General features: G+C 59.8%; 203 protein-coding genes, 1 tRNA gene and 5 pseudogenes (2 of these 209 running past the window's edge). 103 read left to right on the top strand and 106 right to left on the bottom strand.

Going from position 1 to position 230686, the window contains the following annotated elements; genetic code table 11:
- On the bottom strand, positions 1–797 hold the 5' portion of the coding sequence (locus tag K0P33_RS20035) for a carbon-nitrogen hydrolase family protein (protein WP_094951493.1). It extends 334 nt beyond the left edge of the window; only the first 797 of its 1131 coding nucleotides appear in the window; it begins with the start codon at positions 795–797; its stop codon lies off the left edge, out of view.
- A gap of 211 nt (positions 798–1008) precedes the next feature.
- Here K0P33_RS20035 and K0P33_RS20030 point away from each other — a divergent pair, with 211 nt between their 5' ends.
- Both K0P33_RS20030 and K0P33_RS20025 read left to right on the top strand, forming a co-directional pair.
- Entirely contained in the window at positions 1009–3048 is a 2040-nt protein-coding gene (locus K0P33_RS20030; protein WP_242150749.1) for an NADPH-dependent 2,4-dienoyl-CoA reductase, read from the top strand.
- Positions 3049–3105: 57 nt separating this feature from the next.
- Positions 3106–3996: a pyridoxal-phosphate dependent enzyme gene (locus K0P33_RS20025; protein ID WP_242150746.1), complete on the top strand. Its 891-nt coding sequence runs from the start codon at positions 3106–3108 to the stop codon at positions 3994–3996.
- Here the strand turns inward: K0P33_RS20025 and K0P33_RS20020 are convergent.
- A complete protein-coding gene (locus K0P33_RS20020) occupies positions 3986–4543 on the bottom strand; it encodes a cytochrome b (RefSeq protein WP_094951496.1) in 558 nt (185 codons plus the stop codon). The genes K0P33_RS20025 and K0P33_RS20020 overlap by 11 nt on opposite strands.
- Before the next feature lie 343 nt (positions 4544–4886).
- Between K0P33_RS20020 and K0P33_RS20015 the strand changes: the two genes are divergently transcribed.
- Entirely contained in the window at positions 4887–5831 is a 945-nt protein-coding gene (locus K0P33_RS20015; RefSeq protein WP_094951497.1) for a hypothetical protein, read from the top strand.
- A gap of 140 nt (positions 5832–5971) precedes the next feature.
- The gene (locus K0P33_RS20010) at positions 5972–6844 is read left to right on the top strand and encodes a hypothetical protein (protein WP_141240566.1); all 873 of its coding nucleotides are present in this window, start codon (positions 5972–5974) and stop codon (positions 6842–6844) included.
- Positions 6845–6972: 128 nt separating this feature from the next.
- Here the strand turns inward: K0P33_RS20010 and phnX are convergent, their stop codons facing one another.
- Both phnX and K0P33_RS20000 read right to left on the bottom strand, forming a co-directional pair.
- Positions 6973–7800: a phosphonoacetaldehyde hydrolase gene (gene phnX, locus K0P33_RS20005; protein WP_242150743.1), complete on the bottom strand. Its 828-nt coding sequence runs from the start codon at positions 7798–7800 to the stop codon at positions 6973–6975.
- Between the two features lie 29 nt (positions 7801–7829).
- Positions 7830–8939 carry a 2-aminoethylphosphonate--pyruvate transaminase gene (locus tag K0P33_RS20000; protein WP_242150740.1) on the bottom strand — a complete coding sequence of 370 codons (1110 nt, stop codon included), beginning with the start codon at positions 8937–8939 and terminating at the stop codon, positions 7830–7832.
- A 113-nt stretch (positions 8940–9052) separates the two neighbouring features.
- On the opposite strand from K0P33_RS20000, the gene K0P33_RS19995 reads away from it, so the two are divergent.
- A complete protein-coding gene (locus tag K0P33_RS19995) occupies positions 9053–9910 on the top strand; it encodes a LysR substrate-binding domain-containing protein (RefSeq protein ID WP_242150737.1) in 858 nt (285 codons plus the stop codon).
- A gap of 1272 nt (positions 9911–11182) precedes the next feature.
- Here the strand turns inward: K0P33_RS19995 and K0P33_RS19990 are convergent.
- Positions 11183–12055 (bottom strand): LysR substrate-binding domain-containing protein, encoded by an 873-nt coding sequence (locus tag K0P33_RS19990; RefSeq protein WP_094953868.1) that lies wholly within the window; start codon positions 12053–12055, stop codon positions 11183–11185.
- Positions 12056–12310: 255 nt separating this feature from the next.
- On the opposite strand from K0P33_RS19990, the gene K0P33_RS19985 reads away from it, so the two are divergent.
- The gene (locus tag K0P33_RS19985) at positions 12311–13636 is read left to right on the top strand and encodes an MFS transporter (protein WP_242150733.1); all 1326 of its coding nucleotides are present in this window, start codon (positions 12311–12313) and stop codon (positions 13634–13636) included.
- 110 nt (positions 13637–13746) lie between these two features.
- Positions 13747–14454, top strand: coding sequence for a YebC/PmpR family DNA-binding transcriptional regulator (locus tag K0P33_RS19980; protein WP_034120341.1), 708 nt, complete (start codon positions 13747–13749; stop codon positions 14452–14454).
- A gap of 1147 nt (positions 14455–15601) precedes the next feature.
- Here K0P33_RS19980 and K0P33_RS19975 read toward each other — a convergent pair.
- Together K0P33_RS19975 and zapE are read right to left on the bottom strand one after the other, a co-directional pair.
- Positions 15602–16897, bottom strand: coding sequence for a protein kinase (locus K0P33_RS19975; RefSeq protein ID WP_242150730.1), 1296 nt, complete (start codon positions 16895–16897; stop codon positions 15602–15604).
- Positions 16898–16936: 39 nt separating this feature from the next.
- Positions 16937–18046, bottom strand: coding sequence for a cell division protein ZapE (zapE, locus tag K0P33_RS19970; protein WP_094953332.1), 1110 nt, complete (start codon positions 18044–18046; stop codon positions 16937–16939).
- A gap of 224 nt (positions 18047–18270) precedes the next feature.
- Between zapE and K0P33_RS19965 the strand changes: the two genes are divergently transcribed.
- From K0P33_RS19965 to K0P33_RS19935, 7 genes are read left to right on the top strand one after another with little or no spacing between them, the layout of a single operon-like run.
- Positions 18271–18762, top strand: coding sequence for a spore coat U domain-containing protein (locus tag K0P33_RS19965; RefSeq protein WP_242156082.1), 492 nt, complete (start codon positions 18271–18273; stop codon positions 18760–18762).
- Positions 18756–19301, top strand: coding sequence for a spore coat U domain-containing protein (locus tag K0P33_RS19960; RefSeq protein WP_094953328.1), 546 nt, complete (start codon positions 18756–18758; stop codon positions 19299–19301). The genes K0P33_RS19965 and K0P33_RS19960 overlap by 7 nt, the downstream gene beginning before the upstream one ends.
- 18 nt (positions 19302–19319) lie before the next feature.
- Positions 19320–19853 carry a spore coat U domain-containing protein gene (locus K0P33_RS19955; protein WP_094953334.1) on the top strand — a complete coding sequence of 178 codons (534 nt, stop codon included), beginning with the start codon at positions 19320–19322 and terminating at the stop codon, positions 19851–19853.
- 5 nt (positions 19854–19858) lie between these two features.
- Positions 19859–20356 carry a spore coat U domain-containing protein gene (locus K0P33_RS19950; protein ID WP_242150727.1) on the top strand — a complete coding sequence of 166 codons (498 nt, stop codon included), beginning with the start codon at positions 19859–19861 and terminating at the stop codon, positions 20354–20356.
- A gap of 27 nt (positions 20357–20383) precedes the next feature.
- Positions 20384–21169, top strand: coding sequence for a molecular chaperone (locus tag K0P33_RS19945; RefSeq protein ID WP_242150723.1), 786 nt, complete (start codon positions 20384–20386; stop codon positions 21167–21169).
- A gap of 41 nt (positions 21170–21210) precedes the next feature.
- A complete protein-coding gene (locus tag K0P33_RS19940) occupies positions 21211–23604 on the top strand; it encodes a fimbria/pilus outer membrane usher protein (RefSeq protein ID WP_094953322.1) in 2394 nt (797 codons plus the stop codon).
- A 34-nt stretch (positions 23605–23638) separates the two neighbouring features.
- Entirely contained in the window at positions 23639–24610 is a 972-nt protein-coding gene (locus tag K0P33_RS19935) for a spore coat U domain-containing protein (protein ID WP_094953333.1), read from the top strand.
- Here the strand turns inward: K0P33_RS19935 and K0P33_RS19930 are convergent.
- Together K0P33_RS19930 and K0P33_RS19925 are read right to left on the bottom strand one after the other, a co-directional pair.
- Positions 24607–25344 carry an anti-sigma factor gene (locus K0P33_RS19930; RefSeq protein ID WP_094953321.1) on the bottom strand — a complete coding sequence of 246 codons (738 nt, stop codon included), beginning with the start codon at positions 25342–25344 and terminating at the stop codon, positions 24607–24609. The genes K0P33_RS19935 and K0P33_RS19930 overlap by 4 nt on opposite strands.
- Positions 25341–25847, bottom strand: a complete 507-nt coding sequence (locus tag K0P33_RS19925) for a sigma-70 family RNA polymerase sigma factor (RefSeq protein ID WP_094953320.1) — start codon at positions 25845–25847, stop codon at positions 25341–25343. The genes K0P33_RS19930 and K0P33_RS19925 overlap by 4 nt, the downstream gene beginning before the upstream one ends.
- A 197-nt stretch (positions 25848–26044) precedes the next feature.
- On the opposite strand from K0P33_RS19925, the gene K0P33_RS19920 reads away from it, so the two are divergent.
- The 5 genes from K0P33_RS19920 to K0P33_RS19900 all read left to right on the top strand — a co-directional run bounded on the left by K0P33_RS19920 (position 26045) and on the right by K0P33_RS19900 (position 31486).
- Entirely contained in the window at positions 26045–27652 is a 1608-nt protein-coding gene (locus K0P33_RS19920; RefSeq protein WP_094953318.1) for an amino acid adenylation domain-containing protein, read from the top strand.
- Entirely contained in the window at positions 27645–28940 is a 1296-nt protein-coding gene (locus tag K0P33_RS19915; protein ID WP_094953316.1) for a hypothetical protein, read from the top strand. The genes K0P33_RS19920 and K0P33_RS19915 overlap by 8 nt, the downstream gene beginning before the upstream one ends.
- Before the next feature lie 41 nt (positions 28941–28981).
- Entirely contained in the window at positions 28982–29746 is a 765-nt protein-coding gene (locus K0P33_RS19910; RefSeq protein WP_094953314.1) for an enoyl-CoA hydratase-related protein, read from the top strand.
- A gap of 121 nt (positions 29747–29867) precedes the next feature.
- Positions 29868–30950 carry a catalase family peroxidase gene (locus K0P33_RS19905; protein ID WP_242150720.1) on the top strand — a complete coding sequence of 361 codons (1083 nt, stop codon included), beginning with the start codon at positions 29868–29870 and terminating at the stop codon, positions 30948–30950.
- Positions 30947–31486, top strand: coding sequence for a cytochrome b (locus K0P33_RS19900; protein WP_094953310.1), 540 nt, complete (start codon positions 30947–30949; stop codon positions 31484–31486). The genes K0P33_RS19905 and K0P33_RS19900 overlap by 4 nt, the downstream gene beginning before the upstream one ends.
- A 957-nt stretch (positions 31487–32443) precedes the next feature.
- Here K0P33_RS19900 and K0P33_RS19895 read toward each other — a convergent pair.
- Positions 32444–33595: a M14-type cytosolic carboxypeptidase gene (locus K0P33_RS19895; RefSeq protein ID WP_094952523.1), complete on the bottom strand. Its 1152-nt coding sequence runs from the start codon at positions 33593–33595 to the stop codon at positions 32444–32446.
- A gap of 464 nt (positions 33596–34059) precedes the next feature.
- Complete coding sequence (locus K0P33_RS19890) at positions 34060–34410, bottom strand: DUF3077 domain-containing protein (protein ID WP_242150717.1); 351 nt, start codon at positions 34408–34410, stop codon at positions 34060–34062.
- A 130-nt stretch (positions 34411–34540) separates the two neighbouring features.
- Between K0P33_RS19890 and K0P33_RS19885 the strand changes: the two genes are divergently transcribed.
- Positions 34541–35176, top strand: coding sequence for an XRE family transcriptional regulator (locus K0P33_RS19885; protein WP_242150714.1), 636 nt, complete (start codon positions 34541–34543; stop codon positions 35174–35176).
- Here K0P33_RS19885 and K0P33_RS19880 read toward each other — a convergent pair.
- From K0P33_RS19880 to K0P33_RS19865, 4 genes are read right to left on the bottom strand one after another with little or no spacing between them, the layout of a single operon-like run.
- Positions 35173–37098 (bottom strand): acetyl/propionyl/methylcrotonyl-CoA carboxylase subunit alpha, encoded by a 1926-nt coding sequence (locus K0P33_RS19880; RefSeq protein ID WP_094952526.1) that lies wholly within the window; start codon positions 37096–37098, stop codon positions 35173–35175. The genes K0P33_RS19885 and K0P33_RS19880 overlap by 4 nt on opposite strands.
- The gene (locus K0P33_RS19875; protein WP_094952527.1) at positions 37095–37901 is read right to left on the bottom strand and encodes a gamma-carboxygeranoyl-CoA hydratase; all 807 of its coding nucleotides are present in this window, start codon (positions 37899–37901) and stop codon (positions 37095–37097) included. The genes K0P33_RS19880 and K0P33_RS19875 overlap by 4 nt, the downstream gene beginning before the upstream one ends.
- 15 nt (positions 37902–37916) lie before the next feature.
- Positions 37917–39524, bottom strand: coding sequence for a carboxyl transferase domain-containing protein (locus tag K0P33_RS19870; RefSeq protein WP_094952528.1), 1608 nt, complete (start codon positions 39522–39524; stop codon positions 37917–37919).
- Between the two features lie 12 nt (positions 39525–39536).
- Entirely contained in the window at positions 39537–40700 is a 1164-nt protein-coding gene (locus K0P33_RS19865; RefSeq protein WP_094952529.1) for an isovaleryl-CoA dehydrogenase, read from the bottom strand.
- 150 nt (positions 40701–40850) lie between these two features.
- On the opposite strand from K0P33_RS19865, the gene K0P33_RS19860 reads away from it, so the two are divergent.
- Positions 40851–42488 carry an AMP-binding protein gene (locus K0P33_RS19860; RefSeq protein ID WP_242150711.1) on the top strand — a complete coding sequence of 546 codons (1638 nt, stop codon included), beginning with the start codon at positions 40851–40853 and terminating at the stop codon, positions 42486–42488.
- Between the two features lie 117 nt (positions 42489–42605).
- On the top strand, positions 42606–47345 hold the full coding sequence (locus K0P33_RS19855; protein ID WP_242150708.1) for an NEL-type E3 ubiquitin ligase domain-containing protein: 4740 nt from the start codon (positions 42606–42608) through the stop codon (positions 47343–47345).
- 550 nt (positions 47346–47895) lie between these two features.
- Here the strand turns inward: K0P33_RS19855 and K0P33_RS19850 are convergent.
- The 3 genes from K0P33_RS19850 to K0P33_RS19840 all read right to left on the bottom strand — a co-directional run bounded on the left by K0P33_RS19850 (position 47896) and on the right by K0P33_RS19840 (position 50262).
- Positions 47896–48795, bottom strand: a complete 900-nt coding sequence (locus K0P33_RS19850; RefSeq protein ID WP_242150705.1) for a hydroxymethylglutaryl-CoA lyase — start codon at positions 48793–48795, stop codon at positions 47896–47898.
- A gap of 16 nt (positions 48796–48811) precedes the next feature.
- Positions 48812–49204, bottom strand: a complete 393-nt coding sequence (locus tag K0P33_RS19845) for a MerR family DNA-binding transcriptional regulator (protein WP_094952532.1) — start codon at positions 49202–49204, stop codon at positions 48812–48814.
- Positions 49205–49326: 122 nt separating this feature from the next.
- Positions 49327–50262, bottom strand: a complete 936-nt coding sequence (locus K0P33_RS19840) for a LysR family transcriptional regulator (RefSeq protein WP_094952533.1) — start codon at positions 50260–50262, stop codon at positions 49327–49329.
- Between the two features lie 165 nt (positions 50263–50427).
- Here K0P33_RS19840 and K0P33_RS19835 point away from each other — a divergent pair, with 165 nt between their 5' ends.
- Complete coding sequence (locus K0P33_RS19835) at positions 50428–51657, top strand: acyl-CoA dehydrogenase (protein WP_094952534.1); 1230 nt, start codon at positions 50428–50430, stop codon at positions 51655–51657.
- Between the two features lie 130 nt (positions 51658–51787).
- On the opposite strand, the gene K0P33_RS19830 is transcribed toward K0P33_RS19835, so the two are convergent.
- Positions 51788–53116, bottom strand: coding sequence for a phosphate ABC transporter substrate-binding/OmpA family protein (locus K0P33_RS19830; protein WP_242150702.1), 1329 nt, complete (start codon positions 53114–53116; stop codon positions 51788–51790).
- A 116-nt stretch (positions 53117–53232) separates the two neighbouring features.
- The gene (gene xthA / locus K0P33_RS19825; protein ID WP_242150699.1) at positions 53233–54045 is read right to left on the bottom strand and encodes an exodeoxyribonuclease III; all 813 of its coding nucleotides are present in this window, start codon (positions 54043–54045) and stop codon (positions 53233–53235) included.
- A 170-nt stretch (positions 54046–54215) separates the two neighbouring features.
- Here xthA and K0P33_RS19820 point away from each other — a divergent pair, with 170 nt between their 5' ends.
- The 3 genes from K0P33_RS19820 to K0P33_RS19810 all read left to right on the top strand — a co-directional run bounded on the left by K0P33_RS19820 (position 54216) and on the right by K0P33_RS19810 (position 60341).
- The gene (locus K0P33_RS19820) at positions 54216–54866 is read left to right on the top strand and encodes a GNAT family N-acetyltransferase (protein ID WP_094952537.1); all 651 of its coding nucleotides are present in this window, start codon (positions 54216–54218) and stop codon (positions 54864–54866) included.
- A gap of 64 nt (positions 54867–54930) precedes the next feature.
- On the top strand, positions 54931–56658 hold the full coding sequence (locus K0P33_RS19815; protein WP_094952538.1) for an autotransporter assembly complex family protein: 1728 nt from the start codon (positions 54931–54933) through the stop codon (positions 56656–56658).
- Complete coding sequence (locus K0P33_RS19810) at positions 56658–60341, top strand: translocation/assembly module TamB domain-containing protein (RefSeq protein WP_242150694.1); 3684 nt, start codon at positions 56658–56660, stop codon at positions 60339–60341. Before K0P33_RS19815 ends, K0P33_RS19810 begins: the two co-directional genes overlap by 1 nt.
- A 578-nt stretch (positions 60342–60919) precedes the next feature.
- Here the strand turns inward: K0P33_RS19810 and K0P33_RS19805 are convergent.
- A pseudogene (locus K0P33_RS19805) lies at positions 60920–62295 on the bottom strand (IS3 family transposase).
- 874 nt (positions 62296–63169) lie between these two features.
- Between K0P33_RS19805 and K0P33_RS19800 the strand changes: the two are divergent.
- The 4 genes from K0P33_RS19800 to K0P33_RS19785 are packed head-to-tail and all read left to right on the top strand — an operon-like array spanning position 63170 to position 67835.
- On the top strand, positions 63170–63643 hold the full coding sequence (locus K0P33_RS19800; protein WP_177018411.1) for a MarR family transcriptional regulator: 474 nt from the start codon (positions 63170–63172) through the stop codon (positions 63641–63643).
- Complete coding sequence (locus K0P33_RS19795) at positions 63640–65091, top strand: efflux transporter outer membrane subunit (RefSeq protein ID WP_094952917.1); 1452 nt, start codon at positions 63640–63642, stop codon at positions 65089–65091. Before K0P33_RS19800 ends, K0P33_RS19795 begins: the two co-directional genes overlap by 4 nt.
- A gap of 15 nt (positions 65092–65106) precedes the next feature.
- Positions 65107–66306, top strand: coding sequence for an efflux RND transporter periplasmic adaptor subunit (locus K0P33_RS19790; protein WP_094952916.1), 1200 nt, complete (start codon positions 65107–65109; stop codon positions 66304–66306).
- Complete coding sequence (locus K0P33_RS19785; protein ID WP_242150690.1) at positions 66306–67835, top strand: DHA2 family efflux MFS transporter permease subunit; 1530 nt, start codon at positions 66306–66308, stop codon at positions 67833–67835. Before K0P33_RS19790 ends, K0P33_RS19785 begins: the two co-directional genes overlap by 1 nt.
- 149 nt (positions 67836–67984) lie before the next feature.
- Here K0P33_RS19785 and lpxH read toward each other — a convergent pair whose 3' ends face one another.
- Entirely contained in the window at positions 67985–68734 is a 750-nt protein-coding gene (lpxH, locus tag K0P33_RS19780; protein ID WP_094952914.1) for a UDP-2,3-diacylglucosamine diphosphatase, read from the bottom strand.
- Positions 68731–69234, bottom strand: coding sequence for a peptidylprolyl isomerase (locus K0P33_RS19775; RefSeq protein ID WP_016977438.1), 504 nt, complete (start codon positions 69232–69234; stop codon positions 68731–68733). The genes lpxH and K0P33_RS19775 overlap by 4 nt, the downstream gene beginning before the upstream one ends.
- A gap of 261 nt (positions 69235–69495) precedes the next feature.
- Between K0P33_RS19775 and K0P33_RS19770 the strand changes: the two genes are divergently transcribed.
- Positions 69496–71196: a glutamine--tRNA ligase/YqeY domain fusion protein gene (locus K0P33_RS19770; protein WP_094952913.1), complete on the top strand. Its 1701-nt coding sequence runs from the start codon at positions 69496–69498 to the stop codon at positions 71194–71196.
- A 21-nt stretch (positions 71197–71217) separates the two neighbouring features.
- Positions 71218–72606, top strand: a complete 1389-nt coding sequence (gene cysS, locus K0P33_RS19765) for a cysteine--tRNA ligase (protein ID WP_094952912.1) — start codon at positions 71218–71220, stop codon at positions 72604–72606.
- 200 nt (positions 72607–72806) lie between these two features.
- Here cysS and K0P33_RS19760 read toward each other — a convergent pair whose 3' ends face one another.
- Together K0P33_RS19760 and K0P33_RS19755 are read right to left on the bottom strand one after the other, a co-directional pair.
- On the bottom strand, positions 72807–73487 hold the full coding sequence (locus K0P33_RS19760) for a peptidase E (protein ID WP_242150687.1): 681 nt from the start codon (positions 73485–73487) through the stop codon (positions 72807–72809).
- 49 nt (positions 73488–73536) lie between these two features.
- A complete protein-coding gene (locus K0P33_RS19755; protein WP_094952910.1) occupies positions 73537–74079 on the bottom strand; it encodes a dihydrofolate reductase family protein in 543 nt (180 codons plus the stop codon).
- Positions 74080–74318: 239 nt separating this feature from the next.
- Between K0P33_RS19755 and K0P33_RS19750 the strand changes: the two genes are divergently transcribed.
- Positions 74319–74777 carry an HIT family protein gene (locus tag K0P33_RS19750; protein WP_242150683.1) on the top strand — a complete coding sequence of 153 codons (459 nt, stop codon included), beginning with the start codon at positions 74319–74321 and terminating at the stop codon, positions 74775–74777.
- 69 nt (positions 74778–74846) lie between these two features.
- Here K0P33_RS19750 and K0P33_RS19745 read toward each other — a convergent pair whose 3' ends face one another.
- The gene (locus K0P33_RS19745; protein WP_242150680.1) at positions 74847–75023 is read right to left on the bottom strand and encodes a Type 1 glutamine amidotransferase-like domain-containing protein; all 177 of its coding nucleotides are present in this window, start codon (positions 75021–75023) and stop codon (positions 74847–74849) included.
- Between the two features lie 462 nt (positions 75024–75485).
- Between K0P33_RS19745 and K0P33_RS19740 the strand changes: the two genes are divergently transcribed.
- Positions 75486–78296 carry a hypothetical protein gene (locus K0P33_RS19740; protein WP_242150677.1) on the top strand — a complete coding sequence of 937 codons (2811 nt, stop codon included), beginning with the start codon at positions 75486–75488 and terminating at the stop codon, positions 78294–78296.
- Positions 78297–79046, top strand: a complete 750-nt coding sequence (locus K0P33_RS19735; protein WP_242150674.1) for a hypothetical protein — start codon at positions 78297–78299, stop codon at positions 79044–79046.
- A 22-nt stretch (positions 79047–79068) separates the two neighbouring features.
- Here the strand turns inward: K0P33_RS19735 and K0P33_RS19730 are convergent, their stop codons facing one another.
- From K0P33_RS19730 to K0P33_RS19700, 7 genes are all read right to left on the bottom strand, one after another.
- Entirely contained in the window at positions 79069–79431 is a 363-nt protein-coding gene (locus K0P33_RS19730) for a Na+/H+ antiporter subunit G (protein ID WP_094952907.1), read from the bottom strand.
- Positions 79428–79706 carry a K+/H+ antiporter subunit F gene (locus K0P33_RS19725; RefSeq protein WP_094952906.1) on the bottom strand — a complete coding sequence of 93 codons (279 nt, stop codon included), beginning with the start codon at positions 79704–79706 and terminating at the stop codon, positions 79428–79430. Before K0P33_RS19725 ends, K0P33_RS19730 begins: the two co-directional genes overlap by 4 nt.
- Entirely contained in the window at positions 79703–80191 is a 489-nt protein-coding gene (locus K0P33_RS19720; RefSeq protein ID WP_094952905.1) for a Na+/H+ antiporter subunit E, read from the bottom strand. Before K0P33_RS19720 ends, K0P33_RS19725 begins: the two co-directional genes overlap by 4 nt.
- A complete protein-coding gene (locus K0P33_RS19715; RefSeq protein ID WP_094952904.1) occupies positions 80188–81870 on the bottom strand; it encodes a monovalent cation/H+ antiporter subunit D in 1683 nt (560 codons plus the stop codon). Before K0P33_RS19715 ends, K0P33_RS19720 begins: the two co-directional genes overlap by 4 nt.
- Positions 81867–82211 (bottom strand): Na+/H+ antiporter subunit C, encoded by a 345-nt coding sequence (locus tag K0P33_RS19710; RefSeq protein ID WP_094952903.1) that lies wholly within the window; start codon positions 82209–82211, stop codon positions 81867–81869. The genes K0P33_RS19715 and K0P33_RS19710 overlap by 4 nt, the downstream gene beginning before the upstream one ends.
- Complete coding sequence (locus tag K0P33_RS19705; RefSeq protein ID WP_242150671.1) at positions 82211–85132, bottom strand: monovalent cation/H+ antiporter subunit A; 2922 nt, start codon at positions 85130–85132, stop codon at positions 82211–82213. Before K0P33_RS19705 ends, K0P33_RS19710 begins: the two co-directional genes overlap by 1 nt.
- A gap of 211 nt (positions 85133–85343) precedes the next feature.
- Positions 85344–86273, bottom strand: coding sequence for a DMT family transporter (locus tag K0P33_RS19700; RefSeq protein WP_242150668.1), 930 nt, complete (start codon positions 86271–86273; stop codon positions 85344–85346).
- Between the two features lie 92 nt (positions 86274–86365).
- Here K0P33_RS19700 and K0P33_RS19695 point away from each other — a divergent pair, with 92 nt between their 5' ends.
- The 11 genes from K0P33_RS19695 (at position 86366) to K0P33_RS19645 (ending at position 97266) form a co-directional block, all read left to right on the top strand.
- Complete coding sequence (locus K0P33_RS19695) at positions 86366–86929, top strand: XRE family transcriptional regulator (RefSeq protein ID WP_094953129.1); 564 nt, start codon at positions 86366–86368, stop codon at positions 86927–86929.
- A gap of 154 nt (positions 86930–87083) precedes the next feature.
- A complete protein-coding gene (locus K0P33_RS19690; RefSeq protein ID WP_242150665.1) occupies positions 87084–88280 on the top strand; it encodes an SfnB family sulfur acquisition oxidoreductase in 1197 nt (398 codons plus the stop codon).
- 12 nt (positions 88281–88292) lie between these two features.
- Entirely contained in the window at positions 88293–88619 is a 327-nt protein-coding gene (locus tag K0P33_RS19685; protein ID WP_094953127.1) for an acyl-CoA dehydrogenase, read from the top strand.
- On the top strand, positions 88619–89998 hold the full coding sequence (locus K0P33_RS19680) for an LLM class flavin-dependent oxidoreductase (RefSeq protein ID WP_242150663.1): 1380 nt from the start codon (positions 88619–88621) through the stop codon (positions 89996–89998). The genes K0P33_RS19685 and K0P33_RS19680 overlap by 1 nt, the downstream gene beginning before the upstream one ends.
- Positions 89999–90120: 122 nt before the next feature.
- Positions 90121–91023 carry an acyl-CoA synthetase gene (locus K0P33_RS19675; protein WP_242150661.1) on the top strand — a complete coding sequence of 301 codons (903 nt, stop codon included), beginning with the start codon at positions 90121–90123 and terminating at the stop codon, positions 91021–91023.
- On the top strand, positions 91020–91790 hold the full coding sequence (locus K0P33_RS19670) for an ABC transporter ATP-binding protein (protein WP_094953123.1): 771 nt from the start codon (positions 91020–91022) through the stop codon (positions 91788–91790). Before K0P33_RS19675 ends, K0P33_RS19670 begins: the two co-directional genes overlap by 4 nt.
- On the top strand, positions 91790–92671 hold the full coding sequence (locus tag K0P33_RS19665; protein ID WP_145164041.1) for a branched-chain amino acid ABC transporter permease: 882 nt from the start codon (positions 91790–91792) through the stop codon (positions 92669–92671). The genes K0P33_RS19670 and K0P33_RS19665 overlap by 1 nt, the downstream gene beginning before the upstream one ends.
- A 4-nt stretch (positions 92672–92675) precedes the next feature.
- The gene (locus K0P33_RS19660; protein WP_242150659.1) at positions 92676–93725 is read left to right on the top strand and encodes a branched-chain amino acid ABC transporter permease; all 1050 of its coding nucleotides are present in this window, start codon (positions 92676–92678) and stop codon (positions 93723–93725) included.
- 22 nt (positions 93726–93747) lie between these two features.
- Complete coding sequence (locus K0P33_RS19655) at positions 93748–95088, top strand: ABC transporter substrate-binding protein (protein WP_094953118.1); 1341 nt, start codon at positions 93748–93750, stop codon at positions 95086–95088.
- A 3-nt stretch (positions 95089–95091) separates the two neighbouring features.
- Positions 95092–95859 (top strand): ABC transporter ATP-binding protein, encoded by a 768-nt coding sequence (locus K0P33_RS19650; protein ID WP_242150656.1) that lies wholly within the window; start codon positions 95092–95094, stop codon positions 95857–95859.
- A 12-nt stretch (positions 95860–95871) separates the two neighbouring features.
- A complete protein-coding gene (locus K0P33_RS19645) occupies positions 95872–97266 on the top strand; it encodes an FAD/NAD(P)-binding protein (RefSeq protein ID WP_242150653.1) in 1395 nt (464 codons plus the stop codon).
- Between the two features lie 60 nt (positions 97267–97326).
- On the opposite strand, the gene K0P33_RS19640 is transcribed toward K0P33_RS19645, so the two are convergent.
- From K0P33_RS19640 to K0P33_RS19625, 4 genes are read right to left on the bottom strand one after another with little or no spacing between them, the layout of a single operon-like run.
- On the bottom strand, positions 97327–98577 hold the full coding sequence (locus K0P33_RS19640) for an HlyD family efflux transporter periplasmic adaptor subunit (protein WP_242150651.1): 1251 nt from the start codon (positions 98575–98577) through the stop codon (positions 97327–97329).
- Positions 98567–100045, bottom strand: a complete 1479-nt coding sequence (locus tag K0P33_RS19635) for a TolC family protein (protein ID WP_094953110.1) — start codon at positions 100043–100045, stop codon at positions 98567–98569. Before K0P33_RS19635 ends, K0P33_RS19640 begins: the two co-directional genes overlap by 11 nt.
- Positions 100038–101237: an ABC transporter permease gene (locus K0P33_RS19630; protein ID WP_242150648.1), complete on the bottom strand. Its 1200-nt coding sequence runs from the start codon at positions 101235–101237 to the stop codon at positions 100038–100040. The genes K0P33_RS19635 and K0P33_RS19630 overlap by 8 nt, the downstream gene beginning before the upstream one ends.
- Positions 101234–101938: an ABC transporter ATP-binding protein gene (locus K0P33_RS19625; protein WP_094953106.1), complete on the bottom strand. Its 705-nt coding sequence runs from the start codon at positions 101936–101938 to the stop codon at positions 101234–101236. Before K0P33_RS19625 ends, K0P33_RS19630 begins: the two co-directional genes overlap by 4 nt.
- A 360-nt stretch (positions 101939–102298) precedes the next feature.
- On the opposite strand from K0P33_RS19625, the gene K0P33_RS19620 reads away from it, so the two are divergent.
- From K0P33_RS19620 to K0P33_RS19610, 3 genes are all read left to right on the top strand, one after another.
- Positions 102299–103051, top strand: coding sequence for a TetR/AcrR family transcriptional regulator (locus tag K0P33_RS19620; protein ID WP_094953104.1), 753 nt, complete (start codon positions 102299–102301; stop codon positions 103049–103051).
- Between the two features lie 286 nt (positions 103052–103337).
- Positions 103338–105728 (top strand): hypothetical protein, encoded by a 2391-nt coding sequence (locus K0P33_RS19615; RefSeq protein ID WP_242150646.1) that lies wholly within the window; start codon positions 103338–103340, stop codon positions 105726–105728.
- A gap of 378 nt (positions 105729–106106) precedes the next feature.
- Positions 106107–108389 (top strand): hypothetical protein, encoded by a 2283-nt coding sequence (locus tag K0P33_RS19610; protein ID WP_242150642.1) that lies wholly within the window; start codon positions 106107–106109, stop codon positions 108387–108389.
- 316 nt (positions 108390–108705) lie between these two features.
- Here the strand turns inward: K0P33_RS19610 and K0P33_RS19605 are convergent, their stop codons facing one another.
- Both K0P33_RS19605 and K0P33_RS19600 read right to left on the bottom strand, forming a co-directional pair.
- Positions 108706–109767 carry an FUSC family protein gene (locus K0P33_RS19605; protein ID WP_094950587.1) on the bottom strand — a complete coding sequence of 354 codons (1062 nt, stop codon included), beginning with the start codon at positions 109765–109767 and terminating at the stop codon, positions 108706–108708.
- A gap of 123 nt (positions 109768–109890) precedes the next feature.
- Positions 109891–111507: an NADP-dependent glyceraldehyde-3-phosphate dehydrogenase gene (locus K0P33_RS19600; RefSeq protein ID WP_094950588.1), complete on the bottom strand. Its 1617-nt coding sequence runs from the start codon at positions 111505–111507 to the stop codon at positions 109891–109893.
- Between the two features lie 148 nt (positions 111508–111655).
- Between K0P33_RS19600 and K0P33_RS19595 the strand changes: the two genes are divergently transcribed.
- From K0P33_RS19595 to K0P33_RS19575, 5 genes and pseudogenes are all read left to right on the top strand, one after another.
- Positions 111656–112519, top strand: coding sequence for a Dyp-type peroxidase (locus K0P33_RS19595; protein WP_094950589.1), 864 nt, complete (start codon positions 111656–111658; stop codon positions 112517–112519).
- Between the two features lie 42 nt (positions 112520–112561).
- Positions 112562–112774: pseudogene (locus K0P33_RS19590) on the top strand (EscU/YscU/HrcU family type III secretion system export apparatus switch protein); the annotation flags it as partial.
- A 152-nt stretch (positions 112775–112926) separates the two neighbouring features.
- Positions 112927–113340 (top strand): ester cyclase, encoded by a 414-nt coding sequence (locus tag K0P33_RS19585; protein WP_094950591.1) that lies wholly within the window; start codon positions 112927–112929, stop codon positions 113338–113340.
- A gap of 342 nt (positions 113341–113682) precedes the next feature.
- On the top strand, positions 113683–115059 hold the full coding sequence (locus tag K0P33_RS19580; RefSeq protein WP_242150639.1) for an MFS transporter: 1377 nt from the start codon (positions 113683–113685) through the stop codon (positions 115057–115059).
- A 57-nt stretch (positions 115060–115116) separates the two neighbouring features.
- A complete protein-coding gene (locus tag K0P33_RS19575) occupies positions 115117–116244 on the top strand; it encodes an MFS transporter (RefSeq protein WP_242150636.1) in 1128 nt (375 codons plus the stop codon).
- 5 nt (positions 116245–116249) lie between these two features.
- Here K0P33_RS19575 and K0P33_RS19570 read toward each other — a convergent pair whose 3' ends face one another.
- Positions 116250–116771, bottom strand: coding sequence for a DUF3087 domain-containing protein (locus K0P33_RS19570; RefSeq protein WP_094950594.1), 522 nt, complete (start codon positions 116769–116771; stop codon positions 116250–116252).
- A 118-nt stretch (positions 116772–116889) separates the two neighbouring features.
- On the opposite strand from K0P33_RS19570, the gene K0P33_RS19565 reads away from it, so the two are divergent.
- Both K0P33_RS19565 and K0P33_RS19560 read left to right on the top strand, forming a co-directional pair.
- Positions 116890–117066 (top strand): hypothetical protein, encoded by a 177-nt coding sequence (locus tag K0P33_RS19565; RefSeq protein ID WP_176462926.1) that lies wholly within the window; start codon positions 116890–116892, stop codon positions 117064–117066.
- 15 nt (positions 117067–117081) lie between these two features.
- Positions 117082–117279 carry a DUF6021 family protein gene (locus K0P33_RS19560; protein WP_242150633.1) on the top strand — a complete coding sequence of 66 codons (198 nt, stop codon included), beginning with the start codon at positions 117082–117084 and terminating at the stop codon, positions 117277–117279.
- A 64-nt stretch (positions 117280–117343) separates the two neighbouring features.
- Here the strand turns inward: K0P33_RS19560 and K0P33_RS19555 are convergent, their stop codons facing one another.
- Entirely contained in the window at positions 117344–117580 is a 237-nt protein-coding gene (locus tag K0P33_RS19555; protein WP_094950596.1) for a DUF6555 family protein, read from the bottom strand.
- A 120-nt stretch (positions 117581–117700) separates the two neighbouring features.
- Here K0P33_RS19555 and K0P33_RS19550 point away from each other — a divergent pair, with 120 nt between their 5' ends.
- Together K0P33_RS19550 and K0P33_RS19545 are read left to right on the top strand one after the other, a co-directional pair.
- On the top strand, positions 117701–118534 hold the full coding sequence (locus K0P33_RS19550) for an arylamine N-acetyltransferase (RefSeq protein WP_242150630.1): 834 nt from the start codon (positions 117701–117703) through the stop codon (positions 118532–118534).
- 124 nt (positions 118535–118658) lie between these two features.
- On the top strand, positions 118659–119411 hold the full coding sequence (locus K0P33_RS19545) for an outer membrane beta-barrel protein (protein ID WP_094950598.1): 753 nt from the start codon (positions 118659–118661) through the stop codon (positions 119409–119411).
- A 223-nt stretch (positions 119412–119634) separates the two neighbouring features.
- Here the strand turns inward: K0P33_RS19545 and K0P33_RS19540 are convergent, their stop codons facing one another.
- From K0P33_RS19540 to K0P33_RS19470, 15 genes are all read right to left on the bottom strand, one after another.
- A complete protein-coding gene (locus tag K0P33_RS19540) occupies positions 119635–119949 on the bottom strand; it encodes a transcriptional regulator (RefSeq protein ID WP_094950599.1) in 315 nt (104 codons plus the stop codon).
- On the bottom strand, positions 119939–120289 hold the full coding sequence (locus K0P33_RS19535) for a toxin (protein ID WP_094950600.1): 351 nt from the start codon (positions 120287–120289) through the stop codon (positions 119939–119941). The genes K0P33_RS19540 and K0P33_RS19535 overlap by 11 nt, the downstream gene beginning before the upstream one ends.
- A gap of 239 nt (positions 120290–120528) precedes the next feature.
- The gene (nuoN, locus tag K0P33_RS19530) at positions 120529–121992 is read right to left on the bottom strand and encodes an NADH-quinone oxidoreductase subunit NuoN (RefSeq protein WP_094950601.1); all 1464 of its coding nucleotides are present in this window, start codon (positions 121990–121992) and stop codon (positions 120529–120531) included.
- Between the two features lie 7 nt (positions 121993–121999).
- Positions 122000–123532 (bottom strand): NADH-quinone oxidoreductase subunit M, encoded by a 1533-nt coding sequence (gene nuoM, locus K0P33_RS19525; RefSeq protein ID WP_064452906.1) that lies wholly within the window; start codon positions 123530–123532, stop codon positions 122000–122002.
- A 46-nt stretch (positions 123533–123578) separates the two neighbouring features.
- Positions 123579–125432: an NADH-quinone oxidoreductase subunit L gene (gene nuoL, locus K0P33_RS19520; RefSeq protein ID WP_094950602.1), complete on the bottom strand. Its 1854-nt coding sequence runs from the start codon at positions 125430–125432 to the stop codon at positions 123579–123581.
- A complete protein-coding gene (gene nuoK, locus K0P33_RS19515; protein WP_003174727.1) occupies positions 125429–125737 on the bottom strand; it encodes an NADH-quinone oxidoreductase subunit NuoK in 309 nt (102 codons plus the stop codon). Before nuoK ends, nuoL begins: the two co-directional genes overlap by 4 nt.
- A gap of 2 nt (positions 125738–125739) precedes the next feature.
- Positions 125740–126243 (bottom strand): NADH-quinone oxidoreductase subunit J, encoded by a 504-nt coding sequence (gene nuoJ, locus K0P33_RS19510; RefSeq protein ID WP_003219561.1) that lies wholly within the window; start codon positions 126241–126243, stop codon positions 125740–125742.
- Positions 126244–126252: 9 nt separating this feature from the next.
- The gene (nuoI, locus tag K0P33_RS19505) at positions 126253–126801 is read right to left on the bottom strand and encodes an NADH-quinone oxidoreductase subunit NuoI (protein WP_003174725.1); all 549 of its coding nucleotides are present in this window, start codon (positions 126799–126801) and stop codon (positions 126253–126255) included.
- An 11-nt stretch (positions 126802–126812) separates the two neighbouring features.
- Positions 126813–127820 (bottom strand): NADH-quinone oxidoreductase subunit NuoH, encoded by a 1008-nt coding sequence (gene nuoH / locus K0P33_RS19500; RefSeq protein ID WP_083357964.1) that lies wholly within the window; start codon positions 127818–127820, stop codon positions 126813–126815.
- The gene (gene nuoG, locus K0P33_RS19495; RefSeq protein WP_242150626.1) at positions 127817–130531 is read right to left on the bottom strand and encodes an NADH-quinone oxidoreductase subunit NuoG; all 2715 of its coding nucleotides are present in this window, start codon (positions 130529–130531) and stop codon (positions 127817–127819) included. Before nuoG ends, nuoH begins: the two co-directional genes overlap by 4 nt.
- 135 nt (positions 130532–130666) lie before the next feature.
- Entirely contained in the window at positions 130667–132022 is a 1356-nt protein-coding gene (nuoF, locus tag K0P33_RS19490; protein ID WP_242150623.1) for an NADH-quinone oxidoreductase subunit NuoF, read from the bottom strand.
- Complete coding sequence (gene nuoE, locus K0P33_RS19485) at positions 132019–132516, bottom strand: NADH-quinone oxidoreductase subunit NuoE (protein ID WP_094950606.1); 498 nt, start codon at positions 132514–132516, stop codon at positions 132019–132021. Before nuoE ends, nuoF begins: the two co-directional genes overlap by 4 nt.
- Before the next feature lie 2 nt (positions 132517–132518).
- A complete protein-coding gene (gene nuoC, locus K0P33_RS19480) occupies positions 132519–134303 on the bottom strand; it encodes an NADH-quinone oxidoreductase subunit C/D (RefSeq protein WP_094950607.1) in 1785 nt (594 codons plus the stop codon).
- Positions 134304–134375: 72 nt separating this feature from the next.
- Positions 134376–135050: an NADH-quinone oxidoreductase subunit B gene (locus tag K0P33_RS19475; RefSeq protein WP_094950608.1), complete on the bottom strand. Its 675-nt coding sequence runs from the start codon at positions 135048–135050 to the stop codon at positions 134376–134378.
- A gap of 10 nt (positions 135051–135060) precedes the next feature.
- On the bottom strand, positions 135061–135474 hold the full coding sequence (locus tag K0P33_RS19470) for an NADH-quinone oxidoreductase subunit A (RefSeq protein WP_003219575.1): 414 nt from the start codon (positions 135472–135474) through the stop codon (positions 135061–135063).
- 624 nt (positions 135475–136098) lie between these two features.
- Here K0P33_RS19470 and K0P33_RS19465 point away from each other — a divergent pair.
- From K0P33_RS19465 to K0P33_RS19410, 12 genes are all read left to right on the top strand, one after another.
- The gene (locus tag K0P33_RS19465; protein WP_242150620.1) at positions 136099–137097 is read left to right on the top strand and encodes an ATP-grasp domain-containing protein; all 999 of its coding nucleotides are present in this window, start codon (positions 136099–136101) and stop codon (positions 137095–137097) included.
- Between the two features lie 79 nt (positions 137098–137176).
- Complete coding sequence (locus K0P33_RS19460) at positions 137177–138316, top strand: trypsin-like peptidase domain-containing protein (RefSeq protein WP_094950610.1); 1140 nt, start codon at positions 137177–137179, stop codon at positions 138314–138316.
- Positions 138317–138385: 69 nt separating this feature from the next.
- The gene (locus K0P33_RS19455; protein WP_094950611.1) at positions 138386–139522 is read left to right on the top strand and encodes a phosphoribosyltransferase domain-containing protein; all 1137 of its coding nucleotides are present in this window, start codon (positions 138386–138388) and stop codon (positions 139520–139522) included.
- Complete coding sequence (locus K0P33_RS19450; protein ID WP_242150617.1) at positions 139512–140270, top strand: trehalose phosphatase; 759 nt, start codon at positions 139512–139514, stop codon at positions 140268–140270. The genes K0P33_RS19455 and K0P33_RS19450 overlap by 11 nt, the downstream gene beginning before the upstream one ends.
- Positions 140263–141357 (top strand): cysteine protease StiP family protein, encoded by a 1095-nt coding sequence (locus K0P33_RS19445; protein ID WP_242150614.1) that lies wholly within the window; start codon positions 140263–140265, stop codon positions 141355–141357. The genes K0P33_RS19450 and K0P33_RS19445 overlap by 8 nt, the downstream gene beginning before the upstream one ends.
- Positions 141357–142307 carry an HpcH/HpaI aldolase/citrate lyase family protein gene (locus K0P33_RS19440; protein WP_094950614.1) on the top strand — a complete coding sequence of 317 codons (951 nt, stop codon included), beginning with the start codon at positions 141357–141359 and terminating at the stop codon, positions 142305–142307. Before K0P33_RS19445 ends, K0P33_RS19440 begins: the two co-directional genes overlap by 1 nt.
- Positions 142308–142409: 102 nt before the next feature.
- A complete protein-coding gene (locus K0P33_RS19435) occupies positions 142410–143000 on the top strand; it encodes a TerD family protein (RefSeq protein ID WP_094950615.1) in 591 nt (196 codons plus the stop codon).
- The gene (locus tag K0P33_RS19430) at positions 142997–144154 is read left to right on the top strand and encodes a TerD family protein (RefSeq protein ID WP_094950616.1); all 1158 of its coding nucleotides are present in this window, start codon (positions 142997–142999) and stop codon (positions 144152–144154) included. The genes K0P33_RS19435 and K0P33_RS19430 overlap by 4 nt, the downstream gene beginning before the upstream one ends.
- Before the next feature lie 62 nt (positions 144155–144216).
- Complete coding sequence (locus K0P33_RS19425; protein ID WP_094950617.1) at positions 144217–144666, top strand: tellurite resistance TerB family protein; 450 nt, start codon at positions 144217–144219, stop codon at positions 144664–144666.
- Positions 144667–144678: 12 nt separating this feature from the next.
- Positions 144679–145713, top strand: a complete 1035-nt coding sequence (locus K0P33_RS19420) for a TerC/Alx family metal homeostasis membrane protein (RefSeq protein ID WP_094950646.1) — start codon at positions 144679–144681, stop codon at positions 145711–145713.
- Positions 145714–145746: 33 nt separating this feature from the next.
- Positions 145747–146322, top strand: coding sequence for a TerD family protein (locus K0P33_RS19415; protein ID WP_094950618.1), 576 nt, complete (start codon positions 145747–145749; stop codon positions 146320–146322).
- 29 nt (positions 146323–146351) lie between these two features.
- The gene (locus tag K0P33_RS19410) at positions 146352–146930 is read left to right on the top strand and encodes a TerD family protein (RefSeq protein ID WP_094950619.1); all 579 of its coding nucleotides are present in this window, start codon (positions 146352–146354) and stop codon (positions 146928–146930) included.
- Between the two features lie 77 nt (positions 146931–147007).
- Here the strand turns inward: K0P33_RS19410 and K0P33_RS19405 are convergent, their stop codons facing one another.
- The 10 genes from K0P33_RS19405 to K0P33_RS19360 all read right to left on the bottom strand — a co-directional run bounded on the left by K0P33_RS19405 (position 147008) and on the right by K0P33_RS19360 (position 158259).
- Positions 147008–147547 (bottom strand): DUF1523 family protein, encoded by a 540-nt coding sequence (locus K0P33_RS19405; protein ID WP_094950620.1) that lies wholly within the window; start codon positions 147545–147547, stop codon positions 147008–147010.
- Between the two features lie 254 nt (positions 147548–147801).
- Entirely contained in the window at positions 147802–149127 is a 1326-nt protein-coding gene (gene aceA, locus K0P33_RS19400) for an isocitrate lyase (protein ID WP_094950621.1), read from the bottom strand.
- Between the two features lie 509 nt (positions 149128–149636).
- Positions 149637–150374 carry a secretin N-terminal domain-containing protein gene (locus K0P33_RS19395; RefSeq protein WP_094950622.1) on the bottom strand — a complete coding sequence of 246 codons (738 nt, stop codon included), beginning with the start codon at positions 150372–150374 and terminating at the stop codon, positions 149637–149639.
- Between the two features lie 141 nt (positions 150375–150515).
- Positions 150516–150938 carry a GNAT family N-acetyltransferase gene (locus tag K0P33_RS19390; RefSeq protein WP_094950623.1) on the bottom strand — a complete coding sequence of 141 codons (423 nt, stop codon included), beginning with the start codon at positions 150936–150938 and terminating at the stop codon, positions 150516–150518.
- Positions 150931–152097, bottom strand: a complete 1167-nt coding sequence (locus K0P33_RS19385) for a cupin domain-containing protein (protein ID WP_242150611.1) — start codon at positions 152095–152097, stop codon at positions 150931–150933. Before K0P33_RS19385 ends, K0P33_RS19390 begins: the two co-directional genes overlap by 8 nt.
- An 85-nt stretch (positions 152098–152182) precedes the next feature.
- Positions 152183–153553 (bottom strand): adenylosuccinate lyase, encoded by a 1371-nt coding sequence (purB, locus tag K0P33_RS19380; RefSeq protein WP_242150608.1) that lies wholly within the window; start codon positions 153551–153553, stop codon positions 152183–152185.
- 123 nt (positions 153554–153676) lie between these two features.
- Positions 153677–154300, bottom strand: coding sequence for a high frequency lysogenization protein HflD (gene hflD, locus K0P33_RS19375; protein WP_094950626.1), 624 nt, complete (start codon positions 154298–154300; stop codon positions 153677–153679).
- A complete protein-coding gene (gene mnmA / locus K0P33_RS19370) occupies positions 154297–155421 on the bottom strand; it encodes a tRNA 2-thiouridine(34) synthase MnmA (protein ID WP_242150605.1) in 1125 nt (374 codons plus the stop codon). Before mnmA ends, hflD begins: the two co-directional genes overlap by 4 nt.
- Positions 155422–155480: 59 nt before the next feature.
- On the bottom strand, positions 155481–155927 hold the full coding sequence (locus tag K0P33_RS19365; protein ID WP_242150602.1) for an NUDIX hydrolase: 447 nt from the start codon (positions 155925–155927) through the stop codon (positions 155481–155483).
- 106 nt (positions 155928–156033) lie between these two features.
- Entirely contained in the window at positions 156034–158259 is a 2226-nt protein-coding gene (locus tag K0P33_RS19360; protein ID WP_242150599.1) for an NADP-dependent isocitrate dehydrogenase, read from the bottom strand.
- Between the two features lie 493 nt (positions 158260–158752).
- On the opposite strand from K0P33_RS19360, the gene icd reads away from it, so the two are divergent.
- Entirely contained in the window at positions 158753–160009 is a 1257-nt protein-coding gene (gene icd, locus K0P33_RS19355; RefSeq protein WP_094950630.1) for an NADP-dependent isocitrate dehydrogenase, read from the top strand.
- A 75-nt stretch (positions 160010–160084) separates the two neighbouring features.
- Here the strand turns inward: icd and cspD are convergent, their stop codons facing one another.
- Entirely contained in the window at positions 160085–160387 is a 303-nt protein-coding gene (cspD, locus tag K0P33_RS31375; protein ID WP_277933782.1) for a cold shock domain-containing protein CspD, read from the bottom strand.
- A 224-nt stretch (positions 160388–160611) separates the two neighbouring features.
- On the opposite strand from cspD, the gene clpS reads away from it, so the two are divergent.
- The gene (gene clpS / locus K0P33_RS19345) at positions 160612–160980 is read left to right on the top strand and encodes an ATP-dependent Clp protease adapter ClpS (protein WP_060755656.1); all 369 of its coding nucleotides are present in this window, start codon (positions 160612–160614) and stop codon (positions 160978–160980) included.
- Positions 160981–161009: 29 nt separating this feature from the next.
- Complete coding sequence (clpA, locus tag K0P33_RS19340; RefSeq protein WP_094950631.1) at positions 161010–163280, top strand: ATP-dependent Clp protease ATP-binding subunit ClpA; 2271 nt, start codon at positions 161010–161012, stop codon at positions 163278–163280.
- Positions 163281–163455: 175 nt separating this feature from the next.
- On the opposite strand, the gene infA is transcribed toward clpA, so the two are convergent.
- From infA to aat, 3 genes are all read right to left on the bottom strand, one after another.
- On the bottom strand, positions 163456–163674 hold the full coding sequence (infA, locus tag K0P33_RS19335; RefSeq protein ID WP_002553999.1) for a translation initiation factor IF-1: 219 nt from the start codon (positions 163672–163674) through the stop codon (positions 163456–163458).
- 100 nt (positions 163675–163774) lie between these two features.
- Positions 163775–164482 (bottom strand): arginyltransferase, encoded by a 708-nt coding sequence (locus tag K0P33_RS19330; protein WP_242150595.1) that lies wholly within the window; start codon positions 164480–164482, stop codon positions 163775–163777.
- Between the two features lie 56 nt (positions 164483–164538).
- Positions 164539–165219: a leucyl/phenylalanyl-tRNA--protein transferase gene (gene aat, locus K0P33_RS19325; RefSeq protein ID WP_094950633.1), complete on the bottom strand. Its 681-nt coding sequence runs from the start codon at positions 165217–165219 to the stop codon at positions 164539–164541.
- A gap of 497 nt (positions 165220–165716) precedes the next feature.
- Here aat and K0P33_RS19320 point away from each other — a divergent pair, with 497 nt between their 5' ends.
- Genes K0P33_RS19320 through cysG form a run of 6 tightly spaced genes read left to right on the top strand, consistent with a single transcriptional unit; the run spans position 165717 to position 173216 of the window.
- Positions 165717–168122, top strand: a complete 2406-nt coding sequence (locus K0P33_RS19320) for a DNA translocase FtsK (RefSeq protein WP_094950634.1) — start codon at positions 165717–165719, stop codon at positions 168120–168122.
- A gap of 54 nt (positions 168123–168176) precedes the next feature.
- Positions 168177–168800 carry an outer membrane lipoprotein chaperone LolA gene (lolA, locus tag K0P33_RS19315; protein WP_094950635.1) on the top strand — a complete coding sequence of 208 codons (624 nt, stop codon included), beginning with the start codon at positions 168177–168179 and terminating at the stop codon, positions 168798–168800.
- A gap of 27 nt (positions 168801–168827) precedes the next feature.
- Positions 168828–170150, top strand: coding sequence for a replication-associated recombination protein A (locus K0P33_RS19310; RefSeq protein WP_242150592.1), 1323 nt, complete (start codon positions 168828–168830; stop codon positions 170148–170150).
- Entirely contained in the window at positions 170150–170524 is a 375-nt protein-coding gene (gene crcB, locus K0P33_RS19305; protein ID WP_034120232.1) for a fluoride efflux transporter CrcB, read from the top strand. Before K0P33_RS19310 ends, crcB begins: the two co-directional genes overlap by 1 nt.
- Before the next feature lie 16 nt (positions 170525–170540).
- A complete protein-coding gene (gene serS, locus K0P33_RS19300) occupies positions 170541–171821 on the top strand; it encodes a serine--tRNA ligase (RefSeq protein ID WP_094950637.1) in 1281 nt (426 codons plus the stop codon).
- Positions 171822–173216, top strand: coding sequence for a siroheme synthase CysG (gene cysG / locus K0P33_RS19295; RefSeq protein WP_094950638.1), 1395 nt, complete (start codon positions 171822–171824; stop codon positions 173214–173216).
- A 121-nt stretch (positions 173217–173337) separates the two neighbouring features.
- On the opposite strand, the gene K0P33_RS19290 is transcribed toward cysG, so the two are convergent.
- The 6 genes from K0P33_RS19290 to tusD all read right to left on the bottom strand — a co-directional run bounded on the left by K0P33_RS19290 (position 173338) and on the right by tusD (position 176774).
- Positions 173338–174333, bottom strand: coding sequence for a glutathione S-transferase family protein (locus K0P33_RS19290; RefSeq protein WP_242150589.1), 996 nt, complete (start codon positions 174331–174333; stop codon positions 173338–173340).
- Between the two features lie 88 nt (positions 174334–174421).
- Positions 174422–175423 carry a glycosyl transferase family protein gene (locus K0P33_RS19285; protein ID WP_242150585.1) on the bottom strand — a complete coding sequence of 334 codons (1002 nt, stop codon included), beginning with the start codon at positions 175421–175423 and terminating at the stop codon, positions 174422–174424.
- Positions 175420–175755 carry a TusE/DsrC/DsvC family sulfur relay protein gene (locus tag K0P33_RS19280; protein WP_242150582.1) on the bottom strand — a complete coding sequence of 112 codons (336 nt, stop codon included), beginning with the start codon at positions 175753–175755 and terminating at the stop codon, positions 175420–175422. Before K0P33_RS19280 ends, K0P33_RS19285 begins: the two co-directional genes overlap by 4 nt.
- On the bottom strand, positions 175752–176030 hold the full coding sequence (gene tusB, locus K0P33_RS19275) for a sulfurtransferase complex subunit TusB (protein WP_094950642.1): 279 nt from the start codon (positions 176028–176030) through the stop codon (positions 175752–175754). The genes K0P33_RS19280 and tusB overlap by 4 nt, the downstream gene beginning before the upstream one ends.
- Positions 176030–176380, bottom strand: a complete 351-nt coding sequence (gene tusC / locus K0P33_RS19270; RefSeq protein WP_094950643.1) for a sulfurtransferase complex subunit TusC — start codon at positions 176378–176380, stop codon at positions 176030–176032. The genes tusB and tusC overlap by 1 nt, the downstream gene beginning before the upstream one ends.
- A 1-nt stretch (position 176381) precedes the next feature.
- The gene (tusD, locus tag K0P33_RS19265) at positions 176382–176774 is read right to left on the bottom strand and encodes a sulfurtransferase complex subunit TusD (RefSeq protein WP_242150579.1); all 393 of its coding nucleotides are present in this window, start codon (positions 176772–176774) and stop codon (positions 176382–176384) included.
- Between the two features lie 157 nt (positions 176775–176931).
- Here tusD and K0P33_RS19260 point away from each other — a divergent pair, with 157 nt between their 5' ends.
- Positions 176932–178113 carry a CaiB/BaiF CoA-transferase family protein gene (locus tag K0P33_RS19260; protein WP_242150576.1) on the top strand — a complete coding sequence of 394 codons (1182 nt, stop codon included), beginning with the start codon at positions 176932–176934 and terminating at the stop codon, positions 178111–178113.
- 163 nt (positions 178114–178276) lie between these two features.
- On the opposite strand, the gene K0P33_RS19255 is transcribed toward K0P33_RS19260, so the two are convergent.
- Positions 178277–179584 carry an IS4 family transposase gene (locus K0P33_RS19255; protein WP_242150573.1) on the bottom strand — a complete coding sequence of 436 codons (1308 nt, stop codon included), beginning with the start codon at positions 179582–179584 and terminating at the stop codon, positions 178277–178279.
- 363 nt (positions 179585–179947) lie between these two features.
- On the opposite strand from K0P33_RS19255, the gene K0P33_RS19250 reads away from it, so the two are divergent.
- Together K0P33_RS19250 and K0P33_RS19245 are read left to right on the top strand one after the other, a co-directional pair.
- Positions 179948–180889 carry an IS110 family transposase gene (locus K0P33_RS19250; protein ID WP_094953916.1) on the top strand — a complete coding sequence of 314 codons (942 nt, stop codon included), beginning with the start codon at positions 179948–179950 and terminating at the stop codon, positions 180887–180889.
- Between the two features lie 858 nt (positions 180890–181747).
- A complete protein-coding gene (locus tag K0P33_RS19245) occupies positions 181748–183055 on the top strand; it encodes an IS4 family transposase (protein ID WP_242150573.1) in 1308 nt (435 codons plus the stop codon).
- 184 nt (positions 183056–183239) lie between these two features.
- On the opposite strand, the gene K0P33_RS19240 is transcribed toward K0P33_RS19245, so the two are convergent.
- Positions 183240–183734 carry a SprT family zinc-dependent metalloprotease gene (locus tag K0P33_RS19240; protein WP_056861886.1) on the bottom strand — a complete coding sequence of 165 codons (495 nt, stop codon included), beginning with the start codon at positions 183732–183734 and terminating at the stop codon, positions 183240–183242.
- Between the two features lie 128 nt (positions 183735–183862).
- Positions 183863–184465 carry a Yip1 family protein gene (locus K0P33_RS19235; protein ID WP_094953776.1) on the bottom strand — a complete coding sequence of 201 codons (603 nt, stop codon included), beginning with the start codon at positions 184463–184465 and terminating at the stop codon, positions 183863–183865.
- A 304-nt stretch (positions 184466–184769) separates the two neighbouring features.
- Between K0P33_RS19235 and ttcA the strand changes: the two genes are divergently transcribed.
- Both ttcA and K0P33_RS19225 read left to right on the top strand, forming a co-directional pair.
- Entirely contained in the window at positions 184770–185594 is an 825-nt protein-coding gene (gene ttcA, locus K0P33_RS19230) for a tRNA 2-thiocytidine(32) synthetase TtcA (RefSeq protein ID WP_094953775.1), read from the top strand.
- A 67-nt stretch (positions 185595–185661) separates the two neighbouring features.
- Positions 185662–186333 (top strand): DNA-3-methyladenine glycosylase I, encoded by a 672-nt coding sequence (locus K0P33_RS19225; RefSeq protein WP_094953774.1) that lies wholly within the window; start codon positions 185662–185664, stop codon positions 186331–186333.
- A gap of 124 nt (positions 186334–186457) precedes the next feature.
- Here the strand turns inward: K0P33_RS19225 and K0P33_RS19220 are convergent, their stop codons facing one another.
- Genes K0P33_RS19220 through arsC form a run of 3 tightly spaced genes read right to left on the bottom strand, consistent with a single transcriptional unit; the run spans position 186458 to position 187813 of the window.
- Complete coding sequence (locus K0P33_RS19220) at positions 186458–186865, bottom strand: DUF2069 domain-containing protein (protein ID WP_094953773.1); 408 nt, start codon at positions 186863–186865, stop codon at positions 186458–186460.
- Complete coding sequence (gene wrbA / locus K0P33_RS19215; protein ID WP_242150570.1) at positions 186849–187463, bottom strand: NAD(P)H:quinone oxidoreductase; 615 nt, start codon at positions 187461–187463, stop codon at positions 186849–186851. The genes K0P33_RS19220 and wrbA overlap by 17 nt, the downstream gene beginning before the upstream one ends.
- Positions 187460–187813, bottom strand: coding sequence for an arsenate reductase (glutaredoxin) (gene arsC / locus K0P33_RS19210; RefSeq protein WP_094953771.1), 354 nt, complete (start codon positions 187811–187813; stop codon positions 187460–187462). The genes wrbA and arsC overlap by 4 nt, the downstream gene beginning before the upstream one ends.
- Positions 187814–187929: 116 nt before the next feature.
- Between arsC and K0P33_RS19205 the strand changes: the two genes are divergently transcribed.
- The gene (locus tag K0P33_RS19205) at positions 187930–188391 is read left to right on the top strand and encodes a TlpA disulfide reductase family protein (protein WP_094953770.1); all 462 of its coding nucleotides are present in this window, start codon (positions 187930–187932) and stop codon (positions 188389–188391) included.
- Between the two features lie 115 nt (positions 188392–188506).
- On the opposite strand, the gene K0P33_RS19200 is transcribed toward K0P33_RS19205, so the two are convergent.
- From K0P33_RS19200 to K0P33_RS19185, 4 genes are all read right to left on the bottom strand, one after another.
- Positions 188507–188911, bottom strand: coding sequence for an META domain-containing protein (locus tag K0P33_RS19200; RefSeq protein ID WP_242150567.1), 405 nt, complete (start codon positions 188909–188911; stop codon positions 188507–188509).
- Complete coding sequence (locus K0P33_RS19195) at positions 188908–189348, bottom strand: hypothetical protein (RefSeq protein ID WP_242150562.1); 441 nt, start codon at positions 189346–189348, stop codon at positions 188908–188910. The genes K0P33_RS19200 and K0P33_RS19195 overlap by 4 nt, the downstream gene beginning before the upstream one ends.
- A 71-nt stretch (positions 189349–189419) precedes the next feature.
- Complete coding sequence (locus K0P33_RS19190) at positions 189420–190409, bottom strand: 2-hydroxyacid dehydrogenase (RefSeq protein ID WP_242150560.1); 990 nt, start codon at positions 190407–190409, stop codon at positions 189420–189422.
- Between the two features lie 139 nt (positions 190410–190548).
- On the bottom strand, positions 190549–193302 hold the full coding sequence (locus K0P33_RS19185) for a response regulator (RefSeq protein WP_242150557.1): 2754 nt from the start codon (positions 193300–193302) through the stop codon (positions 190549–190551).
- 205 nt (positions 193303–193507) lie between these two features.
- On the opposite strand from K0P33_RS19185, the gene K0P33_RS19180 reads away from it, so the two are divergent.
- Together K0P33_RS19180 and K0P33_RS19175 are read left to right on the top strand one after the other, a co-directional pair.
- On the top strand, positions 193508–194233 hold the full coding sequence (locus tag K0P33_RS19180) for a response regulator transcription factor (RefSeq protein ID WP_094952296.1): 726 nt from the start codon (positions 193508–193510) through the stop codon (positions 194231–194233).
- Entirely contained in the window at positions 194220–195590 is a 1371-nt protein-coding gene (locus tag K0P33_RS19175; RefSeq protein ID WP_242156081.1) for a sensor histidine kinase, read from the top strand. Before K0P33_RS19180 ends, K0P33_RS19175 begins: the two co-directional genes overlap by 14 nt.
- Positions 195591–195593: 3 nt before the next feature.
- Here K0P33_RS19175 and K0P33_RS19170 read toward each other — a convergent pair whose 3' ends face one another.
- A complete protein-coding gene (locus K0P33_RS19170; RefSeq protein WP_242150554.1) occupies positions 195594–196109 on the bottom strand; it encodes a DUF2062 domain-containing protein in 516 nt (171 codons plus the stop codon).
- Positions 196110–196244: 135 nt separating this feature from the next.
- Here K0P33_RS19170 and K0P33_RS19165 point away from each other — a divergent pair, with 135 nt between their 5' ends.
- The 8 genes from K0P33_RS19165 to murB all read left to right on the top strand — a co-directional run bounded on the left by K0P33_RS19165 (position 196245) and on the right by murB (position 203101).
- Positions 196245–198470 carry a DNA internalization-related competence protein ComEC/Rec2 gene (locus tag K0P33_RS19165; RefSeq protein ID WP_242150551.1) on the top strand — a complete coding sequence of 742 codons (2226 nt, stop codon included), beginning with the start codon at positions 196245–196247 and terminating at the stop codon, positions 198468–198470.
- A gap of 109 nt (positions 198471–198579) precedes the next feature.
- Positions 198580–199215, top strand: coding sequence for a MotA/TolQ/ExbB proton channel family protein (locus K0P33_RS19160; protein ID WP_094952292.1), 636 nt, complete (start codon positions 198580–198582; stop codon positions 199213–199215).
- Entirely contained in the window at positions 199212–199640 is a 429-nt protein-coding gene (locus K0P33_RS19155; protein ID WP_094952291.1) for a biopolymer transporter ExbD, read from the top strand. The genes K0P33_RS19160 and K0P33_RS19155 overlap by 4 nt, the downstream gene beginning before the upstream one ends.
- Complete coding sequence (gene lpxK, locus K0P33_RS19150) at positions 199640–200650, top strand: tetraacyldisaccharide 4'-kinase (protein ID WP_094952290.1); 1011 nt, start codon at positions 199640–199642, stop codon at positions 200648–200650. Before K0P33_RS19155 ends, lpxK begins: the two co-directional genes overlap by 1 nt.
- A 24-nt stretch (positions 200651–200674) precedes the next feature.
- On the top strand, positions 200675–200860 hold the full coding sequence (locus tag K0P33_RS19145; RefSeq protein ID WP_094952289.1) for a Trm112 family protein: 186 nt from the start codon (positions 200675–200677) through the stop codon (positions 200858–200860).
- A complete protein-coding gene (kdsB, locus tag K0P33_RS19140) occupies positions 200857–201621 on the top strand; it encodes a 3-deoxy-manno-octulosonate cytidylyltransferase (RefSeq protein WP_094952288.1) in 765 nt (254 codons plus the stop codon). The genes K0P33_RS19145 and kdsB overlap by 4 nt, the downstream gene beginning before the upstream one ends.
- Positions 201621–202085, top strand: a complete 465-nt coding sequence (locus K0P33_RS19135; RefSeq protein WP_094952287.1) for a low molecular weight protein-tyrosine-phosphatase — start codon at positions 201621–201623, stop codon at positions 202083–202085. The genes kdsB and K0P33_RS19135 overlap by 1 nt, the downstream gene beginning before the upstream one ends.
- Complete coding sequence (gene murB, locus K0P33_RS19130) at positions 202082–203101, top strand: UDP-N-acetylmuramate dehydrogenase (RefSeq protein ID WP_242150548.1); 1020 nt, start codon at positions 202082–202084, stop codon at positions 203099–203101. The genes K0P33_RS19135 and murB overlap by 4 nt, the downstream gene beginning before the upstream one ends.
- A gap of 62 nt (positions 203102–203163) precedes the next feature.
- Here the strand turns inward: murB and K0P33_RS19125 are convergent, their stop codons facing one another.
- The gene (locus K0P33_RS19125) at positions 203164–203835 is read right to left on the bottom strand and encodes a Bax inhibitor-1/YccA family protein (RefSeq protein ID WP_094952285.1); all 672 of its coding nucleotides are present in this window, start codon (positions 203833–203835) and stop codon (positions 203164–203166) included.
- Positions 203836–203987: 152 nt separating this feature from the next.
- On the opposite strand from K0P33_RS19125, the gene K0P33_RS19120 reads away from it, so the two are divergent.
- Positions 203988–204078: transfer RNA gene (locus K0P33_RS19120), tRNA-Ser, on the top strand.
- Positions 204079–204730: 652 nt separating this feature from the next.
- Here the strand turns inward: K0P33_RS19120 and K0P33_RS19115 are convergent.
- From K0P33_RS19115 to K0P33_RS19105, 3 genes are all read right to left on the bottom strand, one after another.
- On the bottom strand, positions 204731–205072 hold the full coding sequence (locus tag K0P33_RS19115) for a hypothetical protein (RefSeq protein ID WP_242150545.1): 342 nt from the start codon (positions 205070–205072) through the stop codon (positions 204731–204733).
- A 129-nt stretch (positions 205073–205201) separates the two neighbouring features.
- Entirely contained in the window at positions 205202–205528 is a 327-nt protein-coding gene (locus K0P33_RS19110) for a DUF2388 domain-containing protein (RefSeq protein WP_094951836.1), read from the bottom strand.
- A 109-nt stretch (positions 205529–205637) separates the two neighbouring features.
- The gene (locus K0P33_RS19105) at positions 205638–206069 is read right to left on the bottom strand and encodes a hypothetical protein (protein WP_094951837.1); all 432 of its coding nucleotides are present in this window, start codon (positions 206067–206069) and stop codon (positions 205638–205640) included.
- Between the two features lie 365 nt (positions 206070–206434).
- Between K0P33_RS19105 and K0P33_RS19100 the strand changes: the two genes are divergently transcribed.
- From K0P33_RS19100 to K0P33_RS31370, 3 genes are all read left to right on the top strand, one after another.
- Positions 206435–206665 (top strand): hypothetical protein, encoded by a 231-nt coding sequence (locus K0P33_RS19100; RefSeq protein ID WP_242150542.1) that lies wholly within the window; start codon positions 206435–206437, stop codon positions 206663–206665.
- Positions 206666–206850: 185 nt separating this feature from the next.
- Positions 206851–207048 (top strand): hypothetical protein, encoded by a 198-nt coding sequence (locus K0P33_RS19095; protein WP_094951838.1) that lies wholly within the window; start codon positions 206851–206853, stop codon positions 207046–207048.
- 261 nt (positions 207049–207309) lie between these two features.
- Positions 207310–207444, top strand: coding sequence for a hypothetical protein (locus K0P33_RS31370; protein ID WP_256589273.1), 135 nt, complete (start codon positions 207310–207312; stop codon positions 207442–207444).
- A gap of 33 nt (positions 207445–207477) precedes the next feature.
- Here K0P33_RS31370 and K0P33_RS19090 read toward each other — a convergent pair whose 3' ends face one another.
- The 4 genes and pseudogenes from K0P33_RS19090 to K0P33_RS31360 all read right to left on the bottom strand — a co-directional run.
- Complete coding sequence (locus tag K0P33_RS19090; RefSeq protein ID WP_094951839.1) at positions 207478–208833, bottom strand: MFS transporter; 1356 nt, start codon at positions 208831–208833, stop codon at positions 207478–207480.
- A 46-nt stretch (positions 208834–208879) separates the two neighbouring features.
- Positions 208880–210100: an MASE1 domain-containing protein gene (locus K0P33_RS19085; RefSeq protein ID WP_242150539.1), complete on the bottom strand. Its 1221-nt coding sequence runs from the start codon at positions 210098–210100 to the stop codon at positions 208880–208882.
- Positions 210101–210221: 121 nt separating this feature from the next.
- Positions 210222–210746: pseudogene (locus K0P33_RS31365) on the bottom strand (MFS transporter); the annotation flags it as partial.
- A gap of 111 nt (positions 210747–210857) precedes the next feature.
- Positions 210858–211595, bottom strand: a pseudogene (locus K0P33_RS31360) (MFS transporter); the annotation flags it as partial.
- Between the two features lie 227 nt (positions 211596–211822).
- On the opposite strand from K0P33_RS31360, the gene K0P33_RS19070 reads away from it, so the two are divergent.
- The 3 genes from K0P33_RS19070 to K0P33_RS19060 all read left to right on the top strand — a co-directional run bounded on the left by K0P33_RS19070 (position 211823) and on the right by K0P33_RS19060 (position 214434).
- Positions 211823–212011 (top strand): hypothetical protein, encoded by a 189-nt coding sequence (locus tag K0P33_RS19070; protein WP_242150536.1) that lies wholly within the window; start codon positions 211823–211825, stop codon positions 212009–212011.
- 211 nt (positions 212012–212222) lie between these two features.
- Entirely contained in the window at positions 212223–212456 is a 234-nt protein-coding gene (locus K0P33_RS19065) for a hypothetical protein (RefSeq protein WP_094951842.1), read from the top strand.
- A gap of 364 nt (positions 212457–212820) precedes the next feature.
- Positions 212821–214434, top strand: a complete 1614-nt coding sequence (locus tag K0P33_RS19060; RefSeq protein WP_094951843.1) for a methyl-accepting chemotaxis protein — start codon at positions 212821–212823, stop codon at positions 214432–214434.
- Positions 214435–214518: 84 nt separating this feature from the next.
- Here the strand turns inward: K0P33_RS19060 and K0P33_RS19055 are convergent.
- The 4 genes and pseudogenes from K0P33_RS19055 to K0P33_RS31355 form a co-directional block, all read right to left on the bottom strand.
- Positions 214519–214829, bottom strand: a pseudogene (locus K0P33_RS19055) (transposase); the annotation flags it as partial.
- A 299-nt stretch (positions 214830–215128) separates the two neighbouring features.
- Positions 215129–215347, bottom strand: coding sequence for a hypothetical protein (locus K0P33_RS19050; protein WP_094951844.1), 219 nt, complete (start codon positions 215345–215347; stop codon positions 215129–215131).
- 170 nt (positions 215348–215517) lie between these two features.
- Positions 215518–220350, bottom strand: a complete 4833-nt coding sequence (locus K0P33_RS19045) for an RHS repeat-associated core domain-containing protein (RefSeq protein ID WP_242150533.1) — start codon at positions 220348–220350, stop codon at positions 215518–215520.
- A 182-nt stretch (positions 220351–220532) separates the two neighbouring features.
- Entirely contained in the window at positions 220533–220664 is a 132-nt protein-coding gene (locus K0P33_RS31355) for a hypothetical protein (RefSeq protein WP_256589274.1), read from the bottom strand.
- 604 nt (positions 220665–221268) lie between these two features.
- Between K0P33_RS31355 and K0P33_RS19040 the strand changes: the two genes are divergently transcribed.
- A complete protein-coding gene (locus K0P33_RS19040; RefSeq protein WP_094951846.1) occupies positions 221269–221565 on the top strand; it encodes an antibiotic biosynthesis monooxygenase family protein in 297 nt (98 codons plus the stop codon).
- A gap of 2 nt (positions 221566–221567) precedes the next feature.
- Here the strand turns inward: K0P33_RS19040 and K0P33_RS19035 are convergent, their stop codons facing one another.
- The 7 genes in view from K0P33_RS19035 to K0P33_RS19005 are tightly spaced (at most 58 nt apart) and all read right to left on the bottom strand, a layout consistent with a single transcriptional unit that may run on beyond the window.
- Positions 221568–222617 (bottom strand): hypothetical protein, encoded by a 1050-nt coding sequence (locus tag K0P33_RS19035; protein WP_242150530.1) that lies wholly within the window; start codon positions 222615–222617, stop codon positions 221568–221570.
- Between the two features lie 12 nt (positions 222618–222629).
- Positions 222630–224438: a hypothetical protein gene (locus K0P33_RS19030; protein ID WP_242150527.1), complete on the bottom strand. Its 1809-nt coding sequence runs from the start codon at positions 224436–224438 to the stop codon at positions 222630–222632.
- Positions 224439–224441: 3 nt separating this feature from the next.
- Positions 224442–225728 (bottom strand): hypothetical protein, encoded by a 1287-nt coding sequence (locus K0P33_RS19025; RefSeq protein ID WP_242150524.1) that lies wholly within the window; start codon positions 225726–225728, stop codon positions 224442–224444.
- Between the two features lie 18 nt (positions 225729–225746).
- Entirely contained in the window at positions 225747–226670 is a 924-nt protein-coding gene (locus K0P33_RS19020) for a hypothetical protein (protein WP_094951850.1), read from the bottom strand.
- Between the two features lie 58 nt (positions 226671–226728).
- Entirely contained in the window at positions 226729–229092 is a 2364-nt protein-coding gene (locus K0P33_RS19015; protein WP_242150521.1) for a hypothetical protein, read from the bottom strand.
- Positions 229093–229102: 10 nt separating this feature from the next.
- Entirely contained in the window at positions 229103–230245 is a 1143-nt protein-coding gene (locus K0P33_RS19010; RefSeq protein WP_242150518.1) for a hypothetical protein, read from the bottom strand.
- Positions 230215–230686 carry the end of a nucleotide pyrophosphatase/phosphodiesterase family protein gene (locus K0P33_RS19005; protein WP_094951853.1) on the bottom strand. 974 nt of this gene lie beyond the right edge of the window, so 472 of the gene's 1446 nt are visible here — the last part of the coding sequence; its start codon lies off the right edge, out of view; its stop codon occupies positions 230215–230217. The genes K0P33_RS19010 and K0P33_RS19005 overlap by 31 nt, the downstream gene beginning before the upstream one ends.

Genomic DNA, 230686 nt, shown 5'->3' with positions numbered 1-230686 from the left:
CGGTAGTTGTCCGGGTACCAGCTGTCGCTGCCGATCAGGATACCCAGACGCCCGGCCGGGGTATCGACCACGCTGACGATGTTTTCATCGCCCGGTTCGATAAACCCGCGCTCATCGTAGATCGGATAGAACTGGCGCTGCGGCTGGCCCACCGGCAGGCCGTCGGCACCAAACACCAGGCTTGCGTTGTACAGCGCGCCATGGCCGATGTGCAGTTGCCCTTGTTCGACACTCGGGTTGGGCAGGGCAATGGAGCCGGCCACCAGCGTGACGCCAAATTCCTTGGCCAGGCCGCCGAACAGCACTTGATAGTCGCGGGCCATGGCGGGGGCTTTCATGCGCAGGTACGCGTCGTCCATGCGGTTATCGCCCTTGGCGCTGATCCACGCACGTGCGAACTGCAGCGGGTTACTCGCCGAGAGCCAGTTCATTGCATCCTTCAAATGCACTGCCTGGTACAGCTCGTTTTTTTCGCCGCTGAGCATCAGCCAGGTGCCGATATGTTCCGGCAGCACCACGATGGTTTTTTCATTGATCAGCCCTTGGTCCTGGGCCTTTTGCAGGTAGGCCGCAAGCTTCAGGTGCAGGCGTTCCAGGCTCTGGTAATCGGCGGGGAACAGCTCCGGCTGGATGCCCAACAAGTTGCCGCGATCGGCAGGCTCGCCTTCATTGACGGCCAAGGTGATGCGCAAGTCCGACAGGTAGTGCGCCACGGGGCGCTCCTGGGTCCAGACCAGATAGGCAGAAACGGCGGCAACCAGGGCCATGATCAGAGTGAATGCTAGAAGTTTACGCATGGGGCAACAGACAACAGACCGTGTGCAGGGTTCGCGACTAGGGTAGGGCCCATGTGCCCGCTTGCCAAGGGGCGCTGTACATTTCGATCAATAAGTTGTCAGTTTAGGTCATTGAGCGGTAGTCCATCGCCTCTTAGTCTGTGGGACATAAACCGATGGCAGGCCATTCGAGCCTTCCACGTCCCGTGATGATCCGTTGTGGAGCTGTACCATGACCGCTGCTGCCTACCCGCACCTGCTGGCCCCGTTGGACCTGGGTTTTACCACGTTGCGCAATCGCACCCTAATGGGCTCGATGCACACCGGGCTTGAAGAAAAAACCGGCGGCTTCGAACGCATGGCCGCGTATTTTGCCGAACGTGCCCGTGGCGGCGTCGGCCTGATGGTCACCGGCGGTATTGGCCCGAACGATGAAGGCGGCGTGTACGCCGGTGCTGCCAAGCTGACCACCGACGAAGAAGCGCAGAAGCACAAGATCGTCACCCAGGCCGTACACGAAGCCGGCGGCAAGATCTGCATGCAGATCCTCCACGCCGGCCGGTATGCCTACAGCCCCAAGCAGGTTGCACCGAGCGCGATCCAGGCGCCGATCAACCCGTTCAAGCCCAAGGCGCTGGACGAAGAAGGCATCGAAAAGCAGATCCAGGATTTTGTCACCTGCTCGCTGCTGGCCCAGGTCGCCGAGTACGACGGCGTCGAAATCATGGGCTCCGAAGGCTACTTCATTAACCAGTTCCTGGCCGCCCACACCAACCACCGCACCGACCGTTGGGGCGGCAGCTACGAAAACCGCATGCGCCTGGCGGTGGAAATCGTACGCCGCGTACGCGAAGCGGTAGGCCCGAACTTCATCATTATTTTCCGCCTGTCGATGCTCGACCTGGTCGAAGGCGGCAGCACCTGGGAAGAGATCGTGCAGTTGGCCAAGGCCATCGAGCAGGCCGGTGCGACCCTTATCAACACCGGTATCGGCTGGCACGAAGCGCGCATCCCGACCATCGCTACCAAAGTGCCGCGTGGCGCGTTCAGCAAAGTCACCGCCAAGCTGCGCGGTGCGGTGCAGATTCCGCTGATCACCACCAACCGTATCAACACCCCGGAAATTGCCGAGCAGATCCTCGCCGAAGGCGATGCCGACATGGTCTCGATGGCGCGGCCGTTCCTTGCCGACCCGGAGTTCGTCAACAAGGCCGCAGCCGGCCGCGCCGATGAAATCAACACCTGCATCGGCTGCAACCAGGCCTGCCTGGACCACACCTTCGGCGGCAAGCTGACCACCTGCCTGGTCAACCCGCGCGCGTGCTACGAAACCGAGCTGAATTACCTGCCGGTGAAGCAGATCAAGAAAATCGCCGTGGTGGGCGCTGGCCCCGCGGGCTTGGCGGCGGCCACTGTGGCGGCAGAGCGCGGTCACCAAGTGACCTTGTTCGACTCCGCCAGCGAGATCGGCGGCCAGTTCAACATCGCCAAGCGTGTGCCGGGCAAAGAAGAATTTTTCGAAACCCTGCGCTACTTCAAGCGCAAATTGCAGACCACCCACGTCGAGCTGTGCCTCAACACCCGCGTGGATGTTGCGCAACTCGCGGCAGGTGGTTACGACGAAATCATCCTGGCCACCGGCATTGCGCCGCGCACGCCAGCTATCCCGGGTATCGACAACGCCAAGGTGCTGAGCTACCTGGACGTGATCCTCGAGCGTAAACCGGTGGGCAAGCGCGTGGCCGTGATTGGCGCCGGCGGCATCGGTTTCGACGTGTCCGAGTTCCTCGTGCACGAGGGCGTGTCCACCAGCCTGGACCGCGACGCGTTCTGGAAAGAGTGGGGCATCGACACCCAGCTGCAAGCCCGTGGTGGCGTGGCCGGCATCAAGCCTGCGCCGCATGCCCCGGCGCGTGAAGTGTTCCTGCTGCAACGCAAGACCTCCAAGGTCGGCGACGGCCTGGGCAAGACCACCGGCTGGATCCACCGCACGGGCCTTAAGAACAAGCGCGTGCAGATGCTCAACAGCGTCGAGTACCTGAGCATTGATGATCAAGGCCTGCATATCCGCATCGGCGCCGAGGGCGAGCCGCAGGTGCTGGCGGTGGACAACATCGTCATCTGCGCCGGGCAAGACCCGCTGCGCGAACTGCAGGACGGCCTGGTCGCCGCCGGCCAGAACGTGCACCTGATCGGCGGCGCCGATGTGGCGGCCGAGCTGGATGCCAAACGGGCCATCAACCAGGGCTCGCGCCTCGCTGCCGAGCTGTAAGGCGAAAGAAGGGGCGGTGTTAGACTACCGCCCCTTTTTTCATTCAGATGCCTCCCGATGGGCCCTTTCGACTGGCTTCCCCACGCGCCCCTTGAACCCTTGCAGTTGGACTGGCTGAACGGCGTCGAGGTGGCCGTGTTGCGCCTGGATTGCATCGACCCGCTGATCAGCGGCAACAAGTGGTTCAAACTCACCGAACACCTGGCCCAGGCGCAAGCCGCCGGTGCCAGCGGGGTCATCAGCCTGGGCGGTGCTCACTCCAACCACCTGCACGCACTCGCGGCAGCCGGCAAACGCTTTGATTTCCCCACCGTGGGCCTGCTGCGCGGCCACCCTCAAGACACGCCCACCGTCCTTGATCTGAAAGCCTTCGGCATGCAGCTGTATTGGCTGGGCTATGGCGGCTATCGTGCACGTCACGAGCCAGGTTTCTGGCTGCCATGGCGCGAACAGTATCCGCAGTTGTACCCCGTGCCCGAAGGCGGCGGTGGCACAACCGGTGCAGTGGGGTGCGCGGTGCTGGTCGAGCAAGCGCGCGGGCAGTTGAGCAACCTCGGTTGGGCCGATTACGACGCGTGGTGGCTGGCGGCGGGCACCGGCACCACGTTGGCCGGGCTGGCGCTGGCAGAGGCGGGGGCACATCCGGTATACGGCGCAATGGCGGTGCCGGAGGATCACGGTGTTGCACAGAACGTGCAGGCTATTGTGCAGCAGGGGTATGAATTGTTGGATGCAAGCCGAGGCGGTTTCGCCAAGGTAGACCCGCTATTGCTTGAGTTCATGCACGCCACGGAACAGGCCTGCGGTTTACCGCTGGAACCGCTTTACACCGCCAAGGCCTTGCTGGCGCTCAAGCAACAGATCGAGGCCGGGCGTTTTACTCCCGGCACTCGCCTGATCTTCGTGCATACCGGCGGCCTGCAAGGCCGCCGAGGGTTTATGGGATAGCCTTCTTGCCCGGCATCATGCGCAGCGCCGTGTTGTCTCGCAGGATGTAGTGGTGAATGATCCCGGCCAGCGCATGCAGCCCGATCAGCCAGTAGCCGACCTGGCCGAACAGCACATGCCAGTGCTCAATCTCTTTGGCCAGCGCCTTGTTTTCAGCGATCAACGGCGGCAACTCAATCCCGTAAAACATCACCGAATGGCCCTCGGCACTGACGATCAGCCAACCCGCAATCGGCATGCCGATCATCAGCGCATACAACGCCACATGCATCAGGGTCGCCAGCAGGCTTTGCCATTGCGGCGGTGTCGGCACGATCTTCGGCGCCACGCCCAGGCTGCGGGCAAACAGGCGTAGCCATACCAGCACAAATACGGTGAGGCCGAACATAAAGTGCATTTCGACAATCAGTGTTCGCGCGCCACTGCCTTTGGGGAACTGGCCGCGTAACTCTATGCAGGCGTAAACCACTGCCAGCAGCAGCACCATCAACCAGTGCAACGCAATCGACATGGTGCTGTAGCGCGTATCGGAGTTTTTCCACGGCATCGCTTTCTTCCTCACTCATCAGGGCAAACCTCCGTTCTTTAGCGACGGAGTCCTGTAACTGTAAGCCGGTTTCTCAGGAACTGCCTGCGGTAAATCAATTTTTCACCTGGGTTGTTAGGGCTCAACAGGATTATTGCGCGGCAGTATTCCGAATTTTCCTATGGATTCGCAGCGTTTGGTTACAGCGCTAACGCCCCTAGGAAGGAACTCGATGACTTGTGACGATCACAGAGTTAGGGGCGAGCCGATGTACGTTGAATCGCTGCTCGTGACGTTACGGTGAATGTTCATCTATTGAGCTCAGCTTCAAATAGGGGGCTCTTATTGTCGTGGAGAAGTGCAAATGATCAGTGGTTACTTGGGCAATCGCTCCATGGGTTCGAAAGATCATTCGAATGGATTGGAGGGGCCGAGCTCGAAACGTCATGAAGTGTCAGCGGGCCTGCAGGAAACGCAAGTGTTCAAACATTCTGGTCAGCGGGCGGTTGCCCAGGACTCAGATACACAGGCCTCCGTTAAATCACTGTTTTCAACCCTGAATGCGCTCATGCCAGCGCTGGAGCGATTACTTCAAAATAAAACGCAGCGCCCGGAGCAAACAACGGTTAAAAAAACACTCATTGATAAGTTTGCAATCAACGATAGCAAGCAATCATTGCAGTCGCCGGTTGATAGTCATCAGTACCCAGCGCTGTCTAAAAAGAAAAAAGGTGAGCGACCAACGGATGTCTGGGCGGGTGTCATGTATGGGACCAAAAACAATGAGCCTGCTCTGTCGGCGATCAAAGCGGCAATGATGAAGTATGGTCAAAGCCCTTTGGGCGTATTTTCAAGTGTGGTGCGGTCGGACAGTGGTTACAAAGTAGTCATGAGAGATGGTTTTGAACTTCACCTTACGTTGAAGGAAATAGCGCGGGCGAAAGTGTTCTCGGGGTTTCAGCACGGCCCTAATCCGGAAGATGGCGGTATGTATAAAGACGTGGCATTCATGTACGCCGCGAGTGCCAAGCGAGCGCAGTTGGAACACGTTGGCGGTACCCCGAAAAGCTTTATGGATGGCCTAAATACCTTGTGTAGTAACCAGGACCCCGCGACCAGTCTCAAGCAACTTGGGCTTGAAGGGGTGATGCGCCTGACCACGTGGCCGGCGCTGCTTCAGAGCGGTGGTATCGGTGTTGTCAAAATTGGCGGTAACACAAACTTTGCATTTGAGGGAATGGTGGATGGGTGCACGACCAAACAAAGACTGCCGGATAACCATCGTGGCGTGACGTACGAGTTAATCTGAGTGTGAAGTGAATCAACTGAGAGAAGGAGGGGCACATGGTCGGCAATAGCATTTCGAGACAAAGCGCTGCTGAGTCTAATGCAGTGGCATCCGGGGTAGCGTTGGGGGTCGGATCTGGTTGGGCCGTATCGAGTCGGGAGATGCATCAGCCTACGCTGGCGTCTCATCCTATTCGGGCAGACCACTTACTATCGGATACTACCGATCCTGATAACCTGATTGCTCAAATAGCCGTGTTGTTGAACGCGTTACTCGGTCTGCTTGAAAAGGCCAAAGTACACATAGATAAAGAATCAAGTATTGATAAGGATAAGGACCGAACGACCGTTGTGCCCAATCGCCCAACCGTTGTCGTTCCCGAGAATGAACCCATCTCTTGTATTTCCAACAGCCCGCCTGGACAACCACCTGGCGATGTTTGGCTGGGGCTCAGTGAAGGGGAGGGAAGCAACTCAGGCGTATTGGCAGGTATTAAGGCGGCGATGATGCGGTTTGGTCAGAGCCCTCGAGGGGTCTATTCCAGTGTTCGTGAGCATCCAATGGGTTGCGAAGTGGTTATGAGGGATGGCTATAAAGTCATGATCACCAAGGACGAACTCGCGAAGGCCAAGGACGTTGCGGATTTCAGGGGCACCGACCCTGGAATGATTAAAGATGCCGTATTCATGTATGCAGTGACGGCCAAGCGCGAGCAGGAGCGAATCAAGCACGCCGGGATTTCTTATGCCAGGCGGCACCTGAGCGACCCCTTTGAGGCCGCGATGCAGCAGCTAAATGATAATTTTTGGGCACATAAAGCGCTCGCCGCTCTAGGGTTGACGGGTAATGTACGACAGGTGCCAGTGTCCGAACTTGAAGCGAAGGGCGGTATAGGTGTTGTTACTGTTGGTTATGATGCGATGCTCATGTCGAAGGGGTATGTAGACATGTATGGCCCAGAAAAGCTGGGGGTATCGACTCGGCGTGATATTTGGGGCGACGAGCAAGAACTCATGGCACATGAATTGGTATAGCCACTACGCTTGTGCCCAAAGTGGCTCAAGCAATCTCAACTTTGCGCTCTGCAGCGCACAGGCTTTGCCCTCTGACTGCATTCACTCACCCCGCTCGGCAAGGTGAGTATTAGTGGGCACGTCGAAGGCTATAGGCTCTGAGGCATTTCTCCTTTTTTCAGGCGCTGGTTGATATCCGCGATGACATCCGGCAAGTCGTTGATGGTGTCGATCAAGTAGTGCGGGCGCGAGTCTTTGAACATCGCTTCGATACGCTTGCGCTCGCGGGCCAAGTTGCTGCTGTCCAGGGCACGGAACTGCTCGTACGTCAGGCCCAGCGCGTTGCCCGAGCAGGTCAGCGCCACGGTCCACATGCCGGCGCGACGGCCTTCGAGAATGCCTGGCACGGTGTCGTCGACCTTCACGCAGGCCGCTACATCATCGATGCCCAGCGCGATCACGTTGGCCAACGCCTGGGCTGGCCACGGGCGGCCGTTGGGTACTTCGTCGGTGGCGACCACGTGGTCGGCGATGTAGCCATTGGTGGCCGCCAGGGCGACAACTTTGTCCATCACTTGCTTGGGGTAGCCGGAGCAGGAGCCGATCTTGATGCCTTGCACACGCAGCCGGGCAATGGTGTCGAGGGCGCCAGGGATCAGCGCCGAGTGCTCGGCGATTTTCTCGATTTGCAACGGCATGAAGCGCTGATAGATGGCAGTGACGTCGTCGTCGGTCGGTGTGCGGCCGAAGGCCTTGCGGTAGCGCTCGGCGACTTGTGGCTGGTTGCAAAGGGTGCGGATATGGTCCCACTTGCCCATGCCCATCGGGCCACGGGCTTCTTCGATCGAGACTTGTACGTCGAACTCGGCGAAGGCTTCGACAAAGATTTGCGTGGGGGCGAAGGAGCCGAAGTCGACCACGGTGCCGGCCCAGTCGAGGATAACGGCCTGGAGGGTGTTGGGGTTTTGATAGTTCATGGTTCAGATCCTGTGGGTAATGGGGGCAGTCAAACGTCCAACACTTCCATTGCTTGCAGCACCTCGGCGATCGCCTTGACCGCTGCGCGCATGCCGGGCGCATCGACGTGGCCGATGCAGCCCACGCGGAAGGTTTCCACTTGGGTCAATTTGCCGGGGTAGAGGATGAAACCCTTGGCCTTGACCCGCTCATAAAAGTCCTTGAACTGGTAGCGCGGGTCTTTTGGGGCGTGAAAGGTCACGATGATCGGGGCCTGGATCGCCGCCGGCAGAAAACTGCGCAGGCCCAGTTCGGCCATGCCGTCCAGCAGTGCCTGGCAGTTGCGGGCATAGCGTTGGTGACGCGCGGGCAGGCCGCCTTCTTCTTGATATTGCAGCAGTGCTTCGTGCAGGGCCGCTACCACATGGGTGGGTGGGGTGAAGCGCCATTGGCCGGTCTTGGCCATGTAGCTGTGTTGGTCGAACAGGTCCATCGCCAGGGAATGGCAGTTGCCCTGTGCGGCGGCCAGTGCCTGTTTGTCGGCGAAGACGAAACCCATGCCCGGCACGCCTTCCAGGCATTTGCCGGAGGCTGCGATCAGTGCGTCGAACGGCACTTCGCGAGCATCGATCGGCAGTGCACCGAAGGAGCTCATGGCATCGATAATCAGGCGTTTGCCGTGGCTTTTCACTGCATCGGCGATCTGCGGCAGCGGGTTGAGAATGCCAGTGCTGGTTTCGCAGTGGATCAGCGCCACGTGGGTAATGGCCGGGTCGGCGTGCAGCAGGCGGTCGACGTCAGCGGCGGTGGTGGGTTCATCCTCGGCGGTTTCGAAGGTGCTGAAATCGCGGCCGAGCACTTCGCAGATCTTCGCCAGGCGCTTGCCGTAGGCGCCGTTGATCAGCACCAGTACCTTGCCGTCGCGCGGCACCAGGGTGCCGATGGCGGCTTCGACGGCAAAGGTGCCGCTGCCTTGCAAGGGCACGCAATGGTGGCTGCCTTGGCCGTTGAGGATCGCCAGCAACTGCTCGCAGACACTCGCGGTGAGTTGGTTGAAACGGTCATCCCAGGAGCCCCAATCCACCATCATTGCCTGACGGGTGCGGTTCGATGTGGTCAGTGGGCCAGGGGTCAGCAGGATCGGCGCGGCAGGGCTCATCTCAATTCCTCGCAAGGTATCGGGGGTTGAATCTACGGCGCCTAAATTGCAGTTTGGCTTGTCATCAATCAAATTGTTTGTTGTTATGCGAGCTATCAGTGAGGCCGATAGCTATGAACTTGTTCCAACTGCGTGCATTCGATGCGGTGGCCCGCGAGGGCAGCTTTACCCGAGCGGCGGCGCGGCTGTTCATCAGCCAGCCGGCGGTGACCGGGCATATCAAGGCGCTGGAAGAGCACTATCAGATCCCGCTGTTGCGCCGCACAGCTCGGCGCGTGGAGCTGACCGAGGAGGGCATTCGCCTGGCGGCGATCACTCGGGCGATCTTCGGCCTGGTGGACGAGGCGCAGACGCTGTTAGAGGCCAATCGCCAGTTGCTTACCGGGCGCCTCGAAGTCGCGGCGGATGGCCCACACCTGGTGATGCCGATGATCGCCAGCCTGCGCGCCCGCTATCCCGGCATTACCGTCAACTTGCGGCTGGGCAATGCCCAGGAAACCTTGGCGGCGCTATTGTCCGAGCATGCGGACGTGGCGGTGCTCACTGAGGTGGAGCCGCGTAACGGCCTGCACCTGCAACCGCTGAGTGAGTCGCGCATCTGCGCGTTGGTGCCCGTCAGTCACCCGTTGGCTGCGCAGCCCGACGGCATTCGTCTGCAACAGCTGCACGAGGTGATCATGGTGCTGCGCGAACCGACTTCCATCACCCGCCGCACCTTCGATGACGCCTGCCGGGTGGCCAAGGTGCAACCCAAGGTGTTGCTGGAGCTGGACAGCCGCGAGGCGGTGACCGAAGCCGTCGCCGCCGAGCTGGGCGTGGGCGTGGTCTCATCGATGGAGGTCAGTCCGGACCCACGGGTGCAAGCGATTGCGATCCAGGGCGATGGGTTGCTCAACCGGCACATGCTCGGCTGCATGGAGCGGCGCCGCTCGTTGCGGCTGATCCAGGCGTTTTTCGAGTTGGCGCCTTAAGTGGTGGTTGGCTGAAGACCGGGTTGGTGCCATCGCGGCATGGGTATCTACGCAACTTTTTGTGTTGCGCTGAGCTTTTTACGGGGTTTTTAGGTAGATGTGAGTACATATCCGTTGCTGCGGTAACGGCTTCGTAGGGTTCCGCTCTTACAGCGGGTCACTTTTTGAAGGACCAAAAAGTAACCAAAAAGTCCTCGCCCCACCACTCGGTGCCTCGCTTAGGCTCGGCATGCCCTCACTCCGGCTTGAATCCGTGGGCCGCCGCCATGGGCCATCCTTGGCCCATCGCGGCTAACCCGGCGTCCTGCCGGGTTACCCACGGATTCAAGCCTGCGTTCGGCCATCGTGGTTAACGGGGCGCCTCAGATCAAGATCAAAAGCAAGAGCACGGCGGCCTAGTAGCCGACCTGAGTGGTAGAAGCAAAAGCAAGGCAGAAGCAGAGCAGAAGCAGAGCAGAAGCAGAGCATCACCCTAATCTAGCTGATGTAATGATCCCAATGTGGGAGCGGGCTTGCTCGCGAAGGCGGTGTGTCAGTCAGCTCATATGTAACTGACCCACCGCCTTCGCGAGCAAGCCCGCTCCCACAATTTTGACTGAGTTCGACTGCCAGCACCGCAGTGCTCTGCTTTTCTGTGGGGAGCTGGCTTGCCTGCGATGGCATCAACTCGGTGTACTTGATGGACCGAGGTGCCTGCATCGCAGGCAAGCCAGCTCCCACATTAGATTGAGTTCAGTTTCAAATATCAGGTCGGCTGTCAGGCCGCCTCGGCTTGCTTTTGATTTGCTTCAACCACTCAGGTCGGCTACTAGGCCGCCGTGCTCTTGCTTTTGATCTTGCTTTTGATCTTAGGCGCCCCGTTAACCACGCTGGCCGAACGCAGGCTTTGGAGCGTGGGTAAACCGGCAGGACGCCGGTTTAGCCGCGATGGGCCAAGGATGGCCCATGGCGGCGGCCCACGGTCCAAAGCCGGAGTGAGGGCACACCGAGCCTAGGCGAGGTGCCGAGTGGTGGGGCAAGAGCCCTTTTGGTTACTTTTGGGGCTCTTTTCCAAAAGTGACCCGCTGTAAGAGCGGAACCGATAGCAGCCGTTACCCAAATAACGGATATGTACCCAGCGCCCCCACGACAACCAAAGAGTTCAACCCATAAAAAGATGTGTAGATACCTATGGCCATCGCGGGCAAGCCCGGCTCCCACAGTTGACCGAGTTGTGCTGGAGTACGCGGTCCACTGTGGGAGCCAGGCAAGCCCGCGATGAGACCGGGGAGTTCACCGCAGACTGTCACGGACAATATCGAGAAAGGTCGCCACCACCCGGCGCGAACTCTGCTCTTTGAGGCACACCAAGGTTTCTTTCATGCGCTGGGTGCAATCGCGGATCGGCATGGCATACACCCGTGAGTCGGCGCCGAATTCCGCAGCGGAAACTACCCCCACGCCAATCCCCACCACCACCGCCTCACGTGCAGCTTCGCGGCCCTCCACCTGGATCGCAGGGCGAATGCGTAGCCCGGCCTGGCGCATTTCCTGCTCCAGGGTCTGACGGGTGACCGAGCCGATTTCGCGCAGTACCAGCGGCGTATCATCCAGGTCGGCCAAGCAGATCGACTCACGCCCGGCCCACGGGTGGTTACGTGCGACAAACGCGAGTAACTGGTCGTCGGGCAAGGGCAGCGACAGCAGGCGCTCATCGTCGACATCGCGGCCTAGCAATGCCAGGTCGGCCTGGTAGTTGTACAGGCGAAACAGCGATTCGTCGGTGTTGCCGGTTTCGATCTTCACGCTGATCCCTGGGTAAAGCTGGCAGAAGCGGGCGATTTGCGGCAGCACGTGCACAGGGGCATCCACGGCCAGCGTGAGGGTGCCGGTTTGCAACGCGCGGGAGTCCTGCAGCAATTCTTCGGCTTCGGCTTCGATCACAAACAGGCGCTGGGTGATGCTCAGCAGGCGCTCACCCAGGTCGGTCAGGCGCACCGAGCGTTTGTTGCGATGAAACAACAGCACCCCGAAGCGCTCTTCGAGTTTACGCACCTGGTCGGAAATGGCCGGCTGCGTCAGAAACAGGCGCTCGGCCGCCTGGGTAAAGCTGCCGTGTACGGCCACGGCGTGGAAGGCTTTGAGTTGTGCATGGGATACCGACATCGCAGATCCTCTTACAAGCTCAGCTTATATTTGAAATACGATAAATCGATTTTACCTATTAGTCAGCCATTGGTTTTATACGGCCAGTCGCCGTCAGTTGAGTTCTACAACGGCGATGACCATGGGTGCTGGCAAGCAGGCCCATCTGACCAATGTCGCGCGTTACAAGGCTCGGCATTGCAGTGCTCAACCATAAAAAAAACAGGCATTCGCTTCTCGATTCTGCCGGCACACTCACCTGAGGTCAGAACCACCATGAATATCCTTATGGGTAGTATCAAGCGTTGGCGCGTGCAGATTTTCGCCATCACCTGGCTGGCGTACGCGGCCTTCTATTTCACGCGCAAGGCGTTTTCGGTGGCCAAGCTCGGTATCGTCGACGACCCGAGTTTCCCCCTCGATAAAATGATGATGGCCAACCTCGACGGCCTCTACCTGGCCGCCTATGCCGTGGGGCAGTTCACTTGGGGCATGCTGGCCGACCGCTTTGGCCCACGGGTGGTGGTGCTGGGCGGGCTGCTGATTTCAGCCGCCGCCGCCTTGGTGATGGGCACGTTCGCCACCTTGCCGATCTTTATCAGTTGCATGCTGATCCAAGGGCTGGCGCAGTCCACTGGCTGGTCGGGGTTGTGCAAGAACCTGGGCAGTTTCTTCCCGGCGCAGCAGCGCGGGCGGGTGCTTGGGCTGTGGAGTTCGTGCTACGCGTTTGGTGGCCTGGTGGCGTCGCCCTTTGCCGGGTGGTGGGCCTACACGTTGATCGGCAGTTGGCACGCGGCATTTATCTCCAGTGCGGCGGTGGTGGCCGTGGTCGCGGTGCTGTTCTTTATCTTCCAGCGCAATACGCCGCAGGATGTGGGCTTGCCGGCGGTTGAGCCGCAACCGCCGCTGAGCGCCGAGGAGACTGCCGCCGAAAAGCGTGTCAGCGTGCTCGAGCCACTGCGCGCCATCTTGCGTAACCGCACGGTGCTGACGTTGGGGCTGGCGTATTTCCTGTTGAAACCGGCGCGTTACGCCATCCTCTTGTGGGGGCCGGTGATCGTTTACGAGCAGATGCCCTCGGTGGGTAAGGTGGGCGCGGCGATCGTACCGACGGCGTTTGAGCTGGCCGGGTTGCTGGGGCCGATCATGATTGGGCTGGCGTCCGACAAACTGTTCGGCGCCCGGCGCATGCCGGCCTGTGTGCTCAGCCTGCTGGTGCTGACGGTAGCCCTGGGGTTGTTCATGGGCGCGCTGCACACCGGCAGTGTGATGCTGGTGATGGCCTTGCTGTTTGTCATGGGCCTGAGCCTGTACGGCCCGGACTCGATGATCAGCAGCACTGCCGCCATCGACTTCGGTACTGCCAAGGCCGGCGCCACGGCAGCCGGCTTTGTGAATGGTTGCGGTTCGGTCGGGGCGATTCTTGGCGGGCTGCTGCCGGGCTACTTCGACACAGTGACGGTATTTATTGTGTTTGCCGGCGCCGCGCTGTTTTCCTCAGTGGTGCTGATGCCTTACTGGAATGCCAGGCCGGCGGAGCTGGCACAGGTGGGGGATTTTGTGCCGGACCGCAGCGTTGCGAACAAACCCTTGCGAACCTGAGGGGCATGGCCGGTTTTTTGGTGGATTAGCGCGTTTTTGCGCTATAAACTCTGCCCCCAAAGCGCCGGCCAGTAGACGTCTCGGCGCCATGGATATGAAGAGAGTGAGTCATGGGCGCACAGTGGAAAGTCAAACATAAAGAAGCGGCATCCAATGCCAAGGGCAAAATCTTTGGCAAGCTGGTGAAAGAAATCACCATCGCCGCCCGTAACGGTGCCGACACCGCGACCAACGCCCACCTGCGTCTGGTAGTAGAGCAGGCCAAAAAGGCCTCGATGCCCAAGGAAACCTTGGAGCGCGCCATTAAGAAAGGCGCCGGTCTGCTGGGTGAAACCGTGCAGTACCACCGCGTGACCTACGAAGGTTTCGCCCCGCACCAGGTGCCGCTGATCGTTGAATGCGTGACCGACAACATCAACCGCACTGTGGCGGAGATTCGTGTGGCGTTCCGTAAAGGGCAATTGGGTGCTTCCGGCTCCGTGGCCTGGGACTTTAACCATGTCGGGTTGATCGAAGCGTCGCCGGACACGCCGGACGCTGATCCGGAAATGGCCGCCATTGAAGCTGGGGCCCAGGATTTCGAAGACGGCGAGGAAGAAGGGACCACCCTGTTTATTACCGAAACCACCGACCTGGATGCTGTGCAGAAAGCGTTGCCGGAGCAGGGTTTTACCGTGTTGTCGGCCAAGTTGGGTTACCTCTCGAAGAACCCGGTGAGTGGTTTGACTGATGAGCAGATGGCTGAAGTCGAGGCCTTCCTGGAAGGGTTGGACAACCATGATGACGTGCAGGATATGTTCGTTGGTCTGGCTGGCTAAGGCGCGGTTCAAAAAAGTGGGCGCGGGGTTGCGTGCGATGGTGGTTTTTGAGGGGGGCGCTGATTTTGGGTAGATTGAGTACATATCCGTTGCTGCGGTAACGGCTTCGTAGGGTTCCGCTCTTACAGCGGGTCACTTTTTGAAGGACCAAAAAGTAACCAAAAAGTCCTCGCCCCACCACTCGTTGCCTCGCCTAGGCTCGGCATGCCCTCACTCCGGCTTGAATCCGTGGGCCGCCGCCATGGGCCATCCTTGGCCCATCGCGGCTAACCCGGCGTCCTGCCGGGTTACCCACGGATTCAAGCCTGCGTTCGGCCATCGTGGTTAACGGGGCGCCTCAGATCAAAAGCAAGATCAAAAGCAAGAGCACGGCGGCCTAGTAGCCGACCTGAGTGGTAGAAGCAAAAGCAGGGCAGAAGCAGAGCGCCACCCTATCTAGCTGATGTAATGAGATCCCAATGTGGGAGCGGGCTTGCTCGCGAAGGCGGTGGGTCAGTTACACATGAGCTGACTGACCCACCGCCTTCGCGAGCAAGCCCGCTCCCACAATTTTGACCGAGTTTAGCTGCCAGCACCGCAGTGCTCTGCTTTTCTGTGGGAGCTGGCTTGCCTGCGATGCAAGCACCTCGGTGTATCAGGTACACAGAGTTGATGCCATCGCAGGCAAGCCAGCTCCCACATTAGATTGAGTTCAGTTTCAGAGATCAGGTCGGCTGTCAGGCCGCCTCGGCTTCGCTTTTGATCTAACCACTCAGGTCGGCTACTAGGCCGCCGTGCTCTTGATTTTGATCTTGATCTTGATCTGAGGCGCCCCGTTAAACCACGCTGGCCGAACGCAGGCTTTGGAGCGGGGGTAAACCGGCAGGACGCCGGTTTAGCCGCGATGGGCCAAGGATGGCCCATGGCGGCGGCCCACGGTCCAAAGCCGGAGTGAGGGCACACCGAGCCTAAGCGAGGTGCCGAGTGGTGGGGCAAGAGCCCTTTTGGTTACTTTTGGCTGGGCCGGCATTCCGGGCTCTTTTCCAAAAGTGACCCGCCGTAAGGGCGGAACCCTAAGCCGTCGTTACCGCAGCAACGGATATGTACCCAAGCGCCACCCCAAAAACCACCATCGCAGGCAAACCAGCCCCCACATTTGTATCGAGTTTCACTCCAAGTCGAGCAGTGCTTCGATCTCTTCGAACCCCGGCCGCGCCAACACATCAGGCTGACAGCAGCGTTTGTGCAGCGCTACCAGCCCCTCGTCATTAAACTCAGTCTCAACCCGCTCCAACAATTCCCCCAGCAACACCCCAAACGCGCGCACTTCAATGCGCTGCAACGCCCTGGTTTCCAAGGTGTCCGCCGTGGCATGGAACGACGCCGCGCCGAAGTCCCCGAGTAAGCAGTCGCCAGCGGCATTCCACAAGATATTGTGGCCGTACAGGTCGCCATGGGTGATGCCCTGCCGATGCAAGTGCGCCGCGACCGACGCAACCCCCCGCGCCATGCGCAAGGCCACTTCAACGCTGAAACGCGTGCTCGGCTCGTAGATGTCGCGGGTGCACGACGCCAGGCTCGGCAGGGCCGCGAGGTTGCGGTAGCTCGGGTCGATCAGGTCCATCACCAGCGCAGCCTGGTCATCGGGGTGGCCCACCACGCGACCTTCCACCTTGATCAGGTTCGGATGCAGCCCCGCGGCGATGCAGGCCTGCATTTCATGCAGTGGTGAACCGTCGCTGGTGATCGTGCCTTTGTACAGCTTGACCGCGACAGGCAGCGCCTGTGGCTTCCACAACGCCCTGCGAATGATCCCCGAGGCACCTTCGCCCAGCACGTCGCCCAGCTCCAGTTCAGACCAGGGAATGTTCGGCGTCGCGTCATCGGCGGCCACGTCCACTGCCATTTCCACCGGGTTACCGGCGTAGGCCAACCACGTCAGGCTCGGCAGCGTCAGCAGCCACTCCGGCAGGTGGGTCAGGCGGTTGGAGGCGATGCGGATCAGCTCGAGGTTGTGGCAGTTCGCCAGGCTTTGCGGCAGGTCCGTCAGTTGGTTGCCGGCCAGCATGAGTTTTTGCAGCAGCGGCCGCTCGCCCAATTCGCTGGGCAATTGGCTGATGCAGTTATCGGTGAGGATCAGCCAGCGCAACTGCGGCGGCAGGGCGGCGGCGGGCACGTGGCTGATCTGGTTGGCCTTGAAGCCGATCATGCTCAAGTTGGCGCACTGGCCCAGGCATTGCGGCAGCTCGGTAAAGGCGTTTTCCGAGCAGAACAGCACGCGCAAATGCGACAGGCGATGCAGGTCGTCGGGCAGGCTGCTCAGGGCGTTGCCCGTGAGGTTGAGGATTTCCAGGGTGTCGGCCAGCTCGAAGATTTCCCGCGGGAATTCGGTCAGCCCGCAGGCCAGGTCCAGGCGTTTGATACCGGCCAGTTGGCCGGCCTTGAGTTGGGCAAGGGTATTCATGAACGGCGCGGTCACTCGGCAAGAGGGCGTAAAAGGCGCTCATGATACCGGGTCGGGTGCGGGTTGCGGGCAGTCCGTTTGCAACTCGGCTTTTTGTAATTGATGCAGACGGCTGGCGGTGCGGGCGAGGTCGATGGCCTGGCCTTCCAGGGATTCAGCCAAGGGCTGGTGGCCGATCAGGGTCAGGCGTTTGTCCTGGTCGTAAAGCACGTCCACCAGGTTGATAAAACGCTGCTGTACGGCGATCGGGCATTCGGCCAGTTGCGGCAGCCCGTCGATGATCCAGTGGTCGAAGTCCTGGCATAGCAGCAGGTAATCCATCACGGCGGTGAGCTGTTCGCAGAGGTCGTTGAAGGTAAAGGCGATAGTCGGCGCCTGATGGCTGCGGCAAACCAACTGGCGGTTGCCGACCTTGAGGGTCTGCGCCGGGCAATCCGTGGCGGGCAGCCCGAGCGCTTGACGCTGAGCGGGCGTCCCCGGCCACACATACTGGCCGGCGCTGAAGCGCTGCTCGGCATGCGCCTGGGGCAGGCTGCGAAAGTCTTGGGGTGAGCTGACTTCCAGCACGTCCATGCGCGCGGCGATCAGGTCGATCACCGGCTTGAAGCGCTCGTGGTACAGCGGGTTGGGCAGCAACCCTGCGGGCGCATAGTTGGAGGTCACCAGCACCAGCACGCCGCGCTCGAACAAGGCTTTGAACAGGCGGCTGATGAGCATCGCATCGCCGATATCGTGGACGTGGAATTCGTCGAAGCACAGCACCCGGCAGCCTGCGAGCAGCTCGTCCAGGGTCACGCCCAGGGCGTCGTCGTGCTCACGGTGCTGGAACATGCCGCGATGCAGGCGGGCAAAAAACGCGTGGAAGTGCACGCGTTGCTTTTCGGCAATCGGCAACGCCTGGAAAAACCCATCGAGCAGCCAGCTTTTGCCGCGCCCCACTGGGCCGTGCAGGTACAGGCTGCGCGTGGCAAGGCCCGCGAGCAGGTGCTGGGTCTGACGGGCGAGGGCGGTAATCGCCTGGGTTTGGCCTGCACTCAGGGTGTAGCCCTGTTGTTTGGCCTTTTGGGCAAAAAACGCCGGGATCGGCGAGGCGTTCTGTACGTCGGTCTTTTTGCCAAGCAGGCGCTGGATCACGGAAAGCACGGCCAATGCGAGTCACTCTGTAGTGCGGTGGTCGCCTACTTTAGGGCGCTCGCCGCGGTTTGACCAATAGAGAAGGGCGTCGCCAGCTATCGCGAAAAAGCATGGTGTGGGGGCAATGCTGACCAAACTGGCAGTTTCTCTTTAAATGGCTAACCTCATACACAGTTGTCAACCCTATATAAGGAATTGGGGCTGTGAAGGGACGAGCAGTATTGGCAATTATGGGCGCCATGCTCTGTAACACGGTTTACGGCACGCAACTCCAAGTGGAGGTGCGCATCGACGTGCAGCGCGGCTGCCAACTGGTGGGGACCACCCGCAGTGCCGGCATCGAGCAGCTTGGCCTATTGGATTTCGGCAGCGGCCCGCGTCTGGATGACCCCGCCGGCCCCTTGAGTGCGGCCCTGATCAGCCAGCGCCAGCCGCGCCTGGAATGTAACCCCGGCACGCCGTATCAAGTGCGTGTTGACGGCGGCCTGCATGGCGGCGTCGGCGAAGTGCGCTACCTGAGCGCCGCGACCCCTTCGAGTCAACCCATTCCCTACCGCATTTACGCCGACGCCGCGCGGCGGATTCCGTTGCCCGTCAATCAACCGCTGAGCGGCCGTGTGCCGGACTCGGGCTCGGTCGACTTACCTCTGTATGGCCGCATCGAACCGCTCAAGGACATCCCCGCCGTCGGCCGCTACACCGACCTGCTCAAGGTCACAGTCACGTGGTAAGCCGGGGCTGGGCCCTCGTGGCCATGGGCAGTCTGTTGCTGCTGGCGGATGACGCCCAGGCCGCAGCGGTCAATGGCCAGGTCCACGCGCGCTTGGTGATCACCGCCAGTTGCGAGGTGAGTAAAGGTGTCGAGAGCGCGCCGGTCAGCCCTACGGGCGGCAGCATGTTGCTCGACTTCGGCAGCCAGGGGCCGACGTGGAACAACCTGTTGGGCGCAGCGGTGACTGATGTCGACAAGGCGCCGCTGTCGGTGTCCTGCAACCCCTCGGTGGTCAGCAGTTTCACCGTGACCATCGACGGTGGCGCCCATGGCGACGGCGCTACCCGACGCCTGAGCAACGGCCTCCACACCATTCCCTATCGGCTATCCGCCGACCCGCTGGGCCGCAGCGCCTACAGCATCGGCCAGCAACGCAATTTCGTCGTGACCAAGGGCACACAAGTACCGATCCCGGTATTCGGCTTGGTGGTGGCGAATACCAAGGCCCTACCGGCCGGCATCTATACAGACACCCTGACGGTGACTCTGGATTGGTAAACCCTGAGGATGAACATCATGCATGCACGTGTATTGAAGGCGGTTTTTCCATTGATGGCGCTGGTGTGGGTGGCGGGCGCGCAGGCGGCCACCGTGGCCGGCACGGTCAGCGCGACCCTGGTGCTGACCAGCAGTTGCCAGGTCAATGGCGCGGCGGCAACCGGCGGGATGAGCTTCGGTAACTTGAACTTCGGCACGGCCAACAGCCTGTTCACTGAAGCCGACGGCCAGGTGCTGGGCGGTGGCGGTGGCGCGTTGTCGATCCTGTGTTCTGCGGGTACTTCGCCGACGCTGACCGTGTCTGCCGGCGCCAATGACGGCAAGTCCACTGGCGGTGCACGCGCGCTGTACGACGGCGTTGCCAACTACGTGCCGTACGACCTCTACACCGACAGCGGCCATTCGAATTTGCTGGCCATCGGTGGCGTGATCAACCTGGCGCCAAGTACCGGGGTGGCCCAGGCCGTGAATATTTACGGTAAGGCCAATGGCAAGGCCGGGCTGCCCGCCGGTACTTATACCGACACGGTTAACGTGACCCTGACGTTCTAAGTGCCATGAGCCGGGTAGCGTGGGCGTTGGCAGTGTGCATCGGCTGGGGCATGCCGGTGTCGCTGTTGGCGGTGACCAGTCAATCGTTCCAGGTCAGCGCGACGATCACGCCCGGGTGCCTGGTGGTCGGTGGTGGCACGAACTACGGCAGCCTGGCTTTCGGCACGTATTCGGCACTGGCGACCAGCACAGCGTCGGTCGCGCTCACCGGTGGCGTGACCTTGCAATGTACGCCGGGTGTCGCGCTGAACATGAGTGTCGACGGCGGTTTGCACAACAACAGTGGTCGGCGGATGCAGCTCAATAGCGGCAGTGCCCAAGTGGCCTATCAGCTGTTTCAGGACGCGGCGTTCAGCCAGAGCCTGGGGGTCAGCCAAAGCGTGAGTGTGGCCTACAGCAACGCGGCCAGTATCACCTTGCCGATTTATGGGCGAGTGCAGTTACCGGGTAATACGCCTGGGGGGACGTACAGCGACACGTTGCAGGTGCAGCTGTCGTGGTAAGGCGATTGGCAATGAGGAGTGAGACTTATGTATGCAGCTTCCCGGCTTGGGTGGGCAGCGGGTGTGAGCGCGTTATTGGCGTTGACGGCAGGGCAGGCCCAGGCGGCCAGCTCGGTGCTGATCTGGCCGATTGATCCGGTGCTGGAGGCCGATCAACAGGCCAGCGCACTGTGGCTGGAAAACCGCGGCACGGAGACCGCCAACCTGCAAATCCGTGTGTTTGCCTGGACCCAGAACGGCTTCGATGAGCAGTACCAGAACCAGCGCGACGTAATTGGCAGCCCGCCGGTGGCGAAAATCGAGCCGGGGCAGAAACAGTTGGTGCGTTTGACCCGCACCAAGGACGTGCCGCCGGGCCAGGAATTGGCCTATCGCATCATCATCGATGAGATCCCATCGGCCACGCCCCCCGCAGCCCCTGCCGATGGCAAGACCGCCGCCGCGGTGCGGTTCCAGATGCGTTATTCGGTGCCGTTGTTTGCCTATGGCCCAGGCCTTTGGAGCAAGGTCGACGGCACCCGCGACCGCGACCCAAAGGGGGCCGGCAAGCCGGACCTGAGCTGGAAAAAAGTCAGCGTGGGTGGGCGTAATTACGTCGAAATGCGCAACCAGGGCGCCGTCCACGCGCGCTTGACCGATGCCACGTTCAAGCAGGGCGGCCAACCTCGGCCCCTGGTGGAAGGCTTGATGGGCTATGTGCTGCCGGGCGCGACCATGCGCTGGCCGGTGCCGGACGGGTTGCCGGCTGATCAGCCGTTGCAGGTCCGCGTCAATGGCGCAACGCAATTGGAGAGCCTCGCACCGGGTCGATAAAACAGTGCGATAGGGCAGGGAGTAGCCCCGGGTGTTAACGGATGGAGATGTCCATTGAAGGACACAAAGCCTTGGTGAGCCACAAGAGGGCTCGATGTCTATGGCGATTGGTGTGGGTGGTGAGTGGCCTGTCGGGCCTGGTGCTTGCGGCACCGGGCGTGGCGGCTCCATTGCCGCCCCCTCCCAACAGTATGGAGGCTGTTGCCGATGCACAGTTGTTCCTGGAACTGGTGGTCAACCAGCGGGACACCGGCCGCGTGGTCGCCGTTAATCAGCGCGCCGGGCAGCTGTTTTTGCAGGCTTCGGTGTTGCAGGAAACGGGTATGAGGCTGCCGGGTGAAGTGCCCACCGAGGTCGCGCTGGAAAACCTGCCAGGCCTGCACACCGATTACGACAGCCAGGGCCAGCGCCTGGTGCTCACGGTGCCGCCTGCCTGGTTGCCAGAGCAGTTTATCGGCAACCGCAACAACTACCCGCGCACCCAGGCGCTGACCAGTTTCGGCGCGCTGCTCAATTATGACGCCTACCTCAATGACACCGATGATGCGGGCACCTACCTTGGCATCTTCAACGAAGTCAGGCTGTTCGATACGTGGGGCACGTTGTCCAACACTGGCCAGTACCGCACCACCCTCGGCCGGGAAACGCTCGGCAGCAGCCTGGACAATGGCTATCGGCGCTATGACACCACCTGGCGGTTTTCCGACGACGAGCGCCTGTTGACCTATGAAGCGGGCGACGTGATCAGTGGCGCGTTGCCCTGGAGCACGTCGGTGCGCCTGGGCGGGGTGCAGGTGTCGCGGGACTTTGGCGTGCGCCCGGATCTGGTCACCTACCCGTTGCCACAGTTTGCCGGGGAGGCGGCGGTGCCGTCGTCGGTGGACCTGTTTATCAACGGTTACAAATCCAGCAGTGCCAACCTGCAGCCGGGGCCATACACGCTGACCAACGTGCCGTTTATTAACGGCGCGGGGGAGGCGGTGGTGGTGACCACCGACGCCCTCGGCCGGCAGGTGTCGACCACGGTGCCGTTCTATGTCACCAGCACCCTGCTGCAGAAGGGCTTATCGGACTTCTCGGTGGCCGCCGGTAACCTGCGCCGCGATTACACCGTGCGCGATTTCGGCTATGGGCCCGGCGTGGCCAGCGGCACCTTTCGTTATGGGCTGTCGGACGCGTTCACTCTGGAAAGCCACGCCGAAGCCTCGGGTGACCTGGCCTTGGGCGGTGTGGGCGGCAACCTGCGCGTGGGTAACTTCGGTGTGCTCAACACCGCCGTCAGCCAAAGTCAGTTCGACGGCCGCACCGGCCAGCAACTGAGCCTGGGTTACCAATACAGCAACCCGCGTTACAGCCTGTCTTACCAGCGGGTGGAGCGGCGTGACGCGTACGCGGACCTGAGCCTGGTCGACACGCCCTATGCCAGCCTCAGCAAGCGCAGCCAGCAAGCCACGGTGAGCGTGAACCTAAATGATTTCGGCAGCCTGGGCGTGGGCTATTTTGATGTGCAGGCGGCGGATGACTCGCGCACGCGCCTGGTGAATATGACCTGGAGCAAAGCACTGTGGCGCAACAGCAGTTTTTACCTGTCGGCCAACCATGAGGTCGGCGACAGCAGTTGGGCGGTGCAAGCGCAAGTGGTGGTGCCGTTCGACGTGTACGGCAGCCTCAGCGTGGGCAGTGAGCGCAGCAAAACCGGGCAGAGCCAGCAGCGGGTCAACTACAGCCGTGCGGTGCCGGCCGAGGGCGGCGTGGGCTTTAACCTCGGTTACGCCAGCGGTGATGGGCCGGCGTATCGCCAGGCCGACCTGACCTGGCGCTTGCAGTCGGTGCAATTGCAGGTGGGCGCATACGGCAACAGCGACGCGCAAACCCGTTGGGCCGATGCCAGCGGCTCGCTGGTGTGGATGGACAACCACGTGTTCGCCGCCAACCGTGTCGACGATGCGTTTGTGGTGGTCAGCACCGATGGCGTGGGTGGCGTGCCGGTGCGCTACGAGAACCAGGTGGTCGGCGAGACCGACCGCAACGGCCACCTGCTGGTGCCATGGACCAGCGCCTACTACCGCGCCAAATACGAAATCGACCCGCTGAACCTGCCCTCCAACGTGCAAGTGCCCAACGTCGAGCAACGCGTTGCCGTGCGCCGGGGCAGCGGCTATTTGCTGGCGTTCCCGGTACGCCGGGTGCTGGCCGCGAGCATCACTTTGGTGGATGCCCAGCATCAGGACTTGCCCCTGGGCAGCCAGGTGCGCCACGCGCAAAGCGGCGCACTGGCGGTGGTCGGCTGGGACGGCCTGGTCTACCTGGAAAACCTGGCGGCGCATAACACCTTGCAGGTCACGGTCGGCGACGGCCAGACCTGTCAAGCCAGGTTCGAGCTGGATACCACGCAGGAGCAGGTGCCGCTGATCGGGCCACTGGTGTGCCAATGACATAAGGAGTGTGCGTGTGCGGGTCAAGGAATGGCTGTTGCGGTGGCTGCTGTTGGCGAGCTTGGGTGTGTCGGCGCAGGTGCAGGCCGTGTGCTCGGTGGTCACCACCGTGCCGGCCAGTTTTGGCACGACGGTGAGTTCGATGACCGTGCGCATCACCTCCCAGCCCAGTTCGACCACTAACGGTGGCTTGAGCTGCACGCCGGCGCTGCTGTCGGTCTTGACCTCCAATGACCATTTCTACGCGACTGTTACCGGCTCGTCACAAGGCGGTTTGGTCGGGCCAACCGGGGATGTCATCAACTATACGGTCTACGCCAACAACACCAGCGCATTCCCGATGACACGTGGCACCGCGTTCGATTTTGGCGGCAGTGGCGGCATTGCCGCGTCCCTTGGCCTGGTATTCGGGCCCGGCACCAAAGTTGTGCCGCTGTATTTCGCCACCACCATCGGCAGTAACGTGGCTGCGGGTGTGTACAGCGAAACCCTGAGTATCTTCTGGAACTGGAACTACTGCTCGGGCATTGGCATTGGCGGGATCTGCGCGGGCCGCGAGATCAACAACGGCACGACTACGCTGACCGTGAGCATGACTGTGGTCAATGACTGCCAGATCACCACGCCGCCGATCGCGTTCGGCAGCGCCCCGGTGGTCAGTGCATTTTCCACCGTCAGTGGGCAGGTCAGCGTCGCCTGCACCAAGGGCAGCGCCTACACCGTTGGCCTCAGCGACGGGCAGAACCCGGTGAGTGTAGGCGGCCGCCGGCAGATGGTGTCCGGGAGTAATGTGCTCGCGTACGACATCTTCAAGAGCGCCGGCACCACGCGCTGGGGCAGTGTGGGCGCGGCGCGGCGGGCCAGCTCCACGGCCGAGGTCAACCCTGGCAATGGCTTGGGCACCGGCAGCCAGGTGTTCAACTACAACGCCAAGGTCTACACCGACCAGGCCACGCCGCCGGGCGGCACCTACATCGACAACGTGGTGCTGGACGTGGGCTTTTAGAACTTCATCGTCTGCGCGGTCGACTGACCCTCGGGGCTGACCATCGCGTAGTTGTAGCCACTGCCGGACCAGTATTCGGCCTGCAAGCCGTCGGCACTGCGGCTGCCGCGCGGCAGAAAACCGTTCTCCGGGCCGGGTGGGCGGATATAGAAACTCATGCGCCGCCCTTGCGGGTCTTCGTACAGCACCATGGCGGCAGCGCCTTGCTCAGTGGTGAGCAAGCGCCCGCTGACCGGTTTGAACCCTGACGGGCTCAAGTCGGGCAGGCGGTGCGCCTGGCTGAAGTAACGGTCGAGCCAGGCCTGCATGGTGCCGCTGTCCTGGGCGTTGTAATCGGCGGGCATGATGCCGTCCTGGGCAAACAGGCGGAACGCTTGCATCGCGTCGGCCATCGGCAACATCGGCGGCTGGGTGGCCTCGCGGGCATGCCAGCCGCCCAAACCGCCGAGGCTGACAGCGATCAGTAGCACGGCGGCGCTAGCCAAATGGCGGCGCGACTGATGCTTGATGCGCTGGCGAATCAGCGTCGGGTCCAGCGCGGGGTTGGCCGGTTGCTGCAAGGCCCCGCTTAATGCCGCGCGCAGCAGGTGCGCATCCTGTTGCCAGGCATGCACCTGGGCCGCGACGTCGGGGTGGGCCGCCAAGTAGCTTTCAAGCACGCGACGATCGCTCTCCAGCAGTTGGTGATCGACGTAGGCATGCAAATCGCGTTCGCTGGGGGGCAGGCTGATCATTTGAGTATCCGCAGGGAAGGGCTGGCGATTTCGCCATCGCTGAGTTGACGCAAGGCCTGGCGCGCCCGGGACAGGCGCGACATTACGGTGCCGACGGGTACCTCAAGGATAACGGCAACCTCCTTGTAGCTTAAGCCTTCGACCGACACCCAGAGCAGCAGGGCGCGCTGTTCGGTGTTGAGTTGGTCGAAGGCTTGCAAGGCCGATTGGGCCATCACCGTGCGCTCCACCGAAGGTTGCGCGTCGTCACGGCCAGTGAAGAATTCGAGCATGCGTGCGTAGCGCCGGCTGCGACGGTGGGCGTCGAGGAACTGCCGGTAGAGGATCGAGAACAGCCAGGCGCGCAAGTCGCCCTCGATGCGTTTGTCGGCCCAACGGATGATCGCCCGTTCCAGGGTCGCCTGCACCAAGTCGTCAGCGCTGCTGGCGTTACGCGTCAGGGACACGGCAAAGCGCCGCATCCTGGGAATGAGTTCACGTAACTGTTCGTCGAGCTCGTGCATGGGTGTGGGTTCTGAGCGATTGTGCAGAGGAAGACGCTGGCCGACGTAGCTTATTCCATCAACAGCAGTACGAATGTTGCGCTTTTGTATAGGGAAAATCTGCAATGCGAGTGGCTCTGTAATGCCACTCCCACACCTCAATCAACCCTCGTAACAGCCGGGAACCCCTTCGGCGTTTAAGTGATGAGGGTGTATGCATGACATTTTCTCCGATCGATAAACAGTTCTTTTCCCGAGCCGCGCTGGCTCATTTGCCTGCGGCGCAGCGAGTCGTGTTTGAACAATGGGGCTGTGGCCCTTCCGCCAAACCTGCCTGCGACACCGTGCACCAGGCCATTGAGGTGCAAGCGGCACTGGCGCCGCAAGCGATCGCTGCGGTGTGGGCGGGCCAACGTATCAGCTATGAACAACTCAACCGTCAAGCCAATCGCTTGGCCGTGCGCCTGGTAGAGCAGGGCGTGACGCGCGGCGACACCGTGGGGCTGTTTGTCGAGCGTTCGATTCCCATGCTGGTAGGGCTTTTGGCGGTGCTGAAGGTGGGTGCCGCGTATGTCCCTCAAGACGCTAGAATCGTCCCGACACTGCAACTGAGCATGGTGCTGGAGTCGTTGACCAGCCCAGTGATTCTGACCCTGTCCAGCCTGGCTGAGCGTATACCGGCCGATGCGGCCCACCGCTGCCTGGGCCTGGATACGTTTCTGGCCGAAGAGCCCTGGATCGCCCAGGACAACGCTCAGGTGTTCGCCGCAGCTGACACCGATGACCTGTGTTTCGTGCTGTTCACCTCCGGCACGACCGGGCGGCCCAACGGTGTGTGTGTCAGTCACCGCAACGTGTGCAACCTCCTGTTGACGGAGCCGGGGAGGATGGGCATAGCACCGGGGCACAACGTGGGGCAGGTCCTCAATATCGGGTTTGACATGGCTGCCTGGGAAATACTCGGTTGCCTGGCGCATGGAGCGACCCTGCTGATTCGAGGTAAAGACATTGCGCAAACCGCTGCACAGTGTCACGTATTGATCGCCACACCCTCGATACTGTCGACTCTTGACCCTGAGCAGTGCCCTGACCTCAAGGTGGTCGCGGTGGCGGGAGAGCCCTGTTCCCAGGCGCTCGCCGAGCATTGGGCCGAGCACTGCGCGTTCTACAACGGTTGCGGCCCCACCGAAACCACGATCGTCAATACGCTGCATCGGCACGTGCCTGGCACGCTATTGACCATCGGCAAGCCCACGCCCAATAACACCGTGTATGTGCTCAATGAGCACGGCCGCGCCTGTGAACTGGGTGAAACCGGTGAAATGTGGGCCGGCGGCGCAGGGGTAACGGTCGGCTACTTGAACAATGCTGAGCTGACTGACGAGCGTTACCGCCCGGACCCCTTTATGGGCGGTGACGCGATGATGTTTCGTACGCGGGACCTGGGGCGCTGGACGACCGAGGGGCAACTTGAACACTTGGGGCGGGTCGATGATCAGGTAAAGATTCGCGGGTTTCGTGTGGAGCTGGACGCCGTGTCCACCGCCCTGGAGGCGGGCGATGGCTGCACGCGGGCGGTCACGTTGAAGCTGGACAGCCGCAACCTGTTGGCCTTTGTTTCGCCGGCCAGTGCTGACGTTGAGTCGTGCCGAGCCCGGTGCCAGGAGCGCCTGGCCTACTACTGCGTGCCGTCATCGATCTATGCGGTGGAGCATTTCCCACTGACCGCCAGGGGCAAGATCGACAAGGCACTGTTACTGCAACGGGCTCGGGAGCGGCACGTGGCGTTATTGGCGCTCAAGACTGAGGGGGCCGGCCATGATTGATGCGCTGACCCGTACCGTTGTACCGCCCAAGCCGGCGCTATGGCGCCGTTGGACGTCACTGCCGATGTTCTCTTACTACAACCGTCTGTTGGCGCTGGTGCTGATGTGCAACGCGTTGGTGCTGCTGGCTGTCGACTTTCGCGCCATCACCGTCGAGAGGTTCGCGGACATGGTGTTGATCAACCTGTCGGTTGCCATTCTGATTCGCCAGCAATACCTGATCAATGCCTTGTTCTGGTTGGCGACCCGGGTTCCGCGCGCATGGCCGCTACGTGTGCGGCGCAGTGCGGCGAAGGTGTACCACTTTGGCGGGCTGCACAGCGGCGCAGCCCTGGCGGCGACCGGCTGGTTTGCGGCCATGCTCGGTGTTCAGGTAGCGCGTTATCTGCAGCAGCCTGGCAGTGTTTCGTCAGCCTGGTTGTGGCTCAGCAGTGTGCTGCTCAGCCTGTTGATGATGATGGTGATCATGGCGCTGCCCCGGGTTCGTAGCCGCTTTCACAACGGCTTCGAGCGAGTCCATCGGTTTGCCGGTTGGGGGGCGCTGCTGTTGTTCTGGGGGCTGACGTTACTGGCGTCCAGCGAAGCCTCGACGCCCTTATTGCACAGTGGATCGTTTTGGATGCTGGTGCTGCTGACGCTGAGTATTGCGTTGCCTTGGTTGCGTTTGCGCAAGGTGGTCGTTGAACACGCGCAACCGTCGGGGCATGCGGTGATTACGCGCCTGAGCCACACCACACCCTTTGCCGGTTCATCCACCGCGATCAGCCGGAACCCACTGTTGGAGTGGCACTCATTTGCCAATATTCCCGCGCCAGGCGAGGCAGGGTTTCGCCTGATCATTTCTCGCGCCGGAGATTGGACTGGGCGGTTTATCGAGGACTCGCCTCGCCACGTATGGGTTAAGGGCATCACCACGGCGGGCGTTGCCAATGTGGAAACCCTGTTCAAGTCAGTGGTGTATATCGCCACTGGCAGCGGCATCGGGCCGGTCATGCCGCACTTGTTGGCTGCTCAAGTGCCAATCCAGTTGATCTGGTCCACCCGCAGCCCGAGGAAAACCTACGGCGATGAACTGGTCGATGAAATCCTGCGTGCTCAGCCCGGTGCGTTGATCTGGGACACCGATGAGCGGGGCAAGCCGGACCTGGTGCAACTTGCCTACGGCGCGGTGCAAACCGTGGGCGCAGAAGCGGTGATCTGTATTGCCAACCAAGCGTTGACTCAACGTGTGGTGCACGAGATGGAAGCACGAGGCATACCCGCTTATGGCGCGATCTGGGATTCCTGAAGTCGCGTTATAGGGGCCAACATCAATCAGTCGAGGTGTTTATGAATGTGTTAGTGGAGCGTTATGGCCGGGTCGTTCTGGTCAGGCTCAATCGTCCGCAGGTCAAAAATGCGCTGAGTTCGGCGCTGATGACGGAGTTGATCAGCAGCCTGGCGACTGTGGACCTGGACCCTCAGGTCGGGTGTTTTGTCATCACCGGCACTGCGGAGTATTTCGCGGCGGGGGCTGATATCAAAGAGATGAGCGGCAAGTCTTACGTGGATATGCTCAACGAAGATTACTTCGTCGGCTGGGAGGCTTTTAGCCGTCTGCGCACGCCCACCATTGCGGCAGTGGCCGGTTACGCGTTTGGCGGGGGCTGTGAACTGGCGATGATGTGCGACATGATTTTCGCCGCCGACACAGCGACGTTTGCGCAGCCGGAAATCAAGCTGGGTGTGATTCCGGGCATGGGCGCGACCCAGCGGTTGACGGGGCTTATCGGCAAGGCCAAGACCATGGACCTGGTGTTGACGGGGCGCGCGATGACCGCCGCCGAGGCCGAGCAGGCGGGGCTCGTGTCACGGGTCTACCCAGCGGCGGATTTGCTGGCGCAGACACTGGCGGTGGCGGCGCAGATTGCCGGGTTCTCCCGCACCGCCACCCGCGCGGCACGGGAGGCGGTTGAACAATCTCTGGAGGTCGGCTTGCACGATGGCGTGCGTCTAGAGCGCCGGCTGTTTCATGGCCTGTTTGCCACACCTGATCAGCAGGAAGGGATGCAGGCGTTTCTTAACAAACGGCCGGCATTGTTCAATCGGATATAGAAGAAAACTTGAATCGGCGGCGTATCTGCTTCGAAAAAAACTACAGTGAAAAGGGAATAGACCTACGTGGGACTCGTCTCATAGTTCATTTTCCTTTCGGCCACGTGCCCTGGAGTTTTGCATGGTAGATCACTCATCGCCGCCACGTGCGCCACTCAGTACCGCCAGTTTGCTTGTCAGGCTGGCGTGTATTGGCGGGGTAGTAGCGGTTGTTGCTGGGGCGTTTGCCTACGTCAACGGCACGCTCGACCCACAGCGCCTGCGCCCCAAAACCCTGGTCAATGCCCTGGAAACCAATAACGGCCTGCACCCGGGCTTGCGACGTAACCATGCCAAGGGCGTGTGTGTGGCCGGTTACTTCCAGAGCAGTCCCGAGGCACGTGCGTACTCGAGTGCCCAGGTGTTCAGCGAAGCGAAAACCCCGGTGATCGGCCGATTTGCCTTGCCCAGCGGCAACCCTTACGCGCCGGACAGCAGTGTGCCGATCCGCAGTTTCGCCGTGCAATTCAGCCAGGCCAACGGCCAGCAGTGGCGTACGGGGATGAACAGCATGCCGGTGTTCCCGGTGGGCACGCCTGAGGCGTTCTACCAAATGCTCAAGGCCGGCGCGCCAGACCCGGCCACCGGCAAGCCGAACCCAGCGAGCATGCCGGCGTTTTTTGCCGCGCACCCGGAGACGGCGCCGTTCCTGGCGTGGGTCAAGACGGCCAAGCCGTCGGCCAGTTATGCGACAGAAACCTACAACGGCATCAATGCCTTCTACTTGGTGAGCGCTGATGGCAAGCGCCAGGCGGTGCGCTGGGGCGTGGTGCCACAAAGCCAGGATGCGGCAGGTGATACCGCGCCGTCGGGCGGTGATTTCCTCGAAAAAGACTTGGTACAGCGCCTGGCTTCAGGGCCACTGCGTTGGCAGTTGAACATGACCCTGGCCAACCCCGGCGACCCGCTGGACGATGCGAGCAAAACCTGGGCCGGCGAACACAAAGTGCTGAACGCGGGCACGCTGGTACTGCAAAGCAGCCAGCCGCAAGCGGACGGCGATTGCCGCGATATCAACTTTGACCCGCTGATTTTACCCAGTGGTATCCAAGCCTCTGACGACCCACTGCTGGCCGCACGTTCGGCCGCCTATGCCAGTTCGTACTTACGCCGCGCCGGCGAAGTCAGCCCGCTGCACAGCGCCCCTCAGGAGTCAAAGCCATGAATGTTCAACCAGGCTATTTTGCGCCGCTGGCCCGCCTGCTGCATTGGCTGATGGCATTGATGGTCATCGCCATGCTGTTTATCGGTGCGGGCATGGCGGCGTCTGTGTCGGAGCGTCATGAGTGGCTGATTCACCTGCACAAGCCGCTGGGCATTGCGATTCTGGCGCTGGTGATTGTGCGGTTGGTGGTGCGTTTTTCTACCCGGCAACCGCCGCTGCCTGCTGATTTGCCGTTGTGGCAAGTGCTGGCAGCCAAGGCGTCCCATGTGCTGTTGTACGCGCTGATGCTGGTGTTGCCGCTGCTGGGTTGGGCGATGATTTCGGCGGCCGGGGACCCGGTGATGCTCAGCAGCTCGGTGCAGTTACCGGCGTTGCTGGGAGCGAATGCGCCGCTGTTTGCGGTGTTGCGCAAGGCTCATGGGTATTTGGCTTATTTGCTGTTTTTGACGGTGTTGGTGCACTTGGCGGCGGCGTTGTTTCATGGGTTGATACGCCGGGATGGGGTGTTGCAGAGCATGACTGGCACCAGAGACTGATGCTGTTGAGTTTGTGCAGGTTTTTTTGGGGGGGGGGAGGTGGATTGAGTACATATCCGTTGCTGCGGTAACGGCTTCGTAGGGTTCCGCCCTTACGGCGGGTCACTTTTGGAAAAGAGCCCGGAATGCCGGCCCAGCCAAAAGTAACCAAAAGGGCTCTTGCCCCACCACTCGGTGCCTCGCCTAGGCTCGGCATGCCCTCACTCCGGCTTGAATCCGTGGGCCGCCGCCATGGGCCATCCTTGGCCCATCGCGGCTAACCCGGCGTCCTGCCGGGTTACCCACGGATTCAAGCCTGCGTTCGGCCATCGTGGTTAACGGGGCGCCTCAGATCAAGATCAAGATCAAAAGCAAGAGCACGGCGGCCTAGTAGCCGACCTGAGTGGTTGAAGCAAAAGCAGGGCAAAAGCACAGCAAAAGCACAGCAGAAGCACAGCAGAAGCAGATCTGCTTTTCTGTGGGAGCTGGCTTGCCTGCGATGCAGACACCTCGGTGTATCAGGCATAACCAGTTGATGCCATCGCAGGCAAGCCAGCTCCCACATTAAATTGAGTTCAGTTTCAAATATCAGGTCGGCTGTCAGGCCGCCTTTGCTTTGCTTTTGATCTAACCACTCAGGTCGGCTACTAGGCCGCCGTGCTCTTGCTTTTGATCTTGATCTTAGGCGCCCCGTTAAACCACGCTGGCCGAACGCAGGCTTTGGAGCGTGGGTAAACCGGCAGGACGCCGGTTTAGCCGCGATGGGCCAAGGATGGCCCATGGCGGCGGCCCACGGTCCAAAGCCTGCGTGAGGGCACACCGAGCCTAGGCGAGGTGCCAAGTGGTGGGGCAAGAGCCTTTTGGTTACTTTTGGGCTCTTTCAAAAGTGACCCGCCGTAAGGGCGGAACCCATATCCGCCATCACCCAAATAACGGATATACACCCCGCACTTCTTAGGTCGCCATCGTCGGCAACGCTTAGCGCAAGACATCCACAATATCAGCAACCGTGCTCAACACATCCTTGCCCAGCTGTTTCGAGCGCTCACCCGACCAACCGGTTTTCAGGTTGGGCGCGTCGTCGTTGTCCTTGAACGGCATCTCCAGGGTCAGCGACAGGCAGTCGTATTTCTCACCGACCGCATTGCAGGCCAGGGTCAGATTAGCTTCGCCCGGCAGGTCACGGGCGTATCCATGGGTAGTCTGGAAGTCACGGGTCAGTGCGCTTAAGTGGCCGCGGAAGTGTTTTTCCAGCGCTTCCAGACGCGGGGTGTAGCCCGGGTTGCCTTCGCAGCCGGCGGTGAACACGTAGGGGATTTCTTCGTCGCCGTGGATATCGAGGAACAGGTCAACGCCGTACTCTTCCATCTGCTGTTGGGCGAACAGTACTTCCGGGCTGATCTCCTGGCTGGCGCTCTGCCAGGCACGGTTGAGGTCCTGGCCCACGGCGTTGGTGCGCAAGTGGCCGTGGAAGGCGCCGTCGGGGTTCATGTTGGGTATCAAGTACAGGTCAGCGACGGCCAGGAGCTTTTTCAGCTCGTCGTCACCGTCCTGCTGCAGGCGTTCGATGATGCCTTCCATAAACCATTCGGCCATGTGTTCACCGGGGTGTTGCTGGGCGATGATCCAGACCTTGCGCTGGCCTTCGCCACCTTTGCCGCGGCGCAGCAGTTGGATGTCACGGCCTTCGGCGCTTTTGCCGGTTGCGAGCAATTGCGTGCCGGCGCGGTTTAAGGCCTGGTCGATCAGCCAGTCGTGACGCTCACGGCTGTAGGGTTCGAAGTAGGCGATCCAGGCTTGTTTTTCACGGGTCTCCAGGCTGATGTGCAAGGTTTCGCCATCAAAGCGCGTGGGCACGCGGAACCAGTTGATATGGTCGTAGGACGCCACGGCGTTGTAGCCGCTCCAAGCGTTTTTATAAGAGGACTGGCTCGCATTGCTCAGGCGAAAGGTGTGGGTGTGGCCCACGTGCATGCCTTCGGCCTTGAAGTGGAACCATTGGAAATGCGCGCTGCGGGTATCCGGTTTGATCGCCAGCAGCAACTGATAGGCATCGCTGGCATCCAGGACCTGGATATTGCCGCTGTCGAAGTCGGTGCTGATCTTAATGGAGGTCAAGGCCACGGTCATAGTCTGGTTGCCTGAATATGAGAGTTGTGGCGGATATCTTACAAGGAGTGAGGCTAAATTCTGATGCAAAATTGTTGCAGAGGGGAGGGGGCGTCGTCCTTGACGCCGCAGCAGCTTAGAGTCTATGAGATTGATTCTCAAGCGCTATTTCGCAAAGATCCGGGTTAGAGCGTTCGCCCGGCCTTCTTTTGGCGATAGTCTTTTGCTACCATGCGCGCCATCGAGCAACACACAGTCTTCATTAGCCTGAAGCCATGCCAGGGAAACTGGCAAAAAAAAGACCCGGCCAAAGAGCCGGGTCAAAAACCGTGATTAGCCTGATGAGGAGATATTCCAAGAGTCCGACCTAAGGTCCCTTGGTCTATCGACTGATCTCGCGATCAGCTGGGTCCAATAATAATCATTATCATTTGCAAGTCAAATGTTTTTATCCGTGAGATAGAAATATTTTTGCTGCATACCTGTCAGGCGCTCGCCTGACCGGCTGGTGCCTGCAACGTCTGCTCCACCATCGCCTTTGCCATATCAATCAAATACACCACCGAAAACGCCAGATCCCGCTGGTTGCCCTGGCGGCTGCTTGCCGATTCGTAGGCCGCTGCCGCCGCGCTGCGCAGCAGGTCGGACGCGTGAACCAACGCGTCTTCATGGCTGATGCCGGGCTTGATGTCGAAAAATATGTCATCAGGGATCGGTGCTGACACATTCTCTTTCAAGTAATAGTCGAGTGCGCGCTGGGCAGCGCCGCTGTTGCGCATCACCAACAGTTCGTCGGATTCAGGTGTGTCGGGCAGGGGATACGGGCTGGTCATCATGAGGGTAGGTACTCTGAGTGGATGTCGAAAACCTGTACCTGATAATAGTACGAATCGTATTTATGTCATTTGATGGATTACTACAAACTGTTTATTGTTCTGGCAAGTACGCAACGTATTGTCACGGCCCATGGATAACTGGATAGCGTTGGTCAAAGCCAACATGAAAGACCGCAAGGTCACGCAGGATGAACTGGCCGAACGCTTGGGCATGTCCCAGGGCGGTGTCGGCCATTGGCTCAACAAGCGCCGCGTGCCGAGCCTGGCGGATATGAACCGGGTGCTCGCTGAGTTAGGCCTTGAGTACCTGGAAGTTGCGTTGGAAATCCGCGAGAAAGCCACTGACGCGCCAGCCTTGGAACACCACTACAACCCGTATTTCCGCTACCCGGTCAGCGACTGGAAAGGCGTCTGCGAAATACGTGAAGAGCGCCCGACCTACGGTGCGGCGCGTTTCGAATTGACGGATTACCACGCCCGCGGCGAAGCCTTCTGGCTGCCGGTGACGGGCGACGCCATGACGGCCCCCAGCGGCCTGAGCATTGGCGCTGGCATGATGATCCTGGTGGACCCGGCCATTGACGCCGAACCCGGCAAACTGGTGGTCGCCCAATGGGCCGACAGCACCCAGGCGACCTTTCGCCAGTTGCTGGAAGAGAGCGGCCAGCTTTACCTGGTGCCGCTCAACCCCACTTACCCCAAGCTACTGTTCAGCGACGATTGCCGAATCCTCGGCGTTGTCGTGCAAGCCACCGCGAAGTTTTAGTTCGCCGTTTCAAGCTCGACCAAGGCGCTGCCTTCGGCAACCATTTCGCCTTCCAGGCAGAACAGTGCCTTGACCACCCCGGCCTGGGGCGCGCGGATGCTGTGCTCCATCTTCATCGCCTCAAGCACCACCAACTGCGCACCGGCTTCGACCGCCTGGCCGACTTCCACCAGCACCCGCACGATGCTGCCGTTCATCGGCGCCGTGAGGCCACCCTGATGGGATTGGTTGGCCTCGACCGCTGCAATTGGATCGAACAGGCTCACCGCCAGCATTTCGCCGTCCCAACGCAGGTACACGCTAGCTGCGCCGCGCACCGCCAGATGGGTGCGACGCACGCCGTCGTGTTCGATCACCAACTGCTCGCCTTGCAGTTGCGCGGCGGCGCCTTTCAACGTCACCAGCCGATCCTGCCCCGCGCAGCTCAAATGCAGCGATACCTCGGCAGGCAGCCCCGCGCGAAAACCCCGCGTGTCCGCCCACGGCCCACTGCCGGGCGGCAAACTCTGCATAAACGCAGCGCCCGCCGCCTGCCAGAACTCATCGCTCAATTCCCCCGGCACCGGCAACAGCTCCTCCTGATAGCGCGGGATAAACCCGGTGTCCAGTTCAGCCGCCGCAAAGGCCGGATGGCCGATGATGCGCCGCAAAAAGCCCAGGTTGGTCTTGAGCCCGCCGACGGCAAACTCATCGAGCATGCTCAACAACCGCAGGCGCGCCTGTTCACGGTCTTCGCCCCAGGCAATCAACTTGCCGAGCATTGGGTCGTAGAACGGCGAAACGTCGTCGCCTTGCTCTACGCCGCTGTCCACACGACGGCCCGGGCCCGGCGCAGATTCGCGGTACAGCGCCAGATGCCCGGTGGCCGGCAGGAAATCATTGGCCGGGTCTTCGGCATACAAGCGCACTTCAATGGCATGACCGATCAGTGGCACCTGTTCTTGCGTGATCGGCAGCGGCTCGCCTTGGGCGACACGGATCTGCCAGGCGACCAGGTCGAGCCCGGTAATCGCCTCGGTCACTGGATGCTCCACCTGCAGCCGCGTGTTCATCTCCATAAAGAAAAACTCGCCGCGCGCGTCCAGCAAGAACTCCACTGTGCCCGCGCCGACATAACCGATGGCCTGGGCCGCGCGCACCGCGGCTTCGCCCATGGCTTTGCGCTGTTCAACACTTAGGCCGGGCGCCGGTGCTTCTTCCACGACTTTTTGATGGCGACGCTGAATCGAGCAATCGCGCTCATTCAGGTACAAGCAGTGGCCGTGCTGGTCGGCAAACACCTGGATTTCCACATGGCGCGGTTTGAGCAGGTATTTCTCCACCAGCATCTGTTCGTTGCCGAAGGACGACAGGGCTTCACGCTGGGCCGACGCCAAGGCTTCGGCCAGTTGGCTGACGTCCTCGACCACTTTCATGCCCTTGCCACCACCGCCGGCCGTGGCCTTAAGCAGCACTGGGTAGCCGATACGCTCGCAGGCGGCGCGGAAGGTTTCCAGGTCCTGGGCTTCGCCGTGATAACCCGGCACCAGCGGAACACCGGCTTTTTCCATCAACGACTTGGCCGCCGATTTGCTGCCCATGGCATCGATGGCCGAGGCGGGTGGGCCGAGGAAAATCAAACCGGCCGCTTCAATCGCGCGTGCAAAGCCGGCGTTTTCCGACAAAAAACCATACCCCGGATGGATCGCCTGAGCGCCGCTGGCCTGGGCGGCGGCAATCAGCTTGTCGATCTGCAGGTAGCTCTCGGAGGCTTTGCTGCCACCCAGGTCGACACGGATATCCGCCTCGCGGCTGTGGCGCGCATCGCGGTCGATGGCGCTGTGCACGGCCACGGTGGTCAGGCCCATGGCCTTGGCGGTGCGCATCACGCGGCAGGCGATTTCGCCGCGGTTGGCCACCAGTACGGTGGTCAGTGTGCTCATGAACGCGGCTCCTGCGATTGCCAGCTGGGCGGGCGTTTTTGCAGGAAGGCGCGCAGGCCTTCCTGGCCCTCGGCGCTGACGCGAATCCGCGCGATGGCGTTTTCGCAATAGCGGCGCAGGGCCGGGGTGAGGGCGCCGTTGCCCACTTCACGCAGCAGGTCCTTGCTGGCGCGCATCGCCGCCGGGCTGTTGAGCAGCAGGTTGGCGATCCAGTGTTCGACCTGTTGGTCCAGCTCGCTGGCCGGGTAACTTTCCGCCAGCAGGCCGATGTCCCGCGCACGTTGGCCGCCAAAGCGTTCGGCGGTCAGCGCATAACGCCGCGCGGCGCGCTCGCCGATCGCCTGCACCACGAACGGGCTGATCACCGCCGGTGCCAGGCCAATGCGCACTTCCGACAGACAGAACTGCGCGTCATCCGCGCCAATCGCCATGTCACAGCAACTGATCAAACCCAACGCGCCACCGTAGGCGGCGCCTTGCACCACCGCCAGGGTCGGGATTTTCAGCTTGGCCAGGTTGTACATCAGCTCCGCCAGCTCGCGGGCGTCGTCCAGGTTGGTGTGGTAGTCCAGCTCGGCGGATTGCTGCATCCACGCCAGGTCAGCACCGGCGCTGAAGTGTTTGCCGCGTGCGCGCAGCACCAGAAAACGTAGAGACGGATCGCCCTGCACGTGGTCGAGGGCGATGATCAGTTCGCGGATCATCTCGGCGTTGAACGCGTTGTTCTTGGCTTCACGACTGAGCCACAGCGTGGCAAAGCCACGGCTGTCGGTGATCAGTTCGAGGGTGTTGAAATCGCTCATGGGGTACGGCTCCATTTACATGCGGAACACGCCGAAGCGGCTCGGCTCGATGGGGGCATTCAACGCGGCGGACAAGGCCAGGGCCAGCACGTCACGGGTCTGCTGCGGGTCGATGACACCGTCATCCCACAAGCGTGCGCTGGAGTAGTAGGGGTGGCCCTGGGTTTCATACTGGTCGAGGATCGGCTGCTTGATCGCGGTTTCTTCCTCGGCGCTGAAGTGTGCGCCGGCACGTTCGGCCTGCTCACGCTTGACCTGCACCAGCACGCCGGCCGCCTGTTCGGCGCCCATCACGCCGATGCGCGCGTTCGGCCACATCCACAAAAAGCGCGGGTCGTAGGCGCGGCCGCACATGCCGTAGTTACCGGCTCCAAAACTGCCACCAATGATCACCGTGAATTTCGGTACCTTGGCGCAGGCCACGGCGGTCACCAGCTTGGCGCCGTGCTTGGCGATGCCGCCGGCTTCGTACTTCTGGCCGACCATAAAGCCGGTGATGTTTTGCAGGAACAGCAGGGGAATCCCGCGCTGGCAGGCCAGCTCGATAAAGTGCGCGCCTTTTTGCGCGGCTTCGGCGAACAGAATGCCGTTGTTGCCCAGGATCGCAATCGGGTAGCCGTGCAAGTGCGCAAAACCACACACCAGCGTGGTCCCAAACAGCGCCTTGAACTCATCAAACACCGAGCCGTCGACCAGCCGCGCGATCACTTCACGCACATCGAATGGCTGCTTGGCGTCGGCCGGGATCACCCCGTAAAGCTCTTCGCTGCTGTACAGCGGCGCTACCGGTGTGCGTTGCAGCAGCTCGCCTTGCTTGCGCCAGTTGAGGTTGGCCACGCTGCGTCGGGCCAGGGCCAGGGCATGTTCGTCGCTGTCGGCATAGTAGTCGGCCACGCCGGAGATCTTGCAGTGCACATCGGCGCCGCCCAGGTCTTCGGCGCTGACCACTTCGCCGGTCGCCGCTTTCACCAGCGGCGGGCCTGCGAGAAAGATCGTGGCCTGGTTGCGCACCATGATCGCCTCGTCGGCCATGGCCGGCACATACGCGCCACCTGCGGTGCACGAGCCCATCACTACGGCGATCTGCGGGATGCCTTGGGCGCTCATGTTGGCCTGGTTGAAGAAGATCCGCCCGAAGTGCTCACGGTCAGGAAACACTTCGTCCTGACGCGGCAAGTTGGCGCCACCGGAGTCGACCAGATAGATGCACGGCAAGCGGTTCTGCTCGGCGATGGTCTGCGCGCGCAGGTGTTTTTTCACCGTGAGCGGGTAGTACGAGCCGCCTTTAACTGTGGCGTCGTTGGCGACAATCATGCATTCGACGCCTTCCACGCGGCCGATCCCGGCGATCACTCCGGCAGCGGGTACATCTTCGCCATACACCTGATACGCGGCCAATTGGCTGAGTTCGAGGAATGGCGAGCCGGGGTCGAGCAGGCGATTGATTCGCTCGCGAGGCAGCAGTTTGCCGCGTGACGTGTGGCGTTCCTGAGCCTTGGCGCCGCCGCCTTGCTGCACGTGGGCGAGCAGGGTGTGCAGGGCGTCGACCTGTAGGCGCATCGCCGCGCTGTTGTCGGCAAATTCTGCCGAGCGCGGGTTGAGCTGGGTGTGCAAGGTGGCCATGGGCGCGCTCCTTCAGCGGGTTTCGTTGAAGAGTTCGCGACCGATCAGCATCCGCCGAATCTCACTGGTGCCGGCGCCGATTTCATACAGCTTGGCGTCACGCAGCAGGCGGCCGGCGGGGAATTCGTTGATGTAGCCGTTGCCGCCCAGAATCTGGATCGCGTCGAGGGCCATTTGCGTGGCGCGCTCGGAACTGAACAGGATCACCCCAGCCGCATCCTTGCGCGTGGTCTCACCGCGCTCGCACGCCTGGGCCACTGCGTAGAGGTAGGCGCGGCAGGCGTTGAGTTGGGTGTACATGTCGGCGACTTTGCCCTGGATCAGCTGGAATTCGCCGATGCTCTGGCCGAACTGCTTACGGTCGTGGATGTACGGCACGATCAGGTCCATGCACGCCTGCATGATGCCGATCGGGCCGCCGGCCAGCACCACGCGTTCGTAGTCCAGGCCGCTCATCAGCACTTTCACGCCGCCATTCAGCGCGCCGAGGATGTTTGCTTCGGGCACTTCAACGTCATCGAAAAACAGCTCGCAGGTGTTGGAGCCGCGCATGCCGAGCTTGTCGAACTTGGTGCTGCGGCTGAAACCTTTCCAATCGCGCTCGACGATAAACGCGGTGATGCCGTGAGGGCCTTTTTCCAGGTCGGTCTTGGCGTAGATCACGTAGGTGTTGGCGTCGGGGCCGTTGGTGATCCAGGTCTTGCTGCCATTGAGCACGTAGTGGTCGCCGCGTTTGTCGGCGCGCAATTTCATTGAGACCACGTCGGAGCCGGCATTCGGCTCGCTCATGGCGAGGGCGCCGATGTGTTCGCCGCTGATCAGCTTGGGCAGGTATTTGAGCTTCTGTTCGTGGCTGCCGTTGCGGTTGATCTGGTTGACGCACAGGTTGGAGTGGGCGCCATAAGACAAGCCTACCGAGGCCGACCCTCGGCTGATTTCTTCGAGAGCCACTACGTGGGCCAAGTAACCCAGGCCAGCGCCGCCGTACTCTTCCGGCACCGTAATGCCCAGCAAACCCATGTCACCGAACTTTTGCCACATATCGGCGGGGAACAGGTTGTCGCTGTCGATCTGGGCTGCGCGCGGGGCAATTTCCTTGGCCACGAAGGACTGCACCTGGTCGCGCAGCATGTCGATGGTTTCACCGAGGGCGAAGTTCAGGGACGGGTAACTCATGGACAGGCACCTTAATGTGAGCTTTGTTGTTGTGTGGGGAGCGCGCCAGGGAAGGGCGCTCACCTTTACGTTAACGTAAGCTTGCGTTACGGCGCTGTCAATCGTAGTTTACGTTTACGTCAACCTACAAAAAAGACAACAGGGGTCGTTATGGATCAACCGAATCAGAGCTACAGCCGTGGCGCTCAGGACAAGACCTTGCTGGCGATGACCATTGGCCAGGCCTTCGATCACACCGTTGCGCAACATGCCGATGGCGAAGCCTTGGTGGTACGCCATCAGCAATGTCGCTACACCTGGCGGCAACTGGCCGCGACGGTTGATTTGCACGCCCGTGCGTTCCTGGCCCTGGGCATGCAAACCGGCGACCGCCTGGGCATCTGGGCGCCCAATTGCGCCGAGTGGTGCATCAGCCAGATCGCCAGCGCCAAGCTCGGCGTGATCCTGGTCAATATCAACCCGGCCTACCGCACCAGTGAATTGGACTACGTGCTCAAGCAATCCGGCTGCCAATGGCTGGTGTGCGCCGGGTCGTTCAAGGGCTCCGATTACCACGCCATGTTGCAGGAGCTGAACCCTGACCTGCGCGCCATGATCAGCCTCGACCCCAGCCCGCCCACGGGATTTTTGCCCTGGTCGCAGTTGGTGGCCCTCGGCGCCGGCGTCCCGCCCGAACAACTGCACAGCCGCCAGGCCAGCCTGCACTTCGATCAAGCCGTCAACATCCAGTACACCTCCGGCACCACCGGCTTCCCCAAGGGCGCCACCCTCAGTCACCACAACATCCTCAATAACGGCTACATGGTCGGCGAAAGCCTGGGCCTCACCGCGCAGGACCGCCTGGTGATCCCGGTGCCGCTGTATCACTGCTTCGGCATGGTCATGGGCAACCTCGGCTGCATCACCCACGGCACCACCATGATTTACCCCAATGACGGCTTCGACCCGCTGCTGACCTTAAGCGCCGTCGCCGAAGAGCGCGCCACCGGGCTGTACGGTGTGCCGACCATGTTTATCGCCCTGCTCGATCACCCGCGCCGAGGTGAATTCGACCTGGCGACCTTGCGCACCGGCATCATGGCCGGCGCCACGTGCCCCATCGAAGTGATGCGCCGCGTCATCAGCGAGCTGCACATGGGCGAGGTGCAGATTGCCTACGGCATGACCGAAACCAGCCCGGTGTCACTGCAGACCGGCGCCAATGACGATTTGGAACGCCGCGTCACCACCGTCGGTCGCACCCAGCCGCAGTTGGAAAACAAGATCATCGACACCGATGGCAATACGGTTGCGCGTGGTGAAATAGGCGAGCTGTGCACCCGTGGCTACAGCGTGATGCTCGGCTACTGGAACAACCCCGAAGGCACCCACGACGCCATCGACGACGCCGGCTGGATGCACACCGGTGACCTGGCGACCATGGATGAGCACGGCTACGTGTGCATCGCCGGGCGCAACAAAGACATGATTATTCGCGGCGGCGAAAACGTGTACCCGCGTGAGCTGGAGGAGTTCTTCTTCACCCACCCGGCGGTGGCCGATGTGCAGATCATCGGTATTCCGGATACGCGTTACGGTGAAGAGATCGTCGCTTGGGTCAAGTTCCATCCCGGCCATGTGGCCAACGAACTGGAGCTGCAAACCTGGTGCAAGGGCCGCATTGCGCACTTCAAGACGCCCAAGTATTTCAAGTTCGTGGACGAGTTTCCGATGACGGTAACCGGCAAGGTCCAGAAGTTTCGCATGCGTGAGATCAGTATCGAAGACTACAGGCCTCACCGTTCCTGATGAATTGTCAGCCTTGGCCCGCTTATTTCTGGCAGGGCTGACGGTCTTTATATACCCCTTCGCTGGCGCTCGAATGTCACATATTGACCGTTCAAACGGTTAATTAGAGTTCGCCACATGGCATGCCTTGAACAAAATGAAAGTACTCCAATAAACGCGGCACTCAGTGTGCATAGCGTCGTCGTACAGGCGCGGCTGCCAGCCTGGTATGGCGCTGCGGCATCCAAGCGAAAGAAGGAATTACATGAGTGGGCGTTAAGCCTTCCGGATTGGTATAAAAAAATATCCCCGGACAACCGGCTGCGTATGGAAGCCGCCCATCAACGCAGCAGCGATGCGCTGAATAAGCTGGATAAGGTTTTAAAGGATCTAAAAGGCGCCATCGAATTTGCCGAACCGTTGCTGCTGACCGCCATGTGCAAAAAGTTCGGGAAAGTGGTGGATGTAAAGCGCGTGTTTTTTGCGCGTAAGGAGTTCATGCCACGTGATCGGTCAAAGGTCTTTGGCCTGGAAGCCAGCGGGTACTGTTACTACAAAGGTGTGAGCCTGGTTGAGGCAGCGCTGCAGAACTTTTCAGCGGATGAAGCCGTTGAAGCAGAAGATACGTCCTCGCGCGTTATTACGCGGTACGACTTTCATCGGCAGCCCGCACCGTCAACGTTCAATGAGGCTGAGGTGCTGGCGCGCAAGGAGCCTCTGAGCGCTCATGAATTTGCCGGCTTGTGCCGGGAACTGGACCTGGGCGCGCTGTATCTGGCGCATGTAACGTCCATTGTGAACCCTCCGGACAAGGGTGGGGTTGCTGAAGGCAGTGCGGCCGCCAGAGTGCGTAGCGCGATTACGGCGTCAACCCGAGAGCAGCTGTTATTCGCGGCTGAAGTAGCGCTGGAAGTTGAAGCTATCAAACAGGACACTTATTCGGCACTGGGTGAATTAGCCTTTTGGAAGGCGGGCGTCAAGTGGCGGGATGAGCCTGTACAGTTCACTGCGCTGAAATTGCTCCATGTTGAGCTCACTCAGATTATCGTTATTGGGCCTGTGAGTTTCAGCTATGTACGCGGCGTAAAGGTTTTCAACAAAGGGCCGTGTGTCGTCTATATCCCCGGCGATCCGGTGTGTATGTTGAAAGAGTACGCTGGGCTTGGCGCGTTTCAGACCGACCTGGTTGAAAGGCTGTGCTCGGCCCAATATCGACGATTCTTCAGCCAGCATGTGCCGTATGAGCAACAAACAGGCTTTTTTAAAACGCTCAAACATCACCTTGATCCCGGAAATGCCTATGCCGAGGACGCAGACTTCGACCCGCACAAGAAAAACATCAACACATGGTCAACCGGTTATGGCGAGGCGTTGCCACAGACATGGACCGACCACTCTCGGCAAAAAGTCGAGTTAATCCTCAGCAATGCTCAAGCCATGGCCACCTCCACTGCCAAGGCCGACGACAACGCGCATAACGCATGGCTGATGTCGTTGGCCAGCATTGCGTTGACGGTCCTCAATGTTGCCTCATTCGTGGTGCCGCAACTGGCACCTGTGATGCTGATGATTGGCGCAGTGCAAATGCTCTATGAGATCACCACCGGCGTAGAAGCCTGGGAAGAGGGCGACATGAAAGAAGCGTGGGCGCACGTTTCGGCCGTGGCGTTTAATGTGACGACAACCGCTCTGGGCGCCAAGCTGTTGCCGTTGGCGCAGACGCCGTTTGTTGATGCGCTGGCGCATGTGCGTTGCCCTGACGCCAATGTGCGTTTGTCTGCGCCTGGGCTCAACCCTTACCTGCGCCAGGTCGACTTGCCCGAGACCTCGGCGGCCAATGCCAATGGCTTGTTTGAACATGAGGGTGGTTTATACCTGCCGGACAAAGACGGGCACTATTTGGTCGAGGCGCTGGGTACCGGTAACACTTACAAAATCCTGCACCCGCATAACCCATCAGCCTACTCGCCGCAGGTACGCCGTACCGAAGGCGGGGCCTGGATACATGAGCATGAACATCCATTGCAGTGGGCCGCTCCGCAGCTGATGCAGCGCCTGGGGTCAGGGACGAAGACGTTTGCAGGCGACCCCGATAAGCTCGAGCGCATTTGCGAAATTGCAGCGGCGGACAGCAGCGTGTTGCGCAAGATGTACGTCGACCAGGCGCCTGTCCCCGGGCTATTGGCAGATACCCTCAAGCGTTTTGAGATTGATGAGACCCTCGCGGGCGAAACGCCGGCAGTGAAAGCTTCATCACTGGCGGGGCATCAGGCCGATCTTTTTGCGCAACGTTATGCGGCCGCTGAAAGCGAAAGCGCTGAGGCGCTGAAGTTACTCAAGCGCGCGTTTGTGTCGCTGCCCGACAGCATCGCACGCGAGCTGCTGAGCCATGCCAGTGAAGCCGAAATGCAGATGATCGAGCAGCACCAACGTGTGCCGTTTCGTTTGGGCGAAGAGGCTCGCTATTACCAGCAAGAGGTGCGCCTGGCGCGGGCGTATGAGGGGCTCTATCGCAAAACCCTGGGCAATAACGACACGCAACGAATGGTCTTGCACAGCCTGAATAAACTGGAGGGGTGGCCCACAGACCTGCGCATTGATGTGGTTGAGAAGGGCGCCGGCGGCAAGGAGCGCCTCCTGGACTCGCTGGGGCCGCAGGACGCAACAGTGACGCGGCGCCTTATCAAGTTTGGCTCGGCGAACCTCTATGAAGTGCAGGATGACCGGTTCGGCGTATTGACCGGGCAAGCGGATATCTATGGCGCGGTGCACGCCGCCATTTCGCCCGAGAATCGGGTGAGCCTGAAATTGACCGCGAATGATCGCGGGGCGAGCCTCAAACAAGCGCTTGAAAAACAGCCGTTGATGCCCCGTGGCGAATTACGCAACCTGTTGAAGATGCAGCCGATCAAGCCGGGTTACAAACCGCCGATGCGCCTGGCCGACGGGCGTATCGGTTACCTGTTGAGCCCATTGCCAAGCACCGTCAAACGCGCGTTCGCCTGTGAAATGAAAGCGGCGATACTCTATCCATCCAAGTCCATGGCAGAGGTCGAGGCGTTTCTTGGCCTTCAAGGCCTCGCTGACGCCGAGGTTCTGGCCAGGTTGACTGAACTTGAAGGCGAGCTTGAGCAGCTTAAAGCAACGCTGCACACCTGGGAGCAAGAGGGGCGACCGGATGGCTACGGCCGGTCCAGGGCACGCGTCTCCCATACCATTCGTGACGCTTGGCAGCGTTCTTTAACGCAAGCGTTGGCGGGTGATCGAACGCCCATCGGGCACATCCTCGATTTGTCGGACGAAGTCATCGGCGAACTGCCGACATTAACGGCGAATATGAGCCATGTAGGGTGCTTGCGGCTGAATCGAATGGCGCTGACCAACGAATCCCTGGGGTTCCTCAGAGCCTTTGGTGGCCTGCGCTGGCTGAGCATGAGAAACAATAACCTCACTCAGTTACCGGAGTTTGCGAATAACGGCATCGGTTTGACCAAGCTGTACCTGAACGGCAATGACATCCGGCTGACCGCGCTCACAAAGGCACGCCTGGAGGGGATGCAAGGCTTGAAGATCCTCGATCTGGCCTACAACCGTCAATTGGGCTGGACGGCCAATCTCGAAGGCATGTGGAGCCTCAACCAGCTCAATTTAAGGCATACCGGAACCACAACATTCCCCGCTGGCGCCGGCCAGTTAGCCAACCTTGCGAGAATTGATCTGCATTCCAACCAGCTCACCACGTTGCCTGAATACGCTTATCAGCGCATCGAACGAATTAATTATCATGAAAACCCGCTGTCGGCTGATACGCGCGTGCGTCTTGGGCTCGATGCCCCGGCGGATGTCCATGTTACGGTCGAGGAGGGGCGGCGCTTGTGGCTCGATGGCGCGCCGACGGCCGTGCAGGCAGTTCGCGCCAGGCTCTGGGACGATGCGCTCGCCAGCCCTGAGTCGGCGGCGTTCTTTTCGATGCTGGCCGACACCACGCGTTGCGCTGAATACCGGTCCACGACCACCCGTGCACAACTGACCGAGCGCGTGTGGGACATGCTCGAGGCGGTCAATGAATACCAGGAGATCCGCGAGCGGTTGTTCGCTGTCGCGGATGACCGATTCACCTGTGGCGATGGCAGCGTTGTTGAGTTTATGAACTCGGAACGTGAAGTGTTGGCATTGCAAACCCTGGCGTTGGCCGATGAGGCCGGCGCCGAAACCCAACTGATTACCACGGGTAGAAAACTGTTTCGTCTTGACTTGGTAGACGCTATTGCTCAACGAGATGTCGATTTGCGCGGGTCGTCGTTTCAGGAGCCGGTCGAGGTCATACTCGCTTATCGAATCAAGTTGGCGGACAGGCTAGCGTTGCCGGTCAAGTCCAGGGACATGTTATTTCCAGAAGTTGCCAGTGTGAGTCAGGGGGCGATCGATGATGCCTATGCGAGTGTGCTCAGGGATGAACGTGTCCACGCCGATGAGGAAAGCTTCTTTATTAAGCTGGGTTTTTGGGACAAGCATCTTCGCAGCCACTATGCACCGAGGCTGGAGCAGCTGATGGCCCCCGGCCTTGAACCCATCAATGAAAAAAGCACCGCGTTGTATGACGTGTCGGATCTCCAGGGTGAGGAGGATATCAAGGCGGACACGGCTGCCCAGGCGCAGTGGCTGGTTAAACGAAATGCGGCGGTTGACCGCCTGGCCAGGCTGCTCGGCAAGCAACGCGATGACATACTGGTGGATGATGCGATGCAGAGCGGTTTCTTCGAGAAACAATTGCAGGCGCTTAGCTCTGCGCGAAACGTGCAGGAGAGAATCGCACTCAAGGCATTGACGCGTCAGGTGCTGGGCACACACGACGCAGCGCAAGTGGCTCAGGTCTGATTCCTTAAGCGTCAGAAAGCACAAAGGGGACCCGAAGGTCCCCTTTAATTTGTCGTTGCGTGCTCTTTTCTTATTATTGAGGGGCGGTCTATTGTTGTTTTTGGCAACCGTTACCCTTTACCGCTGTTTTTGGCGACCCCCATCCGGGGTCAAGAGCAAACGTATTTTTTTGAACGCTGATCTGCTTCTTCGTTATCGATCCAACCAGTGGGTAGCTACCTGAGGTAGTTTTATTTTTCTCTAACCGGTTGCGGGTTTCGGCATGCCGTACCCTGCGAAGCACATCTTCTCCAAAAAAATCTGTTAGCTGCGTCTCTGCCGTGTTGTTTTTGTTATGTCAGAGTCGTTTCGTCTTATTTTTATTAGGTTTGGCGCTTTTTATTCTTGTTATGCAATAGAGATAGCAGAAGCCGTGCCAACTTTTAAAAGTCCTTTAAAATCAATGGGTTGATTTTTTGATGGGCATTGGCACACGGCAAATCAGACAAAATATGTTCCCGTGTTACTCGTTACGTAAGCGTGCGGTAACACATTGTCACAGCGATGCTACTCAACGGGCGTTACGCGCCTTCGCGACGCGCGACCCGGTAGGTCGGCCGAGCACGTTGCTGATTTGCTGGCCCGCGTGCATCAATTGCTCCAGGTCGATACCGGTGTCGATACCCAGGCCATTGAGCAGGTACACCACATCCTCGGTGGCGACGTTACCGCTGGCGCCCTTGGCGTAAGGGCAACCGCCGAGGCCTGCGATAGAGCTGTCGAACACTTGGACCCCTTCGAGCAGGCTGGCGTAGATATTCGCAATCGCCTGGCCGTACGTGTCGTGGAAGTGCCCGGCCAGCTTGTCCCGTGGCACCTGCGCGCCGACCACTTCAAACAGCCGCCGTGTGGCGCCCGCCGTGCCGGTGCCGATGGTGTCGCCCAAGGACACCTCATAACAGCCCATGGCATACAGCTCGCGCGCGACCGCCGCGACCTGTTCGGGGGCGATGTCACCTTCGTAAGGGCAACCCAACACACACGACACATAACCACGCACGCTGATGCCATGCTGTTTGGCTGCCGCCATGATCGGCGCAAAACGCGCCAGGCTTTCGCTGATCGAGCAGTTGATATTGCGCTGGGAAAACGCCTCGGACGCCGCCGCGAACACCGCGACTTCCGTCACGCCGGCAGCCAGCGCGTCTTCAAAACCGCGCAGGTTCGGCGCCAGCGCGCCGTAGGTTACGCCGGGCTTGCGCTGGATCTGCGCAAACACCTCGGCCGACCCGGCCATTTGCGGCACCCATTTGGGCGAGACAAAACTGCCAACTTCGATATAGCTCAAGCCTGCGTCGGTCAGGGCATCCACCAACTGGACCTTGTCGGCCACGCTGATGGGCTGGGCTTCGTTCTGCAAACCGTCGCGCGGGCCTACTTCCACCAAGCGTACGTGTGAGGGGAGGGACATGAAGGCTACCTTCTGGTTAATGGCCAACCTGGCTCATGGTCTGCGCCAGGGCCTGGGTGCAGCGCTCTTCGGCGGTGTCCAGTTCCAGTTTCATCTGTTCGATATCCAGCAACTGTTGCTCAAGCTGCTCACGGCGCTCGGCGATCTTGGCGAGCATGCTGTTGAGCTGGATGTGGTTGCCGCTGGTGGGGTCGTAGAGTTCGATCAGCTCGCGGCATTCGGCCAGGGAAAACCCGATGCGCTTGCCGCGCAGGATCAGCTTGAGGCTGACCTTGTCCCGCGCCGAGTAAATGCGCTCCTGGCCCCGGCGTTCCGGGGCCAGCAGGCCTTGTTCTTCATAGAAGCGAATGGCGCGGGTGGTGATGTCGAGCTCGCGGGCGAGGTCGGAGATGCTGTAGGTCGTGCTCATGGGGGCGCTCAAGAAGGTCTTGGCGCTAAGCTAATGTCAGGTTGACGTAAACGTCAAGCAAATAGCCTGGGTGGAGGCTTACTCTGTGGCGAGGGCGCTGGCTCCCTCGCCACAAAAGCTGTTCAGGCTTGCAGCTTGTCGAGTTTCTTTTCATGTGCCGTCACCTGCTGGCACAACTCAATCATCTGCTCACGCATCCAACGGTTGGCCGGGTCCTGGTCGGTGCTTTCGTGCCAGTACAGGTGGGTTTCCACGGGCGGTACATCGTTAACCGGCAGGTTGAACCAATGCAACTCATGACGGCGGGCGAAACGCTCGGGCACGGTCATGACCATGTCGGTCTGCTGCAACACTTGCGAGGCCATCAGGTAATGCTGGGAGCGCAGGGCGATCTTGCGCTGGATGCCCATCTTGCCCAGGGCCAGGTCGACGTGGCCCAGGCCGTTACGGCGGCTGGAGATATGGATGTGGGTCAGCGACAGGTAGTCATCCAGGCTGAACTTGTCCTTGCCCGCCATCGGGTGGCCCTTGCGCATGGCGCACACGTAGCGGTCTTCCATCAGCTTGACGTGGCGCACTTGCGGGTCCGTGTTCAGCGGCGCATCCACGGCAAAGTCCAGGCGCCCGGCGGCCAACTCCTTGGTGGTTTCGCGGCGTTTGGACAGGAAACTCTCGATCACCACGGTCGGCGCCAGGCGGCGCAGGCGCTGGAACAGCAGCGGTAAAATCACCGCTTCGGTGAGGTCGGTCATGCTGATGCGGTAGGTCTTGGCCGCCTGTTGCGGGTTGAAAATCCGGCTTTCCTGCACCGACACCCGCAACAACGACAACGCATTGCGCACTGGGCCGATGATGTTCTGCGCCATGGGCGTGGGCACCATGCCTTGGGCGGTGCGCACGAACAGCGGGTCGTTGAAGGTCTCGCGCAAGCGCGCCAGGGCGTTGGACACCGCCGGCTGGGTGATACCGACAATCTGCCCGGCGCGGGTCAGGTTGGCTTCGGTGTAGATCGCGTCGAAGACGATAAACAGGTTGAGGTCGACCTTGCTCAGGTTCATGTCGTTGCGCTCTTATTGTTAGGTAGCGATTGTTAAGTGCTCAGGCGCCGATCATATATCGGTGATGAATGTTAATACACGCCGAGAATAGGCTAGGTAAATTATCAGCGCTGTTCTAGCATCGATTGCATGACCTAAACAACCTCTCAGAGAAGGGAGCTGCTCATGGATTTCGCCTATTCGCCCAAGGTTCAGGAACTGCGTGAACGTGTCACTGCGTTCATGGACACGTACGTTTACCCGGCCGAGCCGGTGTTCGAACGCCAGGTCAGCGAAGGCGACCGCTGGCAGCCCACCGCCATCATGGAGGAGCTGAAAGCCAAGGCAAAAGCCGAGGGCCTGTGGAACCTGTTCCTGCCCGAATCCGAACTGGGCGCCGGCCTGACCAACCTTGAATACGCGCCGCTGGCCGAAATCATGGGCCGCTCCTTGTTGGGCCCGGAGCCGTTCAACTGCTCCGCACCCGACACCGGCAACATGGAAGTGCTGGTGCGCTACGCCAACGCCGAACAGAAACAACGTTGGCTGGAACCGCTGCTGCGCGGCGAGATCCGCTCGGCGTTCGCCATGACCGAACCAGACGTCGCGTCCTCAGACGCCACCAACATGGCCGCCCGCGCCGAGCGCCAGGGCGACGAATGGGTGATCAACGGCAAAAAATGGTGGACCTCCGGCGCCTGCGACCCGCGCTGCAAAATCTTGATCTTCATGGGCCTGAGCAACCCGGATGCACCACGTCACCAGCAGCACTCGATGATTCTGGTGCCGGTGGATGCCCCAGGCGTGAAAATCGTCCGCCCACTGCCGGTATTCGGCTACGACGACGCACCCCACGGCCACGCCGAAGTGCTGTTCGACAATGTGCGCGTGCCCTACGAAAACGTCTTGCTCGGTGAAGGTCGCGGCTTTGAAATTGCCCAGGGCCGCCTTGGCCCTGGCCGTATCCACCACTGCATGCGCTCCGTCGGCATGGCCGAGCGTGCGCTGGAATTGATGTGCAAACGCTCCGTCAGCCGTACCGCGTTCGGCCAACCATTGGCGCGCCTGGGCGGCAATATCGACAAGATCGCCGACTCACGGATGGAAATCGACATGGCGCGCCTGCTGACGTTGAAGGCGGCGTACATGATGGACACCGTCGGTAACAAAGTCGCGAAAAGCGAAATCGCCCAGATCAAGGTGGTGGCGCCGAACGTGGCGTTGAAAGTGATCGACCGCGCGATCCAGATTCATGGCGGCGCTGGGGTTTCCAACGATTTTCCGCTGGCCTACATGTATGCCATGCAACGCACCTTGCGCCTGGCCGACGGCCCGGATGAAGTGCACCGTGCGGCGATTGGCAAGTTTGAGATTGGCAAGTATGTGCCTAAAGAACTGATGCGCGGCGGGCAGTAAGACCGAGTTGTCCCCATCGCGGGCAAGCCCGGCTCCCACAGTTGCCCGTGTTCTCCAGAACAACTCGGTCAACTGTGGGAGCCGGGCTTGCCCGCGATGAGGCCAGTGTTTACAACACACAACCCAGGGGTCAGTACACCCAAACCTCCACCCGTCGATTCTTGATCCGCCCCTCATCCGCCGTATTCGCCGCCACCGGCATCTGCGCACCCAACCCGCGTATATCACGCAGCACCACACCGCTCTTGACCAGTTCACGCCGCACCGCCATCGCCCGCAACTTCGACAACAGCGCCGCGCGCTGCGGATCACTCTTGGCATCGCCAAACCCCACCAGCGTGACCTGCTTGTCGAGCTTGCCGTGGCTGTTGATATACGCCACCACCCGCTGCAAATCCTGGCGCGCCTTGTTGTCCAGGCTTGCACTGCCTTCCTCGAAACGAAAGTTCACGGTCAAACGCTGGGCGTCACGGGCGATGGCTTGATAATCCTCGGGCATTGAGGGGCGCGACGCCACGCTGATCGCCTGCACTTGCTGCGCAATAAAGCCATTGGCTGCCACAATCGCCTGGCCCTTACTGCTTTGGGTGAAGTCCACGAGTGCCTTGGCCCAAGGATTACGCCCCGACGGCGGCAGGTAAAAGTACAGCCGGCGTGACAGCGGGTAATCTTCGGTAGCAATCAGGCGGGTCACGGGCAACATGGGCTGAGAGTCGCCATCGACAATGGCTACCGCCTTGGCCTCGCGCACCGATGGCAGGCCGATAAACCCAATGCCTTGAGGGTCATGGCTCACGGCATCGGACAAGGCTTCGCTGGACTCGAAACGTTTGGCCGACCCGGCCAGGGGCTTGCCGCGCAGGCGCAGCACCAGTTCCTTGAAGGTGTCGTAGGTGCCGGATTGATCATCGCGCGCATATAAATGAATGGCGCCGCCGCTCCCGCCGAGCGCCTCCCAGGTGCTGATCTCACCGTTGAAGATCTGCGCCAGCTGTTCGGTGTTCAGCGTGTCCAGCGGGTTGCGCGGGTGGAGGATGATGGCCAGGCCGTCGATGGCGATCACCTGTTCGGCCTCTGGGCTTTTCAGGTCGCCGAGGGGTTCAAGGTCTACGAGTTCGTTGTCCTTGATCGGGCGCGAAGACGCGGCGAGGTCGGCACTGGCTTTTTTCAGCGCGCTAAACCCGGTGCTGGAGCCGTGGGCGGCCACCTCGACAATCACCGATTTGCCCTGGCGCGTCTTGCCGATCACCCGCTGTTCATTGGCCCCGTCGCTAGGCTCGCTGTGCACTGCCTGCAGGCCCTGGTGTTCCATCAGGCCTTTGACCAATGCGGGCCCGAGCGCTGCGCCAATGGTGTTGGAACCCTGAATGCGTAGAGCAGGGCCTTGGTCGGGAACGGGCAGGGGAGCAGCCACTGCGCACAGGGGCAGGATCAACAGGAGCAGAACGCGCAGCATCATGCCGGCACCTTCTTAAGCCAAAGGGGGTGCCGGGAGATTAAGTCAATTGGATTTCAATATTGTGACTGGCGCGCAACAAACCCAAAGGTGGGAGCTGGCTCCCACATTGAGTCGAGTCAGCTCAATTCCAGCCAGATCGGCGCATGGTCCGACGGCTTTTCCAAACCGCGCAAGTCGTAATCCACGCCCGCATCCTTGACCCGCGGCAGCAAGCCGTTGGACGCCATGATCACGTCAATGCGCAGCCCACGCTTGGGCTCATCCTCAAACCCCCGGCTGCGGTAGTCGAACCAGCTGAAACGGTCAGTCACGTCCGGGTTGAGGTGGCGGAAGCTGTCCACCAGGCCCCAGTTTTTCAGGCGCGCCATCCACTCGCGCTCCTCGGGCAAAAAGCTGCACTTGCCGGTTTTCAACCAGCGCTTGGCGTTGTCGGCGCCGATGCCGATGTCGCAATCTTGCGGGGAGATGTTGATGTCACCCATCACCACCACGGGCTGGTCATTGCTGAACTGGCTTTCCAGCAGGTGCTGCAAATCTTCGTAGAAGCGTTGCTTGGCCGGGAACTTGGTCGGGTGGTCGCGGCTTTCGCCCTGGGGGAAGTAGCCGTTCATGATGGTCACGGGGTTGCCGTTTTCATCGGCGAAGGTGCCCCAGATAAAGCGGCGCTGAGCGTCTTCTTCGTCGGTGGCAAAACCTTTGTGCAGGCTCAATGCCGGCTTGCGCGAAAGCAGGGCCACGCCGTAATGGCCTTTTTGCCCGTGGTAGTACACGTGATAGCCCAAAGCCTGCACTTCGGCGAGCGGGAACTGGTCATCGTGAACCTTGGTTTCCTGCAGGCCGATCACGTCGGGTTGATGCTTTTCAATCAGCGCCGCCAGCTGATGGGGGCGGGCGCGCAGCCCGTTGATATTGAAGGAGACGATTTTCATGGTCGGCAGTCCAGTCTGGCAAAAGGGCGATGCTAGCCGACAAGTCAGGCGGGGGCCAGCGTGGCGGTAGGGCGCATGCACTGCTACTGTCTGGGAACGACTGGTGCTGCGTAGGTTCGTACCCATAAGAACGCCATCTTTTTTGAATGGTGCCCAGGGAGATTCACTGTATGCCTGACACTTCGACTGCCATTGCCGAGATTCGCCTGCTCAACAGCGGCTATTCCCGCGAGGCGCGCTCCATGCTCTACCAGGCCTATCGGCATGAGCCGACATGGGCCTACATCTTCGAAGCTGAACGCGCAGGCTATGAACAGCGGGTTCGCGCCACCGTGCGTGAATTGGTCAAGCAGCATTTTTTCCAAAAGCTTCCCGCCATCGGCCTGTTCGTCACCGACCGGCTGATCGGCATCGCCCTGATCGCGCCACCGCAGCGGCGCCTGGGCATTACCGAGAGTTGGGCCTGGCAATTGCGCATGTGGCTGAGCACCGGCGTGCGCGGCACGCGGCGTTACCTGGATTACCATCACGCAGTGCTGGCGTGCCTGCCGAGCGAGTCGGTGCATGTGTTGCCGCTACTGGGCATTCACCCGCAGTTCCAGGGCAAACACTACGGCGAGCAACTGTTGCAGGCCGTGCACAATTGGTGCGCCGAAGACCCGCATTCAAACGGCGTGGTACTCGATACCGGTAACTCACGTTACCTGGATTTCTATAAGCGCCAGGGCTATGAGGAAATCGGTGAAGTGGCCGTAGGACCCGTCCTGGAACATGTGTTTTTTCACCCAAATCCCCAGGCGTTACAGGCTGCAACAGCTTAAGACAGAATTATTCAGATAAATCCGGGTTCAAAGAGTCTCCCTAGCTCGTGTAGCATCCGCGCCTATGAAGTTTCCAGGAAGATTTACCAGCGGCTTGATTCTGCTGTTCACAAGCTGCGGCGCCTTGGCGCAAAGCGAATTGGACGTGCGGGTCAAACCCTCAAACGACGCGTTGAAAGCCAACATTGAAGGCTATATCGGCGGGGTCGGCGATCGTGACGAAGAAGCCTTGCAGCGCTTCAGCCGTGGCGCTGAAGAACAGGCGCGCAAGGCGGCCCAGGCGCTGGGCTTCTATCAGCCACAGATCGCCAGTGATGTGAAAGGCGGCAAGAACCCGCGCCTGATCCTCACCATCGACCCCGGCGAGCCGATTCATTTGCGCAACGTGACCATTCGGGTTGACGGCCAGGCCGCGAGCCTCAAGGCCTTTCGCGTGCCTGAAAGCAGCGAACTCAAATCCGGCGCCGTGCTCAACCACGGCAATTACGAAGACGCCAAGCGTCTGATCCAGAACCAGGCCTCACGCTACGGCTTTTTCAGTGGGCGCTTTACCAGTCAGAAACTTTTGGTCGATCCCCAGGCGGGCGTCGCCGATATCGAACTCATCTACGACAGCGGCGCGCGTTACACCATGGGCAAGGTCAGCTTCGCCGGCGACACGCCCTTTGATGAAGACCTGCTGCAGCGCATGGTGCCGTTCAAAAACGGCGCGCCTTACGATTCCGAACTCATCGCCGAACTCAACCAGAACCTGCAATCGAGCGGCTTCTTCGAGGCTGTGCGCGTGGACGCCACGCCCGCCGCCTCGGCCAATGATGTGATTCCGGTGGCGGTGCAACTGGAAACCCGCAAACCACGCACCATGGGCCTGGGCCTCGGTTACTCCACCGACGTCGGCCCGCGTGGCAAAGCCAACTGGACCCGCCACTGGGTCAACCCCCAGGGCCACAGCTATGGCTGGGAAGCCGAATTGTCGGCCCCACGGCAAAACGTCGGCCTGTGGTACGACATTCCGTTGGACCCGCCGCTGACCGACAAACTGCGCTTTGCCGGTGGTTACCAGAATGAAGAAATCGCCAATACCGACACCCTGAGCAAGCTGCTCACCCTGGGGCCTGAATGGCACAGCAAATTGCCCAGCGGCTGGACACGCGTCATCTCGCTCAAGTACCAGCGCGAAGAATACCGCCTGGGTAATGACTCGGGCCTCAGTAATCTGGTGATGCCTGGGATCAACTATTCCTACCTGCGCAGCGACAACCGTATCGACCCTCACCATGGCTATCGTTTGATGTTCGATACCAAAGTTGCCAAAGAAGGCCTGGGTTCCGACACCAACCTGCTGTACGGCACAGCGACGATCAAAGGCTTGACCACCCTGTGGGATAACCACCGCTTCCTGGGCCGTGCGCAGTTCGGCGGCAGTGCCACCAACGGCTACAGGTCCGTGCCACCCTCGCTGCGCTTCTTCGCCGGTGGTGACCAAAGCGTACGCGGTTACGAATACCAGACGCTGTCGCCCGAGAACGACCGTGGTGACCGCATCGGTGGTCGATACATGATGGCCCTGAGCGCCGAGTATCAATATTCCATCGCCGAAAAATGGCGGATCGCGACCTTTATCGACCAAGGCAATTCCTTCAACACCCTGGAAATGCCCAGCCTGAAAACCGGTGTGGGCGTGGGCGTGCGCTGGGTGTCGCCGGTCGGGCCGATTCGCCTCGACCTGGCCCATGCCCTCGAAGATCCGGGCGGCATTCGTTTGCACTTTTCCATGGGGCCTGAGCTGTGATGCGTGGTTTGAAAATAGCGGGGCTGGCCATTGTGGCGGTCCTTGCCTTGGTGTTGTTGGCGCTGTGGACCGTGCTTGGCACTCAAGCAGGCAGCCGCTGGGCCTTGGGCCAGGTGCCGGGTTTGAGCGTGGAGAATTTCCAGGGGCACCTGGGCGGTCAGTGGAGCGCCGACCATCTCCTGTGGCAGCAAGACACCAGTCGGGTCGAGCTCAATGCACCGAAGTTTGATTGGTCACCGGGCTGCTTGCTGCGCATGACGTTGTGCATCAATCAGCTGGATGTGGAGCAGGTCAGCCTGCAATTCCCGCCGAGCAATGAGCCGAGCAGCGGCCCCATCTCCTTGCCGGATTTGAAGTTGCCGGTTGCCATCCAATTGGGCGACGTTCGCGTCGGTAGCCTGCTGTTTAACGGCAGCGAAGAACTCAAGGGCTTGCAACTGGCGGCGCATTGGACGGCGGCGGGCATGCAGATCGACTCGGTGCATTTGCAGCGTGATGATCTGGTGCTGGACCTGGCCGGCTTGCTGCAGCCTACTGGCAACTGGCCGTTGAGCGCCACCGGCAACCTGAGCCTGCCGTATGCGCCCGGCGGCGCGCCGTGGAAGGTTGCGCTCAAGGTCGACGGCGACTTGCTCAAGACCCTCACGCTGGATGCCGACAGCAGCGGCTACCTGCCCGCCAAACTCAGCGGCGAGCTGCAACCGCTGGTGGAGAACCTGCCTGCCCAATTACGCATCACCGCCGACGGCTTCAAACCCAGCGCCGATTTGCCCGATACCCTGCAACTCAATCAACTGGACCTCACCGCCAAGGGCGACCTGAGCAACGGCTATCAACTACTGGGCAAGGCCGTGCTACCTGCGCAAAAAGGTCCGGTGGACTTGCTGCTGCAAGGCAAGGTCGACGCCAAAGGTGCGCAGATCGCTGGCCTGGATTTGACGGCCGGCGACAAACAAAGCCTCAAGCTCAGCGCCAATCTGGACTGGCAACAAGGCTTCAGTGCCGACGCCAAGATCGACTGGCTGGATTTCCCCTGGCACCGCCTCTACCCACTGATCGACGAGCCGCAGGTGGCATTGCGCACCTTTAATGGTGAAGTCTTCTACAAAGACGGCAACTACCTGGGCAACCTCAAGGCCGACCTCGACGGCCCGGCCGGCAAGTTCAATGTGGTCACGCCGTTCAGTGGCGACCTCAAGCAAGTCTTCCTGCCTGAGCTTAAATTGACGGCGGGCCAGGGCAAGGCCGAAGGCCACCTGAACCTGCAATTTGCCGACGGCATTGCCTGGGACACCGCGCTGGATCTGTCGGCGTTGAACCCGGCGTACTGGGTCGCTGAGTTGCCTGGCACCTTGGCTGGTCCCTTACGCAGCAAAGGCGAGTTCAAAAATGAACAGCTCAAGCTCAATGCCGACCTCGATCTCAAGGGCCGTTTGCGCGGCCAAACCGCCGTGCTGGCGGCCAAGGCCGAAGGCGCGGGTGAGCAATGGACGCTGGCCAACCTGGATATCCGCCTAGGTGATAACCGCATCAACGGCAGTGGCAGCCTGCAACAGCGCCTGGCCGGGCAGATCGACATCAAGCTGGCGCGCCTAGCCCAGCTGTGGCCGCAGTTACGTGGGCAAATCAATGGGCGTGTGGATGTCGCCGGCACATTGAAGGCGCCACAGGGCAAGCTCGACCTCAAGGGGCAGCAACTGGCGTTCGCCGATAACCATCTGCAAAGCCTCAACCTTGGCGCCACGCTCGACAACGCCCAGCGCGCGAAGATCGACCTCAAGGGCAGCGGCATCCAAGCCGGTGAGACCCAGGTCGGCACCCTGACCGCCAGCGCCCAAGGCGATATCAAGAGCCAGAAAGTCCAGCTGGACCTGGCTGGCCCCTTGGTCAAACTGGCCCTGGCCTTGGACGGTAACCTCGACAAAGGCAACTGGCGCGGGCGCCTGGCCAGCGGTGATGTACAAGCCGGCGGCCAGGACTGGAAGCTGCAAGCCCCGGCAAAAATCGAGCGTTTGGCCGACGGTAAGCTGACCTTTTCCGCCCACTGCTGGGTGTCCGGCCCTGCAAGCCTGTGCGGTGAAGACCAACGGCTGATGCCGGAGCCGAAGCTGCGCTACCACCTCAAGCAATTCCCCATCGACAGTCTGGCGGCTTTTTTGCCTAAAGATTTTGCCTGGCAGGGTAAGCTCAATGCCGATGTTCAACTGGACCTGCCCGCCAGCGGCCCTAAAGGTGTGATCGCGGTGGATGCCAGCGGTGGCACCTTGCGCGTCAAGGACAAGGACCAGTGGCTGGACTTCCCCTATGACACTCTGAAACTGGAAACCACCCTTAATCCCCAGCGCATCGACACCCAGCTGAATTTCCGCGGCGGCAAGCTTGGCGAGTTGCTGTTGCAGGCACAGATCAACCCGTTGCCGAAGAACAAGCCGATCACCGGTACTTTCAGCCTCAACGGCCTGGACCTCGCCGTGGCGCGGCCGTTTGTGCCGATGGTGGAAAAACTCAACGGCAAGCTCAACGGCAACGGCCGCATCTCCGGTGGGTTGCTGGCGCCGCAGGTCAACGGCAGCGTGAACCTGGTGGGCGGCGAGGTCTCCGGGCCTGAGTTGCCGATCAGCCTTGAAGGCTTGAACGTGCAGGCGTTGATTGCCGGCGAAAGCGTGCAGTTGAACGGTGCTTGGCACAGCGGCAAGGCCGGGCAGGGCAGCCTCAAGGGGCAGATCGACTGGGGCCAGGCCCTGGTGGTGGACCTTAGCCTGCAAGGCTCGAAACTGCCGGTTACAGTGGAGCCTTATGCGGCGCTGGAAGTGGCGCCGGACCTGAAAATCAGCCTTAAAAACGACAAGTTGGCGATTGCCGGCAAGGTGCACATCCCGCGTGGCGATATCACTGTGCGTGAACTGCCACCGTCGACGGTCAAGGTGTCGGATGACACGCTGATCGTCGGCAGCCAGACCGAAGAGGGCAAGCCGCCGATGGCAATGGCCATGGACATCGACGTGGTGGTGGGCGAGGACCAGCTCAACTTCGCCGGCTTCGGCCTCACCGCCAAGGTGCAGGGCCAGGTGCATATCGGCGACAACATGGACACCCGTGGCGAGCTGTGGCTCAACGACGGTCGTTACCGCGCTTATGGGCAGCGGCTCAACGTGCGGCGCGCTCGGCTGTTGTTTGCAGGGCCGCTGGACCAGCCGTTCCTGGATATCGAAGCGATACGCGTGGTCACCGAGCCGTCCAGGACCGTGACCGCCGGTATTCGTCTGAGCGGCAGCGCCGAACAGCCGACCACGCAGATCTTCTCCGAGCCAGCCATGCCCCAGGAGGATGCGCTGTCGTACCTGGTGCTGGGGCGTTCGCGTAACAACACCGGTGAAGACAACAACATGCTCGCCGAAGCCGCCTTGGGCCTGGGCTTGATGGGCAGTGCCGGGGTGACTTCGGATATCGCCACTAAGCTGGGGATTCAGGACTTCGACCTCGACACCCAGGGCTCCGGCAATAACACTTCCGTGGTGGCCAGCGGCAAGATCACCGAGAAGCTCAGCCTGCGTTATGGGGTTGGGGTGTTTGAGCCGGCGAGCACCATTGCCTTGCGCTACTTGTTGAGCAAGAAGGTGTATCTGGAGGTGGCCAGTGGTGTGGCCAGTTCGCTGGATATTTTCTACAAGCGGGATTTCTAAACCCTTACGCCGTAAAAAATGTGGGGGCTGGCTTGTCTGCGATGGGCATGGGTATCTACGCAACTCGGGGTTAGGTAGATATGGGTACATATCCGTTGCTGTGGTAACGGCGGCTATTGGTTCCGCCCTTACGGCGGTCACTTTTGGAAAAGAGCCCCAAAAGTAACCAAAAGGGCTCTTGCCCCACCACTCGGCACCTCGCTTAGGCTCGGTGTGCCCTCACTCCGGCTTGAATCCGTGGGCCGCCGCCATGGGCCATCCTTGGCCCATCGCGGCTAACCCGGCGTCCTGCCGGGTTACCCACGGATTCAAGCCTGCGTTCGGCCATCGTGGTTAACGGGGCGCCTCAGATCAAGATCAAGATCAAAAGCAAGAGCACGGCGGCCTAGTAGCCGACCTGAGTGGTAGAAGCAAAAGCAGGGCAAAAACAGAGCAGAGCAGAAGCAGAGCACCACCCTATCTAGCTGATGTAATGAGATCCCAATGTGGGAGCGGGCTTGCTCGCGAAGGCGGTGGGTCAGCCAGCTCATGTGTAACTGACCCACTGAAGTGCGCCCCAAAAGTTGGACAGCTAATGGTTAGGCTACCGCGGACCGGGTTCTGTAAGCCACAGGGCTCAGTCCGCCAAGCTTCGTTTTGATTCGCTTATGGTTGTAGTAATGGATGTACTTATCCAGCCCGGCCTGCAGCTGAGCAACGCTGTCGAAGCTTTCCCGATAGTAAAACTCCGACTTCAGGGTACCGAAAAAGCTTTCCATTGTGGCGTTGTCATAGCAGTTCCCTTTGCGAGACATGCTCTGTTCCAACCCAGCTTTTTCCAGTTTTTCCCGATACTTTGAGTGTCGATAGTGCCAGCCCTGATCCGAGTGCAGCATGGGTTTGGCGCCTTCGGGCAAGCGCTCAAGGGCAAGCTCCAGCATGTCGCCTACCAAGGCGTATTGGGGGCGGACGGCGGTCTTATAGGCCACAATCTCTCCGTTGTACAAGTCCAGTACTGGGGACAGATACAGCTTTTTGCCGGCCACTTTGAACTCGGTGACATCGGTTACCCATTTCTGATTTGGTTGCTCAGCTTCGAACTGACGAGCCAGGATATTGGGCGATACCTCTCCCATTGGCCCTTTATACGATTTGTATTTTTTCGGTCGCACTGTGCATTTCAGGCCTAACTCTCCCATCAGCCGTCGTACCGTTTTACCGTTGATCAACGGCGTTTGCTTACGTAGCTCTAAAGTCATCCGACGGTAACCAAGGCGGCCCTCATTCTCGTCTTGGATAGTCTGGATAGAGGCTTTGATCGAGATAAACCGGTCCGCAACGCCCATCGCCTTGAGTTGGTAGTAGTACGTACTTCGCGCAAGACCTACCAGCTTGAGCAAATCACTCAAGGGGAAAGCTTGTTTGAGCTCAGTGACTAATCGGGCTTTTTCTTCGCTTCTCTCTCTCGCCTCATCACCGCCTCGCCCAACTCTCCAAGCTTTTTTAGGTAGGCGTTCTCCATGCGCAAATACTGCAGTTCATCGAGTAATGCCTTGTGTGCAAGCTGTGCGTCGGTGAGTGGGGTGGTAGTTTTACGCGGTTTAGAAGGCGGCTTGGGCATAGCGGTAATCGATCCTTTTTTCCCTGACTCCAGGGCTTCAATACCGCCACTGTAATACTGCTGTTGCCATCTGCCCACCTGGCTTGAGTTACCCAGGTTGAAGAGCGCCGCTGCGCGGCGCAAAGATAAGGAGTCGCGCCACATGCGTTGCAGCACTGAAAACTTGAACAAGGGACTGTAGCGTTCGCCGGTTCTGCTTAGACAGGCTTCGCCATGTAATCGGTAAGCCTCCACCCAACGACGAAGCAAGGTGGGATCCATTTGAAATTGAGCGGCTATGCGGCGAAAGCCTCGGCCCTGTTCAAGGAAAGTGGTAATGGCGGAAAGCTTGAACTGCGTCGTGTATTTGCTCATGAAAAGCCTCAGGAGTTGGACGGGTGTCCAACTTCTGGGGCGCACTTCACCACCGCCTTCGCGAGCAAGCCCGCTCCCACAATTTTGACCGAGTTTAGCTGTCAGCACCGTGGCACTCTGTTTTTCTGTGGGAGCTGGCTTGCCTGCGATGCAGACACCTCGGTGTATCAGGCATAACCAGTTGATGCCATCGCAGGCAAGCCAGCTCCCACATTAGATTGAGTTCAGCCACTAAGGTCAGGTCGGCTAGCAGGCCGCCTCGGTTTTGCTTTTGATTTAACCACTCAGGTCGGCTACTAGGCCGCCGTGCTCTTGCTTTTGATCTTGATCTGCTTTTGATCTTGATCTTAGGCGCCCCGTTAAACCACGCTGGCCGAACGCAGGCTTTGGAGCGTGGGTAAACCGGCAGGACGCCGGTTTAGCCGCGATGGGCCAAGGATGGCCCATGGCGGCGGCCCACGGTCCAAAGCCGGAGTGAGGGCACACCGAGCCTAGGCGAGGTGCCGAGTGGTGGGGCAAGAGCCCTTTTGGTTACTTTTGGGGCTCTTTTCCAAAAGTGACCCGCTGTAAGAGCGGAACCCATAGCAGCCGTTACCCAAATAACGGATATGTACCCCGCGCCCCCGCGACAACCAAAGAACTCAACCCATAAAAAGATGTGTAGATACCTATGCTGCGATGACCGTACATCAGTCGATGATTTATTGACTAACACACCGTCATCGCAGACAAGCCAGCTCTCACATTTGTTTGGACTACAGCCCACCTGCCGCCAAATTAGCAAGCAAGCTAATAATTCCATTTGACATTCGCTGCCTAAGCAGTAACATCTTGTCACACATTCACTGCCTAGGCAGTAATAAGGTGACTTTCGATGACCCACTTCACCCCTGACAGCTTTCGCAACTGCCACCTCGGCCTGTTGCTGGGCCGGGCGGCGCTGCTCAAAGACCGCATTATCGATACCCACATGGAACCCCACGGCGTCACCGCCGCACAGTTCAAGGTGTTGATCATCATTGCCCAGTTTGACGTCGACACCCCGGCCGAGCTGTGCCGCAACCTGTCGCTGGACAGCGGTTCCATGACCCGCATGCTCGACCGCCTGGAGCAAAAGGGCCTGCTGGCGCGCAAGCGTTCCGAGCAAGACCGGCGTCAGGTGCAGTTGGTACTCACCGAAGACGGCCAACGCTTGGCGGACATGCTGCCGCACATCGGCGCGCAGTCGATGAACGAACTGGCCGGCGCCCTAGAGCCCGGCGAGTTGCAAACCCTGGAAAAAATCCTCACGAAAATTCTGGTAGCTGCCGGTGACGCCATCGTCATCCAGCGGGTAGGTAATCAATGAACACACGCGCAGTTAGCCTGGTGCTGGTGGCGATGAGCATGGCCGGTTGTGCCAACTTCAGCGGCCTCGACACCCAAGGCCAACGCCTCGACGCTAACACGCTGCAAACCGGCAAATCCTTGAGCGGCGTGACCTTGTCCAGCGCCGCCTGGCCCACTGCTGATTGGTGGAAAAGCCTCGGTGACCCACAGCTCGACGGCCTGATCCACGAAGCCCTGCAAAACAGCCCGGACATGCAAGTCGCCAGCGCCCGTGCCCATCAGGCGCAAGCGGCGGCCTATGCTGCCGATGCCGCACGCATGCCGACCCTGGATGCCAGCGCCGGCGTGAGCCGTTCGCGCCTGGCCAAAGACCAGGACCCGCTGGGGCAGGGCGATGCCTACGCCACCGTGCGTAACATCGGCGCCAGCTTCAACTACAACTTTGACCTCTGGGGTGGCCAGCGCGCCGCCTGGGAAGCGGCCTTGGGCCAGGCGCGTGCCGCCGAAGTCGATCAGCAAGCCGCGCGCCTGACTCTGGCCGCCAACGTGGCCAAGGCCTACAGCGACTTGGGTCAGGCGCACATCGTGCGGGACCTGGCCACCGACGACCTCAAGCGCACCCGCCAGATGCTCGAGTTGAGTAAGCGCCGCCTGAGTTCCGGCATCGACAGCCAGTACCAGTACCAGCAGACCGAAAGCCTGGAAGCCAGCTCCCAGTCGCAATTGATCGATGCGGAAAAACAACTGCAAAGCGCCAAGATCGCCCTCGCCGTGTTGCTCGGCAAAGGCCCCGACCGTGGCAACGAGCTCAGCCGCCCGAATGTGTTGAAGCCCAGCGCCGTCGCCGTGCCTTCGGTGCTGCCGGCCGAGCTGTTGGGCCGTCGCCCGGACTTGATCGCCGCACGCTGGCGGGTGGAGGCGGCGAGCAAGAACGTCGCCGCGAGCAAAACCCGTTTTTACCCCAACCTCAACCTGAGCGCGAGCGCCGGGGCCGAGTCGTTGCTGGGCGATGCAATGTTTGGTTCGGCCAGCCGGTTCTTCAGCATTGCGCCGACCATTTCGTTGCCGATCTTCGATGGCGGCCGCCTGCGCGCCGACCTCGATGCGCGCGACGCTGATTACGACCTGGCCGTGGCCCAGTACAACAAAACCCTGGTGCAAGCCTTGGGCGATATCGGCAACACCCTCTCGCAATTGCGTGATACCGGTCGGCAGATCCAGGCCCAGCAACACGCTGCGGACATTGCCCAGCAGTCCTACGACACCGGGGTTCAGCGCTATAGCTCAGGGATCGGGAATTACCTGGATGTACTCAGTATCGAGCAGCAATTGCTGCAGGCCCAGCGTCAGTTGGCGACCCTGAATGCTGCGCAGATCGATCTGTCGATTCAATTGATGCAAGCCCTGGGTGGCGGGTTCAACGCCGATAACGTGGCCGTAACCACCCCCGCTACACGCACGGAATAATTTGAGGTATTTGTGATGGCCACTGCCGAAAACACTAACGCAACAGAGCAACCCAAAGACAACAACCCGCGCAAACGCAAAATCATGCTGCTCAGCCTGGCGCTGATCGTCATTCTCGGCGTCATCGGCGTGTGGGCCTGGTATGAGCTTTACGGGCGTTTCAACGAAAGCACCGACGATGCCTATGTGAACGGCAACGTGGTGGAAATCACCCCGCTGGTCACCGGCACCGTGGTCAGCATCGGCGCCGACGATGGCGATTTGGTCCACGAAGGCCAGGTGCTGATCAACTTCGACCCGAATGACGCCGCGGTCGGCCTGCAAAGTGCCAAGGCCAACCTGGCGCGCACCGTGCGCCAAGTGCGGGGCTTGTACAGCAACGTGGATGGCATGAAAGCCCAAGTGCTGGCCCAGCAGGCCAACGTGCAAAAGGCCCAGGACAACTACAACCGTCGTAAGAACCTCGCCGCCGGCGGCGCGATTTCCCAGGAAGAACTGTCCCATGCCCGTGACGACCTGACCTCGGCGCAAAACGCCCTGGCCAACGTACAGCAGCAATTAAAGACCTCCAGCGCGCTGGTAGACGACACGGTGATTTCGTCGCACCCGGACGTGCAGGCCGCCGCCGCACAACTGCGCCAGGCTTACCTGGCCAACGCGCGCAGTACCTTGATCGCACCGGTCACCGGTTACGTGGCCAAGCGCACCGTGCAACTGGGCCAACGCGTGCAGCCGGGCACCGCGTTGATGGCGGTGATCCCGCTGGACCAGCTGTGGATCGATGCCAACTTCAAGGAAACCCAGCTGCGCGATATGCGTATTGGTCAGCCGGTGGACATCGAGTCGGACATCTACGGCAGTGACGTGAAGTTCAGCGGCACCGTGGACAGCCTGGGCGCCGGTACCGGCAGCGCGTTTGCCCTGCTGCCGGCGCAGAACGCCACCGGTAACTGGATCAAGATCGTGCAACGGGTGCCTGTGCGTATCCACATCAACGCCGACGAACTGGCCAAGCACCCGCTGCGCGTAGGCTTGAGCACCCTGGTCAATGTGGACCTGCACGATAAGAGCGGCCCAGTGCTGGCGCAACAGGCGCCGCAAAAGGCCTCGTTCACCACCAACGTGTATGACCGCCAATTGGCCGAAGCCGATGCCATGATCACCCAGTTGATCCATGACAACAGCCTCGCCGCGCCTAAGGCTGTGCAACGCTGATGAGCAATAACGCCTCGTTCACGCCACCCAGCCTCTTGATGGCCACTATTGGCCTGTCGCTGGCGACCTTTATGCAGGTGCTCGACACCACCATCGCCAACGTGGCGTTGCCGACCATTTCCGGCAACCTCGGCGTGAGTTCGGAGCAGGGCACCTGGGTGATCACCTCGTTTGCGGTGAGCAACGCCATCGCCTTGCCACTCACCGGCTGGTTGAGCCGGCGCTTTGGTGAGGTGAAGCTGTTTTTGTGGGCGACCATCCTGTTTGTGCTGGCATCGTTCCTCTGCGGTATTTCCACCTCGATGCCCGAGCTGATCGGCTTTCGAGTACTGCAAGGTTTGGTCGCCGGGCCGTTGTACCCGATGACCCAGACGTTGCTGATCGCGGTCTACCCGCCTGCGAGGCGCGGCATGGCCCTGGCGTTACTGGCGATGGTCACGGTGGTGGCGCCGATTGCCGGCCCGATCCTCGGCGGCTGGATCACCGACAGCTACAGCTGGCCGTGGATCTTCTTTATCAACGTGCCCATCGGCATCTTTGCGGTGATGGTGGTGCGTTCGCAGCTGAAGAAACGCCCGGTGGTCACCAGCTACCAGCCGATGGATTACGTCGGCCTGCTGAGCTTGATCGTCGGTGTCGGTGCCTTGCAGATCATCCTCGACAAGGGCAACGACCTGGACTGGTTCGAATCCAACTTCATCATCATTGGTGCAGTGATTTCGGCGATAGCCCTGGCGGTGTTCGTCATTTGGGAAATGACCGATAAGCACCCGGTGGTCAACTTGCGGTTGTTTGCCTACCGCAACTTCCGCATCGGCACCATCGTGTTGGTGCTGGGTTATGCGGGGTTCTTCGGCATCAACCTGATCCTGCCGCAATGGCTGCAAACCCAGATGGGCTACACCGCCACCTGGGCCGGCCTGGCGGTGGCGCCGATCGGCATTCTGCCGGTGCTGATGTCGCCGTTTGTCGGCAAGTACGCGCACAAGTTCGACCTGCGCTTGCTGGCGGGCCTGGCGTTCCTGGCGATTGGCTTGAGCTGTTTCATGCGCGCCGGTTTCACCAACGAGGTGGACTTCACCCACATCGCCTTGGTGCAGTTGTTCATGGGGATTGGCGTGGCGCTGTTCTTCATGCCGACCTTGAGCATCTTGATGTCCGACTTGCCGCCGGCCCAAATTGCCGATGGCGCGGGTCTTGCGACCTTCCTGCGGACCTTGGGCGGCAGTTTTGCGGCGTCGTTGACCACCTGGATCTGGATTCGCCGCGCGGACCAGCACCATGCGTACATGAGCGAGAACATGACCACCTACGACTCGGCGACCCGCGATGCTTTGCAGGCGCTCGGTGGGGCAGGGCACAAGGCCTATGCGCAGTTGGACCAGATCCTCACCAGCCAGGCGTACATGATGTCCACCGTGGATTACTTCACGTTGCTGGGGTGGATGTTCATGGGCTTGATCGTGATTGTGTGGCTGGCCAAGCCGCCGTTTGCGGCGAAGGCGGGGCCGGAGGCGTCCGGGCACTGATCTGCAAAGTGTGAAATGCAATCAAGTGTGTGAGCTGGCTTGCCTGCGATGCAGGCACCTTGGTACATCAGATACACCGAGGCGATGCTATCGCAGGCAAGCCAGCTCCCACAAAAGCCTGCTTGCACATTTGATGTGTGTTGTGGGATTCAGGCCCCGGGCAACGCCAGCTGCGGGTTGACGAAGTCAAACGCCGCCAACTGAAACCCTTGCTCATCCACCTGCAACGCCCAGCCCTGCTTGTCCCAATCCCCCAGCACAATACGCTTGGCCGCCTGGTCACCAATCTGCAACTTATGAATGGCGGGGCGGTGCGTGTGGCCGTGGACCAGGGTGCGTACGCCAAATTGCTGCATCACCCGCGGCACTTCCTCGGGTGTCACATCCACAATGTCGTTGGCCTTCATGCGTACCTGGGCGCTGCTCTCGCTGCGCAGCTTGCGCGCCAGCGCGTGCCGGGTGCGCAAGGGCAGGTGCCGCAGGATAAACAGCACTATCGGGTTACGCAGGACCCGCCGCAGCTTCATATAGCCGACGTCGCGGGTGCAGAGGCTGTCGCCGTGCATCAACAGCACAGGCTCGCCTGCGAGCTGCACGACACTCGGGTCCTTGAGCAAGGTGGCGCCTGCGGCTTTGCAGAACGCCTTGCCGATCAGGAAGTCGCGGTTGCCGTGCATGATGAAAATGGGGGTGCCGCTGTCGCTCAGCTCGCGCAGCGCCGCGCAAATCGAACGCTGGAACGGTGTCATCCCATCGTCGCCAATCCAGGCTTCAAAAAAGTCCCCCAGAATGTACAACGCCTGGGCGCCACGGGCGCGGCCGTGGAGCAAATCCAGAAACGCCCGGGTTATATCCGGGCGCCCCTCTTCCAGATGCAAATCTGAAATCAGCAATATCACCCAACGATCTCGGCTTTCTCGACGATAACGTCTTCTACCGGAACGTCCTGGTGACCGGCTTTACCGGTGGTCTGCACGCCTTTGATCTTGTCAACGACGTCCTGGCCTTCGGTGACTTTACCGAACACGGCGTAGCCCCAACCCTGCACGTTCTTGCCGCTGTGGTTCAGGAAGGCGTTGTCGGCCACGTTGATGAAGAACTGTGCGGAGGCCGAATGCGGCTCCATGGTACGGGCCATGGCCACGGTGTATTTGTCGTTGGAAAGGCCGTTGTCCGCTTCGTTCTGGATGCTTGGACGCTTGTCTTTCTTTTCTTTCATGCCAGGCTCGAAACCGCCGCCCTGGACCATGAAGTTGCCGATGACACGGTGGAAAACGGTGTTTTCGTAGTGGCCAGCATTCACGTATTCGATGAAGTTGGCGACGGTGATCGGCGCTTTCTCGGCGTTCAGCTCGATGACGATGTCACCGTGGTTGGTGGTCAGTTTGACTTGAGTCATGTTCACTACTCTTTTCAGGGAATTCGTGGGTTTGGACGCCTGGGCGCCGCTACCGGTTTGGCTGAATGTGTGCCAAGGCGCGCAGTTTAGCGTGACCAGCAGGAATTTCGAGGTGGTTTTTTACCGCCCCAGTCATTAAAGCAGTAATTAAAGCAGCAGTTTTTGGTCGTGGCCTGTCAGTGTCTTGACTGCTTCGGCTATTATGAGCCCTTTGTTTTATCTGGCCCCACCCGGCCACGAACCTGTCTGTTCAAGGATCCTATGAGCAAGCCCACTGTCGACACTACCTCGAATTCCAAGGCCGGACCTGCCGTCCCGGTCAATTTCCTGCGCCCGATCATCCAGGCGGACCTGGATTCGGGCAAGCACACGCAGATCGTCACCCGCTTCCCGCCAGAGCCCAACGGCTACCTGCACATCGGTCACGCCAAGTCGATCTGTGTGAATTTCGGCCTGGCCCAGGAGTTCGGTGGCGTTACGCACCTGCGTTTCGACGACACCAACCCGGCCAAGGAAGACCAGGAATACATCGACGCCATCGAAAGCGACATCAAGTGGCTGGGCTTCGAATGGTCCGGTGAAGTGCGCTATGCGTCCAAGTATTTCGACCAGTTGTTCGACTGGGCAGTGGAGTTGATCAAGGCTGGCAAGGCCTACGTTGACGACCTGAGCCCGGAACAAGCCAAGGAATACCGTGGCAACCTGACTGAGCCTGGCAAGAACAGCCCGTTCCGCGACCGTTCGGTCGAAGAGAACCTGGACTGGTTTGCCCGCATGCGCGCCGGTGAGTTCCCGGATGGCGCCCGTGTACTGCGCGCCAAGATCGACATGGCCTCGCCGAACATGAACCTGCGCGACCCCATCATGTACCGCATCCGCCATGCCCACCACCACCAGACCGGTGACAAGTGGTGCATCTACCCGAACTACGACTTCACCCACGGTCAGTCGGACGCCATCGAAGGCATCACCCACTCGATCTGCACCCTGGAGTTCGAAAGCCATCGCCCGCTGTACGAATGGTTCCTTGACAGCCTGCCGGTACCGGCGCACCCGCGTCAGTACGAATTCAGCCGCCTGAACCTGAACTACACCATCACCAGCAAGCGCAAGCTCAAGCAACTGGTCGATGAAAAACACGTGTTTGGCTGGGACGACCCACGCATGTCGACGCTGTCGGGCTTCCGCCGCCGCGGCTACACCCCGGCGTCGATCCGTAACTTCTGCGACATGGTCGGCACCAACCGTTCCGACGGCGTGGTCGATTTCGGCATGCTCGAGTTCAGCATCCGCCAGGACCTCGACGCGAACGCCCCGCGCGCCATGTGCGTGCTGCGGCCGTTGAAAGTCGTGATCACCAACTACCCGCAAGACAAGGTCGACAACCTCGAATTGCCGCGTCACCCGCAGAAAGAAGAACTCGGCGTGCGCAAGCTGCCGTTCGCGCGTGAAATCTACATCGACCGCGATGACTTCATGGAAGAGCCGCCAAAAGGCTACAAGCGCCTGGAGCCGAATGGCGAAGTGCGCCTGCGCGGCAGCTACGTGATCCGTGCCGATGAAGCAATCAAGGACGCCGATGGCAACATCGTTGAACTGCGCTGCTCGTACGACCCAGAAACATTGGGCAAGAACCCTGAAGGCCGTAAGGTCAAGGGCGTGGTGCACTGGGTGCCGGCCGCTGCCAGCATCGAGTGCGAAGTACGTCTGTACGATCGTCTGTTCCGCTCGCCGAACCCTGAGAAGGCCGAAGACAGCGCCAGCTTCCTGGACAACATCAACCCTGACTCGCTGCAAGTTCTCACAGGTTGTCGTGCCGAGCCATCGCTTGGCGACGCACAGCCGGAAGACCGTTTCCAGTTCGAGCGCGAAGGTTACTTCTGCGCGGATATCAAGGACTCCAAACCTGGTCAGCCGGTATTCAACCGTACCGTGACCTTGCGTGATTCGTGGGGCCAGTGATTAAGTCTTAAGGGATTCAACGTGCTAACGATCTACAACACGCTCAGCAAGACCAAAGAAGTCTTCAAGCCCCTGGATGGCAACAAGGTGCGCATGTACGTGTGCGGCATGACCGTGTACGACTACTGCCACATCGGCCACGGCCGCAGCATGGTTGCCTTCGACCTGGTGACCCGCTGGTTGCGTTTCAGCGGCTATGACTTGACGTATGTGCGCAACATTACCGACATCGACGACAAGATCATCAACCGTGCCAACGAAAACGGCGAGTCGTTCGACGCGCTGACCGAGCGCATGATCGCCGCCATGCATGAGGACGAGGCGCGCCTCAACATCCTCAAGCCGGACATGGAACCGCGCGCCACGGATCATATCCCTGGCATGCACGCGATGATCCAGACCCTGATCGACAAGGGTTACGCCTACGCCCCGGGCAATGGCGACGTGTACTACCGTGTCGCTAAGTTCATGGGCTACGGCAAGCTGTCGCGTAAGAAAATCGAAGACTTGCGCATTGGTGCGCGTATTGAAGTCGACGAAGCCAAGCAAGACCCGCTCGACTTCGTGCTGTGGAAAGGCACCAAGCCCGGCGAGCCGAGCTGGGAGTCGCCATGGGGCGCCGGGCGTCCGGGCTGGCACATCGAATGCTCGGTGATGTCGACCTGCTGCCTGGGTGACACCTTCGACATTCATGGCGGCGGCAGCGACCTCGAGTTCCCGCACCACGAAAACGAAATCGCCCAAAGCGAAGCCGCCACCGGCAAGACCTACGCCAATGCCTGGATGCACTGCGGCATGATCCGCATCAATGGCGAGAAGATGTCCAAGTCCTTGAACAACTTCTTCACCATTCGCGACGTGCTGGAAAAGTACCATCCGGAAGTGGTGCGTTACCTGCTGGTGTCCAGCCACTACCGCAGCGCGATCAACTACTCGGAAGACAACCTCAAGGACGCCAAAGGCGCCCTGGAGCGTTTCTACCATGCGTTGAAAGGCCTGCCGGCCGTGGCGCCTGCGGGCGGTGAAGCGTTCGTTGCGCGGTTTACCCAAGTCATGAACGACGACTTCGGCACACCGGAAGCCTGCGCGGTGCTGTTTGAGATGGTGCGTGAGATCAACCGCTTGCGTGAGACGGATCTCGACGCAGCGGCGGGGCTTGCGGCGCGCTTGAAAGAGCTGGCTAGCGTCTTGGGTGTTCTGCAGATGGAAGCCGATGACTTCCTGCAAGCGGGCGCTGAAGGGCGTGTGGATGCGGCTGAGGTTGATGCGCTGATTCAGGCGCGTTTGGCTGCTCGGGCTAATAAAGATTGGGCGGAGTCCGATCGGGTTCGTGACCAACTGACCGCGATGGGTGTGGTGTTGGAAGACGGCAAGGGTGGGACGACGTGGCGGTTGGCTGATCAAGCCTGATTTACCCGCTGAATAAAAAACGCCCCGACTGGTTCGGGGCGTTTTTTTTGGATCGTTCCCACGCTCTGCGTGGGAATGCCGCCCCGGACGCTTTGTGTCGCGCTTTTAGCGAACGCCTCAAACCCTGAATACGGTGACGCGGAGCGTCACGGGATGCATTCCCACGCGGAGCGTGGGAACGATCAACCGCTTCACTATCGCTATCGGAGTATCAGGTACGCCCCGGACGTGCTGACTTCATAAGCGCTGCCCGCTGCGCCGTCATGGATCGTCTGGTGGTATTTGCCTTCTTTGAAATGCAGAGCAACGCCATCATCTACCGCGTACGCAGGCCGTATACCCTGAAGACGAACAAGCTCGACAAACGATGCTTCCCTTCCTGCCTCTGAGCTGAAGTGGGGACACAACGCTCCAGGAAGTAAGCCCAAACCCTCGACCAGCGCGAAGGCCCCCCCTGAGTCAGAGTGCCCATAGTCAAACCAGCAAATGGCCCCGGCACTGACACCACACAGCACTTTGCCGTCTTCCCACGCCTCCTTAAGAAGCTCTGCAACGCCAAACTCGCGCCAGATAGCCAACATGGCTCGCGTATTCCCACCTGGCACATAAACGATATCGGCCTGTTCAAACAACGACGAAATATGCTCTGCGCTGGGAAACGGCGATATGAAAAACGTCAGCGTGGTGACGGCGCAACCCGCGCCTTCGTATTTGGCGATAAAGTCGGAAATCTTGACCCTGTCATCGCCATTGGCGGTAGAGATGTACAGAGCGGTGGGATGTAATTTGCCCGAAGACGAGACGATCTGTTCGTCAATACGCGTCATGCGCGTCATGTCCTCGGGGGATTCGCCACCCATAACAATGATGTGCTTATCCACGGTGGCCTCCGGTTGTCTTGAGCTGCCCGAATCTGAGCGTCAGGCTGATTCAGGCGACCTGATACGTGCTCTGCACAAACCCATTGTCCGACACATACGTGCCGACATGGCGCAGTTCACGCTCACTGCCGACCTGGCTGAACAAGGGCAGCCCTTGGCCCAACAACACCGGAATACGGGTGATGATCAACTCATCGATCAGGCCTGCTTCAAGAAACGCCTGGATCGTTTGGCCTCCGTCGATATAGAGGTGTTTCATACCGCGCTCGGCTAACTGTTCCACGAGGGTGGTTACGCCCGCTGACATCATCTCAACCTTGCCTCGCACATGCGCAGGCAGCTCGAATGATTGGTGCGAGAGGGCGATGACAGGCGTGCCTTCATAGGGCCATTCCGGGAAGGATAAGACTTTCTCCAGGGTTTTACGGCCCATCACCAGCGCATCGACCGTGGCGATGAAGCTTTCATACGTCACGCCGTTCAGCTGCGCAGCTTCGTACTCCGGCCGGTGCAACCACTCGATGTCACCGTCTGGCCGAGCAATAAAACCGTCGAGGCTTACTGCGATAAAGACGGAGCATTTGATATCCATTAGACGTAGACCTCCTTAAACACATAGTCATTGGCAGCTTTGCACCCACCGACTGTATCCCAAACGCTGCAATACCCGCCAACTGCTCAACCGTCGCACCGCCTTTGCTGGCGATTCATGCCGCTGAGGGGGCTATTTCCTAGGGGCTTGCAGAAAATACATTTGTTTTGACGCCCGCCGAACCATGGTTTTAGATGTCCGCCACGACCAAACTCATGAAGAAACCGGCGGACATCTAAATGGATTGTATTTTTTGCAGCATTGTCCGAAAGACCTCTCCAGCCCACATTCTATGGGAGGACGAACACCACATGGCGTTCCTGTCGATCTTCCCGAACACACCGGGTTTCAGCGTGGTGATCCCCAAACAGCATTACGGCAGCTACGCGTTCGCGCAGTCGGATGCGGTGTTGTCGGCGCTGATCGTGGCCTCCAAGAAGGCGGCGCTGCAGATTGACCGGGCGTTTCCTGACGTGGCACGCACGGGGATGATGCTGGAAGGCTATGGGGTGGATCACTTGCACGCGAAGCTGTTTCCCATGCATGGCACGGGGCAGGACAGTGCGTTCAAGCCTATCAGTTCCAAGGTGGATAAGTTTTTTGAGGCGTATGAGGGTTACATCTCATCCCACGATTTTGTGCGGGCCGATGATGCCGAATTGGCGCAGCTGGCGGCGCATATTCGATCGTTCGGCTGAAGATCATCCAGTGGTATTTGCCATTTTTGAAATGCAAAGCAACGCCATCGTCGACTGCATAGGCGCGCTTTAATCAGAGTGCCCCGCGCCAAGCCAGCAAATGGCTCCGGCACTGACACCACAGAGTACTTTGCCGTTTTCCCACGCTTGCTTAAGAAGACCTGCACAGGCAAAAGGCGAAAGGAAAAACGCCAGCGTGGTGACGGCGTACCCCGTGCCTTCATATTTGGCGATGAAGTCGGACACCTTGATCCTGTCACCACCATTGACTGTAGACCTACAAAAAACGGTGGGCGGTCTTCGGCTGCCTGGATTGTTCAATGGGCGGATCGGAACTTTCTTATAGAGGGTGCGGGATTTTTTTCCTAGTTTGGCTGCAACGGTTCTTAGGACGAGGACACTTTTCAGTGGCTCTGTTGCAGAGGATTGATGATGCCAATTTCCCTTATGCCGTACGCCAAGCCTCAGAGTGGGTACCCATCGACCGCGGATAACTCACCTTCCACATTCGCTCCATCCTCCGAGCCTCCCCAACCTGCAAGCCAAAGCCTGGGCGGCTCCCCGTCGCTTGCACCGACAGACGATCAAAAACGACTGCCCGTGTTCCCGTCCATCGAAACACGTGGAGGCCTGAGATCGCCCGGGCGATTCGGGGAACCTTCTGATGACGCCGACCCTGTCGCTGCCCGGCGCGAGAAACGCGCGATTGTGAGCACGTCTGACAAACCTGCGCGCAACACGCTGGGCATGTGGGCGGGCCCGCACTCTCATTCCGCCGATACCGATAAAACCCTTCAGGCGCAGTTGATTGCGAAGATGGGCAGTGTGTCGGATTCGCTGGTGACCGTGCCCGAGCAGTCTCTGATTTCTCAGCCGTTCGAAATCTACAAGCGCGTGGTGAATCAGCCCGAGGTTTTAGCCTGGCTGAGGAGCAAGGGTTTTTCCCTGGACTCGGTGACTATCGGCAAAAACAGCGTATCGGGCCTTGTTACCCAGAATGGAGTGACCTCTCCTCAGACATTCACCCTGCAAGACACTTCCGGCTGGTGGCAGGTGTCGGCGCGCGTGATGCAAGCGCTTGAGGCGTTAGACCCCAAGCACAAGGGTGTGCCTTATGTGTCTATGAACAGCCAGCAAGTTTCGCGGAATGTGGCGAGCTTGTTTTATGGCGTCAGTGCGCCTTATACCGAGGATCAGGCGAGTGCGCTTGTGACAAGTCTGGTGGCAGGCTGGCCCGCGCTGTCTGCAGCAGAAACACGCAATCACCAACTCAGGTTTGAATGGTCAAAGCGGGGTATCAATGAGCTCGATGATCGAGAAAATCTCGCAGACGCTTTGGAGCGCGCGGCGAAGGGCGTTGCGGACAATGGGCCATTATCGTTAGCGGGTACCGAGTTCGAGGTCTCACGAACAAACCCCTTGAAGAGCGATCAAGAGGCCCGCAGGCGCTTGGCCGAGCTGATGGCACTTCCTGAAATGCAGGGTGTGCTGGCGGAGCTGGGGCAAACATTGCCGGACCAGACGGTTCGTATCAGCGAAGGTCGCCTGCAAGTGCTGCAACTGACCCCAAATCAGTGGCTGGATGTAGCTGTCAGTGATAGTTGGAGCCAGCCGTTGAAAGACGCATTGGCGGCAGTTGTCGTGCTGAGCGAACAGACGGGTAACGCGCTCTACTCAGACGATCGCCACGATCTGCGGCAAGTCGCGAGGTCGATGGGCCTGGATGCACTCGACACAGCAGGGCAGGCTCGCGCCGCTGCCAAATGGTTGCGCACCCAATTCGCCCCGACGACGCCTGTCGGCAATTATGCGAAATTACTTCCTCAGGAGTGGGCTGCGGGCACCTTGTCGGCTAGCGACAAAAGTACGTTGATTTCGTTGGCGACGAATCAGAAGTATGGAGCTAATACGATAGGGATCGAATTGGGTCGTCGGATCGTGACTCAAGTCGACCCGCAGGAAGCAGCAGCCAAGGCAGACCAGATCTGGGACGAATTACTCAACACCCCGCAGGCCCAGCAGTGGGGGCGGGAACTCGCCCAGGCGTTGGGTTGGTATAAGGGGGAGGGTGATGACGATATGGATGCCGCGGAGCGAAAAAGTCTGCTGACCTCCGCCATCATGCTCAGTGTTGACCCTAATGTTCCCGCTGCCCCAGGAAGTGCCGCCGGTTATCAATTTTACACCCCGGCCAATATGGGCCGTGAGATGGGGGCTGTACGCAAAGACTTTGAAAAACACTTGATCGAGAAAAAAGGCGTGAGCGTACGTGCTGCGCCGTTGGTGGCTCATCTGTTCCTGGCACACGCCGCACCTGAGTTTCTGGTGAAACCGGACCAGCAGGCGTCAGCAAAACTCCCTGTGCCGCTACTTCAGTCTCCAGAAAAAATACGTATAGGCAGCCCGGCGTGGATGACGGTTAGCCTGGGCAGTGCATTGGCCGACGTGTGGGGCGGCGCTGGAGCCAGTCGCGGCATGAGCCTGAATGAGCTTGGAGCACTGACCACCCAGGAGGCCGTTCTGCCGCAACAACAAGCTCTGGCTATAGCGCTTGGTGCTAAGCGGGTGCTCGATGTGGGGGTCATGACCGGTACTGTGCCCCGACGCAGCGACGGTAACTATACGCCCGGCGATTACCAGTTGGCGTCTGACGGCATTACTCGTCGTTCCGAGGCGGTCGAGCAATCCGTGGTCACCCTGGGGACTGCACCGCCCACCCGTAGCAGTCTGGCAATCAAGGCGCTGAAACGGGCGTTTCCTGAGTTGACTGACAGTGAGATAGAAACTGTCGAAGTGAAGAAGCCCCCAACTAAATACAGCCTCTCAGGTGTCGGCACAAATACTAAGTGGCTCACGTTGGTTGAGGCGTATGCAACGGGGGAACTGCATGAAAGTTGGCTTTCCTTCACCCATCCTCGGATTACACAAGCGCAATTTGACGCCCGCATAAAGACACTTGAGCCTATTGCCGGTCAGGTCGGGGGCGCAGTCAATCAATATCTAAGCGATGTCAAGGGAGCGATGCCCTCGCTTATGAAGATGACTCTTGCAGACTTACCTCTGGACGTTCGGCAGGCTATTGAGTGGGGGGATGTTCAGGTCTATAGGCTGCGTCGGGAAACCGGAGAGACGCAGAGCCAAGACGCTAACAAGGGAAATAAAGTAGCCCAGAATCGGGGGTGGTACGGGGTGCTGCTGCGGATCAAATACGAGGGAAAAACTCGGACGCTTGAGTATTTCCCAACGTCCGGGACGATTATTGATCGCACGGCCAGTTTGGCGGGAAAAAAATTGGACCTGAATGGGGGTGTCATTGAAGAAGATACCGTGTCCGCCTGGCGAAGTGGTACGAAGACACTTCGGTATTTGCGGGGCACTCAACAACCTTTTGATTTCAACGCACACCACACGGGGGAGGCCCCTCGTGACAAATACTCGTCGAAGGTCATCATTTCCAAAGTAGGGGTTTCCCTGGCAGGGTCGGCTTTGAAAGGGGCTGGTGACAACCGCAATGAGTGAGTGCCTGACACCTTTGGCTCCGCCAAAAGCCAGGCGATTATCGACGTTATACTTTCGGGTAATTACATAGGCAACTATAGCGGGCATCGCCAGGCACTCATTGATCATGCAAATGCAGTGCTGCCCAGTGAAGATAACGTCCGGGGCTACGTCAATCGTCTAATGAACAAAGAAAATGGTCGCGCGCTGGTGTCGATGATTTCGTTCATCGGCCCGTTGGTTGACATCTATGAGGGCAACATTAAGGACGGCTTGAAAGGCTTGGCAATTGATACGTTGCTGTTTATTGGCGCGGGAGGTTTACAGGCCGCCCGCAAAGCATGGAAGGCGATCAAGTTTGCATCACGCCTGAACAAGCAGGCATTTCGTGTCTCTGTTATTCAGGAAGGCACTGCATTGCTGCGTGGGATATTTAATCCGGGTGAAGGCTTCTTTGGTCTGCCGAACCACCCGAGTCGACTTGGAAATTTTCTAAGGCGTTCGCACAAGGGCGTTCCCGTCAGGATCGGGATGGGGGTGTTCGTACCTGTTGATCTTTTCGCAAAGGCTCGCTTTGCCAAGGATGCTGCTCCCACCGTATCCGAGATGCTCAAAAAGGCGAATGCCAAGCCTATGACGCCTGTAGAGGGCACGGTTAACGAGGTAACGCTGAAGGCTATCAAGGAGCAGGAAAAATGGTATGCGATCGATCCCGACAGCGGTTTGCCAGGCGGCTCGCCCCTGCCAGGCTTTACCCCTAAAACCCCTTAGTGCCGGCGGGCCGATGGAGTCGCTAGGCTGATTTTGATACGTCTTCAGCTCGGCGACTACTCACCTCGGCGGGTACGTCATCACCCGCCATACGCTTGCGAAACAGCCCCGTGCGCGCCAGCAGCAAGGTGGTCACCGGCACGGTGATCGCCAACAAAATCGGAATCAACCACCCGTGCAGCACCGGCGCGGACTTGAGCACCGAAAAGTAGATAATCGACGCCAGCGCCACACACCACGCGCCCAGCGTCGAGGCCAATGCCGGTGGGTGCATACGTTGGAAAAAGTCCTTCATGCGCAACAACCCAATCGCGCCGATCAGCGCAAACAGGCTGCTCAGCACCAGCAGCACCGCCACGATTACTTCAACCCATATCGGCATCATTCAATCACCTCGCCACGCAGCAGGAATTTCGCCAGGGCGAACGACCCGACAAAGCCAAACAGCGCAATCAGCAGCGCCGCTTCAAAGTAGGTGTCACTGGCGTAGCGAATGCCGAGCACCAGCATCATCAGCATCGCCAGGATGTACAGGTAGTCCAGCGCCAGTACCCGGTCCTGGGCCGAGGGGCCTTTGAACAGGCGCACCAGGGTCAGCGCCATCGCCAAGGAGAACAGGAACAGGCTGACCAGAATCGCATTGGAGAGCAGGGCGCTCATTCGAAGATCTCCATCAGGGGCCGTTCGTAGGCGTGTTTGAAGTGCTGGATAAACTGCGCTTCATCATCCAGGTCGAACACGTGGATCAGTAAAACACTGCGGTCCAGCGCCAGTTCCGACCAGACGGTGCCAGGCGTCACGCTGGTGATCATCGAGAGCACGGCCAGGCCATTGGCATTGCGCAGGTCCAGCGGGATCTTGATAAAGCGCGAGCGCGGTGCTCGTGAGCCGCACGTGAGCACGCCCCAGGCCACTTTCAGGTTGGAGATGATCACGTCGTGACCCACCAGGAAAAACAGGCGGATGATCACGCCAGGGCGGCGGATGCGAATCGGCAGCGGGCGCAGCGGCGCCATCAGCAGCGGCGCGAGAAAGCCCAGCAATGCGCCCAGCAGCAGGTTGCCGGGGCTGACCGACACGTTCAGTACCAGCCACAACAGCCACAACGCCAGCGACAGCCACGGGGCAGGGAGCAGACGCTTCATGGCTGCACCTCCAGGGCGGCGGCCTTGGCTTCAGGGCTCGGAATCGGGCGCGTCGCCATCACGGCCATCACGTAGTGTTCCGGGTTGTTCAGGCTATCGGCGGTGGCCTGGGTGTAGCGCATCAACGGTTCGGCCTTGAAGGTCAGCAGGATGCTCAGGCCGAGCAGGAAGAAGATCGGCAGGCACTCATAGCGGCGCAGCAGCGGCGAGGGGCGCTCTTCCGGGGTCCAGAAGCGCTGGATGCCCAAGCGTGCGAAGGCGATCAACGAGGCCAGGCCCGACAGAATCAGCAACGCCACCAAGCCCCAGGCAGCTGGGCGGATTGGCTCATCCACTGCGTTGCCCAGGCCCATAGGGTTAACCAGCGCACTTAGCAGGCTGAGCTTGCCGATAAACCCGGACAGCGGCGGCATGCCGATGATCAGCAGTGCACAGGCGACAAAGCTCAAGCCGAGGAAGGCCATGGTCCAGGGAATGACTTGGCCGACCACGGCTTTCTGCTCATCGTCCAGGTTCACGCCGGGACGCGGATGCAGGGATTCCATGGCTTTGGGCAGCGCATCGATTTCTTCATCCAGTGGCAGGTCATTGGCCGAACGCGAACGTTCGATCAATTCCGCCAGCAGGAACAGCGCGCTCAAGGCCAGCGTCGAGCTGACCAGATAGAACAACGCGCCGGCGGTCAGGCTGGGCTGGGCAAAACCCACAGCCGACAGCAGGATCCCGGCCGACACCAGAATGCTCAAACTCGCCATGCGTTCCAGCCGCTGCGCCGCCAGCATTGCCAGCGCCGCGCAGATGATAGTCGCCATGCCGCCGTACACCAGCCAGTCGCCGCCGAACAGCGCTGAGGCACCGGCCTGGCCGGAGAACAACAGGGTCCACAGGCGCAGCACGGTGTACACGCCGACTTTGGTCATGATCGCAAACATCGCCGCCACCGGCGCACTGGCCGAGGAATAGGCGGGCGCCAGCCAGAAGTTCAGCGGCCACATGCCGGCTTTGGCCAGAAAGGCTGTCGCCAGGATTGCCGCGCCTGCGTGCAACAGGCCGCGATCGGCTTCCGGCACCAGCGGGATTTTCAGCGCCAGGTCAGCAAAGTTCAGCGTGCCGGTGACCCCGTAGATCATCGCTGCGCCAATCAGGAACAGCGACGACGCCAGCAGGTTGATGGCGATGTAATGCAGCCCCGACGACACCCGCGCACGGCCCGAGCCGTGCAGCATCAAACCGTAGGACGCCGCCAGCAGCACCTCGAAGAACACGAACAGGTTGAACAGGTCTGCGGTGAGAAAAGCACCGTACAGGCCCATCATCTGGATCTGGAACAATGCATGGAAGCTGGTGCCCGCTCGGTCCCAGCGGGCCATGGCGAACAGCAGCGCACTCACGCCGATGATCCCGGTGAGCACCAGCATCATCGAAGACAGTTGGTCCACCACCAGCACAATACCGAACGGCACCTGCCAGTTGCCCGGCAGGTACACGCCAATCGAGCCGGGGCCGCCTTGCTGCGTCAAGTACAGCAGCAGGATAGCGATGCCCAGGCCGACGACGCTGGAGAACAGATTGATTTTGGCCTTCAGCGGGCGGCGTTTCTCGCCGAGCATCAGCATCAGCGCGGCGGTCAGCAACGGCAGCAGGATCGGCGCGACGATCAGTTGATTCATCCACGTCATTCCTTGGGCTCCCGGCCGTCTACATGGTCAGTGCCGGTCAGGCCCCGGGAGGCCAGCAGCACCACCAGGAACAACGCGGTCATGGCGAAGCTGATCACAATGGCCGTCAGCACCAGGGCCTGGGGCAGCGGATCGGTGTAGTGGAGCAGGTCTTGCGGCACGCCGTTCTTGATGATCGGTTCCTTGCCGATAAACAGGCTGCCCATGCTGAAAATGAACAGGTTGACCCCATACGACAGCAGGCACAGGCCCATCACCACTTGGAACGTCCGTGGCCGCAGGATCAACCAGACGCCGGAGGCCGCCAGGACCCCAATGGCAATTGCAATGACTTCTTCCATCAGGCGGCTCCTTCCGTTGCGGCAACCACTTTGGCCTGGTTGCTCGGTTTGTGGGCCCGCACGGATTGGTGACCGAGGGCGGTGAGCATCAGCAGCGTGGAACCGACGACCATGGCGTACACGCCGACGTCGAAGAACAACGCGCTGGCGACGTGGATGTCGCCGAGCACCGGCACGCTGAAATGCCAGGTGTGGGTGGTAAGGAACGGGTAACCGGCAAACAACGCGCCGAGCCCGGTGAGCGTTGCCGAGAGCAGGCCGAAGCCCATCCAGCGCATCGGGCGCAGGCTCATCTGCGCTTCTACCCACTGGGTACCGGCAACCATGTATTGCAGGATGAACGCCACTGACATCACCAGGCCTGCGACGAAACCGCCGCCCGGTTGGTTGTGGCCGCGCATGAACAGGTAGAACGACACCACCAGCGCGATCGGCAGCAGCAGGCGTACCAGCACCGCTGGCACCATCATGAAGCCCAGGGCCGTATCGCTGGCATGGCGTGGGTTGACCAGGTCGGTGGCCACGTCCGGCGCCAATTGGCGCTGTTGTGCAGGCAATTGCATGCTTTCTTTCGATGGTCGGAAGCGCCGCAGCAGCGCGTACACCGTCAGTGCCACGGCGCCGAGCACGGTGATTTCGCCGAGGGTGTCGAAACCGCGGAAGTCCACAAGCATCACATTCACCACATTGCTGCCGCCGCCTTCGGGCAGGGCGCGGCTCAGGTAGAACGAGGAAATGTCGTTGGGCGTCTGGCGCGTCAGCATCGCGTAGGACAGCAGCGCCATGCCGCCGCCCACTACGGTGGACAGCAGGAAGTCACGCAGGCGACGAATGCGCGCCTTGCGCAGCGAGCTGGGCAGTGGCGAGACTTCTTCGATCCGCCGTGGCAGCCAGCGCAGGCCCAGCAGGATCAGCACGGTGGTCACCACTTCAACCACCAATTGCGTCAGCGCCAGGTCCGGCGCCGAGAACCACACGAAGGTGATGCAGGTCATCATGCCGCACACGCTGACCATGGTCAGGGCCGCCAGCCGGTGATACTTGGCTTGCCACGCGGCGCCGAGAGCGCAGGCGATCGCCAGCAGCCACAGGGTGACGAACACGATGGAACCCGGGATCTTCGGCCGGTCGCCCCAACTGATGCCGCTGTTGAGCATCGGGATCAAGCCGGCGACCACCGCCGCCAGCACCAGCAGGAACAGCTGGGTCTGCAGGCGCTTGGTGTTGATGCGTTTCTCGATCTTGCGCGCGCCACGCATCATCACCACCAGGCAGCGCTCGAACATGCGCTTGCCGTTGAAGTAACTGATGATCGGCGGATATTTGAAGCGGCCACGCTTGAGTTGCTTGCGCAGCAGCAGGTAGAGCACCACGCCACCGGACATGGCCACCAGGCTCATGATCATCGGCGCGTTCCAGCCGTGCCAAATCGCCAGGCTGTACTCGGGCAGTACGCCGCCCACCACCGGCAGCGCGGCGGCGGCGAGGATCGAACCGACCACCTGGGCCGGGAAGATGCCCACCAGCAGGCAGGTGAATACCAGCAACTCAACCGGTGCACGCATCCAGCGCGGCGGTTCGTGGGGTGTGTGGGGCAGGTCGGTCGCGGGCGGGCCGAAGAATACATCGACCGTGAAGCGCAAGGCGTAGGCCACGCTGAAAGTACCGGCGATGGTCGCAATGGCCGGCAGGGCGATTTCCACCCAGGCGGTCGACGAGATAAATACGGTTTCGGCGAAGAACATCTCTTTGGACAGGAAGCCGTTGAGCAACGGCACGCCAGCCATCGACGCACTGGCCACCATCGCCAGTGTCGCGGTAAACGGGATCAGCCGCACCAAGCCACTGAGCTTGCGGATATCACGGGTGCCGCTTTCGTGGTCGATGATGCCCGCGGCCATGAACAGCGAGGCCTTGAACGTGGCGTGGTTGAGAATATGGAATACCGCAGCGACGGCGGCCAGTGGGCTGTTGAGGCCCAGCAGCAAGGTGATCAGCCCGAGGTGGCTGATAGTGGAGTAGGCCAGCAGGCCCTTGAGATCATTTTGGAACATAGCGCAGTAAGCGCCGAGGAGGAGGGTGATCGCGCCGGCACCGCCGACGATCCAGAACCATTCTTCGCTGCCGGACAGCGACGGCCACAGGCGGGCCAGCAGGAACACGCCGGCCTTCACCATCGTCGCCGAGTGCAGGTAGGCTGAAACCGGGGTCGGCGCCGCCATCGCGTGGGGCAGCCAGAAGTGGAACGGGAACTGTGCACTTTTGCTCAAGGCGCCGATCAGCACCAGGGCCAGCATGACCGGGTACAGCGAGTGCGCGCGAATCTGGTCGCCCGCCGCCAGCACCTGGTCCAGGTCGTAGCTGCCGACGATATGCCCCAGCAGCATCACGCCCGCCAGCAGGCATAGGCCGCCCGCACCGGTGACCATCAGCGCCATATAGGCACCGCGCCTGGCATCGGCGCGATGGTGCCAATAGCCGATCAACAGGAACGAGAACAGGCTGGTCAGTTCCCAGAAGAACACGATCTGGATCAGGTTGCCGGAAATCACCAGCCCGAGCATGGCGCCCATGAAGGCCAGGAAAAACGCGAAGAAACGCGGCACCGGGTCGTCCGGCGACATGTAGTAACGCGCGTACAGCGACACCAGCGTGCCGATGCCCAGCACCAGCATCGAGAACAGCCAGGCAAAACCATCCATGCGCAACACGAAGTTCAGCCAAAGGCTGGGCAACCACATGAATTCTTCGCGGATCACGCCACCGTGGGCGATCTGGGGGTAGAGCAGGGCGACTTGAATGGTGCCGACCAGAGCTACAAGGCCGGCCAACAGGGATTCGGTGTTACGTGCATTGTGCGGCAGCAAGGCCGCCAGACAGCTGCCAATAAAAGGCAGAAGCAGTAGAACTATCAGGGACATAGGCTTCTAATCTGCGGGAGTTTGGGATGCATCATACGTGCCGCTTTCTCGATCACCAAACGGCAAGATGTGGCAGGATCCTACAAAGTAGGCTGAAAACCCCGATTTAGCATTGTTTCAGGTGAACCCATTCCAGCCAGCGACACCCCACACTGTGGGAGTCGGGCTTGCCCGCGATGGCGATCTGACAGCCATCGCCAGCAGTCTGACCTTACCCTTGCTGTTCCTGTTCCCTCTCAGCTTGCAGTTCGAGCGCCTTCTGCCCCTTCGTTTTCAATTCACTCACAATCACCGCCGCCACAATCAGCGCGGCCCCGACCATCGCGATCGGCGGGAAGCGCTCCCCGGCAATCCGCCCAACTACACCGGCCCACACCGGCTCACCGGCATAGATCAAGGTGGCACGTGTCGGTGAAACACTCTGCTGCGCCCAGTTCATCGCGACCTGGATCACCGCACTGGTCAAGCCCAGGCCCACTGCGCTGAACAGCAGAAGCCAGGAGAAACCCGGCAAGGCTTCACCCATCGGCACCACCATCAGGAACGACAGCAACGACGCCGTGGCCAGTTGCACCACGGTCACCCGGCGCACATCCACCTGCCCGGCAAACGCGCTGATCAGGATGATCTCGGCAGCCACCGCCACCGCACAGATCAGCGTGGCGATTTCGCCGGGGCTGAAGCTCAGCGATGCGCCGGCCGGGCCAGTGAGCAGCATCAACCCGGTAAACGCCAGCATGATGCCGATGGCCGGCATCAGCCCTGGGCGACGGCCCAGCACCAGCCACTGCAACAGCGGTACACAGGGCACATACAGCGCCGTGATAAACGCCGATTGGCTGCTCGGAATCGTCTGCAGGCCGATGGTCTGCATGCCGTAGCCGAACATGATCGAGGTGCCGATGAAAGCGCCCGCCTTCAATTCAAACAGGGTCAGGTCGCGCAGGGTACGCAAGGAAAAGAACCCAACCACAATCGCCGCCGCCGCAAACCGCAGGCCCACGAAGAACATCGGCCCACTGACGGTCAGCGCATGTTGCACCAGCAAAAAGGTGCCGCCCCAAATCATGGTGATCACCACCAGAATGCATTCGGCTTTGCTGAAACGGTTGAAACGTGAGGGCGTGTTCGGGGCTGTCATGGCGGCTCGGTCTTGCAAGGGAAAGGCACGGACCGCACAATGCGCCGCACGCTGGGCAGTATACTGCGCACACCTACCTCATGAGCAATATAGTGCACAAAGAAAATCCACAACGGGCATCGGTCCTGCAACACGTCAGCCAGAACGTCCGTCGTCTGCGGCATGCTGCCGACATGAGCCAGACCGCGCTATCGGAAAAGTCCGGGGTCAGTCGGCGCATGCTGGTGGCCATCGAAGCCGGGGAGAAGAACGTCAGCCTGTCGACGCTGGACCGCGTGGCCGAGGCATTGGACGTGGCCTTCAGCGACCTGATCCAGGCCCCCGATGCGCTCGACCATAGCCGCATCAACGAGCTGGCTTGGGCCGGTGACATCCCCGGCAGTAAAGCCGTGTTGCTGGCCAAGGCCACCGCTCGACGCGAAGTGGAATTGTGGGAGATGCGCCTGGAGCCGGGTGACCGCTACAGCCCGGAACCCGACCCGGACGGCTGGAGCGTGCAGCTGTTTGTGTTCGAAGGCCGCCTGACCCTGATCCTTGATGACGAAGAAAAACACGTCGCCGCCGGTGAGTTTTATATGTTCGCCAGTCGCCAGGCCCATGCCTATCGCAATGAGGGTGAGGTGGCGGTGCGCTTTGTGCGCAATGTGGTGATCTAACTGTTTACCCGGCAACAGTGGATGGACACTTTGCTGCTTTGAAGCGCGCCAAATAGCCTTATTTATTCAGCAACCTGCTGATTTTATTGGCGATTAAATTCAGGCACGACTCCTGCAAACACTCCAGTATCCCCTCGGAGCCTGGAGTCGGCCCATGTCAGCCCACCCTCAACACCCTGCCCATATCATCCGCTCGGATGCCGAAGCCATTGAGGTCGCCACGCGCTTGGCCGCCCGCTTCGCCATCGACGCCAGCGTGCGCGACCGCGAGCGGCGCCTGCCCGTGGACGAACTCGAGGCGTTCTCTGCCAGCGGCCTGTGGGGCATCACCATTCCCAAGGCCTACGGCGGCGCCGAGGTGTCCTATGTGACGGTGGCAGAGGTGATCAAATTGATCTCCGCCGCCGATCCCTCACTGGGGCAAATCCCGCAAAACCACCTTGGCGTCGTCGACATCCTGCTGCAAACCGCCAGCGAGGAACAAAAGCTGCACTACTTCGGCAAGGTCTTGGCGGGTTACCGCTTCGGCAATGCCTTCTCCGAAGCCAAGAGCAAAAACGTCGGCACTTTCGATACCCAGATTCGTTTTGACGGCGACACCGCACAAATCAACGGCGAGAAGTTCTACTGCACCGGCGCGTTGTTCGCGCATATCGTGCCCACCGTCGGCAATAACGAAAACGATCAGGCTTTTATTGCCTTCGTCGAGCGTGATGCGCCAGGCCTCACTGTGATTGATAGCTGGGATGGCTTCGGCCAGCGCACCACCGCCAGCGGTGGCGTGACCCTCGACGGCGTGACCGTGCCCCGCACGGCGGTGATTCCGGCCCACCTGGCCTTTGACCAACCCACCGCCAATGGCCCGATTTCGCAGATTATCCAGGCGGCGGTCGACACCGGCATCGCCCTTGGCGCGCTGGAGCAGGCAAAGATCTACGCGCGTCAGGCCCGCCCATGGATCGACAGCCAGCAGGAACACGGCTGGCAAGACCCGTTCACCATCGCCGCTATCGGCGATCTGCAATGGCGTGTGCACGGCACCGAAGCCATCCTCGCCAAGGCCGGCAAGGCGGTCGACCTCGCCTTGGCCGAACCGAATGAAGACACGGTGGCTCACGCTTCGCTGGTCGTTGCCCAGGCCAAAGTCTTATCGGCCGAAACTGCCTTGCTCGCCAGCAGCAAGCTCTTCGAACTGGCCGGCACGCGCTCGGTGACCGGCAAGCACAACCTCGACCGCTTCTGGCGCAACGCGCGCACCCACACCCTGCACGACCCGGCCCGCTGGAAATACCACCTGATCGGCAACTTCGTGCTCAACGGCGTGAAGCCCGCGCGCCACGCCTGGAACTGAGGAGCCTGCCCCATGACTGCACTGAATCAAGCTCGCCAACTGCTGGAAGACACTCGCCGCACGGTTGAGAAAAGCGACGACCCCTACGTGATCAGCCGTTTCGGCGATTGGCAGATCCGTGTCGATGTGGCCGCCGCCTTGCTGGAGCGCGCCGACACTCACCCAAGCCCCGTCGCCTCTACCGAAGCGCAAATCGCTGCCGCCGAAGCGCTGATCTTCGCCAGCAACACCGAGTTCGAACTCACCGGCCAACGCACCGCGCTGCCGCCCAGCCTTGATGATCCGTTGCGCTGGAAATACCAGATTGTCGGCAACTACCACCTCAACGGAGTGCTTTGATGTCCCGTGAAATCCGCTTGAATGCCTTCGACATGAACTGCGTCGGCCACCAGTCTCCGGGCCTGTGGGCGCACCCGCGTGACCGTTCGTGGCAGTACAAAGACCTCGAATACTGGACCGACCTGGCGAAAATCCTCGAGCGCGGCAAGTTCGACGGCCTGTTTATCGCCGACGTGCTGGGCATCTATGACGTGTACAACGGCAACGGTGACGCGGCGATTCGCCAGGCCGCGCAGGTGCCGGTCAACGATCCGTTGTCATTGATCGCGCCGATGGCGTTGGTCACCGAACACCTGGGGTTCGGCCTGACCGCCTCGTTGTCGTTCGAGCATCCGTATCCGTTCGCCCGCAGGCTTTCAACCCTCGACCACCTGACCAAGGGCCGCGTCGGCTGGAACATCGTCACCTCGTATCTGGAAAGCGGCGCGAAGAACCTCGGCCAGAAAGCCCAAACCGAACACGACGCGCGCTACGACTACGCTGAGGAATACTTGGAGGTTTGCTACAAGCTCTGGGAAGGCAGCTGGGAAGAGGGCGCGGTAGTGCGTGATCGCGAACGCCGAATTTTCAGCGACCCGAGCAAAATCCACGAGATCCGCCATGTCGGCAAACACTTCCAGGTGCCCGGCATTCATTTGTGCGAACCCTCGCCACAGCGCACGCCGGTGCTCTACCAGGCGGGAGCGTCCAACCGTGGCAAGCAGTTTGCCGCCGAGCAAGCCGAGTGCGTGTTCGTCGCTGCGCCGTCCAAGGTGCTGCTGAAAAAGACCGTGGCCGATATCCGCCGCCGCGCGGCCGACGCTGGGCGTGACCCGAAGAAAATCCTCATCTTCAACTTGCAGACCGTGATCGTCGGCGAGACCGACGCGAAGGCCAAGGCCAAGTTTGAGGAATACAAATCCTACGTCAGCTATGAAGGCGCGATGGCGTTGATCTCCGGCTGGACCGGGATCGACTTCAGCCAGTTCAAACCGGATGAGCCGCTCAAGCACGTGCACACCAACGCCATTCAATCGGCAGTGGAAGCCTTCTCTACGGCCGACCCAAACAAGGTCTGGACGCCGAACGAGCTGGCCGACTGGGTCGGTATCGGCGGCTTTGGCCCACTGTTCGTCGGCGGCCCTGAGACGGTAGCGGACCTGTTGCAGGAATGGGTCGAAGAGACCGACGTGGACGGCTTCAACCTGGCCTATGCACTGACCCACGAAACCTTCATCGACGCCGTCGACCTGCTGGTGCCGGAGCTGCAAAAGCGCGGCGTGTACAAGACCGAATACGCCCCGGGCACCTTGCGCGAGAAGCTGTTCGGCGACGGCGCGCGGCTGGGGGCGAACCACCCGGGCGCCGGTTATCGCGACCTCAAGGCCACCACCCTCTAACTGAAACACCTTGCTCAATGTGGGAGCAGGCAAGCCAGCTCCCACAGTTGATCGGTATTGATCCAAATAACTCAGCCAGCGGACCACCGCACGCTTAACCACCCAATAGGAGCATTACCCCTATGAGCGTGCACGAACTCAAACGTCCGCTGGCCCTGGAATGGCCCGCCGAGCTGCTTGGCAATCTGCCCAAGGCCCTGGAACAACTGCACCACTGGGCGCAGATCACCCCGCTGCACACCGCCTTGCGCCATAAGCGCCAGGGCCAGTGGTGCGCCTGGCGCTGGATCGACACCTTGCGCGATGTCGAGCGCCTGGCAGATGGCTTGCGTCAGCAGGGCTTCAACGAGCAATCGCGGTTGGCCCTCAGCGGCGCTTTCGAGCCGAACCTGTTGCTGTTGGCCTTGGCCGCTCAGTCCATCGGCGGGCAGGTACTGACCCTGGCCGATAACCTTGAGCCCGAGGTGCTGTACCAACAGCTGTGGCGCATTCGCCCCACCCATTCTTATGCGCAGGGCCGCCAGCAAGTGCGGCACTGGCAGTCCGCCAACCCGGTGGATTTCGCCCAACTGCTCGGCCCCGTAGACCCGGCGCAGCACCTGCATCGCTGGTGGCAACCCAGCGCTGAAACCGCGTTGTGGAGCGAGGAGGGCACCCATTGGCAAGGCGGGTTGGCGGTGGTGCTGGAACAGTGGCTGAACAGCGGCCACGGCCTGGCCTTTCCCGAAAGCTCTGGCTCGGCCCGGCGTGATCGCAGTGAAGTTGCGCCGACGGGCTTGCTGCTGTCGCCCGAGCGTTTGCAGCACCTGGCCGACGACATCGAAAGCCGCCTCGCACCCCACGGCACGTGGCGCCGACGCCTGTGCGACTGGGCCATCGCCCACCCGCAAAGCGGCCTGCGCCAGTTGCTGAAAAACCGCGTGCGCAGGCTGCTCGGCTTTCAGCGCCTGTCGTATATCTGGCAACCGCTCAAATCCACGGCCGAGCCGGTGTGGCTGGCTGAATTAAAACGGGACATCGCATGAGCCAGGCCATTCTCCAGGTGCGAGATATTTCGCTGTCGTTCAAAGGCGTCAAGGCCATCAATGCGTTGTCGTTTGACGTGCAGCGCGGCGAAATCTGCGCGTTGATCGGGCCAAATGGTGCGGGCAAGAGCTCGTTACTCAATGTGCTCAACGGCGTGTATCGCTTTGATGCCGGCGAGATCGTGTTTGAGCAACACCACTTCCACCGCATCGACCCGTTGGGCGCCGCGCGCCGAGGCATCGGCCGCACGTTCCAGAACAACGCGCTGTTCAAGAAGATGAGCGTGCTCGACAACATCCTCACCGGCCTGTCGCGGCATATGCGCAGCACCTTTATCGAACAGGCCCTAGGCTTGCCCCGCGCCCGGCGTGAGGCTGGAGCTTTCCGCCTGCGCGCCCAAGGCATCCTCGAATTCCTCGAGCTGCAAGCCCATCGCGACGTGCTGGTGGGCAACCTGTCCTATGGCCTGCAAAAGCGTGTGGAGCTGGGCCGGGCGTTGATTGCAGGCCCCAGTCTGTTGCTGCTCGACGAGCCCATGGCCGGGATGAATGCCGAGGAAAAGCAGGAAATGGCGCGCTTCGTCGCCGACGTGAACCGCGACCTCGGCACCACCGTGGTGTTGATCGAACACGACATGGGTGTGGTCATGAGCCTGTCCGACCACGTGGTGGTGCTCGATTACGGGCGCAAGGTCGGCGATGGCACGCCGGCCGAGGTACAGGCCAACCCCGAGGTGATCGCAGCCTACCTGGGCGTGGTGCACTGATGACCTTCTTCTTTGAAACCCTGCTCGGCGGCCTGCTCGCCGGCACCCTGTACTCGCTGGTCGCCATCGGCTTCGTGCTGATCTACAAGGCCAGCGGCGTGTTCAACTTCGCCCAGGGCTCGATGCTGCTGTTCGCCGCGCTGACCTTTGTCAGCCTGCATGACCAAGGCGTGCCGTTCGCCCTGGCGCTGCTGCTGACGGTGATCGTGATGATCGTCGGCGCCTTGCTCATCGAACGGCTGGTGTTGCGCCCGCTGGTCAACCGTTCGCAGATCACCCTGTTCATGGCTACCTTGGGCCTGTCGTTCATTATCGAAGGCCTGGCCCAAGGCTTGATGGGCTCGCAGGTGCGCGCGCTGGATTTGGGCATCGACGACGTGCCGCTGTTTGTCGGGCCGCTGATGCTCAGCCAGTTCGACCTGATCGCCGCAGCGGCTGCGGTGGTGCTGGTCACGGTGTTGGCGCTGCTGTTCAACAAGACCCGCATCGGCGTGTCGTTGCGCGCGGTGGCGGATGACACCACGGCGGCGCTGTCCATCGGCATCAACCTCAACCGCATCTGGCAGATCGTCTGGGCCGTGGCCGGTGTGGTCGGGCTGGTGGCGGGGCTGTTGTGGGGCGCGCGCCAGGGTGTGCAGTTTTCGCTGTCGCTGGTGGTGCTCAAGGCCTTGCCGGTATTGATCATCGGTGGCTTTACCTCGATTGGTGGGGCGATTGTCGGCGGGCTGATTGTCGGCGCGGCGGAGAACCTCGCCGAGGTGTATATCGGCCCGTTGATCGGCGGCGGTATCACGCCGTGGTTCGCTTACGTATTGGCCCTGGCCTTCCTGTATATCCGTCCCGCCGGCCTGTTCGGCGAGCGCGCCATCGAGCGAGTCTGAAGCCATGTCGATTCCCGTTGCTCAAGAAACCGCGCCGTTAGTGTTGATCCAGCGGCGCGTGCCGTGGGGCCTGCTTGGCCTGTTGGCGCTGGCTTTTATCGTGGTGCCGCTGTGGGGCAATGACTATTGGCTCAACGCGATTCTGATCCCGTTCCTAGTGCTGTCCCTGGCTGGGTTGGGCCTTAACCTGTTGACCGGCTACACCGGGCAAACCTCGGTGGGCGCGGCGGGTTTCATGGCCGTCGGCGCGTTTGCCACCTACGGCTTTCTGTTGCGTCTGCCGGAGTTGGGTTTGCCGGTGGCGCTGCTCGGTGGGGGCATTATCAGCGCACTGGTGGGGCTGTTGTTCGGTTTGCCCAGCTCGCGAATCAAGGGTTTCTACCTGATGGTCACCACGTTGGCGGCGCAATTCTTCCTGGAGTGGCTGTTCGTCAAATTTCCCTGGTTCTACAACTACGGCTCCTCGGGGACCATTTCCGCGCCAAAACTGGCGCTGTTCGGGCATGACCTCAACACGCCGTTGGGGCGCTACTTGCTGACCCTGATCACGGTGCTGTTGTTGACCTGGACCGCCGTGAATCTGGTGCGCAGCCAGGTCGGGCGCAACTGGATGGCGATCCGCGACATGGACACCGCCGCCGCCGTGGTCGGCATCCCAGTGGTGCGCTACAAGCGCCTGGCGTTCGCTATCAGCTCGTTCTATTTAGGCATTGCCGGCGCGCTGTGGGCCTTCGCCTACCTGGGCACGGCCAGCGCCAGCAGCTTTGATATCAACCGCTCGTTCCAGATCCTGTTCATCATCATTATCGGCGGCATGGGCAGCATCGCCGGCAACTTTGTCGGCGCGGCCTTCATCAGTTTGCTGCCGATTTTTCTCAGCCATGCAGGCCAGGCGTTGCTCGGTGGCTCGGTGGATGCGGGGCAGTTGCAGAACCTGCAGAAAATCATCTTTGGCGTGCTGATCATCGTGTTCCTGATCAAGGAACCCGAGGGGTTGATTCGCCTGTTGCACAACCTGCGTGACCGTCTGCGGCAGTGGCCGCTGCGCTTCTAACATTCCCTCAAGAGAATCCAACATGCGTGCAACCTTGAAACGTTCCCTGGTCGGCGCCGCCTTCGCGCTGGCCGCATTGGCGGGCGCTGTGCCTCAGGCGATGGCCTCGCCCGACCAGCAATTCATTCCCCTGGCCACCTACCGTGTGGGCGCGTACGCGTCCAGCGGCGTGCAGGTGTGGGCCGGGATGATCGACTACCTGCGTTACATCAACGAGGTCGAAGGCGGCATCAATGGGGTGAAACTGGTGTGGCAGGAGTGCGAGACCGAGTGGACGGCGGAGAAGGGCATCGAGTGCTACGAGCGCTTCAAGAATGGCCTGGATGGCGCGCCGGTCGCGGTGTATCAACCCAATGGCGCGCCGGCGGCGTACGCGCTGAGTGAGCGTGCCGAGGTGGACAAGATCCCGCTGATCACCCTCGGTTACGGCCGCACCGAGGCCACCGACGGCACGGTGTTCCCGTATAACTTTCCGGTGATGCTGACCTTCTACAGCGAAGCCTCGACCTTGGTGAACTACATCGCCCAGCGCGAAGGTGGCTTCGACAAACTCAAGGGCAAGAAGATCGCCACGGTTTATCACGACTCGGCCTATGGTCGCGAAACCCTCGGCCCGCTGAAGTTGCTGGCGGAGAAATACGGCTTTGAAAATATCCAGATTCCAGTGGCCGACCCGGGCAACGAGCAGTCGGCGCAATGGCGTCAGGTGCGCCAGGCGAATCCGGACTGGGTGTTCCTGCGCACCTGGGGCGTATCCACGCCCGTGGCGGTGAAAACCGCCGCACGCTTTGGCTTCCCGGTCGACCATATCATCGGCGATATCTGGGCCAGCTCCAGCGAAGACGTACTGCCCGCCGGCGCTTCCGCCAAAGGTTATCTGGCGCTGACGCCTTACCCGGCAGGCAGCGATTTTGAGATCCACAAACGCCTCAAGCAATACATCCTCGACAAGGGCCACAGCGACCTCAAGGACCTGAAAAACTTCGGCAGCGTCTACTACAACTCAGGCCTGGTGAATGCCGCCGTGGCCGTGGAAGCGATCCGCACCGGCCAGGCCAAATTCGGCAAGCGCCCACTCAACGGCGAAGAAGGCCGCTGGGGCCTGGAACACTTGAACATCGACGACGCTCGATTGAAGGGCATGGGTTACCTGGGCCTGATGCAGAACCTCAAGCTGTCGTGCCGCGACCATGAAGGCGGCGGCTCGGCGCGGGTGCAGCAGTGGGACGGCGCCAACTGGACGCTGATCAGCGACTGGATCGCCGCCGACCGCGCGCTATTGCGCCCGCTGATCGATGAGAAGTCCGCCGCGTTTGCCAAGGAAAAAGGCCTGACGCCACGCACCTGCACCGGGGATGAATAAACCATGAGCCAGCTCGCCGCTGAACCTGCGCAGCCGTCGCTGCTGACGGTCAATGATATTGAAGTCATCTACGACGGCGCGATCCTGGCGGTGGCCGGGGTGTCCTTGAGCGTGCCCAAGGGCGCCATCGTCGCCTTGCTCGGCGCCAATGGCGCGGGCAAGAGCACCACGCTCAAGGCAATCTCGGGGTTGGTGCGGGCCGAACGCGCCGAGGTCAGCCGGGGTGTGATCGAGTATGCGGGCCGCGACCTGGCCGGCATCGACCCCAGCCAGCGCGTGCGCCAGGGCATGGTCCACGTGCTGGAAGGCCGGCATGTCTTCGGCCAACTGAGCGTGGAAGACAACCTGCGCAGTGGCGGCTTTGTGCGGCGCCTGAGCCGCAAGGACCTGGAGCACGACCTGGAACGCATCTACTCCTGGTTCCCGCGGCTCAAGACCAAACGCCAGACCCGCGCCGGGCTGACCTCCGGCGGCGAGCAGCAGATGGTCGCCATCGGCCGCGCGTTGATGACCCGCCCTACGTTGGTGCTGCTCGACGAGCCCTCCATGGGGTTGGCGCCGATGATCGTGCAGGAGATTTTCGAGATCATCGCGCAGCTCAACCGCGAGCAGCAGGTGAGCTTCCTGATCGCCGAGCAGAACATCAACGTCGCGCTTAGCTATGCGTCCCAGGGTTACGTGCTGGATACTGGGCGCGTGGTCTTGAGCGGCAGCGCCGCTGAGTTGCTGGCGCGCGGCGATTTGCATGATATTTATCTGGGTAAACAGTAAGGGCGAACGTGCATGACTGAATCCATCCGCGACGCTGATGTGTTGATCATCGGCGGCGGCCTGAGCGGCACGCTGCTCGCCGTGCAACTGCTGCGCCTGCCCGGGCAGCGTCGCATCCTGGTAATCGAGCCCCGCGCCGAGCTGGGCCGTGGCGAGGCCTACAGTGCGGTCGAGCTGGGCCACACCTTGAACGGCAATGCCGCGCGCATGAGTGTCGACCCGGACAATGCCGATGACCTGACCCAGTGGCTCACTGACTACATCGGCGCCGGCGGTTGGCCGGAATCGGATCAGCAGCACGTACCGATCCGCGAACTGTTCCCGCCGCGCGGGATTTTTGGGCTGTACGCGCAGCAGCGGCTGGCCGAAGCCCGGGCGCTGTCAGCCTCCACTGTCGAGCATGTGTGTGGCGAAGGGGTCGACCTGCAAGTGGATGAGACGTCCACCTTGCTCACGCTCGATAACGGCCAGCAACTGCGCGGCGCCTATGCGGTATTGGCCACCGGCATGTTCCCGGCGGCACGTACGCCGCAGACTGAGTCCAGCGGATTGAACGCTGCGGCGGTGGACCCGTGGGATGTGCAGGCGATGACCCAGATCGACCCGCAATCGGCGGTGTTGATCATCGGTTCCGGGCTGACCATGGTGGACGCCGTGGTGTCGCTGGAGCAGGCGGGCCATCGTGGGCCGATCGAGGTGTTCTCGCGCCATGGTCTGCTGCCCCATGTACGCCGCCAGCCCCCGAGCTGGGAAGATTTTCTGGCTGCCGACCATAGTCTGCGCAGCCCGAGGCAACTGCTGCGCGAGGTACGCCGCCAGTGCCGGATTGCGCAGGCCCAGGGCATCGATTGGCAGGCGCCGCTGGACACCGTGCGTGCGCATATCGGCCGTTTGTGGAGCCAGGCCAGCGAAGGCGAGAAACGTCAGTTCGTGCGCCATGTACGGCCGTGGTGGGAAAGCCATCACCACCGTTCACCGCCATTGAGCGCGCAGCTGGTGGCGCGCTTGCAGGGGGAAGGGCGGTTGCGGATTCAGGCGGCGTCGTTCAAGGGCTTGGTGGGTTCGCCGGATGGCGTAACCATCCATTTACGGCGTCGGGGTGAACAGGTTGTGACCGAGGTGTCAGGGGCGGCGTTGATCAACTCCAGCGGCATTGAATACGACTGGCGTCGCGTGGCCCGGGTATTGCCGCAGCAATTGCTAAAGCGCGGGTTGATCCAGCCTGGGCCGCTGGCGTTGGGGGTTGCGGCGGATGTGTCGGGGGCGGTGGTGGATGCTGAAGGCAATGTCAGCGGGCGCCTGTTCGCCATGGGGCCGCCGTTGCGGGGGATGTGGTGGGAGAGCACGGCGGTGACCGACGTGGCGATTCAGGCTAAGGCATTGGCTGCCAAACTCACTTCAATCTAAATGTGGGAGCAGGCCAGCCAGCTCCCACATTGTTGATCTCCACTGATTTTGAGGAGGGGTTCAGCCCCCGGCTTTTACGAAACCCGGTTTGAGCCCAAACACTTCAACGCCTTGGGCGGTCGATTGCCCGGTGGTTACCTTCACCCGTTCCACCGGCAGGTCCATTGCCGGGCGATACTCCACGGTCATGTCATCGCGGTTGATCGCTTGGCTTGGGATCACAATCGCCTGTTCATTGTTGTAAGTGACGATGGTCAGCCGCGCACTCATCCCCAGTCGTACCCGTTGCAACTGCTGGGGCGTGAGCTTGGGAATCGACAACGTCACCGGAAACTGCGCGCTGCCCTGGCTGTCGCTGGCAATCGCCAGGCCACTGACCACGCTGACGGAACCGGTCAGGCGCTCGCCGTCGAAGCCATCGCCCATCACTTCCACCGCCTGGCCCTGGTGCAGTTGGTTGATGTCCAGCTCCGACACCTTGGCGACGATTTTCAGCCGTTCGATATTCGCCAGGCCAAACAGCACCTGGCCTTGGCTGACCTTACTGCCGGCCTGTACCGGCGCGTTGTTGTTGCCACCGCCCTGGGGCGAACTGTTGTTGCCGGGCGCGGGCACCACGATGCCGGAGAACGGCGCCTTGACCTCCTTGCCGTCGAGCAGCTTGTGCAGGGCGTCGTATTTCACCGTGGCATTGGTCAGTTCCATATCGGCGATCTGTTTATATTCGCCACGGCCTTGATCCTGCGCCTGCTGCAGGTCGCTGCGGGCAGAGGCGAGGTCCAGCTGTTGCTGCTGAGTCTGCTGTTTGAGGTCGTCCAACTCGTTACGCGGGATGATGCCGCGCTTGAACAGGTTTTCGCTCTCGGTGAGTTTGCGCTGGGTGTTGCCGGCGGTCATTTCCGCGGTGCGCAGGCTGCGGCGCGCGCGGCTGACGGCGGGGCTGCTGTCCCAGTCCTGCATCTCCTGTACGGTGCGCCGCGCCTTGAGTTGGGCGGACAGTGCGTCACGCAGTTGTACTTCGAGGGTGGCCGGGTCCATGCGCAACAGCACCTGGCCGGCTTCGACGCGTTGGCCTTGCTCCACCAGGTTGGCGAGCACGTTGCCGTCGAACGGCGCTGTGAGGGTGATGGTGGTGTCGGGTTCGATTTTGCCTACCAGACCGATCTGGTGCACCAGCGGGTCGGGTTTTACCGCCAGCCACTGTGCGGCGCTCGCAACGGGCGTGTCGGCGGGGGTGTACAGGGCAATCCCCGCGCCCGCCAGCAGCACGGTCAACACAGCACCCAGCAGGCGTTTTTTATTAGTAGTCATTGAGGGCGATTTCCCAACTTTCCAGCGTCATGCCCAGCGTCAAGTCGAGCTGGGTCTGGGCGTTCAAATAAGCGATCAGCGCGTTGAGCTGCGCGTTTTCGGCGTTGCGCAGGTCGGTCTCGAAACTCAGCACCTGGAAGTTGGTGGAGCGCCCGGCGCTGAGTTTTTCCCGCTCGATCTCGATCTTGCGCCGTGACAATCCCACCGCACGCTGGGCGATTTCATATTGGCGCCAGCGCGTGCCAAGGTCGCGCACCACGTCGTTGACGTTGCGTTCCAATTCCTGGCGGGCGTCGGTGATACGGATCTCCTGATCCTCCACATTGACCCGCGCGCGCACTTCGGCCTGGCGCGTGCTGATGTCGCCAATAGGGATCTGCACCTGCACCCCGGCGTAGCTGTTCCAGGTACGGTTATTGGTGTTGCCATTGTCGTTGTTGTAGGCGTCGCGTATCTGGTTGGCACCGGCCACCAGGTCCACCTGCCAGCGCCCGGAATCCTTGGCGATCACCAGGTTCAGGTCGGCCTGCTGGCTGCCGAGCAGGGCGGCAAGGTATTCCGGTTGCTGGGTTTGCGCCAGGTTGAAGGCCTGGCGTTTGTCGATGGTCATCGGCTGGGCCTCCAGGGCTTCGCTGGCGCGGATCGGCGTCGACAGGTCCAAGGCCAGCAGGCGCAGCAGGGCGAGGCGGCTCGTATCAAGCTGGTTCTGGGCTTCTTCCACACCGAGTTGCTGGGTGGCAATGTCGGCTTCGGTCTGCACGATTTCAAACTCGGCCATGCGCCCGGCGCTGATCAAGGCTCTGTTCACCTCGAGCAAAGTGCCGGAGCGCTTGAGGGCGTCCTGGACGATGCTCAATTGCTCCTGGGCACGCAGCAGTTCGCGATAGGTGGCGATGATCTGGCTGATGGTCTGCGCCACCGTGGCCTTGAGGTTCAGGCGGTTGGCTTGCTCAGACAGGCGTGACAGGCGCAGCGGCGCGGTGGTGGCGTCCCAGCCTGCGCCACGCATCAGCGGCTGGATGAGGGCCAGGTCCAGGCCGTCGCTACGGTAGCGGCCGGCGCGGTCGGCGGTGTTCAGTTGCTGGGTCCAGGCCATGCTCAGCCGGGTGCCGTACTCGCCGAGCAAGGTCGCATTCGGCGCCAGGCTGGCGTTGCGCGCATTGTCGGCCGAGCCACGGCTGTTGCGGTAATAACTGTTGAGGGTGAGCTTGGGGTTGAACGTGTCTTCGGCCACGCGCAGGTCGAACTTCTGCGCCACCCGTTGCAGGTAGGCGCTGCGGATTGCTGGGTTGTTGCGCAAGCCCAGGTACACCGCGTCACCCAGGGTCATCGTGGTCACCTGGGCGTTCAACGACACCCCTCGGTCGTAACCGCTGCGAGTGGTGCTGGCAGCTGAAGGGTTGATCACCACGTCGGCGGCCGTGCCGGGCAGGCTGACCAGCGCGAGCAGCCATAGCCATTTATTCATCACGCAAGGCCTCCACCGGCTGCAGCCGCGAGGCCGACACCGCCGGATAGATGCCAAAGAACAAGCCCACCAGCAACGTGCTGCCCACGCCCAAGGGCAGGGCGGCGGCGGCCAGGGAAAAGACCCAGCCCGACAGCCAGGCGTAGAGCCAGGCGGCGGTCATGCCCAGCACGGCGCCGAAGAGCGCACCGACGGCCGTCAGGGTGACCGCCTCCAGCAGGAACAGGTTGCGAATGTCCCGTTGGCGTGCGCCCAGGGCCATGCGGATGCCGATTTCACGGCGGCGCTCCGAGACATTCATCAGCATCACGTTCATCACGCCGACACCGCCGCCCACCAGCGAGATGGCGCCCAGGGCCAGCAACAAATAGGCGAATGTGCGGCTTTGGCGGGTCATGCCATCGATCATTTGCTGGGGCACCTGGATGTCGACATCGTGGTCGGTGAGCTGGCTTTTCAGGGCGCTGGCGGCGTCGCGGGCGATGCGTTCCATGTCCTGGCCCGGCGCGGCGCGGATGATCACGTTGCCGATTTGCGGGGTCGGGTAGATGCGGCGCATGCCTTCGGCGGGGATGAACAGCGATTCGTTGGCTTGCACCGGCATCAGCATGGCCCGGGGTTGGTTGTGCAGGATGCCCACCACCAGGAACAGGTAGTCGTTGATGCGGATGCGATCCCCCAGTTTCAGCGGGTCGCCCGGTGTACTCAGGGCCTGGGCGACTTGGTCGCCAATCACGCCGTAGGTTTCGCCGGCGTCGAAACTCGATAAAAAACGCCCCTCGCGCACGGCCAGGCGCATGGCATCCTTGATATCCTGCGTAGTGCCGACAAAGTTGGCGTTGACGGTGCGGCCGTGAAACACGACGGGGCCGCCGAACACGCTGAGCGCGCCGATATGGGCAATGCCCGGTATTGCCTGGCGCACCGCCTCGAGGTCGAGGCTGGCGCGCATTGGTGCGCTGCTGTTGCCTTTGGGTGGGAACTGGGCGACCAAGGTGTCGGTGCCCATGTCCTTGAAAATCATCGCCGCATCCACGGAAGCGTTATGGCCGATATTGATCAGCGCCACCACCGATGAACTGCCGATCACAATGCCCAGCAGCGCCAGGACCGAACGTTTGCCAAGGGTACGCAGGCTCACAAACGCCTCGTGCAGCAGTTGGCTCAAGCTTTGTTCGACCCGCAGGCTCATAGGCGCCCGGCCTCATGCACCACGCCATTGCGCACCAGGATCTTGCGTTCCAGGCGCTCGGCGATATGCGCGTCATGGGTGACGATAATCAGCGTTACCTGCTGCTCGCGGTTGAGGGCCAGGAGCAAGTCCATGATCTCTTGGGCGGTGGTGCTGTCGAGGTTGCCGGTGGGTTCGTCGGCGAGAATCACCGAAGGCTTGCCGACCAACGCGCGTGCAATCGCCACGCGTTGACGCTGGCCGCCGGAGAGATCAGCCGGGCGGTGGTGGGCGCGCTCGGCCAGGCCGACTTGCTCAAGCATGCGCAACGCCTGCTCCACTGATTCATGGCGCGACACGCCGCGGTAACTCAGGGGTAGGGCGACGTTGTCCAGGGCACTGAGGCGCGGCAGCAGGTTGAAACTCTGGAACACGAAGCCGATTTGCTGGTTGCGAATCGCCGCCAGCTCATCCGGGCTGGCGCTGAAAATATCGTGGCCGGCAAAGTGGTACTGGCCGCAGTTGGGCAAGTCCAGCAAGCCGAGGATATTGAGCAGGGTACTTTTGCCGGAGCCGGAGGCGCCGAGAATGCCGCAGCTGTCACCGCTGGCAATCGACAGGCACACATCATTAAGAATGGACAGGTGCTGCCCGGCGAGCTGATAGCTTTTGCCGATGCCTTGCAGGGAGATCAAGCCTGGGTGCGCGGAGATGTCTGTCATCGTGACTACGCCTGCAGTCTTGACGGTACCGCTTGCCCCCGGTAAATGGTTGTAACAAGTTTGGGAGTTGCCTGGTACGCGTCACGGACTGGTTTTATTTCTTGTTTTTAAAATATTGTTTGAATAGTAACCGTGTTCCATGCGCTTCGCCAGCCACGGATGTAGAGCGGTTTTACCCTTTGAAACGAATTCTCAGTCAAGCGGATCGGGCAGGTCCCATTGCCCTCGGCTAGTCTCAGAGGGCCCGGTTACACGGGCTTTTAGATGCATACTGCAGTGGCAGTACTTGCTTTCGAAGGGCTGCCCCGGTATAAAAAATCAAATTATTTTTTAAAACAATATTTCCCCCGTGGAACTCCTATGGTCGCGAAGAAACTCAGCGCTCCAAACGTTACCAAGACTCGACTGCTGGATGCGACAGAGGCTCTCTTCATCAAATACGGTTATGACGCCGTTCTGCTCCGGCAGATTACCGAGCGTGCCCAGGTGAACCTGGCCGCTGTGAACTATCACTTCGGGGACAAGGACTCCCTGATGAAAACCTTGCTGATGCAGCGTCTGGAGCCGCTCAACGAGCAGCGCCTGGAACTGCTGGCGCGCTGTGAAGCCGAATCCAGCGGCCCTCTCGACTGCGATACCTTGCTCGGTGTGTTGTTCGCGCCGGCCATGGGTCTGGAGCGCAGTGACCCGGCCAGTGGGGAAGGGCGTTCATTCATTCGGTTCCTGGGCCGGGTTTATAGCGACACCTCGCCGTTTATCCAGGAATACCTCAAGGTGCATTACCAGCCGGTCTTCCAGCGTTTCTTCGAAGCCTTCGCCCTGGCCCTGCCGGACCTGCCCCGCAATGAGCTGGGCGTGCGCCTGCAATTTGCCCTCAAGGCGATTTCCGGGGTGATGGCGGGGACTGAGCTGCGCCTGCTGATGAACTCCATGAGCTTGGGCCGCCCGGCGACGGACGCCGAGGTGATGGCCAAGTTGATTACCCTGGTCTCGGCAGCGATTCGCGTGCCGCAGCAAAGCCCCGAAGCTGAAACCGCGCTGGCCAAGGTGCTCGATACCCAGCGCGCCATTCGTGAACAAGCCGCAACGCCCGCCACAAAAGCGGCGCGATAACTCACAAAACAAAAAAAAGCCCGCTGGGGCGGCGGGCTTGATGTACAACATTTGTAACGGATGAGGCTTCACCCTACGTCTCTGGATGTGAAGAAATCGTGAAAAAAATGTAAGAAAAAGACTGGGTAACGGCAGATTCATGATCGCTGCGTTGTCTGTCAGATTCTTGCGTATATCTACCACTCGTCGCCACTGTCAATTTTGACAGTAGATTCGGTTAATACCCCAAGTGCCTCATTCACCTTGCCCGTCTCGCGGTTCCCGCGCGCCCTAAGCCAGCAAGGTAATGATGATGACGACTCCAACCGGCTCAACCGTTGACATATCCCTGGATCCACCCACCGCGACCTTCGGCATCCAGCTTGATAAAACCGACCCGCCAGATAAGCTCGATTACCCTGAAAAAGCTAAATGGGCCTTGGGTCTGCGCGCCAGCGACCCTTATGCCGAGTTCTCCTCCGAGGCTTGGTTCGCTGACACCATCGGTGACGAATTCTACCTGTACGGTAATGGCAAAGAGTTGAGCAAGGGCAGCATTACCACCAAGGCACCGCGTTACTTCTTGAACGTCCTCCTGAACAACCTCCTCCCGACCAGCCTGCAGGAGGGTTTAGTCGATGTTTACTGGGAAGTGGTGCGCAAGGCTAGCGGTCAGAGAAGTCGTTCGACTACCGAGAAGTATCTGGTCAAGAAAACCCGCCCTGCCGGCATAGACCGTAGGCCGGACATCTTCGGGCACGATGGATTGCGCGTGGTGGCTGAAGGTTTTTCGGCAGACGCGGATATTGATGCAAGCACAGCAGCAAACGGAATGTGGGCCCTGGTTGATAAGTATCAGAACGCCCGTGAGAACGACGAAATTTTCGTCTATTTGGACGGTATCGCCACCAAACGCCGTTTGAGCGCCGCAGAGGCCGCCGGGGCGGGTCCGTATCGAGTGTTTATTCCGTCGGCGGTTTTCCAGAGGATCAGTCAATCCGGCACCGTAGCGCTCATTTGCACCGTGATAGATGTGGCCGGAAACATCCCGGAGGGGAACGATAAGTTTTCGCCGCCCTACCTATTGAGCAGCAACCTGGACCCCACGCTGTTTGATCCACCGTTGTTTTATGTCAATGGCCTTGAGTCAACGCTGTTGGACCTGGGCACCCAAAGTAATCTCCCACTCAGCGTGCTGGCGATACCGCCACGCTCGGTAGCGATCGCCAGCCCACCCAACCAGATCGTTGTGATGCTGACCCTGATCAAGGCTGACGGTACGCAAACGATCAAGCGCTTGGCGCCGTTTTCCCACACGCAAAGGGCCGGCAATCAAACGCCGGTGCCCAATGAGTATTTCAAGGAGGAAGGGTTTGTTCGCATGTCGTTCGAGCTGTTCACCCCAACAGGGGCATTGCTTGGACGCTCGGGCAGTAGCACGGTGCGGATGGTGGGCACGCCGGCTTTGAGGCTCACTGCGCCATCCTTCAACAACCGGCCTGGGCCTCAGACTATCGCCCCGAATGATTACGCGGGTGGTGCCATTGTGGCAGTGGCGTACCAGGGTATGACCCCTGCACACGCCATCAACCTTAAATGGACCTTTGCCAATGGCACTTTCGCCAGCATTCCTGCGCAGGCCGGGGTGATCGGTGGGCTTGTGTTCTTCGCTATCAGTTCGTCAATTATTGCCCAGAGCGCGGGCCAAGTTATCCGGTTAAATTACGAAGTGACGTCGGGGCTGAAAAGAACCGGCTCAGATTTTCAGGTACTGACGTTTCAAGCACAGGCCGGTGGGGTTGCCGCCACTGTCGCTGTAGGGGTAGGGCCACACGCAATTAGTATTACCAACGACGGGCTGCGGGCTTTTGTAACCTGTCGGGATAGCAATTCGATTTCGGTGATTGATATCAAGACGCGTAGCGTCATCAACACCATTTTTGGAGTACCGATGGCTTTCGATTCGGTGTTGAGTCCAGATAATAAGCGTTTGTATGTCAGCAATTTTGGTAGCCGCAGCTACACGGTCATCGATACCTCGACCTACCAGACGATTATGACCGTTCAGATCGCAGGCGGTGACGATGTTTCGGGGCTCGCGATGAGTGCCGATGGCTTGCGCTTGTTCGTAGCGTGCACCAGAAACGCACTGGTATCTGTGCATGATACGGCAACGGGTACAAGTATTAACCGTATCGCCGTGACGCGTGACCCGGTCGCTATGGCGATCAATCGTGAGCAAACACAGGTTTTCATCTCCTCCTATTTGGAGGTGGGTATCGTTAATGCCAGCGGCCGCAGCGGCCTTGTGGGAAGAATTCCAGGCACTAATAGACCCGTACAGATGGTGTTTGGCCCGGACAGTGGCGCGGCCAGCCGCGTCTATGTCACTGACGTTGATAATATCCTCGTTATTGATCCCGATAAAAACGTCGTTATCAAGAAGATACCGGGTGTTCGTTACGCTTGGGGCGCTGCGCTCAATCCGAATGCGCGAGAGCTCTGGGTGGGGTCGGTGGGCCCTGGAGGTTTAGCGGCTTACCGTGATTCGGTGTTCGTTATCAATGTTGATACGGACCAAATCATCAGACGTCTCACGGGCTTCGAAAACGCTGCAAGCATTGCTTTCGTGCCCAATACCAGACTCGCGCTGATCGCCAATCAAGCATCGAATACAGTGAGTTTTATTCCGACTTGAGGTACTTGGTCACTTCAGTAAACGCATGTGACCATGCAATGGGGCAGCTCTACTTAACGGTAGGCGGCCCTTTTTTATTACCCTATCTTCCAATGGCTCGACGTCTTCGCCAACCGCTGACGTATCGCTTGATCGCGGCCCACTGACCACTCGTCGCCACTGTCAATTCTGACAGTAGATTCGGTTAATACCCCAAGCGCTTCATTCACCTTGCCCATCGCGCGGTTCCCGCGCGCCCTGAACCAGCAAGGTAATGATGATGACGACTCCAACCGGCTCAACCGTTGACATATCCCTGGATCCACCCACCGCGACCTTCGGCATCCAGCTTGATAAAACCGACCCGCCAGATAAGCTCGATTACCCTGAAAAAGCAAAATGGGCCTTGGGGCTACGCGCCAGCAACCTTATGCCGAGTTCTCCTCCGAGGCCTGGTTCGCTGACACCATCGGTGACGAATTCTACCTGTACGGTAATGGCAAAGAGTTGAGCAAGGGCAGCATTACCACCAAGGCACCGCGTTACTTCTTGAACGTCCTCCTGAACAACCTCCTCCCGACCAGCCTGCAGGAGGGTTTAGTCGATGTTTACTGGGAAGTGGTGCGCAAGGCTAGCGGTCAGAGAAGTCGTTCGACTACCGAGAAGTATCTGGTCAAGAAAACCCGCCCTGCCGGCATAGACCGTAGGCCGGACATCTTCGGGCACGATGGATTGCGCGTAGTGGCTGAAGGTTTTTCGGCAGACGCGGATATTGATGCAAGCACAGCAGCAAACGGAATGTGGGCCCTGGTTGATAAGTATCAGAACGCCCGTGAGAACGACGAAATTTTCGTCTATTTGGACGGTATCGCCACCAAACGCCGTTTGAGCGCCGCAGAGGCCGCCGGGGCGGGGCCGTATCGGGTGTTTATTCCGTCGGCGGTTTTCCAGAGGATCAGTCAATCGGGCACCGTAGCGCTCATTTGCACCGTGATAGATGTGGCCGGAAACATCCCGGAGGGGAACGATAAGTTTTCGCCGCCCTACCTATTGAGCAGCAACCTGGACCCCGCGCTGTTTGATCCACCGTTGTTTTATGTCAATGGCCTTGAGTCAACGCTGTTGGACCTGGGCACCCAAAGTAATCTCCCTCTCAGCGTGCTGGCGACACCGCCACGCTCGGTAGCGATCGCCAGCCCACCCAACCAGATCGTTGTGACGCTGACCCTGATCAAGGCTGACGGTACACAAACGAGCAAGCGCTTGCCGCCGTTTTCCCACACGCAAAGGGCCGGCAATCAAACGCCGGTGCCCAATGAGTATTTCAAAGAGGAAGGGTTTGTTCGCATGTCGTTCGAGCTGTTCACCCCAACAGGGGCATTGCTTGGGCGCTCGGGCAGCAGCACGGTGCGGGTGGTGGGCACGCCCGTATTGACGTATCCGGCGCCGGCCTTCGACAACAAGCCAGGGCCGCAGACGATCACGCTGCAGAACTATCTCAATGGCGCCGCTGTGGCGGTGGCGTACCGCAGCATGTCCCCTGCCGATGTAATCCGCCTCAACTGGAGCATTCCAAATGGCAACGTCGTCAACATTGCGCCCCAGACCGGGACAACCGGTGGAACAGTGTTCTTCCCCATCAGTGCGCAAATCCTCGCCCAGAGCGCGGGCCAAACTATCAAGTTAAGTTACCAGGTGACAGTGGGGGGCAAAACACCGACGTCAGAGACTCAGGAACTGACGGTGCAAACTGCCAGTGTCGCCGACTATCCGAGGGCGCTTATTAATGGGATTGCTGACGGTGGGACGCTGGAATTGAGCTACCTCGTGGGCGATGCGTACATCGCAATAACCAAGTGGCCTCTCAGTGTTGCTGGACAAACAATCACGATAACGCTGAACAGTGAGGGCGTCGTGCCGTTGACCGTACGCAGCGACTATAGGATCTTGGAATCCGAGGCACTGAACGGACTGGCGAATATAGCGGTATCAAGAAGTTGGTTAAACAGCGTGCCCCACGGCAACAAAATAATCATCACGTGTTCGATCAACACTAACGGCCAGACTATTGCATTTCCACAGACGACGTACCTGTTGTTGTCACCCTTGCGAATAGACAGTTCACTCGTCATGTTGTCTGGGCAAAGCATACTCTCGGGCATTAATCTGATTAATGATTTCCCTGGTAATACCATTACCAGGCTACCAGAAGGGGGGCGCCGCCCTTACACCTTCTCGGCTATAGGGGATCGGGTAACAGTTGATGCAAATACTGGAAAAATCACAGGTTTGCGTAGCGGCTCAGCGGTTATCACGGTCACTGATGCAAATCGAAACAGCGTAAATTATACGGTGAACGTATCGAACTGCTGGATGCTGCATTTAGTGGGATGGGGCAATGCAAAAGATGGCCAAGCCAACTTTGTTATTAATCGGAATGCGCTGATAGGCGGCGGATTTCCAAGCGCACGTGAACTGACCGAAACCGACTGGGGGTTGCTGTACCACGCTTTTGGAAAAATTCCAATTTCAGTCGGCCCTCAGGCCACAACCTATTTTTGGACCACGGCAGTCGTCAATGGAGGAGGTGTATCAATGGCGTATAACCAGTTTAATGGAACTCGCACACTGATTTCGGTGAACACACCTGGACAGAGCTCCTTGTTCCTTAGCGCTGTTTAATTTCTCAAAACGCCTGTGCGGTAATACGCTTGAACTCAGTGAGACAACGCTATCGTAAACATAGCGTTGTCTCGCTTTCTTGCGTCAAACAGTCACCATTGGCACGCGTGCGCAGGCCCAGGCCTATGAACCAATACATTACCTATTATCTTTTTGAGGAACAGATCGATCCGACGATACGGTCTAATCCTTTTACGTCTTTCAGGTCAGCATAGAAACTCTGCGCAGTCGCTATATAGGTCCTGCTTGAAGCCACTGTAAGGAGTACTGAGTCTGGACAGTTCTACTCAACCGTAGACTGTTCTTTTTCCCTAACTCAAATCTTCCAATGGCTCGACGTTTTTGCCAACCGCTGACGCATGGCGTCGACGTTGCTCGCCAACTGCAACGTCAATAACCGATACCCATCCAGTGCACTCTGTACCGGCGCCTCCAACCCGGCTTCATCCGAGACCTGCGCGGCCGGTCGATCCAGCCGGTCGGTAAACCCCAACTTCAATGCCCGCGCCATCCCCACCAGATGCACCCGAATCTGCCGATGCTCGGCCTTCAACATCACCTGCATGCGCGCCATCGCCTGTTCATCGCGTGGATCGGGCCGAGTATTGCCGAGAATCTCCAGGGTGCTGATGCACATGCGCAAGTGTCGCTGGATGGCGTCCAACTCGGTCATGGAGATGCGCACTTCCTTGGACACCGACGGCATCAACGAGCGCAGTTGCAGCATCGCTGCATTCAGGCGGTTGAGCAGCTTGAAGTGCTCATCATCGGTGACCGACTGGCCGCTGATGATCCGGCTGTAAATCTCGGCACAGTCGCGCAATGCACTGGCCAGGTTGTAGCGCCACGAGTACACCGCGTACAGCGGCAGGGCGAAGGAGAACGCCAGCGCCAACACAATGCCGATCAGGATGTCCACGGTGCGCCACAAGCCATCCGAGATCGGGTTATCGCCGTGGCCGGCGACAATAAACACCGTGATCGCTGACAGCAGCGCGATATAACCGCCCTTGCCGATGGCGTGATAGGAAAAGAACCCGCACACCACCGACATCAACAAGTAGGTCAGCAACGGCTGGCCGAAATAGGCCTGTTGCACCACCAGCAGCAAGCCGACGCTGGCGCCGATCAAGGTGCCATAGGCGCGCTCCACGGCTTTTTTGCCGATGTTGCCGTGGTGTTGCAAGCCGCCGATCACGATCAGCATGGTCACCGAAGCCCACTCACCGTGGGGCAGGTTAATGCCGGTGGTAAGCAGTATCGTCGCCAACAAACCGATGGACACGCGTACGGCGTGGATCAGCTTGGCATGGCGATAGCGCCGGTAGGGGTCGAGCAAGGGGCGCAACAGGCGCCGGGCGAAGAAGGGCAGGTTCATCGGTAGTTAAGTGGCCTCGGTAGTCAGGGCGAACGCGGTCTAAATTGTGGGAGCCGGGCTTGTGTGGGCGCTGGCTTGCCTGCTCCCACACAAGACTGCTTTCACTCAGGAATTGAGGTGTTCTTAGAAAATGTAGTCAGTGGTCAAAAAGCTCGAATCACGGTTGCGCAAGATATCGCTGACCAGCGCCTTGTTGCTCTCTTGGAACTTGGTCGCCACCAGGGTGCGGATCGAGAACACGCGCAACGCGTCATGGACCGACAGCGTACCCTCGGCCGAGTTCTTGCGGCCGTTGAAGGGGAACGTGTCCGGCCCGCGCTGGCATTGGGCGTTGATGTTGATACGGCCGACCTGGTTGGCAAACACATCCACCAGCCGCCCGACTTCCACGGCGTTGGTGCCGAAAATGCTCAGTTGCTGGCCGAAATCCGAGTCCAGCACATAGTCGATCACCGTCTCCAGGTTACGGTAAGGCACGATCGGCACCACCGGGCCAAACTGCTCCTCGTGGTACACGCGCATTTGCGGGTTCACCGGGTACAGCACTGCCGGGTAGAAGAACGAACCACGGCTGATGCCGCCGTTGGCATTCACCACTTGGGCGCCGTGCTGCGCCGCATCGCCCACCAGCGCGTTGAGGTAATCGACCTTGCCCACTTCCGGCAGTGGCGTCAGCGACACGCCGTCTTCCCACGGCATGCCAGGCTTTAACGTCGCAAGCTTGGTGTTGAATTTTTCGATAAAGCTGTCGACCACGTCTTCATGTACAAACAGGATTTTCAGTGCGGTGCAGCGCTGGCCGTTGAACGACAGGGAACCGGTGACGGCCTCGTTGACCGCATTGTCCAGGTCCACCTGGGGCAGCACGATGCCAGGGTTCTTCGCATCCAGGCCCAATGCCGCGCGCAAACGGTGCGGTTTGGGGTGCAGTTTTTTCAGGTCGCTGGCGGCCTTGTTGGTGCCGATAAACGCGAAAATATCAATCTTGCCGCTGGCCATCAGCGCGCTGACGGTTTCGCGGCCACTGCCGTAGATCACGTTGATCACCCCGGCCGGGAAGCTGTCGCGGAACGCCTCCAGCAGCGGGCGAATCAGCAACACGCCGAGCTTGGCCGGCTTGAACACCACGGTGTTGCCCATGATCAGCGCCGGGATCAGCGTGGTGAAGGTCTCGTTCAGCGGGTAGTTATAAGGCCCCATGCACAGCGCCACGCCCAGCGGTACGCGGCGGATTTGCCCGAGGGTGTCCTGTTCCAGCTCGAAGCGGCTGCTGCGGCGGTCGAGCTCTTTGAGCGCATTGATGGTGTCGGTGATGTAGTCGCAAGTGCGGTCGAACTCTTTCTGCGAGTCTTTGAGGTTCTTGCCGATCTCCCACATCAGCAGCTTGACCACCGCATCACGCTGTTCGCGCATGCGCCGCAAGAAGGCTTCCACATGCTGGATACGTTCAGCCACGCGCATCGTCGGCCATTCGCCCTGGCCACGGTCATAGGCGCGCACGGCGGCGTCGAGGGCGGTGAGGGCGGTGTCGGCGTCCAGCAACGGCGTGCTGCCAATATGCACGCGCTCATCGCCCAGTTGCACCGGGCTCAGCACCTGAGCCAACGGCCCGTTCCACACCTGCAACTGGCCGTCGACCAAGTAATCACGCTGTTCAATGGGCGCTGCGAGGCGAAATTGCTCGGGAATATCGTTGGCGGAAGTCGGAAACAACTGAGCGAGCAGGTTACTGGTGGTCATGTCGCTACCCCTGGAATAGTTGCAAAACATGACTAGAGAGTCGCCCAACAACCGGCTCTATGGCAAGGCTTGTGCGCTTTCTTGTACGCGCCGCTGTGTGTGTCACGCTCGTCGGAGTAAACTGCGCGGCTTTTCAGAAGGAGTTCACATGAGTCAGTACCAGCCGGGCATTCTTGCCGCACCGGTGCCGTTGCAGGCACGCCATCTGTTTTTTGCCGTGGATAGCCTGGCAGCCGTGCCCGCCGCATTGGACGCGCTGGTGCAGCTGGCGGATTCGGCCGCGGTGGTCGGTTTTGGTGAGCCGCTGGTAACCGCCTTGGGTGCAAAGGTTGAAGGCTTGCGCGCATTCCCGGCCGTCAGCGGCCCGGGCGCGCATAACCCCTCGACCCAGCAGGCGCTGTGGGTGTGGCTGCATGGCGTGGATCGTGGTGAGCTGCTGTTGCGTAGCCGCACCTTTGAAAAAGCCTTGGCCCCGGCGTTTCGCCTGGTGCAGATGACCGAAGGCTTCCGTTACAAGACCGGTTTCGATTTGACCGACTACGAAGACGGCACCGAAAACCCCCACGACGATGCAGCGGTTGAAGCCGCGATGACCGACAGTGGCGCCAGTTTTGCCGCGATCCAGCAATGGCAGCACGACCTCGACGGTTTTGCCGCGTTGCCTGCGCAAGAGCGCGACCACATCATCGGCCGCCGCCATGGTGATAACGAAGAGTTGCAAGACGCACCCGAGTCCGCCCACACCAAACGCACGGCCCAGGAAAGCTTCACCCCGGAAGCCTTCGTGGTGCGCCGCTCGATGCCTTGGGCCGAGAACGGTCAGGCGGGGTTGATGTTCCTTGCCTTTGGTCATTCCTTTGATGCGTTTGAAGCGCAACTGCGGCGCATGAGCGGGTTGGAGGATGGGATTGTGGATGGGTTGTATCGCATCAGCACGCCGTTGACCGGGGGTTATTACTGGTGCCCGCCGCTCAAGGATGGGCATCTGGACCTGAGTGCAATCTGCGTTTAGGCGCACATCTGAAACTGTGGGAGAGGGCTTGCCTGCGATGCAGGCAGCTTGGTATCCATGCAGCGCCGGCTATTGGGCCGCGACATGAAAATGACCCGCAGCGAAACCAAACGCGAACGCAAAGACATCGACGGCAACCCGCTGATCAAGCGAACGGCGGCGCAGATTGCCCGAAAAGCTGTGCCTGGCGACTCGGTGTCGTATGCCTCATTCCAAGCGGTAGCGGATGGGAGGGTCGTGGCGCGATTGATTTAAGCGCCGTGCAGGCTACGCTTGGTTAGCGCTTTGGGTTCAGAGGGAGTATCTGCTCAGCAGGAGCTGAAGTTGTATCTGTCACAGGCGAGGGATGGACGCGTTAACCGTCAGGTTGTCGCTGAACTGTTTCCAACTTTCCTAGGAGTTTCAACATGACAGATCAACAGCGTAATTTGATCAACGAGTGGGCCGAGAGCTGGTCCACACCCTCAAAAGAGCGATTTCTCGCGATATTTTCAGAGACGACTGTCTATGAGGACAAGGCCGCGCGGCAAATCATGCGCGGACGGAACGAGTTGGGCGATTTTTTTGACCAGATCAGAAAGGCATTGCCCGATTTCAAGGTTATCAGCGACCTGATCAGCCTTGGCGAGCGCGGCGGGACGATTCAGTGGCATATGACGGGAACCCAAAAGGGCGAGCTGTTCGGTTATGGCGCAACTTACAATCAGATCAACGTGGATGGTACCTGCGTGATCAGGATTCAGGACAATAAAATTGTCGAATGCACCGATTACTACGACATGAAAACGCTGTACCGTCAGCTCGGTTTCGACAACAACTGAAGGCAGGGACCACCTGAATGATCGTTCCCACCCTGTGTGGGAACGCCTCCCGTGACGCTCTGCGTTACCACCTTGAGAGTGGACGCGGAGCGTCTATGGAGCGATCACACTGGCGGTGCTGGAAGCGGGGCAGGGAGGCGATGCGCAGCTTGGGCTCCTGCAACCGCGCCAAGTCCGTCGCAATCTGCGCCTGTCACAACAAGCCCGCTCTCCACAGAAAGCCTTCTGCTCACTATCGCTCCACAGTGGACATGAAAACTTTGACAGACAGGCAAACGGCCACTGAAAAATTTCCCGGCTGCCCGTAATCTAAACGCCTTTGTTACCAGCGCCAGGTTGTTCATGTCTTCTGCTGCCGATGGGTTGCCCGCCAATAAACGCCTGCCGGCAGTGATCGCCCTTTCTTTGGGGATCGGCATGGCCACCCTGGACACGGCTATCGTCAATACGGCGCTGCCGACCCTGGCCGAAGGCATCGGCACCGACTCCGCCTCGGTGATCTGGGTGGTCAACGCCTACCAGTTGGCGATTATCGCCACGGTGCTGCCGTTCGCGTCGTTGAGTGATGTGCTGGGGCACCGTCGGGTGTACCTCGGCGGGTTGCTGCTGTTTATTATCTCGTCGCTATTTTGCGGGCTGGCCGGGTCGCTGCTGACGCTGACCGCCGCGCGCGTGGCGCAAGGCCTGGGCGCGGCGGCGGTGATGAGCGTCAACACCGCGTTGCTGCGGCATATCTACCCTTCAAAAATGCTTGGGCGTGGCCTGGGTTATAACTCGTTGGTGGTGGGGCTGGCGTTCACCCTCGGGCCGACCGCTGCGTCGGCGATTCTGTCGGTGGCGACCTGGCATTGGTTGTACCTGATCAACGTGCCGCTGGGGCTGCTGGCCCTGGGGCTGGGCCTGCGTTCATTACCCACGCTGCCCATGACCGGCCACGCCTTCGACCGTCTCGCCGCGTTGCTATGTGCCGGGTTGTTTGCCCTGCTGGTGCTCGGCCTGGGCACGGCGGTACACGGTGCCCAGGGCGCACTGACCTTGGGTCTGATCGCCGTGGCGCTGATGTGCGGCGCGGTGTTGCTGCGCCGTCAGGCGGGTCATCCGGCGCCGATGCTGGCTCTGGATTTGTTCAAACGGCCGGTGTTTGCGCTGTCTTCCCTCACTGCGATCTGCGCGTTCAGCGCCCAGGGCCTGGCCTTTGTGTCGCTGCCGTTCCTGTTGCAGGCGGTGCTCGGCCATAGCCAGGTAGAAACCGGGTTTCTGATGACGCCGTGGCCGGCAGTGGTCGCCGTCATGGCTTTGGTGGCGGGGCGCCTGGCGGATCGGGTGTCGCTGGGCGTGCTGTGCGGCGTCGGCTTGCTGATGCTCAGCGTGGGCATGGCCGCGTTGGCGAACTTGGGCAATGGCGCGTCAGCCTTTGATATTGGTTGGCGCATGGCCCTGTGCGGCGCCGGGTTTGGCTTTTTTCAATCGCCCAACCTCAAGGCGATCATGACCAGCGCACCGTTGGCCCGCAGCGGTGGGGCCAGCGGCATCGTCGCGATTTCGCGGTTGCTGGGCCAGACGCTGGGGGCGTCGTTGGTGGCGTTCTGTTTTCATCTGTCCCTGGGCAGCGGCCCGCAATACGCGCTGTGGCTGGGTTGCGGGTTTGCACTGGTGGGCAGTGTGGCCAGCGGCCTGCGTTTACTGCCCTATGGAAAAAAGCCGGATAGATCGTTGTAAAAACCGGCGTGAGAAGGCTAACGTTGCGACCTGAATATTTCGGGATGTTTCAGATTTATGCGCAGCCTGGCCCAACGCACTGCTGATCTCACCTCCCGACGCGCCGCGCTGACCCTCGCGCTATGCCTGCCCAGTGACGTGCTGCTCTACTTGCTGCTGCCCATGCAATCCCAGGCCTTTGGCATCACGCTGGCCCAGGCCGGGGTGTTGCTGGCAGCCAACCGCCTGGTGCGGATTTTCGGTTACCGGCATGTGTTGAATTTCTACGCGCGCAACGGCGACCGGCTGACCTGCATGATCGCCGCCGGTGCTGCCACGGTGTGTGCCTTGGGCAACTCGCTGTTGTCGGGTTTCGCCGCATTGCTGGGGTTACGACTGATCTGGGGCCTGTGTTTTGCCGCGTTGAACCTCTCGACCCAAGTGTTGGCGACTTCCGAACCCGCTGGCGCAGCCCGCCGTGCGGGGCGTTCACGGGCGGTGATCGCCCTCGGGCCGATGCTGGCGTTGCCGCTGGGTGGCTGGCTGACCTTATGGGCCGGGCCGCGCCCGATCTTTGTGATTCTCGCCGGTTGCTGCCTGGTCGGCCTGTGGGTGGCGCGCGGCTTACCCACCGCTAGCCATGACTTGCACAGCACCGGGCGGCGCTTCAAGTGGCCTGACAGTGTGGCAACCTGGTCGTTTATCGAAGGTGTGGCGCTCGATGGGCTGTTTATCTTTGGCTTGTCGATCCAGGCACAGAAGCTTCTCGGCGGCGATGCGGTGCTGATCGCCGGTGGCCTGATGGCCCTGCGGTATGCCTCGGAGATGCTCCTGAGCCCGTTGGGCGGCCGGGCGGCGCAACGTTTTGGCGCGACCTCGATGCTGCTGCTGTTTTCGTTTTTGAGTGCCCTGGCCCTGACCGCGTTCGGCAGTTATTGGGTGATCGTCGGCGCGGCGGCGGTGCTGGTGCTGCGCGCGCTACAACTGCCGCTGGTGACCACCTTGGTGGCCGAGCGCAACCCCGGTTCGATGCGCGTTTCAGCCCTGGCCTCCAACGCAGTGTGGCGCGACGTCGGCGCCGGCCTAGGGCCTTTGCTGGCCGGCCTGTTGCTGCCCGTGGCCTCGGCGCCCTGGGTGTTTGGGCTGGCTGGCGCGGCAATCGCGGTGAGCGCGGTGTTCTGCTGGCGAACCAAGCTTTCTAACTGACGCTGTCAGGCCTTTTTAACGCTGCCTAGCCAGGCGGGGTCGAGGCGGGTTTGCTCGGTGTCGATCCCCAAGGCCTGCATCTTCGCGGTGTGTACGTCGATCTCGCCGACCAATTGCGCCTGGGCGCTGGAGTTGGCGTCCAGTTCATGCATCTGCGTGAGCCCCAAGTGGTAAAAACGCAGCAGTTTGATCGCCGTCGGGTCGTTGGCTTGCACGCGTTCGGTGACCTTGTGCATCACGTTGGTGACGCTCATCAAGCTGCGCTTGAGCTGCCAGCCATACACCGCCGGCGCCAGCCAAGGCTGAGTCCAGAACGGGCCGCGCACCAGGGCGACGGTGATCAATACGCCGGCGAACACGCCGCCGACATTGAAGCGAAAGTTGTCACCGCCGGGCGTGCCAAACAGCATCACCGCCAGGCTCGACAGCAGCATTGCCAGGGCCACGAACAGCACGGCGATGATAAGCGTGCTGCGTCGGGTCTGTTGGCGGAAGGTGGCAGGGTCGCAGGGTTTGAGCTCGAACATCCGGGTCAGGTCTCAAGAAGGGGCGGGGTGGCATCTTCGCACGCTTTGCGCAATCAAGTTGAACGATGGCTCGCGGCGGTTTCTCTAAACCTGTGTAGCCACCGTGAGGTAGACCATCATGCCCGATTATAAACAGCCACCGCCTGGTACACCCAACCCCGACCGCACGCCCGGCGAAGAGGAACGTGACAACGATGCGTTGCGTCCCAATGACCCGGCCCAGCGTCATGACGACGATGTGGAGCGGGTCGAGGAAGACCTGGAAAACCTGCACGACAAAGCCCGCCCGCTTTAAGTTTAGGAGGTCACTGTGAGCAATCCCCCGAAAGGCCCGCGTTCAAGCGAGCATGCCAGCGGCAATGACGAACTGGGCTTTGACCCGGATTCCCCCGACGTGTCCGACCCGCAGGTCGACCCCATCGGGCCTGCGATAGCCCCGCTGGACAAGGAAAAGCAGCCGAAAAAAAAGCCGCCCTACGATCCGTTGGGCGACTTGAAGACAACGTGAAGCACCCGCATCAGACCCGCCATCGCGGGGCTGATGTTTATGGGGCTTGTTTATGCGGCTGTGCTTACTTGGGCGGTACCCAAGTGACCTCGGTAATACCGAACTTCTCCGCCCAAGGCCGGGTGGTTTTTTTCACCTGTTCGTGACCTACACGCCCAATGCGGCTGACATGGGCGATGTCGGCATCCACCGCGGCCCAATGCCAGGCCTCGGCGTTGTTCATGACTTCTGCGCGCACCACAAAGGACTTCGGTTGACCGTGCAGCTGATAGTTGATGGTGTAGATTTTTGCGGTACTCATGTTGCCTCCCTGTCTTGTTATAGATGGATAGGCAAGTGTTCAAAAAGGTTCAGTCAAAATGACAAGTCGCAGGCTGGCACGGCATAGTGACGCCTTCGCCACGCGCTCAAGGATCGCGCCATGCCCCGATTGACTCACCGTCAGCTCTACCTGCAACGCCTGGGCTATGACTCGCCGCCACCGCCAACCTTGCAAACCTTACGCGAACTGCAGTTGCGCCATGTGTGCACCTTTGCCTTTGAGAGCCTGTCGACACTGCTGCGCACCCCGGTGCCAATCGACTTGCCGAGCATCGAGCAAAAGGTACTGCTCGACGGGCGTGGCGGGTATTGCTTCGAGCTGAACCACATGTTTCTGACGCTGTTGCAGGAATTGGGCTTCGAGGCGCGCGGCCATACCGGCTGGGTGGTGATGGGCGGGCCAACGGATGCGCGCACCGGTCGCACCCATCGCCTGAGCCTGGTCACCCTGGATGGCGTGCGCTACGTCACCGACGTCGGCTTCGGCGGCATGGTGCCGAGCAGCCCGTTGCAGTTGGACACGGACGCAACCCAGGCCACCGCCCATGAACCCTATCGCCTGACGTTCAATGGCGCCGATTACACCTTGTGGGCCCAGGTCGGCGAGGAGTGGCGTGGCTTGTATGTGTTCGACCTGCAAGAGCAGGCGGATATCGACTATGAAATCGGCAACTGGTACGTGTCGACGCACCCGGCTTCAACGTTTGTCGGTCAACTCAAAGCCGCGCTGCTCGCGCCGGGCAAACGCTACACCTTGAATAACGCCAACTATGCCGTCCACTACCTGGATCGGCCCAGTGAAAAGCGCGCAATCGAGAGCACCGATGAGCTGTTGACAGTGCTGCACGAGACCTTGGGCATTCGTCTGCCGGCCCATCCTCTGCTTCGCGAAGCCCTTGATGGCTTAGTAGTGGCTAATTCAAAAGAAACTTGAGGTAGAGCCTTCACTGAATCGTTTTTGCTCCAAGTCGACGCAAATTAATTCGAACCTTTGGCGAAAGCCGGGGTTCGAACCGTTTCCTGAATAATTTGCTCACCAGACAAGGAGATGTAAAACGATGTCCAAGCTATTCGGAAAACTGCTTAAGGGTTCCTCGCTGCTGGCGCTGGTCGCCGCGCCTGCCGTGGTGTTCGCCGCACCGTCCACCGGCCCGATTTCCATCCTCGGTTTGCAGGGCAGCTATAACGACTTCAAACTTGAAGGCGGCAGCAAAAGCGACAAGGACCACATGCCCGAAGCGGGTCTGTTCTACAACTTCGGCAACAAGCTCACCGCCGAGTCCGGCTTTATCTACCAGGCCGGTATCGAAGCCAAGTACGGCGAAAAGAGCGACAACAAGCTCAAGGAAGGCCAGGCTGACCTGGACCTCGGCTGGCGTGCCGCGCTGGACGCGCGCAACTTCGTCGACGTGATTGTGGGCGGTGGCTACAGCTGGACCCGCTACGAGCCGGACACCAACGATTACGACGTCAAGCTCACCAACAAATCGCCGTTCGCCAAGGCCGCACTGGGTTACAACCACCAGTTCGATGACATGACCCTGCGCGTCGAAGCCGGCGCCCGTCGTACTATCGACGGCCGCTCCAGGCTCAAGGTCGACGGCGTCGGCAGCGACACCGTGGACCTCAAGGACCGCACCAACCCTTACGCCGAAGTCAGCCTGCTGATGAACCAGAAGGGCGACTTGCCGGTGATGGCGGGCCTGTATTACACCCGTACCGAATACAAGCTCGACGATGACTCGTATGTCGCCGACAACACCAAGCTCAAGCGTGACGAGTACGGTTTCAAAGTCGGTATCGCGTTCTAAGCGAACGCCTGGATGCGGGGCGGCCAACGCCCCGCATTCGACTGCGCCATCAAGCTTCCTTTGTATCCGCCAACCCCCCCCGAACGCGCTACTGCGGCCAGTGGCATGTCTGAAGTGCAGTATCGCTGCATTCTTTCAGATAAAGCGCTGCGCCTGGTTTTGGGGCTGCTTCGCAGCCCAACGCGGGGCAAGCCCGCTCGCCACAGAGGTTGCGGCGAGTGTCTCAACCTAATGCAGCGAGTTGCGCCACGGTTTCTGGAAACCGCGCCACCAGCCGAATCAAGGTGGCGGCCTGGGCATTTGGCTTTGCGCGGCCTTGCTCCCAGTTTTCGAGGGTACGGACGTTGGTGCGCAGGTACATAGCGAACACCGAACGGGAGAGGTTGAGCTGTTGGCGCACGGCGACCACTTCTTCGGCCGTCAGCGGGGCCAGGTTGTTGAGCCGGACCTTGTGGGTGCGCAGGGTGACTTTGCCTTGGCGTTCTTCAGCCAGTGCGTCGAAGCCTTCGACCAGTTCGGAAAAGATTTCACGTTTCATGGTGTGTTCTCGCTTTGATTTCCCTGTCCAGCATGTGTTTTAGGGCTTTTTTGTGATGGGGGGCTAGGTCGTCCTGTTCGTGCTTGCCGTACAGGGTGAACAGCCAGAATTGCGTACCGCCCGACCACCAGTAGTAAATGACCCGCAGGCCACCGCGTTTGCCTTTGTTACGTCGCTCATCCACGAAGCGAACCTTGCGTAACCCGCCAGTTCCCTCGATCACGTCACCCGCTTCCGGGTTTTTCATCAACTCCTGTTGAAAGCCTTGGAAAAGCTCGTCACTCAGATAGTCCTTGCGATGCCGCTCGAAGGCCGGCAATTCGATAAATAGAGCATCCATGTTCTGTACTTAGCCTGCGTATAGTTTGGTGGCCCACTCGCCATGGGTCAAGTGACCTGGTTGTGGGAACTTTCCTAAAACGCAACCACCATACGGCGGCCTTCGGCGCGCAGATGCCAGATGCAGAGGCAGATAGAGAAGGAAATTTCGGCGAGTAGGGGAGGGTAAAACTACCTGCCCCCAGAAACGCAAAACGGCGCCCGAAGGCGCCGTTCTGTTTACCGCATGTTACTAAGCGATCAAACGCCCAGCACCGCGTGCTGCACCAGGGTGAGCAACGGTTGTGGGTACACACCCAGGAAGAACGCGAGCAGGGCGATAGCCAGCAGCATCACGCCACCGGCTTTCTGTTCCCAGTGCAGCTCGGCATCCACACGGCGCAGGTTTGGCTCGATCAGGTACAGGGTGACCATCACGCGCAGGTAGTAGAACACGCCGATGGCGCTGCCCAGTACCAAGGACGCAACCAACCACCATTCGTGGGCTTCAACGCCGGTGGCAACGATGTAGAACTTGCCGATAAAGCCTGCGGTCAGCGGGATACCCGCCAGGGACAACATCATCACGGTGAGTACGGCGGTCAGGTACGGACGGCGCCAGAACAGGCCGCGGTATTCGTACAGAGCGTCGGCATCACGGCCTTTGAACGGCGAGGACATCAGCGTGATCACACCGAACGCGCCGAGGCTGGTGATCACGTAGGTGACCAAGTACACGCCCATGGCTTCCACGGCCAGGCCTTTGCTCGCCACCAGGGCGATCAGCAGGTAACCGAAGTGGGCGATGGACGAATAGCCCAGCAGACGCTTGAGGTTGTTCTGGGTCAGGGCCAGCAGGTTACCGAACAGGATCGACGCAATCGCGATAATGGTCAGCACGTTGCTCAGCACGCCGGTGTTGGCGGCAGGGGAGATCTGGAACAGACGCACCATCACCGCAAACACCGCAACCTTCGACGCGGTGGCCAGGAACGCGGCCACTGGCGCCGGGGCGCCTTCGTACACGTCCGGGGTCCACAGGTGGAAAGGCACCAAGGACAGCTTGAACGCCAGGCCGATCAGCATCATCGCCAGGCCCAGTTGGGCAATCGGTGCAGGGCTATTGGTAGTCGCCAGGGCGTGACCGATACCGGTGAAGCTCAGGCTGCCGGCTTCTGCGTAAAGCAGGGCCATACCGAACAACAGGAACGCGGAACCGGCGGCCGACAGCACCATGTACTTGATGCCGGCTTCCAGGGAGCGCTTGTTGAAGAAGGCGTAGGCCACCAAGCCGTAAGTCGGGATCGACAGCAGCTCCAGGCCGATGAACAAGCCGGCCAGGTGCTGCGCGCTGACCAGCACGATACCGCCGGCCGCAGCCAGCAGGATCAGCAGGTACAGCTCTTCCTTGTTGCCTGGGTAACCGGTGCCGCCTTCGCCGAGGTAGGCGTGGGCGAGGGTGACGCAGGCCAGGGTGGCGACGAGGATCAACGCGATATACAGCAGCGCGAAGTCATCGACCATCATCAGCGGGGTGACCGCCAGTGGTGCAACCTTGAGGGCCGGGATGATCGACAGCAGGGCCAGGTTCAAACCGGCACAGGACAGCAGGAACGTTTGTGAGTGATTGCGGCGCCAGGCGATCGCCAGCATCACCGCTACAACGGTGAGGCTGGTGATCAGCAGCGGCGCAAGCGCGATAAAGTGTTGGATCGTGAATTCCATAGCGCTCTTACCGTGCCGAAGCGAGTTGAGTGAAGGCGGTGCTGAACCACTGCTGCACGCCATGCATCGTCGCGGCAGAAGTGTCCAGGAACGGTTGCGGGTACACGCCGATGTAGATCAGCAGTACCGCAAGGCCGAGCACCATGATCAGTTCGCGAGCATCCATCCCTTGCAGAACGGTGTCGGACTTGGCCGGGCCGAAGTACGCGCGGTGGATCATGATCAGCGAGTAGACCGAACCGAACACCAGGCCGGAAGTAGCAATGGCGCTGATCCACGGCGTGTGCACGAACGAACCCATCAGGATCAGGAACTCGCCGATGAAGTTACCGGTACCCGGCAAGCCCAGGGACGCGGCGGCAAAGAACAGGCTGATCGCCGGCAGGTACGCGATCCGCGACCACACGCCACCCATCTCACGCATGTCACGGGTGTGCAGGCGCTCGTACAACTGGCCGCTGAGGATAAACAGCGCGGCGGCCGAAACACCGTGGGCCAACATCTGGATCACTGCGCCTTGCAACGCCAGCTGGCTGCCGGAGTAGATGCCGATCAGTACGAAACCCATGTGGGAAACGGACGAGAAGGCAATCAGACGCTTGATGTCGGTTTGGGCGAAGGCCAGGAACGCACCGTAGAAGATCCCGATCAGACCCAGGGTCATGGCGATCGGCGCAAACTCGGCCGAGGCATTCGGGAACAGCGGCAGGGCGAAACGCAGCAGGCCGTAGGCCGCGGTTTTCAGCAGGATACCCGCCAAGTCCACGGAGCCTGCAGTCGGCGCCTGGGCGTGCGCATCCGGCAGCCAGGAGTGGAACGGCACCACCGGCAGCTTCACCGCGAAGGCGATGAAGAAGCCCAGCATCAGGATGTACTCGGTGGTCAGGGACATCTTGGTTTTCAACAGGTCGGCGTAGTTGAAGGTAATCACGCCCGTGCTGTTGAAGTTGACCAATACCAGACCCAGGATCGCCACCAACATGATCAGGCCGGAAGCCTGGGTGAAGATGAAGAACTTGGTCGCCGCGTAGATCCGGGTTTTCTTGCCGTCCGAAGAACTGTGACCCCAGAGCGCGATGAGGAAGTACATCGGCACCAGCATCATTTCCCAGAAGAAGAAGAACATGAACAGGTCCAGCGCCAGGAACACGCCGACAACACCGCCCAAAATCCACATCAGGTTCAGGTGGAAGAAGCCCACGTGACGCTGAATCTCTTTCCAGGAGCAGAGTACCGAGAGGATACCCAGCAGGCCGGTCAGCAGGATCATCAACAGCGACAGACCGTCGAGGGCCAGGTGCACGTTAATGCCGAAGCGCTGGATCCACACGTGCTTGAATTCAAGCGCGAAGGTTGGATCGGCACCCGGTGCCGGAGCGAATGAATAGTCACCATGGGCCCACAGCCAGAGGCCGAGCGCGAGTTCCAGGGACATGGTCAGCAACGCAATCCAGCGGGGCAGGGTGGCGCCGAAGCGTTCACCCATCCAGCAGAGCAGGCCGCCGATAAAGGGGATCAGGATTAGCCAGGGCAGAATCATGACGGGCTCGTTTCCTTTCGCAAGTTCGCAAAGTGCATAGACATAGTCAGACCGCTACCACCACGATGGCGCCGATCACCAGAACGGCACCGGCCGCCATGGAAGCTGCATACCAGCGCAGTTGGCCAGTCTCGCTGCGGCTCAGGGCGGTGTGACCGGCCTTGGCGGCGCGCGGGATCAAACCGATGGTCTGGTCGAGCGGGTCTTTGCGCAGTACATGGCTGATGGCTAGGTAAGGCTTGACGAACAGTTTGTCGTAGATCCAGTCGAAGCCCCAGGCAGCGAACCACCAGGCCGACAGGAAGCGCCCGATGCCGCTGTTGGCAACAGCCGTAACGAAGCGACGCTTGCCGAGGAACAGCAGGGCCGCCAGCAGGATACCGGCGATGGCGATGGCGCCCGAGGCGATCTCCAGGCTGTGCTTGGCGGCGCCACCGGCATGGCCGGCGCTTTCCGGCAGTACACCGGCCAGTGGTGGGGTGATCATGGCGCCGATGAAGGTCGACAGGATGATCAGCACCGACAGTGGCAACCAGTGGGAGATACCGTGGCCTGCGTGTGCTTCGGTCTTGGCTTCACCGTGGAAGGTGATGAAGATCAGGCGGAAGGTGTACAGCGAGGTCATGAAGGCACCCACCAGGCCTGCGTACAGCAGGTTCTGGTTACCGCTGGCAAAGGCTTCCCAGAGGATTTCGTCTTTGGAGTAGAAACCTGCGGTCACCAATGGCAGGGCAGCGAGTGCGGCACCACCGACGATGAAGCTGGCGTAGGCCAACGGCAGTTTCTTCCACAGGCCACCCATCTTGAAGATGTTCTGCTCGTGGTGGCAGGCAACGATCACCGCACCGGAGGCAAGGAACAGCAGGGCCTTGAAGAAGGCGTGGGTCATCAGGTGGAAGATCGCCGCGTCCCAGGCACCCACGCCCAGGGCCAGGAACATGTAGCCGATCTGGCTCATGGTCGAGTAGGCGAGGATACGCTTGATGTCGGTCTGCACCAGCGCGGCGAAGCCGGCCAGTACCAGGGTCACGCCACCCACCAGGCCGACGAGATGCAGAATCTCCGGCGCCAGGGTGAAGAGGCCATGGGTTCGTGCAATCAGGTAGACACCGGCAGTTACCATGGTTGCCGCGTGAATCAGTGCGGAAACGGGAGTAGGACCGGCCATCGCATCCGCCAGCCAGGTTTGCAGCGGCAGTTGCGCGGATTTACCCACGGCGCCACCCAGCAGCATGAGGGTCGCCAGGGTGATCCAGAAGTCACCGACCTGGAACTTCTGCGGTGCCAGCACCAGCAGTTCCTGGATGTTCAGCGTGCCCACTTGTTGGAACAGGATGAACAGGCCGATGGCCATGAACACGTCGCCGATGCGGGTGACGATGAACGCCTTGAGTGCCGCGTTACCGTTGTTGCGGTTGCTGTAGTAGAAACCGATCAACAGGTAGGAGCACAGGCCCACACCTTCCCAGCCGAAGTACAGGAACAACAGGTTATCGCCCAGCACCAGGAACAGCATGCTGGCGATAAACAGGTTGGTGTAGGCGAAGAAACGCGAGTAACCGGCTTCACCGCGCATGTACCAGGACGCGAACAGGTGGATCAGGAAGCCCACACCCACCACCACGCCGAGCATGGTGATCGACAGGCCGTCGACGTAGAGGGCGAAGTTGGGCTTGAAGCCTTCCACCGACATCCATTGCCACAGCACCAGGGTGTAGTGGCCGCCTTCCGGCGGCGCCACGTTGAATTGCCAGATGACGTAGGCGGCGACAATTGCCGACAGGCCAATGGAGCCCACACCCACCAGGGCGGACAGGTTTTCCGACCAGCGTCCACGGGAGAACGACAGCAGCAGGAAACCGATCAGGGGAAATACGAAAGTCAGAAAGATCATGTTCATCCGCGCATCTCACTGGCAGCGTCGATATCAAGCGTGTGGAAGCGACGATACAGTTGCAGCAGGATCGCCAGGCCAATACTGGCCTCGGCGGCTGCCAGGCTGATCACCAGGATGAACATGACTTGCCCATCCGGCTGGCCCCAACGTGCACCTGCAACGATGAAGGCCAGTGCGGCGGCGTTCATCATGATTTCCAGGCTCATCAACACGAACAAAATGTTACGGCGAACCATCAGGCCGACCAGGCCAAGGCAGAACAGGATGCCGGCGACCGCCAGACCATGCTCCAAAGGGATAGCAGGCATCGTCATTGCTCCTTGGCTTCGTTGCGGCCCAAGTGGAAGGCGGTGATGGCTGCAGCCAGCAGCAGCATCGAAGCCAGTTCGACCACCAGCAGGTACGGGCCGAACAGGCTGATGCCCACGGCCTTGGCGTCTACGGTGGTGTGGCCGATGGCCTGGCCGCTCTGGTGAGCGAACAGCACATACAACAGTTCACCCAGCAGCAGGGCTGCCAGGATGACCGGGCCGAGCCAGATGCCGGGCTTGAGCCAGACGCGTTCCTGGGCGACCGAAGCCGGCCCCAGGTTGAGCATCATCACCACAAACACGAACAGCACCATAATGGCGCCGGCGTAGGCGATCACTTCCAACACACCGGCGAACGGTGCGCCGAGGCTGAAAAAGGTCATGGCCACGGCGATCAGCGAAATGATCAGGTAGAGCAGGGCGTGCACGGGGTTGGTGTTGGTGATCACGCGAAGCGTGGACACCACTGCAATACCCGACGCGAAATAGAAAGCGAATTCCATCTTTCTTCCTTAAGGCAGCAAGCTCTTCACGTTGATCGGCTCGGCTTCGTTTTGTGCGGCGCCCTTCGGCTTACCGGCAACGGCCATACCTGCAACACGATAGAAGTTGTAATCAGGGTTTTTACCGGGACCAGAGATCAGCAGATCTTCTTTCTCGTACACCAGGTCCTGACGTTTGAACTCGGCCATCTCGAAATCCGGTGTCAGCTGGATCGCGGTGGTCGGGCAAGCTTCCTCGCAGAGGCCGCAGAAAATGCAGCGCGAGAAGTTGATGCGGAAGAAGTCCGGGTACCAGCGACCGTCTTCGGTTTCAGCTTTCTGCAGGGAGATGCAACCCACCGGGCACGCCACGGCGCACAGGTTGCAAGCTACGCAACGCTCTTCGCCATCGGGGTCGCGGGTCAGCACGATACGGCCGCGATAGCGCGGCGGCAGGTACACCGCTTCTTCCGGGTATTGCAGGGTGTCGCGTTTGCGAAAGCCATGGCCGAAAACCATCACCAGGCTTCGCAACTGGGTACCGGTACCCTTAACGATGTCGCCAATATATTTGAACATGGGTCAAATCCTCACTGAACCGCGCCGGCTGGCGTGTTCAACAACACAACAGCAGCCGTCACCAGCAAATTGATCAGGGTCAGCGGCAGGCAGAATCTCCAGCTGAAATCCATCACTTGGTCATAGCGTGGGCGCGGAATAGACGCGCGCAGCAGGATGAACAGCATGATGAAGAACGCCGTCTTCAAGAAGAACCAGAAGAACGCCAGTTGCGGCAGGATGTTGAAAGGGCCGTGCCAGCCGCCGAAGAACAGCGTGACCAGCAATGCCGAGATCAAGATGATGCCGATGTATTCACCGACGAAGAACATGCCCCATTTCATGCCGGCGTATTCAATGTGGTAACCGTCGGCCAGTTCCTGCTCCGCTTCCGGCTGGTCGAACGGGTGACGGTGAGTCACGGCGACGCCAGCGATGAAGAACGTACAGAAGCCAAAGAACTGCGGAATGATGAACCACAGGTTCTGCGCCTGGTACTCGACGATGTCGCGCATGTTGAACGAGCCAACCTGCACCACGATGCCCATCAGCGCCAGGCCCATGAACACTTCGTAGGACACGGTCTGGGCCGACGCCCGCAAGCTGCCCAGCAGGGCGAACTTGTTGTTACTGGCCCAACCGGCGAATAGCACCGCATAGACCGACAGACCGGCCATGGCGAAGAAGAACAGCAAGCCGATGTTCAGGTCCGCCACGCCCCAGGTCGGGGTGATCGGGATGACGGCGAAGGCAATCAGCAAGGCGCTCATGGCCACGACCGGTGCCAGGGTGAAGATCACCTTGTCGGCAAACGGCGGGGTCCAGTCTTCCTTGAAGAACATTTTGAGCATGTCGGCAGCGATCTGGAACATGCCGAATGGGCCGACGCGGTTCGGACCGTAACGGTCCTGCCACCAGCCCAGCAGGCGACGTTCGACGAAGCTGAGCAAAGCGCCCGCGACGACCACGGCCAACAGGATCACGATGGCCTTGACGACCGAGATGATCACGTCGATCACTTCAGGGGTGAACCAGGTCATTGCGCTGCCTCCTGCAGACCGTCAACGGTTTGGCCAAAGATCGCCGGTGGAATACCCGCGAGGCCTTTTGGCAGTGCAACCAGGCCGGCACCTAACTCATCGCTGATGCGCAGCGGTAGACGCAGGGTCTTGCCACCCACGTTCAAGCTGAGCAGGGCACCGTCGTTGACGCCCAGGCGGTCGGCTTCGGACTTGGCCACGGACACATAAGCGGCGGGGATGCGCTGTTGAACCGGTGCGGCTTTGGAAGAGGTCTCTTCGCTGCCGAACAGGTGGAAGAACGGCACAACCTGCCAGGTGCCCTGTGCCGGGTTGAATGGACGCGGTACGGCGGCAAACCAGTTCAGCGAGTCACCGGTGCTTTCGATCAGGCGGGTGCCCGGGTCGCCAGCGCGGATGTGACCACCGACTTCGTCCTGGAACTTGTTCCAGGCTTGCGGCGAGTTCCAGCCCGGCGACCAGGCAAATGGCACCTGCTGACGTGGCTCGACCGAACCCGAGTAACCTTCCATGGAGAAGGCGAACGCGGTGTCGATGTCTTGCGGCGTACGCGGTTCATGCACGCTGATATCAGCACGCATGGCGGTACGGCCGGAGTAACGCAGCGGTTCACGGGCCAGTTTCATGCCCTTGATGCGGAACGATGCAGACGGTGCAGCGTCGACAATCCGCGCCAGCTGCGGCGCGCTGGCAGCGGCGGCGGCTGTTACGTGGTCGAGCTGGGTCCAGTCGATCGGCTGGTTCAGCAAGGTTGCGCGCAGGGCATGCAGCCAGCGCCAGCCTTCGTGAACCAGAATGCTGGCGTCCATGTACTTCGGATCGAACACCTGGAAGAAGCGCTGGGCGCGGCCTTCCTGGCTGACCAGGGTACCGTCGCCTTCGGCGAAGGTGGCGGCTGGCAGTACCAGGTCGGCGCGATCGCTGGTGGCGGTCTTCTGGTGGTCGGCAACGATCAGCACTTTGGCGGCATCCAGCGCGGCGTCGACCTTGGCCGAATCCGTGCGGGTGTACAGGTCGTTTTCCAGTACCACAATGGCGTCAGCGTTGCCGTCGATCACGGCTTGCAGGGCTGCGTCCAGCGATTCGCCACCGAGCATGGCCAGGCCGAGGCTGTTGGCTTCCGGCACGACCAAGCTGATGGAGCCGTTCTTGTCGCGCAGCTTCAAGGCTTTGGCGATGTTGGCGGCGGCTTCGATCAGCGCTTTGGAGCCCAACGAGGTACCGGCAATGATCAGCGGGCGCTTGGCGGCCAGCAGGGCGTCGGCGATGCGTTGGGCCAGTTCAACGGCTTCAGTGTCCAGGCCTTCGACGGCAGGCGCGCTGGCTTCCAGGGCGTGGGCCACGGCGAAACCGATGCGGGCCAGGTCGTCAGGTGCGGCGTGGACGCATTCTTCGGCGATGTCGTCGAGTTTGGTTTCTGCAAGGCTTGCGATAAACAGCGGGTTCAGCGCGTGCTGGCCGATGTTTTTCACCGCGGCGTCGAGCCAAGGCTGTACGCGCATGGCGTCGGCCATCTCTTCGGCCTTGCCTTTGACCGACTGGCGCAGCGACAGCGCGATACGCGCGGCGGTCTGGGTCAGGTCTTCGCCGAGCACGAAGATCGCGTCGTGGTCTTCGATGTCACGCATGTTCGGAACCGGCAGCGGGCTGTCGTTCAGCACTTGCAGGACCAGGCGGATGTGCTCCAGCTCTGCGGCTTCGATACCGCAGTAGAAGTGCTCGGCGCCGACCAGTTCGCGCAACGCGTAGTTGCTTTCGAGGCTGGCGCGTGGCGAACCGATACCGACGATGTTGCGGCCGCGCAGCAGGTCGGCGGCTTTATCCAGCGCGTCGTCCAGGCTCAGCTTGGCGCCATCGGCCAGCAGTGGCTGGCGCGGGCGGTCTTCGCGGTTGACGTAGCCGTAGCCGAAACGGCCACGGTCGCACAGGAAGTACTGGTTGACCGAGCCGTTGAAGCGGTTTTCGATGCGGCGCAGTTCGCCGTAGCGCTCGCCCGGGGAGATGTTGCAACCGCTGGAGCAGCCATGGCAGATGCTTGGCGAGAACTGCATGTCCCACTTACGGTTGTAGCGCTCGGAGTGGGTCTTGTCGGTGAACACACCGGTCGGGCAGACCTCGGTGAGGTTGCCGGAGAACTCGCTTTCGAGCACGCCGTCTTCAACGCGACCGAAGTACACGTTGTCGTGGGCGCCGAATACGCCGAGGTCGGTGCCGCCAGCGTAGTCTTTATAGAAACGTACGCAACGGTAGCAGGCGATGCAGCGGTTCATTTCGTGGGAAATGAACGGGCCGAGGTCCTGGTTCTGGTGGGTACGCTTGGTGAAGCGATAACGGCGCTCGTTGTGGCCGGTCATCACCGTCATGTCTTGCAGGTGGCAGTGACCGCCTTCCTCACAGACCGGGCAGTCGTGGGGGTGGTTGGTCATCAGCCATTCGACAACGCTGGCGCGGAACGCCTTGGATTCTTCATCTTCGATGGAGATCCAGGTGTTGTCGGTGGCTGGGGTCATGCAGGACATGACGATACGACCACGGGTGTCGTTTTCGTCGGTGTACTGCTTGACCGCACACTGGCGACAGGCGCCAACGCTACCAAGGGCTGGGTGCCAGCAGAAATAAGGGATGTCGAGGCCTAGTGAGAGACATGCCTGTAACAGGTTGTCTGCCCCATCGACTTCGAGCGCTTTGCCGTCTACGTGGATAGTGGCCATGGTTCAAAGTTCTTCGTTGGCCCGTTGTCAGCGGGCGTGGCTAATGGAATCTTGTTATTCATGTGCATCAACACAGCCATAAAGGCGTCAGCACATGAGAAAGCGAAGGGCACGGACCCTTCGCCTTTTAAAGCGTTACGCGCCGACTACGATCGGCCTTGCCAGAGGCGGGACGGCGGCGCTGGTAGGCGCGATGCCGGCTTCGAACTCCGAGCGGAAGTATTTGATTGCGCTGCCCAATGGTTCCACGGCGCCCGGTGCGTGAGCACAGAAAGTCTTGCCTGGACCGAGGAAACCGACCAGACCCAGCAGGGTCTCAATGTCACCTGGCTGGCCTTCGCCTTTCTCGATCGCCATCAAGAGCTTCACGCTCCAGGGCAAACCGTCACGGCACGGGGTGCAGAAACCGCAGGATTCGCGGGAGAAGAACTGCTCCATGTTGCGCAGCAACGAGACCATGTTCACGGTGTTGTCCACCGCCATCGCCAGGCCAGTCCCCATACGGGTGCCGACTTTGCCGATGCCGCCGGCATACATTTGTGCGTCGAGGTGCTCAGGGAGCAGGAAACCGGTGCCGGCACCGCCTGGCTGCCAGGCCTTGAGGGTGTAGCCGTCGCGCATGCCGCCGGCGTAGTCCTCGAACAACTCGCGAGCGGTCACGCCGAACGGCAGTTCCCACAGACCTGGGTTCTTGACCTTGCCGGAGAAGCCCATGAGCTTGGTGCCCATGTCTTCGCTGCCTTCGCGGGCCAACGATTTGTACCAGTCCACGCCGTCGGCGATGATCGCCGGCACGTTGCACAGGGTTTCAACGTTGTTCACGCACGTCGGCTTGCCCCACACGCCCACGGCGGCAGGGAAGGGCGGCTTGGAACGCGGGTTGGCGCGGCGGCCTTCGAGGGAGTTGATCAGTGCGGTTTCTTCACCGCAGATGTAACGCCCGGCGCCGGTGTGCACGAACAGTTCGAAGTCAAAACCGGAACCTAGGATGTTCTTGCCCAACAGGCCGGCGGCCTTGGCTTCTTCCACGGCACGGGTGAGGTGCTTGGCGGCGGTGGTGTATTCGCCACGCAGGAAGATGTAGCCACGGTAGGTTTTCAGCGCGCGGGCGCTGATCAGCATGCCTTCGATCAGCAGATGGGGCAGTTGCTCCATCAGCATGCGGTCTTTCCAGGTGTTCGGCTCCATTTCATCCGCGTTGCACAGCAGGTAGCGGATGTTGATGGATTCGTCTTTGGGCATCAGGCCCCATTTGACGCCGGTGGGGAAGCCGGCGCCGCCGCGACCTTTAAGGCCGGCGTCTTTCACGGTCTGGACGATATCGTCCTGGGCCATGTCGGCGAAGGCTTTACGCGCAGCCGCGTAACCGTTCTTGGCCTGGTACTCGTCGAGCCAAACGGCTTCGCCGTCGTCACGCAGGCGCCAGGTCAGCGGGTGAGTCTCGGCCGAACGCTTGATCAGGTTGGCCGGGCCGAAGGAAGTCAGGGTCATGGGTAGCCCTCGAGCAATTGGGTCACGCCAGCAGGCTGCACGTCACCGAATGTGTCGTCGTCGATCATCAACGCCGGCGCCTTGTCGCAGTTGCCCAGGCAGCACACCGGCAGCAGCGTGAAGCGGCCGTCCGGGGTGGTTTCGCCGAGGCCAATGCCCAGCTTGTTCTGGATCTCGCTGACCACGGACTCGTGGCCGCCGATGTAGCAAACCATGCTGTCGCACACGCGAATGATGTGGCGGCCCACTGGTTGGCGGAAGATCTGGCTGTAGAACGTGGCCACACCTTCAACGTCGCTGGCCGGGATGCCGAGGATCTCGCCGATGGCGTAGAGGGCGCCGTCGGGCACCCAGCCACGTTCCTTCTGGACGATCTTCAGGGCTTCGATCGACGCCGCGCGCGGGTCTTCGTAGTGATGCAACTCGTGCTCGATGGCCGAGCGCTCGGTTTCACTCAGGGTGAAACGGTCTGTTTGGATAAGCGTGCTGTTCATGCTTAGCGGTCCACGTCGGCCATAACGAAATCGATACTACCCAGGTACGCAATCAAGTCCGCGACCATCTCGCCTTTGATCACCGAAGGGATCTGCTGCAAGTGCGGGAAGCTTGGGGTGCGAATCCGGGTGCGGTAGCTCATGGTGCCGCCATCGCTCGTCAGGTAATAACTGTTGATACCCTTGGTCGCTTCGATCATCTGGAAGGATTCGTTGGCCGGCATCACCGGGCCCCACGAAACTTGCAGGAAGTGCGTGATCAGGGTTTCGATGTGCTGCAGCGTGCGTTCTTTAGGCGGCGGCGTGGTCAGCGGGTGATCCGCCTTGTACGGGCCTGCCGGCATGTTGCGCATGCACTGCTCGATGATCTTCAGGCTCTGGCGCATTTCTTCGACGCGCACGATGCAACGGTCGTAGGCATCGCCGTTGGCCGCCAGCGGGACTTCGAATTCGAAGTTCTCGTAGCCGGAGTACGGGCGCGCTTTACGCAGGTCGAAATCGCAACCCGTTGAGCGCAGACCGGCACCGGTGACGCCCCATTCCAGGGCTTCTTTGGTGTTGTACTGCGCGACGCCGATGGTGCGGCCCTTGAGGATGCTGTTGTCCAGGGCGGCTTTCTGGTACTCGTCCAGACGCTTGGGCATCCAGTCGATGAACTCCTTGACCAAGCGTTCCCAGCCATTCGGCAGGTCGTGGGCCACACCGCCGATGCGGTACCAGGCTGGGTGCAAGCGGAAACCGGTAACGGCTTCGATGACCTTGTAGGCGCGCTGACGGTCGGTGAAGGTGAAGAACACCGGGGTCATGGCGCCGACGTCCTGGATGTAAGTACCCAGGAACAGCAGGTGGCTGGTGATCCGGAAGAACTCGGCCATCATGATGCGGATGGTGTCGACGCGGTCTGGCACCTTGATGCCGGCCAGCTTCTCGACCGAGAGCACGTACGGCAGGTTGTTCATCACGCCGCCGAGGTAGTCGATACGGTCGGTGTACGGGATGAAGCTGTGCCACGACTGACGCTCGGCCATCTTCTCGGCGCCACGGTGGTGGTAGCCGATGTCCGGTACGCAGTCGACGATTTCTTCGCCGTCCAGTTGCAGGATGATACGGAAGGCACCGTGAGCCGAAGGGTGGTTCGGGCCCAGGTTGAGGAACATGTAGTCCTCGTTGGTGCCGGAGCGCTTCATGCCCCAGTCTTCCGGGCGGAAGCGTGCTGCTTCCTCTTCAAGCTGTTGCTTGGCCAGGGTCAGGCTGAAGGGATCGAATTCGGTGGCGCGCGCAGGGTAGTCCTTGCGCAGCGGGTGACCTTCCCAGGTCGGCGGCATCATGATGCGCGTCAGGTGCGGGTGGCCGGGGAAGTCGATGCCGAACATGTCCCAGACTTCACGCTCGTACCAACTGGCGTTCGGCCAGATACCGGTGACGGTCGGCACGCTCAGGTCGCTCTCGGACAGGGCGACCTTGATCATCACGTCGCTGTTACGCTCGATCGACAGCAGGTGATAGAACACGGTGAAATCGGCGCCGCTCGGCAGCCCTTGGCGCTTGGTGCGCAGACGCTCGTCCACGCCATGCAGGTCATAGAGCATGACGTACGGCTTGGGCAGGTTGCGCAGGAAGCTCAGGACTTCGACGAGCTTGGCACGCGCCACCCACAGCACCGGCATACCGGTGCGCGTGGCCTGGGCGGTGAAGGCGTCAGGGCCAAAACGGTTATTGAGTTCGACAACCACATCCTGGTCGTCTGCCTTATAAGGCGGGATGCGTCGAGCACTGCCTGTAGTCATGGTTTTTTATCGCTTTCGGTCAACGTAAAGAATGAAGCCAGGTTTTCGTTCTATTTAAGAAGCGGTGCTGGATCAGACTTCGTCGGGGCTGCGCAGGTTGGTGACTGCGATTCGCTGTTCGCGGCGCGCATCCTTTTGCGAAGGCATCTCGGCGCGGTACACGCCTTGATCGCCGACGACCCAGGAAAGTGGGCGACGCTCCTTGCCAATCGATTCCTGCAACAGCATCAAGCCTTGCAGAAAAGCTTCAGGGCGGGGCGGGCAGCCAGGCACGTAGACGTCCACGGGCAGGAACTTGTCCACCCCTTGAACGACGGAGTAGATGTCGTACATGCCACCGGAGTTGGCGCACGAACCCATGGAGATGACCCACTTTGGCTCGAGCATTTGCTCGTAGAGACGCTGAATGATCGGCGCCATCTTGATAAAGCAGGTTCCGGCGATAACCATGAAATCCGCCTGGCGCGGTGATGCCCGGATAACTTCGGCGCCAAAGCGCGCGATGTCGTGGGGCGCCGTGAAGGCGGTGGTCATTTCCACGTAGCAGCACGAAAGACCGAAGTTGTACGGCCACAGGGAGTTCTTACGTCCCCAGTTGACCGCGCCACTCAGCACGTCTTCGAGCTTGCCCATGTAGATGTTTTTGTGGACTTGATCTTCTAACGGATCGGAAACGGTTTCCCGTTCGCCGATAGGGTACTGATCGTTAGGAGCATCCGGGTCGATCCTGGTGAGATTGTATTGCATCGCCAAAGCCTCATTGTTTCAGCTTCGCTTGCCGCTTGCGACGAGCTTCCGGAGCCCAATCAAGGGCGCCCACTCGAAATAGGTAGACAAGGCCTGCCAACAGAATTGCTATGAAAACGAGGGCTTCGACGAATCCGGTCCAGCCGCTTTCGCGGACGGACACAGACCAGGCAAAGAGAAAGAGGGCTTCGATATCGAAGATCACGAACAGCATCGCGACCAGATAGAATTTGGCTGAGAGCCGCAAGCGGGCGCCACCTGTAGGCAGCATGCCGGACTCGAACGGTTCATTTTTGCTGCGGCCCCAGGCTTTTGACCCGAGGAGGCTGGAGACACCGAGCATGAAGGCACAAAGGCCGACAACACCGAGGAGGAAAATGGCAAAGCCCCAGTTGTGGGCCATGAGTCCTGTCGCTTCGGTCATGCTGGAAATCCTTAACAGAGAGCAAAGGTCTCTGAGCTCGAAAAAGTAACGATGCAGTGACGATATGTCGCACTGCAATCAATCGCGGTGATTTTATGGCTAAACACCGGGCAAGTAAAATTTCGATAGCGAAATTATTCGATGGAATAAGGACATAGTGCACCTCTTTGGGGCTGTAGCCCTTATGGGACGGGGATTAGCGGGCATTTAATCAATTCTGTTTTGTTTAATGAGTAACGAAGTTTTCATCCGCCAAATGATAATGAATATTGTTTGCGCGGGGTTTAAGCGAATGTTTCTCGTGTAGCGGGGGAAGTTGCCGTTACTTGCTTGAGTACCGCTAGTTGCTTGAAGGGACCTTTTAACCGATTTGATCCGAGCACATACCGCTCTGGATCAATGTTTTGCGCAAATCGTCTTGGTTCACCGGATCATCAGGGGCGAGTCCCTTTCGCCGCAGCGATGAGCGCGCGACGCTGCATGGGGTGGAGGCATATTGCGAAACAGGATTTAAGTAGCCTTTTGCCTGATGTTCTTTATTGTGTCGGAAAAATTACATGGCGTTGGGAGCTTTTGCCCAACGAGTGCGGCGATTTTCGCCGATGTTCATTTAGGAGCTTACACGTGATCTGGTTTCTTGAAGGTCAATCCAGCCAGCGCGACATTATTATCGGTGCGCGTGAGGCATTACCGGCGAGTGTCAGGGTTTTTGCCTCCCACCGCCAGGATCGACCTGAGATCACAGGGCAGGCCGACGTTGGCTTTCAAGAGCCACAGGATAACCAGGCGCGTATTGACTGGGTGATCGAGACGGCACTTGAGCAGCGTATAGAAGTCATCCTTGCGGGGCGTATTGGCAGCCACTATGAAGCGGCACGGGGCCGATTCGAGGCTGCAGGTTTGCGCCTGGTCACCGGCGGTATGTCCATGGACACCTTTGACAAGGTGGACGATAAAAGCCTGTTCATCGCCGAGGCTGAACGGGCGGGGCTTGCTTGCACCCCCGCGATAACGGTCACCAATGCTCAGGAGCTGGCTGCGGCTTACGAGGTGTTGTCGGCTCAGGGAGAGGTTTGCATCAAGCCTGTGGTCGGGATCTACGGCCAGGGGTTCTGGCGGTTCAAGTCGGATGTCGACCCGTTCCGCTGTTTGCAAAATCCGGACGCGCGGGAAGTCGATTTCGACACCTACCTGAAGATCTACATGTCGGGCGCAGAGCATGCGCCTATGCTGGTCATGCCCTACTTGGCCGGCAGCGAGTGTTCGGTCGACATGGTGTGCGAGGCGGGTAGGCCCGTGGCATTTGTGGGTAGAAGGAAGCAGGGCGTTCACCAGACATTCGAGCGCGAATCAGCGGCCGTGGAGTTGGCCCTCAAGGCTGCGGCGCATTTCAAGTGCGATGGTTTGGTGAATGTGCAGACGCGGGACGACGACTTGGGCGTTCCCTATTTGTTGGAGATCAATCCGCGCTATTCCGGCGGTATCGGCTATACCCGCGCCACCGGGGTAAATCTGGCCGGAATATTCGCCACTCGTCGGTTGGGCCTTCCAGAGCCGCCCAGCCGATGGGTCGGGGGCGTACGCGTGAAGCCCATCACGGTTGCCGTGATAGCGTCTTCTTGATGTCACAGCGCCAGACAAAGAGTGAATTATTGTGTCTGTATTGACATAATTGCCGCCACGTCGATCAGGGAAGGTTAGGATGAAGGCGCTTACGCCCGGAGCAAACACCGCTATTTCAGGTGTGAAGACTGCATGGACACTCGACTCCGGTAACACCACCGCTTTCGGTGAGTACGCTGCCGTGGCGTTACTCCCGGTCACCGAGAAGCGCCTGCCAACGGGCGATCCCGCGCTGTTTCAAATCACCCAGAAGTGGATGGAGTGGAGCGGCAAGCAAGCCTCGATTGGTTGCTCCCTTGATTTGTCTGCGTTGCCTGGTGGCAGTGAAGCGGTGTTGTTGGTCGTTTACACCTTTGCGGCAGCAGGCCCTGTCAGTGAACTCAAAGAGTTGCGTCTTCAAGTCGACAATGAGGTGGAGTTGCACCTGGATTTGCGTAACAACGGCGAGTCGGCCATTGTCATCGGCGAGTTTTATAAGCGTAACGATCAGTGGAAGTTCCGCGCGCTCGCAGAAGGCTCCGCCTATGGCCTCGCCGCGATGGGGCGGCGCATGGGCATTAACATTGATGACGCACACCCCAATCGCCGCCCTTATTCCGGCGACTCTCCAAGAAACCGTGGTTCTGCCACTGGCACCGGCTTTGCCGTTTCACCCAACCACGTAATGACATGTGCCCATGTGATTGAGGACATGCAGGAACTGCACATTTCTTCTTTTGCAGGCCGTTACCGCGCTGAAGTGGTCCTGGTCGATCAACGTAACGATATCGCGCTGTTGCGGATTCAGGACTGCCCGACATTATCGCCCGTGCTTTTCAAGGACGGCGCGGGTTGTGCGTTGGGCGAGTCAGTGATTGCCCTGGGCTTCCCAATGGCGGGCCTGGCGGGAGGCGGTGTGCATGTGACTCAGGGAGGCGTGTCGAGTTTGTTCGGGTTGCACAACGATGCCAGTTTGCTGCAGTTCACCGCGGCGATTCAGCCTGGGTCCAGTGGCAGCCCGCTGTTTGATACCAGTGGCGGGGTCATCGCGATGGTGACGTCGACCCTGCCGGACGCGCAAAACATGAACTTTGCCGTCAAGGCAGGCCTGCTCCTAGCCTTTCTGGATGCCTGCCAGGTGTCGCCTTCCAAATCCCCAACGGGCCGAATGTATTCGACTTCGGAAATGGCCCGTGAAGCTCAATCCTCGCTCTGGCGAATCGAAGCCAGAAACCCGTAGAGGCACCCGGCTTTAAGAAATAGTGAGGGGTATTGAACTCACTACACGCCTCTTTTAGGAATGTCGTACATGGAATCCGCAGTAGTAAAAACATCGACACGCCGACTCAGCGCGCAGCTCAAGCGCGGGTTGATGGAGGTTGATATAGACCAATGCGCCTTCGAACCCGAATCACTCTTTGGATTCGCTGAACGACGCAATCCAAAGCGCGCGTTCCTGTTTGTGTCGCGGGTGTTGGGCAAGCATATTCCTGTGCGTCCATCGACCATGCAGGCCAGTTACGCAAGCCTTGCCGCCAGGATTCCCGCAGATTTACCTGGGCCGGTGCTGGTGATCGGCATGGCCGAGACCGCCGTGGGCCTTGGCGCCGGCGTGCACCGTGTATATAGCAAGACTCGCCAGGACACGGTCTATCTAGTGAGCACCCGGCATCCGGTGGGCACTGAGATGTTTGCCCGTTTCGAAGAGGAACACAGCCACGCCAGTGCACATCTGATTCATCAGCCAACCGATCCTGCTATTCGGGAAATGATGCACCAGGCGCGTTCCTTGGTGCTGGTGGACGATGAGGCCTCAACCGGCAAGACGTTCATCAATCTGTACCGCGCGCTGATAGAGGCCGGGCTGAGCAAGGTCGAGCGGGTGGTGACGTGCGTGCTGACCGACTGGTCCCAAGGGGCTGTGCGTAATGCCCTCGGCGAGACGGCCGATGAGGTGTCGTTGCTTCAGGGCACGTACCGCTTTCTTGAAGATGTGAGCGCGCCGTTGCCGCACATGCCCGATGTCGGGGCGGTGGCGGTGGGCGACTGGCCAATTGATCCGCGCAATGATTGGGGGCGTTTGGGCGTGTGTCATGTGGATGACACGCTTGCACCGGATATTCAGGCCAAACCGGGCGAACGGATTCTCGTCGTGGGCACCGGGGAATTCGTGTGGCGTCCGTTTCTGTTGGCCGAACGCCTTGAGCAGGCGGGGGCTGACGTTCATTTCAGCTCCACCACGCGTTCGCCGATTGCCTTGGGGCATGAGATCGGGCACGCGTTGTCGTTCTCCGACAACTATGGCCTGGGCATCCCCAATTTTCTTTACAACGTGCGGCCAGGCCAATTCGAGCGGGTGTTGATCTGTAGCGAAACACCTGCACAGGCGGTTCCCCAATCGTTAATAGATGCATTGAACGCAGAGGTCATCGTCGATGAGCAGTAAACGTCCCCTGATACTCATCGACCTTGATGACACCTTGTTCCAGACGGCACGCAAGATGCCCGAAGGCTGTGCCCGGCACACGGCGACGCTGGATATTGATGGACGGCCCAACGGTTACATGAGTGCGGTGCAGAAAACCTTTGTCGAGTGGTTGTTGGAATCGGCCGACGTGGTTCCGGTCACCGCGCGCAGCGTCGAGGCTTACAGCCGCGTGCAATTGCCCTTTGTCGCGGGGGCGGTGTGCTCCCACGGTGGAGTGATTCTTCAGCCCGACGGGGCGTTGGACCAGGATTGGCATGGGCAGATGACTGAGCTGCTCGCAGCCTATCAAAGCCGTTTGCCTGCGCTCAGCGCAGCAACCTTGGCGATCGGCCAGGAAATGGGCTTTTCCCTGCGCGGCTGGGTGGTCGAAGAACAAGGCCTGCTCAACTATGTCGTGACCAAACACAACGAGTCCGACGACTCGGTGCTGCAAAAGGTGCTGGCAGAAGTTCAGGCTCGCGGCCTTCTGGAAGACATGCACATTCACGGCAACGGCAACAACCTTGCGTTCCTGCCCAATGGTCTGGCCAAGCGCCATGCGGTCCAGGAATTGCTGCGTCGAGACCAGGCCGTTAACGGTGAGCGCCCGGTGTTGGGATTTGGCGACAGCGTGACCGACCTGGGTTTTATGAACGAGTGCAATTTCTGGGCGACGCCGGCCAATAGCCAACTCGCAAAGGTCGTGGAGGCAATGATTCATGCGTGATGCCTTCGCCCATTTGGTAACCGTCGGTAGTGGCAGCTACCAGACCGATGATGTGCTTTTCCTATTGCAGCCCGTCGAAATCGAAGTGACGGATGTTCTTGAGAAAGAGCGACTGATTCAGACAAAACAAAAGCATTACTCGGAGATGATCAGCCAGGAGTCGGCACCCACCGAGGTTCACAAGCAGCTGTACCAGCGGGCCATGCAGCAGAACGCGGCCAGGATGGCCCGCGACGTTCAGTCCTTGGCCCTTGCCCTGGACCACACCTGTAACGGTCCATCGATTGCACTCGTATCTTTCGTTCGGGCGGGCCTTCCGCTGGGTGTACTGCTGCGTCGCGCGCTCCTCGACGTCGGGCGTGATGCCCATCATTACGGCATCAGTATCGTACGTGACCGTGGCATCGACATGGTTGCCTTGGATGCTGTGATTGCTGCGCACGGCGCCGAAAACATTGTGTTTGTGGATGGCTGGACCGGAAAGGGCGCAATCTCCGGCGAGATCCAGCGCAGCCTCAAGGGCGATGCGCGTTTCCCTGAGCAGCCACGCCTTGTGGTGCTGGCCGATCCGTGTGGCTGCGCCTGGCTGGCTGCTTCCGCCGAAGATTGGGTGATTCCATCGGGCATCTTGGGCGCGACGGTTTCCGGGCTGGTCTCGCGCTCCATCTGGCCCGCCGAGGGTGGGCTGCATGGGTGCGTGGTTTACGAGCACCTGCACGAGCACGATGTGACCTGCGACTTTGTTGACCAGATCGACGCCGTGCGCCGGGCATTGCCTGTAGTCGCGCCAGCCTCACCATGGGCGCTAGCGCAGCGCACCGAGTTGCAGTCTGCGGCGCAGGAGGTGATTGAGGTGATTGCCGAGCGTTTTGGCATTACCAATTTGAACCGCGTAAAGCCCGGTATCGCCGAGGCTACCCGTGCAGTATTACGCCGTGTGCCGGACCAGGTGCTGGTGCGTGATCGCAGCGACCCGGACGTCCAGTTGCTGATGCACCTGACTGAGCGGGCCGGTGTGACGGTGGAAGAGGTGGGTGCAGCCCTTGGCCCCTACCGTGCAGTGACCGTCATCCGGAGTTTGAGTTGATGAAAAAAATATCGCCTTACGCACTCGGTGCCACGCTCTACATGCCGGCCACCCGGGAGGACATTCTGGAGGTGGTATTTCGCAAGAAGTTGCCTCAACTGCGGTCTATGGTGGTGTGCCTTGAGGACGCGGTTGCCGAAATCGATGTCGACACCGCTTTGCGTAATCTCCATCGGTTGTTGAGTGCCATTGACCAGCAGGGCGGTCGGTCGGAAGACGGGCCGATGCTGTTTGTGCGCCCGCGGGATTGGCAGATGGCTGCGGTGCTGAACGATTGGCCGCTGATGGCTCATGTCGATGGTTTTGTCGTGCCCAAGTTGAGCCTGTCCAACTTGCGTGCGTGGGAGTCGGCGGTAACCAATCCGCAGATCTTGCTGATGCCAACCCTTGAAACCCGCGAAGTCTTTAATCCACAGGCAATGGTCGAGCTGGGTACGGCGCTCAACGAAACGCTATTTCAGCGCATCATCGCGCTGCGCATCGGCGGCAATGACTTGCTGGGTTGCCTGGGGTTGAGGCGTAACCCGGGTATGACGCTGTACGACACACCCATGGGCTATGTGATTCCGATGTTGGCCGGGGTTATGGGCTCGCAAGGGTTTGCCTTGACTGCGCCGGTGTTCGAGCAACTGGCGACACCGCATCTGCTGCTGGAAGAACTGGGCCTTGATATTGCTCATGGTCTGGTAGGTAAAACCGCTATTCACCCAAGCCAGATCGACACTATTCAGGACAGTCTGGGTGTTAGCCTTGAAGATTTAAATTGTGCCAAATTAATGCTGAATGATATCGCGCCTGCTGTTTTCAAACACAATGATGCGATGTGCGAACCAGCGACTCATTTTAAATGGGCAACCAATATCCTCGAACGTGCCAAATGGCATGGCGTAAGGCATACCGAGACCAGCCACACCGATCAACCGATCCGTCTCGCTGAGGCCGGCCGATGACTCAAGACATGCCTGCTTTTTAGCCTGAAAGCACTGACCGCCTACATGGCTGAAGGCAGCACGATAAACACCAGAAAATGACGACTAACAAGGAGCGTACCGATGGCCCTGACTCTGACTAAAAACCAAACAATCTCTCTGGAAAAAACAGCAGGCGGTGGTGGCCTTACAGCAATCAGTCTCGGACTGGGCTGGGATCCGGAGAAAACCGGGTTCCTGGGACGGTTGATGGGTAACAGCGGTGAGATCGACCTGGACGCCTCCTGCATCCTTTTTGATGCAGACCTGCAGCCAGTGGATCTGGTGTGGTTCCGCCAATTGCAATCGCGCGACGGTTCCATAAAGCACTCCGGCGACAATCGTACCGGCGAAGGCGATGGTGACGACGAAACCATAAATGTTGACCTGCAGCGCCTGCCGGCCACGGTCAAATCGCTGGTGTTCACCGTGAACAGTTTCACGGGGCAAAACTTCGAAAAAATTGCCAATGCCTACTGCCGTATCGTTAACGCGAACAACAAGACTGAACTGGCGCGCTTCAATCTGTCCGAGAAGGGCCGTCACACCGGCGTGGTCATGGCAAGCCTGGTGCGCGAAGCCGGCGGCTGGGAATTCAAGGCTATCGGTCAAGTGACTAACGGCCGCACCGCTGACGACCTGGTCAACCTGGCTATTCAGGCAGTGCGCTCATGACGACCTTGGGGCCGGGCGCAAACGCGCCGGTCGCCACCGGCCAGGTGCGGGTCGATATCAGCTACTCGGCAATTGCGGGTGCTGATATCGACGTGTCTGCGTTTGTTCTTGGGGCTACCGGAAAGGTCCGTGGCGACGCCGATATGTGTTTCTACGGGCAGACCAATGTACTGGGCGGTGCGGTGCAGATGACCGAGTCCTCGGCCGGTCGCGCGGTGTTCACACTTGATCTGTCGCGCCTTGAGGCGGTGGTCGAGAAAGTGGCGTTGACCGCAACGATTTATGAGAACAAGGCCAGCTTCGATCGCGTATCTCACCTTGCGCTGACCGTAACCGGCGGCATTGAGGCGCAGATACCCACTGGCGGCATGAAAGAAACCGCACTGATCCTGGGCGAGTTTTATCGTCGTCAGGGTGAGTGGAAATTCCGCTGTGTGGCCCAGGGTTTCGCTGGTGGCCTGGAGCCGCTGGCTCAGCACTTTGGTGTTGAAGTCGCGGCGCCAGCTCCGGTCGCAACGCCTGCACCTACTGCGCCAGAGGCGCCGAAGCCTTCGGTCAGCCTCAGCAAAATCACCCTCGACAAGACTCGCTCCTCGATCAGCCTGGAAAAAACTTCCGAAGGCTTTGGCGAAATCAAGGTCAACCTGAACTGGAACAAAGGCAAGGGCGGTGGCGGCTTCTTCTCGCGCAATACCTCCATCGACCTGGATGTCGGGTGCCTTTACGAATTGCAGGACGGGTCCAAGGGCGTCGTTCAGGCGCTGGGCAATTGCTTCGGCGAGTTGGATTACGACCCTTACATTCAACTCAAAGGCGATGACCGTACCGGCGCCGTCAGCGATGGTGAGTGGCTCCACATCAACGGTAAGCACTGGGGTGAAATTCGACGGGTCCTGGTGTTCGCGTTCATTTATGAAGGTGCACCGAACTGGCGGGAAACCGATGGCGTTGTGACTATCCATGTCCCGGGTCAGCCCCCTATTGAAGTTCGCCTGAATGAAGAGGGCGGTCGCCTGGGTATGTGTGCAATTGCCCTGCTGGAAAACGTCGGTGGCAGCGTCAAGGTGAGCCGACGTGTCGACTTTCACAAGGGCCATTCGCCGATGGACAAGGCTTACGGCTGGGGTATGCGCTGGGCGGCAGGTTCCAAGTAATCCTGTTATCAAACTGCAATTGATACGGCGGGCCAGACCGGCTCGTCCTTGAGGTGAACGACATGTTGTCATGGTTGAAAACGAACGCGGCGCTTGCCCGCGAGAAGCTGACCACTGAGGTGAGCAAGTTCAAAAACAGAGAGTTCATGGAAGCGGTCGCCAACAGCTGCGCCATGGTCGCGGCGGCCGATGGTGAAGTGACCTCTGCAGAAAAAACTAAGATGGCGGGATTCATCAGCAACTCGCCCGAACTGAAAGTGTTCAACCTGACCGATGTCATCAAGGTCTTTAACGACGCGTGTGCCAAGTTCGAGTTTGACTTCCAGATCGGTCAGGCCGAAGCCCTGAAAAACATCAGCAAGATTAAAGGCAAGGAGGGAGCTGGACGTTTGCTCGTTCGTGTCGCCTGCGCCATTGGCGCGTCGGACGGTGATTTCGATGACAAAGAAAAAGCCGTTTGCCGTCTGATTTGTCTCGAGCTGGGTCTTCCCCCAGCTGACTTTGAACTCTAAAGGAACATGACTGTGGAAGTTAGCCAACTGGGTTTCCCCCCGCTGACCATTGCCGTGTTTGTGGCATTGGCGATTGGGGCGATGGTGCTCGACATGTTTACCCACCGTGGCGACCAGCCCATCAGCCTGGCTCGTGCCTCGGCCTGGTCGATATTCTGGATTCTCATCTCGTTCGCCTTTGCAGGATTCCTGTACGTCGAGCACGGTTCTGAAGTCGCTACGCTGTTCATCACCGGCTATGCCCTTGAAAAAGTGCTGAGCGTGGACAACCTATTCGTGTTCATGGCGATCTTCGCCTGGTTCAAGGTGCCGAATGGTCTGCGTCACCGCGTACTGTACTGGGGGATTCTCGGCGCGATCGTATTCCGCCTGATCTTCGTTGCCATTGGTACTGGCCTCTTGGCCCTGGGGCCGTGGGTCGAGGTGGTCTTTGCCCTGATTGTCGCCTGGACCGCTGTGATGATGCTCAGAAGCGGGGGAGACGACGAAGAAGAAGAGGATTACTCCACGCACATGGCTTACCGTTTCGCCAAGAAACTGTTTCCTGTATGGCCGAAACTACATGGCCATGACTTCTTCGTGCGTCGCAAGACCCTGGAAGCCGAGCTGACCAAACCGGAAAACGCAGGCATGTCTCTGGCCGCCAAAGGCGGCTTGTTCGCTACGCCGCTGTTTCTGTGCCTGGTGGTGATGGAGGTGTCCGATGTGCTGTTTGCGTTCGACTCTGTCCCGGCAATCATCGCTGTCAGCCGCGAACCATTGATTGTGTTCTCGGCAATGCTCTTCGCTATTCTCGGCCTGCGGACCATGTACTTCGTGCTCGAAGCTTTGAAACGCTATCTGGTACACCTGGAAAAAGCTGTCATCGCACTGCTGTTCTTCATTGCCGTAAAACTTGGCTTGAACGCAACGAACCATATTTTCCAGCACGGCTACACCATTGATCCGAACACCAGCTTGATCATCGTTGTCGTAGTTCTGGCCATCGGTATTTTTGCCAGCGCGCTCTTCCCGCAAAAGGAAGAAACAGAAGCTGAAAAACCTTAACGTCAAACACATTATCCACAAGGAGTTGTACTCATGGCACTGACCCTTCAAAAAGGCGGCAACCTGTCCCTCTCGAAGACCGACCCGACACTGACCAAGATCCTGATCGGTCTGGGTTGGGATCCTCGCGCGACTGACGGCACTGAGTTTGACTTGGACGCCAGCGCGTTCCTGCTGGGTGCCAATGGTAAAGTGCGTAGCGATGCCGACTTTATTTTCTACAATCAGCTCAAAAGCGCTGACGGTTCCATCGAGCACACTGGCGACAACCGCACCGGTGCTGGCGATGGCGATGATGAAGTGCTGAAAGTTGATCTGAGCCGCGTTCCTGCGGATATCGACAAGGTCGCGTTCACCGTTACGATTCACGATGCAGACGCTCGCAAGCAGAACTTCGGCCAGGTCGGTGGCTCGTTCATTCGCGTAGTCAACGAGATCAGCGGCGCTGAAATTGTTCGTTATGACCTCGCTGAAGACGCTTCTACCGAAACCGCGATGATCTTCGCCGAGCTTTATCGTAACAACGGCGAGTGGAAATTCCGCGCCGTTGGTTCGGGCTTCGCGGGCGGCCTGAAAGCGGTGGCCAACTCGTACGGTATGAGCTTCTAACCCCCACGTCTGGAACAAGGAAATTAATCATGGCTGTAAGTCTTTCCAAAGGCGGCAACGTATCGTTGTCCAAAGAAGCGCCTGGGTTGACCGAAGTAGTTGTAGGTCTGGGCTGGGACCCTCGTGTCACGGACGGCACCGAGTTCGACCTCGATGCATCGGTTTTCATCGTGGGTGAAAACGGCAAGGTGCTCGACGACAACAGCTTCATTTTCTACAACAACAAGAAGTCGGCTGACGGTTCCGTCGAGCACATGGGCGATAACCGCTCCGGTGCTGGCGAGGGCGATGATGAACAAGTGACAGTAAAACTGACTTCCCTGGCTCCGCTGGTGAAGAAGCTGGTATTTGCCGTCACCATTCACGACGCCGAAACCCGCAAACAGACCTTCGGTCAGGTTGCCAACAGCTTCATTCGTGTGGTGAACAAGGCTGACGGTAAAGAGCTGGCGCGTTTCGACCTGAGCGAAGACGCTTCGACTGAAACTGCGATGATCTTCGGCGAGCTTTATCGCAGCGGCGAAGAGTTCAAGTTCAAAGCGATCGGTCAGGGTTTTGCTGGTGGCTTGAAGCCTCTGGCTGAAGCCCATGGCGTTAGCATTGGCTAACCCATCGGGTTAACAAAAAGCCCCGTCTTTCGAGCGGGGCTTTTTCTTGTCTGCCTTTTAAGCAATCAGGGCTTGGGTCAACTTACGACAGTCTGATGACGCCGCTTCAGACGCCGCTTGATGAACACCGCTACGATAATAAGTACCAGCGCGATGATGCTGAGGAACACCGTATTGAACAGCGGGAAGGGTTCTTCACGGCTGTTGGTGGCTTCGATATCTGTGACGTTCGGGAACACCGAAAATATTTTGATGCGCCACCCGTAGTACCGAATGAGCGCCAGTTGTTCAGCGTTACGAGAGTAACCCTGGGCCTTGGCCTGAATGTCCGCAGAGTCGAACTTGAAATACCAGGGGAACGACCAGCCGGTGTCTTCATTGCGGTAGACCATGACGTCTTTAGAGTCAGGGTGCTCGGTGTTGATGAAGTAAACGTCTCGGGTCGGGCCATCAGCCGGGTTCTCGGCATTGATCACGCCATCGTGGTCGACCCGCTTGACCTCGCCTCCGGTGATCAGCACCACCTCGTGTTGAGGGAGGACGTAGAAAAGCCCCAGTGCGCCAGCGCTGACGATAAGCAGCACTGCACCCAGAATTACGCCTTTGAGCAACTTCATACCTTCACTCCATTTTATAAGGTGGTAATTTTGCCCGTTTTCTTCGCTAGAGGGCATGTTTAGTTGGTAGCCACTCAGCGTTGCAGAGCGCGCAGAGTGGCGCATCTGCACTATCCAGTGCCGTTTGACGCCGGTAGTACCGTGCTGGATAAAACTGTTGCAAAAAAAAACGCCCCGAACCAGTCGGGGCGTGATTGTTGTGCGGCACTGCGGTTAGGTCTTCCATGCGGCCGCAGTGGCCGTGTACTCGGTGCTTAGTGGAACTGCTCTTCTTCGGTCGAACCGGTCAGCGCAGTCACGGACGAGGTGCCGCCCTGGATCACGGTGGTCATGTCGTCGAAGTAGCCGGTGCCCACTTCCTGCTGGTGCGCCACAAAGGTGTAGCCTTTGGAGGCGTCGGCAAATTCCTGCTCCTGCAGCTTCACGTAGGCGGTCATGTCGTTGCGGGCGTAGTCGTGCGCCAGGTTGAACATGCTGTGCCACATGTTGTGAATGCCAGCCAGGGTGATGAACTGGTGCTTGTAGCCCATGGCCGACAGTTCGCGCTGGAACTTGGCGATGGTTGCGTCGTCCAGGTTCTTCTTCCAGTTGAAAGACGGCGAGCAGTTGTAGGACAGCAGTTGGTCCGGGTATTCCTTCTTGATCGCTTCGGCGAAGCGACGGGCTTCGTCCAGGTCCGGCTTGGCGGTTTCGCACCAGATCAAGTCAGCGTACGGCGCGTAGGCCAGGCCGCGAGCGATGGCCTGGTCAAGACCGGCGCGAACTTTATAGAAGCCTTCCTGGGTGCGCTCGCCGGTCACGAATGGCTGGTCGTACGGGTCGCAATCGGACGTCAGCAAGTCAGCCGCGTTAGCGTCGGTACGGGCCAGGATGATGGTCGGCGTACCGGCCACGTCGGCAGCCAGGCGCGCAGCAGTCAGCTTCTGTACGGCTTCTTGGGTCGGTACCAGTACTTTGCCGCCCATGTGGCCGCATTTCTTCACCGATGCCAGTTGGTCTTCGAAGTGCACGCCGGCAGCGCCAGCCTCGATCATGCTCTTCATCAGTTCGTAGGCGTTCAGTACGCCGCCGAAACCGGCTTCGGCATCAGCCACGATCGGTGCGAAGTAGTCGATGTAGCCTTCGTCGCCCGGGCCTTTGCCGGCTTTCCACTGGATCTGGTCGGCACGGCGGAACGAGTTGTTGATGCGCTTGACCACGGTTGGCACCGAGTCCACCGGGTACAGCGATTGGTCGGGGTACATGGATTCAGCGGAGTTGTTGTCCGCTGCCACTTGCCAGCCGGACAGGTAGATCGCCTGGATACCGGCTTTCACCTGTTGGACTGCCTGGCCGCCAGTGAGGGCGCCCATGCAGTTGACGAAATCTTTCTCGGGACGGAAGGACGGCTTGGCACCCTGGGTGACCAGCTTCCACAGTTTCTCGGCGCCGAGTTTTGCAAAGGTGTGCTCAGGTTGAACCGAGCCACGCAGGCGGACGACGTCAGCAGCGGAATAAGCGCGGGTTACGCCTTTCCAGCGTGGGTTTTCAGCCCAATCTTTTTCAAGGGCTGCAATTTGCTGTTCGCGTGTCAGTGCCATGGGGAAAAACCTCGTCGCGTCTTTTATGGAAAATCTACTAGGTTGAAAATTCCGTTTGCCTACCACGTAATCAGTGCGTGGTTATGGCTGCTCGCTGACCAGAAGCTTAGGCGGTCAAGTCAGGTTTGGCGGGGAAGGCGACGGGATGAACGCGTTGCGAGAGGAGGAGTTGAGCAGGTAAGGGCGAACTGCGAACGGTCTTCGGGCATCGTGGGCCTTTGTACGGTTCATCAGTGTGTAGCCGGGTTACCTGGTTAGCTTCCGTCCCTCGGGACAACTTCGTTCCAGTCGCAACCTCGTCAAACACACCTTGTGGGCGGTACAGACACGAATCGGCTCAGGTGGGTAACGTTTAGAGCGGCGATCCGAAGGCCCTTGCCAGGGCCCCTGATTAGCGGGAGCGAGGCCATCATGCCCAGGCTTTTTGGGATCGTCAAATGTTTTGTAGTGCTTATTTTAAAGCACTACATCTTTAGTCTAAGACGACTCATCAGTCAGTTTTTGGTGCTTCAGTTCAGGGTGTCGACCTTGACCCGTAAAGTCAGGTCGTCGCGGCCCTGAGTAGAGTAGTTGCGGGTTGTAGAGGATTTGTCGGCTTGGGTCTCACGGTTGATGCCGGCCAGCGGGATCCACTCCCCCAGGCGGCCGCTGACTGTTGTGTCGGTGCTTTGCACGTTCACTACATCAGGACGTTCTTGGCTCATACGGTCACGGTTGGTGCTGATCGCCAAGTGTACGGTCTCGCCGGTAACGCTGGCGGTCACGTAAAAGCCCTGGGTGACGTTGCGATACTGGGTCTGGTTTTGCAGGCGGCCATAGCTGTCCTGCTGCGTCGTGGTTAGAGGTACGCTCTGGCCCACCTGGATCAGTGCGGGCACGCCTTCGCTGGCTTGGATCTGCTGGATGCCGCCATCGCGGCTGGCGGTGCCGTAACTGATGATGCGGGTCTGGCTGTCGCCGCTGTTCTGCTGATTGTTTTCGTTGGTGTCGACGGTGATCAGCAGGCGTTTGGCGGGCGTGTCCAGCTGCGCGAGCAGTGCGCGCAACCCCTCGATCTTGTCTGGGTCAGCTTTCACAATCAGCTGGTTGCCGTAGGCGCTGACGCTGCCGTCCTTGCCGATGAAGTTCTGCGCCACCGGCAGCAGGTCGGCGCTGGTGCGATTGCTCAGGTTGACGACTGCGGTGTCGGCGATTGCCCAGGTGCTGGCAGTCAGGAGGAGGGCGGTGAGCAGGGTGCGTAGGGACATGTCCGTTATCTCTGCGAGTCATTTAGCGTGATAGTGCCAGTTTGTCGGCCTGGCAGGTCGCAAGTTGAATCTTAGACGGCAAAATGCCCTGGCAGGCAGGGCATTTTGGGTGTTGCTGATGGCGCTATCGCAGGTCTCGGATCAGCCCTCGCGCACCATATCCACATGCGGAATCCCAACTTCAAGAAACTCATCACTGACGATCTTGAAGCCTAGCCGCTCATAAAACGGCGCCGCATACACCTGCGCACTCAGGAACTGCTTGGTCTGGCCGCGTTGCTCGGCCAGCCCAATCACGGCTTCCATCAGCTTGTCGCCGACCTTCAGCCCGCGCCAGTCCTTGAGTACCGATACGCGGCCGATTTCGCCGCTGGGCAGCAGGCGCGCAGTGCCAATCGGAAAGTCGCCTTCGAACGCGAGAAAATGCACCGCGTCGGCGTCGTCCGAATCCCACTCCAGCTCAGGTGGAACCGATTGTTCGGCGATAAATACCGCTTCACGAATGCGCCGAATCTCAGCGATATCCTTTTGCCAGTCCGCGACACTTACGTGAATCTTATTCATCGGCAAATCCCAGGCTTCCTTGCTTGACCAGTTCGCACAGCAGGTCGCGGCCATCTTCGTCTGCGAGCCATGCGCCAAGGTTTTCGCTGTGCAATGCATCCGCCGAGCACACCAGCTTCAGCAACTCGCGCAGCTTGCCTGGCAGGTAACGGCTCTGGCCGCTGGCAAACAGCAGTACGTCGTCGTCGACTTCCGACCACGCCATGCGCGCGCTTGGGTTGCGCACCAGAATCGCGCCGCCTTCCAGGCTGCTGAGGAAGTCTTCTTCGCCCAATTCTTCGCCCGCCACCAGTTCCGGGTAGCGCGGCTCGGTCATGAACTGGCCGAACCAGGTCAGCAGCATGCGCTCATCGCTCATGTGCTCGGCCAGCAGGCTTTTCAGGCGGTCGAGCGCGTCGCCCTGGATCTGGTGCGGGTCGCTGACCGGCTGGGCGTCGGCGTCGGTGTAACGCTCTTCGTCCGTCAGGTATTGGCTGAGGAAGTCGGTGAAGTGGGTCAGCACTTCAGCGGCGCTCGGCGCGCGAAAGCCGACCGAGTAGGTCATGCAGTCATCTTCGGCAATGCCGAAGTGCGCCAGGCGCGGCGGCAGGTAGAGCATGTCGCCCGGTTCCAGCACCCATTCTTCACTTTGTTCGAATTCGGCGAGGATGCGCAGGTCGGCGTGTTGCAGCAACGGGCTTTCGGAGTTGCACATCTGGCCGATCTTCCAGTTGCGCTTGCCTTGGGCTTGCAACAGGAACACGTCGTAGTTATCGAAGTGCGGGCCAACGCTGCCGCCGGGTGCGGCGAAGCTGATCATCACATCGTCGATGCGCCAGCTTGGCAGGAAGCGGAAGTGCTCCAGCAGCTCGGCCACTTCCGGCACGAACTGGTCGACGGCCTGCACCAGCAGGGTCCACTCACGCTCCGGCAGGGTGCTGAAGGCGTCCTCGGCGAACGGGCCGCGGCGCAGCTCCCATGGGCGCTCGCCGTGTTCGATCACCAGGCGCGATTCGACTTCCTCTTCCAGGGCTAAGCCTGCCAGTTCGTCGGCGTCTATCGGGCTTTCGAAATCAGGGATGGCCTGGCGGATCAGCAGCGGTTTTTTCTGCCAATAGTCGCGCAGGAACTCGCGTGCCGTGATGCCGCCCAGAAGTTGAAGAGGAATATCAGGATTCATGTGTAACCTATTGAAAGAAAGCACTTTTAAGACAGGAATAAAAACGCCCGGCGCGGCCGGGCGTCTCAAGAGGGCTTGCGCTACATCAGATGCGTTTGGCTTGGGCCACCGCGTTGCCGATGTAGTTGGCCGGGGTGAGCAGTTTCAGCTCGGCCTTGGCGGCGGCTGGCATATCCAAGCCGTCGATGAAAGTTTGCAGTGCTTCAGGGCTGATGCCCTTGCCGCGCGTCAATTCTTTCAGCTTCTCGTAGGGGTTTTCGATGTTGTAGCGGCGCATCACGGTCTGGATCGGCTCAGCCAATACTTCCCAGCACGCATCCAGGTCAGCGGCGATTTTCTGCTCGTTGAGTTCCAGCTTGCTGATGCCTTTGAGGCTGGCTTCGTACGCGATCACGCTGTGAGCAAAGCCCACACCGAGGTTGCGCAGTACGGTGGAGTCGGTCAGGTCGCGCTGCCAGCGGGAGATCGGCAACTTGCTGGCCAGGTGCTGGAACAGGGCGTTGGCGATGCCGAGGTTGCCTTCGGAGTTTTCGAAGTCGATCGGGTTGACCTTGTGCGGCATGGTCGAGGAACCGATTTCACCGGCAATGGTGCGCTGCTTGAAGTAGCCCAGGGAGATGTAGCCCCAGATATCGCGATCGAAGTCGATCAGGATGGTGTTGAAGCGCGCAATGGCGTCGAACAGCTCGGCGATGTAGTCGTGCGGTTCGATCTGCGTGGTGTACGGGTTGAAGCCCAGGCCCAGCTCGTCTTCGATGAAGGCGCGGGCATTTTCTTCCCAGTCGATTTCCGGGTAGGCCGAGATGTGGGCGTTGTAGTTGCCCACGGCGCCGTTGATCTTGCCCAGCAGCGGTACAGCGGCCACTTGAGCGATCTGGCGCTCCAGGCGGTACACCACGTTGGCCAATTCTTTGCCCAGGGTGGTCGGCGAGGCCGGCTGACCGTGGGTGCGTGACAGCATCGGCACGTCGGCGAAACGGATCGCCAGTTCGCGGATGGCGTTGGCGGTCTGGCGCATCAGCGGCAGCATCACCTCATCACGGCCTTCGCGCAGCATCAGGGCGTGGGACAGGTTGTTGATGTCCTCGCTGGTGCAGGCAAAGTGGATGAACTCGCTGACCTTGGCCAGTTCCGGCAGCTTGGCCGCTTGCTCTTTGAGCAGGTATTCGATGGCTTTAACGTCGTGGTTGGTGGTGCGCTCGATCTCTTTCACACGCTCGGCGTGCTCCAGGGAGAAGTTTTCCGCCAGGGTGTTCAGCACAGCGTTGGCTTCGGCGGAAAACGCCGGCACTTCGCTGATGGCAGGGTGAGCGGCCAGGCGCTGGAGCCAGCGCACTTCAACCAGAACACGAGCACGGATCAAGCCGTATTCGCTGAAAATAGGGCGCAGGGCCTGGGTTTTGCCGGCGTAGCGGCCGTCTACAGGGGAAACCGCAGTGAGCGAAGAGAGCTGCATGGGGTGTTCTCGGACAGTCGGGCAACGAAATGGGGCGCGTATCATACATGAAAAAATCCGCCGGTCCGTTGCCAACTGACCGGCGTATTACGCGTGAGGCTATAAAAATCGGGTTGCTGCGACTTATTCGTTGCGCATCAACGGGTAAAGCTCTTTAAGCAATTTGCGCCGGCTGATCACCAGCTGCCAGCGATGACCGCCCAACTGCCGCCACAACCGTGCCGAACGAATACCGGCCAGGAGCAGGGCGCGGATTTTCGAGGCGTTGTTAGGTTGCTGCAGGTTGCGCATGTCGCCGTGCACCTGGATCCGTTGGCGCAAGGTGCTCAAGGTGTCCTGGTACAGCGCGCCACAGGCGGCAATCACGTTTTCGTGAGCCGGGCCGAAGTGTTCCACTTGGGATTGGATCTGCGGCAGGCGTTTGCCGATGGTTTCCAGCATGTCCTCGCGCTTGGCCAATTGGCGCTCCAGGCCGAGCATCGACAGGGCGTAGCGCAAGGGCTCGCGCTGCAGGGTGCTGGGGTCGCGCTCCAGCGCGCCAATCAGCGCGCGATAGCCTTCACGCAGCGTCAGATCGTCGCCGCCGTAGACTTCCAGGGTGTCCTTGGGGTCGCGGATCAGCAGGCTGCCGAGCATGCAGGTCAGGCCCGCCTCGGTGACCTGGCCGGTCTTGGCGATCTTGTCGACCAGCACCGCGGCTAGGAAAACCCCGCCCAGTGCGGTTAATTGCTCCTGGGTCGGGCTCATGCTGGGTTGCTCCAGGCTTCGGCGAATTCAATCACGCCGCCGCCCAGGCAAATTTCGCCGTCGTAGAACACCACGGACTGGCCAGGCGTGACCGCGCGTTGCGGGTCATCAAAGGTGGCGCGATAGCCGTTGGCAGTTTTTTCCAGGGTGCAGGGCTGGTCGCTCTGGCGATAACGCACTTTGGCGGTCAGGCGGCGTGGGGTGCTCAGGTCGATCGGGTTGACCCAATAGATCTCGGAAGCGAGCAGGGCGCCGGAAAACAGCAGCGGGTGTTCATTACCTTGGCCAACGATCAGCACGTTGTTCTCAAGATCCTTAACCAGCACGTACCACGGCTCTTCACCGGCGTCTTTCAAGCCGCCGATGCCCAGGCCCTGGCGTTGGCCGATGGTGTGGTACATCAGGCCATGGTGGCGGCCGATGACGTCGCCTTCAGTGGTCTTGATTTCGCCCGGCTGTGCCGGCAGGTACTGCTTGAGGAAGTCGCTGAAGCGGCGCTCGCCGATAAAGCAGATCCCGGTGGAATCCTTTTTCTTGGCAGTGGCCAGGCCGTGTTTCTCGGCGATCTTGCGCACTTCGGGTTTTTCCAGCTCGCCCACCGGGAACAGGGTCTTGGCGATCTGTTCGCCGCCGACGGCGTGCAGGAAGTAGCTCTGGTCCTTGTTCGGGTCCAGGCCCTTGAGCAGTTCGGTGCGACCGTCGATGTCGCGACGGCGCACGTAGTGGCCAGTGGCGATCAGGTCGGCGCCGAGGATCATGGCGTAGTCGAGGAACGCCTTGAACTTGATTTCGCGGTTACACAAGATGTCCGGGTTCGGCGTGCGGCCGGCCTTGTATTCGGCCAGGAAGTGCTCGAACACGTTGTCCCAGTACTCGGCGGCGAAGTTGGCGGTGTGCAGCTTGATGCCAATCTTGTCGCAAACGGCCTGGGCGTCGGCCAGGTCGTCCATGGCGGTGCAATATTCCGTTCCATCGTCTTCTTCCCAGTTCTTCATGAACAGGCCTTCCACCTCATAACCCTGCTCCATGAGCAGAACGGCGGAAACGGAAGAATCCACGCCGCCGGACATACCGACGATGACGCGCTTCTTTTGTGTGTCAGAAGGGGCTGGATCACGCATAGGGTTTCAACGGGTGTCTTGAAAAAGGACGCGATTCTAGCAGGCTCGCGCCCGCAAGGCTAAAGAGAAGGGCGGATCAATTCCAGACTGTGGCGCACACCTGCCAGATAATCATCGATGCAGCGGATGATCAGCTCGCTGCGCCAGTCGTCGCGCAGGGCCATCAGCTCATCACGGGTCAGCCAGCGGGCGCGCACGATGCCTTCGTCGAGTTGGTAGTGCGGGTGGTGTTTCAGGGCCTTGGCGATGAAGCACACGCGCTGATAGGTCACGCCATTGCTGGGTGCGGTGTACAGGTAGATCCCGACGATGCCGGTGGCTTCCACGTCCCAACCGGTTTCTTCGAGGGTTTCACGCACGGCGGCCTCGGTCAGGGTTTCATGCGGGTCCAGGTGGCCGGCCGGCTGATTGAGCACGGCGCGCCCGCCCTTGAGCTCTTCGACCATCAGGAAGCGGCCGTTGTCTTCGACAATGGTGGCGACGGTAATGTGGGGTTGCCAGGTCATAAAGCGGCCTCAAGTTGGGGGTGGCTGGAGAAACCCAATCAAATCGGTGCTGGGCACAAACAGAAACCCCGGCACGGGGCCGGGGCTTCTTTGCATCCTTACAACCTTACTTCAACTTGGCAATCGCCGCGTTGAGGGTGTTGCTTGGGCGCATGGCTTTGCTGGTCAGCTCTGGGCTCGGCGCGTAGTAGCCGCCGATATCCACTGGCTTGCCCTGTACGGCGTTCAGTTCGGCAACGATGGTCGCCTCGTTGTCGCTCAGGGTTTTGGCCAGTTCGCCGAACTGCGCTTGCAGTGCAGTGTCTTCGGTCTGGGCGGCCAGGGCTTGAGCCCAGTACAGCGCCAGGTAGAAGTGGCTGCCGCGGTTGTCGATGTTGCCGACTTTGCGCGATGGCGACTTGTTGTTGTCGAGGAACTGGCCGGTGGCCTGGTCCAGGGTCTTGGACAGCACCAGGGCTTTCGGGTTGTTGTAAGTAACACCCAAATGCTCAAGGGAAGCTGCCAGGGCCAGGAACTCGCCCAAGGAATCCCAGCGCAGGAAGTTTTCTTCAACCAGTTGCTGCACGTGTTTCGGTGCCGAACCGCCGGCGCCGGTTTCGAACAGGCCACCGCCGTTCATCAGCGGCACGATCGACAGCATCTTGGCGCTGGTGCCCAGTTCCATGATCGGGAACAGGTCGGTCAGGTAGTCGCGCAATACGTTACCGGTCACCGAGATGGTGTCCAGGCCCTTGCGGGTACGCTCCAGCGTGAACTTCATCGCGTCGACCGGCGACATGATGCGGATGTCCAGGCCGTCGGTGTTGTGGTCTTTGAGGTAGGTCTGAACCTTCTCGACCACGACGCCGTCGTGCGCGCGCTGTGGGTCCAGCCAGAAGATGGCCGGGGTGTTGCTGGCACGGGCACGGTTGACGGCCAGCTTGACCCAGTCCTGGATCGGCGCGTCCTGGGTCTGGCACATGCGAAAGATATCGCCGGCTTCGACTTTCTGTTCCATCAGCAGGTTGCCCTTGCTGTCGGTGACGCGGACAACGCCGTCAGCCTTGACCTGGAAGGTCTTGTCGTGGGAACCGTACTCTTCGGCTTTTTTCGCCATCAGGCCAACGTTTGGCACGCTGCCCATGGTGGTTGGGTCGAAGGCGCCGTTGGCTTTGCACTCTTCGATCACCGCCTGGTAGATGGTGGCGTAGCAGCGATCCGGGATCACAGCCTTGGTGTCGTGCAGTTGGCCGTCGGTGCCCCACATTTTGCCGGAGTCACGGATCATGGCCGGCATCGAGGCGTCGACGATGACGTCGCTCGGCACGTGCAGGTTGGTGATGCCTTTGTCGGAGTTGACCATCGCCAGCGATGGGCGAGCGGCGTAGACCGCTTGAATGTCAGCTTCGATCTGCGCTTGTTGATCGCTAGGCAAAGCCTTGATGCGAGCGTACAGGTCGCCGATGCCGTTGTTCAGGTTGAAGCCGATCTGTGCAAGCAACGGGGCGTGCTTGGCCAGGGCGTCTTTGTAGAACTCGGCAACGATCTGGCCGAACATGATCGGGTCGGAGACCTTCATCATGGTGGCTTTCAGGTGAACCGACAGCAGCACGCCTTGTTTCTTGGCGTCTTCGATTTCAGCGGCGATGAAGCTGCGCAGGGCTTTTTTGCTCAGCACGGCGGTGTCGATAATCTCGCCGGCCTTTACCGAGGTCTTTTCTTTCAAGACGGTCGCAGTGCCGTCTTTGGCGATCAGCTCGATCTTCACGGCGTCAGCGGCTTCGATCTGTACGGCTTTTTCGCTGCCGTAGAAGTCGCCGTTGTTCATGTGCGCGACGTGCGACTTGGAGTCGGCAGCCCAGGCGCCCATTTTGTGCGGGTGCTTGCGCGCATAGTTCTTGACCGACAGCGGTGCGCGGCGGTCGGAGTTGCCTTCGCGCAGTACCGGGTTCACGGCGCTGCCCTTGACCTTGTCGTAACGTGCGCGGGTTTCTTTTTCCGCGTCGGTGGTTACGGTTTCCGGGTAGTCCGGCAGGGCGTAGCCCTGGGCCTGCAGTTCCTTGATCGCGGCTTGCAGCTGCGGGGTCGAGGCGCTGATGTTAGGCAGCTTGATGATGTTGGCTTCAGGCGTAACGGCCAGGTCGCCCAGTTCGGCGAGGTGGTCCGGGATAGCCTGGGTACCCAGTTGCTCGGGGAAGCTTGCGAGGATGCGCGCGGCGAGGGAGATGTCGCGGGTTTCCACAGCAATATCAGCGGAAGCGGTGAAGGCCTCTACGATAGGCAGCAGTGAATAGGTGGCGAGGGCTGGGGCTTCGTCGGTGAAGGTGTAGATGATCTTCGAGCGGGTGGGCATATTCGGATTAACTCTCTTCTTTGCTGAAAGCGTGCGCAGAAACTCGAGATGCGCCGGGTGGAGCGCGTTCGTTCAAAGTCATCCATGAGCGAAATGTCGAGGTTTCTTCGCGGTGATGTTGGGTTGCATCAGTCGAGCGTCAAGCGGGTGGGCTATTGTAATAGCCCTGCTTTCTGGCTGAAGGCTACTGTCTAGAGCGGTCAGCGGTCGTGACTCTTGGGTCAGCGGCGGCATTATACATAGGTCGCTATGCTTACGCCGAGCCTTCATACAAAAGGTGTGTCGTCCATTGGTCTAAAGGTCGCAGGGGCCCAAGTGCGACCAAAGTCGCACGATGTGCTCAAGATTGGCGATTTTGCCTTTGCTTTCAGGCTTGTAGGCGACTAAATATGCTGTTTTCGATGCAAATGAGCATGGCGCGAGGTTTCAGTCGCCATTTATCTGGAGTAGGCTCGAACGCAGCCAGATGTTCAATCCATAGATGGAGTTCAGCATGGGATACAAGAAGATTCAGGTTCCGGCAGTCGGCGACAAAATCACCGTCAATGCAGACCATTCTCTCAATGTTCCTGACCAACCGATCATCCCTTATATAGAAGGCGACGGTATTGGCGTCGACATCAGCCCGGTGATGATCAAGGTGGTCGACGCAGCTGTTGAAAAGGCCTACGGCGGCAAGCGAAAAATCTCCTGGATGGAGGTTTACGCCGGCGAGAAAGCGACTCAAGTCTACGATCAGGATACCTGGCTGCCCCAGGAAACCCTGGATGCGGTCAAAGATTACGTGGTTTCCATCAAGGGGCCGCTGACCACACCGGTCGGTGGTGGCATTCGTTCGCTGAACGTGGCCCTGCGCCAACAACTCGACCTGTATGTTTGCCTGCGCCCGGTGCGTTGGTTTGAAGGCGTGCCCAGCCCGGTCAAGAAACCTGGCGACGTCGATATGACTATCTTCCGTGAGAACTCCGAGGATATTTACGCCGGTATCGAATGGAAGGCCGGCTCGCCGGAAGCGATCAAGGTGATCAAATTCCTCAAGGAGGAAATGGGCGTCACCAAGATCCGTTTCGACCAGGATTGCGGGATTGGCATCAAGCCGGTCTCCAAAGAAGGCACCGAGCGCCTGGTGCGTAAAGCCCTGCAATATGTAGTGGATAACGACCGTGATTCGCTGACCATCGTGCACAAAGGCAACATTATGAAGTTCACCGAAGGTGCCTTCAAAGAGTGGGCCTACGGTATCGCCGAGAAAGAATTTGGTGCGACCTTGCTCGATGGTGGCCCTTGGATGCAGTTCAAGAACCCGAAGACCGGCAAGAATGTGGTGGTAAAGGACGCTATTGCTGATGCCATGCTCCAGCAGATTCTGCTGCGTCCGGCCGAATATGACGTGATCGCCACCCTTAACTTGAATGGTGACTACCTCTCCGATGCCCTGGCGGCGGAAGTGGGCGGTATCGGTATTGCGCCGGGTGCCAACCTGTCGGATACCGTGGCCATGTTCGAGGCCACCCATGGCACGGCGCCCAAATACGCAGGCAAGGACCAGGTAAACCCGGGTTCATTGATTCTGTCGGCAGAAATGATGCTGCGTCATATGGGCTGGACTGAAGCGGCAGACTTGATCATTAAAGGCACGAATGGCGCCATTTCGGCCAAGACCGTGACCTACGACTTTGAGCGCTTGATGGAGGGTGCCAAGTTGGTGTCGTCGTCTGGCTTTGGCGATGCGTTGATTTCGCATATGTGAGTCTAAGGCTATAAAAAAACCGGCGATCCTGAAGAATCAGGACAGCCGGTTTTTTTTGAGTTGCTCAAGCGCTGATCAGGCCGTTTGTTTCTGTTTTGAAGGGGTAGCCTTTAGTTCCTTTTCTTGGGTTTCGTCGTGGGCCTTTCCAGGTTCGGCCGCGCATGCTGCGCAGATTTCGACAGCGTGCAGGCCTTTGGGGCCCTGAATGATGTCAAACTCCACCTTTTGACCCGCCTTCAGCGTCTTGTATCCCTCCATGGTAATCGCTGAGTAATGCGCAAAAAGATCCTCATCGGGATTTCCTTCGGCATTAATGAATCCATACCCCTTAGCATTGTTGAACCACTTGACCTTGCCGTTGATCTTGACGCCAGACATAACCATATCCCTCTGCACCAGACTCCATCACTGGAGTATCATCCAGTTTATCCGTCCTAACCCGAATAAATAAGGTTGACTGCGCGGACCTTTTTTACCCACTGTGGGCTCTATTGGTTGTAACACCGATTTGCCGATAGTCAAGGCGACCGTATAGTCAGAGTTGAAATTCCGGCAGGTCGCCCCCACCACTGTATTTGAACCACTGACGAACCTTTCTTTCCATGCATGCAAACAGCCAGATTCGACTAACATTCAATCAGGATCGCCCGGATCAGGAACATGACGAGGACGGCTCTGCAGGCATTGCTGTTCAGGAGGCGAAGCCCGCTCTACAGGCGCCGCCGATGTACAAGGTGGTTTTGTTCAATGATGACTACACACCGATGGATTTCGTGGTCGAAGTGCTCGAGGTGTTTTTTAACCTGAACCGCGAGTTGGCGACCAAGGTAATGCTGGCCGTTCACACAGAAGGACGGGCAGTATGTGGAGTGTTTACCCGTGACATCGCCGAGACAAAGGCAATGCAGGTCAACCAGTACGCCAGGGAAAGCCAGCATCCGCTACTCTGTGAAATCGAGAAGGACGGTTAACGCCGACCACTTGGGTATGAGGTGAAGCTATGTTAAACCGCGAGCTCGAAGTCACCCTCAATCTTGCCTTCAAGGAGGCTCGTTCGAAGCGTCATGAATTCATGACCGTCGAACACCTGCTGCTGGCACTTTTGGATAACGAAGCTGCCGCCACCGTTCTGCGTGCGTGCGGCGCCAACCTCGACAAACTCAAGCATGACCTGCAGGAGTTTATCGACTCCACTACGCCACTGATCCCCGTGCACGACGAGGACCGCGAAACCCAGCCAACCCTGGGCTTCCAGCGGGTATTGCAGCGCGCTGTGTTCCACGTACAGAGCTCCGGTAAGCGTGAAGTCACAGGCGCCAATGTGCTTGTGGCGATCTTCAGCGAACAGGAAAGCCAAGCGGTGTTCCTGCTCAAACAGCAGAGCGTTGCCCGTATTGATGTCGTCAACTACATCGCCCACGGTATCTCCAAAGTGCCTGGGCACGGCGATCATTCCGAGGGTGAGCAAGAGATGCAGGACGACGAGGGTGGTGAGTCTTCTTCTTCGGGCAATCCACTGGATGCCTATGCCAGCAACCTCAATGAACTGGCGCGCCAGGGGCGGATCGATCCGCTGGTGGGGCGCGAGCTTGAGGTTGAGCGTGTAGCGCAGATCCTCGCGCGTCGTCGCAAGAACAATCCGTTGCTGGTGGGTGAGGCGGGCGTGGGTAAGACCGCGATTGCCGAAGGCCTGGCCAAGCGCATTGTCGATAATCAGGTGCCTGACCTGCTGGCTAACAGCGTCGTCTACTCCCTGGACCTGGGCGCGTTGCTCGCCGGGACCAAGTACCGTGGCGATTTCGAGAAGCGCTTCAAGGCGCTGCTCGGCGAGCTGAAAAAACGCCCGCAGGCGATCCTGTTTATCGATGAGATCCATACCATCATCGGTGCCGGTGCGGCCTCCGGTGGGGTGATGGACGCCTCCAACCTGCTCAAGCCGTTGCTGTCGTCGGGTGATATCCGCTGCATCGGTTCGACTACGTTCCAGGAATTCCGCGGCATTTTCGAGAAAGACCGTGCCTTGGCGCGCCGCTTCCAGAAAGTCGACGTGTCCGAGCCTTCGGTAGAAGACACCATCGGCATTCTGCGCGGGCTCAAAGGGCGTTTCGAAGCGCACCACGGCATCGAGTACACCGATGAAGCGTTGCGTGCCGCTGCTGAGCTGGCATCGCGCTACATCAATGACCGGCACATGCCCGACAAGGCCATCGACGTGATTGACGAGGCGGGTGCCTACCAGCGCCTGCAGCCGGTCGAGAAGCGCGTGAAGCGCATCGACGTGCCTCAAGTCGAGGACATCGTGGCGAAGATCGCGCGTATTCCGCCAAAACACGTCAACAGTTCCGACAAGGAGCTGCTGCGTAACCTGGAGCGCGACCTCAAGCTCACCGTGTTCGGCCAGGATGCTGCCATTGACGCGCTGTCCACCGCGATCAAGTTGTCGCGTGCGGGCCTCAAGTCGCCGGACAAGCCAGTCGGTTCGTTCCTGTTCGCAGGCCCGACCGGCGTCGGCAAGACCGAAGCGGCGCGGCAGTTGGCCAAGGCCATGGGCATCGAGCTGGTACGCTTCGACATGTCCGAATACATGGAGCGTCACACTGTGTCGCGCCTGATCGGTGCGCCTCCGGGCTATGTCGGTTTCGACCAGGGCGGTCTGTTGACCGAGGCAATCACCAAGCAGCCGCACTGCGTATTGCTGCTCGATGAAATCGAGAAGGCCCACCCGGAAGTCTTCAACCTGCTGCTGCAGGTCATGGACCACGGGACCCTGACCGACAACAACGGGCGCAAGGCAGACTTCCGCAACGTGATCGTGATCATGACCACCAACGCCGGTGCCGAAACGGCCGCGCGGGCTTCGATTGGCTTTACGCATCAGGATCACTCATCCGATGCGATGGAAGTGATCAAGAAGAGCTTCACGCCGGAGTTCCGCAACCGCCTGGACACCATTATCCAGTTTGGTCGCCTCAGCCATGAGGTCATCAAAAGCGTGGTGGACAAGTTCCTTACCGAGCTTCAAGCGCAGTTGGAAGACAAGCGCGTGCAGTTGGACGTCACGGACGCGGCGCGCAATTGGCTGGCCGAAGGTGGCTACGACGCGGCAATGGGCGCTCGCCCAATGGCGCGACTGATCCAGGACAAGATCAAGCGGCCATTGGCCGAAGAGATCCTGTTTGGCGAGCTTGCCGACCATGGCGGCGTGGTGCACATCGACCTGAAGGACGGCGAGCTGACCTTCGAGTTCGAAACCACGGCTGAAATGGCCTGACAGCGGGCTGCAACAAAGCAAAAGGCGCCGAAAGGCGCCTTTTTGCTGTCTTGAAAACGATGGGGGTCAAATGTGGGGGCAGACAAGTCAGCTCCCACATTGACACCTGAGGTGTTTGGGAAATAGCGCGCACACAAAAACGCCCGGCAGAACCGGGCGTTTTGTATTGACTTGATTAACGAGCGCGGTAAGTGATGCGCCCTTTGCTCAAGTCATAGGGCGTCAGCTCGACGCGCACTTTGTCGCCGGTAAGAATACGAATGTAGTTCTTGCGCATCTTGCCGGAGATATGCGCGGTTACGACGTGCCCATTTTCCAACTCCACACGAAACATGGTGTTGGGCAGGGTGTCGACGACAGTGCCTTCCATTTCGAAGCTGTCTTCTTTCGACATGCAGTAAAGCCCTCGGTATCCAGTGAATGGCCCGGTGCAACTGCGCCAGGCAAAAGCGGCGTGCATTGTGCCCGAAAAAGGGTGTTTAAGCCAAGGGGTTCTAGTTAAGCGTTACCCATCTTTGATTAATTAGTAGCTCGATGGGCCGATATTGGGTCTTGTAGTTCATCTTTTTGCAGTTTTTGATCCAGTATCCGAGGTACACCGCTTCCAATTCCTGGCGCAGGGCTTCGCCGATTTGCCACAAGATCGCAAAGCGTCCCAGGCTGCGGCGTTCTTCGGCCGGCTCATAGAAGGTGTAGACCGCCGACAGGCCATTGGGCAGCAGGTCGGTTACGGCTACCGCCAGCAGGCGCCCGTCCAGGCGGAACTCGTAGAAGCGCGAGAAGGGCAGGTCACGCACCAGAAACGTCGAAAACTGATCGCGGCTGGGCGGGAACATGTCGCCGTCGGCATGACGTTGCTCGATGTAGCGCTGGTAAAGGTCGAAATATTCTTCGCTGAAATGCGGCTTGGTGGCGGTGATTGTCAGGTCGGCATTGCGCTTGAGGATGCGTTTCTGATTGCGGTCCGGCAAAAATTGCGCAACCGGGATACGTGCCGGCACGCAGGCATTGCAATTCTGGCAATGGGGGCGGTACAGGTGGTCGCCGCTACGCCGAAAACCCATCTCGGACAGGTCGGCATACACATGCACATCCATTGGCTGGCTGGGGTCGAGGAACAGCGTGGTTGCCTGCTCGTCGGGCAGATAGCTGCAAGAGTGGGCTTGAGTGGCATAAAACTTCAAGCGCGCCAGCTCGGTCATGATCAACCCTCGGGGTAAGCTTTGAAATAAGTGTAAGCCACGTGCGCGGATGTCGCCTAGGAAACCCACGGTCCAGAGCTGGGTTGGTCCAAATGGTTGTGCAAGAAAGCCGCGAACTCACTGCGCGGTATGGCGCGGGCGCCCAGGCTGTGCAGGTGGTCATTGGGCATCTGGCAGTCGATCAGCACGAAACCCCAGGCCTGCAACTGCCGGGTCAGTGTGGCGAAGCCGAATTTCGACGCGTTGTCGGCACGGCTGAACATGGATTCGCCAAAGAACAGTTGGCCCATCGCCAGGCCATACAGGCCGCCGACCAGCTCGCCCTGGTCCCACACCTCCACGGAATGCGCGTAGCCACGCTGGTGCAGCGCCAGGTAGGCGCTCTGGATGCCTTCGGTGATCCAGGTGCCATCGGCATAGCTGCGCGGCGCAGCGCACGCCTGGATGACGGCAGCGAAGTCCTGGTCGAAGGTGACGGTGTAACGCTGCTGGCGCAACAGTTTGCCAAGGCTGCGCGAGACATGCAGTTCGTCGGGAAATATCACCGTGCGTGGGTCCGGCGACCACCAGAGGATCGGCTGGCCTTCAGAGAACCACGGAAAGCAGCCGTGACGGTAGGCCTGAACCAGCCGTTCGGCTGACAAATCGCCACCGGCGGCCAGCAGGCCATTGGGTTCACGCATGGCCTTGGCCAGCGGTGGAAAAGTCAGTGAGTCGCGTTGCAACCAGGTCAGCATGGCATCCAGGCTTACGGAAGGGGAGGGGAGTGGCGGGTATGTCACCTGCCGCGCGTGGGGTGATTATTGTCGACACAGCGCTGTGGGGCCAGCCCGAATCGGGTATTCATCAGGATTAGCGTGAGCGCGTGTTGCTGCAACTCTGCCCCGTACACGCGGTCGTAATCGGGTCTGGCGCATGCAGGCCATTTGCCAAGCTTGCCTGGATTGCTAAAAACAGCTCATAAGCCTTTGTCAGCAAAGACAATGCATGCTCAAATTGAACATGCTGTGACACTTCAATTGTCCAGGCTGCTGGCTGATAGGCAAGGGCGTGGCATCGCGGGCGCAAACCCGTACAATGCGGCCATTGTGGCGTTATCGCCATTTCACCCAGTCATCACCCAGTGTTAAAAGTAGATTCAACGACGTTCGTTCATTTTTCAGCTGCTCGGATTGAGCAGTAGTGTGCAGTCATTCAACGATGGACGCGCTAAAGGCGCAGGAAAAGACCCGTTTTGAAGAAATCCGCCGCAACACCTAAAGCAGCAGTCGTGCCGGCCTGGCGCCAGCACCTGCACTACCGACTCAAGGAAGGGGCGCTGATCGCCATCGGCGCCCTGTGCCTGTTCCTGATGATGGCCTTGCTCACCTATGGCAAGGACGATCCGGGCTGGAGCCACAACAGCAAGATCGAAGACGTGCAGAACTTCGGCGGGCCTGCCGGCTCCTACAGCGCCGATATCCTGTTCATGGTGCTGGGTTACTTCGCCTACATCTTCCCGCTGCTGCTGGCGATCAAGACCTGGCAGATCTTCCGTCAGCGTCACGAGCCGTGGCAGTGGAGCGGCTGGCTGTTCTCCTGGCGCCTGATCGGCCTGGTGTTCCTGGTGCTGTCTGGCGCAGCGCTGGCGCATATTCATTTCCACGCACCTACCGGTTTGCCGGCGGGCGCAGGCGGTGCGCTGGGCGAAAGCCTGGGCGACCTGGCGCGCAAGACCCTGAACATCCAGGGCAGCACCTTGATGTTTATCGCGCTGTTCCTGTTCGGCCTCACGGTGTTCACCGACCTGTCGTGGTTCAAGGTGATGGACGTGACCGGCAAGATCACCCTCGACCTGCTCGAATTGTTCCAAAGCGCGGCCAACCGTTGGTGGTCGGCCCGCGTTGATCGCAAACGCATGGTTGCGCAACTGCGTGAGGTGGACACCCGCGTCAACGAGGTGGTGGCCCCGAGCACACCGGACCGGCGCGAGCAAGCCAAGGTCAAGGAGCGCTTGATCGAGCGCGAGCAAGCTCTGAGCAAACACATGTCGGACCGCGAGAAGCAGGTGCCGCCCGTGATCGCCCCGGCGCCGCCCAAAGCCCCCGAGCCGAGCCATCGCGTACAGAAAGAGAAACAGGCGCCGTTGTTTGTCGACAGCGCCGTGGAAGGCACCTTGCCGCCGATCTCGATCCTCGACCCAGCCGAAAAGAAACAGCTCAACTATTCCCCGGAATCCCTGGCGGCTGTCGGCCACCTGCTGGAAATCAAGCTCAAGGAATTCGGCGTCGAAGTTTCGGTGGACTCGATCCACCCAGGCCCGGTCATCACCCGTTACGAAATCCAGCCGGCAGCTGGCGTCAAGGTCAGCCGCATCTCCAACCTGGCGAAAGACTTGGCCCGTTCCCTGGCCGTGACCAGTGTGCGCGTGGTGGAAGTGATCCCCGGCAAGACCACCGTGGGCATCGAGATTCCCAACGAAGACCGTCAGATCGTGCGCTTCTCCGAAGTGCTGTCGACGCCGGAATACGACAACTTTAAATCCCCGGTCACCTTGGCCCTGGGCCACGATATCGGTGGTAAGCCAGTAATCACCGACTTGGCGAAAATGCCGCACTTGCTGGTTGCCGGTACCACTGGTTCGGGTAAGTCGGTGGGCGTGAACGCGATGATCCTGTCGATCCTGTTCAAGTCTGGCCCGGATGACGCCAAGCTGATCATGATCGACCCGAAGATGTTGGAATTGTCGATCTACGAAGGCATTCCGCACCTGCTCTGCCCGGTGGTCACCGACATGAAGGACGCCGCCAACGCCCTGCGTTGGAGCGTGGCCGAGATGGAGCGCCGCTACAAGCTGATGGCGAAGATGGGCGTACGTAACCTGTCGGGCTTCAACGCCAAGGTCAAGGAAGCCCAGGACGCCGGCACGCCGCTGACCGACCCGTTGTACAAACGCGAAAATATTCACGACGAAGCGCCGCTGCTGGTCAAGCTGCCGACCATCGTGGTGGTGGTCGACGAATTCGCCGACATGATGATGATCGTCGGCAAGAAGGTTGAAGAACTGATCGCACGTATCGCCCAGAAGGCACGTGCTGCCGGTATTCACTTGATTCTCGCGACTCAGCGGCCGTCGGTGGACGTGATCACCGGTCTGATCAAGGCCAACATTCCTACGCGCATGGCGTTCCAAGTTTCCAGCAAGATCGACTCGCGCACCATCATCGATCAGGGCGGCGCCGAGCAACTGCTGGGCCACGGTGACATGCTCTACATGCCGCCGGGCACCAGCCTGCCGATCCGGGTTCACGGCGCGTTCGTTTCCGATGACGAAGTACACCGTGTGGTGGAGGCCTGGAAACTGCGCGGCGCACCGGAATACAACGACGACATCCTCGCCGGTGTCGAAGAGGCCGGCAGCGGCTTCGACGGTGGCAGCGGCGGTGATGATGACGCTGAAACCGATGCGCTGTACGACGAGGCCGTGGCCTTCGTACTCGAAAGCCGTCGCGCCTCGATCTCCGCGGTGCAGCGCAAACTCAAAATCGGCTACAACCGCGCCGCCCGCATGATCGAATCCATGGAAAACGCCGGCGTCGTGACTGCAATGAACACTAACGGCTCGCGCGAAGTCATCGCCCCCGGGCAGATGCGCGACTGATCACGTGCCGCGTGGCAGCACGCGGCACGCCCTAACGACTCAATGAGGATTCCCATGCGTCTTATCCGCATGCTGTTGTTGCCAGCCCTGGCCCTGACCGCTGTTTCGGCTCACGCCGACCCCGCTTCCGTGGCCAGCCTGACCAACCTGTTGGACAAATCCAAGACCCTGACCGCGCGCTTCTCCCAGTTGACCCTGGATGGCGGCGGCACTCAGTTGCAGGAAACCGCCGGTGAAATGGCCGTGCAGCGCCCAGGCCTTTTCTACTGGAAAACCGACGCGCCGAACGAGCAGACCATCGTGTCCGACGGCCAGAAAGTCACCCTGTGGGACCCTGACCTGGAACAGGCGACCATCAAGAAGCTCGACCCGCGCCTGAACCAGACCCCGGCGCTGTTGCTGTCGGGCGATGTGTCGAAGATCAGCGACAGCTTCGAGATCACCTCCAAGCAAACCAGCAACGTGATTGAGTTCACCCTCAAGCCCAAATCCAAGGACACGCTGTTTGACAGCCTGCAACTGTCGTTTGGCAACGGTGTGATCAACAACATGCGCCTGATCGACAGCGTCGGTCAGCGCACCGATATCCTGTTCTCCGCGGTCAAGGCCAACGGCGTTGTGGATGCATCCAAGTTCAAGTTCGTCATCCCCAAGGGTGCCGACGTGATCCAGGAATAACCTGCCGAGAGGTTTCAAGCGCTGCCCATGGATTTGTTTCGAAGTGACCCGATTGCTCAACCCTTGGCCGCGCGTTTGCGTTCGACCAACCTGGATGAGTACGTCGGGCAAGAACACCTGCTCGCTCGCGGCAAGCCTCTGCGCGAAGCCCTGGAGCAGGGTGCGCTGCACTCGATGATTTTCTGGGGGCCGCCGGGCGTGGGTAAAACCACCCTGGCGCGGCTGCTGGCGAAAGTCTCGGATGCGCACTTCGAAACGGTGTCGGCCGTGCTGGCCGGGGTCAAGGAGATCCGCCAGGCAGTGGAAGTCGCCAAGCAGCAGGCCGGGCAATACGGCAAGCGCACCATCTTGTTCGTCGACGAAGTGCATCGCTTCAACAAGTCGCAGCAGGATGCGTTTTTACCCTATGTCGAAGACGGCACGCTGATCTTTATCGGCGCTACCACCGAAAACCCCTCGTTTGAACTCAACAACGCTTTGCTGTCGCGTGCCCGTGTCTATGTGCTCAAGAGCCTGGACGAAGCGGCGATGCGCAAGCTGTTGCAGCGTGCGTTGAGCGAAGACAAGGGCTTGGGCAACCGCCAGTTGAGCTTGAGCGACGAAGGTTTCAAGATTTTGCTGAGCGCCGCCGATGGCGACGGTCGGCGCTTTCTCAACCTGTTGGAGAACGCTTCCGACCTGGCCGAAGACAACAGCGAGATTGGCGTCGACCTGTTGCAAAGCCTGCTCGGCGACACTCGCCGGCGCTTCGACAAGGGCGGCGAAGCCTTCTACGACCAGATATCGGCGCTGCACAAATCCGTACGCGGCTCCAACCCCGACGGTGCGTTGTACTGGTTTGCGCGGATGATCGACGGCGGCTGCGACCCGCTGTACTTGGCGCGCCGCGTGGTGCGCATGGCCAGCGAAGACATCGGCAACGCCGACCCGCGCGCGCTGAGCCTGTGCCTCGCTGCCTGGGAAGTGCAGGAACGCCTGGGCAGCCCGGAAGGCGAGTTGGCGGTGGCCCAGGCCATCACCTACTTGGCTTGCGCGCCGAAAAGCAACGCGGTGTACATGGGCTTCAAGTCGGCTCTGCGGGCCGCCGCCGAACACGGCTCGCTGGAAGTGCCGCTGCACCTGCGCAACGCCCCGACCAAGCTGATGAAGCAGCTGGGCTACGGCGACGAATACCGTTATGCCCATGACGAGCCGGATGCCTATGCCGCCGGCGAAGATTATTTTCCCGATGAGCTGGAACCACAGCCGTTCTACCAGCCGGTGCCCCGTGGCCTGGAACTGAAGATCGGCGAAAAGCTCAATCACCTGGCTCAACTCGATCGCCTCAGCCCCAAACAGCGGAGAAAGTAGTGCTCAAGACGATTCTTGCCGTGTCCGTAGCCGGCATCGCTGGTACATTATTGCGTTTCGCCACCAGTACGTGGGTGAGCGCCAACTGGCCGAAGCATTTTTATGCGGCGACCTTGGCGGTCAACTTGGTGGGTTGCTTGATTATCGGGCTGTTGTACGGCTGGTTCCTGTTGCGCCCGGAAGTGCCGATTGAGATTCGCGCCGGCTTGATTGTCGGCTTTGTAGGCGGTCTGACGACCTTTTCATCCTTTTCACTGGATACGTTGCGCCTGCTGGAAAGCGGGCAAGCTCTGGTGGCCTTCGGGTACCTGGGCATCAGCGTGTTCGGCGGGCTGCTCGCCACCTGGGCCGGCCTGTCCTTGACCAAACTTTGATAAACGAGAGACCGACATGCTCGATTCCAAACTGTTACGTAGCAACCTTCAGGACGTAGCGGACCGCCTGGCATCCCGTGGCTTTGCCTTGGATGTTGCGCGCATCGAAGCGCTGGAAGAACAGCGCAAGACCGTCCAGACCCGCACCGAAGCACTGCAGGCTGAGCGTAATGCGCGTTCCAAATCCATTGGTCAGGCCAAGCAGCGCGGTGAAGACATCGCGCCGCTGATGGCGGACGTCGAGCGCATGGGCACTGAGCTGTCTGACGGTAAAGTCGAGCTGGAAGGCATTCAGAGCGAGCTGGACTCGATCCTGCTGGGCATTCCCAACCTGCCGCACGAATCCGTACCGATTGGCGAAGACGAAGACGGCAACGTCGAAGTGCGCCGCTGGGGCACCCCGAAAGCTTTTGATTTCGAGATCAAGGATCACGTTGCGTTGGGCGAGCTGACCGGTGGCCTGGATTTCGAAACCGCCGCCAAAATGTCCGGTGCGCGCTTCGCTTTGCTGCGCGGCCCCATCGCGCGCATGCACCGTGCCCTGGCACAGTTCATGATCAACCTGCACACCGGCGAGCACGGTTACGAAGAAGCCTACACCCCGTACCTGGTGCAGGCGCCGGCGTTGATGGGCACCAGCCAGTTGCCGAAATTCGAAGAAGACCTGTTCAAGATCAGCCGCGATGGCGAAGCCGATCTGTACCTGATCCCGACCGCCGAAGTGTCGCTGACCAACATCGTGGCTGGCGAGATCCTCGACGCCAAGCAACTGCCGATGAAGTTTGTCGCCCATTCCCCGTGCTTCCGCAGTGAAGCCGGTGCTTCGGGTCGTGATACTCGCGGCATGATCCGCCAGCACCAGTTCGACAAGGTCGAGATGGTGCAAGTGGTTGAGCCATCGACCTCCATGGAGGCCTTGGAAGGCCTGACCGCCAATGCCGAACGCGTCCTGCAACTGCTGGAGCTGCCGTACCGCGTTCTCGCGCTGTGCACCGGCGACATGGGTTTCAGCGCCGTGAAGACCTACGACCTCGAAGTGTGGGTGCCGAGCCAGGACAAATACCGCGAGATTTCGTCGTGCTCCAACTGCGGTGATTTCCAGGCCCGTCGCATGCAGGCGCGTTTCCGTAACCCGGAAACCGGCAAACCGGAGCTGGTACACACCCTCAACGGTTCGGGCCTGGCCGTAGGCCGTACCCTGGTGGCGGTGCTGGAAAACTACCAGCAGGCCGACGGTTCGATCCGTGTGCCTGAGGTGCTTAAGCCGTACATGGCGGGCGTTGAGGTCATCGGCTAAATGGAATTTCTGCCGCTGTTTCATAACCTGCGCGGCAGTCGTGTGTTGGTCGTCGGTGGCGGGGAGATTGCCTTGCGCAAATCCCGGCTGCTGGCCGACGCCGGTGCGTTGCTGCGGGTGGTTGCTCCCCAGATCGAAGACCAGTTGCGTGAACTGGTGCTGGGCAGTGGCGGAGAACTGATTTTGCGCGGTTATCAGGAGCCCGACCTCGACGGTTGCACCCTGATCATCGCCGCGACCGACGACGAGCCACTGAACGCGCAAGTGTCCAGTGATGCCAAGCGTCGCTGCGTACCGGTCAACGTGGTGGATGCGCCGGCCTTGTGCAGCGTGATCTTCCCGGCGATTGTCGACCGTTCGCCATTGGTGATTGCAGTCTCCAGCGGCGGCGATGCGCCGGTGCTGGCGCGCTTGATCCGCGCCAAGCTGGAAACCTGGATTCCGTCCACCTATGGCCAGTTGGCCGGGTTGGCGGCGCGTTTTCGTGCCCAGGTCAAAGGTTTGTACCCGAATGTGCAGCAGCGCCGTGCGTTCTGGGAAGAGGTTTTCCAAGGCCCGATTGCTGACCGCCAGTTGGCCGGGCAGGGCGATGAAGCCGAGCGTCTGCTGATTGACAAGGTCAACGGCGCGCCGCCGCATGCGCCGGGCGAAGTCTACTTGGTGGGTGCCGGCCCAGGCGATCCTGACCTGGTGACCTTCCGTGCCTTGCGCCTGATGCAGCAAGCCGACGTGGTGCTGTATGACCGCTTGGTGGCGCCGGCGATTCTCGAACTGTGCCGTCGTGATGCCGAGCGCATCTATGTCGGCAAGCGTCGCGCCGACCATGCTGTGCCGCAGGACCAGATCAACCAACAATTGGTGGACTTGGCCAAGCAAGGCAAGCGCGTGCTGCGCCTCAAGGGGGGCGATCCGTTCATCTTTGGCCGGGGCGGCGAAGAAATCGAAGAACTGGCGGCCCATGGCATCCCGTTTCAGGTGGTGCCGGGGATCACTGCGGCCAGTGGTTGCGCGGCGTATGCCGGGATCCCGCTGACCCATCGTGACTATGCGCAGTCGGTACGGTTTATTACCGGGCATTTGAAAAACGGTACCTCGGACTTGCCTTGGCATGATCTCGTTGGCCCGTCGCAGACTTTGGTGTTCTACATGGGGCTGATCGGTTTGCCGATCATCTGCGAACAATTGATCAAGCATGGGCGTGCGGCGGATACCCCGGCGGCGTTGATCCAGCAGGGCACTACGTCCAACCAGCGCGTGTTCACCGGCACCCTGGCGGACTTGCCGCGCATGGTGGCGGAGCATGAAGTGCATGCGCCGACATTGGTGATCGTCGGTGAGGTGGTTATGTTGCGCGAGAAGCTGAAGTGGTTTGAAGGCGCTCAGTCCCAGGTCTGACATCGCTCGTTCCCACGCTCTGCGTGGTAATGCACCCTATGACGCTCCGCGTCATGCTTTTAAGAGCGGACGCAGAGCGTCCAGGGCGGCATTCCCACGCAGAGCGTGGGAACGATCATCATCAGTTCCAGACGCCTTTGCCACTTAATCTCTCACGATCATGCCCAACATCAAAACGCTGCAACGGCCCCTTCGGCACAACCCCCGTCGGGTTAATCGTGCGATGGCTCGCATAGTAATGCCCTTTGATATGGGCAAAATCCACCGTCTCGGCCACTCCCGGCCACTGATACATCTCCCTCAGCCAGTTCGACAAGTTCGAGTAATCGGCAATCCGCCGCAAATTGCATTTGAAGTGGTTGTAATACACCGCGTCAAAGCGAATCAGCGTGGTAAACAGCCGCACATCGGCTTCGGTCAGGTACTCACCGGCCAGGTAGCGATGCTCGCCCAGGTGCTGCTCCAGGTGATCCAGCTCGGCAAATACCTCATCAAACGCGCTTTCATAGGCCTTTTGCGAGGTGGCAAAGCCTGCGCGGTACACGCCATTGTTCACGGCCGGGTAGATGCGATCGTTCAGCGCGTCGATGCTCGGGCGTAACACCTCGGGGTAGAAGTCCAGGGTATTGCCGGTTAGTTGGTTAAACGCACTGTTGAACATGCGGATGATCTCCGCCGATTCATTACTCACGATGCGCTTGAGCTTCTTGTCCCACAGCACCGGCACGGTCACGCGCCCGGTGTAGTCGGCGGTGTCGGCGGTATAGCGTTGGTGCATAAAGTCGAAACCATCCAGCTTGTCGCCGGTAGAGCCGTGGGCCTTGTCGAAGGTCCAGCCGTTTTCCAGCATTAACCAGCTGACCACGGACACGTCAATCAGGCTTTCCAGGCCCTTGAGCTTGCGCAAAATCAGAGTGCGATGCGCCCAGGGGCAGGCGAGGGAAACGTACAGATGGTAGCGACCGGCTTCGGCCTGAAAGCCACCTTCGCCACTCGGCCCAGGCTGGCCGTCGTCGGTGACCCAGTGGCGGCGCTGCGCTTGTTCGCGCTGGAACGCGCCGTCTGCGCTACTTTCGTACCACTGGTCTTTCCAGTGTCCTTCGATCAGCAAACCCATGACTGGCTCCTTGGCTAATAAGCGTTGGAGCCCAGTCTAAAGGGATGAGTTCGAACTAAAAGCGCAAAGACCGGGCGTGAATAATCGATTAAATCGATTTGTCCCGTGCGTCCCAGTATTGCTGGGCCAATTCGAAGGCCTGCACGCGTGGGTGGCCGAGGCCGCGCAAGGCCAGGGCCATGGTGGCAATCAGGGCCAGTTGCGGGTAGCTGTCTTCGATATCGCCACGCCAGAGCGCCTTCAACTGTTCAGGCTCAAGGGTCGCGGGTTTGACATGGCGTTGAGCGGAGAGCGCAGGCCACTCTTCGTCCCAGCTTGCGCCGCCGGTGGTGCCATACAGGTGGCTGATCGTGTCCGGGTTGATCTCGACCTCGCCGCCATCGCCTTTGACCACAATCACGTTGTCGCCAAGCAGGCCGCTGGCATCGCGGTGCACGCCCTGGTAGCCAGGGTGGAAAATACTTTGCAGGCCGCAACGGGCGCTCAGCGGGTTGAGCAAGCGCGCCAGCGAGTGGATCGGCGAGCGCAGGCCCAGGGTGTTGCGCAGGTCGATCATGCGCTGCAATGGCGGCGCCCAGTCACCCAGCGGGATAAACGCCAGGTTGCCTTGCTCAAAAGCCGTCTCGACCTGCTGCCAGTTACGGCACAGCGGGATTTGCAAACCTTCCAGCAATTGCTCGGTGTACAACCGGCCAGCGGTATGGGCGCCACCGCCATGCATAAGGATGCGTACACCGTTTTGCGCCAGGCACTTGGCTGCCAGCAAATACCACGGCAGGTGGCGCTTTTTACCGGCGTAGGTTGGCCAGTCGACATCCACGTTCAGCGCCGGCGCATTCAAACGCTCGCGCACGGCCTCGGTGAAACCGGCGAGTTCTTCCGGGCTTTCTTCCTTGTGGCGCAGCAACATCAGGAAGGCGCCGAGCTGGGTGTCTTCGACTTTTTCGTCGAGCAGCATGCCCATGGCTTCGCGGGCTTCCTCACGGGTCAGGTTGCGCGCGCCGCGTTTGCCTTTGCCCAAGATGCGCACGAACTGCGCAAACGGGTGCTCGGCAGGGGTTTCAAGGGTCAGCGGGGCAAAGTCGGTCATAAGCAATTCGTCGGCCTGGGCAGGCCCGCCAGCTTGGCGGCGAGTTTGGCGGGAGTGCCGTTAAACAGTTTGTTTAAGTGCAGGCTGTTGCCCTTTTCCGGGCCCAGCTTCAAGGCGGTGTACTTGATCAGCGGGCGCGTGGCGGGGGACAGCTGGAATTGTGCATAGAAACCGCGCAGCAGTTCGAGGATTTCCCAGTGCGCGGCGGTCAATTCCAAGGGTTCGCCTGCGGCCAAGGCTGTGGCGACCTCGGCGGACCAGTCATTCAGGTCGACGAGGTAGCCGTCCTTGTCCAGTTCGAGGGTGCGTGAGCCTACGGTCAAGGTGTTCATAGCCAGGTGTTGACCTTGTCGTAATCGATCGACAGCTGCACAAAGCCTGGGTAGTCCACGCTGTCGGCCCAGTCCGGTAGCGGCAAGTTGCGCGCCTGCATGTCTTCGGCCAGCACAAAGACCTTCAGGCCCTTGGTTTGCAGGGCCGGGTTGTGAAGGCCATAGGCGCCGTCGCCGCACAGCAGGATCGCGTCGGCGGCGCCGCACACGCGCAGGCAACTGGCGAGGCGGCTGTCGGTAAACGGGGAGTGAGACACCACATGTAAAGTCGACATCAGAGGGTAATCACCTGGTCGTAACGGTCAATCAGCTTGGAAATATCGTTGCTGCTCATGGCTTGAGCGCTGGCGGGAGGTGTGAGCCCGCGCTCGGCCAGGCTGTGGCTGCAGGCGAACACTTCATCAATGCCGAACAGGCCCAGTGCCTGCAGGTTGGCGCTGAGGTCTTTTTGCTGCACGGCCTTGGCGTTTTGGTGCGGCGCCAGTTGAAACACGCCGTCGTCCATAAACAGCAGGCCAATCGGCAGATCGAACGCGCCACCGGCCAGCACGATATCCAGTGCTTCACGCGCACTCGGCCCGGACCACGGTGCCTGGCGGCTGATCACCAATAAGGATTTGGACATGTCACGGCCCTCCAAAACAGATCAGGCGGTCGGCGGCCTGGGCGGCGTCATGCAACTGCCCAAGGCCCGACAGCGCCCACGGCGCAGCCAGGTTCACCGCGCTGCGTTGATAACGCGTGGCTTCTTCGTTGTTCAGCACGCCACGGCGCAAGGCCGCGGCGATGCACACCACGCCGTCGAGCTGATGCTGGCTGACGAACTCGCGCCATTGCCGGGCGATGTCTTGCTCATCCTGGGGCGCAACGATGTTATTGGCGGCGCTGTACACGCCGTCCTGATAAAAAAACAGCCGCACAATCTCATGCCCACCGGCAAGCGCCGCCTGGGCGAACAGCAAGGCGCGGCGCGAGGAGGGCGCGTGGGCGGCGGAAAACAGCGCAATCGCAAACTTCATGGAGCACTCTGCAAATAAACGTGGGCCAATGATAAAGCCGCCGCCGCGAAAAAGCCCGCCGTGATCAAAACGGTCACTGTCGCTGATCGTTCTGACGATTGCCGGTAGCACTAAGCCTGCCTACGCTGTGGGCATTCAAAACCGAATTGGAGTGCTCATGTCAGGTCCCTTGGCGTCCCTCAAAGTGCTGGATTTTTCCACCTTGCTGCCTGGCCCCTTCGCGTCCTTGATGCTGGCGGACATGGGCGCAGAAGTGTTGCGCATCGAATCGCCCACGCGCATGGACTTGTTGCGGATCCTGCCGCCCCATGATCAGGGCACGTCGGCGAGCCATGCCTACCTCAATCGCAACAAACGCAGCTTGGCGCTGGACCTCAAGCAGGCCGAGGCGCTGGAGATTGTGCGGGCGCTGGTCAAGGACTACGACATCGTCCTGGAGCAGTTCCGCCCTGGGGTGATGGAGCGTCTGGGGTTGGGTTATGCGGCGTTGAAGGCGATCAATCCCAGGCTGATTTATGTGTCGATCACCGGCTACGGTCAGACGGGGCCTTATAAGGACCGCGCTGGGCACGATATCAACTACCTCGCGCTGGCGGGCATCGCCAGTCACACCGGGCGCCAGGACAGCGGGCCACTGCCGCTGGGCGTGCAATTGGCGGATGTCGGCGGTGGCTCGCTGCACGCGGTGGTGGGTTTGCTGGCGGCGGTGATTGCGCGGCAGCACAGCGGGGTCGGCCAATACCTGGACGTGAGCATGACCGATTGTTCGTTCAGCCTGAACGCCATGGCCGGCGCCGGTTACCTGGCCTGTGGGGTCGAGCCGGGTTGGGAAACCCATGTGCTTAACGGTGGCAGTTTCTATGATTACTACTGCTCCCGGGATGGGCGCTGGATGTCGGTCGGTAGCCTGGAACCCGCGTTTATGCAGCAAATGTGCGCGGCCTTGGGGCGGCCGGAGTTGGCAGCGCAAGGCCTGTCTCCCCAGCCGGAACAGCAAAAAGCCCTCAAGCGGGCGCTGCAGGTTGAGTTTGAAAAGCGCAGCTTTGATGAATTGTGCGAGCTGTTTGCCGGGGTGGATGCGTGTGTGGAGCCGGTGCTCCGTTTGAGTGAAGCGGTGGAGCATCCGCAGCTGAAAGCGCGGGAGTTGGTCAGCCAGGTGCCACGCGGCGATGGCTCGGCCCAGGCGCAAATCGCCTGCCCGTTGAAATTTTCAGAGGGGTTGCCAGAGCCTCGGCATATTGGTGCGGCGGTGGGGGCGCATACGGATGAAGTGTTGGCTGAGCTGGGGATAGATGCTCAGCGGATAGCCGAGTTGCGTCGTGCCAGGGTGGTTGGGTAGGGCCTGGGCATGGGTATCTACGCAACTTTTTATGGGGTGAATTCTTGGGTTGTCGCGGGGGCGCTGGGTACATATCCGTTATTTGGGTAACGGCTGCTATGGGTTCCGCTCTTACAGCCATGCCTTTCAAGGTCTGCGTTTAAAAGTTCGTTTAAAGCAGTGTTTAAGTCTGTTTATCCGACTTGGCAGCCTTAAGCACCCGAGCTGTTGAAACATGAGCCCGTGCGGCCTTACCTTCCAGCCACTCCTTGGGTTTGGCGACTTTAGGGCCGCGCGGGCTTTTCGCGACGGCCTTAGGTTTGATCAACCTCGCCAGGGCCAGTAACCGCTCTGCCAACCCTTGCGAGGTCTTTTCGAGAGGGAAGTTTTCCGCCGGTAATGCGATCTGCATTCCCTCATAACCGCTGCGAACGTGCACCGCCAAATGGTAAATCGAAGCCTCCCAACTCGCTGGCTGCGTTTCGCGGTGCGCCTGTTCCACACTGCGTTTGAGAACCGACAAAACGTTGTAAGCCAGAACCGCCGAGGCGAAGCCCAGCAGCGCGGCTTTAGGGCTACCAAGGCTCTTAATCTCACTGTCGAGCACCGATTCAAGGCGTTGGAACATCCCTTCAATACTCCAGCGGCGGCGGTATAAATCAGCTATTTGTCGAGCGCTGATGGTGTCGGGCAAATTGCTCCAGAACCACATCACCAAATCACCTGAGTCATTTGCCGTTTGCAGGCTCAACTCAACGCGTCGCCAGCGGCGACCGCCTTTTACTTCGATGGTTTGTTCGCGAACGGTTCCGGTGTCGACGGTCCCTGACTCTTGCCAGTCGCCTTCCTGGATCACACGTGGATGTTTGCTGTGTTGGCGAACGATGAACGAGGCCCCTGTGTTTTCGCAGGCTTGCAGGACAGGCAGCGTGCAATAAAGTCGGTCAGCCATCCATAGTTGACCCGCGCTTGCGCGGGCCAACAGCGGTAGAACACTGACCCGCTCGCTGGCATGGGCGTCTTCCCAAGGCTGAAGATCGACGACTAAATCCAGATCAGGATCGTAGGCCACTACGGAAAACCCTGGGCGAGCCGCAGCTCGCTCGCTGCGCAAAGGGCCTAAACGTTTTTCAGTGGCCGGTAGGTGGTTGCCATCGACAATGCGCAACTGCCAGCCGGGTAGTATCGATGAGTGGCCGAGCGTTTTGATGGTTGGTTCTAAACGCTCTGCGCTGCCTGAGATGAGGGCTCGAAGCACCTCGGGTTCGGTCCGATTGATCTTGTCATAGAGCGCCGCAACGCTCACCGAAAGGCCCTCCATCTTACGCGCTGCAGCGTGCAGTGATGGCCTCAAGCCCAATGAAACAAGGGACATCAGCTCTACAACGGTTGAAAACAAGAGCTCACGGGAGTACTGGCGTTGTCGGTGGTCATTGAACACCTTGTCAACCCACTCGGCAGGTACGGCCTGCTCCAATACCAGCTTGGTCATGACACTGGCCGGCGCCTGCTTTTCAAACCGTTCTAGAACCTTTTCCCACATCGTTTCGTCATCCTGACTAAAGTATTTGTTTATGTTTTAAACCAAGACCTTGAAAGGCATGGCTCTTACAGCGGGTCACTTTTGGAAAAGAGCCCCAAAAGTAACCAAAAGGGCTCTTGCCCCACCACTCGGCACCTCGCTTAGGCTCGGTGTGCCCTTGTAAGATGATTTTCATCTGCTTCAGACCGTTATGCCCTCGGATTTCGAGATCGTGAGTGAGCGTGGGTCGAAGCAGATTCCTTCCTAAACTAGTCCGAACGGTTGCCAGGGCGCGAAGCCCGATTCTGCAAGGTTGGACGTGAGGAAAACACCATGGACCATGACTCTGCGTTTGTCGGAATTGATGTTTCCAAAAACAAGCTCGACTCATTTGTCAGCACCACTGGCCAAGTCGAACAGTTTTTCAATACTCAAGAAGATATCCAGCGTTTAGCTAAACATCTCAAGGCTCAGGAGCCGGTTTTGGTGGTGTTGGAAGCAACTGGGGGATATGAGCGGCTTGCGGCTGCGGAGCTTTGCGCTGCGGGACTGCCAGTCGTTGTCGTCAACCCCCGCCAGGTGCGTGATTTCGCCAAAGCTACCGGTCGGTTGGCTAAAACCGATGCTCTGGATGCCCAGGTGATTGCGGAGTTTGCCCAGGCGGTCAAACCCGAGATTCGAGAGATGCCAGATGAACACACTCGTGAGCTGGCAGATCTACTCACTCGACGCCGCCAACTCATCGACATGATCGTGGCGGAGGAGTCTCGGCTGAAGCAGGCGGTATTCAAGGCACTTCGAAGAGACATCAAGGCACATATCACCTGGCTTCAAAAGCGGCTTAAAAGCACAGACGATGACTTGCACGAAGCCATCAAGGCTTCCCCGGTCTGGAAGGCCAATTATGATTTGCTACGCGAGGTCGCTGGTGTTGGCAACGTGCTCGCACTTTCGCTGCTGGCGATGGTTCCGGAGCTGGGCAAGGTTAATCGCAAACAAGTGGCTGCCTTGGTTGGTGTGGCGCCTTTTAACTGCGATAGCGGCCTCTACAAAGGGCGTAGACGGATATGGGGTGGTCGAGCTGAGGTTCGAAGTGTGCTTTACATGGCCGTCTTGTCCTCGAAGAGCCATAACCCGGTGATCGAGAGGTTCTACAACCATCTGCTTGCTGCAGGAAAGACGAAGAAAGTAGCGCTGGTTGCATGCATGAGAAAGCTGCTGACGATCTTGAATGCGATGGTGCGCGATCAAAAGCATTTCGCTGAAATGGCTTGAATTTCGACACGGTTGCTCACTCCGGCTTTGGAGCGGGGGCCGCCGCCATGGGCCATCCTTGGCCCATCGCGGCTAAACCGGCGTCCTGCCGGTTTACCCCCGCTCCAAAGCCTGCGTTCGGCCAGCGTGGTTTAACGGGGCGCCTAAGATCAAGATCAAAAGCAAGAGCACGGCGGCCTAGTAGCCGACCTGAGTGGTTAAATCAAAAGCAAGGCCGAGGCGGCCTGACAGCCGACCTGATATTTGAAACTGAACTCAATCTAATGTGGGAGCTGGCTTGCCTGCGATGGCATCGGCTGGTTATGCCTGACACACCGAGGTGCTTGCATCGCAGGCAAGCCAGCTCCCACAGAAAAGCAGAGCACTGCGGTGCTGGCAGCCAAGCCCGCTCCCACAGTTGGATCTCGGTACATCAGACAGAGAGTGTGCTGCTGTGCTTTTGCCCTGCTTTTGCTTCTACCACTCAGGTCGGCTACTAGGCCGCCGTGCTCTTGCTTTTGATCTGCTTTTGATCTTGATCTGAGGCGCCCCGTTAACCACGATGGCCGAACGCAGGCTTGAATCCGTGGGTAACCCGGCAGGACGCCGGGTTAGCCGCGATGGGCCAAGGATGGCCCATGGCGGCGGCCCACGGATTCAAGCCGGAGTGAGGGCATGCCGAGCCTAGGCGAGGCACCGAGTGGTGGGGCAAGAGCCCTTTTGGTTACTTTTGGGGCTCTTTTCCAAAAGTGACCCGCCGTAAGGGCCATGCCTTTCAAGGTCTTGGTTTAAAACATAAACAAATACTTTAGTCAGGATGACGAAACGATGTGGGAAAAGGTTCTAGAACGGTTTGAAAAGCAGGCGCCGGCCAGTGTCATGACCAAGCTGGTATTGGAGCAGGCCGTACCTGCCGAGTGGGTTGACAAGGTGTTCAATGACCACCGACAACGCCAGTACTCCCGTGAGCTCTTGTTTTCAACCGTTGTAGAGCTGATGTCCCTTGTTTCATTGGGCTTGAGGCCATCACTGCACGCTGCAGCGCGTAAGATGGAGGGCCTTTCGGTGAGCGTTGCGGCGCTCTATGACAAGATCAATCGGACCGAACCCGAGGTGCTTCGAGCCCTCATCTCAGGCAGCGCAGAGCGTTTAGAACCAACCATCAAAACGCTCGGCCACTCATCGATACTACCCGGCTGGCAGTTGCGCATTGTCGATGGCAACCACCTACCGGCCACTGAAAAACGTTTAGGCCCTTTGCGCAGCGAGCGAGCTGCGGCTCGCCCAGGGTTTTCCGTAGTGGCCTACGATCCTGATCTGGATTTAGTCGTCGATCTTCAGCCTTGGGAAGACGCCCATGCCAGCGAGCGGGTCAGTGTTCTACCGCTGTTGGCCCGCGCAAGCGCGGGTCAACTATGGATGGCTGACCGACTTTATTGCACGCTGCCTGTCCTGCAAGCCTGCGAAAACACAGGGGCCTCGTTCATCGTTCGCCAACACAGCAAACATCCACGTGTGATCCAGGAAGGCGACTGGCAAGAGTCAGGGACCGTCGACACCGGAACCGTTCGCGAACAAACCATCGAAGTAAAAGGCGGTCGCCGCTGGCGACGCGTTGAGTTGAGCCTGCAAACGGCAAATGACTCAGGTGATTTGGTGATGTGGTTCTGGAGCAATTTGCCCGACACCATCAGCGCTCGACAAATAGCTGATTTATACCGCCGCCGCTGGAGTATTGAAGGGATGTTCCAACGCCTTGAATCGGTGCTCGACAGTGAGATTAAGAGCCTTGGTAGCCCTAAAGCCGCGCTGCTGGGCTTCGCCTCGGCGGTTCTGGCTTACAACGTTTTGTCGGTTCTCAAACGCAGTGTGGAACAGGCGCACCGCGAAACGCAGCCAGCGAGTTGGGAGGCTTCGATTTACCATTTGGCGGTGCACGTTCGCAGCGGTTATGAGGGAATGCAGATCGCATTACCGGCGGAAAACTTCCCTCTCGAAAAGACCTCGCAAGGGTTGGCAGAGCGGTTACTGGCCCTGGCGAGGTTGATCAAACCTAAGGCCGTCGCGAAAAGCCCGCGCGGCCCTAAAGTCGCCAAACCCAAGGAGTGGCTGGAAGGTAAGGCCGCACGGGCTCATGTTTCAACAGCTCGGGTGCTTAAGGCTGCCAAGTCGGATAAACAGACTTAAACACTGCTTTAAACGAACTTTTAAACGCAGACCTTGAAAGGCATGGCCGTAAGGGCGGAACCAATAGCCGCCGTTACCGCAGCAACGGATATGTACTCATATCTACCTAAAAAACTCGTCATCGGCCTAGCACGACACAAAAAGGATACCGATGCTGCGATGGGGCCATCACAGACACCAGCAATCACTCCACCCGAGTTTCCCCGGTGTACACCAAGGTATGCCGGCAGCGCCGACACAAATACCGTCGCCCCTGGTTTACCAACCCATGGCGCTGGGCCGAAAACGGGAAATCGCTGTCGGCACACGGGCAGCGGTAGATATACCGGGTCACTTGCCGACGTTTGATTTCATAGGTGTGGCAGCGATCCGGCGGCAGTTCGTAAACCCCACGCATGATCAATTGCCATTCCTCACCATGGGGCTGAATGCGCTCGCCAAACAATTGGTGGGCGATCAGGTGCGCCACTTCGTGGGCCACGGTCTGTTTAAGGAAATGTTGGCTGTTTTCGCGGTACAACTGTGGGTTGAAGCGCAGCAGGTTCTCGTGCAAATGCGCGACACCGGCCTTCTGGCCCCGCAGCTTGAGGCTGACCTGGGGGCGTTTGAAGCTTCGTTTAAAAAAGGATTCGGCTTGCAGGAAACAATCTTCGACGCGGGTATTGAGTTGCTCGGGCATGCTGACCATCTCTCCAGAGGCGTCCAGTATGCCGCAAAAGCCGGTGTTTCCGAATCTGTCAGGCGCCGAATGGTCATGCATAACGCACAAAGCCACCTTGCGGTGGCTTTGCCTACGGTTTTATCCGCCTAGTTGGTGTAAATCGGGCCAACGCCCAAGCCCCAGACAATCACGGTAAACGCCATGATTGCCACCAGCACCACCAAACCTACAGCGAGCACTGAACTGGAAAACAGGAAGCCCTCGTCGGGGTCGATGCTCATGAACGTTGGCAGCCCGACATAGAGCAGGTACACCGTGTAACAGATAGCCGCTGTGCCCACGACCATCCCCAGCCACATATGCGGATAGAGCGCTGACAGCCCGCCGATAAACAGCGGTGTCGCGGTGTAGGTGGCAAACGCCACACAGCGCGCCATGCTGGGGCTGGCGTCGTAGGTACGGGCCATCCAGTGAATGAACGCGCCCATCACCGCCACGCCGCCGAGCATGGCTGCGTACGACATGATCGTCATCCACAACGCACTTTCCTGGGTCAACATGACCGGGGCACGGTTGCCGATGACCCAGCCGACCTGTGTGGTGCCGATAAACGCGGAAACGGCGGGGATCGCCGCCAGAATCAGGGTGTGAGTGAGGTACATGTGGCCGATACTTTCTTCTTTATCGCCACGAATTTCCCGCCATTCCTGGTCGGGATGGGTAAACAGCCCCACGACGTGATGGATCATGCCAGTCACTCCTGTCGTTATTACCATCGCCCCCCATCGGAGCGCCCACGGGCCAAATGGCCTCAAAGGTCCTGGATAGTTATATGCGACCTTAAGTCACAGTATAGGAAGTGATGACCGGAAAAACTGTAGGGCTTTAGAGCAAATTGCGCTGTAAACAGTGGCGCTAATCGCGCTGAGGTCTGTCAGTAATGACTCGGTCGACTGTGGGCGCTGGCTTGCCTGCCCCCACATTGGAACTCGGTCAGTCATGAAGGTAAAATAACCGGCTTTTCGTCACACACCTTTAGCGGATCCAAGCGCCATGGGCACTCTTACGGTCAACCAGAACAAACTGCAAAAACGCCTGCGTCGCCTGGCCGGTGAAGCGGTCGCCGATTTCAACATGATCGAGGAGGGCGACAAGATCATGGTCTGCCTCTCCGGCGGCAAAGACAGCTACACCCTGCTTGACGTGCTGTTGCACCTGCAAAAGGTCGCACCGATCAAGTTCGAGATCGTCGCCGTCAACATGGACCAGAAACAACCAGGCTTTCCCGAGCATGTATTGCCGGCCTATCTGAAAGCATTGGGCATCGAGTACCACATCGTCGAAAAAGACACCTACTCGGTGGTCAAGGAGCTGATCCCGGAAGGCAAGACCACCTGCTCGCTGTGCTCGCGCCTGCGCCGTGGCACGCTGTACACTTTTGCCGATGAGATCGGCGCGACCAAGATGGCGCTCGGTCACCACCGCGATGACATCGTCGAAACCTTCTTTCTCAATATGTTCTTCAACGGCTCGCTCAAGGCTATGCCGCCCAAGCTGCGCGCCGATGACGGGCGCAACGTGGTGATCCGCCCGCTGGCGTATTGCAACGAGAAGGACATCCAGGCCTACTCAGACCTCAAGCAATTCCCGATCATCCCGTGCAACCTGTGCGGCTCCCAGGAGAACCTGCAGCGCCAGGTGGTCAAGGACATGCTGGTGGACTGGGAGCGCAAGACCCCGGGCCGTACCGAAAGCATCTTCCGCAGCCTGCAGAATGTGCAGCCGTCGCAGTTGGCTGACCGCAACCTGTTCGACTTCACCCGCCTTAAAATCGACGAGACTGCCGCCTCGCGTTTCGTCAATGTTGTGAACCTCTAAGACGTTTCAACGCTCTGAAAGACGGCGCTCACGGGCGCCGTTTTCAATTCAATTGCCAGGAGAGGGCATGCGCGATTACAAGTGGCTGCACGAATATTGTCTGAACCGCTTCGGTTCAGCGGCCGAGCTGGAAGCCCACCTGCCTGTACCCAAGACCCCGGCGCAATTGCGCAAGATCAGTGATGATCGCTACCTCTCGACCCTGGCGCTGCGCGTATTCCGTGCAGGCTTGAAGCACAGCGTGGTGGACGGCAAGTGGCCGGCGTTCGAGCAGGTTTTCTTCGGCTTCGACCCGGAAAAGGTCGTGCTGATGGGCGCCGAGCACCTGGAGCGGCTGATGCAGGACACGCGCATCATCCGTCACCTGGGCAAGCTCAAGAGCGTGCCGCGCAATGCGCAGATGATCCTCGACATCGAGCAGGAAAAGGGCAGCTTCGGCGCGTTTATCGCCGAGTGGCCGGTGACCGATATCGTCGGGTTATGGAAATACCTGAGCAAGCACGGCCACCAGTTGGGCGGGCTGTCGGCGCCGCGTTTCTTGCGCATGGTGGGCAAAGACACGTTTGTGCCGAGCTATGACGTGGTGGCGGCGTTGAATGCGCAGAAGATTGTCGACAAGGCGCCGACCAGCCTGCGGGATTTGGCGACGGTGCAGGGCGCGTTCAACCAATGGCATGCCGAGAGTGGCCGGCCGATGTGCCAGTTGTCGATGATGTTGGCTTACACCGTCAACCATTGAGACCGAGGTGATGCCTTCGCGAGCAAGCCCGCTCCCACATTCGACCGCATTCCAAAGGATGTACGCGGACAAATGTGGGAGCGGGCTTGCTCGCGAAGACTGACTATCAGGCGCCGAATCGCTATCAGGCCTCAGCCAACCGCCGATTCAACTGATGCCGCCACCGCACATACAACAACGCGGTGCAAAACACCGCCAGGCTCGCGAGCATTTCCAGCACCCCGAACCACTGTCGGTTCGGGTCATACGCGGCCAGCGCGCCCTTGATGAAATACAAATTCACCGCAAAGCACATCCACGAATGCCCGCGTGCGCTGCCCAGCAGCATCCCCGGCGCCAGCACCAGCAGCGGCACCAGTTCGATCAGCAGGATCACCCACGGGCGCGCGCCGTGCAGGTCGGCGATGAACAGGTAATACCCGCACAGCAACCCCACCAACCCAAGAAACGCCAGCAGGCTCAGCGCGCGTGCGACCTTGACCCGGGGTTCCAGCCACGCCTGGGGCGGTAGGACCTTAGGCTTTCTGGCCACGGCCGTTCTCCAACAGTGTGGCGGTGTTGGCCAGGCGCAGGCCGAGGGCGCGGCACAGGGTGATTTCGTGCGGGTCGAGCAGGCGCCTGCCGTCGGGCCCGGCGTGGTGGCTGGCGCCATACGGCGTGCCGCCGCCCTGGGTGTCGAGCAGCGCTTGTTCGCTGTAAGGCAGGCCAGTGATCAGCATGCCGTGGTGCAGCAACGGCAACAGCATCGACATCAGCGTGGTTTCCTGGCCGCCGTGCAAGCTGGCGGTGGAGGTGAACACGCCGGCCGGCTTGCCGACGAGGGCGCCGGTCAGCCACAGGTTGCTGGTGCCGTCGAGGAAATACTTGAGCGGCGCGGCCATGTTGCCAAAACGCGTCGGGCTGCCAAGGGCCAGGGCCGAGCAGTTTTTCAGGTCATCGAGGCTTGCATACAGCGCGCCTTCGTCCGGAATGCTTGGCGCCACGGCTTCGCACTCGGTAGAAATCGCCGGCACGGTACGCAGTCGCGCTTCCATCCCGCCCTGCTCGATGCCCCGGGCAATCTGCCGGGCCATTTCGCTCACCGAGCCATTGCGGCTGTAATACAACACCAGCACATACGGCGCGGTCACGGCAGCAGCTCCAGCACGTTTTCCGGCGGGCGGCCAATGACGGCTTTATCGGCGGTTTCCAGGATCGGGCGTTCCATCAGCTTGGGATGTTCGGCGATGGCAACAATCAGTTGCGTTTCACTGAGGCTGGCGTCGGCCAGGTTGAGGGTTTTGTATTCGTCTTCGCCGGTGCGCAGCAGTTGGCGCGCGCTGATGCCCAGTTTGGTCAGCAGGGCCTTTATTTGCGCGGCATTCAGCGGCGTTTCCAGGTAGCGCACGACGGTGGGATTCAGGCCGCGGGCTTCCAGCAGTTCGAGCGCACCGCGGGATTTCGAACAGCGCGGGTTGTGATAAAGCGTCAGATCGGTCATGTGCGGGTCGCATCTTGCGTAAGGTGGCGGGTATTCTACCTGCGCAGCGTCCCGTCCTTAAACCGTAAGAGGCGATAGGTCGCAGCCAACGTTCATTTTTTGCGAAGGATTATCCCATGACAAGGCGACTGATCGGTGCATTGGCGATCATCACAACCCTGCTGCTAAGCGGCTGCGGTAACGACTACGGCGTTGACCAGTACGGCAAGAAAGTCGCGTCCGAACGCTTGGACAAGCAATGGGCGGTGGTCAACTACTGGGCCGAATGGTGTGGCCCGTGCCGCACGGAAATTCCGGAACTCAATGCCCTGGCCGAGCAGTTGAAAGGGCAAAACGTCGGCGTGTTCGGGGTTAACTTCGACAATGTGCAGGGTGAAGAGCTCAAGGCCGCCAGCGAGAAGCTGGGAATCAAGTTCACCGTGCTGGCCCAGAACCCTGAAGCGATTTTTGATATTCCGCGCAGCGAGGCATTGCCGGTGACCTACATCATTGATGACAAGGGCAAGGTGCGGGAACAGTTGATGGGTGAGCAGACGGCGGAAGGGGTGCTCGCCAAACTTAAAGCCTTACGCGGTTAAAAGTGTTGGAGTGGGCTTGCCTGCGATGCGGGCGACCCGGTACGTCTGTGATACCGAGTCGATGCTATCGCAGGCAAGCCAGCTCCCACAGAAAGCCAGTTTGCAATTAAGGCGATCAGCCTTCTTCAAGCCACAGGCGAATAGGCTTGCCTTCAGCCGGCCAGAAGCGCGTCTGTTCAATCGGCGAGATATCCCAACGCTGCACGCCTTGCAGGGCCTGGAAGAAGCGGTGCTCCTGCTCCATCAAGGCCTCGGCGCAGAGTTTGCGGGTGCTGCCGATCTTGCCGAAGTTCAGCTTTTCACCCTCGACGGTGTACGGTGCAAACCAGTGGTTGCAGCCGCCATTGCCGTAGGCGCGACCATCGGCGCCGAGGGTGACGGTCAGGTGCGCGTAATCCATCAGCGGCCGTTCGCCAATCCATTCCACCACGTAGCTGTGGTCCTGCTTGAGCTTCACCGCATCGCCGGCGCAGCCGGTTAGGCCAACCCCGACGGCCGCGAGTAGAAGCAGGCCTTTCATTGCGCGGCCTGCTGGCATTTCGGGCAGCGGTGCTTGTCGCCTTCGCTGGCCCAGCCCAGTTCCTTGATGCGCGCGTTGGCAGCCGGCTGCAGCGGCTCTTTGGTCAGCTTGGTTTCCACCGCGAATTCAAACTCCAGCACGCTCTCGCAGCTGTCGCAATTGACCTTCCAGGTGTGAATCTCCAGCTCGCCGAACTTCGGCCCGTGGCCCATGGCGACCCATTGGCCCGCCGGGCGGATGGAGTAGCGCGCGTCACCTTCGACGGTCAGGCGCATCGACAGGGTTTTACTGCCGCGCAGGGTGACGATCAGCACGTCGCCGTGCTTGATCGAGCCACCGTTGCCAGTGACTTGATAACGGCCCGGCACCAGGGCGCGGCATTCGATCAGGGTGTGTTGCGGGCTCAGCAAGCTGAAGCGGAAATCGTGTTCGGCCATGGATCCTCCAAATAGGCGCGGCATCCTATCACGGGTGCCGGCCCATCATGAGCCTGGTATGTGACCGCTGATCAACCTTCGACTCGATTTTGCGGCTGGCCCAAGGCCCATGCGGCAATGTTGCTCAACGTGGTGCCGGCAATCGCCGCCAGGGCCTCGCGGGTAAGGAACGCCTGGTGCGCGGTGATGATTACGTTGGGGAAGGTCAGCAGGCGCGCGAGTACGTCGTCCTGCAGCGGCAGGTCGGAACGGTCCTCGAAAAACAGCTGGGCTTCCTCCTCGTATACATCTAACCCCAGGTAGCCGAGCTGGCCGTCCTTGAGCGCTTCGATCAAGGCCGGGGTGTCCACCAGGCCGCCGCGACCGGTGTTGATCAGCATCGCACCACGTTGCATCTGTGCCAGGGAACCGGCGTTGATCAGGTGTTTGCTGTCGGCGGTCAGCGGGCAGTGCAGGCTGATGATCTGTGCTTGCGCCAGCAGCTCGGGCAGGCTTACGTAGTGGGCGCCGAGGGCCTGGACCTGCGGGTTGGGGAAGGGGTCGTAGGCCAGCAATTGGCAGCCGAACCCGGCCATGATCTTGGCGAAGGTGGCGCCGATCTGCCCGGTGCCGACCACGCCGACCGTTTTACCCACCAAGTCGAAACCGGTCAGCCCGTGCAGGCTGAAATCGCCATCGCGGGTGCGGTTGTAGGCGCGGTGCAGGCGGCGGTTGAGAGCGAGGATCAGGGCCACGGCATGTTCGGCCACCGCGTGGGGCGAGTAGGCCGGCACGCGCACGATGGTCAGGCCTAGGCGCTGGGCGGCGGGCAGGTCGACATGGTTGTAACCGGCCGAGCGCAGGGCAATCAGGCGGGTACCGCCTTTGGCCAACTGCTCCAGCACCGGGGCGCTGAGGTCATCGTTGATAAAGGCGCAGACCACTTCGTGGTGTTCGGCCAGGGCCACGGTGTCGAGGTTGAGCCGGGCGGGCTGAAATTGCAGCTCAATGCCTGCCGGCAGCGGCTCGCCGAGAAAACTGTCGCGGTCGTAGGTCTGGCTGCTGAAAAGAATGACGCGCATGAAAAAAGCTTCCTGCTCTCACTGAATTAATACATAACCCCTGTGGGAGCGGGCTTGCCCGCGATGGCGGCGCCTCAGTCGCGTGGGGAGTCGACTGACGCACCGCTATCACGGGCAAGCCCGCTCCCACAGAGAAGCTTTAGACGCTGACGCGCGCCTCACTGGCCAACCGGGCAATCGCCATGTCCAGCTCATCCAAGGCGGCCATGGCCTTGGCATCGTCTTGCTTGAGCAAGGTTTCCGCGCGTTGGCAGGCGGCGCGCAATTGCGGCACGCCGCAGTAGCGCGTGGCGCCGTGCAGGCGGTGGACACGTTCAATCAGAGCGTTGTTGTCATTGGCTTCGCGCGCAACGGTAATCGCCAGGCGGTCAGCTTCCAGAGACGCCAGCAACATGGCGAGCATATCGGCGGCCAGGTCGGCCTTGTTGGCAGCCAGGCGCAGGCCTTCCTCATGGTCCAGCACCAGCAGTTTTGTGCTGGCGCCCAGGCCGTCAGCCGCGCGATCCGGGCCTTGGTTGCGTAGGGCCAGGCCGGTCCATTTCAGCACCACTTGGGCCAGTTGGCGTTCGCTGATGGGTTTGGTCAGGTAATCGTCCATGCCGCTTTGCAACAGGGCGCGTTTTTCGTTGGCCATGGCGTGGGCGGTGAGGGCGACTACCGGCAACGGCGTGCCGTGGCGCTCGCTTTCCCATTGGCGGATTGCCTCGGTGCTTTGGCGGCCGTCCATGCCGGGCATTTGTACGTCCATCAATACCAAGTCGAACGTTTCCTGCTTCACTGCGTCGACAGCGGCATAACCGCTTTCCACCGCCTGGACCTTGGCGCCCATATCTTCGAGCAGGGTTTGCACCAGCAGCAGGTTGGCAGGGTTGTCGTCCACGCAAAGCACGCGTGGCGCACGGCTGGACAGTGGCTCGCCGGGTTCGTTGCGCGTAGGGCGTGGGCTGATCAGGTCGGCGAGGGCGCGACGCAGCTTGCGTGTGCACGCAGGCTTGGCCTGCAATTGGCTGTTGGGGTTGGGCACCGATTCGTTGAACAACATCTGTTCGGTGGTCGGGCACAGCACCAGCACTTTGCAGCCCAGGTGCTCAAGGTCCCACAGGTGCTGGTTGAGGCGCTCGGGCGGAATGTCATTGGCGGTCACGCCGAGTACCGCCAGGTCAATCGCCTGTTCTGTTTGATGCGCGCTGGTGATGCCGTTGGTCAGGCTTTCCAGGGTGTTGAACGGCGTGACTTCCAGGCCGCAGTCTTCCAGCTGATGTTGCAGCGCCTGGCGTGCCAGTTCGTGGTTTTCCAGCACGGCCACGCGGCGGCCGAGCAGCGGCGGGGAGGGCAGATCGTCGACGTCGTCGCGGGTCTTGGGCAGGTTAAGGCTGATCCAGAATTCCGAGCCTTCGCCCGGTGTGCTGTCGACGCCGATTTCGCCGCCCATCTGCTCAATCAAGCGCTTGGAAATCACCAGGCCCAGGCCGGTGCCGCCCGGTTGGCGCGACAGCGAGTTGTCGGCCTGGCTGAAGGCTTGGAACAACGCGCGTACATCTTGGTTCGACAGGCCAATGCCGGTGTCCTGCACGCTGATGCGCAGTTGCACGCTGTCTTCCTGTTCGTCCTCGATCATCGCCCGGGCCACGATGGTGCCTTCGCGGGTGAACTTGATCGCATTGCTGATCAGGTTGGTGAGGATCTGCTTGAGGCGCAACGGGTCGCCGACCAGCGCCAGCGGGGTGTCGCGGTACACCAGGCTGACCAGTTCGAGCTGCTTGGCATGTGCCGCGGGTGCGAGGATGGTCAGGGTGTCTTGCAGCAAGTCGCGCAGGTTGAACGGCACGCTGTCGAGGACCAGCTTGCCGGCTTCGATTTTTGAGAAATCAAGGATTTCGTTGATGATGCCCAGCAGGTTGTCGGCGGACTTTTCGATGGTGCCCAGGTAATCCAATTGGCGCGGCGACAGTTCGCTTTTTTGCAACAAGTGAGTGAAGCCGAGGATGCCGTTGAGCGGCGTGCGGATTTCATGGCTCATGTTGGCCAGGAACTCCGACTTGATACGGCTGGCTTCCAGGGCTTCCTTGCGTGCCAGGTCCAGTTCGATGTTCTGGATTTCGATGGTTTCCAGGTTCTGGCGCACGTCTTCAGTGGCCTGGTCGATGCTGTGTTGCAGTTCTTCCTGGGCATTTTGCAGGGTCTCGGCCATGCGGTTGATGCCCGAAGCGAGCTGGTCCAATTCCTGGCTGCCCAACGGCGGCAAGCGGGTTTCCAGGTTGCCGTCCTTGAGTTGAGCCACGGCCTGTTTGATCTGGCCGATCGGTGAGTTGATCGTGCGGCTGATGCGCATTGCCAGCGCCGCGGTGCAGATCAGGCCGATGGCGATCAATAGCAGGCTGGCGAACAGGCTGCGATAGCCACGCAGCAGCATGCCATTGTGCGACAGTTCCACCTCGACCCAACCCAGCAGGCGGTCGGCTTCATCGGGAATCAACTCGCCCGCGAGGTTGCGATGGCGGCCAAACACCGGTAGCAGGTAGCGCGTAGCGTCATTGCCGGTGCGCTGCAGCAGGTGGGAACTGTTGCCGATGGGCGGCTGGTTGAGCATGGTCGGGCCGGCGTGGGCCAGGGGCGAGCGGTCCGGCGCCAGGAACGACACGGCGCGCACGTCCGGTTGTTCCAGGGATTGGGTGGCGATGCGTTCCAGCAAGTCCGTGTTTTTACTGCTCAGGGCCGGGGCCACCAACGGCGCCAGTTGTTCGGCGATCATTTCGCCGCGTTGCAGCAACTGGGTTTGCAACTCCGAGAGCTGCATCCAGGTGAAATAGCCCCCCAACAACAGGGCCATCAGGCTGGTCGGTAACAAGGTCAGCAACAGTACGCGGCCTTTTATCCCCATTCTTCTAAGCACGCCACTCTCCTGCTACCACATGGTTTTCAATTATCCACGCGGGCATCCGGCCCACGCCACCTGCGCAGTGTAGCCATTTGCGCAGTCTGGAATCTCGCAAATTAATCACAGAGCGCAATCTTCGGGCCATTGGGGGCCGGGTGGCGATTGCCTGTGGCCGTTTAATCTTGAATAATCGGCCATTGAGAATGACTTGCAGACGCTAATGAATCCCGCAGTTGGCTTACCCAGTATCCTGACAATCGAAGATGACCCTGTGCTTGGCGCCTACGTCCATGAGCACCTGGGTCGCTGTGGCTTCCAGGTTACTTGGTGCCAGGACGGCCAGCAGGGCCTGCAAATGGCCCGCGATCAGGCGTTTGACGTAGTGTTGATGGATATCCTGCTGCCGGGGTTGGACGGGTTGTCGATCCTCACGCACCTGCGCCAGAGCCATGCGACCCCGGTGATCCTGATGTCGGCCCTGGGCGCGGAAGCCGATCGCGTCAGCGGTTTTCGCCTCGGCGCCGACGACTACCTGCCCAAGCCGTTCAGCATGATCGAACTGCGGGTGCGCATCGAAGCCATCCTGCGCCGCGTGGCCCTCGACCGCCGTTCGTTGCCGAGCCTCTCGCCGCCACGCGACGACACCCGCACGCTGCGCTTTGACGATCAATTGTGCGACGTCTTTTATCAGGGCCACTTTGCCGGGCTGACTCGCAGCGAATATCGCCTGCTGGAAACCCTGCACCGTAATGCCGACGAAGTCCTCAGCAAAGCCTTCCTCTATCAGCACGTATTGCAGCGTGGTTACGCAGCCCACGACCGTAGCCTCGACATGCATATCAGCCAGATTCGTCGCAAGCTCAAGGCCATCGGCTACGTCGAGCAAGCAGTGCGCACGGTGTGGGGCAAGGGCTATGTGCTGAGCGGTCATGATGAAGCGCTTTGAGCGGCTGCTCAAACAGTTGCCCGGTAAGCATTCGTTATTCTGGAAGCTCGCCTGCCTGTTGATTGCCTTCTGTTTGCTGATGATCTGGCTCAGTTGGTCCTGGGGCCGGTACATGGAACAGCAAAATGCCTACCTGGCCGACGAGTCGCGCGAGATTCTGCGCAGCTATGCGGCCGGTGCCGAGCTGGCGTGGAGCACCCAGGGCAGTGCGGGCGTCGATGCCTGGCTGCAACTGATGGCCACGCGCGAAACCACGTGGATCGGTGTGATCGGCAATGACTTGCAATCGTTGAGCAGCACGCCGTTGAGTAACAAGGAAAGCCAGCGTTTGACCTTCTTGCGCGGGCTGGAGTGGCCGGTCAGCCGGCATGTCAAAGGCCTGCCGTGGTTGAAAATCCCGTTTCCAGTGGACCCGGGCGTCGGCTCGCTAGTGATTGAATTGCCGCAACGCTTCAAGCCTGGGCGCTATCAACTGTTCTGGCGGGTGGTAACCAATGGCGTGATCCCCGGCCTGTTTACCTTGTTGCTGTGCGTGGGCCTCTATCGCCTGCTGATCATGCCCCTTAACCAACTGCGCGAGCAGGCCAATGCCTGGCGCGCTGATCAATTGCACACGCGCATGTCTCGCGAGGCCACCAGTCGCCAGGATGAGTTGGGCGAACTGGGCCGCGCCTTTGATCACATGTCCGAGCGGTTGCAGGGCACGGTGGTGTTGCAGCAACAGCTGTTGCGGGACATGTCCCATGAACTGCGTACGCCGCTGAGCCGTTTGCGCGTGGCCTGTGACAGCGAGCAGGATCTGGCGCAGTTGCGCGAGCGGCTGGGGCGCGAAGTCGACGCCATGCAACGGCTGGTGGAAGACAGCCTGCAACTGGCCTGGCTGGACAGCGAAAGAACCCCGCTGCCCAATGAAGAGATTCAGCTCCAGGCGTTGTGGGACATGCTCCGGGAAAACGCCTGTTTTGAAAGTGGCTGGCCAGCCTCGCGCTTGCCTTGCCTGTTGGCGGGCGACTGCTGGGTGCGCGGCAACCTGAATGCACTGGCCCAGGCCGTGGAAAATATCCTGCGCAACGCCATTCGGCATTCTCCCGCGCACGGGCTGGTCACGCTGGACGGGTGCCGAGAAGGTGATTATTGGCACATCTGGCTGGAGGATCAGGGCGGCGGCATTGATGAGCAAGACCTGGAACGTATCTTCGCGCCCTTTACCCGTTTGGACGGCTCACGGCCCGGTGATGGCGGTTTTGGGCTGGGCCTGAGCATCGCGCGCAACGCCGTGCAGCGCCAGGGTGGCCGCTTGTGGGCGGAAAATGCCGGGCAAGGTTTGCGGGTGCACCTGCGCCTGCTGGCCCGCTAATCTTCAAGCGCGGCGCTGTTTGCGTTTCTTCCACTGGTGCGCAACCCACCAACGCCAATAGCCCATGGTCAGGCAATAAGCCAGTGCGCCCAGCACCACCCCCAGCACCACCGAGCCCAGCAGAAACGGCTGCCACAGCGTGCTCAACTGGCTGCTGATCCATTCCCAGGTCAGGTGGTCGGGCAGGCTGCGCGGCGGCACATTCATCAGCCAGGCGCCGGTCATGTAGGTGCAAATAAACACCACCGGCATGGTGATCGGGTTGGTCAGCCATACCAGGCTGACGGCGATGGGCATATTGCCGCGCACCGCAATCGCCAGGAACGCCGCCAACAACATCTGCAAGGGAATCGGGATAAATGCCGCGAACAAACCCACCGCCATGGCGCGCGCCACCGAGTGCCGGTTCAGGTGCCAGAGGTTGGGGTCATGCAGCAGCGTGCCGAGAAATCGTAAGGACTTGTGTTCCTTGATACTCGTGGGATCGGGCATGTACCGTTTGAATAAGCGCCGGGGCATAAGGGGTCCAGGTCAGTTCGAGGGGCAAGTATGCCCGCATTCTATAAACAGAAAATTCAGACTTTGTGACAAAACATCATAGTCGGTGCTGGGTACCCGACTAAGACTGAGTGGACCACAGGAAAAGGATGATTCATGAGAACAGGGATGTTTGCGCTCGGACTTGGACTGCTTTCACTGCGATTTTTCCCGTCTCTACCGCCGGCCGGATGGCTACTGGCGATGTTGGCGGTGGCCTTGATGCTGTTGCCTTTTCGCACCCACCCTCTGGCGTTCTTCCTCGTGGGCTTGTGCTGGGCCTGTATCAGCGCGCAGTGGGCGCTGGATGATCGCCTCAAGCCAGCGCTGGATGGGCAAACGCGCTGGGTGCAGGGGCGTGTGATCGGGTTGCCGCAGCAGACCAGCACCGGCGTGCGCTTCGAACTGGCCGACAGCCGGTCGCGCACTGCGCGAGTGCCCAAGCGCATCCGGGTGTCCTGGCACGGTGGCCCGCGGGTCAATAGCGGCGAGTATTGGCGCTTGGCGGTGACGTTGAAGCGGCCATCGGGGTTGCTCAATTTTCATGGCTTTGACTACGAGGCCTGGCTGCTGGCCCAGCGCATCGGCGCAACCGCCTCGGTAAAAGACGGCCAGCGCTTGGCGCCGGCTCGCAACGCCTGGCGCGACAGCCTCCGCCAGCGCCTGAAAGCCGTGGATGCCCAGGGCCGCGAGGCTGGCCTGGCGGCACTGGTGCTGGGCGACGGCTCAGGGCTGGCCGCTGAAGATTGGCGGGTGCTGCAGGACACCGGAACCGTGCACCTGCTGGTGATTTCCGGCCAACACATCGGTTTGTTGGCGGGGCTGATCTACGGCTTGGTGGCCGGGCTGGCGCGCTACGGTTGCTGGCCTCGAGCAATGCCGTGGCTGCCGTGGGCGTGCGGCCTAGCGTTTGCCGCCGCGCTGGGGTACGGCTTGCTGGCGGGGTTTGGCGTGCCGGTGCAGCGGGCATGTGTGATGGTCGGGTTGGTCCTGCTCTGGCGTTTGCGCTTTCGGCATTTGGGCGTCTGGTGGCCGTTGTTGCTGGCGCTCAATGGCGTGCTGATATTGGAACCATTGGCCAGTTTGCAGCCAGGATTCTGGCTGTCGTTTGCCGCCGTTGGGGTGCTGGTGCTGGCCTTCAGCGGGCGCCTGGGGCCATGGAACTGGTGGCAAGCATGGACGCGTGCGCAGTGGATGATCGCCATCGGCTTGTTTCCAGTGTTGCTGGTGCTCGGCTTGCCCATCAGCCTCAGTGCGCCCGTGGCTAACGTGTTTGCCGTGCCGTGGATCAGCCTCGTGGTGTTGCCCTTGGCGCTGGTCGGGGCTGTGCTGCTGGCGGTACCGTTTGTGGGCGAGGGCTTGTTGTGGCTGGCAGGCGGGGCGCTGGATGGGCTGTTCAGGGGCTTGGCACTGCTGGCAGGGCAGCGCCCGGCCTGGATACCGGCCGAGGTGCCCTTGGGTTATTGGTTAGTGAGCCTGGCGGGCGCGGTACTGCTGCTGTTGCCCAAAGGCGTGCCGTTTCGGCTGCTGGGCTGGCCGATGCTATTGCTGGCGGTCTTCCCGCCCAGGCAACTGGTGCCTCATGGGCAAGTAGAAGTAACGCAGTTGGATGTTGGCCAGGGGCAAGCGCTGATCCTGCGCACACGCCACCACACGCTGCTTTACGACGTAGGGCCGCGCTCGGGGGCATTTGACCTTGGTGAGCGCGTGGTACTGCCTGCGCTCAGAACGCTCGGAGTAGGGACGTTGGACATGATGGTGATCAGCCATGCTCACGCTGATCATGCCGGAGGCGCGGCCGCGGTTGCCCTTGCGCTTTCGGTAAAGCGCGTCGTCGGTGGCGAAACCGAAGGGTTGCCGGCATTGCTTGCCACACAGCGCTGTATCAGCGGTGAGCAGTGGGAGTGGGATGGCGTGTCATTTGAACTGTGGCAGTGGCCTGGCGCCACTAGTAGCAACCCGAAATCCTGTGTGTTGCGGGTACAGGCTAACGGTGAACGACTGCTGCTGACCGGCGATATTGACCGCGCCGCCGAACAGGCTTTTCTCGCATCTCCCTTGGCCGTACCGACCGATTGGCTGCAAGCGCCGCACCATGGCAGTCGCAGCTCTTCGTCCGAGCCCTTCCTGGCGCGGCTTGCGCCTAAGTCGGTGCTGATTTCCAGTGGCCGTGGCAACGCATTCGGTCATCCCCATCCGCAGGTGATGCAGCGTTATCAGGCACTCAGCAGCCGGGTGTACGACAGCGCCGAGCAAGGTGCCGTACGTCTGCAACTGGGCGCATTTCAATCACCTGTTGTTGCGCGCGGTCAACGCCGTTTCTGGCGTGAAGCGTTACCGTGACTCGGCGTTACCAGTGGCCGAGGCCCGCGCCGGGCGGGTCTATGGCTGACGAGCCCCGCCGGCGAACCTATATGGTAAAGTGGCGCACTTTTTCGAGGGGACATTCACTGTGTGGGAATTGGTCAAATCCGGCGGCTGGATGATGTTGCCGATCATCATGAGCTCCATCGCCGCACTCGGCATCATCGCCGAACGCCTGTGGACCCTGCGCGCCAGTCGCATCACGCCTGAGCATCTGCTGGGCCAGGTCTGGGGCTGGATCAAGAACAAGCAACTGGACAAAGACAAGCTCAAGGAACTGCGCGCCAATTCGCCCCTGGGTGAAATCCTCGCCGCGGGCCTCGCCAACTCCAAGCATGGTCGCGAGATCATGAAAGAGTGCATTGAAGAGGCGGCCGCACGGGTCATCCATGAAATGGAGCGCTACATCAATGCGCTCGGCACCATCGCCGCCATGGCGCCGTTGCTTGGCCTGTTGGGTACGGTGCTGGGCATGATCGATATTTTCAGCTCGTTCATGGGCTCGGGCATGACCACTAACGCCGCCGTGTTGGCCGGCGGTATCTCCAAGGCCTTGATCACCACGGCTGCGGGCTTGATGGTTGGTATTCCCTCGGTATTTTTCCACCGGTTCCTGCAGCGCCGCATCGATGAACTGGTGGTCGGCATGGAGCAAGAAGCCATCAAGCTGGTGGAAGTGGTGCAGGGCGATCGCGATGTCGATTTCGTCGAGGGCCGAGTGTGAAATTTCGCCGTAAGCAACGGGAAAATGTTGATATCAACCTCGCGTCGCTGATCGACGTGGTGTTTATCCTGCTGCTGTTCTTTGTCGTCACCACCACCTTTACCCGGGAAACCCAGCTGCGTGTCGACTTGCCGGAAGCGGTGAGCGGCTCGCCGGCCGAGGACCAGGAAGTCAAGCAACTGGACATCGCCATCAGCGCCGACGGGGTGTTTTCGGTGAATAACCAATTGCTGGAGAAGAACGACCTCACCAGCCTGATGGACGCCCTGCAGAAAGAATCTGGCGGTGATACCAAAATGCCTCTTTCCATCAGTGCTGATGGCAAAACCCAACATCAAGCGGTGATCACCGCTATGGATGCCGCCGGCAAGCTCGGCTTCACCCATCTGCGCATGACCACCGTTGAGGCGGCGGCGCAACCCTGATGGCCCTGTCTGATCGTTTGCTCAAGGCGTGGTACGAAGGGCATCCGGCGCTGACGCTGCTGCGGCCGCTGGAGTCGTTGTATCGTCGGGTGGTGCAACGCAAGCGCGCGCGCTTCCTGGCAGGCGAGGGCGAGATCTACCAGTCACCGGTGCCGGTGGTGGTGGTCGGCAATATCACGGTGGGCGGGACGGGCAAGACGCCGTTGATCCTGTGGCTGATCGATCACTGTCGGCGCAGTGGCTTGCGCGTCGGGGTTGTCAGTCGTGGCTATGGGGCCAAGCCGCCACAGTTGCCATGGCGGGTCGAGGCCAGCCACAGCCCTGAAGTGGCTGGCGATGAACCCTTGTTGATCGTGCAGCGCAGCGGCGTGCCACTGATGATTGATCCAGACCGTAGCCGCGCGGTAAAAGCGCTGCTGGCCAGCGAGCCACTTGACCTGATCCTCTCCGATGACGGCCTGCAGCATTACCGCCTGGCCCGCGACCTTGAACTGGTGCTGATCGACGCCGCCCGCGGCTTGGGCAACCGCCGCTGCCTGCCAGCCGGGCCGCTGCGCGAGCCAGTGGAGCGTTTGCAGAGTGTCGATGCGTTGCTCTATAACGGCGCCGATGCTGATCGCGAGGGCGGGTTTGCCTTTCGCCTGGTGCCCACGGCACTGATCAACTTGAACACCGGTGAGCGCCAGCCGACCGATTATTTTCCGCTGGGCCAACAGGTGCATGCGGTTGCAGGTATCGGCAACCCGCAACGTTTCTTCAATACCCTTGAAACGCTACACTGGCGGCCGATACCCCATGCTTTTGCCGACCACGCGCCCTACAGCGCCGAGGTCTTGAATTTCACGCCGTCGTTACCGCTGGTCATGACCGAAAAGGACGCGGTGAAGTGCCGCGCCTTTGCCCAGCCCGACTGGTGGTACCTTGCGGTGGATGCGGTACCGTCGCCCGCATTTGTTGCCTGGTTCGACACGCAACTGATGCGCTTGCTGCCTGCCCGACTCTTGCCTTAAATCGCTTTTTTCCAGGAAACACTCATGGACACCAAACTGCTCGACATTCTCGCTTGCCCGATCTGCAAAGGCCCGCTCAAGCTCAGCACCGACAAAACCGAGCTGATCAGCAAGGGCGCAGGCCTGGCTTACCCGATCCGTGATGGCATCCCGGTGATGCTGGAGAGCGAAGCCCGTACCCTGACCACTGATGAGCGCCTGGATAAATGACCACCGCCTTTACCGTTGTCATCCCTTCGCGCTATGCATCGACACGCCTGCCGGGCAAGCCGCTGCAATTGATCGGCAACAAGCCGATGATCCAGCTGGTGTGGGAGCAAGCCTGCAAGAGCAGCGCTGAACGGGTCGTGGTCGCGACCGACGACCCGCGCATCGTCGAAGCCTGCAAAGGGTTTGGTGCCGAAGCGGTACTGACCCGCGAAGACCACAACTCCGGCACCGACCGCCTGGCCGAAGTCGCCATGCAGCTGGGCCTGGCGCCCGATGCCATCGTGGTCAATGTGCAGGGCGACGAGCCGCTGATTCCGCCGTGCGTGATCGATCAGGTGGCCGCCAACCTGGCTGCCCATGGCGAAGCGCGCATGGCGACCCTGGCTGAGCCGATTGAAGACATCGAAACACTGTTCAACCCGAACGTGGTGAAAGTGGTCAGCGATATTAATGGCCTGGCGCTGACGTTCAGCCGCTCGATCCTGCCGTGGGCGCGCGACGCCTTCGCCAAGAGCCCTGACGTATTGCCGCAGGGCGTGCCGTACCGCCGCCATATCGGCATCTACGCCTACCGCGCCGGCTTCCTGCAGGACTTCGTCAGCTGGGGCCCGTGCTGGTTGGAAAACACCGAAGCCCTGGAACAACTGCGTGCCCTGTGGCACGGCGTGCGTATCCATGTGGGCGATGCCCTGGAAGCGCCGCCTGCCGGTGTCGACACCCAGGAAGACCTTGAGCGCGTCCGTCGCCTGCTGGGGGCCTGATGGAGGTTCTGTTTGTCTGCCTGGGCAATATCTGCCGCTCGCCAACCGCCGAGGGCGTATTGCGCCATAAGTTGCGCGAGGCGGGCTTGGCAGGCCAGGTCGAAGTAGCGTCGGCCGGCACCGGTGAATGGCATGTCGGCAACCCGCCAGACCAGCGCAGCCAGCGTGCAGCGTTGGTGCGCGGTTATGACCTGTCGGCACAGCGTGCCCAGCAGGTCTCGCGCGCTGACTTTGCGCGCTATGACCTGATCCTCGCCATGGACCACAGTAACCTGCGCAACCTCAAGGCACTGCACCCTGGGCAAGGCAAGGCGCAGCTGGACTTGTTCCTGCGCCGGTTTGAGGCCGAAGTGGACGAGGTGCCGGACCCTTACTACGAAGGCGAACAAGGCTTTGAGCGCGTCCTCGACCTGATCGAGCGCGCCTGTGATTTATTGGTGATCGAATTGAAGGGGCGGTTATGACCTTGCAAGTGCTTGCGCAGGTATCGCTCAAACCATTCAACAGCTTTGGCATCGATGTGCGCGCCCAGTTGTTCGCCGAGGCCCGCAGCGACGCCGATGTGCGCGAAGCCCTGGCCTATGCGGCAGCGCAACGGCTGCCGCTGCTGGTGATCGGCGGTGGCAGCAACTTGCTGCTGACCCAGGATATCCAGGCGTTGGTGTTACGCATGGCGACCGAGGGTATTCGGGTGCTGCACGATGATGGCCTGCACGTGGTGGTCGAGGCCGAAGCGGGCGAAGCCTGGCATCCGTTTGTACTGTGGACCCTGGAACATGGTTTGTGTGGCCTGGAAAACCTCAGCCTGATCCCCGGCACCGTCGGCGCTGCACCGATGCAAAACATCGGTGCCTACGGTGTGGAGGTCAAGGATGTGTTTGCCGGCCTGACCGCCTTGGATCGCCACACCGGCGAGCTGCGCGACTTCAGCCTGCAAGAGTGCGACTTTGCCTACCGTGACAGCCTGTTCAAGCACGATGCAGGGCGTTGGTTGATTCTGCGCGTGCGCTTTGCCTTGAGCCGCGTCAGCCATCTGAAACTCGATTACGGCCCGGTGCAGCAACGCCTGGCCGGGCAGGGCATCACCGAGGCGACGCCCAGCGACGTCAGCCGCGCCATCTGCAGCATCCGCCGCGAAAAACTGCCGGACCCGGCCCAACTGGGTAATGCCGGGAGTTTTTTCAAGAACCCACTGGTGTCCCAGGCGCTGGCCGCAGAGCTACAGGCGCTGTATCCAGACCTGGTGGCTTACCCGCAGCCCGATGGGCAGATGAAGCTCGCCGCCGGCTGGCTGATCGACAAGGCCGGTTGGAAAGGCTTTCGTGACGGCGACGCAGGCGTGCATAAGCTGCAGGCGTTGGTGCTGGTTAACTACGGCGCCGCCTCGGGGCACGACATTGCCAACCTGGCGCTGCGTATCCAGCAGGATATTGCCGAACGCTTCAAGGTCGATCTGGAAATGGAACCTAACCAGTACTGAAGCGCTGGAAACAAAAAGGCCCCGCATCTTTCGATGCGGGGCCTTTTTTATGCCGCTAGCAATCAGTCATCACGGCTCATGATGCCGAAGATCTGCAACAGGCTGATAAACAGGTTGTAGATCGACACATACAGGCTGATGGTCGCCATGATGTAGTTACGCTCACCGCCGTGGATGATGGCGCTGGTCTGGAACAAGATGCACGCGGAGGAGAACAGCACGAAACCGGCGCTGATCGCCAACTGCAGGCCGCTGATCTGGAAGAACATGCCCGCTACAACGGCTGCCAGCAGCACGAAGAAGCCTGCGGTGATGAAACCACCCAGGAAACTCATGTCCTTGCGGCTGATCAGCACGTAGGCCGACAGACCACCAAACACCAGGGCAGTCATGGCAAACGCCGAGCTGACCACTTCCGCGCCGCCGGCCATGCCGAGGTAACGGTTAAGGATCGGGCCGAGGATAAAGCCCATGAAACCGGTCAAGGCAAACGCCGACACCAAGCCCCAGGCCGAGTCACGCAGCTTGTTGGTCAGGAAAAACAGACCGTAGAAGCCGATCAGCACGACAAAAATATTCGGGTAGCCCACGCGCATTTGCTGCGCTACATACGCCATTACGCCGCTGAACGCGAGGGTAAGGGCGAGCAAGCCGTAGGTGTTGCGCAACACGCGGCTGACTTCAAGCTGCTCAGCCTGCGCGTTACCATTCACTGCGTAATTCTGTTCGCGCATGGCGACACTCCTTCAGTTTTGAAACATTCAGTCGCAAGGATCATAACAGACGCTCTGTAACAAGCGATGGCAAGAGTTTGACAGTGTGTTTCATTCGGGTATTATGGCGCCCGCTGACACGGGATGGGCTACTATAATCCTGTGATGCAAAAGGGAAATTGGCAGAGTGGTTGAATGCACCGGTCTTGAAAACCGGCGAACGTTAATAGCGTTCCCAGGGTTCGAATCCCTGGTTTCCCGCCAAGATTTACACGAAAGCCTCGCGAAAGCGGGGCTTTCGCGTTTCTGGGGTTTGGTCGGCGAAGTTGGGCAAACAGCAGGAGTTCCGAAACTTTGCCTATTTGGTGGGCTTGGCGGTCGCGCCAATCTTCCGGTAACCCGCTTTGTGATCTCCTGTTTACTATGGCCGAGCAGCAAGCTCGCATCGCCAATGTCGACGATTTCCGACGTCGCTTTAGGTCGGATATCACGGAATTGAAACCCGCCAATTTTCGCAGCCAGCAATGGGTCACCCTGGTCGATTGCTTTCTGCTGCGCCTTCTCCCTTGCCTTGTCCCAGCGCAAGCGCAACATGCCCTTCGTCATTCTCTTTCCATGTTTGTTGATAAATAGGTACTTGGAAGAGTGGTGTGCATTCCTTTCTGAAATCTCCCTTATAAGTTTACCCAGGCTGTTTTCCCCGGCGTCAGTGCGCATTAAGATCCTGAGCTTCAGCCCAGTCTTGCCCTGCGTCGCCAGGACTGTTGGCTCGAGCTAGGGGCTATTCAGGGGGGCATCTTCGTCTCCAACGAGGAAGGCACACCGGGAGCGTACCATCGACATTCGAGTGATTGCTCAGTATCGACCTGCAGTTCGTTGATCGATTCTTAGCTCTATATTGCTTAAAAGCAGGCTCTCAAGAGCCTGAGGAAATCCTAATTTTCGTCTGCTCAGGTGTTTCATGCTCAACCACCTGAACCATGTCAGATAGCTGAATGAGAGGATAATGCTCCCGCATCCCCTTGAGCATCAGCATTGGTGGCCATTCTTCCTCCATACCGCAGAAAGCCGCGGCTTTGTTTAAAGGCATGTACGTGCAACGAGTAACCCACACCACGGTTGCCTTTCCCGGGTAGTGCTCACATTCGTAGCGCAAATAGCCTGGCTCTATGTGCGATTCGCCGAAGCGGATCGTTGACCCCTTGCTTCCTTCGAGCAACGCAGGGAAAAGTCGAGGCACAATCCTCAAAGTTTGCATGCGCGAATCCTTAGCAATCAAATAAAAGTGAGCAGAGAGTTTTGAAGGCCATCATCACGCGCCTGCCAACACTGCGGGTGAACGATTTTTGGCGTCTGGTAGCGGTGAAAGGGATGCGAAAGGTCGCGCTCAGTACGAGGCCGCTATCGCCTGCGCCAGTTGCATGTCAGACATATGAGGCGATGTGTAGGCCGAACGATAATACCGGGACGCCTGCTCAAACTCCGCACCGCGAATCTCGCCGTCCGAACCAATGAATGCAAGGGCGTCGGTCTTGGCTGACTTAAAATACTCTGGAATTTCCGAGGTAATAGCCGTGGGCGCTGAGGTGATCACTGCGGGCACGATGGTGGTGATCATGAGCGCGCCTTGGAACGGATTGTTGTTTTCTGCTGCAATGGCCTGAGTGCTGCTCAGCACCATGACGGCGATTGCCAGGGTCTTCCATGAATTCATTCTTCGATGCTTCCATTGCGATCAGAAGGGCCACCATAGCAGAGCAGGGCGCTTGTCAGAAACAAGAAGCCCGGCGCAGAGCCGGGCTTCGATGTGACAGTGTCAGAACCTAACGATGCTTGTTCTTGTGTTTATGCTTGTTGTTTCCTTTGTGCTTCTTACCATCAGATCGATGACTGCTCTCATCGTCCGCCAGGTTGTTTCCTAGGGCACCACCCGCAGCGCCGCCGAGACCTGCACCGATAGTCGAGCCAGTTGTGCCGCCGAGGCGGTTACCAATGAGCGAGCCACCAGCCGAGCCGATACCGCCACCTAATGCGGCTTCAGCTCTGTTGCCTCTCTGAGCGCCGACAGCACTGCCGGCAGCACCACCTACGCCGGCGCCTACCGCCGCGCCCGTTGAGCCGCCGAGCTGTTGACCTACGATATTGCCAAGTGCACCACCAACGCCGCCTCCAAGAGCGGCTGTGCCATCTCCGGCTGCCATCGCTCCTTGCGAAATGAGGACACCCAGAACTAGGGCGGGTAGTGTAATTTTCATTTTTGAACCTCTATGGGTTGTCAGCAGGCGCTCACGGTTTAAAGCACGCCCAGCATTAGGACTAGAGCAAAAGTTTGAAGTTCTTTGCGGGCGGAGCCTACAGGCAAATGGTTGTAACAAGATATGCCGTGATGGGGTCGGCTGCGGAGGGCGGGTTAAGCGGGTTTACCAGGAACTGGGATGACCAGAGGAGCCCAAGTGTGAAAGGGCAGAAACAAGTTCAACGAGAAAGACCATATCGATCTGGATGGCGAGCTGAAGCGGCTTGAGATCGAGAAGCGTAAGGCTCAGCTCAAACTAATAGAGAAGGGCGGCGGCAACTCCAACGCCCAGCTACTGGCTGATCTGATTGCGAGGCTGCCGTCATGATCACCAACACCGGCAACTTGATGTTCGACCGCCAGGTGTCTCGCTGGTACGACATCACCAATTGGGATAACGACGGCAAACCGGAATCCACCCGGTACCGGTGGCGCTCGACGATCCACAAAGCACCGGATGACCAAGTGAATGAAGCGCTGACTGCAGCTCAGGAGCTGCTCGACGCAGAGGGATTAATCGAAGTTGTGTGGCTTAGCAAAGAGCCATTGCAATGAGTGAGAACGTGAAAGGATATTTATCCATCATAGCGATTTTGCGCGTTATGGATTCACGCTAAAAGCCTCGTCACTGTGCGAGGTTTTTTGCTTTGCGCCGTTCGTCCAGTGTTCGGCGCTCGCTGTGACCTGCCGACTACCCTGATTAAGCGCGGATATTCCGAGCGCCTGAACGGAGAGTCAGCATGGATATTGATAAGAATGCCCCAGGCAACATTTCGCAACAGGAAGTGACACGCGGCACGGACAACGAAGCGGGTCACGATCCTCGTCGGGATGAGCGCGAGATCCGGCCGCCTCAGAATGACGATCCCTCCCTCGAGGAGGATATGTCGGACGTGGACGCTGCCGATTCAGTGGCGAGTGAGCATCCAGACAACTGATGATTTTTAGATCGACGAACCCGGCCCTGAGTCGGGTTTTTTATTGCCCATGGAAAGGGCGATTCAACAAAAGGAATTTGCACATGTTGAAAGAATTCAGACGCGGTAACCGCAATAGGTGAAAAAATGTCTGTACGCGAGCTTGGCAAGAAATTCAAAAACCAAGCTATCAACGGCAATGCTAACCCCGTTACGGTTCTGATTTCCCCTTCGTAAAACGCAAATGGGGTCATTCTTCGGTCTTTTTATGGTGGCGGTGTCTTGGCCTTTGGACCAAAGGATAGCGCCATCGCCAAGGCGATAGACGCCGCCAAGACTGCCGGTCTCCCTCAGGGGATTATCGTCGCGGTGCTGCACGGGCAAGCCCATTCGCAAACCGCGATCATGGTGACTTGAATGAGCGTCAGGGGGCTGCGACGTCAGAAGCGCTTAAGGTGAATCCGGACCGCCCGTCACGCTGGTCGAAATGCTATCAACGTGACGCGGCTTCCAGGGCATGCGCTGAAACCAGGACTGCGGAACCGGGTGCACGATGGCCCGCAGCGCCCTGGCGTAATCCATCACCAGGCCGGGGGTCCAGGCCATAGTCAGCGCACGTCTGCGTACCTGCGCCGCAATCCAGAGTTCCGGCATGAACAGGGTCCGTAAACAGTCTCGCCAGCGCTCGCTGCGAAACGCAAGCACGCCGTCGAGGGACGCTTCAAGCGCATAAGCGACTGAGCTTGAACAGTTGCGGTAGGTCAGGTTGTAGCGCTTATCGAGCCTGTAGTTCATCCAGAAATGCTCAAGGGCACCGCTGTTGTAGTAATGGAACACTATCTTGCGGTCCGATTCGCACCAATCTGCCGCCTCTTTCTCATAGTCAGGCTGGAAAGTACCCGGCACATCATTGTCCTTGGTCGCTTTGAGTATGCGGAAAAACTCCGAGGGCGAGCGGTCGATATCCGCGGCAGGGTACAGGCTGATATAGATCGAGGGTTGCAACTCCAGGGCTGCGTGCCCGGTGGAAATAACCCCCTGGCTGTCCACTGCGGCGATGTAACGGTTGATGACCGGTCGCGGCACCGGCGTATTTTCCGCCGTGCCTTCCGGCGTCCAGATATGCACCACCAACGGCTCATGAATTGGCGGGCTGATAGAAACCTGAGCAAGTTCCGGTTTGACTGCCGCCTTTTTGGTGATGTTGAGCACAGGCGCAGCGGGCGTCAGCAATTCAAATGAGGACGTCCCACGCACCAGTAAGCTGGCGCGCCTGGCCACGCGTAGGGTGCTGATAGCGCTGACGATCATCAATGACCCGATAAAAAACGAGACGGTTGACTGGTAACCGACGGGATAGGGCGTGAACAGCAACAGGGCGAAGATCACTTTGGCAGTGCCGGTGACGACTGACAGGCGCCAATGAGGGTACCGGACGACAAACGCGGACGTGATGACCAGCAAACCGAAGATGAAATAGGAGAAACCGAAAATAATCGCCAGCAACAGGTTGCTGTAGGTCTTGTTGGCCAGAATCAACAGGGACACGAAGAAACACACACCGCCCTTGAAAAACAGCACGGCCTTTTGCGCACCGATTCCGCTCGAGGCGACACTCAGCGTGACCAGGCTTTCCAGCATCAGCAGGATGCCGAACGCCTTCATCGGGAAATACAATACCCCGTCCATGCCGTCGATCAGCACACCCACGCCGATCAAGCCCCACAGCAAACCGATGCAGCCAATCACTTTGGCTTTGGAGCGGACGAACTCTGCGCCGAATAACATCAGTGCGATCTGAATCATGAGATGTTTCCTTGTTGCCAATGTTGCCAATCGAGGTCGCGCATCATTATTTGTAGTGACTGATTTGCCAGTTGCCGACGATCACTTCGCCGGTCGAGTCCGCCATCAGGCCTGGGGTGTTGTCGCAGATAACCCGGGTATCCGAACCCTGCGCAGTGATGCGGAACGTCAGCGAGGCGCCGCCCCGCCTGCGCTGTTGAGTCGACCAATGGCGCCGAAGCTTTTCCCGGTCCTTGGGGTGTACGCGTTCAAGCACTTCATTGAAGGTGGACAGTACCGGCGCGTCGATGCCCAGTACCTCACGCAGGTTATCGTCCCAGTAAATCTCGCCTGACTCGGGGTGCAGCCGGTACATCACCCCTTCACCCGCCGCCCGGCCGGTGTCGAGGTCGTAACGGCGCGCTGACTGGGCCAGCACCCGCAGAAAAACGATCAACAAGGCGGTCGCGCACAAATAGCACTGGGCCAACAGCAGCGGTTCTCCCGGGTTAAGCCCCTTGAGGAAAAACGGCCCTTGGCCGTTGTCGGTGTGATGAATCACCAGCGTTGCCAGCGTCAGCAACGCCAGGGTCGCGCCACGCCCGGCCCAGGTGACCGAAACAACCACGCAGAAGATGATCGGGATGCACGCCAGCGCAAAGTTCATCGCGGAGCCGGCCGAGTCGGTAATGTCGGACTTCAACCAGGGAGAATTGACGCCGAAGATAAACCAGGTACTCAGGCACATCAGGACAAACGCGGTCACTCCCGTGAGCCTGGCCAGCCACCCGCTGCGACATACATTCAGATCATCATGGAGCAGGCTCATGATCGCAATCGTGGTGAAGATCACCCCGGTAATGTTGGCGATCCAGGTCACCCACAGCAGACGCTGAAGTGGCGCATCGCTCGTCAATGATAGCCAGGTTGCGGTCAATGCCGCTTCCACCGCGCACACAAACACGGTGGCGATTATCCAAAGCACAATGGCGTGCAAATAGTCGTTGCGCCGGGCGAAACGGCGCACCAGCCAGGCAATGCAAATGGCTGCACTCAATGCCAGGCAGGAATGCACCAGCGTGGCGGCCCAATCGTGTCGCCACTGGAAGTCCAGAAAAATTCGCGTGGTCAGCAGTACCGCAAACAGCAGTGGCCAACGGGAACGTTGCGAGATGAGGAACGCCGAGACGGCCACGCCCGCAGGGAACCACACCACGGCCACCTGAGAGACAGGGTCATCGAACTCGAGTGAAATGATGCCCGTCACGTAATAGGCCAGTGCCCACATTAGTAAGCTGGCGGCCTGTAGTAGAGCCCTCGGTAGTATCACTGGCGTTTTTCCGATTCAAAAAGTGGATGTGGCGTACGTCATGGCTTATTGCCTGACAATGGCGCCATGACGCTGGGGTTCAAGCCTGAGGAGGCGCGGGTGTGTGCTGTGTGTGCATGACGGCAAACAACGTGAACAGAGCACACAAGGCGGCGGTGAGCAGGGGCAAACCGTGCAGACCCAACTGCATGGAAACCCCGGCCAATACCGGGCCCAACAGTGCGCCGATGCCCCATGCAACCGACAGTGCACTGTAAACCCCGACCAGTTCGGTGCCACTGAAACGCTCGCCGACCTGAGTCACCACCACCGTATAAATCCCGACAAATACACCGCCCCACACGAACAACAACCCATACGAAAGCCAGCGTTCAGTGAGTGCCAATGGCCAGATCAGCGCGCCAACCGCTGAAAGCGCCGACAACACAATAATCAGGCGGCGACGGTCCATGCGGTCGGCTAGCCAGCCAATCGGCAACTGTAGAACGATCGCGCCAAACAGCAGCATAGACAGCAACCAGGTGGCCTGCTGCACCGGCCAGCCCACGTTGATTGCGTAAATCACCAGCATGTTCATTCCGGCGCTTTCCAGTGCGCCGTTCAGCGCGGCCGCCACCAGCGCAAGCGTTGCGATGTGCAGGTACAGTGAGAGCGGTCGGCCCTTTTCGTGCGCAATCGGGCGGCCGCAGGTTTTGATCCCGAGCAGCGAGAGGCCGGCGAGTAGTGTAATCAAACTGCCGACAAAGAACGCTGCCGACGACGCATTTCCCAACCAAGACAGAATAAACGGCCCCAGGGCAAATCCCAAAGACAGGCTGGCCACATACATCGCCATCGTTTTTGCACGGGCCTGCTCGACCGTCGTGTGGTTCAGCCAGGTTTCCGACACCACCATAATGATTTCGCTGAACAGCCCAAGGCCCAGGCGCAGTACAAACCAGGTTTCGATGGGTACGAAGGGGAATGCAGCCAACAACACCACCAGCGCGCCCAGCGAAATGGCCAACAACCGCCTGGGACTGAAACGGCGACACAGCATCGGCAGAAATGGCGCGATGGCAAACACACCTACCGCATGCATGGCGGCATTGATGCCAATGTAAACTTCGCTGAAGCCTGCGGTCGTCAACTTGATCGCAATCAAAGGTGCACTCAAACCGTAGCTCAATCCAAAAATCATCACCGTCAAGGTGATGAGCAGCTTGTTACGGTTATCAATCACTGCGTTCATCGGTGCCTTCGTTGTATTAACATTTTTTCTGACCTCGGCCCTTGCCGCCGAACGCGTCTGCATCAGCATCGGGTAAGGTTTGGGCCGGCATTTTATGGCGCGAGGCTCAATCCGTCCCGGCCGGTTTCCGACATGTTTCCTGGCGATCAGCTTGAGTAAATTCTGCTCCCTATCGTCGGTGCGGTACGACCGCATCGCAAGGAATAATTGAAGGCTGTGTTTTCAGCATGCGGTTGCCAGCGGTAATTCAGGCGAACATCAAAGTACATTCGCCCGAACACCTTGCCAGATTAAACAGGCGCCCACCGATGCGGCCGCCGCCGCCAAGGCGCAGACCGTATTACTAAGAGGCCAGGCATGGGCGACCAACTCAGTCGTGAGATTGGTTTGGCACTTGTTAAAGCGGTCGAAGGGTGAGAGGGAGCATCACTTGCTGAAATCAGGAATAAATGAGTGTTTTCAGGAAAAAGGCCGACGTTGCGGGTGCTTCTTTTAACTGCCAGCACCGTCGGGGCAACTGCACCGACTCAGCCGATAAGCGCAAGCACGGCGCCATTCTGGAGCTGCTCAACTCGGTGCGAACGTCGGTGCCGGTGGCGCTCATCGATCCACACGGCGCTGGATGGTCAGGTGAATGAGGCACTCACGGCCGCTCAAGAACAACGTTGCGCGGCGTAGCAAATAGCCATTGCGATGAGTGAGGAAGTGAGAGAGGATTTATCCATCCTGTCGATCTTGCGCGTCAGGGGTTGGCATTGAAAAGGCCCGGCTAATGTGCCGGGCTTTTTATTGCGCTCAGTGTGTGCAAAGCCGAAAATAGAGCTTCCGACTATAAACTGGGAGAGCGTCATGGTTTTGCGTGGCATGGCACAGATGCATGTCGACGACTTGGCGGAACGGTTCAAGAAGTTGGTTGTAGGGCAGGCTGGCAACGCGGATATTCAGTTTGCGTGGGTTGTTTTTTATCAGGGGCGAATGTTCGGGGCTTATTCAACGGCCGAGCTTGCGCTGCGGAAAATAACGGACATTGAGCACTGCATTAGCATCGACGAGGCCCCAGTCCCTCAAACCTCAAACGATTAAAATTTTCATTAAGCCCCGCCTAGAGCGGGGCTTTTTATTGCCCACGGAAAGGGCGATTCAGCAAAAGGAATTTGCAGGTGTTGGTATGCGTCCGGCCAAGTCATCTACCTGCGCAACCTTGCGCTGAGACAGGCGGCGATGATCCGCATCGATCCCATCTGGCGCGCCACCGAGCTGATGGACATGTGCGCAGGCACCGAGACCGCATTAGCTAGGGTAATCGCGGCGTTCGGTACGGCAAGGCCGCACACGCATATTCGCCAGCTTAGGCTTTAATAACGGTAGGACTATGCCGATAAAGTTATGGGCAACGCGTGCACGGTAGGATTTTTAATCCGACGCTCTGGGTAAAAGGATTACCAATATGACGATCAAACTACGCTTATTTCTGTTCATTGCGACCGGACTGCTCACCGCATTGGTTATGAGCCTATCCAGTTATCTCGGAAATACCCGGACGGGCAGCGCCATTCAGGAAAATGAAATTAGCATGATGGTGCTGCGCAATCACCTGGAAGCCGACATGATGCACGATGCGCTGCGCGCCGATGTGTTTTCGGCGATGTTGGTGGGGTTGGGTAAAAGCATCAGTACCAAGGCCGAGGTCAGCACTTCGCTGAAGGAGCATGCCGAGCACTTCCGCCAGGTACTAGGGGACAATCTCAAGCTGCCTCTGGACGATACGCTCAGGATGAGCCTAAACAAGATCCGCCCCAGTCTTGACGCCTATATAAGTGCCGGTGAACGCATCGTCGCGTTGGCCCTGGACAATCCCGAAGCCGCTAGCGGAGAGCTGGAGACCTTCAATAAGGCGTTCACCCTTCTTGAAGATCAAATGGGGAGCCTGAGTGAGCTGATCGAAAACAAGAACCAACAAACCAGCATGGAAACTCGGGACACCATCAGCAACGCCAACTTCATCTTGAGCACGGTGCTGATCGTCAGTCTCTTGCTGCTCCTGGCTCAGGGCCGTTGGGTAATGCTGAGCATCATGGGACCGCTACAGGCCGCCAGCCGCATTGCTGCCAGCATTGCGCGTGGCAACTTGAGCGAGCCAATCGTCGAAACCAGTCGCAAAGATGAAGCCAGTTCATTGATTCGCAACCTTGCCATCATGCAGCGGGACTTAGGCAGCATGATCGAAGTGGTGCGCAGCAATGCCAAAGGCGTCAATGTCATGAGCGAGCAACTGAGCAATGGTTGCCATGAAGTGGCCAGCAGCAGCCAGCAACAAAGCGCCGCCGCCAGCACCATGGCAGCAGCGGCGATTGAAATGACCGCCAGTATTGAGGAAATCACCCAGCATGCCCGTCGCGCGCTGGATATGGCCAATCAGGCTGAAGCCTTGGCCAAGGACGGCGGCCGAGTGATTCACCAGGTGGTCAGTGACATGGATGGCATTGCTCGTTCGGCGAAGCAATCTGCCCAGGTCATCCGCACGCTCGACAAGGAGTCCGAGGCGATCTACAGCATAATTCAGGTGATCAAGGGGATCGCCGACCAAACAAACCTGTTGGCTCTGAATGCCGCGATTGAAGCCGCTCGTGCCGGCGAACAGGGCCGTGGTTTTGCGGTGGTGGCGGATGAAGTGCGCAGCCTGGCGGGTCGCACCAGCGCGTCGACCCAAGAGATCGCAAGTATGGTCGGGCGCATCCAGCAAAGCACCCGGGAAGCGGTGACCAGTATGGAGGAGGGTGTTGCTCAAGTGGACAAAGGGATGGTTGTGACCGCCGATGTCGAGCGGGCCATTCGCGATATTCTCCAGGCCACGTTGAATACCACTGAGTTGGTCAACGATATTTCCCGCACCATCAGCGAACAGAGCCTGGCCAGCAACGAAATCGCCCATCAAGTGGAGATGATTGCCGGTACGTCGCAGGCTAATAGCAACGTGATCGGAAAGACGGCGTTGACGACGGACGAGTTGTCCACGTTGGCGCAGAGGCTATCGCAGTCGGTCGATCGCTTCCGACTGTAAGCAGACAGTGAACCATTTTGCGTTTTATCTAGTCGTTTGCAGCTCTAGAGCTAGCCGATAGCCGAACCTTCGGGCACGACATCATGCATGGGCGATGCAACCGATCTCAGTCACGCCGAGTTCAACGCTAGCCTTGTAGCCGCCAAAATCATCACAGACCAGCTTGCCCTTCCAGTCGTTCAGGAAGTTGCGAGCATGCTGTCCGGCTCTGCTGGGGCTGAAGTCGTAAACCACCGCTGACAAGTCCGAGAACTGGCTGGTGGCGTAGGCCCAAACATAGGAACGGTGGGTTTTCTTCGAGCCCGGCGCGAGCATCTGCACGGGGGGGCATCGGTGTGGATGATTTGCTGCCCGAGTACCACCTCGCGCAGTGCATCGACCAGAGGCTGCAACCGCCCCAGGCGAATCGCAGACAAAGAAAAGCCCGCGATGGGGAGTAGCGGGCTTAAAAGGATGTTCACTAGGAGCTGAAATAACTCTAGACGCTCGACTGTGAAAGGGGTGTGAAAGGGGTGTGAAAAGGCAGTGGTCTTGTCGAACTTGATTTTGGCTACCCTCAACACAGTTGCCCAATCAGCATGGGGTGAGTGTTCGTCCTCTGTCCATGAAGCTAAATCGGACATTGATACGCAGATGTCGAACGTATTGGCGTAGACGATGGAAGGCCGCTACGTGGCCGGGCGATTGTAACCACTCACTGACGGGCGCCATAAAAGTGGTTCAGCAAAATCAGCTCAACCACCGCCACAAAAACGCAGAAGGCGATGAAGCCAGGGCTGAATACCCGCTTGCGGTTTGAGGATCCTCCACCCAGCCAACTGAGATCCGAGCCATCGGAAATCCATACGAACAGTGCCAGCAGAACATAGGTCCACGCCTTGCTCCAAAAGCTCTGGTTTCGCCAGTCAGTCATCTGTGTTCTCTTTCATTACCCCATTTCCTTAAGCATGTTTACTGCCAGCCCTCAAACAAAATCCCGCGCACCAACGGTGCTGCGGGATTTTTTTGCTTGTTGTTTAGGGGCCTATATCGCCCGTTCCCCCCGCTTCCTTCTCAAGGATTTGAGGGCGGAGCACTCAATTATCACTTTATTTTCAACCATAAGGGGGTGAAGTTCCCAAAAGGCAACCACGTAATATCGCCCACAGCGGTGTTGGCAAACTGAACGGATCCAGGTGCAGCGTTGATTACCTCGGTGCCCGACAAGACACCGGCGGTTATAAACGCGACGGTGTTGAAATCACCGACATTGAAGAGGTTTGTTGCTCTCGGCGTTTCCAGCAGCGAATTTCCGTTGAGTATCAGTGGCTCAGCCTTGCGTGGGAGTAGGCGAGGAAAAAGCTTCCTCAATAGCTCGGTCGGTCTGAATAAGGAGGTCGTGGCGGGAGCCGCTTTGCCGAACAGATTTCTGGCAACGGCGACGCCTGAACGTCCCAGGTAGGCGGCAAGCCTGGCTGTTTTTCCGACGATCGAGAGCCCCCCTCCGGCGGCTCCAAATCCCAGCGATATCCAGGCCAGCGTTTCTGACGCCTTTGAATCACTGTCGCCGATAAGCACCGATGCGATGCCTGTAGCTGCTGAGATCATGGCAGCCCCGACTAACGCCGCCGATAGAAAAATTGACGTGCCGCCGGTCATGACGGCTGTCAATATGCCGACACCCGCCCAGAGGAAGGTGTGGATCAATTGCGTGTCTTTACCCAAACTGAGCGGCCCAGGCAAATCATCTCCCCATATTTTCCTCAACCCTGCATCCACTGACGCGTGCCCGCTGGGGTCCTGGTAATTGACGGGATCACCGTTGGCGCAATAGGCATACATGTTCGGGCCCCCCTGCCCAAATGGGCTGAAGCTGTCCAGTGCGTGGAAGCGCATGCAGCGCGCGTCATACCAGCGGTATCCCGTGCCCAAGGGGGACTGGCCTGTGATGGGGTCGCAGTATTCGCCGTTGAAGCCCAGCAGTGAGTCGCTCTCATCCGAAAAGTGCTCGCCGTAGGCCGTATAAGCGTGGTGCTTAAAGGTTTGAGCCAGAAGGTCGTAGCTGACGCACACGGTGCCATTGGCATCACGCAGTTCAAACAGGGTCCTTTTCACCCCAGAGCGTTTGATCTGTTGCACCGTACAGCCCGCACTCCCGGGGTTCAGGTTGCGATAGGTGTCGTTGTTTTCCAGTGAGTACTCGCCAGAGACGTTGAGCCCGTCATAGATGATTTGGGTTTTATCACCGTCCTGCTCGCGGGTCATCAAACGATCAGAGGGGTCGTAGCTGTAGCGGGTGCCGCCGGCCTGGATCAGTCGTCCCAGCCAGTCATAGGTGTATTTTTTACCTGTCTGGTCCTGGGTTACCCGCCCGGCTGCGTCATAACTCAAACTGCCAGCAGCCGGGTAGTCCGCATGAGTGTTTGCAACCTTTGTCAGACGGAAACCGTTCACGCTGTCATAGGTGTGGGTCGCGGTATTCTTCCCACCACCGAAGGTGGTGATGCAGGTGATGACATTCCCCAGTGCGTCGTAAGTGAAGGCTTGCTGGTCGATGTCTTTGTTTTTGGGGGTCTTCGGTCGCCATACACCCGTGGTTGTGCAGGTTTTGAGGCGTCCGCCCGGGGTATAGGCCAAGCTGCGAGAACCCAGAACGGTATTGCCTTGTTTAAGCTGCACCGACTTCAATTTGTCATCGGCGTAATAGGTACGCTCCAACGTGAGGTCGATTTTGCCACTGAGCGTGAATTGGCGGCTGGTTTCGCGTTGTTGTGAGTCGTAGGTGTAGTCCACACCAAAAGAGATGCCCGAATTGGGCGCGCCATAAATACTGTCACGAAGAAGCAAGCCTTGGTCATTGTAAGTATGCGAGCCTGAAAAATAGAGGGTGTTGGATTGAACGCGGCGCCCCTTACCGTCGTAGAGAAACAGCGACTTTTCACCCAGCGCGTCTGTCGTGTCGAACAAGCGCCCACCCAGTGAGTAATTGGACAGCACCTCTTTGGCTTGGCCAGGCTGTGTTTGTACGCTTTGTTGGGTGACGCGCAGGTTGCGGTCATGGGTGTACCGGAGCATATGCTCCCCCTCGCTGGCTGTCGCGAGTCCTTGTGCCCCGAAGGCATAGCTGAAGGTCTTCTGTTCACCGGTGGTGGCGGTTTGGGTCTTGGCCAGGCGGTTACCCAGTTCCTTGATGTAGTCATGCTGCAGCACGCTGCCTTCAGCGGTGACGGTTGATACCGGTACCAAGCTGGCGCCCGCGTAGGTGTAGGTTTCGGTGCAAGTACCGCGAGTGATGGACGTTACTCGGCCCCAGCTGTCGAAAGTGCGTTTACCCAGGGTCTGGCGTTTACCGCCGAATTCGATCGCCACCTGCTCGGCCTCACGCAATAGCCAGTGCTGCGGGTAGGTGTAGTAGTAGGTATAGACAAGGGCAGGGGCGAGTAGGCCATTGTCTTTTTCGCTGTGGCTTTCGCTCAGCAGCCGGCCGCTGCCATCGTAGGTGTAGTCAATGGTCGTGACACCCAACTCACCTTTGGTGTGCAGTTGCTTGACCTGCTTGGCACGGGTGTAGGTGGCTGTCTGGGTTTGATAGACGTTGCCATCCTGGCCTTTCCACTCGATTTTCTTGATCGTCTGGTCGGTGTCATAGGAGGTGACCGTTGCGTGTTTATCAGTTGCTTTTCCGGTCCACTGCGTGCGGGTCAGTGCTATTGGGTCGTAGAAGTCGAAGTCTTCCCGGCTATCGTTGTATTTGCGAGCGCAGACCTGATTCCATTCATCGTATCGCAGCTCCTGCGTTTCGCTGAGTAGGCTGCCATTTTCCTTGTAATCAAAACGGGTGGTCTGTACCTCGCGCCCGATGGCGTCATATTTGACGGCTTTGGTCTGTTTTCGTTGGCCATCCTCAATCAGGTACTCGCTGACCAACTGGTCCTGGCCATCGTACTGGCTTAAACGCGTTTGCCCATTAGGCTCGGTGATTTGCACTTGGCCGGGCGCCGGGTAGGTGTAGGTGGTGATCTGGCGGTAGGTCGGGCTTTGCGCACAGACGGTTAGCGTGGCCAGTTGGCCGTATGGGTTATAGGCATACTCGGTCCGGTTGCCGTCGGCGTCGACTTGGCGAATAAGGCGACCATTAAGAGTGTTCTGGGTTTCTGAGGCCGTGCGCTGATTACCCTGGTCATCGGTTTCGGTGGTCGTGGTGGTCAGTTCAGTATCACCGACGCCTCCCAAGGTGTAGTCGAAAGAGCGTACCGGGTCGGTCACAATAGGTGCCAAAGAGCGGTTGTCCAGCGTGGACTGGCTTATGCTTTTTTTGCGTCCTTTACGAAAGTCGTTGCTTTCGAAATATTCGAACCGCTGGCCGATCAACGCGGCATCGGCAAACTTATCGGTGGCGAGGCTGCCCTGCAACGTATTGGTGAGCTTGGCTTCACTCAGTTCCGGCAACACTTTATAACCGTGAAGTTTGAACTGGGCAACGTTCAACAGGCCCGGAAGCAAGGAGGGTAATAGCCCAGGTATTAACGATAGCAGCCCGGGTGTGTCGACAAATTCGGTGTCAACATAAGTCGACTCAAACCGCGCGTTCAAGTTGTTGCCGTCAGGGCCCCAGGAAGTGTCAGGTGTACTCTTCGATGGTTGTTTGGACGCCGCCTTAATGGCCCCCAGCAATGTGCGCGCCTTTATTTCTCCGGGACTCTCGTTGCGGCCGCGGATGTAGTCCATCTCGGTAGTGACGTTGTTTTGGTTGTTCAGTCTTAGCGCGGAGTTGGTGTTAAACAAGTTGCCATTTGTTTTTTTATAGCTTTTGTTTGCTTGGGTGTAAGTCATACTGGTTAAACGACTCACTATAAATGAGCTGTTTTCCATGGCGTAGTCTGTTTGGGTCTTGGCGGTGCCCTGGGTCAGGGTCTGCGAGGTCACCTCGTGCTTTTCATCGTATTGGTAAACCGTGGTGCGAATTGCCGGCGTCCCTTCACTCATAATGGTTCGGTACTTTTTCTCGTCCTGACGCTCATAGACATACGTGGTGGTAACCGGTGTGCCACCCCCGTTGGGCGTTAATGTGTGGGTACTGACACACGGCAGTGCCGACAGTTTTGGATTGTCCGGGAATGCCAGCCCGTTGTCTTTGTACACGACCTTTTCTTCGAGACCATCGAAGTTAGTGAGCGTGGTCAGCAACCAGCCGCAAACGGGATGATCCAGGTACTCGAAGGTGCTTTGAATGTTATCCCCAAGGCTCACGGACTGCAGGGCGTAATCCTTGATGGCCAGGGTATAGGTCAGGGTTTGCGCGGCATCATCCGGCCAGAAAATAAACTTGACGGTCTCAAGCGCCGGTGACGCATCCGGGGCGTCGGGTGTGTAGTCGACCTTGAGCAGGTTGCGGGTGGCATCTTTGATTCCGGTTAACTGGATCTGGTAATACGTTTTACCTTCTATGACGTGGGCCGTTGTCATCCACTCGAAAAGCAGTTTGTTAAGGTCATCGGTGGTCAATGACTCAGTGACGTAAGTTCCCGTGCCCTCCAACAGTACCAGTACTTCTTTTCTGCCGCCTTTGTGCTGCACTGTCAGCTTGCCATCGGCCCATTTTGCTATAACAGCCAGCGTCGTCAGGTCTTTGTTTTTCTCTATTTCCAACACCTCACCCGAGTGCAGTGTCAACTTTTTATAGGTTTCGCTGTAGGTGGTGACACCATAAAACCAACCATCCCCCAATGCCGATTCATTGTTGACCACTGGCGTGTAGTAAAGGCTCATATCAAACGTAGGCCCGAGGCCGCAGTTTCCGATGAGTGACTCCGTTTTTACATAGTTCTCGAATAGACCCGTACGTGGGTCGACCACGTTGCGCTTTTGAGTGGTTGCATTAAAAATTGGGTCGTTTTCATAATCGCTTGGGTCTGTACCCATTGGATTGTGAGCCATGTTCATCTCCCTATGATGTGATAGGCCACCTATTCATTAGGTGGCAGCGGTTGCTCTTTGAAAGTACGCGGCTCTGCAGCGGGAGGTAACTGTCAGTTCTCACAGTTTCTTATATTGATTTGTGCTGTTTTTAGTTTTTTTTATTATAAGTCTGTCGATTTTCCACGGCTGGCGGATTCAACTCAGTAATTAAAAACCGGTGCATAACGCGCTTCACGTTTCTTGAAGTGAATGGGCGCCATGGGCACTTTTTCGCCATTCACGAAAATAGCCGGAAAGGTCAGGGTGAAGTCGTCCAAATCGCCGTTGCCCAAGGGCGTGCCCTGGGTGCCTGAGCTGAATGTGACCCACGCGTTTCAACAAGCAACCCCTCTAGATCAACAGTTCCAACGCAATCCAGGGTTGCCACCTATGACTTTGGCCGCTAACCTGAAAAATGTTTGAATTGTTACGAATAATTTCGGGTGCGGCCTGTTTTGGGTTGTGCGACTTCAGGACGAGGAACGAAAGATGTTTTCACACGAAGGTCCCGCAATAGAGCTGTTGCTACTCATTTTTGGCTTGGCAGGCCTGCTTTTGGTCGTCTGGTTCATTCACCACCAATACGAGCGAAAGATCGGGAAGGGCGTTAAAAAACAACAAAGTCGTAACAGAGGTCGCTCCGCGTAAGCCTTCATGCACTGACGTCAGCGGTCGGTATTGAGCCCGGCCGCCGGCAAGGTGGATCGCCATGCAGACAAAGAAAAGCCCACGATGGGGGCGCGGGCTTAAAGGTGTTCACTTAGGAGCTGAGTTGAGCCTAGGCGCCTGCCTGTGAAAACCGCGTGAAATACGCACGCCGGGTAGGCTTTTTTGCAACCCGGCAGCCTGCTCACGTACTGTGCGTGTTCCTTATCCAACCTCTGCGGTGGTGTGTTCATGTCAGATGAAGTGCGGCTTGTCGTCATTATCCATACCCAGCCCGGCAAAGGGTCGCAGCAGCTGGCCGCGTTTGAAAAGCTGGCGCCCCAGGTCAGGGCCGAGCATGGCTGTTTGCAATACGATTTACACCCGGTTGTCGGCAATAACGACAGCTTCGTGTTGATCGAAAAGTGGGCCTCCAAAGCCGCGTTGGACGCCCACCACCTGGCCGCGCATATGCTGGAAGCGGCCAAGCACACTCCATCTTTTCGTGCTGTGCCTGCGACCGTTTTGCTGTTAGAGGCGGCGGTGTAGGTTCACAACTGTACCCGGCGCAACCGGCCAGTCAACGGTGCCAGCGTGTGATCGGGTGCCGGGACCTGCCGGCCCGCCAGCCCCATGCCTTCACTCACCAACACAGCACCCTGCACCACACATAAGTTGGACGGTGTATCCAAGCCGCGCGCGAGCACTTCAACTTGGCCGTTTTGCAGGTTGCACCGCAACAGTCGCCCGGCAAACCGGGTGAAGCCGCCATGCAGCGGCTCGCCGTTCCAGTTTGGCGGCAACGGTTGTTGCAGGTGGCTGCACAACTCCAGCACCAGCAGCTTGCCCTGCGGGCACAGCGCCAGCCCGGTGGGCAGTTGCAGGCCGCGTATCACCACCTCGATCTGCCCGCCTGCCGGGTGGGCTCGAATCACCTGCCCGGCGTAGTCGGCAAAGTCGATGCCTTTGCGGGCCGGGTCGCCGTGCAGTTCACCGGAGAACAGGCTGATCAGCACCGCGTCTGTTTGCGGTTCATACACCAGAGTAACGGGCACCGCTTCCTGGCCTTGGTCCAGCGCGGGCAGTTGCGCCAGTACGTGTTCGTCCTCGCCACTGCAAAACTCCACCAGTTGGTTGGTATCGGGCTTGACGGCCAGCCAGCTGCGCCGTGTTGGGTGGTAGCACAGCGCATTCAGGTTGCCCCGGCTGTGGAACACCGGTTCGGGCGGGCTGTATTGCAAGTCGAGCAGCCTGGAGCCGCCGATGTAATCGGTCTGGCTGGCCAGGCAGCGACCGTCACCGCAAGCAATGTCCGACACGCCCATGATTTCATCGCGCAGCATGCGCGCCTGCATGTTCATGCTGCGAAAACCCTGGGCGACGACTTCGCCGGGCAGGTAGGCGCCAGGCTGCTGCGGGTCGGGTTGCAGCCGGGTGATGCGGCCGCTAAACGGCTGGTCCGCTGAACCTGAGCCGGCTTCGGCCAACAACAGGCTGCCATCGGCTTGCAGGCACACGCCGCGAGGGTTGAGCAAACCTTCAGCGACAAAGGTGCTCGGGCGCAGGGCTTCAATGGGTTGAGCTGGGATATGAAGGGTCATCGGGTTTGCCTCCTATTGCGGCGGCTGCCACGGGCTGCCGGTGAGATACGCACGCAGCAGTGCACGCTGGGCGGGGGACATCGAGCGCACCACCGGCATGAACAGCGTGGTGCCTTTGTAGGCATCCGAGGTGCGCGCGAGGATGGCGTTTTTCGCCGCCATGATCGCGTCGGGCTGGTTCAGCGGCACGTAGCGCGACATGGCGGGGAAGGCCAGGTAGTGAAAACGCAGCACGTTCGGGTACACCTGCTGCCAGGTGATGATGCTGCCCTTGGCGATGCCGAAGTCGGTCTGCGCGTACTTGCGAAAGTTGGTGAAGAACGCACCGTTGTCCACGCCATTGGCCGTGCAGGTCAGCGCCACAAACCCCGCCTGGGCGGCGCTGCCGGGTTTAAGCGTGACGGGAAAACTCACGGCCTGCTGGCCGGCACTCACCGTCAGCGAACTCGGGAAGTTGAGGAAGTCGATGTATTGCTTCTGGTCGTAGACCCCAGGCGCGCTGGCGCCCAGGCTGACCGTGGTGGCTTTCGGCACCGGCCCGCCCAAGTAGCGCACCTGCAAATTGATCGTCAGGCCATTAGGGTAATCCTCCAGGTACAGGTTGCGCTGGTCGGCATACACCCGGTAGATGGATTCGCTCGCGCTAAGCGTCTTACCCGCCACCGGGTTAGGGCCGATGATCTGTAGCGGCGTGGTCTTGACCGCTTGTTGCTGGCTGGCATTCAGGGGCACGTCGACGATGCCGCCGTACACGTAGTAATTGACCAACGGGCTGGCGGTCGGGTTGAGGGTTATCAGCGCGGTGGCCCCGGCTGAAATCGTCACCGGCCCATAGTTCGCATTTGGCCCGATGGGGCTGGTGATGTCGTCGCGCACGGCACGGAAGGTTTGCTTGGGAATCACGTTGACCATGTCCAGGCTCAGCAAACCGTTAGTGCCCAGCGCCGCGTAGGCCGCGTTGCCCGTGGACGCATTGACCAATTGCCGCCCCGGCTGGCAGCTCAGCGGCTCGCCAGCAAAGGCCGGCGCCAGTGTGCCGATGACCCGGCCGATACTCGGGTTCGGCGTGTATTTACCGGCGGCATAATCCGCATCGAGTTGCGCGGTGGTCATCTGCGGGCACATCTCGAACATCACGAAACGCAGGACAATACCCGTCGCCCCCGGCGCCTGGATGATCGCCTTGAGGCCACTGCTGTTCTTGTTCCAACTGACGATGCTGCTCAGCGGAAACGTCAGCTGGAACGTGCCGCTGGCGTGGAACGAGCCCGGTGCATCCATCTTCGCCGGCTCGAGTACGCGGCCGGTCACGTCGAAACTGCTGCATACCGCATTGCAACGAATCAGCAGCTGGATATTTTCGCCGCTGCCGATTTGCAGGCCGCCGACAAAGATCTGCGTGGTGGTCGAGGCGCTAGGGTCCAGGTCGACCATCATCGGGCCGGACACGGGGCCTTGGCCGGTCGCCGGGTCCACCGAGCCAAGCAGGTACACCGGCTGGCCGACCTGATCGCCCGTGGTGCTGATGTTGCCGGGGCTGCCTTGGGAGCTGATCAAGGCGTTCTGCATGTCCACCACATGCTGGCCGTAGTGGTTCCAGCCGCCGGCGGTGTAGTAGTTGCCGGTGGGGGCGTTGATCATGTTGTTTAACTGGTCGTCGGTGTACGACTGCGCGCCGGGCGCCAGGGTTGATGTGGTCAGGTCGAAGAGCGGCCATTCATCATCGCCATTGAAAGGAATGGTCGGCGAGTTGTTTGGCAAGCTCACGTCCGTGCGGATGCCGCCCCAGAAATTCAGTCGTGGTCCATTGAGGATGCTCATGGTCTATTCCTTGTCCGTGGCGTGAGGGGTGAGAGGCGGGTTGGCGAATTTGAACAGGTAGGAGAAGTCGGACTTGAACGGGCTCTTCACCGGCGTCGCCATCGAGTGGCAGTTCATGCAACTGCTGTTGGGCTGGATATAACTCTCCATGGTCACATTGGCCGACAGTGCCGGGGTCGGCTGCCCCAGCGGGTTGCTCGGGTTGTTCGGCATCAACGGGCGCTGGGTGGTGATTAACTGGTAGTACTTCAACACGCTGCGTTGCAGCCCGGGGTGTGTGCGATAGTTGTTGTTCACCCAAGCGGTGGCGTCGGCAATCGGCGTCACGCGGTTCAGTGGGTTGGGCGTCTGGAACGAGGTGCCGGGTTTGGGCACGCAGACCAGTTGCGTGCCCTGGGTTTGCCAGTTGCACGGCGACTGGTTGAGTGCGGCGGCGGGGGCGGCGGCGTTGAAGTAGGAATAGGCGGTACCGGCTACCGGTTGGTCAACCCACTGGCCGTTCACCTTGGCTTTGGGCGGCACGTTTTCGACCTGCTCGAAGGTCGACCAGATCCACTGCGGGTAACCATTGACCTTGGTGATGATGTGCAAGCCCACCAACCCCAAATACGCCTCGCCGACACCAATGCGCTGCCCCTGGCTGTTGAACCGCGCCACGCGGGCAAACTGCGTCAGGTAATGGCTGGCATTGTCCCGGGCGGTCAGAATGCGCCAGCTGGATTTGACCTCGATGACCCCATTGGGGAAGTTGATGGTGTTGGCTTTGGACACCACATTCGCGTTGTAGAAGTTATTGCTGACGATGTAGTTGTAGGACGCCTGGTTGGCCGAAATATCGTAATAGGTCGGGTTGCCCGCCTGGTCGATCAGCCAGCCACCCACCGCCTGGTCGATGGAGTTGACCAGCGAGCTGTTCTTCAGCGCCGCGATGTTGATGATGCCCAGGCTTCGGGCGGTCAGCGGGCTGTTCCACGGCCCTGGGTTGGCAGCGCCCGGCAGGAAGATTTCGCTGACCGTCTTGTAGGTCTGCCACACGGTATAGCCCGAATCGCCGGGCTGTTTGCTGCAGTTGGGCGTGCCACGTTGCCCGTCCTGTGCCGGCCAGTTTAAGGCGATAAACAGCTGCCAGCTGTATTGATCGAACTGATCCTGGCTGGCGGTGGCCGCCGGCGCGCTGCTAGGTGGCTGGCAGTTGAGTTGCGTGGCCGGCGTCAACGGCTGAGGCGCTTCCCGCGCCTGGGCCGACAGGCTGACCAGTCCGAGTAGCATCACACTCACAAGTGTTTTCATGGTGATACATCCTTGTGTTCAGGGTTTGCGCTGCATGAGCTGGTTCCACTGGGCCTTATGCCCGTTGCTCTGGGACGCCGGCGGCTCGAACAATTGGCACGGCGGCGGGTTCGACGGGCACATGGCGATCACTTGCGCCCAGGTCTGCGCCGGGTCGGGTTTGGCGATGCGAAAGTTCGTGTAGTTCTGGCTCACGATGGGCGCATTTGCGACGCTCACGTCCCCGGAAAAGAAGAACGACTGGGGCAGGCGGTAGGGCGGTTTGCCCGTCTGCTGCTTGTTAAACGCATACCCGAACAAAATCGGTCCCGCCGGCGAGATCAGGTCCAAGGCATAGGCCTGCACACTGCCACCCAGGTTTTTGCTGCGTTCGGCGCTGTAGGGCAGGTGCTCGATAAAGTCCTGGCGCGGCGGATGGTTCATCGGTGAAAACATGCAGCAGGCCGGCATGTCTTTCGGGCGGTCCTGCGGGTAGGTCAGGAAGTACGCCTTGTTGCCCAGGGACACGAACGAGCAGCTGTAGTTGTTGTTCTTGATCGGGAAGATCGGCAGGCAGTACTTCTCGTAGTGCTCCATCATCGCGCCGAAACCGTCGCCGTCGGCTGGGATGTAGGTGCTGTCGTAGTAGCTGGTCCCGCGCGAGACGGTGTAGTCCGCAGGTTTGAGCGTGGAGGGTGGGCTGCTGTAAGGCGGTGGGTTGTTCTGGTAATTGTTCATCACCCGGTACATCGTCCAATCGCTGATCCATTGCGCCGGGAAAAACGGATCGGACGGGTCGCTGGGCGCGCGTTTGGCGATGCAGTTGCCGTTCTGTGCATTACAGCCTTCGCTGTTGTGCACCCCATTGGTGAAGTACACGGCGCCGCTGTCGTCCTCGGCAAACGCAACGGGGCTCAGCAACAGTAACAACAGTAACAGTCGGCTCAAGAGGCTGGCGTTCATACAACACTCCTTTGAAAACCGGGCGACAGGCGCGTCACCCGGTGGTCCTGTGTGAGGCTTACGTGTAGTCGCTCATGCTCAGCTGCACGGGCGGGTAGTTACGCTTCACCAGCGCCTGTGCCCACAGTTCCAGCACGGCGCGCCGGCTTTGCGGCATGTCGCGTGTGATGGGCATGGCCAGGGTGCTTTCCTCCTGATATTGCTTGCTGATCAGCACGATCAGTTGGTCGACGGCGCCCTCGATGCGCGTCAGGTTATTGAGCGGCATGTACTTGCTCATGATCGGGTACAGGTAATAGAACGGCTGCAAGATGAACGGGTAGATGAAGGTCTCCCAGATCAGCTGGCCGGCGTCTTCACGCTGATAGATCAGGTTCCAGGCGTTGACGAAGTCCTGCTGCATCTGCGGTTCCAGCGGCAGCACGCGCAGCGGTGCGAGGAAGTCGGTAAAGGCCTGGTTGAGTGGGAAACTGAACGGAATCACCGGCGCCTGCTCACCTTCCTGCACAAAGAAACGCAAGGTCGGAAAGCCCGGCGCCTGGGCCGTGACGGTCAGGTTGGCGATGCCATTGGCATCGGTCTGAATCTTGGTCACGCTGTATTGCACGTTGCTGTTCAGCGGGTCTTGCAGCGTGCCTTGCAGGGCAATCGGGTTGACGAACTTAAGCGTCGGGCTTAAGGCGACTGCGGCCGGTGTTTGCAGGAATTGCTGATAGGTCACCGGCGTCGTCTGATCGGCTGACACCGCGAGCCGGGTTGCCATGAGCTGACGACCGGTGCCTTCGGTGATCTGGCCGAGCAGGGTCTTCGCCCCGCTAAACTGCGGCAGGCAGGGGCTGTTGTTGGCCGGGTTCTGCGGGTCGTTGTTGAACAGCGAAAAGTCCGCCGCGTTGCTGAACGCCAGGTAGTAATCGGTGGTGCACAGCATGTAGGCATTGCCGTATTCCGCCACCCATAACGTGGTGCCGGCCGGTGCGGGCTGGCCGTCGTGTTGCACCATGATTTGCAGTGTCTTGGTGTCGCCCACGTCGATAAAACTGGCGCTCTCTACCACCTCGGCGGTCCACATCTGCTGGGTCGCGGCGATGATTGGCGTGGTACCTGGTTGTTGCAATTCCAGGCTGCCAGTTTGCAGCTGCGCCTGAGCTTGGACGGTCAGCGGCAGGTCGAGGATGCCGGCGCGTTTGTCGAACGCCAACTGCTGGTAGTCGTCATAGCCAAAGCTTGCCAACGGGCTGAATTGCGTGCCTTGGCGGATGCCAATCTGGTAGTTGCCGGCCTGGTACTTGGCGGCAACGGGGATCTCGGCCTTGCTGTCGACGGGGTAGAACGGGAACGCGTTGCCCAGGTCCAGCGACAAGGTCGTGCCATGGGCCTGGGCCGAGATCACGCCCAGTTGGACCTGGCTGGTGGTACCCGGTGAGGTTTTGTAGATGGGCACCTTTTGTGCTGGCACCAGGCGCCGGCCCGCTGGCGCGGTGGGGAACTCATCCTCAAACCACAGCCCCAGGCTGCCTACGGTGCGGCTATAGGCCGGGTTGAAAAAAATGTCACCGACGTTATCCAGCGCCTGTTGATACATGGCTTGCACCTTGGCCTGGGCTTCGGGCGTGGAGCTGTGGGTGTCGATGGGCGGGTAGTTGTTGAAGATACCGTTCTTGTCGTAACAGGTCAGGTAGGTGGTAAAACGAAACATCAGGCCCTTGGCATTCTGTTGCGCCATCTGCGCCTGCAGGTTTTGCAGCAAGGCCGAGTTGCCGATCACCCATGCCAGGTTTTCTTTCGGGAAGCAGGTCTGCCAAGTGGTGGTCACGTACGCCAGGCCGCCGAGGTTGGCCCAGTTGAAGTTGAGGAACCGGTCGAGCATGCGGTGCTCGCGGTTGAGCGTCAGGCCGCACTCGGCATTGCCCAGTACCAACTTGTCGAAGTACAGCGCGGTAAAGGTGTTCTGCCACGGGCTCACGTCGACAAAGCGCGCCGGGGAATTCGGCGCGCCGCCAAACGGGTTGCCGAGCAGCTGATAACTTTGGTTGATCAGCGGGTCCTGGCTCACATAACCGCCGTCGGGCAACTCGCCGCCCGTGATCACCGACTGGGTCTGGTTGTAGCTCACGGTGCCGCAGGCGTTGTCGCCGAACAGGTTCCATTCGCCGGGGATCATGGGGGACGCCAACTGCCCGGCATTGCCCGGCACCTGCATCACGTAGTCGGGTACGGCGGCCGGGGCCAATGGCGCGATGGTCCACGGCAGCAGGTTGCTGGCGGCGTTCAGCGGCGTGATCTTGAAGGCTTCCAGAAACCGCCAGTTCATCTGCATTTTCACCGCATCGTAGAGCGGGTACATGTCGTTATTGTTGGCGGTCGGCGGGTTCCAGAACATATGGCCGCCGAGGTAGATACGCGGGAAATTCAATACGCTCATGTGAGGCTCCTTAGCGTTGCCACTGGGCGCGTTTGAGCGACCAGACAAAGTCCAGTTTGTGATAGCCGACAAAGTCGGAGGCCGGCAGTTCGGCGGTGGGGTAGACGATGCCGCCCTGTTGTTTGAGGGCGAAATTGAAGTAGCCCTTAGTCGACGAGTACGCGGCGGTGCTGTGGCACGCGAAGCACGAAGACATGCTCTGGAACGCCGATTCCAACTGGGAGTTGGCGAGCAAGGTGGGCGTGGTATTGGACTGCACGCCGATCAGCTCGTATTGCGCCAGCGTCGGGTAACTCGCCTGAAAACTGACATTGACCGGTTGCGCCGCCGTGGTCGGCCCGGTGCTGTTGGTCATCGGCGTGGGCGGGATCGCGTTGGTCACGGTGTACTTGCCGTTGTTGCGGTTTTCGAAGGTGGTCCACACCCAGTCGGGGTTCAGTTTGTTGATCACGTGCAAACCGCTCAACGCGGCATAACCGACCACGTACTCACTGCCTTGCTGGTAGTAGGTCTGGGCGATGTAGTAGCCGTCGTTGGCCAGTTGCTGCTGATAGGTCGGGTTGTTGCCGATCCACAGCCAGGCGGCCTTCAGTTCCCACGCGGTGGAGGGGAAGTTCAGGTCGCTGGTCAACGCGGCCTGGCCATTCACGTTGTAGACCTTCTGCTGCACGATGTAGTTGAAGGTGTCCGGCCCCATCAGCAGCTGGAAGCGCACCGCCTGGCCTTGCTGGGCTTGCGGCACTTGCGCGCCCATTTCCAGGATCAGCCCGTCCACCTGTTGCGTGGCATTGAGGTTATGGAACATGCGGTTGGCGTTCATGCCCATCGCCTGGGCTTGCGTCAGCACCGCGGGTGGCACGGGCACGCGCTGGGCGTAGGGCAGGGGTTGCGCGCCGTTGGCCAGGTAGACCTGATCCGACGGCTTCATGGTTTCCCAGACCAAGTCAGGGCTTTGTGCCGCAGCGGGTTGGTTGAGGCAGGCAAACCAGTTCCAGGCCAGGGTTTCGGGGCTCTGGGTGAAGGTCGCCCGGGTCTTGTCGATGTCGCCACCAAACTGCAAGAAACCCGTGCAGTCGAAGGGCGTGTTTGCGCCTTGGGCCTGGGCCAGTCCGGCCAGTGCACTCAAGACAGTGATAGATAAGGCTCGCCGCATGGAAGCTCCTTGGCATTGGCCAGTTCCAGGTGTGGGCGCCCCAGGAAATGTTCCAGGAGCAGTTGCTTCACTGCCGTCGCCGCAAGGTGCTGCGGTAACGCCAGATCACAATTGGTGATCAGCAGCGGGCCGGTCTGCGCGCTGCTGGGCAGGCGGCCGTGGCTGCCCCGCACGAGGCGGGTGTCCAGCGGGATCAGGTCCATGTAGTAGCGAAAGCCGAGCTTTTTTTGCAGCAGGCGGCGCGCGACTTTCAGTTTAGGGAAGCGAATCGCCGGGTCGATAAATAGCTCGACCGGGTCGTAGCCGGGCTTGCGGTGGATGTCCACGGTGCGCGCAAAATCCGGCGCCTTGCGCGCGTCCAGCCAGTAGTAGTAATCAAACCAGTAACCCGCCGCGGCCACGGCCACCAACTCGCCGCTGCGTGGGTGGTCCAACTGCCAG

This window comes from Pseudomonas sp. ArH3a, from assembly GCF_022648765.1.
GTDB lineage: Bacteria > Pseudomonadota > Gammaproteobacteria > Pseudomonadales > Pseudomonadaceae > Aquipseudomonas.
Note: the sequence above shows the minus strand (reverse complement) of the source record. Positions and strands in the feature narration are given on the sequence as shown.

What these genes read in the sequence shown, in the direction of transcription:
- K0P33_RS19205 (WP_094953770.1), top strand. Translation starts at nt 187,930, where the DNA reads ATGACAAGGCGACTGATCGGTGCATTGGCGATCATCACAACCCTGCTG.
- K0P33_RS19170 (WP_242150554.1), bottom strand. Translation starts at nt 196,109, where the DNA reads ATGCCCCGGCGCTTATTCAAACGGTACATGCCCGATCCCACGAGTATC.
- K0P33_RS19015 (WP_242150521.1), bottom strand. Translation starts at nt 229,092, where the DNA reads ATGAGCGTATTGAATTTCCCGCGTATCTACCTCGGCGGCCATATGTTC.
- K0P33_RS19460 (WP_094950610.1), top strand. Translation starts at nt 137,177, where the DNA reads ATGAAGGCGCTTACGCCCGGAGCAAACACCGCTATTTCAGGTGTGAAG.
- mnmA (WP_242150605.1), bottom strand. Translation starts at nt 155,421, where the DNA reads ATGCGTGATCCAGCCCCTTCTGACACACAAAAGAAGCGCGTCATCGTC.
- K0P33_RS19820 (WP_094952537.1), top strand. Translation starts at nt 54,216, where the DNA reads ATGCCTGACACTTCGACTGCCATTGCCGAGATTCGCCTGCTCAACAGC.
- K0P33_RS19755 (WP_094952910.1), bottom strand. Translation starts at nt 74,079, where the DNA reads ATGGATATCAAATGCTCCGTCTTTATCGCAGTAAGCCTCGACGGTTTT.
- K0P33_RS19800 (WP_177018411.1), top strand. Translation starts at nt 63,170, where the DNA reads ATGACCCACTTCACCCCTGACAGCTTTCGCAACTGCCACCTCGGCCTG.
- K0P33_RS19715 (WP_094952904.1), bottom strand. Translation starts at nt 81,870, where the DNA reads ATGACGTGGATGAATCAACTGATCGTCGCGCCGATCCTGCTGCCGTTG.
- K0P33_RS19070 (WP_242150536.1), top strand. Translation starts at nt 211,823, where the DNA reads ATGAGTGTTTTCAGGAAAAAGGCCGACGTTGCGGGTGCTTCTTTTAAC.
- K0P33_RS20030 (WP_242150749.1), top strand. Translation starts at nt 1,009, where the DNA reads ATGACCGCTGCTGCCTACCCGCACCTGCTGGCCCCGTTGGACCTGGGT.
- K0P33_RS19615 (WP_242150646.1), top strand. Translation starts at nt 103,338, where the DNA reads ATGATGATGACGACTCCAACCGGCTCAACCGTTGACATATCCCTGGAT.
- K0P33_RS19660 (WP_242150659.1), top strand. Translation starts at nt 92,676, where the DNA reads ATGTCGATTCCCGTTGCTCAAGAAACCGCGCCGTTAGTGTTGATCCAG.
- icd (WP_094950630.1), top strand. Translation starts at nt 158,753, where the DNA reads ATGGGATACAAGAAGATTCAGGTTCCGGCAGTCGGCGACAAAATCACC.
- K0P33_RS19880 (WP_094952526.1), bottom strand. Translation starts at nt 37,098, where the DNA reads ATGAGCACACTGACCACCGTACTGGTGGCCAACCGCGGCGAAATCGCC.
- K0P33_RS19145 (WP_094952289.1), top strand. Translation starts at nt 200,675, where the DNA reads ATGGACACCAAACTGCTCGACATTCTCGCTTGCCCGATCTGCAAAGGC.
- K0P33_RS19955 (WP_094953334.1), top strand. Translation starts at nt 19,320, where the DNA reads ATGCATGCACGTGTATTGAAGGCGGTTTTTCCATTGATGGCGCTGGTG.
- K0P33_RS19875 (WP_094952527.1), bottom strand. Translation starts at nt 37,901, where the DNA reads ATGAGCGATTTCAACACCCTCGAACTGATCACCGACAGCCGTGGCTTT.
- K0P33_RS19725 (WP_094952906.1), bottom strand. Translation starts at nt 79,706, where the DNA reads ATGAGCGCCCTGCTCTCCAATGCGATTCTGGTCAGCCTGTTCCTGTTC.
- K0P33_RS19435 (WP_094950615.1), top strand. Translation starts at nt 142,410, where the DNA reads ATGGCCCTGACTCTGACTAAAAACCAAACAATCTCTCTGGAAAAAACA.
- K0P33_RS19240 (WP_056861886.1), bottom strand. Translation starts at nt 183,734, where the DNA reads ATGCCCGAGCAACTCAATACCCGCGTCGAAGATTGTTTCCTGCAAGCC.
- hflD (WP_094950626.1), bottom strand. Translation starts at nt 154,300, where the DNA reads ATGAGCCCGACCCAGGAGCAATTAACCGCACTGGGCGGGGTTTTCCTA.
- K0P33_RS19630 (WP_242150648.1), bottom strand. Translation starts at nt 101,237, where the DNA reads ATGAGCCTGCGGGTCGAACAAAGCTTGAGCCAACTGCTGCACGAGGCG.
- K0P33_RS19395 (WP_094950622.1), bottom strand. Translation starts at nt 150,374, where the DNA reads ATGTCCCTACGCACCCTGCTCACCGCCCTCCTCCTGACTGCCAGCACC.
- tusC (WP_094950643.1), bottom strand. Translation starts at nt 176,380, where the DNA reads ATGTCCAAATCCTTATTGGTGATCAGCCGCCAGGCACCGTGGTCCGGG.
- K0P33_RS19835 (WP_094952534.1), top strand. Translation starts at nt 50,428, where the DNA reads ATGGATTTCGCCTATTCGCCCAAGGTTCAGGAACTGCGTGAACGTGTC.
- K0P33_RS19950 (WP_242150727.1), top strand. Translation starts at nt 19,859, where the DNA reads ATGAGCCGGGTAGCGTGGGCGTTGGCAGTGTGCATCGGCTGGGGCATG.
- nuoM (WP_064452906.1), bottom strand. Translation starts at nt 123,532, where the DNA reads ATGATTCTGCCCTGGCTAATCCTGATCCCCTTTATCGGCGGCCTGCTC.
- K0P33_RS19860 (WP_242150711.1), top strand. Translation starts at nt 40,851, where the DNA reads ATGGATCAACCGAATCAGAGCTACAGCCGTGGCGCTCAGGACAAGACC.
- K0P33_RS19445 (WP_242150614.1), top strand. Translation starts at nt 140,263, where the DNA reads ATGCGTGATGCCTTCGCCCATTTGGTAACCGTCGGTAGTGGCAGCTAC.
- K0P33_RS19645 (WP_242150653.1), top strand. Translation starts at nt 95,872, where the DNA reads ATGACTGAATCCATCCGCGACGCTGATGTGTTGATCATCGGCGGCGGC.
- cspD (WP_277933782.1), bottom strand. Translation starts at nt 160,387, where the DNA reads ATGTCTGGCGTCAAGATCAACGGCAAGGTCAAGTGGTTCAACAATGCT.
- K0P33_RS19280 (WP_242150582.1), bottom strand. Translation starts at nt 175,755, where the DNA reads ATGAACACCTTGACCGTAGGCTCACGCACCCTCGAACTGGACAAGGAC.
- cysG (WP_094950638.1), top strand. Translation starts at nt 171,822, where the DNA reads ATGGAATTTCTGCCGCTGTTTCATAACCTGCGCGGCAGTCGTGTGTTG.
- K0P33_RS19650 (WP_242150656.1), top strand. Translation starts at nt 95,092, where the DNA reads ATGAGCCAGCTCGCCGCTGAACCTGCGCAGCCGTCGCTGCTGACGGTC.
- K0P33_RS19010 (WP_242150518.1), bottom strand. Translation starts at nt 230,245, where the DNA reads ATGCGGCGAGCCTTATCTATCACTGTCTTGAGTGCACTGGCCGGACTG.
- K0P33_RS19040 (WP_094951846.1), top strand. Translation starts at nt 221,269, where the DNA reads ATGTCAGATGAAGTGCGGCTTGTCGTCATTATCCATACCCAGCCCGGC.
- tusB (WP_094950642.1), bottom strand. Translation starts at nt 176,030, where the DNA reads ATGTCGACTTTACATGTGGTGTCTCACTCCCCGTTTACCGACAGCCGC.
- K0P33_RS19285 (WP_242150585.1), bottom strand. Translation starts at nt 175,423, where the DNA reads ATGACCGACTTTGCCCCGCTGACCCTTGAAACCCCTGCCGAGCACCCG.
- K0P33_RS20000 (WP_242150740.1), bottom strand. Translation starts at nt 8,939, where the DNA reads ATGAGCCCTGCCGCGCCGATCCTGCTGACCCCTGGCCCACTGACCACA.
- K0P33_RS19685 (WP_094953127.1), top strand. Translation starts at nt 88,293, where the DNA reads ATGACTGCACTGAATCAAGCTCGCCAACTGCTGGAAGACACTCGCCGC.
- K0P33_RS19985 (WP_242150733.1), top strand. Translation starts at nt 12,311, where the DNA reads ATGAATATCCTTATGGGTAGTATCAAGCGTTGGCGCGTGCAGATTTTC.
- K0P33_RS19535 (WP_094950600.1), bottom strand. Translation starts at nt 120,289, where the DNA reads ATGGATGCTCTATTTATCGAATTGCCGGCCTTCGAGCGGCATCGCAAG.
- K0P33_RS19470 (WP_003219575.1), bottom strand. Translation starts at nt 135,474, where the DNA reads ATGACCGAAGCGACAGGACTCATGGCCCACAACTGGGGCTTTGCCATT.
- K0P33_RS19930 (WP_094953321.1), bottom strand. Translation starts at nt 25,344, where the DNA reads ATGATCAGCCTGCCCCCCAGCGAACGCGATTTGCATGCCTACGTCGAT.
- K0P33_RS19115 (WP_242150545.1), bottom strand. Translation starts at nt 205,072, where the DNA reads ATGCAAACTTTGAGGATTGTGCCTCGACTTTTCCCTGCGTTGCTCGAA.
- K0P33_RS19810 (WP_242150694.1), top strand. Translation starts at nt 56,658, where the DNA reads ATGCGTGGTTTGAAAATAGCGGGGCTGGCCATTGTGGCGGTCCTTGCC.
- K0P33_RS20025 (WP_242150746.1), top strand. Translation starts at nt 3,106, where the DNA reads ATGGGCCCTTTCGACTGGCTTCCCCACGCGCCCCTTGAACCCTTGCAG.
- K0P33_RS19545 (WP_094950598.1), top strand. Translation starts at nt 118,659, where the DNA reads ATGTCCAAGCTATTCGGAAAACTGCTTAAGGGTTCCTCGCTGCTGGCG.
- nuoI (WP_003174725.1), bottom strand. Translation starts at nt 126,801, where the DNA reads ATGTTCAAATATATTGGCGACATCGTTAAGGGTACCGGTACCCAGTTG.
- K0P33_RS19680 (WP_242150663.1), top strand. Translation starts at nt 88,619, where the DNA reads ATGTCCCGTGAAATCCGCTTGAATGCCTTCGACATGAACTGCGTCGGC.
- K0P33_RS19105 (WP_094951837.1), bottom strand. Translation starts at nt 206,069, where the DNA reads ATGAAAATTACACTACCCGCCCTAGTTCTGGGTGTCCTCATTTCGCAA.
- K0P33_RS19980 (WP_034120341.1), top strand. Translation starts at nt 13,747, where the DNA reads ATGGGCGCACAGTGGAAAGTCAAACATAAAGAAGCGGCATCCAATGCC.
- K0P33_RS19925 (WP_094953320.1), bottom strand. Translation starts at nt 25,847, where the DNA reads ATGCACGAGCTCGACGAACAGTTACGTGAACTCATTCCCAGGATGCGG.
- K0P33_RS19135 (WP_094952287.1), top strand. Translation starts at nt 201,621, where the DNA reads ATGGAGGTTCTGTTTGTCTGCCTGGGCAATATCTGCCGCTCGCCAACC.
- aceA (WP_094950621.1), bottom strand. Translation starts at nt 149,127, where the DNA reads ATGGCACTGACACGCGAACAGCAAATTGCAGCCCTTGAAAAAGATTGG.
- K0P33_RS19390 (WP_094950623.1), bottom strand. Translation starts at nt 150,938, where the DNA reads ATGAATAAGATTCACGTAAGTGTCGCGGACTGGCAAAAGGATATCGCT.
- nuoG (WP_242150626.1), bottom strand. Translation starts at nt 130,531, where the DNA reads ATGGCCACTATCCACGTAGACGGCAAAGCGCTCGAAGTCGATGGGGCA.
- K0P33_RS19165 (WP_242150551.1), top strand. Translation starts at nt 196,245, where the DNA reads ATGAGAACAGGGATGTTTGCGCTCGGACTTGGACTGCTTTCACTGCGA.
- K0P33_RS19700 (WP_242150668.1), bottom strand. Translation starts at nt 86,273, where the DNA reads ATGACAGCCCCGAACACGCCCTCACGTTTCAACCGTTTCAGCAAAGCC.
- kdsB (WP_094952288.1), top strand. Translation starts at nt 200,857, where the DNA reads ATGACCACCGCCTTTACCGTTGTCATCCCTTCGCGCTATGCATCGACA.
- lpxK (WP_094952290.1), top strand. Translation starts at nt 199,640, where the DNA reads ATGGCCCTGTCTGATCGTTTGCTCAAGGCGTGGTACGAAGGGCATCCG.
- K0P33_RS19250 (WP_094953916.1), top strand. Translation starts at nt 179,948, where the DNA reads ATGGACCATGACTCTGCGTTTGTCGGAATTGATGTTTCCAAAAACAAG.
- K0P33_RS19705 (WP_242150671.1), bottom strand. Translation starts at nt 85,132, where the DNA reads ATGTCCCTGATAGTTCTACTGCTTCTGCCTTTTATTGGCAGCTGTCTG.
- K0P33_RS19310 (WP_242150592.1), top strand. Translation starts at nt 168,828, where the DNA reads ATGGATTTGTTTCGAAGTGACCCGATTGCTCAACCCTTGGCCGCGCGT.
- K0P33_RS19775 (WP_016977438.1), bottom strand. Translation starts at nt 69,234, where the DNA reads ATGACTCAAGTCAAACTGACCACCAACCACGGTGACATCGTCATCGAG.
- nuoK (WP_003174727.1), bottom strand. Translation starts at nt 125,737, where the DNA reads ATGCCTGCTATCCCTTTGGAGCATGGTCTGGCGGTCGCCGGCATCCTG.
- K0P33_RS19565 (WP_176462926.1), top strand. Translation starts at nt 116,890, where the DNA reads ATGCCCGATTATAAACAGCCACCGCCTGGTACACCCAACCCCGACCGC.
- serS (WP_094950637.1), top strand. Translation starts at nt 170,541, where the DNA reads ATGCTCGATTCCAAACTGTTACGTAGCAACCTTCAGGACGTAGCGGAC.
- nuoE (WP_094950606.1), bottom strand. Translation starts at nt 132,516, where the DNA reads ATGAACAGCACGCTTATCCAAACAGACCGTTTCACCCTGAGTGAAACC.
- K0P33_RS19990 (WP_094953868.1), bottom strand. Translation starts at nt 12,055, where the DNA reads ATGTCGGTATCCCATGCACAACTCAAAGCCTTCCACGCCGTGGCCGTA.
- murB (WP_242150548.1), top strand. Translation starts at nt 202,082, where the DNA reads ATGACCTTGCAAGTGCTTGCGCAGGTATCGCTCAAACCATTCAACAGC.
- K0P33_RS19290 (WP_242150589.1), bottom strand. Translation starts at nt 174,333, where the DNA reads ATGGGTTTGCTGATCGAAGGACACTGGAAAGACCAGTGGTACGAAAGT.
- K0P33_RS19555 (WP_094950596.1), bottom strand. Translation starts at nt 117,580, where the DNA reads ATGAGTACCGCAAAAATCTACACCATCAACTATCAGCTGCACGGTCAA.
- K0P33_RS19245 (WP_242150573.1), top strand. Translation starts at nt 181,748, where the DNA reads ATGACCAAGCTGGTATTGGAGCAGGCCGTACCTGCCGAGTGGGTTGAC.
- K0P33_RS19410 (WP_094950619.1), top strand. Translation starts at nt 146,352, where the DNA reads ATGGCTGTAAGTCTTTCCAAAGGCGGCAACGTATCGTTGTCCAAAGAA.
- K0P33_RS19020 (WP_094951850.1), bottom strand. Translation starts at nt 226,670, where the DNA reads ATGAACGCCAGCCTCTTGAGCCGACTGTTACTGTTGTTACTGTTGCTG.
- K0P33_RS19670 (WP_094953123.1), top strand. Translation starts at nt 91,020, where the DNA reads ATGAGCCAGGCCATTCTCCAGGTGCGAGATATTTCGCTGTCGTTCAAA.
- K0P33_RS19785 (WP_242150690.1), top strand. Translation starts at nt 66,306, where the DNA reads ATGAGCAATAACGCCTCGTTCACGCCACCCAGCCTCTTGATGGCCACT.
- K0P33_RS19195 (WP_242150562.1), bottom strand. Translation starts at nt 189,348, where the DNA reads ATGGCCGAACACGATTTCCGCTTCAGCTTGCTGAGCCCGCAACACACC.
- K0P33_RS19235 (WP_094953776.1), bottom strand. Translation starts at nt 184,465, where the DNA reads ATGATCCATCACGTCGTGGGGCTGTTTACCCATCCCGACCAGGAATGG.
- K0P33_RS19770 (WP_094952913.1), top strand. Translation starts at nt 69,496, where the DNA reads ATGAGCAAGCCCACTGTCGACACTACCTCGAATTCCAAGGCCGGACCT.
- arsC (WP_094953771.1), bottom strand. Translation starts at nt 187,813, where the DNA reads ATGACCGATCTGACGCTTTATCACAACCCGCGCTGTTCGAAATCCCGC.
- K0P33_RS19110 (WP_094951836.1), bottom strand. Translation starts at nt 205,528, where the DNA reads ATGAATTCATGGAAGACCCTGGCAATCGCCGTCATGGTGCTGAGCAGC.
- K0P33_RS19730 (WP_094952907.1), bottom strand. Translation starts at nt 79,431, where the DNA reads ATGATGCCGATATGGGTTGAAGTAATCGTGGCGGTGCTGCTGGTGCTG.
- K0P33_RS19065 (WP_094951842.1), top strand. Translation starts at nt 212,223, where the DNA reads ATGGTTTTGCGTGGCATGGCACAGATGCATGTCGACGACTTGGCGGAA.
- K0P33_RS19575 (WP_242150636.1), top strand. Translation starts at nt 115,117, where the DNA reads ATGCGCAGCCTGGCCCAACGCACTGCTGATCTCACCTCCCGACGCGCC.
- K0P33_RS19365 (WP_242150602.1), bottom strand. Translation starts at nt 155,927, where the DNA reads ATGACCTGGCAACCCCACATTACCGTCGCCACCATTGTCGAAGACAAC.
- K0P33_RS19385 (WP_242150611.1), bottom strand. Translation starts at nt 152,097, where the DNA reads ATGAATCCTGATATTCCTCTTCAACTTCTGGGCGGCATCACGGCACGC.
- nuoN (WP_094950601.1), bottom strand. Translation starts at nt 121,992, where the DNA reads ATGGAATTCACGATCCAACACTTTATCGCGCTTGCGCCGCTGCTGATC.
- K0P33_RS19905 (WP_242150720.1), top strand. Translation starts at nt 29,868, where the DNA reads ATGGTAGATCACTCATCGCCGCCACGTGCGCCACTCAGTACCGCCAGT.
- infA (WP_002553999.1), bottom strand. Translation starts at nt 163,674, where the DNA reads ATGTCGAAAGAAGACAGCTTCGAAATGGAAGGCACTGTCGTCGACACC.
- K0P33_RS19050 (WP_094951844.1), bottom strand. Translation starts at nt 215,347, where the DNA reads ATGACTGACTGGCGAAACCAGAGCTTTTGGAGCAAGGCGTGGACCTAT.
- K0P33_RS19455 (WP_094950611.1), top strand. Translation starts at nt 138,386, where the DNA reads ATGGAATCCGCAGTAGTAAAAACATCGACACGCCGACTCAGCGCGCAG.
- K0P33_RS19540 (WP_094950599.1), bottom strand. Translation starts at nt 119,949, where the DNA reads ATGAAACGTGAAATCTTTTCCGAACTGGTCGAAGGCTTCGACGCACTG.
- K0P33_RS19850 (WP_242150705.1), bottom strand. Translation starts at nt 48,795, where the DNA reads ATGTCCCTCCCCTCACACGTACGCTTGGTGGAAGTAGGCCCGCGCGAC.
- K0P33_RS19045 (WP_242150533.1), bottom strand. Translation starts at nt 220,350, where the DNA reads ATGGCTCACAATCCAATGGGTACAGACCCAAGCGATTATGAAAACGAC.
- K0P33_RS19570 (WP_094950594.1), bottom strand. Translation starts at nt 116,771, where the DNA reads ATGTTCGAGCTCAAACCCTGCGACCCTGCCACCTTCCGCCAACAGACC.
- K0P33_RS19600 (WP_094950588.1), bottom strand. Translation starts at nt 111,507, where the DNA reads ATGACCACCAGTAACCTGCTCGCTCAGTTGTTTCCGACTTCCGCCAAC.
- K0P33_RS19865 (WP_094952529.1), bottom strand. Translation starts at nt 40,700, where the DNA reads ATGAGTTACCCGTCCCTGAACTTCGCCCTCGGTGAAACCATCGACATG.
- K0P33_RS19095 (WP_094951838.1), top strand. Translation starts at nt 206,851, where the DNA reads ATGGATATTGATAAGAATGCCCCAGGCAACATTTCGCAACAGGAAGTG.
- K0P33_RS19910 (WP_094953314.1), top strand. Translation starts at nt 28,982, where the DNA reads ATGAATGTGTTAGTGGAGCGTTATGGCCGGGTCGTTCTGGTCAGGCTC.
- K0P33_RS19720 (WP_094952905.1), bottom strand. Translation starts at nt 80,191, where the DNA reads ATGAAGCGTCTGCTCCCTGCCCCGTGGCTGTCGCTGGCGTTGTGGCTG.
- K0P33_RS19405 (WP_094950620.1), bottom strand. Translation starts at nt 147,547, where the DNA reads ATGAAGTTGCTCAAAGGCGTAATTCTGGGTGCAGTGCTGCTTATCGTC.
- K0P33_RS19450 (WP_242150617.1), top strand. Translation starts at nt 139,512, where the DNA reads ATGAGCAGTAAACGTCCCCTGATACTCATCGACCTTGATGACACCTTG.
- lolA (WP_094950635.1), top strand. Translation starts at nt 168,177, where the DNA reads ATGCGTCTTATCCGCATGCTGTTGTTGCCAGCCCTGGCCCTGACCGCT.
- K0P33_RS20020 (WP_094951496.1), bottom strand. Translation starts at nt 4,543, where the DNA reads ATGCCGTGGAAAAACTCCGATACGCGCTACAGCACCATGTCGATTGCG.
- K0P33_RS19190 (WP_242150560.1), bottom strand. Translation starts at nt 190,409, where the DNA reads ATGCGCGTCATTCTTTTCAGCAGCCAGACCTACGACCGCGACAGTTTT.
- nuoH (WP_083357964.1), bottom strand. Translation starts at nt 127,820, where the DNA reads ATGACCTGGTTCACCCCTGAAGTGATCGACGTGATCATCTCGGTCGTC.
- K0P33_RS19885 (WP_242150714.1), top strand. Translation starts at nt 34,541, where the DNA reads ATGGATAACTGGATAGCGTTGGTCAAAGCCAACATGAAAGACCGCAAG.
- K0P33_RS19795 (WP_094952917.1), top strand. Translation starts at nt 63,640, where the DNA reads ATGAACACACGCGCAGTTAGCCTGGTGCTGGTGGCGATGAGCATGGCC.
- K0P33_RS19330 (WP_242150595.1), bottom strand. Translation starts at nt 164,482, where the DNA reads ATGACCGAGCTGGCGCGCTTGAAGTTTTATGCCACTCAAGCCCACTCT.
- K0P33_RS19440 (WP_094950614.1), top strand. Translation starts at nt 141,357, where the DNA reads ATGAAAAAAATATCGCCTTACGCACTCGGTGCCACGCTCTACATGCCG.
- K0P33_RS19090 (WP_094951839.1), bottom strand. Translation starts at nt 208,833, where the DNA reads ATGATTCAGATCGCACTGATGTTATTCGGCGCAGAGTTCGTCCGCTCC.
- K0P33_RS19175 (WP_242156081.1), top strand. Translation starts at nt 194,220, where the DNA reads ATGAAGCGCTTTGAGCGGCTGCTCAAACAGTTGCCCGGTAAGCATTCG.
- nuoC (WP_094950607.1), bottom strand. Translation starts at nt 134,303, where the DNA reads ATGACTACAGGCAGTGCTCGACGCATCCCGCCTTATAAGGCAGACGAC.
- K0P33_RS19710 (WP_094952903.1), bottom strand. Translation starts at nt 82,211, where the DNA reads ATGGAAGAAGTCATTGCAATTGCCATTGGGGTCCTGGCGGCCTCCGGC.
- clpA (WP_094950631.1), top strand. Translation starts at nt 161,010, where the DNA reads ATGTTAAACCGCGAGCTCGAAGTCACCCTCAATCTTGCCTTCAAGGAG.
- K0P33_RS19675 (WP_242150661.1), top strand. Translation starts at nt 90,121, where the DNA reads ATGAGCGTGCACGAACTCAAACGTCCGCTGGCCCTGGAATGGCCCGCC.
- K0P33_RS19845 (WP_094952532.1), bottom strand. Translation starts at nt 49,204, where the DNA reads ATGAGCACGACCTACAGCATCTCCGACCTCGCCCGCGAGCTCGACATC.
- nuoL (WP_094950602.1), bottom strand. Translation starts at nt 125,432, where the DNA reads ATGAACATGATCTTTCTGACTTTCGTATTTCCCCTGATCGGTTTCCTG.
- K0P33_RS20010 (WP_141240566.1), top strand. Translation starts at nt 5,972, where the DNA reads ATGCATCAGCCTACGCTGGCGTCTCATCCTATTCGGGCAGACCACTTA.
- K0P33_RS19900 (WP_094953310.1), top strand. Translation starts at nt 30,947, where the DNA reads ATGAATGTTCAACCAGGCTATTTTGCGCCGCTGGCCCGCCTGCTGCAT.
- K0P33_RS19665 (WP_145164041.1), top strand. Translation starts at nt 91,790, where the DNA reads ATGACCTTCTTCTTTGAAACCCTGCTCGGCGGCCTGCTCGCCGGCACC.
- K0P33_RS19940 (WP_094953322.1), top strand. Translation starts at nt 21,211, where the DNA reads ATGGAGATGTCCATTGAAGGACACAAAGCCTTGGTGAGCCACAAGAGG.
- K0P33_RS19855 (WP_242150708.1), top strand. Translation starts at nt 42,606, where the DNA reads ATGGCATGCCTTGAACAAAATGAAAGTACTCCAATAAACGCGGCACTC.
- K0P33_RS19610 (WP_242150642.1), top strand. Translation starts at nt 106,107, where the DNA reads ATGGGCCTTGGGGCTACGCGCCAGCAACCTTATGCCGAGTTCTCCTCC.
- K0P33_RS19640 (WP_242150651.1), bottom strand. Translation starts at nt 98,577, where the DNA reads ATGACTACTAATAAAAAACGCCTGCTGGGTGCTGTGTTGACCGTGCTG.
- K0P33_RS19425 (WP_094950617.1), top strand. Translation starts at nt 144,217, where the DNA reads ATGTTGTCATGGTTGAAAACGAACGCGGCGCTTGCCCGCGAGAAGCTG.
- K0P33_RS19915 (WP_094953316.1), top strand. Translation starts at nt 27,645, where the DNA reads ATGATTGATGCGCTGACCCGTACCGTTGTACCGCCCAAGCCGGCGCTA.
- K0P33_RS20015 (WP_094951497.1), top strand. Translation starts at nt 4,887, where the DNA reads ATGATCAGTGGTTACTTGGGCAATCGCTCCATGGGTTCGAAAGATCAT.
- tusD (WP_242150579.1), bottom strand. Translation starts at nt 176,774, where the DNA reads ATGAAGTTTGCGATTGCGCTGTTTTCCGCCGCCCACGCGCCCTCCTCG.
- nuoF (WP_242150623.1), bottom strand. Translation starts at nt 132,022, where the DNA reads ATGACCCTGACTTCCTTCGGCCCGGCCAACCTGATCAAGCGTTCGGCC.
- K0P33_RS19840 (WP_094952533.1), bottom strand. Translation starts at nt 50,262, where the DNA reads ATGAACCTGAGCAAGGTCGACCTCAACCTGTTTATCGTCTTCGACGCG.
- K0P33_RS19995 (WP_242150737.1), top strand. Translation starts at nt 9,053, where the DNA reads ATGAACTTGTTCCAACTGCGTGCATTCGATGCGGTGGCCCGCGAGGGC.
- K0P33_RS19035 (WP_242150530.1), bottom strand. Translation starts at nt 222,617, where the DNA reads ATGACCCTTCATATCCCAGCTCAACCCATTGAAGCCCTGCGCCCGAGC.
- phnX (WP_242150743.1), bottom strand. Translation starts at nt 7,800, where the DNA reads ATGAACTATCAAAACCCCAACACCCTCCAGGCCGTTATCCTCGACTGG.
- K0P33_RS19085 (WP_242150539.1), bottom strand. Translation starts at nt 210,100, where the DNA reads ATGTGGGCACTGGCCTATTACGTGACGGGCATCATTTCACTCGAGTTC.
- K0P33_RS19815 (WP_094952538.1), top strand. Translation starts at nt 54,931, where the DNA reads ATGAAGTTTCCAGGAAGATTTACCAGCGGCTTGATTCTGCTGTTCACA.
- K0P33_RS19415 (WP_094950618.1), top strand. Translation starts at nt 145,747, where the DNA reads ATGGCACTGACCCTTCAAAAAGGCGGCAACCTGTCCCTCTCGAAGACC.
- K0P33_RS19830 (WP_242150702.1), bottom strand. Translation starts at nt 53,116, where the DNA reads ATGATGCTGCGCGTTCTGCTCCTGTTGATCCTGCCCCTGTGCGCAGTG.
- K0P33_RS19550 (WP_242150630.1), top strand. Translation starts at nt 117,701, where the DNA reads ATGCCCCGATTGACTCACCGTCAGCTCTACCTGCAACGCCTGGGCTAT.
- K0P33_RS19890 (WP_242150717.1), bottom strand. Translation starts at nt 34,410, where the DNA reads ATGATGACCAGCCCGTATCCCCTGCCCGACACACCTGAATCCGACGAA.
- K0P33_RS19945 (WP_242150723.1), top strand. Translation starts at nt 20,384, where the DNA reads ATGTATGCAGCTTCCCGGCTTGGGTGGGCAGCGGGTGTGAGCGCGTTA.
- K0P33_RS19260 (WP_242150576.1), top strand. Translation starts at nt 176,932, where the DNA reads ATGTCAGGTCCCTTGGCGTCCCTCAAAGTGCTGGATTTTTCCACCTTG.
- K0P33_RS19180 (WP_094952296.1), top strand. Translation starts at nt 193,508, where the DNA reads ATGAATCCCGCAGTTGGCTTACCCAGTATCCTGACAATCGAAGATGAC.
- aat (WP_094950633.1), bottom strand. Translation starts at nt 165,219, where the DNA reads ATGCTGACCTGGTTGCAACGCGACTCACTGACTTTTCCACCGCTGGCC.
- K0P33_RS19605 (WP_094950587.1), bottom strand. Translation starts at nt 109,767, where the DNA reads ATGAACCTGCCCTTCTTCGCCCGGCGCCTGTTGCGCCCCTTGCTCGAC.
- K0P33_RS19965 (WP_242156082.1), top strand. Translation starts at nt 18,271, where the DNA reads ATGCTCTGTAACACGGTTTACGGCACGCAACTCCAAGTGGAGGTGCGC.
- K0P33_RS19125 (WP_094952285.1), bottom strand. Translation starts at nt 203,835, where the DNA reads ATGCGCGAACAGAATTACGCAGTGAATGGTAACGCGCAGGCTGAGCAG.
- K0P33_RS19580 (WP_242150639.1), top strand. Translation starts at nt 113,683, where the DNA reads ATGTCTTCTGCTGCCGATGGGTTGCCCGCCAATAAACGCCTGCCGGCA.
- K0P33_RS19895 (WP_094952523.1), bottom strand. Translation starts at nt 33,595, where the DNA reads ATGACCGTGGCCTTGACCTCCATTAAGATCAGCACCGACTTCGACAGC.
- xthA (WP_242150699.1), bottom strand. Translation starts at nt 54,045, where the DNA reads ATGAAAATCGTCTCCTTCAATATCAACGGGCTGCGCGCCCGCCCCCAT.
- K0P33_RS19430 (WP_094950616.1), top strand. Translation starts at nt 142,997, where the DNA reads ATGACGACCTTGGGGCCGGGCGCAAACGCGCCGGTCGCCACCGGCCAG.
- K0P33_RS19790 (WP_094952916.1), top strand. Translation starts at nt 65,107, where the DNA reads ATGGCCACTGCCGAAAACACTAACGCAACAGAGCAACCCAAAGACAAC.
- purB (WP_242150608.1), bottom strand. Translation starts at nt 153,553, where the DNA reads ATGCAGCTCTCTTCGCTCACTGCGGTTTCCCCTGTAGACGGCCGCTAC.
- K0P33_RS19475 (WP_094950608.1), bottom strand. Translation starts at nt 135,050, where the DNA reads ATGCAATACAATCTCACCAGGATCGACCCGGATGCTCCTAACGATCAG.
- K0P33_RS19625 (WP_094953106.1), bottom strand. Translation starts at nt 101,938, where the DNA reads ATGACAGACATCTCCGCGCACCCAGGCTTGATCTCCCTGCAAGGCATC.
- K0P33_RS19360 (WP_242150599.1), bottom strand. Translation starts at nt 158,259, where the DNA reads ATGCCCACCCGCTCGAAGATCATCTACACCTTCACCGACGAAGCCCCA.
- K0P33_RS19200 (WP_242150567.1), bottom strand. Translation starts at nt 188,911, where the DNA reads ATGAAAGGCCTGCTTCTACTCGCGGCCGTCGGGGTTGGCCTAACCGGC.
- K0P33_RS19255 (WP_242150573.1), bottom strand. Translation starts at nt 179,584, where the DNA reads ATGACCAAGCTGGTATTGGAGCAGGCCGTACCTGCCGAGTGGGTTGAC.
- ttcA (WP_094953775.1), top strand. Translation starts at nt 184,770, where the DNA reads ATGGGCACTCTTACGGTCAACCAGAACAAACTGCAAAAACGCCTGCGT.
- K0P33_RS19030 (WP_242150527.1), bottom strand. Translation starts at nt 224,438, where the DNA reads ATGAGCATCCTCAATGGACCACGACTGAATTTCTGGGGCGGCATCCGC.
- K0P33_RS19635 (WP_094953110.1), bottom strand. Translation starts at nt 100,045, where the DNA reads ATGAATAAATGGCTATGGCTGCTCGCGCTGGTCAGCCTGCCCGGCACG.
- K0P33_RS19920 (WP_094953318.1), top strand. Translation starts at nt 26,045, where the DNA reads ATGACATTTTCTCCGATCGATAAACAGTTCTTTTCCCGAGCCGCGCTG.
- K0P33_RS19225 (WP_094953774.1), top strand. Translation starts at nt 185,662, where the DNA reads ATGCGCGATTACAAGTGGCTGCACGAATATTGTCTGAACCGCTTCGGT.
- K0P33_RS19655 (WP_094953118.1), top strand. Translation starts at nt 93,748, where the DNA reads ATGCGTGCAACCTTGAAACGTTCCCTGGTCGGCGCCGCCTTCGCGCTG.
- nuoJ (WP_003219561.1), bottom strand. Translation starts at nt 126,243, where the DNA reads ATGGAATTCGCTTTCTATTTCGCGTCGGGTATTGCAGTGGTGTCCACG.
- K0P33_RS19690 (WP_242150665.1), top strand. Translation starts at nt 87,084, where the DNA reads ATGTCAGCCCACCCTCAACACCCTGCCCATATCATCCGCTCGGATGCC.
- K0P33_RS19595 (WP_094950589.1), top strand. Translation starts at nt 111,656, where the DNA reads ATGAGTCAGTACCAGCCGGGCATTCTTGCCGCACCGGTGCCGTTGCAG.
- K0P33_RS19975 (WP_242150730.1), bottom strand. Translation starts at nt 16,897, where the DNA reads ATGAATACCCTTGCCCAACTCAAGGCCGGCCAACTGGCCGGTATCAAA.
- clpS (WP_060755656.1), top strand. Translation starts at nt 160,612, where the DNA reads ATGCATGCAAACAGCCAGATTCGACTAACATTCAATCAGGATCGCCCG.
- K0P33_RS19750 (WP_242150683.1), top strand. Translation starts at nt 74,319, where the DNA reads ATGGATTGTATTTTTTGCAGCATTGTCCGAAAGACCTCTCCAGCCCAC.
- K0P33_RS19870 (WP_094952528.1), bottom strand. Translation starts at nt 39,524, where the DNA reads ATGGCCACCTTGCACACCCAGCTCAACCCGCGCTCGGCAGAATTTGCC.
- K0P33_RS19620 (WP_094953104.1), top strand. Translation starts at nt 102,299, where the DNA reads ATGGTCGCGAAGAAACTCAGCGCTCCAAACGTTACCAAGACTCGACTG.
- K0P33_RS19025 (WP_242150524.1), bottom strand. Translation starts at nt 225,728, where the DNA reads ATGAAAACACTTGTGAGTGTGATGCTACTCGGACTGGTCAGCCTGTCG.
- K0P33_RS19060 (WP_094951843.1), top strand. Translation starts at nt 212,821, where the DNA reads ATGACGATCAAACTACGCTTATTTCTGTTCATTGCGACCGGACTGCTC.
- K0P33_RS19585 (WP_094950591.1), top strand. Translation starts at nt 112,927, where the DNA reads ATGACAGATCAACAGCGTAATTTGATCAACGAGTGGGCCGAGAGCTGG.
- K0P33_RS19100 (WP_242150542.1), top strand. Translation starts at nt 206,435, where the DNA reads ATGATCACCAACACCGGCAACTTGATGTTCGACCGCCAGGTGTCTCGC.